Consider the following 228,711-nt stretch of genomic DNA (forward strand, 5'->3'; position numbering starts at 1 on the left):
CCTCGCCTTTCCAGTTTTCTGTGTTCCGCCATCTTTTCGGAACACAGTAAGCTTGCGTTCATCGGCAAATCCGCCCATTCCAAACAACAGGTCATGAAGAAACCCGAAGCGCGCATCGAGCCGTACACCCACCCCGCAGCGGGTTGGGGAGCGCTCAAGTACGTCGCGATCAACCTCATCAAGGAGAAGGTCGCCGGCGGCAACTACAAGACCTTGTTCAAGCAGAACCAGCCGGATGGCTTCGATTGTCCGGGCTGTGCCTGGCCGGATCGGGAACACGCATCGACCTTCGAATTCTGCGAAAACGGCGTCAAGGCCGTCGCCGCCGAGGCCACCAGCAAGCGCGTCACACCCGCGTTCTTCGAGCAGTACACCGTCGCAGAACTGATGACGCAGTCCGACTACGAACTCGAGCAGCACGGCCGCCTGACCGACCCGATGGTCTACGACGCAATGCTCGACCGCTACGTGCCGATAGGCTGGGACGAAGCCTTCGATCTGATCGCGCGTCATCTGAAAGCCCTCGACGATCCCGACCGCGCCGCCTTCTACACCTCGGGGCGCGCCAGCAACGAAGCCGCGTTCCTGTTCCAGCTGTTTGTGCGCATGTACGGCACCAACAACTTCCCGGACTGCTCGAACATGTGCCACGAGGCCACCAGCCGCGGCCTGCCGGGCACGGTGGGGGTCGGCAAGGGCACGGTCACGATGGACGATCTGGAACACGCCGACACGCTGCTGATCTTCGGCCAGAACCCGGCCACCAACCATCCGCGGATGCTCGGCGAACTGCGCGAGTGCGCGAAGCGCGGCGCGACCATCGTGTCGATCAACCCGCTTAAGGAGCGCGGTCTTGAGCGCTTCGCCAGCCCGCAGCACCCGGTTGAAATGCTGACAATGGGCAGCACCCAGATCAGCTCCGTGTTCATTCGCCCGAAGGTGGGCGGCGACTTCGCACTGATCAAGGGCGTCGCCAAGCGCGTGATCGAACTGGACGACGCGGCACTCGCGAACGGCGCTGAACGCGTGCTGGACGTGGACTTCATCGCCGAGCACACGGTGGGCTTCGACGCCTTCGCCGACGATCTGCGCGCCGAAAGCTGGGACACCATCGTCGCCGAAGCAGGCGTGCCGATGGAAGACGTGCTCAAGCTCGCCGACATCTACGTCAAGGGCAAAGCGGTCATCTCCACCTGGGGCATGGGCCTCACGCAGCATAAGAATTCGGTGCCGACGATCCAGATCCTGTCGAACCTGATGATGATGCGCGGCATGATCGGCAAGCGCGGCGCGGGTCTGTGCCCGGTGCGCGGCCACTCGAACGTGCAGGGCGACCGCACGGTGGGGATTGAAGAGCGTCCGACCCAGGCGTTCCTCGACCGTCTCGGCAAGGTGTACGACTTCGAGCCGCCGCGCGAACACGGCCTCGACGTCGTGAACTCGATTCAGGCCATGCTCGACGGCAAGGTGAAGGTGTTTATCGGCCTGGGCGGCAATTTCTCGATCGCGACGCCGGACACGCCGCGTACGTGGGAAGCCATGCGTTCGTGCGATCTGACCGTGCACATCACCACCAAGCTGAACCGCAGCCACCTCATCCACGGTCGCGATGCGCTGATCCTGCCCACGCTCGGCCGCACGGAGATCGACATCCAGAACGGCGTGGCGCAAGGCGTGAGCGTCGAAGATTCGTTCAGCATGGTGCACATCTCGTACGGCATGAACAAGCCGGCCTCGCCGAATCTGCTGTCGGAGATCGCGATCGTCGCGCGCATGGCGGAGGCGACCCTCGGCAGCGCCAAGGTCGATTGGCGCGCCCAGACCAACGACTACGCGCTGATCCGCGACGGCATCGAAAAGGTGTTCGACGGCTTCGAGAACTACAACGAGCGGCTCAAGACGCCAGGCGGGTTCCATCTGGGTGTCGCCTCGCGCGACCGGATCTGGAAGACGCCGAGCAACAAGGCGCAGTTCGTCGTGCACGAGATCTCCGTCGACACGCCGATTCACCGCGCCCGCAGCCGCCATGGCGAGCGCCTGATGACGCTGATGACCACCCGCTCGCACGACCAGTACAACACCACCATCTACGGTCTCGACGATCGCTATCGTGGCGTCTACGGTCAGCGCCGCGTGCTGTTCGCCAACAAGGACGACCTTGCGATGCTCGGCTTCGCGGCCGGCCAGCGCGTAGACATCACCAGCGTGTGGGACGACGGCGTCGAGCGGCGCGCGGACAGCTTCCTGCTGGTCGAGTACGACATTCCGCGCGGCTGTCTGGGCGCCTACTACCCGGAGACGAATCCGCTGGTGCCGCTGTCGTCGGTCGCGGATGGCGCCGGCACGCCGACGTCGAAGTCGATTCCGGTGCTGCTCACCGCTTCGGTGGAAGAAGCGGTCGCCGCCTGAGACGAAAAAGCGCTCAGACCGTGAAGGTCTGAGCGAAGCCATCGGGATTCCAATGGCGGAGGTATCGAAACAAACGAAACAGGCTCGTTAGCGGCGGTGATGCCGCGAACGAGCCTGTTTGCTTTTGGGCGGTGCGCAAGGATATTGCGCATCCGCTAGCCGGCGAGCGGCGGCCGGACGGGCCGCCGTCAACCGCTTATTGGCCAAACTTATTGGCCAAACTTACTGGCCGAAATACACCGGCTTCACGCCAGTCGAAGCGGCGGGAGCGGTAGCGTGCACACCGACTGCGGTGGCATTGGCCACGCCGCCGTAGGCGCTGGCCGAGCTGTTTTGCTCCGACACGCGCGCTTCCGCAGCCTGAATGTTGGCCGGATAGAAGGGATCCGAGATGCCCGGACGGTAGCCGGCCTGTTCGAGCTGAACCAGCTCGGCACGCACCTGGGCACGGGTGACAGGGGCATTCGACTGTTGGGCAAACGATGCGACCGGAACGACGAGCGCGGCGGCGACAGCAACGGCTTGAATGAGCGACTTCATGGTTACGACCTCCAGATTTTATTTTCTGCCGCTGCGAACACCTTGTTCGCAGCCAGTGATTGCATTCTAGTTATGCAATCCATCTGGAGTAATCACCCTATTTGCGAAATATTATTACGCAAATTGATACAAAGCACGCTCAGCGATGGCTGCGCCCCAGCGCGCGACTAGACCAGCAGTTTCACCAGCAAGGAGCCGATCAATCCGGCCGTGCCGACAATGACGAGCGTCTGGATGATGGTCAGCGATTTACGCGGGGCGGAGGCAGAAGCGTTGGTGGAGGAGGTCACAAGTATTTCGGGTTTCGATTCGAGGAATGGCAGACGCCGCGCGGCGCACGGTTCGAACCGTACGATTTGCGAAGGCGTGATTGTACGGTGAAGTTCGAGCCGTGCGGATTTTGCGCGGTGCGATGGATTGCCGCCACGCCGGGCGCGCAGTGCGTGGCCAATCGCGTACGTCAGTTCTTGACGGGGAAGTACCAGAGGTTGCGGTCGGTATAGCCGAACTGCGAGATGATTGCCCTCAGCGTGCCGTCAGCGCGGATTTCATCGAGCGCGCGAGATACGGCGTTGTTCAGATCGACATCGTTCTTGCGCAGCGCGTAGCGTGCGTAACCGTATTCCTGCGGCAGCGGCGTGTAGTCCGTCACGATCTGCATGGGAGCAGTGGGATGCTGCTTCAGGAACTGCGAGATCTTGATGTCGTCTTCCATCGCCACGTCGAGACGTCCGGCTAGCAGATCGGCGAATTCAGCCTCGTTGCTCGTATAAAGCTTCAGCTCTTTCAGGTCTTTGCGCTGGCTGAGCAACTGGTGGTTGATGCTGCCGCGCAAGGTCCCGATGGTATGACCGGCAAAATCGGCCCACGTGTGAATCTTCGCGGGATTGCCGCGCGGCACCGCGATGCCCGAACCGTACCAGTAGGCCGGACTCGTGAACGCCACGACATGCAGGCGCGCCTCCGTCTCATGCAGGTTATCCACGATCACATCGGCGCGACCGGACAATAACGTGGGGATCATCGCGTCGAAGGGCACGATATTCCAGCTGACCTTCGTGATGCCAAGGCGTTTGGCGATCTCGCGAAAGATGCGCACGTCGGCCCCATCAAAGCTGTTGGTCTTGCTGTCCTGAAACGTCGAAGGCGGATCGGAGGCAATCACGAAGGTGATGCCGTTTTCGAGCGCGCGCTTGAACGAGCCGTCGCCGCCGTCGAAACGCGTGCTGCTGAGCGCGGCGCCATCGGCGCCCCGGGCGGGAGAGATAGAAAGCAGAGCCGCCATCATCGAAGCAAACATTAGCGATGTCATTCTCATGGAGCGCTCCCAGGTCGTTTTTAAGTTTTGGTCTTAAGCAGGCTTACGGGCTCACTGTCCCGCCTAGTTGCCGGTTTCGCTCCCACAGCGAGCGCAGGAATTCGCGGGTGCGTACTTGCTGAGGCGCGGCAAAAAACGCCGCCGGCTCGCCCTCTTCGACAATGCGTCCATCCGCCATGAACACAATGCGATCGGACACTTCGCGCGCAAAACCCATCTCGTGCGTGACGACGACCATCGTCATGCCTTCGTCGGCAAGCGTGCGCATCACACGCAACACCTCGCCTACCAGTTCCGGATCGAGCGCCGACGTCACCTCGTCGAACAGCATGGCTTCCGGCTGCATGGCAAGCGCACGCGCGATCGCCACGCGCTGCTGCTGCCCGCCGCTCAACTCGTGCGGGTAGGCGTTCGCCTTCGCGAGCAGACCGACCTTGTCGAGCAAAACATTGGCCTCACGCGTTGCATCGGATAACGAACGACCGAGGACGTGAATCGGCGCAACCGTGATGTTTTCGATCACGCTCAAATGCGAGAACAGGTTAAAGGATTGAAACACCATGCCGACCTTGGCCCGGATCGCCTCGATCGCCCGGTCGCTATCGGCGCGCCGTCTACACCTCTGGAGGTTTTGGTAGACCGGTACCTCATCGAAATAGATCGTGCCGCTGTCGATGGTTTCCAGATGATTCATGCAGCGAAGCATCGTCGACTTGCCCGATCCGGACGGTCCGACGACACTCAGCACCTCGCCTTTGGCGACGCTGAGCGACACGTCCTTCAACGCATGCAGCTCGCCGAAATGCTTGTTGACACGCTCGAGACGGATCATTGCGTCGCCGCCGTGGCCTGCGCCGCGCTACCCGCCGGCTTCGCCTTGCCGCCGACGCTCATGCGCCGTTCGAGCCAGCGCACCAGCAACGCGCTCGGATACGAAAACGCGAGGTAGATCGCCCCGATGATCGTGAACACGGTCGCGTACTGGAAGTTGGTCGACGAAACGATTTGCCCCGTGAAAATCAGCTCTTTGACGGTGACGATCGAAACCAGCGAGGTGTCCTTGAACAACGAAATGCCGTAATTGCCGAGCGGCGGAACCACCACGCGAATCGCCTGAGGCAGCACGATCAGGCGCAGCATCTTGCGGCGCGACATGCCGAGGGCCTTGGCGGCTTCGATCTGGCCTTGCGGAACGGCGGCGATGCCGGCGCGGTAGACCTCGGCGAGATAAGCCGAATAATTGATCGACAGTCCGATCACGCCCGCTGTAAACGGATCGAAACGAATCCCGAACGAAGGCAGAACGAAATAGATGTAGAACAGTTGCAGTAGCGCGGGCGTCCCACGGATCACCTCGATATAGGTCGATGCACAGGTGCGCAAGATCCGCGAGCGCCCCAGTTTGACGAGCGCGATCACGAGCCCGAGCGGCAGGCTGATCAACATGATGCATGCGGTGAGCGCGAGACTGGTGGCCGCGCCTCTTAGCAGAGCGGGCATGTAGTCGCCTGCACCGTGCCAATCGAACAGGGCCAGAAATGTTGTCAGCATGGAATTCCTTCGTGCCAATGCCCCGCGCACGCAACCGGCCGGTACGCCGTACCGTGGTGTCGCGTCAAGGCAATCCTCTCGTTGTCCTGGCCTAGGTCGTTTGAAGTGTAAGGACTTCCGGATCCACTTCGGCACCGAGCATCCGGCTTACCCTATCCGCGTGTCTTCGCAGCGTGCGGCCCAGCTCATGCAGGTCGTCGTCGCTCAAACCGCTTTTCAGCGTGGTCACGCTGATCGCCGCAACGCCCTCGCCTTCGCGGTTGGTAATGGCCGCGCCGATACACACCACGCCGATGTTGTCCTCTTCGTTATCGAACGCATAGCCGCGCTGGGCAACCAGCAACAGATCGGTCATCAATTCGGCGGGTGTCACGAGGGTGTATTCGGTGCGCCGCGGCATACCGGTTTGCGCCAGCAGTTTGACGACCCGCGCCGGCGGCAGCAGCGCCAGCAGCGATTTACCGAGCGCCGAGCAATGCGGCAGTTCGCGTTGCCCCAGCGCGGACGCGATCCGCAAGATGCCGGGCGCGTCGACGCGGCTGATCGCCACCGCGTAGCCATGATCGAGAATCGCTAGGCGCGAAGTCAAGCCGGTCAGCGCGGTGAGATCGCGCAGCACCGGCATCGCAAGCTGCGAAACGGCGACATCTTCCGCGGCGCGATCGCCCAGAAAGACCAGCGACAGTCCTAACCGGTAACGACGCGAACCGCCAAGCCGGACATCGGCTACGAAGTGGCGCAGCAACAACGTCTGCAATAGCGCAAACGCGGTGCTCTTCGATACGCCGATCTGCTCAGCCACTCCCGCGACGGTCATCCCCTCGTTGCCGGCCTTCCCCAAGGCCTCAAGGACATCGAGCGCGCGATTAACACTGCGTAACGCGTATCGGTCCTCTGCAGTTTGAACTGCATCTGTCATTTTGTTTTGATTCCGTCTGATTGATGAAACTGCCCCGATAGCATCCCACATCTCATATTGACAGTCACTAATCTGGAAATTACCATAAAACTACTGCCGAACACGGTTCGGTAGAGCCGAACAAATTAATTATTCGGTACGCGGCGTTCCTGATTCACGGTGCGCCCCACCACGAAAAATAGCGACAGGAGGCCGCATTCGAGTCGACGACGCGTTCCGGGGCTTTTTGCGCGGCGTCACCCACTCGGCGGCAAGCGACAATGGGAATAATCTCCGAGAGAGGTTTGTGCATTGGCGAGCAGTCGAAAATGTCAGGCGCGCATTCGGCAAAACTCGTCCACAGCGAAATCATGCATATCCGGCTTGTAATCGAGCGCCTGTCGGTGTCCGATCTGGACCGCTCGGGCTTGCCTCGCGCCTATTGGCGCAAGCGCCTGCAAAGCGTCATGCAAAACCATCAATTGTCACCGGCCCAGTTCGACGAAATTGACCGGATTCTTGGCACGCTTAACGAGTAGCGAGTCGCGCGAATACTGCGAATTTTCCCTGACTAAAATTCGCCGCGAAATCCTCTGCACATTTCCATCCATTTCAATTCAATTTTAAGTCAGTAATTAGTACCTTATTCATCATACAAATACGGGTGTTGCTCCTTCAAGAATGCGACCCGGTTGTGACATATTCGGGTCCGCTCGCTGACACCCGTATGATCTGACCAATCCACAGAGCCCCGCACTCATCAGGGTTTGGTTTTCGCGATATAAAACGTAAAATCCGCTGCATTCCAAACACTGTCCAGGAGAGACCTCGATGACTGCGGGCGCAACCGGGCCAATTGCGGCTACGACCTATCGCGGCGACGCGATCGAAAACACCCATAGGGCGCACGTCGCGGTGGTCGATGCGCAAGGGCGTCTGCTTTACGCGTTCGGCGATCCGGCGCGGATGACGCTGGCGCGTTCGGCAGCCAAGCCCGCGCAGGCGCTCGCCGTGCTCGAAACCGGCGCACTCGAGCGCTTCGGCTTCGAGGAGGCCGATCTCGCGCTCATGTGCGGCTCGCACAGCAGCGAAGAGCGGCATATCGAGCGCGCCCGCCGGATGATTGCGAAAGCCCACGCGAGCGAAGCAGATCTGCGCTGTGGCGGCCATCCGCCCATTTCGGACGCCGTCTACCGGTCGTGGATCAAACGCGATTTCACACCGGGCGCGGTATGCAGCAACTGCTCCGGCAAGCACGCCGGCATGCTCGCGGGCGCGCAGGCGCTCGGCGCAGCCGTGCAGGACTACCACCGCCCCGACCATCCGCTGCAGGTGCACGTGAAGCACACCGTCGCCGAGGTCTGCGATCTGCCTGACGAGAGTGTCCAGTGGGCGATTGACGGCTGCAACCTGCCCACGCCCGCTTTTCCGCTGGAGCGTCTGGCGCGGCTATATGCGAAGCTGGCCGACGCGGCCGCGCAACCCGCCGGAGAGGCCGCGTCTGCACGCAGCGCTGCGCTCGCGCGCATCTATCGTGCGATGACCGGCTATCCCGAGATGGTCGCAGGCGAAGGGCGCTTTTGTACCATGCTGATGCGCGCTTTCGACGGGGCGCTGGTCGCCAAGGTGGGAGCGGACGCGAGCTATGCGATCGGCGTCCGGCCGTCCGGGCAGACGGCGCGGCTGGGTGCGCACGGCGCGCTGGGAATCGCGGTGAAGGTGGAAGACGGCAATACGACGGTGCTTTACGCCATCGTGGCCGATCTGCTGGGCCAGCTCGACATCGGCACCGCCGCGCAACGCGCCGAGTTCGAAACCTTCCGCACCCCGCCGATGCGCAACACGATGGGCGTGGAGACCGGCCATCTGGCGCTGTCCGTCGCGCTCGAACCGGTTGGCGAGGCACGTTAGGCCCTAAGTCTCTATACCTTACCTGGCAGTCCGCGTGAGGGTAGAGAAGCCAGCGAGGCGCGGCACCGCTCGTGCCCGCCGCCGGAAGCCGCCACCCTGCCCTAATTGCACTTCACAATGGCCGACAGCGCCGATATATCGCGCCGCTCATCGCCGAGGCCCGGTGTTACGCTGAACCGATATCTATTGCCGGTCGAGCGCGAGCCGCGAAGCGGGGATGGGTTCGCGGCGCCGCATGCCTTCGGGCCGTGAACCCGGACACGGATTGCAGCGAGACCGCATCAGGAGGCGCTGCGATGAAAATGACGATCCCGATGAGCCTGGCGCTGTTGACCTTGAGCGGCGCCGCTTCGGCGTGGCAGCCCGTGGTTTACCCGGTCCGCAGCCAGAGCGCATCGCAGCAGAGCGTCGACGCCGCCACCTGCTACAGCACGGCAAGCCGTCAGTCCGGCGTCAACATCACGCGTGAAGCCCAGTCGCCGATGCGTCCGAAGCTCGCCTCGGGCGCCGTAGGGATTGGCGGGGCGGGCCAGGTGTCGCAACCGCCGCTCCCCGCAAGCGGTACGACGGCGGCCAGTGGTAGCGTGCCGGCCAGCGCGGCGATGGCAACTGCGGCGCCGGCTAGCGCCAGCGGTACACCCGCCGCCGCGGCGCAGGCCAGTGAGCCGATGCCCAAAACCGACAAGAACGGCGTGCCGGAACTGGGTGGTGCCAGCGAGCCGCTCACCGAGGCCGAAGTCAAAGCGCCGCCGATGCCGCCACCTGAACCGCCGATGACGCGCTACTGGCGCGCCTACGCAACCTGCATGCAAGGGCGCGGCTACACCGTGCAGTGAAGGCGGGTTATTCGCTGCTGGTCCATTCCACGTTTGCCCCGACCGAGCGCAGGTTTTCCACGAAGTGCGGATGCGCGCGGCGGATCGGCAACGCGTTCATGATTTCCGAACGGCCCTCGATGCTGGCGGCGACCATCAGCAGCGCGATCGCCACGCGAATGATGTACGGACTTTCGACTCGAGCCGGACTCAACGTCAAACCGCCAAACGTGATCAGCCGATGCGGGTCGGACAGGAACACGTGCGCACCGAACTTGGAGAGTTCGCCGGACCAGCCCATGGCGCCGTCATACACCTTGTTCCAGAACATCGCGCTGCCTTCGGCCTTCACGCCAAGGGCGATGAAGATAGGCAGCAGATCCACCGGCAGATACGGCCAGGGCGCCGCTTCCACCTTGGTGAGGATGTTCTGCGTGAACGGCCGGCGGACCTTCAACGGCCCTTCGCGAAGCGCGCGGGACCAGCCGTCGCGATGCTCCACTTCCACGCCGAACTTGGCGAACGTCCGGTCGATCAGCGGGAACTGCTCGGGCGCGGTATTCCGCACCACGATGTCGCCGCCGGTAATCGCACCCAGCGCCAGAAACGTGGCGATTTCGTGGAAATCCTCGCTGAAGCGGAACTCGCCGCCGCCGAGCGGCTTGCCGCCCGACACGCTGAGACGCGAGGTGCCGATACCTTCGATCTCGACACCCAGCATCGCGAGGAAGCGGCAAAACTCCTGCACGTGCGGCTCGGACGCAGCATTGACCAGCGTCGACGTGCCCTTCGCCGATGCCGCGCACAAAACGAAGTTCTCGGTCGTGGTGACCGACGCGTAGTCCAGCCAATGCTGATTCGCGCTCATCTGCGTCTCGGCGCGCACGATCAGCGAATCCGCCGTGCGTGCGACCCGTGCGCCGAAGCGCTCGAACACCTCGACGTGCGGGTCGATCTCGCGCACGCCGAGCGTGCAACCCTTCACGTCGTTCTCGAGACGCGCCACGCCGAAACGCGCCAGCAACGGCGGGACGAGCATGATCGACGAACGCATCTCCTCCGGCAACTTGTGCGCGACGGGATCGAACGCGGTGGCGTGATGATGCAATTCGAGAATGCCGGTGCCGAAGTCCATCGACACTTCGCTGCCGAGCATGCGGAAGATGTCGAGAATCTTCTTGACGTCGGTGATCTCGGGGACGCCGATCAGGCGCAACGGCTGGCAGGTCAGCAACGTGGCGCAAAGAATCGGCAGGACAGCGTTTTTATTGGCGGATGGCTCGATCTCGCCGCGTAACGGGAGACCGCCATGAACGATCAGGTTCGACATGTTCGGGAGGTGCTGAAAAGAGGGGACGTGAGGCCGATATCATGCCACCGCGCGGGCCGCGCCGCTGAACGGAAACATCCGATTTTTGCGTTATATCGCGCGGCCGGCATGCGGAACCGTCGCCGCTATCGCCAGAATTTCCAATTAAGTCCGCGCCCGTCGAATATAAAAACCCATAACCACCAATAATCCGCATCGTGACTTATTGAATGAAAAATATCATTTCACATTCAATGTTTTGCACAAAATTCCACAAAAGTCGACAGACTATTTTTTAACACATGCTAATTTCATATCCGTAAAAAACGCTGACCGGCGTCACACGGCTTCTGCACAACGTGGAGCTTACATAACGTAAAGCCGGTCGCGTCCGGCAGCAAATCATTTACGTCGACGGATTCAACCATGCGAATCGCCATACTGACCGCCTACGCGAGCGAGGCGGAGTTCCTGAAACTCCATCTGGAAGCCGAACGCTACGAATGCCATCTTTTCAGGTCCGAGCAGGACCTGTACAAGACGGCGCTGCATTGCCCGTTCGAATTGCTGCTCCTCGGTCGCATGGCGGAGGAGATGAATTTTGTCGAGATACTTACCCGGATCCGGGCCAACCTGCCGGTCGCGCTGCCGGTCCTCGTCTGTACGGACCGCGAAGTCACACCCGAAGTGCTGTGCCTCTTAAATGCGGGCGTGGATAATACCTTGTGTCGGCCTATTACGCCCGGCATTCTGATTTCGCGAGTCAGCGCGATCCTGGGACGCATTTACCCAACCGTACAAAATATCCCAGAGGAAAGTTTCGGCGAATATCGCTTCGACCATTACGAACAAGGAGTATTTATATCAGGTAATTTTATTGGCCTGACCCGAAAGCAATACGATTTCGCCTTATTGTTATTCCGGAATATGTCCCGGCCGGTTTCGATATCGCATATTCGCGAGGTGGTCTGGAATCAGAAAGCAGCTCTTGTCTCGAGGACGATCGACAGCCACGCATCCATGATCCGTACGAAGCTGAATTTGCGGCCGCGCAATGGCTATATCCTGAGCAGCGTCTATCGCTACGGATACATTCTGGAGCGGGTCAGCGCGCTCGGGATGACAGCGGGACGCCACGGTTATCCGGGCTAGCGCGGTGCACCCAAAGCGCAGCCTCGCGCCGTCAACCCTGCAAGCGGGCTTCGATCCGCCCAATCAACCGGTCGGCCCAGCTGCGCAGCAGCGTATTCGACGCCACCAGCGGCGTCGAATAGCCAATCACCTGGTACACCTTGCCGCGCTGGATCTTGGAGACCTTGTCCGGATCGAGCCAGGCGTCGTTATGAACCAGCAGCAGCACGGTCTCGAGGCCAATGAGCACCGGCCACAGGCACGCCAGCCTTAAGCGGACGGCGAACGCCGGAAGCGCCAGCGTATAGTCGACCGCCTCGCGGAAGTGGTCGAGCGTCAGGCGGACCAGTTCGAACAGCAGCGGTTGCGCGCGCAACGAATTGGCCGGCTCGAGCAGGTCTTGCGGCGTGAGGCCGAATCGATCCAGCATCTCGACGGGCAGATAGCAGCGTCCAATCCGCAAATCCTTGCCGCAGTCGCGCAACACGTTGGTCATCTGCAGCGCCTTGCCGAAGCGAACCCCACGGCGCAGCATCGTCGACATCGTCTCCGGCGAGCTTTTCAGCGTGCCCGGCATGTGCGCGTAAGTCATGCGGGTCCAGAATTCACCGACGCAGCCCGCGACCAGATACGTGTAGCGATCGAGCTCGGACCCTTCGCGAAGCGCAACGATCTGCCCCGAACGTTCGTCCGGGAAAGTACGCAGGTCGAACTCCATCCCCTCGGTGAGCGTCGAGACGATCTCGCGCACGGCCTTGCGATCCGCCTCGCTGAGTTGCGCCAGGATCGCGAGCGCGGGGCCGAGCGACTCGAGCAACACCTTTTCGTCCGACTGCGTCTGCTGCGCCGCCACTTCCACCGACATCCGCTGCAGGAACGCGCCCTGGTCCCCCCCGCCGTTGACCTGAGCGCGCAGCGACAGCAGCAATTGCAGCCGTTGCTCCGGCGGAATCAGGGAGGTGTCCGCGATCGTATCGGCGGCACGCGCGAGAAGATACGCGAGACCAATCGGGTCGCGCATTCCGGCGGGCAAGATACGCAGCGTGAGGTAAAAGGAACGTGAAACGCCTTTCAGCAGCGGACCCAGGAGATAGGTCCGGGTAGGATTCAGCATGGATCGGTCAGGTCGGTTTGGGACAAATTAGGCGCTGCCGAATTGTATCCTGCAAACGGTGACCGTCCTGTCGGCGCTCCACAAGTCGGCCTCAGTCATTTACGCGGGCAGCCAAGGCACTCTGAGAACCGTACGCCGGCTGCCGCGAGGAGATCCGCGTGAAGGGATGGCTTCGCGACACTCGGCGCCGCCGCGGAGGCCCCGAAGCCTCGCGGCGTGAGCCGACCTTTCAATCGCGCGGTTGGCCCAACTTGGCAGCCGCCTTTTCCATGTGACCGCCGAAGTCGTGCCGCATCGCCGACAGCACGCGGTTGGCGAAGTCCCCGTCGCCGCGTGAGCTGAAGCGTGCGAACAGCGCCGCGCTCAGCACCGGCGCGGGCACGCCTTCGTCGATTGCCGCTGCGACCGTCCAACGCCCCTCGCCCGAATCCGACACGCGTCCCGAGTACTGCTCGAGGCCCGCATCGCCGACCAGCGACGCAGCGGTCAGGTCGAGCAACCACGAGCCGATCACGCTGCCGCGCCGCCAGACCTCGGTGATCTCAGGCAGATTCAGGTCGTACTGATAGAACTCCGGGCCGTGCAGCGGCGAGGTTTCGGCGTCCACATCCTGCGTCTTTTTGCCGGCATTGGCGTTGTGGAGGATATTCAGCCCTTCCGCATAAGCCGCCATGATCCCGTACTCGATGCCGTTGTGAACCATCTTGACGAAGTGGCCGGCGCCTTGCGGCCCGCAATGCAGGTAGCCCTGATCCGCCGTACCTGCGTCTTTCGCGCGCCCCGGCGTGGGTGTGGCCGCGCCCGGACCCGGCGCCAAAGTCGAGAAGATCGGCCCAAGCCGCTCGACCACGGCGGTTTCGCCGCCCACCATCAGGCAATAGCCGCGCTCGCGGCCGAACACGCCGCCGCTCGTTCCGACATCCACGTAGTGAAGCTGCTTCGCGCCCAATTCCTTGCCGCGGCGGATGTCGTCGCGGTAGAACGAGTTGCCGCCGTCGATCACGATGTCGCCCGGTTCCAGCAGAGGCGTCAATTGCGCGAGCGTCGCATCGACCACGGCCGCCGGCACCATCAGCCAGACGGCGCGCGGTTTAGCCAGTTGCTTGACCAGATCTGCGAGCGACGCAGCGCCTGCGATGCCATCCTGTTTGAGTTTTTCGACCGCCGCCGGCTGGACGTCGTAGACCACACATGTCTGACCGCCGGCGGTCAGGCGTCGCACCATGTCGGCGCCCATGCGCCCCAATCCAATCATGCCTAGCTGCATGTCTCACTCCTTACGTGCGAGACCGCGATAACTGCTGTCGCGGTCATTCAAGCAGTTGTGAATCAGGACCACCCATGCATGCGTGGCGCGGAACGACGCTCACATGCGCAAGCGAGAGTCCTGTACGGTCGTACCTTAGTACGTTAGTCGCCACCCGCTCGTTTCGCAGGGAATCTTTTCCGAAGAGTCGAGGGGTGGCGTGTGACGCGGCGCAGTTATTGCCGGGATGCAGTGCGCCCGCTTGTGGGCAGGCGCAACGGTGAGACAGGAGAGGGGCGGAAGTCGTTCAATTTGCGCAGAGGTGCGCAGCGCTGCCGCCCGCGATTCGCTTCAGCTTAGGTGCGTTGCGGCCACAGCGTGCGGCCAAAGAAGGTCAACGTGCGATCCCACGCCAGTTGCGACCAGACCGGATCGAATTGCGTCTGCGGAATGCGGCCCGGGCCGACGGCCGTTTCGTTGGCGAACGCATGATGCGCAAGGTAATGGTGCGATTCCAGTTCGACTTTCGCGTCGCGCAGTTTGGCCTCGACTGCCTCGACCGCGGCCGGCGGGAAGAACTCGTCTTGCGTAGCCCAATGAGCCTGCACCGGGACCTTGATCTTGTCGGCCTGGATGTACTCCAGCGGCGGGCAGCCGTACCACACCACGCCGGCCGCCAGTTCGGGAGTCTGACCGAGCGCCAGCAGGGTCAGCGCGCCGCCCATGCAGTAGCCGGTCAGACCGACACGATCCGCATGTTGCTTCAGATACTGCACGGCGCCGCGAATATCTTGCGACGCGGCGTCGCCGAAATCGAGGCCGGTCATCAAATGGTGCGCTTCTTCCTGCTCGACCGTCTGCTTGCCGCGGTAGAGATCGGGGACCAGCGCCAGATAACCGGATTGCGCGAGCCGGTCGGCTACGCCGCGAATCTGGTCGTTCAAGCCCCACCATTCCTGAATCACGACAATGGCGGGCGCGCCTACGGGGTTCTGCGGCTTGGCAAGGTAGCCCTCGACGTCCTTTCCATCGGGGCGGCGAAAGCTGATCATGGATCCTGGTGACTGTTTCATGAGACGTTCCTCGTTTAGGCGGAACGCATAGCATAGCGGTTGTCGCGCGGAGACGCTGGCGCGCCGGCCAGGGCTAATGCTTCGGCGCGGTGCGTCGGCGGATCCATTCGGCGAAGGCTTCATCTTCGATACGGTAGTCCCCCAGGGCGAGGCGAGTCACCGCGTTTTCCGACTGCAGCCGACGCAGCGCGTGGCCCGCGGTGTTTCTGGTTGCGGGCTTGCCGAGCATCACGGACAGCTTCGCCATGCCTTCCTTCGCATGCAGGTCCGATTCGCCGCGCGCAAGCATCGTGATCACGGCCTGGTCCGCCGGATTCATTTCGGTCCATTGCTTCAGGAAGTGCTCATCCGAAAACACCGAGGCTTTCGTGTGCGCGAGCGCCGCTTCCTCACCCTGCGGCTGATAGAGCATGTAGCGCTCGACGAACCGCTTGAAGAACTCCGGCGTGCGGTGCAACTCGTCAAATGCGCGCTTGCCCTGCTTCAGGGTCAGCACCTGCCGGGCCATGCTGTTCATCAGCTTGATTGTGAAAGCCACGAACTCATCGCCCAGCAACGGAAAGGCCTCCAACGGCGCCCAGTTGTAGAACGGCTCCGACGCGCGCGCGAACATCTCGCGCAGCGTCGTCTCGGAGCTGCCCGCGAAAATCACCTTGATGCTTCCCTTGCGAATGTCGAGCGCAGCACGCAGCGCGTGCGAGAAGTCGCCGTGCTCGGCGCGTGCCAGCACCTGCGCTTCGTCGATGACCAGCAGGAGCGGCTTTTTCTGGCGGTCGAGTTGCTTGAGCACCTCGCGCAACGCTTCTGATTTGTCGACGGCCTGCTGCGCCAGCTCCGCCTCCAGCGCACCTTCCGCGCCACCGGGAAGCTTCGCGCTGGCCCTGACCTTCTTCAACGGCTGGCCGAGTTTGGTGAGGACCGCCTTCACACCCTGCGGTTCCAGCGCATCGGTCAAAGCCGCCACCAGGGCAACGTCGGGGGCGGAACGGTTGTCCCAAAGATTGGTATAGGCAATCAGGTAACCGTCCGCCGCGGCCGCCGGCAGAAGGTCGCGGCGCAGGAATTCGGTCTTGCCCATGCGTCTGCGCGCGAACAGGCCGCGCGCAGACGACAGTTTCAGCTCAAAGGCCCGCAGATAGCCCTCTGCCAGCTCTGGCCGGGGGAAATGCCACGGGTCCGGCTCGATTGTTTCAGGTTTTCTCATCAGTTTTGAGACTTCTCAAAAGCAGTGAGAAGTCATGATACAGACGGGCCTGCGCACTGTAAATGACGTCGAAACGACCGCCGGTGGCCAGCCCGACGCGGCAACCTACGCCTCCTCCCCCACCCGGTCCGCCGCAACCGCCTGCCACTGCCGCACATAGTCCGGCGCGCCGATACGCGCGGCAGCCTCGTCCACCACCGGCGCCAGCGGCGACAATCCCATCGGCAACACGCCCGCCCAAACCGCCAGGCCCATATCCTCTTCGTCGTCCTTCGGACCGCCCGTGCGAACCTTGCACGCCGCCTCGTTCAGCGCCACGCGCAGCACGGTCGTTGCGGCCAGCTCTTTCGCATTGCCCGGCCGCACTTCTTTGGACCGCCCCGGCGCGATACCTTCGAGGAAAACGTCCAGCGCGGCACTTTTGTGGTCGTCCGGCACCGCCTCGAAGACACCGTAGATCACGGCGGAACGATAGTTCATCGAATGGTTGAACGCCGAGCGCGCCAGCACCAGCCCATCGAGATGCGTGACCGTCACGCAAAACTGCGCCCCGCTGCCCGCCAGCTTCAGCATGCGGCTGCCGTTTGAGCCATGGATGTAGAGATAGTCGCCCTCGCGCCAGCACGCAGTGGGAATGCAATGCACGCCGTGCTCGTCGGCAAACGCGACGTGACACACGTAGGCCTCGTCGAGCAGGGCATGCAGGGTCACGCGATCATATTGACCGCGCTGGGCAACGCGGCGCACGCGAGTGCGAAGAGAAGGGGGAACGCTGGTTTCCGCAGAGGTCATCGTGAGCGCCTGTATTCTTTTTTGGGAAAGCGCTCACGATAGTAAAAGTCAAGGCTCCCTGGGTAGGTCCACGGAACGCCCCATTTCTGGGGCCAGCAGCCACGCAGGATTCAAGTCATTTCACGCGCGCTAACGTGATGGCACGCTCCGGACAGGCGGTTACGCACAAACCGCAGGCCCGGCAAGCGTCGGCGTTCGGCGTGTACGCAACCTGCAAACCATGTACCCGCAGCTTGAATTTATGAAGCATGCCTAACTGCTGATAGTCTTCGTCGTCGATCTTGCGGATTTCGAACACGTTCTCGGGACATACGACCGCGCAATCGCCCTTGCCTTCGCAGCGTTTGAAGTCCACCACCGGGGCGATGACGCCCGCGGCCTGCTTGCAAGCAGCCGTCGATGCCTGTCTCATGGGTTGTCCTCCTGCGGCTTGCCGCGCGTCGACGAGACACCCTTCATGAAGTTCTCGCGTTCTTCCGGCGTCATGCGCTCCCACCTGCGCCACCCGCCGCGTCCGTGCCAGCCGCCGCGACCGCGGAATCCGCCAAACAGGATGCGGCTCAACACCAGCAGGCCCAGCGCGTGCAGATAATCGATCGCACGCCCACCGACGAATACCGCCGGGATCACCCAATTCCACAGCGCCATTACGATCCATCCCAGCACTGCAATCGCCACTAACGCCAACAGTGCCTTGCCGAAGAATCTCACTCTGCATCTCATCGACCTGCTCCTTTAAATATCCAACTCGTCATACACAGTCTGCAAGCTGGTGCGCAGATGCAGCACCGCATAACGCTTGCGCGCGAGCAGCGTGTTCACGCTGACGCCGCTCTCGGCAGCCAGTTCCTTGAAGCTGCGCCCTTCGAGTTCATGCGCGACGAAAACTTCGCGCTGATTGCCCGGCAATTCGTCGAGCGCCGCTTGCAGGGCGTCGAGCAACACCGATCGTGCATAGACCGCTTCCGGACCCGCTTCGTAGGACGGCAGCGCGAGATCCAGCCGGAACTCGCTGTCGTCGTCCGGCTCGCTCACGGTCTCGGCCAGCGGCTGCTCCCGTTTCTTGCGGAACACATCGATGATGCGATTGCGCGCCACCCGGAACAGCCATGCGCTGACCTGTTCGATCGGCGCGGGCAGCCGGTAGGCCTGCACGAACTCGTGAAAGACATCCTGCAAGATGTCTTCCGCTTCACTCGGATCGCGCACCCGGCGCCGGATGAAATGCCCAAGCTTGCTACGCTCACGCAAGATGGTTGCAGTGAGGTCGCGTTCTCGTTCGAGCATCGGGTCCGGGGTCGGCGGCGGTTCCATACGTCTGTAGACGGATCAGGAGCGGGAATATTGTGTCCGGCGGAAAATAATCGGCACGCTGTGGTGCGCAGCCTTGCTCAGTCTGGATTCGGACGGGACAGCGCCGCTTGCCGCGCCGCGTGATCCGACTGGATCAGCGACAGGAGCCGCACGTCGTGAAACGCGTCTTTCCAGTAGCCCCATTGCCGCATCACGCCTTCTTCGACAAACCCGAGGCTCGCCAGCAGACCCGCCGACGCATGGTTGTCGAGGTTCGTCGTCGCCTGGATGCGGTTCATGCCGAGGTGATCGTAGGCATAGGCGATTGCGGCATCGAGCGCCTCGCGCATCAATCCCTGACCCCAGTAGCGGCGCTCGAGCTCGAAGCCCAGACTGGCCGATCTGAAAGCGAAATTGAGTCTGAACCCGCAGGTACCAATGACGCGCATCTCGTTCGTGGACACAATCGCCCAGCGGATACCCGAGCGTTCGGCCATGTCCTGGATGAGTCTCGTCACCACGTCCTCGGCCTGGCCGATGCGGGTCAGCGGCGCCACGTCGTAGAAACGCATGACTTCCGGATCGGACCAGATGTCGAAGATCCGCTGCGCGTCGGAGACTTCGAGCGGACGCAGTTGGAGGCGAGCGGTCGCCGGGAGGTGAAGATTGGGGAAAGGTGCAGTCATCGGCGCGTCAGACTTCCGGAGGGTGAGAGGGCACACGATCAGCAGTGTGCCTCATCCACCGCGCCGACCCCACACGTGCTCTTTAGTGCGACGACTCCGGAAACGGATCAGCCATCCGCTCATGCAAGAAGCCTGGAGAGGCGCGGCAAGCGCCCTCTCCCGCCGCGTTCGCGGCTACGGGGATAGCGGGCCGAGATTGACGATCCTCGGCTCGGGACCCATGTCCGTCGCGCCTGACGCCGATTCGATCAGCCAGAGCAGTTTGGCTTTTTGCTGCTCCTCGACGCGCTTGTGCGTCAGCTTCGGATCGACGCGGTTGATCACGACCAGGTCCAGCGAGGGAACCACAATGGCGTATTGGCCCAGGTGACCGTCGGCCCAGTAGGCGTCAAGCGTGATGGTTGCGCCCGGTCCGCGTGGACCGACCGCCGGATTGCTCGTCCACCACATATAGCCGTAGCCGCCATACGGGGTGTCGGAATACGGCCGGGTCGATTCAGCGACCCACTCGGCGGGAATCACCTGCTGGTCGCGCCAGCGTCCGTTGCGCAAGAACAGCAGTCCGAAGCGCGCCAGATCGCGGGCGCTCATCTTCAGCGGATAAGCCGGATACCTTGAACCCGGTTCGCCCGATGCATAGCGCCCATCCGAGGGCTGATAGTCCTGCATGCCGATCGGATTGGCGATTTCCGTTTTCAGTGCGTCGAAGATGCGCTGCCCTGTCAATTTCTCGTAGATCGCCCCGGCGGTGTTGAAGTCCCAATTGTTGTAGACCCAGAATTCGCCTGGAGCATGCGTCCCGCGAGCAGGTTTGATGGAGAGCATCCACGGCGTTTCGTAGACCGTCGGGTGGTAGACGCCCGAACGAGCCTCGATCATCTCGCGTACCGTTGCGGTTTTTTCAATGGCCGTCAGGGAGGGTGGATTGTCGTCGATGCCTAACTCAGCGAGGGTTTGGTCCAGATGCATCTGACCGCGCCCGACGGCAATGCCGATCAGCGCGCTCACCAGACTCTTGCGCACCGAGAATAGCGCGGACTTGCGGGCCGTGTCGCCCCATTCGTCGACGACCACGCCGTGCTGAACGATCATGCCCGAGGTCGAGCCAACGCGATCGGCATAGGCCTTCGCTGCGGCAAGGCCGTCGACTGACCAGCCCATCTTCGCGGGATCGCCGTGGCTCCATTCGGCGCCTGGAAACGGGTCCGACCCAGTGCTCGGAGGAGGCGCGGCAACTTGCGCTGCGGAGGCTAAAGAAGCCGGTTGATCGGAAGGATCGGCGGCGAGTGTGCCGGCCACTGCATGCATCGCGGATAGCGAAACAACGGTCAGGACGACAAGCGATCGTAGGGTGTTCAATGGATTTGCTCCATGGAATCGTTGCGTAGGCAGCGCAGTGTGCCACAGTGCCTGGTACGCACGCATAACCCACGACTTGGCCAATGTTGTAGAGTCTGGTCGACACCGAAATCCTGATCCTGGCGGAGAGAGAGCATGTCGCAATCGTTCACCAAACGTCGCCTTGAAGGCCGAGTCGCGCTCGTCACCGGAGCCGGAACCGGCATAGGCCGTGCCGCGGCCGTGGCCTACGCCCAGGAGGGCGCCAGGGTGGTGGTTGCCGGACGGCGCAGCACAGAGATCGAAGAGACCGTTCGGCTTGTCAAGGAAACGGGTAGCGACGGATTCGCAGTTCCAACAGACGTCTCCATAGCGCATCAGGTGACGGCGCTGATCGATCTGACGGTCGAACGCTATGGACGCCTCGACGCCGCGTTCAACAACGCCGGGATCGAAGGCAACTTCGCGCCGATTACAGAAATGACGGAGGCGGAGTTCGATGAAGTCATTGCCATCAATCTCAAAGGCGCATGGTTGTCGATCAAGTACGAGATCGCTGCGATGCTGCGCATCGGCAAAGGCGGCTCGATCGTCAATACGTCGTCGTTTCTGGCGAAGGGTGCGTGCGTCGGATCCACCGCTTACTCAGCCAGCAAGGGCGCGCTGGACGCGATGATACGCGCCGTGGCAATCGAATATGGACCGCACAACATCCGCATCAACAATATCAATCCTGGCGCCATCAGGACACCTATGTTTGAACGCACCGGCGGGGTTGAGAACGAAGCGTTGATTTCATCGTTCACGCCGCTTCGGCGCGTAGGGCTTCCCGATGAGGTGGGCGATGTCGCCGTCTGGCTGTCCACGGACGAAGCGCGCTTCGTTACCGGGCAAACCTTGATGGTCGATGGAGGCGTGTCGATTCCGCATGTCCGCTGAGGCTTGCGGGATTGCGTAAGCGGCTCTCTACCGCTACCGCGCGGGAGGTTGCGGGCTGTTTGCCGGATTGGTATCGAACTTGACCACGTTTTCTATTCCACCAGCGCCGACTAACGCGTTGAGTTCCGCCTGCAGCGCATCCGCAATAGCTTTGCTGTAGACCTCTTCGCCGTCGACATACAGCGTGAAAGATCGCAGATAGCGAGCCTTCTTCTTCGGCTTCTCGATGGTTTCCCGGGTCCAGTGATACAGCGGGTAATGTTCGGGGCCGACTCTTTCGGCCTCGCTGACGTAGTCCGCGAACGCATCGAACTGGCACTTCAAGGACGCATGGTATTTGCGCAGGACATCGCCGAGCGGCGCGTACGTGCCAGACGAGGGATCGCCGCGCAAGCTCGCGGCAAGCGCTGCGGAAGCGGTGATTCTGACCTGGAATTGCCATGCGTCGTCCATGCTGACCTCGTTGTCCGACTTCGAGAATGCCTTAGTGACGTGCACTCACGACACGTCCTTCTCCGCGAAATTCAACTCCACCCCATTGCCCGCCGGATCCGAAAAGAACAACTGCTGCTGACCGGTCAGCGGCACGTGGCCGCGCCGATAGCGAATCTTGAACTCGTTCAACCGCGCTTCGAACGCGCTCAGGTCACTGCAGGCAAACGCGGCATGGTCGAACGTATTGATCACCTGGGCGGGACGCACTTCGTCCGGGCGCGCTTCGCTGAGGTGGAGCACATCGCGCTCGCCGATGTAGAGCCAGTAACCGAAGCTCTGAAACGGCGGTCGAGGACCGAGTCGCAAGCCGACCACCTCGATATAAAAATCACGCAGGGTATCGAGCATCGGGCGACTCGCCCGGAAGTTGTAGTGAGCGAAGCCGAGAATGGGCATGAAACCTCCAACTGCACTTTACGGTGGTGCGATACGTAGAAATACGGCTCGTGTGGAAGCGGGTCCGTCGGATCGCGGGTAAGGTCATACGGACCGACGCACAGTCTAAAGCAGTATATGGCGTCCGAGTTCAATCACCGCGCGTTGGCGACGACGAAGAACTGAACCAAAGGGGATAGGGTAAGGCGGTGGCCGCAGGAGACCAGGCAAACGGGAAGAAACGTAGTCTCTACGAATGTAGCGGCGTGAGGATATGACGCCAGACCAGCCGCTTGAACGACTGGCCTGGAAACAACGTGAACTCAGGCTTGCGGTGCAGCGTTGTCCGTGTCGGACGCTTGCTCGCCGCTCTCGTCTTCTTTCTTTTCGACGAGCGATTCCAGCGCGCCCGCGCCTTTGAACCCGGCGACTGCGGCGATGCCCTTCGTCAGCAGCCCAGCATCCGGATCGACCTTCTCAGCTGCTTCCACTGCCGCAACTGCGCCTGCAATCTCACCTACCGTATCCAGAATTCCCATGACAATCACCGTATATGTTGAAGGTCGATATGAACTACTTCGCCGCTATCAAGGAGCGTTGCGGTTGCACGCTCATGACTCACGCGGATGGCCGATCGCCGCTTGCCATCCCGGACGACAATAGCATCTCAGAATTGGCAAAGCTGTAAAACATTGTCAAATCCCAGCCGTGCGGCGGGATTACATTTGCCATACGAAACCGCTAACCGAGCTCAGTCGCGAACAGCGCGTTCAGCAGGTTCGATGCGGGCCGCTCGGCGAGCCGCGTCAGCGACTCGATCATCTCGACCTGGCAGTCCTGCAGCGGAATCATTCTGATGCGGCGCGACTCGTTGAATTCCGCGGACGCGATCACTCCCACCCCCATGCCCTGCGCAATCGCTTCTTCGAGCGCCTCGCGGCCGTCCACGTATAGCACCGGCTCGACCTGTAGCGACTGCCGCACCAGCTCGATTTCGAGCAACTGCTGCGTCACCGATTGCGCTTCCCGAAAGATCACCGGCTGCTGCACCAATTCCGCATAGGTCAGCTTGCGCTTCTTCGCGATCGGACTGGTGGCGGGCACCATCGCGACCAGCGGATCGCGCCGCAACACCCGCGCCTCGAGCCGGCTGTGGACCTGCGGCGCGGCGGTGATGGCTGCGTCTACGGTGCTCGACAGCACGCGCTGCATGCACTCGGCGGCATTCGCAATGGACAGCGTCACCACGATGCCGGGGTGCTGCTTGCGAAACGCGCCGATCAGCTTGACGGCGAGATCGGGCGCGTCCGCCGCGAGCGACAGCGTGCCGGACTCGAGGCCGCTCGCCGAGTCGAGCAATTGCCGGGCCTCGCGCTCGCAACTGAGCATCTGCCGCGTCACGCTGAAGAGACGGCGGCCGAGTTCGGTCGGCTCGACGCCGCGCGGCCCGCGCTCGAAGAGCTTGACCCCGAAATCCTGCTCGAGCCGCCGCACGTGGTCCGAAATGGCTGGCTGCGTCAGCGACAACGCCTGCGCCGCCTTGGAGAACCCGCCATGTTCCGCGACCGCGTGAAACGCCCGCAATTGCGCGTATTGCATCTGCGCCTCGCCCCATTGATAAGTTTCACTGATATTGACATCGATTATATCGATTTTACCGATGCTCCTGATTTCTATACTGTGGCAAGCACTGAGACCTTCATTGGACGTGCAAGCATGGACACCGCAGTCGACTCATCCGTTACCTCGTGCGCCGCGCCCGCGAAAGGCGAGCCGTATCTGTTGACGCCGGGACCGCTCACGACGGCGCTCTCGACCAAGGAAGCGATGCTGCGCGACTGGGGATCGTGGGACGGCGATTTCCGCGCGATGACGACGCAGCTTCGCCGCAGCCTGCTCGAGATCGCCGGCGATACCGCGGGCAACTACGATTGCGTGCCGCTGCAGGGGAGTGGGAGCTACTGCGTGGAAGCCATGCTGGGCAGCCTAGTCCCACGCGACGGACACGCCCTCGTGCTGGCCAACGGCGCCTACGGCAAGCGCATCGCGACCACGCTCGGTTATCTGGGACGCCGTCACACGGTGCTCGACAAGGGCGACTACCTGCCGCCGCGCGGCAGCGAAGTCGAACGCATGCTCGACGCCGATCCGAGCATTACGCACGTCGTCGCCGTGCATTGCGAAACGAGCTCGGGGATTCTTAACCCGATCGAAGAGATCGCCGCAGCGACCGCGAAGAAGGGCCGCAAGCTGCTGATCGATTCGATGAGCGCATTCGGCGCGGTACCGCTCGACGTACGGCATCTGCAGTGCGAAGCGTTTGTCTCTTCAGCGAACAAATGCATTGAAGGCGTGCCGGGCTTTGGTTTTGTCATCGCCCGCAAGGGCGCGTTGCTCGAGGCTAAGGGCCGCAGTCACTCGCTGAGCCTCGACGTGTACGACCAATGGGACGTGATGAACCGCACGGGGCAGTGGCGCTTCACGCCGCCCACGCACACCGTCGCGGCGTTTATCGAGGCGCTCCGGCTGCACGCGCTCGAAGGCGGACAAGCCGGCCGGCTGGCCCGCTATGCGCATAACCGCGACGTGCTGGTCGCCGGCATGCACGAACTCGGATTCGAACCGCTGCTCGACGCGCACTGGCGCTCGCCGATCATCGTGACGTTTTTTGCGCCCGCAGATCCCGCGTTCCGTTTCGAACACTTCTACGATTTGATGAAGCAACAGGGGTTCATCATTTACCCGGGCAAGCTGACGGTGGTGGACAGCTTCCGCGTGGGTTGCATCGGCCAGGTGGATGCGGATGTCATGCGACGCGTCGTCGTAGCGTGCGCTCAAGCGCTGCGCACGATGGGTGTCGAGCACGCGGCTCCGCCGGGTGTAGCGCTCGAAGAACGTCAGTTGTTGGCGCAACAGGTTTGAAACCGGCTGGCGCGCCAAGGCGCACGGCAGGATACCAACGGCAAATGGCGGCTAACAGACAGCGCGTCGTCGCCGGGATACTTCTCAGGATGTGATGTCAATGAAGCACGTAAAAGCGGTGATTTTCGATTGGGCCGGTACCGTGGTCGATTATGGTTCGCTCGCCCCGATGGGCGCGTTTGTCGAAACGTTTGAGCAGTTCGGCGTCTCGATCACCATCGACGAAGCGCGCGGACCGATGGGCATGGCCAAGCGTCCGCATATCGCGGCGCTGATGGCGCTGCCGCGGGTGGCTCAAGCCTGGGCGGACAAGTACGGCCACGCGCCAGGCGAGCAGGATATCGATGCAATCTATGACGTCTTCGTTCCGAAGAACATCAAGGTGGCAGCGAGCTATAGCCAGGTGATTCCGGGCGTCGCCGAGGTTGCGACGGCCTTGCGTTCCGAGGACATCCGCATCGGCACGACGACCGGCTATACGCGCGAGATCATGGCCGAAATCACGCCGGGCGCGGCGGCGCAGGGGTTTTCGCCGGATAGCCTCGTTTGCACCGGAGATACGCCGGAAGGGCGTCCTTCGCCGTACATGATCTACAAGACATTGCCGCAACTCGGCGTGTGGCTCGCAAAGAATGCGATCAAGGTCGACGATACCGAAGTGGGCATTGAAGAAGGCATCAATGGTGGGACGTGGGCGGTGGGCGTGGCCGTGAGCGGCAATGCGTTCGGTATGGCCGAAGCGGATGTGAAGGCGCTGCCCGCCGATGAGTTTACGCGGCTGCGTGCAGCAGCGGCGCAACGGTTGACCGCCGCGGGTGCGCATTATGTGGTTGATAGTGTCGCGGATCTGATGCCGGTGGTGTATGACATCGAGGGTAGGCTGGCGCGTGGGGAGCGGCCTTAAGGGCGTGCGAAAGCCTCAACCACTACAGCCGGCTCAATTTGAGCATCGCTTCCGACGCGTCTATCAGCGCCGCCTGCTCCGCATCGGTCAGCGTAGTCGCGATAGCATGTTCCAGCCAGATACGCCGAGCCCGCATATCTTCGGCAAACACCGCTTTGCCGAGCGCGGTGAGCTCGATGGAAATTTCACGCCGATCCACCTCGCTCCGCGTTCGCACAATCCAGCCCTTTGACTCCAGGTCGCCAATCAGACGCGTGAGCGACTGCGGTTGAAGCCGCTCTTCGGTCGCCAGTCGCCGCGCCGGCATAGGCCCGAGCCGGCGCAGCGTGCCGAGAATGCTGATTGCCGGAAGACTCGGCGCCCCCTGCGGCCGTTCCGCGCGCAAGCGCCTCCCAAGCGCCATGACGCCGCGGAAGATCAAGGTTGTCTGTTCGCTTTTCATACGACGATATAGTACGCTTTGCGTATCATTAATCAAGCGTCGCACCTCACGAAGGAAGTCACGCTCAATGAACGGAAAGGCACATCTCGTCGAAGCGCTGCGCTGGTCGACAGACACCGAAGTGAGATTGATCGATGCGGTCATCGCTAGCGTCGGTATGGCAGGACCCGTGCTGCTTGCGACAGCAGCGGGTCACCCTTCTCTGGGCCTGGCGGCATCGCTTGGCAGTCTGATGATTGGCGCCGTGGGAACCACGTCAAGCCTCCGCACTCAAGTAAAAGAACTCGCTTGGGTTCTTACGCCCGCCGCCCTCGCTTCCGTTGCGGCGACTCTTCTAGCGGGGCAGGGTTGGCAGACCGATGCGGGCGTGATGGCATTGGCCTGCCTCGCGGCGGCAATCGGCGGGTATAGCAGACCGCTGGCCGTCGCCACGACGCGCTTTATCCTGTTCCTGATCATGGTGTCCCACGCGGTGGCGGCAACCTCGCATCCTGTCGACCTGCTCGCTCTGATTGCAACAGGCGCTTTATGGACAACGATGTTGAATCTCCTGCTTGGCACAGTGGAGCGCGTGCGGCGGCGCACTGACCTGGCCGGCAGCACTCACGCGCCACTTACGACGGCCGGGATGCCCCCGACGGCCACCCAACGATTCAATAGATGGAGAAAATCGCTAACCCGTTTGTCCGGTTGGCAATACACACTCAGGCTGGCGTTATGTTTTGGTGCTGCGTGGTGGTTGCGCGCGTTATGGCCACACCATCACTTCTACTGGATCACACTCACCGTGGCGATATTGATTCGTCGTCAGATCGAGGTACTTCCCATTCAGGCGACGCAACGTGCAATCGGCACTGCATGCGGCGTATTGGCCGCCAGTCTGTTCCTCGCACACAGACCGTCGGGCTTTGGTCTGGCGTTGGCAATCGCGCTGCTGTCGGCCGCGCGACCGTTGCTAAAAGTCAGCAACTATCTGGCCTACTCAACGGTGATGACGCCGCTCGTCATCTTGATCCTGGGTAGCATCGAACCGCTCGATGGCGGTGTGGTCCGCGATCGCCTGGCAGCGACCCTGCTTGGCGTCGCCTTGGTGGTTGCCACCAATTTTGGCTTGAGGCGGCTCGCAACACCTCAACTCTTGCCGGGCCGCTAGCGCCGTTAGTATTCTCGATCCGCACAATGAAAAATCCCGCCTGAGACACGCAGGCGGGATTTTTTATGCAGATGCCCTCGTGTGGACCACCAGGCGCAAGCTTAGAACTTGTGACGGATACCGACCATGCCCATCGCTTGCTTGTTGGTCGACGCATCGTTGCCGAAGTCGCCCATCGACGCGACCGCGGCCACCACATCGCCCGACGTTGCGCTGATGGTATTGCCCGATGCCTTCTGGTAACCGGCCAGCACGTAGATGTCCGTGTGCTTCGACAGGAAGTAGTCGGCGCCGAGACTGAACTGGTTATACGCAACCGTGACGTTGTTGCCGTTGCCCTTCGTGTAGTCGTAGCCTGCGCCGACGATCGTCGCGGGCGTCAGCTGATAGTTCACGTAGACCTGACCGGTGTTGAATTTCGTGTTGTTCTGGTTGCCGAACGACGTCGTGTAGTTGTTGTACTGCACGTTGCTATACGACACGCCAAACGTGAAATTGCGGAACACATAGTCGCCTGCGGCGCGAATGATCTGCATCGAGTTCGCCGACACGAACCCGCCGGTAATGGCTTCCGAATCCACAGCGAAGCTCGTCGCATCCGGGTTCAGGCCGTCGAACGTTGCGGCGGTTCCGTGGTCGCTGTTGGCGTGGAAGTAACCCGCGGCGAAACCAAACGGACCGTGGTTATACGCAAGCGCGGCGGCGTACGTCTGACCGCTTGCCGTGCTGCCCGGCACACCGCCGAACGCGTACATCGCCGATGCCTGCAGCCCCGCATAGTTCGGCGTGGTGTACTTGATCGAATTGTTGGTCCGATAACTATTGTCGTAGTTATCCATATCGCCCGGCGTCGCGAAGGTCGGGCCGAAGGTGTCGTCGTTCGTCAGCGGCTGGATCAGGTCGATCAGCGGATCGTACTGACGGCCGAGAGTCACCGTGCCCGTGTTCTCGCCCGACAGGCCGACCATTGCGGTGCGGCCGAACATGCGCTGTCCCTGACCAAGGCGGCCGTTGTCGACGTTAAAGCCGCTTTCCAGCTTGAAGATGGCCGACAGACCACCGCCCAGATCTTCCGTGCCCTTCAAACCCCAGAGGTTCGGCGACAGATTGCCGGCGGCCAACTGGAACGTTCCGCCCGAGTGGTTCGCACCTTGCTGGTTGCCGAAGTAGGCAATACTCGTATCGATCGCGCCATAAAGCGTGACGCTGCTTTGTGCGTGAGCGACCGACGTCATGGCCGCGAGAGAAGCTAAGGCAAGAATTGTTTTTTTCATGAAAATTTATCCGAGTAAAGATACTGGTCTGGATTTGCTATCCTGCGAGTTCACTCGCGAACCGAACGTTTGAATCCGTTTGAAGCCTTTTTCCCGGGGAAAATATCTTCCGGATACACACCACCTGATTTCATCCGGTTCGATCGGCTACTGCGGCGCAAATATATATGATGGCGCGATGTTAAAAGATCGATTCATATTGAAATTCTAATTTTCAGAAAGTTGAAAAACCTGCAGGCTATATGTGGAAAGGGCAAGAGGCAATTTGACTCACCCTTGTTAATTGTTTTTTTGGCCTGTGTTGGTTGATTGCCACATGCCGATCCATCTGATGAATGGGCGTTGATCGGCGAATTCTCTTCCCACATCCCGATACTGCCGGCGTCAAATATTCATTCAAGCGGAGCATTGCCTCGCGACGGACGATTCATTCTCCGCGGGGGTATTAATTGATTGCCAGCATGACTATTGAAGGCCGTCGCAGTGCCCGCCATTGCGTCTGATTAATGGTGAGGTGCTGCCGCGCCATGCACGCGCTCCGGGTTGGCGACAAAAAACGGCGACGCTAGAATCGATCGCCTTGGCATCTGCCAGGCGCCGGCCGGTTCACACGCTGTCTAGGAGCTAACGTGGAAATCAAGTGGATCGAGGATTTCATCGCGCTCGCGCAGCACCAAAGCTTCTCGCGAGCCGCCGAACTGCGCAACGTCACCCAGTCCGGGCTCAGCCGGCGCATTCAGGCGCTCGAACAGTGGATTGGCGCTGAGTTGATCGACCGCAGCACTTACCCGCCGACGCTCACGCCAGCGGGCCGGCTCTTCCTGGAAGCCGCCGAAGATATAGTCGGCAAACTGTTCGACACGCGCGCCATCATTCGCAGCGAGCAACGCATGCCGGGAACAGGACTGCAGATCGCCGCCGGTCACGCCCTTTCGGTTGGCTTTGTCCCCGACTGGCTGCAATCGCTGCAAAGCCGCTTTAGCGGGCTGCGGGTGCGCATCGTGCCGACCAATGTGCACGACTCGATTCTGATGCTGGTCAACGGCAACTGCGAACTGATGCTCGCGTATGAGCACCCTGACCTGCCCCTGCACCTGGACGCCACACGTTACCCTCACCTCACCGTCGGGCGCGACGTGTTCCTGCCGGTGTGCGCGCCGAGCCAGCGCTCAACGCCCTCATTCAGGCTGCCCGGGACGCCGGGGCGTCCGCTGCCGCTGATCGGCTATAGCGCCACCACCTACTTCGCCCGCTGCCTGCATCTGCTGCTGCATCGCGCGAGCAAGAATCCCGCCTTGGTTCCGCACTTCGAATCCGACATGGCCGATGTGCTCAAGAAACTCGCGCTCAATGGCGAAGGCATCGCGTGGCTGCCGCGGAGCCTGATCGAAGCCGAACTGGCTAGCGGCACGCTCGTGGCCGCCGGCGATCGCACCTGGCAACTCGATCTGCAACTGCGGCTGTACCGCGATCGAAACAACGACATGCCACTGCTCAAAGACCTCTGGGAGTATCTGGAGTCCCGCACCGAGGCCTGACACACGGCGAATGCCCGTCTCCGCGACCTATGCGGCTGCCGCATAGCGCGATGTCAAGGCCGCATCACGTTCATTTCTGTCGTCTTTAGTATCCGTCCAAGTCTTCTCCGTACGGTGATCCACGCCTACGGAAAGACGAAGCGCACGCACGTCTCCTGCTAAAGGAGGATGTGCCCGGAAGGACACCTGGACTGGTCGACGAAGAAAGGGACCATTATGAAAAATCGCCTCACGCTCTATATTGCCGTCGGCATGGTACTCGGCGTCGTCGCCGGTTACGTGTGCCACGCGAGCGCCCCCGACGCCGCTGCAGCAAAAGCCATGGCCGGCAATTTCTCGATCATCACCGATATTTTTCTGCGGCTCATCAAGATGATCATCGCGCCGTTGGTGTTCGCCACGCTCGTTTCGGGCCTGGCGGGCATGGAGAGCGGTCAGGATGTCGGCCGTATCGGGCTACGCACGGTTGGGTGGTTCGTCTGCGCGTCGCTGGTCTCGCTCGCCTTGGGGCTCGTGCTCGCCAATGCCCTGCAACCGGGTGCCGGCTTGCACATGGTGGCGAGCGGCAGCGATGTGAACACCGGACTCAATACGGCCGGGCTGAACTTCAAGGACATCGTCACGCACGCGTTTCCGACCAGTCTGCTCGACGCGATGACGCGCAACGACATCCTGCAGATCCTCGTGTTCTCCCTGTTCTTCGGCCTGGGGCTGGGCGCGCTAAAGCACGATGCGCGCGTCAAGGTGGTCGTGCAAGCGATCGACGGCATGGTGCCCGTGATGCTGCGGCTCACGGACTACGTGATGCGCGTCGCGCCGTTCGGTGTGTTTGGGGCGATTGCATCGGCAGTGACGCTGCGTGGTCTGGGCGTATTGCTGACCTACGGCAAGTTGATTGGTTCGTTCTACCTGGGTTTGGTCCTGTTGTGGGCGGCGCTGGTTGGCGTCGGCTATCTGTTTCTGGGCAAGCAGGTGGGAGCGCTGCTTAAGGCGGTGCGCGAACCGGCCATGCTGGCATTTTCGACCGCCAGCAGTGAAGCCGCTTATCCGCGCCTGACCGAGCAACTCGAGAAGTTCGGCGTCGACAAGAAGGTGGTCGGCTTTACGCTGCCGCTCGGCTACGTGTTCAACCTCGACGGTTCGATGATGTATCAGTCGTTTGCGGCGATATTCATCGCTCAGGCCTTTGGCATCGACATGCCGCTGTCGCAACAGATCTTCATGCTGCTGGTGCTGATGCTGAGCAGCAAGGGCATGGCCAGCGTGCCGCGCGGCTCGGTCGTAGTGGTCGCCGCTGTTGCGCCGCTGTTCCATTTGCCCGCCGAGGGTGTAGTGATGGTCCTTGCTATCGACCAGATTCTCGATATGGGGCGCACAATGACGAACGTGATCGGCAATAGCGTGGCGACCGCGGTGATTGCAAAGTGGGAAACGCGTCGCAGCGACGTCAGCGCCGCTGCTATTACGGAGTTCGAACAACTTCAGAGCGAAGTGCAATGACAGCACGGACGTTACCAGCCAGGCGAGTGTTTGGTGTAATCGGCGGGCTTGGGCCGCTCGCCGGTGCAGATGTGCTGTTCAAGCTGATTCAGGCAAGCCCGGTGCGTACAGACGCTGAACACTTCGACGTCGTGTTCGAGCAGCATCCGTTTCGCAACGCGAGCGCATCGCGCGCCGCAACGACGGAGCGCAAGCTCTATATCTTCGACATGATCCGCGACTTCGAAAAGCGCGGCGTCACGACGGTTCTGCTGCCGTGCTTTTTGAGCCATACGTTCATGGGGGAATTGCAGGAGAACGTGTCGGTGCAGATCGTCGATATGGTCGATGCATTGCATGAGTATGTGATGCGTTGCTTTCCTTCGGTGCGGCGAGTGGGGGTGCTGACGTCGGACTACATTCGTGATGAGCGTTTGTTTGAGCGGTATTTTGGTGCGCCGGAGTTTGAAGTGTTGCATCCGGCTCGGAGCGCCGTCGGTGGGGTTGATTTTGTCACCGAGGCGGTTTACGGGGACGGCGGCATCAAGAGCGGTAGGTTTGAAGGTAAGCCTGTGGAACTGTTGCGTGAAGCTTGCCTGGATCTGATCGCGCAGGGTGCGGAACTGATTCTCCCCGGCATGACGGAGATTGGCCTCGTGGTGGATCGGATAGGGACGCTTTGCGTACCCATCGTCGATTCGAATCTTGTGTACGCCCAATACGCGGTAGCGGGTCAATGCGTTAGCCGCGAACGGGGGTTCAAGGTTGGTGTGGTCGGTGGTGTCGGACCCGCCGCAACGGTGGATTTCATGCAGAAGCTGGTGCGCAGCACGCCCGCGACACGCGACCAGGAGCACATCAAACTACTGGTCGAGCAGAATCCTCAGATTCCGGATCGTACGGACAACCTGCTCGGTGATGGTCCGGATCCGACGGTATCGCTGTATGCGACGTGCAAGAAGCTCGAAGCGGGGGATGTCGACATCATCGCGATTCCCTGCAATACCGCGCATGCGTTCGTCGAACGGATTCAACCGTACCTGAATGTGCCGATCGTCAATATGCTGACCGTGAGCGTCGAATATCTGCGGGCGGCGTTTCCCGATCTGCGCGAAGTTGGACTGCTGGCGACGACGGGCACGATCATGAGTGGGGTTTATCGGAAGGCGCTGGAGGCGCACGGGCTCAGACAGGTCGTGCCGAGTGATGGGCTGCAGGCGCGGGTGATGAATGCGATCTATGGCGAACATGGGGTGAAGGCGGGGTTCCTGGCGGGTGAGTGTATCGGCGATGTTACTGCGGCCGTGGATGAGTTGAGCGAATGCGGTGTTGAGGTGATTCTTCTTGGGTGTACTGAGTTGCCGTTGTTGTTGCCCGAAGGGAAGATGTATTCGGGCGGCGGTGGGGTTGTGAATCTTGTTGATCCGACGGAGATTCTTGCGAGGCGGTGTGTGGCGTATGCTCGCGGTGAAATCGGATTAGCGAATGCGTTGATCGACAGCGCCAAGGATGCCTGCACCCGGTAATTCCCGATGTTCGTAGAAAGCGCTACGTCTCAAGCTCGCCGAAATCATGCACGTACTCCCCGGCCACGAAGCGATCGAATCGCTGACACCAGCTTCTCCCCGGCCAGAGATAGTCGACGCGCCCTTCCGCGGGTCGATACACAGCGGTATAAGCCGTGGTGAACCCGACACGCCGCGAGTAAAGCGGCGGCTCCAGGAAACGCGCAATCAACGAAGCCAACGCCATGGCAGGCTCATCCAGCGCCGCAAGCAAGGTCTGCAAGCGTTCGGCGCTCGTATTACCCGCCCTCGGTTGAGGCGGCGTCTCTTGATGGTTTGTGCAAGCCGCTACTCGCGATACAACCGGCGCACGGTCCGGGCCAAGAAACACGGTAGCGTATGCGCCCGACCGATCCAGCAGCGTCACGTTTTGCGAAAGCGCAATCGGAATACGACTCAGCGCCTCAACGGCCTCGTCCACGCGGCGGCAGGTTTCGAGCACGTAGCGCAACATCAGGATGACGGAGAATCCTAAGCCTTGCGACTGGCCGCCTCCGGCTGTCAGGCTCGCGACCAGTCCGTCTTCGTTCATGCCGTCGAGGCAGCCGCCCCATGGGCGTTGCGCTTTGGCCATCACGCGTTTTCCCGACCATGCCGTCAATTCGAAACGCTCGGTGATCATGTCGAGCGGGAAGTCCATGTTGCGAATCAACGCCGGGCCGCCTTCGCCGAGCCATACCGCCTGGCTGCAACCCATCGGAGAAAGCGCAGGGCGATAGTGACTCAACAGGCAGTGAGCCGCTTCATCGTCGCCAACCAGAGCGCAGGCCTCGTCGTAGTGCGGCAGCAGTTCCGGCATATGACGCTGCAACGCTAGTCGGCATTCAGTCGCAGTTGGCGGCGCGGTACGGCACTCGCCTCTGTACCAACGCTCGGCGGCTTCGCGGCCGGCGTTAAAGCGCGCCAGCCAGGCCTCGCCCGGTCGATCCTCCTGCGTGACAACGTAGCGCTTGTGCATGCGACGCTTCCTGGGTCTCGGCTGCGGATTGGCTTGAGACCCAAGGTCTCGTTGGCATGATGGCGTTAGCTTAACCTTGAACGGGAGTGCTAGCCCGTCACCCGCTTAAACCATCCAGCGCTAACGCTCCTCGCCGAACAGCACATCCATCGGATAGGGCAATGCTAGCGGCGGCATCTCATCGCGGTGGAAAAACCGCGTCGATTTAGTTTCGTTATCTGTTGGAATGCCCGAGCCGCCCACGATCTGACATTCGAACAGCGTGACCACGTATTCGACCTCGTCACCATTCGGATACGTATAGCGAAACGCGCTCCCACCATACACAGCGAGGATGCGTCCGACGCGAACCTCGTAGCCGGTCTCCTCCATCACCTCCCGGGTGATCGCTTCCTGCGGACTCTCGCCCAACTCAATGCCGCCGGCCGGCAGACTCCATGCCTCGCCTGACGACTTCTCCTGCAACAGCAGGCGTCCCTCTGTGTCGCGAATGATCGCCGCGACCGACGGGCTCAGGATCAATCCGGGGCCGACGCGTTTGCGCAGCCAACTGAGGTAGCTTTCGTTGTGCATGGTAGTAGTGTGATGTTTCGCGACCGCAGAATTGTAGACCACGAACTTCCGCCCCCCAGGTGCCCCCACCCCACCTCCTTTACAATACCCACGTTTTTCCGCCCTCGAACAACCGTCCGTCCCGACACCTCACAAAAGGGGTCTTCATGATCGTCAAACCGCGCGTACGTGGCTTCATCTGCGTGACCACCCATCCTGTTGGCTGCGAGGCCAACGTCAAGGAACAGATCGACTACGTCACCGCCAGCGGTCCCATTGCCGACGGTCCCAGGAAAGTCCTGGTGATCGGCGCCTCGACCGGTTACGGTTTGGCCGCCCGCATCACGGCCGCGTTCGGTTGCGGCGCAGCTACGCTCGGCGTGTTCTTCGAACGGGCCGGCAGCGACACCAAGCTGGGCACCGCAGGCTGGTACAACACCGCCGCGTTCGAAAAGATCGCCACGGACAAGGGTTTGTACGCGAAGGGCATCAACGGTGACGCATTCTCAGACGCGCTCAAACAACAGACCATTGACGTCATCAAGCGCGATCTCGGCAAGATCGATCTGGTCGTGTACAGCCTTGCATCGCCGCGGCGCACGCATCCCAGGACCGGCGAAGTGTTCAATTCGACGCTCAAGCCTATCGGCAAAGCCGTCACCTTGCGCGGCATCGATACCGACAAGGAAGTCGTCCGGGAGACCGCGCTCGAAGCGGCAACGCAAACCGAAATAGACAATACCGTCGCGGTCATGGGCGGCGAAGACTGGCAGATGTGGATCGATGCGCTTCTTGAAGCCGACGTGCTCGCCGACGGCGCAAAGACCACCGCCTTTACCTACGTCGGCGAAAAGATCACCCACGACCTCTACTGGAACGGCTCCATTGGCGCGGCGAAGAAGGACCTGGACCAGAAGGTGGTCGGCATTCGCAAGAAGTTGGCGCGCACGGGCGGCGATGCGCGCGTCTCCGTGTTGAAAGCGGTCGTTACCCAGGCGAGCTCGGCCATTCCCATGATGCCGCTGTACCTGTCGCTGCTGTTCAAGGTGATGAAGGAAAAGGGCACGCACGAGGGCTGCATCGAGCAGGTCTACGGACTCTACAAGGACAGTCTCTACGGAAACGCGCCGCACCTCGATGACGAAGGGCGTCTGCGCGCAGATTACAAGGAGCTCGATCCGCAAGTGCAAGCCGAGGTCCAACAACTCTGGGACCAGGTGACGAACGAGAACCTCTACACGCTCACCGACTTCGCCGGCTACAAGACGGAGTTTCTACGCCTGTTCGGCTTCGAGATCGACGGCGTAGACTACGACGCGGAGGTCGATCCCGACGTACAGATTCCTCACGTGGTTCAAGTCTAGGTTTTTGCAGATCATGTGCCGCCCTGCGGCGGTACGAGGCATTGCTTCTGCTAAAAGCAGACGCAATGCCTGAACAGGAGTGTGCGCGATGAAAAAAATTCTGATCATCGGGATTGGCGCGGGAGACCCCGACTACATGACCGTGCAGGCGATCAACGCGCTCAATCGGGCAGACGTGTTCTTCGTCATGGACAAAGGCGCCGTGAAAGAGAAACTCGTTGCCCTGCGCAAGCAGATCATCGAGCGCTTCGTCACGCACGATCACTATCGCATCGCCGAAGCAACGAGCCCCGAGCGCAGACGCGACGACGGCGACTACACCTCGGCCGTAGACGAACTGAATCGCGACAAGCAACGGATATTCGAACACCTGATCGCCGACGAGATGCGCGAAGGCGAATGTGGTGCGTTTCTCGTCTGGGGCGACCCGTCGTTGTACGACAGCACGATACGCATTGTCGAGGCCATTGCCCATGGTGGACAGCACGCCTTCGACTATGAGGTGATTCCAGGCATCAGCAGTGTCCAGGCGCTCGCCGCCCGCCACAGAGTGCCGCTGAATCTGATCGGGCGCTCGGTAGAAATCACCAACGGCCGCGGAATCGCCAACGGTTTCCCGGACAACGTGGACAGCGTTGTCGTGATGCTCGACTCGCAGAATACCTACCGGAAGCTTGTCGATGAGGATCTGGATATCTACTGGGGTGCCTACGTGGGAACGCCCGACGAGATCCTGATCTCCGGAAAGCTGCGGGACGTCGCGGACGACATAGAACGTGTCCGGGCGGAGGCGCGCCGCACCCATGGCTGGATCATGGATACTTATCTGCTGCGCAGGCCTGCCTAAGTTTCGCTGACACACTATTCAGATCAGGAGATTGCCATCATGGATGCACGTGAATTACTGCTGAAGATGTTCCGCTATCAGGCGTGGGCGAACGGCGAATTGCTGGATTCCATGAATGGATTGAGCGCGGAGCGTCATGCGACGGAACTGCACCAGACCATCAGGCTGATGAATCATTGTCTGGTGGTGAACAAGATCTTCGCGGCGCACCTCATGCGCGAACCTCATCGCTTCCCGGCGGACAACACGCCAGGCACCCCGGAGCTGGCGGAACTGCGCGCCGATCTCGCGTCGACCGATCAGTGGTACCTCGACTACGTAGGAACGGTGACGCCGGCCATGCTGTCCGAATCGGTACCCTTTGTCTTCACCGACGGCGACAAGGGGTATATGACGCGCGACGAGATGCTGACCCATGTCGTGACCCATGGCGGCTATCACCGCGGCGAGGTCGGGCGAATCCTGAAGCAGGTGTCCAGCGCATCCGAGCAAAGCATTCAATTGCCATGGGACACCTACGCCGTGCATCTGCATAGAAGCGAACCTTCGCGCCGGCTCCAGGGCCAAGCAGCGTCATTGCCAGAGGTCGTTCATCCCGGGCAATAAGCGCTAAAGGTGGTGGGCGACGGTATCGGCAAGACAATCCTCCGTCATCGGAGTTCGACAATGATCCAGGCAGTGAACCCACCCGAAGTGTGGTCGCCGTTCGGCGCGTTTTCGATGGCCGTCATTCAGGGCGACGGCCAGATCGTCCATCTGAAGGGCCAGGTATCGCTCGATCGGCACGGACAGGTTGTCGGCGCCAACGATATGCGCGCGCAGACACGCCAGGTTCTGCACAACATTCGCGATGTTCTCGCAGCGATGGGTGGGGAGATGGCCGACATCCTCTCGCTCGTTCACTACGCGACGGATATCGACGCCTTCATGCACGCGGCGGATATTCGAAAGACGTTCTTCGCCGAACCGTATCCGGTGACCACCACGGTGCAGGTCGAGCGCCTGTACCGTCCTGAGTTGATGATCGAGATCGCCGCGATCGCGGAAATTCCCTGGGACAGGTTCCGGCGCCCGGCCTCGTCCTCGTCAACACCGCACACACCCATCAACGCGCCCGCCGCACCGTGATACTGCCGCCCGAGTCCGCTGAGGGTGGGCGGCAGGTTGGCTGTCGCGCGGCACATCACCGTGGCCTTTGGCGTCATCGGGAATCGGGGCGTTCATCACCGTGTCTACTCAATCGAGGCGATTCGTTTGCGGTTCAATCAATGATAGCAGCGCGTGTCACAGCGAATCTGCAATGTACTCCCGCAACCACCGATGCGCCGGATCGCGATGCGAGCGCTCATGCCAGAGCATGGCCATCTCGTAGCCCGGCACCTCGATAGGCGGTTCGACCATGCGTAACGCAGGGGTGTCGACGAGGCGCGAAGGCAGCATTGCTACGAGGTCGGTGCTCGCCAGAACCTTCATCATGAACAGGAAGTGCGGAACGGAGAGCACGACCCGGCGCGTAAGACCGGCCTCTGCGAGCGCGTCGTCGGTCACGGCCCGAAACCCGGGGCCGTCCAGCGACACAATCACATGCTCGAGTTTGCAGAATTGCGCGAGCGTCGGTCGGCGCTTCAGGCCCGGATGACCGGCCCGGCCCACCAGCACATAGCGCTCCGCAAAGAGTACCCGCCGATGCAGTCCGGCAGGCGCGTCCTCACTGGTATGAAAGGCGAGATCGATTTCCCCCTGCTCGGCCTGCTTCGCGATTCGCGACGGAAACGCTTCTACGACGCCCAGCCGCGTGCCCGGCGCCACCGAACGCAAGCCGGAGATGGCCGGCAGCAGGATGGTCGATTCGCCGTAGTCGGCGGCGGCGACACGCCACGTGTTGCTTGCCGTGGCGGGATCGAACGGACTCGCTGGTGCTACCGTGCGTTCGAGCGCTTCCAATGCTTGCCGCAAGGGTTCGCGCAACGCTTCGGCTCGCGCCGTGGGTCGCATACCGCGTGGCCCCGGTAACAACAGCGGGTCGTTAAAGATATCTCTCAGTTTGGCGAGATGAACGCTCACCGAAGGTTGAGAGAAGTTCAGGCGTTCTGCTGCACGCGTCACATTGTGCTCGGAAAGCAAAACATCGAGCGTGACCAGCAGGTTGAGGTCTAGCCGTCTTAGATTATTCATGGCAATACCTGCAATATTGGATATTCATTTCCAATATACCTGAGCCGGACCTATCCTGCCCTCATCTATCCACAGAGGTCCTGCCATGAATGTTCTTCTCGTCTATGCCCATCCTGAGCCCAGGTCATTGAATGGCTCGCTCAGGGATTTCTCGATCAACCGCCTCGAGGAGGCGGGCCACGTCGTGCAGGTATCGGATCTGTACACCATGAACTGGAAAGCGGTGCTCGACGCGAACGACAGCACGGTCCACGAGGCCGGCGCGCGCTTCGATCCCGCAGCCGACTCGAAGCATGCGTTCGAACATGGGCTGCAGAGCGCAGACATCGAACGCGAACAGGACAAGCTGCGATGGGCGGATACGGTGATCCTGCAGTTTCCGCTGTGGTGGTTCTCGATGCCCGCGATTCTGAAAGGCTGGGTAGAACGCGTCTACGCGTATGGTTTTGGCTACGGCGTCGGCGAACACTCCGACGTTCGCTGGGGCGACCGCTATGGTGAAGGCACGCTGGCAGGCAAGCGTGCGATGCTGGTCGTCACCGCGGGCGGATGGGAGTCGCACTACGGTCCACGCGGAATCAATGGGCCGATCGACGATCTGTTGTTCCCCATCCACCACGGCGTGCTGTACTACCCCGGTTTCGATGTCCTGCCGCCGTTCGTACTCTATCGGACCGGTCGCATGGACTCCGAACGGTTCGCAAGGACGTGCGCCGAACTCGGAAAACGTCTCGACGATCTCGGGAAGACCCAGCCGATCGCGTTTCGCCCGCAGAACGCCGGCGCATACGAGATCCCGGCACTCACGCTACGGCCTGACGTTGCAACGGATCAGGTCGGCTTCGCTGTTCACGTCGCGTAAGTTCGGGCGCCTGAGCTCACGGTCTTTCCGCGCCCGTATCGGGTGCCGCTTCCGGCACGTCAGGCGTCGGCGTGGGTGTCGAACCCGGTTCTTCGGACGGGAATCCACCGCTGCCTTGCGTGGCAGCCGGCCGCTCGCCGGCCGAGGTCGGCGCCGCCGGCGGCACCGCAGCCGCCGAGGCGGGCAATCCGCCCATACCCGCACTCGACGCAGCCACAGGCCCCGATGCGGCCTCATGAGGCGCACCGAGCAAAGGCGGCAACTCGCGCGGCACTGAGGCTCCGGATGCAGCGGGGACACCCGATGCCTGCGACGCCGCGGGCGCAACCGGCGCAATCTGCGCACCCGGCGCAGGCTTCGGCACTACGCGACGAACCGGCGCGGCAGGCGCCGGCGTCTGCGGCTTCGATCCGAACAGATAAGTGATCCACGCATGCAGTTTGTCGCGGAACTGGTCGAACACACCTGGCTGCACCTCGGTGTCGAAACGGACCCGCGAATCGATCAGCCGCGCACGCAGCGCACGCTGATAGAAGTCACCGACGATCGGCAGCGCGGTATGCGCCCCTTCGCCCCAATAAGTGCTGCCGAGCGTGACACGTCCGTCGTCGAAACCGACCCACGCGCCCGCCACCAGTTGCGGCTGCATCAGAATGAACCAGCCGTCCGCATTGTCCTGCGTGGTGCCGGTCTTGCCCGCCACATCCGCGCGGATGCCGAAACGCGAGCGGATGGCCGCGCCCGTGCCGCGATTCACGACATCACGCATGACATCGATCAGCGTCCGGTCCGCCGCGGCCGGCAAGGCCCGCTCCGGCGACGCGGGCTCAAACTGCGCGAGCACGTTGCCATTGCGGTCCTCGATGCTCGTCACCATGCGCGGTTCGAGATACATGCCGTCGTTCGCGATCGTGCTGTAAGCCGACACCATCTCCTTGATCGTCACCGGACTCGTGCCCAAGGCGAGCGACGGCACCGCCTCGAGCGTGCTGTCGCGCACGCCCATCGCGCGGGCGAGGTGCACCACCTTGTCGGGTCCAACCTGCTCCATCAATTGTGCGGTGATACGGTTGCGCGAATACGCCAGCGCATCGCGCAGCGTCATCGGCTTGCCGCTCGGCGCAACGTCGTCGTTCGGACGCCAGATCTCGCCACCCTTCAGCGCGATTTCGACGGGCTGATCGATGAAGGTATCCGTCGGCTTCGCGCCGTCTGCGAAAGCGGCGCCATACACAAACGGCTTGAAAGTCGAGCCGGGTTGACGGCGCGACTGCTGAACGTGATCGAACGGTTCATCGGCAAAATCGCGGCTGCCGACCCACGCCTTGATTTGTCCGTTGCGCGGATCGATGGCGAGAAAGCCCGCTTGCACTTCGGTCTTGTCATGGCACAGGTTGCGCACGAACGTCCGGTCCGCGCTGAGATGCTGGAGCGCATCGTCGTCGCTCTGGCCTGCCGTGCGCAAGGCCCGATAGTCCTGCGTCTCGCGGATGAAGGTCTTGAAGAGATCGTTGCCCGGCGCGCAGCCCGATCGTCCGCTCCACGCGTTATTCGCGATCGACTGCAACGCATTGCCCTGCAACGCGACGGCCGCGGTCGCCATCGACTGCAGGCGCGAATCGATCGTCGTATGAACGATTAGTCCATCTGAGTAAATGTTGTAGTCGTTGCGGTCAGCCCACGAGATCAGCCATTTACGCAACTGCTGCGCGAAGTGCGGCGCGGGCCCAGGTGGCTCGATCTGCCGTTCGAAGTCGACGCGCAAGGGCTTGCGCCTGAGCGTGTCGTAAGCCGCGGGCGTCAGCCGGCCATATTTGACCATCTGCGCGAGCACCGTGTTACGGCGCTCCAGCGCGCGATCCGGGTTCAGCACCGGGTTGTAGTAGCTATTGCCCTTGAGCATGCCGGTCAGCGTGGCGCTTTCCAGAATGTCCAGTTGGTCGGCCGATTTACCGAAGTAGGTGCGCGCGGCCATTTCGATGCCGTACGCGTTGTAGAGAAACGGCACCGTATTCAGGTACGTTTCGAGAATCTGGTCCTTGCTGTAGGCCGCTTCGATCTTCAGCGCGGTGATCGCTTCCTTCACCTTGCGCGTCAAGGTCGGCGCACGGCCGATCTCGTCGGGATAGAGGTTGCGCGCGAGCTGCTGCGTGATCGTCGAGCCGCCCTGACGGTCGCCACCGAAGGTATGCAGCGCCGCCGACCCGGTCCGCCGCCAGTCGATGCCGTGATGCTGATAGAAACGGTGGTCCTCGGTCGAGATCAGCGCATCGACCATGTGCGGCGAGATATCGGACAGCGCGACCCATTCGCGGTTCGAGGGCTTGAATTCGGCCAGCAGCTTGCCGTCTGCCGACAGGATCTGCGCCGGTTGATCGACCCGTGCCTTGCGAATGTCGCTGATGCTCGGCGTGAAAGGGATCAGCACAATCACATACAGCAGCACCAGCGCAGGCGGCGTAGCGAGCGTGAGCAGCACGCCGCGCCGCGTCGGATGGCGCAGATGAAACAGCGCCGTGGCCAGCAGCGGCTGAAGCAGACGCGCGGCGCAGCGGATCAGCCCGATCACGAGACGAAACCCAGCCCCCAATACACGCGCCAGCCGGCCCATCCACTTGCGGCAGGACTCACGTACGGACGATGCAAATTGGCGACTCACGCTGGTTTCAGCCCATCTTGAAAAGCGTGAATGGTATCAAACTGCGTATTGAGAGCCGGATTCATGCCGAAGAACAGGGCAGACAGGGGGCGTCGACAATCCGGCTACAGGCTGGCGAGGCTGGTGTCGGATACCTCCTGCCCCTCCCCGGCCTTCAGGAAATCGACAAAGGCTCGCAACGGCGCCGGCAGGTGGCGCCGCCCCGGATAGTACAGAAACGGCCCTGAAAAACGCGGCCACCAAGGCTCCAGGATCGGCTCCAGCGCGCCGCTATCGAGGTGCGGGCGCAGCATCCCCTCGAACAGATGAATCACACCCACGCCCGCTAGCGCCATGCTGATTGCGAGATCCATAGCGGCGCCCGGTCGCACGAGGAGCGGTCCCGAAGGATCCAGCCGCACCACCTCGCCGTCACGCTCAAAATCCCACGTGGGCTTCGCGCCGCCGGCGAACTGGCCGCGCAAGCAGGCATGCCCGAGCAGATCGCGCGGATGCTCGGGTCTGCCATGGACGTCCAGGTAGCTCGGCGCCGCAGCCGTCGCGAAGCGCTGCACACGAGGGCCGATCGGGACAGCGATCATGTCCTGCTCGAGTCGCTCGTCGTAGCGGATGCCGGCATCGCAGCCGATCGACAGCACGTCGACAAAGCCATCCTCGACCACCACCTCCACGCGGACGTCGGGATAAGCCTTCAGAAACGCCGCGATGACCGTTGGCAAAACCATCCGCGCGGCGCTCGACGGCACGTTGAGCTTGAGCGTGCCGGTGGGCTTCTCCCGGAATCCGTTCAGGACGTCCAGCGCCGCCTCCATCTCGCTGAACAAGGGCGCCAGCTTTTCGATGAGACGCAGCCCCGCTTCGGTCGGCGCCACGCTACGCGTGGTGCGGTTCAGCAGACGCAGGCCGAGCTTCGCCTCGAGACGCCGCACGGCAATGCTGAGACTGGAGGCGGATACCCCGCTGACGCGGGCCGCGTCGCGAAAGCCACCGGCGCGCGCCACGGATACGAAGGCGGCAAGATCATTCAATTCCATGGTCATTGTTCACAATTTTCAACAACCTGTGCAATTTAGATCGGATTATCTAACAACGCAATCGCGACCATACTGCAGCCATCACTCGTCAAGGAGAGCGCAATGTCAAACTTCACCCCCGTGGACACCTTCAGGCTCGCCGGCCGCCCGGTCCGCCGCATGGGCTATGGCGCCATGCAACTAGCCGGACCCGGCGTTTTCGGCCCGCCCAAGGATCGCGACGCAGCCCTCGCGGTGCTGCGCGAAGCGGTGGCCGCCGGTGTCAATCACATCGATACCAGCGACTTCTACGGTCCTCATGTGACCAATCAGATCATTCGCGAGGCGCTTCACCCGTACCCGGACGATCTGATGATCGTCACCAAGGTGGGTGCGGTGCGGGGCAACGACGGTTCGTGGCTCCCCGCTGCCGAGCCCAAGGATATCGAGCGCGGCGTGCACGACAATCTCCGCAACCTGGGCCTCGATGTGATCGACGTCGTCAACATGCGGATCATGGGCTCGATCCACGCACCCTCTGAAGGATCAATTGCCAAACAGGTGGAGGCTCTGGCCGAACTCCAGCGTCAGGGGCTGGTGCGCCATATCGGCCTGAGCAACGTGACCTCGACCCAGGTCGCCGAGGCGCAGGTCATCGCGGAGATCGTGTGCGTGCAGAACCAGTACAACCTGGTCCAGCGCGAGGACGAAGCGCTGGTCGACGAACTGGCGGCCAAGGGCATCGCCTACGTGCCCTTCTTCCCGCTCGGCGGGTTCTCGCCGATCCAGTCCTCGGTATTGTCGACGGTCGCGCAAACGGTCGGCGCGACGCCGATGCAGGTGGCGCTCGCATGGCTGCTGCATCGCTCGCCTAACATTTTGCTGATTCCGGGCACGTCGTCGCTCGGGCATCTGCGTGAAAACATGCAGGCGGCGCAGTTGAGCTTGTCGGAAGCCGTCCTCGCTGAACTGGACACGATCCGCCAGGCCGGCGCCGAGCATTGATCGTGTGAGGGGGTCAGGGGCGTCGAGCGGTGCTCAGCCGGTCTGCCGGGTCGTACGCAGCACGAACGCTGCAAGTGTGCATCCGAGCATCGCGACGCCCGCAATCAGGAACGTGTCGCTATAGGCCATCAATAGCGCCTCGCGTCCGACGGTCTGATTGATGATGCCGAGCGCCAGTTCGCGTACGCCACTCAAATCGCTCTTCGGCAGCGCGTCAGCTCTCGCCACGTGACTGCGTGTCAGCAGCCGCACGAGATCGGCGACGCGCTCCTGAAACGCCGGCGAGAACGGCGTGACCGATTCGCCGATCCGCATCGCGTGTAACTTCTCACGCTCCACCACGATCTGGCTCGCCACCGCAATGCCAATCGCGCCGCCTACGTTGCGCACCATGGTGAACAGCCCGGAAGCGGAGCCGAGCTGGCTTCGTTCCAGGCCGTCGACGGCCATCACGGACAGCGCGATCACCACCAGCGACTGGCCGACGCCACGCACGATCAACGACGGTATGACGACATTCCCGGCAGCGTCCGCATCGAGATGGATGTTCATCAGGCAACCCGCCGCGACCAGCGCGAAGCCGAGAATGATCGTCGTACGCGCGCTGGTGCGGCGCATCAGCGGCGGCGTCAGGAACGACATCACGAACTGCACAAGCCCGTACGGAATCATCGCAAGGCCGATATCACGCGCGCTATAACCCTGCAGTTGTGCGAAATAGTTAGGCACGAGGAACACCACACCGAACACGACGGCGCCGAACAGAAACTGCATCAGGCTCGCGATGCCGAAGTTGTAGCGTCCCAGCAGCCGCAGATTGATGAAGGGATCCGCCCGGCGTAACTGGATGATCGCGAACGCGGCGAGCCCCGCTACCGCGACGATCAGCGTGTCGACGATAAACGTCGAGGAGAACCAGTCCTTGCGTCCGCCTTCTTCGAGCGCGATCTGCAGCGCGCTCAGGCCGACCGCCATCGTCCCGATACCCAACCAGTCCGCGTTACGCAACTTCGCGAGATTCATCGGCAGCGGCTTGATCGACCAGCCGATTGCAGCGAGCAGCACAAGCGTCGGCGGAATCTGCAAATAGAAAATCCAGCGCCACGAATACATATCGGTCAGGTAGCCGCCCATGGAGGGGCCGGCGGCCTGCGCGACGTTGTTGGCGATCGCGAAGAGCGCCATGCCGAGCGGATGTCGCGAGCTTGGTAATTCGGTGACGATAAGCTGGAACGAGAGGGGAATCAGCACACCACCAAACGCGCCCTGGAGGGCGCGCGCCACGATCATGGCGTCGATGCTGGGGGCGAGCGAGCATGCAAGCGAAAACACGAGGAAACCGCTTGCGCCCACCAGAAGCACGCGGCGTATCGTAAACACCTGCACCAGCCAGCCGGTCAGCGGAATAACGATGATTTCCGCCACCAGATAGGCGGTCGTGATCCATGAGCCTTCTTCGAAGCTGGCGCCGAGCGAGCCGCGAATGTCGGGCAGCGATGCGTTGGTCACGTGGACATTCATGCCGGCCATGAAGCAGCCGAATACGCCGCCAAGCACGACGATCCATGTACGCAGCGAGACGCTTTCAGAAGGTGTGACTGCCATCTTGCCGGGCGTCATGATGGCAGCGCGCCGTTCGCGCCGCGCGTATCGACCTTGACGACGACGGACAAGCCTGCGCGCAGCCTAACAGCATCCGCATGTGACGCATCCACGTGAATCTTGACGGGCACGCGTTGCACGACTTTCGTGAAGTTACCGGTCGCGTTGTCCGGCGGCAGCAGCGCAAACTCGGCGCCTGAACCCGGCGCAATGCTGGTCACCTTGCCGTGCAGCGTACGGCCCGAATACGCGTCGACATCGATTTCGACGGGCTGGCCCGGCTGCATGTCGCCGAGCTGGGTTTCCTTGAAATTGGCCACGACGTACACATCGTCGAGCGGCACCACGGCCAACAGCGGCATGCCGGTCTCGACATACTGTCCTGCCCGCACGGTGCGTTGGCCGACCTCGCCGGCGCGCGGCGCGCGGATCACCGTGTTTTGCAGATCGATCTGCGCAAGGGCGAGGGCGGCGCGCGCCTCGCTCAACTGCGCCTTCGCCTGCTCGATCGCAGCGAGGCTCTGCCCGCGGCGCTTGCGCAATACGTCCTGTTGGTCGCGCTGCGTCTCTACAGCGGCGCTCGCCTTCGCCAACGCCGCATCCGCTTTTAGCGCATCGGCCTGCGCCTGCTCCCAGCGTTGTCCGCTCGATGCCTGTTGCGCATACAACTCGCGGTAGCGAGCCGCATCTGCGTCGCGGCGCACCGCGTCCGCCTTGGCGCCGCTTGCGTCGGCCTGCGCTTGCGCAATCAGGCTGCCTTGCTGGGTGGTCTGCGCGTCGAGACTCGCGACGCCCGCTTCCTCGGCGCGAATCGTCGCTAACGCGGCATCGACCGCCGCTTCTGCACGCGTCACTTTCGCCTGGTAGTCGCGGTCGTCGATGCGCACCAGCACGTCGCCGGCCTGCACTTTCTGGTTGTCTTCGACCGCCACCGTGCTGACATAGCCCGGCACGTGCGAGCTCAGCGTCACAACGTCGGCGCGCACATACGCGTCATCGGTGCTTTCGATAAAACGCCCGACGGTCCACCAGCGGACGCCCGCTACGACCGCCACCACGGCGACGATCGCGGCGCCGGCCGCGAGCCAGTGTTTTCTGCCGGGTATCGCGCGCTTTCCCGGAACGACAGTGGTGCTCATAAAAGGAACCCTGAATGAAGATGACGGATAACCCAACCTGTGTTGCGGGCCGCTTCAACGCTGCCAGCCACCGCCCAACGCCTTGAATACGGCGATCTGGTCGGACGAAATCTGCTCCGTCGACGCAGCAAGCGCAGCGTCGGTCGTGACTAGTTCGCGCTCGGCATCGAGCACATCGAGGAAATCAAGCGCACCGGCTTTGTAGTTCAGCTCGGCCAGATCGAACGCGCGGGCATGTTGCTCGCGTGCCTGCTGCAGCGCGCGATGCCGGTCCCACTCCGCGCCGTACAACGTGAGCGCCTGTTCGGTTTCCTTCAGCGCGTTCAAGACGCTCGCGTCGAACGACGCGAGCGCCGCGGCGCTGTCGGCTTGCGCCTGTGCGAGCTTCGCGCGGCTTACCGCCATGTTCGGGAAATGCCAGCTAATCAGCGGGCCGATACCCCACGCGACGGCATATTCGTTACCGAGCGAGGCAAGACTGCCGCTCGTCGACAGCCAGTTCACCGAACCGCCGAGCACCACCGACGGATACAACTCCGCGGTCGCAACCCCAACCCGCGCGCTGGCCGCGGCAAGATGCCGTTCGGCCTCACGTAAGTCGGGACGACGCTTGAGAAGCGCAGCTCCGTCGCCAACCGGGAACGGCGTGGCGATCACCGGTGCGGCGACACACTGCGCGGCTTGCTCGGGAAAATCCGCCGGCGCGCGACCGGTCAGCACGGCGAGCTCGTACAGGGCTGCCCGCCGCTTGCCCTGCAGGGTAGGCAGCGTGGCGCGCGTGTCGTCGACAAACGCCTGCGCACGCACCACCTCGAGTTCCGAGACGAGCCCTTGCGCACGCTGAAGCTGTGTCAGTTGAGCCACGCGGTCAGCGATCGCAAGCGAGCGTTGCGCAACCTCGATCTGCTCGCCATAGCTGCAGGCATGCGCATAGGCGTCCGTCGTCCCGGCGGCGACGGCGACCCGCAGCGCGTCGCGGGCGGCCTGCGTGGCGTCGGCGTCGGCCTGCGCGGAGGCAACCAGCTGGCGCACTCGACCCCACAGGTCGACTTCCCAGGAGATCGCCAGCGATGGCGCATAGGCCCAACGTGTTGGCGCGCTTCGGTGATCCGCCGCGGCGACGATCTGGTCGGAACTCTGCTTGCCGTAGTTGCCGCCTAACGCGACCGCCGTATCGGGCAAGCGAGCCGCGCCCGCTTCATTCAATACCGCTTGTGCACGTTCCAGATGCGCTGCCGCGACGGCCAGATCCCGGTTCTGCGAGAGCGCCTCCTCAACGAGGCCGTTCAGCACCGGATCGCGATAGAGCTGCCACCACCGGTCCGCGGCGGGGTCGGTCGAGACCCGCGCTGCCGTGGTAGACACGAACGGCCGGCTCGCGGCATCCGGTACGGCCGGTTCGCGGTATGGCGCGCCGACTGTGCAGCCTGTCGCCACGCTCGCGAGCACGCCGAGGCACGTCATGCGCAGCGCATCGCCAAGGTGTCGTACAGCCGGTTTGAAGGAACGCCATGAGCGGAAATGTGCCATCGATTGCCATGCGGTTCGGACAGGAGATGGCGGCAATGTTAATGTGACGTCTCCGGTTAATCTCGCGCAGAATCATCATTCATCGTCGCAAAATGGACTTCCCTTCGACGGACATCGATCTGATGGAGCAAGCCTCCCTCGTCGCGGTCATCGCCACCGATCCTCCGGCGCGCACCGCATTCCCCCTGCACTCGCACCGGCAGGGGCAACTGATTCACGCCATCTCCGGTGTGATGATCGTGTGCTCGGAAGGCGGCAGTTGGGTCGTGCCGACCGGGCGCGCGGTGTGGGTGCCGGGAGGCACGCGGCACGAAATTCAGACCGCCGGCGAAGTGCAGATGCGCACCGTCTTCGTGGAGCCGGGCGTGCGCGCCGGCTTGCCGGATGCGTGCCGCGTCATCGGCGTGAGTACGCTGCTGCGCGAATTGATCGTGACGGCGGCCAAAATAGACGAGTACGCGGCCAATAGCCCGCGCGCGCACCGCATCATGGGGCTGATCCTCGACGAGATTGAGATCGCACCGGCCTTATCGCTGCACGTGCCCATGCCGCGGCATCCCGCGCTGGTCGAGTTGTGCACGCAGTTGATCAATCAACCTTCGCTGCAGGTGACGCTCGCACATTGGGCGGACGAGGCGCATATGAACGAGCGCACGCTGGCGCGCACCTTCAGGCGCGAAACCGGCATGACCCAGGGCGCATGGTGCCGGCATGCGCGATTGCTGCTGAGCCTGCCGCGCCTCGCGGCGGGCGCGTCGATTCTCGAGCTCGCACTCGAGCATGGCTACGAGAGCCCGAGCGCGTTTGCCGCCATGTTTCGCAAGGCGCTCGGCGTGCCGCCGAGCGAATATTTCCGCAAGTCCTGACGAGACACCACGCCCCCTCGCACGCTGTCCGTTTCGCGACGACCACTGGACCATTTGCGCGCGCGATGTCGCGCCGATCAACGCTACAGTGGGGCAACCAACACACTGAGCGACGCGCCGTGCACGACGCCCGTGCGATCGCACCATCATGGATCTGATTCAATGCATGCGGGTCTTCGTCGCCTTGACCGACGCCGGCAGTTTCACCACTACCGCGGAACAGCTTAGACTCTCGGCGCCGCAGGTCAGCCGGGCGGTCACATGGCTGGAAAACCATCTCGGTACGCGTCTGCTGAATCGCACCACGCGTTCAATGGCTCTGACCGAGGCCGGCGAGCAGTACCGCATCCGCACGCGCGAAATTTTGCATGCGCTGGATGCGTCGGAACGCGAAGCGAAGGGTTCGGTTCTGCATCCGCGCGGCCGCTTGCGCGTGCACTGCAGCGCGAGTCTCGCGAACCACTTCGTGATTCCGCTCGCCGCGCAATTTCAGGCACGCTACAACAACGTCAGCGTCGATCTCACGCTGGCGCCGAAGATGCCCGACCTGATTCGCGACGGCTACGACGTTGCGCTGGTCGCGATGGACAGCCTGCGTTCATCCGATCTGATCGCGATCAGCGTAGGGCGCATGGATAGCATACTGTGCGCAGCGCCGGCGTACATTGCCGAACACGGCTTGCCGCAAGTGCCCGCCGCGCTCGAACAGCACCGCTGCCTGCAACTGGTGGCGCCGGCCTATGAGGACAGGATCTGGAAGTTCGAAAGCGAAACGGGTTGCGAGATCGTGACGCTCGATCCCGCGTTCACGGTCGACGTCGGCGCATCGCTCGCAATCGCGGTCAAGGCAGGAATGGGAATCGGCCTGCTGCCGCACTTCGTGGTGGCCGACGATCTGCAGTCGGGCGCGCTGGTGCGCGTGCTTCCCAGATATCGCCTCAACAGCATCGAGGTTTTTCTGGTCTATGCCTCGCGCCGGTATCTCGATGCGAAGATTCGCGCGTGGATCGATTTCATGAAGACGCAGTTGCGCCTTGCGCTGTCAGCGAGCTCGCCCCGTGAGACCGCGTCCCCTCGTCTGCGCCACAGCGCGCGCGATCTGACGGAAACGTCGTGACGGCGCGCGCAAAGCACTCGCCGTCACGGATCGCAACGCTTACCTGGTGTTGAACAGGTTGCGCAGATTCGTCATGGCCATGTCGAGGAAGCCCGTCACGAACGCTTCGAATTCGGGCTGGCTGCCAGTACCGCCCGCCCACGGCTCGCCCGCGATGTCCCACGTCACCGTGCACGCGTTTTCGCCGCGCGGCTCGGCACGCATCGAGGCCCACAGGTTGCCGATATCGAATGTCGTGTAAATCAGGCTCCACGTCATCACCATGGCGTCGTCGTCGTGCGTGTTCAATTGCTCGACAACGATGCTGCCGTCGGCAAACAGCTTCTTGCGCAGCGAGCGCACGCCGCTACCCGTCATCTCGGTGCGTTCGAGCCCCGTGATGAATTGGGCAAAGCCGGCAAAATCGCCGACCACCTGCCATGCGGCACGTGCGGAGACGTCGAGTTCGGCACGGCCCGTCAGGATCGGTGTAGCCGGTGCGTAAATCAGAGTGGCGGGATGCAGCGCGGGATTGGCTTTTTGCAGCATGGTATCTCCTCGGTAAGTAATGGACATCGGTAGCAAGGGAAAAACATCGCGCCCAGCTTCGCGCGGCGACGAACGCCGGTGTTACCACGCGGGTTCGGCGTCGTGCGGGTCGGCCGCGCGCGGGGCGCGGTCCACCATGGGCGTGTGCGGGTCAGGCGGCGGCAGGAAGCCGCAATCGATCAGATAGCGGAAGTGCTGGCCGAGCAGGCGTTCGTCCTTCTCCGGATAGGCGATGCCGAGACGCGCGAGCGTCGCCGCACTCCGCGCATGATCGATGACGGACATATCGCCGATGTCGTCCTGACGGTCGTCGAGGTAGAACGCTACGACGTCGAACAGCGCGTTCGCTTCGTCGATCGACAGTAGACGGTTACGCCATGTCGCGGCGTCCTCCAGCACGAGCGGATAGCCAAGGCGTGCGAGTGCCTGCAGATAGCCGTTCCATGTCAGGGGCCGGGGATTGTGCAGATGGAACACGCGCTCGCTGCGGCGCGGGTCGAGCGTACAGCCGACAATCGCGCGGGCAAGAAAGTCCACCGGACTCAAATCGAACTGCGCCTCGCCACCCGGCGCAAAACCCAGTTGCACCGAGCCTTTGACGAGCAGCAGGATGCGGTTGCGTCCCGGCTGGCACAGGCCGGTCTGTGCATGTCCGGTGATATTGCCGGGCCGCAGGATCGTCGCATCGATGCCGCGTTGCACCGCCTCCCAGACGAGGTGCTCCGAAACCCACTTGGTCAGGTTGTACCCGTTATTGACGAACACGGGTGCATTCGTCCCCGGCGGCGCTTCGAGCACGTTGCCACGCGCATCGGTTGTGCTGGCTGCCGAGAGCGTCGATATGTAATGCAACGCCTTGCGGCGTCCTTCGCAGGCGAGACGCAGCAACGCGAGCGTCGAGCCGACATTCTCGTCGTAGAGGAACGGGTAGTCGTAGACGTGATTGACGTGCGCGCCGTTGTGGTAGATCGTGCCAATCTCGCCGGCCAGTCGTTGCCAGACGTCTTCGGCGAGACCGAGGCGAGGCTTCGCCAGGTCGCCGAGCAGAATACGGATGCGCGGATGGCCGCACAGGTGCTCCATGCCATTGACGATCACCGCATCGTCGAGCCGGTGATGCGCTTCGGCCACGCTATGCGCCCGCACGACGCAATAGATCGGGCCGTCCGTTTTCGCGATCAGTTCATGCAGGATGAAGGTACCGAGAAAGCCGTTCGCACCTGTCAACAGCACGGCGCCACGCCCCGTTTCCTCATCGCGCGTGGATTGCGGCTGGATATCGCGCGGCAGGTGCCGGTCTTCGTGCACCCGCGCCGGGATGCGATCGCCCCGCTGCAGGTCGTCGTCGGTCAGCAGCGATGCGAGCGCCTCGATAGTGGGCTGCTCCATGAAACGCCCCAGCGGCGCGTTGCCGGCGAGTTCGCGCTTGACCGCCAGCATCAACCGTGAGACCAGCAGCGAGTGGCCGCCCAGTTCGAAGAACGAATCCTGCCGGCCGATCTCGGCTGCATCGAGATCGAGCAATTGCGCCCACAGGTTGCGCAGATGACGTTCTGTCGCCGTGCGCGGCTCACAGGCATCGCCGCCCGTCGCGCACGCGCGGCTTAACGGCAGGCAGGCAAGCGCGGCACGGTCGATCTTGCCGTTGGGCGTGGCGGGCAAGATCTCCAGCTCGGCGATGTCGAACGGCATCATGTAGTCCGGCAATGACGCGGCGAGCGCGGTACGCAGCGCTTCGGCATTCCCGCTTGCGTGGGCAGGCTTCGCGACGAACACGCGAATGCGCTTGCGTTCGTCGGCGATGGCCGCGCACTGCCGATACAACTGCGTGTCCAGCACCGCATTTTCGACTTCCCCCAGTTCGACGCGAAAGCCGCGAATCTTGATCTGCTTGTCGCGCCTGCCGATATACAGGAGGCTACCGTCGACGTCCCATTGCACGATGTCGCCCGTGCAGTACATCGTCGCGTCGCCCCCCGGTTCGGCCACAAAGCGTTCGGCGCTGAGCACCGGTTGCCCGAGGTAGCCCATGCCGACACCCGCCCCCGCAATATGGAGTTCGCCGGCCTGGCCGGTGCACACAGGCCGGCCGTTGTCGTCGAGCACATAGCAGCGAACGTTCGCAATGGGCCGACCGATTCGCCGGTTATTGCTGCCGGCCTCCAGACGCGACGTGGTCGCCAGCACCGTGCACTCGGTTGGGCCGTAGATATTGTGGAACTGCCGGCCTGCGCTCCAGCGGGCGATCGTATCCGGATCGCAGACGTCGCCGCCCGTCACCAGATGCCGCAAGCTGGGCCATGCGCTGTCGGGCAGTGCGGCGAGCAGCGCGGGCGGCAGGAAAGCATGCGTCACGCGCTGCGCGTCGACCAGCGCCTGCAGCGCATCCAGTTCGCGGCGCTGCGTTTCCGTCGGCACAATGAGCGTACCGCCGGCGAGCCATGTCGGAAAGATATCGAGCAACGAGGCATCGAACGCAATGGTCGAAAACTGCAGCGCGCGTGTGCTTGCATCCAGCGCGCAGTGGTCGCGGTACCAGTGGCAAAAATGCACCAGGTTCCCATGCGACAACATCACGCCCTTCGGCACGCCGGTTGAACCGGACGTGTAGATCGCAATCGCGCATCGCGACGCCCGCTGCGCATCGAGCTCGATGGGCCACAGAGGCGACGGCAGCGTGGCATCGGTGTTCGGCTGCGGCGCGTCGATCAGGCGAATCCCCATGCCCTCGAGCGCCGCGGCCTCAAACGACGCGTCGCTGACCAGCCCTTGTGCACCCGATTCCTGGAGGATCAGGCGGATGCGTTCCGGCGGAAACGCCGGATCGAGCGGCACGCAGGCGGCGCCCGAGCCGAGGATGCCGAGCATCGCCGTATAGAGTGCCGCTGACTTCGGCAGGCACACCGCCACGACCTTCGGCGGCATGCCATGCGAGCCGGAGTGCAGCGCATGGGCGAAGCGCGCCGCGCGGGTCAGCAGAGCCTGGTAGTCGAGCGAACCGTCCGCGTCGATCAAGGCAGTCGCGCCGGGTGTGGCCTGAGTGGCCCGCGCTACCATCTCCGGCAACGACGGCTCACACGCGTAGTGACGGTGCGTCTCATTCGACGCATGCCAGCGCGCGAGCGCGGCGAGATCGAGCGGCTGCGCATAGCCGTTGTCGACGGGCGGATGCGGCGTATCGTCGAACAGGTCGCGCGCAATGCGGTTGACCACATCGGTGAGCAACTGCAGCGCGCCATGCTCGATCTCGCCGACCAGATCGGCGCCGCATACCGGCGCATCGAACTCGACAGTCTGCGTGGCCGCGACGCGCCAGTCATCCGGCGCATGCAGCAGATGCCATTCGAGCCGCACGCGCTGCGGCGGAACCTGCTCCGCAAGCGCGACAAAACGGAGCACGCGTGCCGCCGCGTCGCGAGCCTCGCATCCATCGGCAGCATGGGCCTCGCAGACAATCCGCCATGCGACCGGCGCCGAAGCAACGCAGTCCGGCGACGCGACAAGGCCCAGTGCATCGGCCACATCGCGCAGCGGACCGGCCTGGTTATCGGCAACGCTAACCGTATGCCCGATCTCATGGAGTTCGGCCGCGATACTGGCCGCCAGCGGCGTCTGGCCGCTGATCGCAATCGTTATCGCTTTCATGGCTTCACCGTCATAGAACGCTCGCCAGCGCCGCACGGGTCGGCGCATGATCGAGCAGCCCGCTCAGTTTGAAGAAATTGCGGATATTGACGATCATCGGATGCTGGCTCGTGATCGGATAGGCGCCGACCATGTCGCCCGCGATCTCGCGTCGCGTAGCCGCGGGCAGATCCAGTGCGTCGATCAGACGGCGGTCAAATGCGAGCTGCAGTTCGGCGCTCAGGTACTCCTTCAGGAAGACAGGCAGTGTTTCGCCGAGCGCGCTGCGCGCCGCTTCGTCGATCTCGCTCCAGTAAAGCTTCACGAGGTTGATCCAGAACACCGAGTGGCGCCCCTCGTCCGCGAGGTGATCGGACATGACGCCCTTGACCGAGCGCTTTAACGTCGTGTCGCGCGAAAACGCCGCGACTTCGGCGGTCACCGTGTTCTCCGAGATCGCGACGGCGAGCAGTTCCATGCCGTCGCGGTACGGCGGCGCGACGCGTTCCAATGCGCGCGGGATGGCGCGCGACAGCTCGATCTCGTGGTTCGCCGCAAGCGCGGCGACACCGGTATGCACTTCGACCTGGCGCAGATAGTCCATCGCAACGTACGCGTGATAATCCTCGTCGATGACCACGGACATCGCATCATGCCTGCAGGCAAACGGGAAATCGTGGGCGAAGCGGCCGCGGGCGATCTTAAGCGCGGTCGCGTTGACGATCTCCGTTTCGAAGATGATGACGTCGTTGATGTACTTGTAGAAGCTCTGCAACAGGATGAAGTCCCGCACGGCGTCGCCCGCATCGACGATCGCCGGATGCGCGCATAGCGGTTGACGCTCGAGCGGGTAGTAGTGCAAACCGTCGTCCTCGACGATACGCCGGGGGCGCGAGCGGATCGTTGCACGCTGCTCCCACGACTCGGCGTGACTCTTGTAACTCTGCAATGTCATCATCGCAATCGTTCCTACGCGTCGTAGTAATGGATCTCGAGCAGCACGCAACCTGCTTCGCTGCTGAACGGTCCGTGTTCGGTGCCGGCCGGCCGGACAAAGTAAGTGCCCGTCAGGTGCGTGTCGCGACGCTCAAACGTTGCCACGTCGAGGCGGCTCTGATCGCCGCTCACAAGGTAGACCTCCTCGTGATAGTCGTGCAGGAACGGCACGCGTGTCGCGGCGCCCGGCGCGAAGCGCACGAGCCGGGTACGCATGCCACGCTTCGCGCGTTCGTCCAGCGTATCGACGACCACCAGCTGATCGATCCCATGATCGAAATGGCGTGGATGCTCCCAGTGGATGTCCGCCACATCCAGAATGCGTTCTGCGAGCTTGACGTTCATGCGGCCACCGTCTTGCGTGTCTGGTTGAGATGGGCAAGCAGACCGTCCCAGAGCTGCAGGCGCTCGTCGATTGCGGCAATGCCCGCCTCGAGCGCCTGCTGCAATTTGCCCGGGTCGTCGCCCGCAGCTTCGCGGATCATGGCCTGCGCCGCAGGACCGTGTTCACCCGAATCGACTTCGATATGCCGGTCGAGGTAATAGGTCAGCAGCGGCGTCGAGGTGCGGTCGATCTTCCATTCGTCGAGCAGCGTGCGGAACATGTCAGGAATGACGTTCTCGCGGCCATAGAAAAAGTTGCCGAGAACCTGATGCGTCTTGCCGTCGAAACACGTTGCCATCGTTGCCGTGACGAACTGCCGGACGGGAGCCGGCGGCGCGACCGTCGACAGCGCAGCCGACACGGTGAAACCCGAGCGCAGCAGCGAGATCAGGTGTTCGATGCTGCCGGTCGACGCACCGACGTCGCGCATTGCGTGCAGATACAGATCGAAATGGCTCATGTATCCGCGCGGCGTTTCGTCCGTCTCTTCGCCCAGCACGATTTCGTTGATCAGGCGCGCGGCGTTGATATTGCGCGGTGCGATCCACGGCACGGCAACGGTGGTGAAGTCGAGCTGCAGACGCTTGACGAGCGACATGAAGTCCCACACAGCGAACACGTGCCACTCCATGAAGGTCCGCAATTCCTCGATGGTGCGAATCGAGCTGAATACCGGATGGTGTGTGAGCCTGGCGTGCTGCTCCTTGATCTTCGCTTCCAACAAGTCGATTTGATTCACGATGAGGTTCCTCGATAAGAGCATATGGAGAGGCTGTGCCGTCGCCATCGCCGGCGCGACACAGTTGACACGGATATTCCAGCCTACGGATATTGCGGCAGCAGTCCCGTTTTGAAACAGAACAATTCCAGCACGCACGGCAATATTAATTGCCAAAACTGAACATCGCCTATTCAAATCGGACATTCTCATATTATTTCTGGTCAAGTTTTAATCGAATCGACCGCATTCCTTTACAGATAAGGCTTTCCGGCCAATCAACATAATCCTTGGCGTGCTTGACAGCATATTCCACGCATGACTAGCATGTGCCCACCAAAATCCCGTGTTGCGAATCACGCAAACCTATAAATGGTATTTTTGTGACCCCTTGATTGATTTTACAAATCAGAATCCAGAAGATCTCGCGAGTACAAAGCAATAAACCACAGGAGAGAAATATGAGTGGCTCAATCAGGAAATTGCCGCTTTCCGCGCCGCAACTCGATTTCTGGGAAGCTGCGCAGGCTTACGCGGTGCCCTCGACCAACATTTACGCGGCCGAATACCTCGATATTCGCGGACCGCTCGATCAGCAACGCTTCGAACGCGCGCTGCGACAGGTCATCGACGAGGCCGAGACGCTGCATACCGTACGCTTTGCCGAGGCCGTCGACGGGCCGGTGCGCATCGTCGACGATACGGTCGGCGCGAACTGGGCGTTGCTGTATCGGGATCTGAGCGGCGTGCACGATGCACACTCACAGGCGCTTGCACAGATGCGCGACCATTACTCGCGCACAATCGAACTGGAGCATGGGCCGTTTTTCGCGTACATCCTTTTCAAGCTCGACGACAACCGGTACTACTGGTATCAGGGCTACGCGCACATCGTCGTCGACGGCTACTCGTGCAGTCTGCTTGCCACGCGCGTCGCCGAGGTCTACAGCGCGCTGTACGCCGGCTTGCCGACACCGCCCTGCCGCTTCGCGTCGCTCGAAGCGCTCATGGAAGACGAGCGCTCGTATCGCGACTCCGCGCAGTACACCGAGGATCGCCGCTATTGGCTGAGCCGTTTCGCGGACCACCCTCGCACCACCACGCTCGCCGGCCCGGCGCTGTTGCCCGAGCGCGACTCGCTGCCGGACATGCGCGAGACCCGCTACGCGCAACCCGGCCAGCACGCGCGCATTGAGACCGTAGCGAAGGATCTGTTCAAGTCGACGGTCCCTCAACTGATTACTGCGCTGACGGCCGCCTACATTCATCTGCAAACCGGCGCACACGACGTAGTGCTCGCCGTGACCGCCATGGCGCGTGCGTCGTCGCGCGAGCGGCGCACGCCCTGCGAGACGGCGAACATGCTGCCGCTGCGCCTGTCGGTCGAACCTTCGAACACGCTCGACGAACTGTGCCGGCAAGCGAATCAGGAGATGACCGCGTTGCGTCGGCATCAACGCTACCGCATGGGCGACCTGCACCGTGAACTGGTGTCGCTCGACAATGGGCAAGGCGTGTTCGGCACCGAGATCAACATCATGTCGTTCGACTACGACCTGGCCTTCGCCACAAGCCGGGCCACGTCGCACAACCTGGCCGTCGGTATCACCGACGACTTCATGGTGAATCTGACCGACCGTCGCAACGGCGAGCCGCTGCGCTTCGATTTCGATGCCAGCCCGCAGTACTACCGGCGCGCCGATCTGAACGCACACGTCACGCGGTTTCTGGCACTCGCCCAGGCCGCGCTGGATGCCCCCGAAGCGCCGCTGCGTGAGCTCGATGCCCGCCTCGAAGCGCAACCCGACTGGCGGCCGGCGCTTGCGCCGGCGGTCTAACCGACCGATCGCTTGCCACCCCCTCACTGGAGTCCAATCATGGCTTACAAGGAATCACGCTTCTGGCATCCGCGCCAGCATCCGGTCGCAGCGGCAACGGGAAAGCCCGTGCGGATCGTTCGCGGCGAAGGCTGTTTTCTCTACGACGACACCGGCCGGCCATTGCTGGATGCGGTTGCATCGCTCTTTAACGTGTATGTCGGACACGGCCGCCGGGAGATCAAGGAGGCGATCCTGCGCCAACTCGACGAGCTCGAGTACCACCCGGTCTTCGCCGGTTTCAGCCATCCGCGCGCAGAAGAACTGTCGGCGCGTCTGGTTGGGATGCTCGAACCCGAGGACATGCGGCGCGTGATCTTCGGTTCCGGCGGTTCGGACGCGGTCGAGGCCGCGTTGATGATCGCGCGGCAATACTGGAAGGTCGCCGGAGAACCCGAGCGCACCAAGTTCATCTCGTTGAAGCAGAGTTATCACGGTTCGCACTTCGGCGGCAGTTCGGTGACCGGCAACACCGCGTACCGGCGCAACTACGAGCCGGTGCTCGCCGGCTGCTTTCACGTCGAGACGCCGTGGATCTACCGCAACCCGTTCACACACGATCCCGAGGAGTTGGGGCGTACATGCGCCGCGCTGCTCGAGCGTGAGATTGTGTTTCAGGGCCCCGGCACGGTTGCGGCGTTCATCGCGGAACCGGTGCAGGCTACCGGCGGCATCATCGTGCCGCCCGCGAACTACTGGCCGCTCGTGCGGGAAGTCTGCAACCGCCACGGTGTGCTGTTGATCGCCGATGAAGTCGTGACCGGCTTCGGGCGCACCGGCGCGCTGTTCGGCAGTCGCGGCTGGGGCGTCGCGCCGGACATCATGTGCTTTGCGAAAGGAGTGTCCTCGGGATACCTGCCGCTGGGTGCAACGCTTGTCAACCGGCGTATCGAGGAAGCGTTCGCCGGGAATCCCGGCGCTGCGGGCACGCTGATGCACGGCTACACCTACGCGGGTCACCCCATCGTCTGTGCAGCGGCGCTTGCGAACCTGCAGATCGTGATTGACGAAAATCTCACGGCCAATGCCGCGCAGCAAGGCGCATATCTGCTCGAACGCCTGCAGCCGCTGGTGGATCGTTACCCCGTGGTCGGCGACGTGCGGGGCAAGGGGCTGCTAGTCGGCATCGATCTGGTGAAAAGCAAGGAAACGCGCGAGCCGATCGATCCCGCAGACGGCTACGGCGCCGCGCTGGCGGAAGCCACGCGCGAAGCAGGCGTGCTGATTCGCTCGCTCGGCAACCGGCTCGCAATCGCACCGCCGCTGATCATCGACCGCGCTCAAGTGGACATGATCGTCGCGGCAATCGAGCACGCATTCGAGCGCGTGCGGCGCGACTGAGTCCGCGTGCGCCGGGGTCGGGCCGATCCGGCGCAAGACACACCGCCCGAAGCGCAGGATGGGTACGCCGCGCGACGGGCAGCGTGCAATGCGATCAGCCCGGCGAGCCGTTCGGCGTGTCGAAGTACTGGCTCGGCGACACGCCGAAGGTGCGCCTGAACGTCGCCGCGTAAGTCGTGGCGCTGCGATAGCCGACCTGATGCGCCGCCTGGGTAACCCGGCCGCCGCTTGCCAGAAGCACAAGCGACATCGACATACGGAGCTGCTGACGCCATGCCGCAACGCTCATGCCGGTCTCGCTGCGAAAGAGACGAGCCAGATGTCGCGGGCTTAAGGCCACGTCGCGGGCGAGCGAATCGAGTGGCTGCTCGCAATGCGGTTCGCGCTGCAAGCGCTCGCACAGCTTGACGAGCCGGCGGTCCTCGGGCATCGGCAGGCTGAGCGGCGTCTGCGACAGCATCTGCAGTTCCTGGGCGATCAGCACAGCGCATGCGTTCTCGCCTGGTGTACCGGAGTCGAGAATCTCATCGTAGACGCGCGGCGCGAGTTCTCGCAGCAACGGCGAGACCTTGACCGCGCAGACCTGCCACGGTAACGACACGCACAGCGTGGCGCCGAAGTAAAGCGAACAGAGCTCTGCGTTACCGACCACGCGCAGCGCATGCACCACCTGTGGCGGAATCCAGATTGCGCGCATGGGCGGCGCAATCCAGCGCGTACCCGCGACGTCCAGCACCAGGACCCCGCTGCGCGCGAAGAGCAACTGACCATATGTATGGGCATGCGCTTCGTATTCGGTTTCGAAAACCTGCGGGGCACGCGTACGTGCCACGCTGCCGCTGACGCTTGGCCGGATTCCGGCAAACGCAAAGGTACGCGCCGGCGCGAGTCGCTCGGGCGACTTCTCGGGAAAATATGTCATGAGGCGTTTCCTGATGGGGCTGATGAGAGTTGCGTGGACAACAGCAGACGGCGGCACGCGAACACGCCCGCGCTGCCGCGACGTGGCCTGTGCCTGTGCCTGTGTGCGGCTATTCGGGTTGCACCTCGGGTTCCTCCGCCGGCACGCTCGCGTCCCGCATGCGCGTGTAGCCGGACGGAGGATTCGGCAGCAATCGCACGCGGCCAGACGCTGCGTCGTTAAGGAGCCGCTTCGTGACAGCAAGCGCGGCGGCGAGATCCGCCTCGTAGTGCTGCTCGGCGAGGGCCGCCGCGAGCGCCCGCAAGGTGCGCAGCAGATTCGGCGCACGGCACTGCTCGGCCATTTGCCCAATTCGCACGATGTCGAGACCGAACGCGCCCGATATGTCGACGCCCGACTCGCGACTCATCGATTCACGCAGCGCACGCGCATCGACACCGTCCGGCAGACGCACGCCAAGCACTGTCTGCAAGCGCACGCCTGGCTCGACCGCGAACGAGAGGCCGAGTGCGCGCAAGCCGGCCTGCAACGCATGAGAGCAACGCCGGTGCCGCAGGAAACGCTCATCCGGTGTTTCCTCACAATACAGCCGCAGCGCTTCATGAAGTGCGAGGATCCCCGGCACCGGCGCCGTATAGTGATAGGCACGCCGCAACCAGAAATCCGCTGCGAGCCGAGCGTCGAGACACCAGTGCGCCGAGGCTTCGCGACGCGCTTCGATGCGAGCGCACGCGCGCGGCGAGAACGCGACCAGCGCCACACCGGGAATCGCGCCCAATGCCTTCTGTCCTCCCACGACGGCGGCGTCGATGTGCCAGTCCGCCATCTGGAACGGCATCGCGCCCAGGGTACAAACGGCATCGACCAGAACAAGGCAGCCTTGTGCCCGCGCAATTCTGCAGATTTCCGGCAATGCGGTGTTATGCACAGTGTGCGAAGTCTCACCGTGACAGATTGTCAACACGCCATAGCGACCGCGGCGCAGTTCGCGAGCGACGTCGTCGGCAGCGGCGGCATGAAATGGCGGTGTTGTGAGTCGGACCACGTCGCCCCCCGCACGCGCAGCCATCTCCGCGATCCGCATGCCGAAGTGGCCATTGCAGACGGACAGCACACGCGTCGCGGGCGTGACCAGATTCGACACGGCCATCTCGAGGCCCGCCGAAGCGGGGCCCGCCACGCCGAGAATCGTTGCGTCGGAACTCTGGAACAGATATGCCCCCATCTGCATAACCTGCTCCAGCACGGTATCCATCGTGCTGCCGAGGTGATTGATCATCAGCGTGTTCGCGCGGGCGACGGAATCGGCAAGCGGCACGGGTCCCGCACCCATCAGGAGCGGCAGTTCGCCGGCGAGCAGATCGTCGACCCGTACGATGTCGTGTACAGACTTGAATCCCAGCATTCCATATCTCCGGCAGACGGTTAAAGAAGGAGGGCGTCGCATCACTCACAGGTAGCAGATTGAACACGTATTTCCACTACAACAAAACTGTCCTTTAGGACAGGCCCACGGCCGGCATCGTCGAACGCCGCTTGCGTTGAGAGCCGCAGCCGTGCTCTACGAGAGATACAACATGGACACGCTGGATGAGGTTTTCGAGCAGTTGCAGCACCAGCAAAACGCCGAAGACGCGTTTGCGGTAATCAGGAATGCGGCCGCGGCACTAGGCTTTCCCTACTGCACGTATGGGCGGCGCAGCGCGATGCCGTTGGCGCGGCCCGAGGTGCAAATCCTGAGCAATTACCCGGTGGCGTGGCAGCAGCGTTATATCGAACGCGGTTACGCGGCGCGAGACCCGTCTGTACGCCGCGCCGCCCGAGCGAAGCAACCGGTCATCTGGCAAGCTAAAGAGGAATCCGAAGAATTGCAGTTCTGGGATGAAGCGGTGAGCTTCGGTCTGCGGTACGGCTGGGCGCAAGCGAGCTACGATTGCTCGTCGAATCTCGGCCTGCTGAGTCTCGTGCGCGAAACGGAACCCATCACGCTAGCCGAAGTGCGGAGCCGACGGGCGGCATGTGCAGCGCTCGCCGAGGCTGCCCATTTGCACCTGATGCCGCTACTCGCAGGCGCCCCGCCGATCGCATTGACGGCGGACCGCTTGACGTCGCGTGAGCGCGAGGTGCTGACATGGACCGCTGATGGCAAGACCGCGTTCGAAATCGGCCAGATCCTCGGCACAGCCGAGCGGACCGTCAAGTTTCATCTACAGAACGCGGTCGTCAAACTGGACGCAAGAAACAAGACCCATGCGGCGACGAAAGCGCTATTGCTGGGATGGCTGGTTTGAGCAGCAACGGAGATCGGGTATCTCACCGGTCAAACCGATACAGGATCGCGTTGCAGTCTTCGATGTACAGGTCGTGAACGGCATAGTCGCCCTCGGACACCAGCGGGATCACCTTTGCCCAAAAGGCAGCCGCGCCCAGATTTTCCTTGACGTGCCATATCTGCCACGCGCCGGGGAATCGGGTCAGCAGGTCGGACACGACCTGCTTGCCCACGCCGAGACCGCGAAAACGCCGCGACACGAAGAAGTAACCGATGTTGTGCTTCGCCCCTGCAGCATGAACCTCGTCATCGACGATGACGAAACCGGCGACCTCTCCATCCACGAGTATGAGAAACGGAGACGTTGTGGCGCTCGCTAAATAGTCGAGCTTAGGGCGAAGCGCAAAGAAGCCGTCTTCGGCGAACGGAAGCGGAATCCATTCGCTGAAGTCGTAGTTATAGAACTGCATCAGGTTCACGATGCGTTGATGGTCTGGTGTTCCCGCCAGTTTCAATTCGATGTTTGGCATAGTCGGCTGCGCGTCTGAATCCATGATATTACCCGTGCGATCCATGCCAAGTCACGACCGGTCGAATCAGACTGCCTCCGGATAAAGGCCATGCACCCGCGCAAAGAGCCGGGACAAGCCGAGCAGCGCGTCGATGTTCTGCGTCGCGATCTCCAGTCCACGTCCGATCTCCTGCACCACCGCGACGAGGCTATCGAGTTCGATCGTGCGGCCCGCTTCGACGTCCTGAAGCATCGAGGTCCGAAATGCGCCAAGCTTCGCGGTAATCGCATGACGGTCCTGCGGCGTCTGCTCGATCGTGCAGCCAATCCGCGCGCCGATCGCAGCCGCCTCGACCATCGCGGCCGAGCAGAACGCCCGGACGAGCGGATCGGCGAGCACCCGGTCCGTCGTTGCGCCGGTGATGGCGGAAATGGGGTTGATCGTCATGTTCCCCCATAGCTTGTACCAGATGTCACGCCGGATATTGTCCGAATGCGTGACGTCAAAGCCCGCGCCGCGCAGCACATCGACCGCCTCCGCAACCCGCGGGCTATGTCCGCCTTGCGCCGCACCGACGATGAGGCCACGCCCCATCCTGTGCTCAACGACTCCGGGCTGCGCCGTCGACGCGCTTGCGTGCACCACGCAGCCGACGACCTGCTCGTCGCGCATACTCGCCGATAACACGCCGTCCGGGTCGACCGATCGCAGAGGACGATGCTCGAAACCCGCGACGCCATGACAGAACCACCAGGGCACGCCGTTCATCGCGGGCATGACGAGCGTTTCAGGGCCGATCAACGGCGTGAGCCGCGGCATCAGTTCCGGCAGCGCCTGACCCTTTACCGCAATGACGACGACATCCTGTACGCCAAGACTGCGGGCATCATTCTCGGCTCGCACTCGCGCGTGCGTCTCGGCGCCGGCATGGCGAACCCGCCAGCCATGCGCTTGCAGCGCAGCCAGCGCCGCTCCGCGCGCAAGCACGCTCACGTCGGCACGGCCGGCCGCCGCCAGATGCACACCGATCAACCCGCCGATCGCGCCGGCACCCACAATGCAAATTTTCACGTTCATTCCCGAATGTAGATTCACTTCAGCCGCGCTTGCGCGCAGCCGCTTCCCGGTAGTTGGCCTTGAGCCACTCGGGGACCCGCTCGTCGAAACCGAGCGCGACGCGGCGCACCTCCGCGCTATCGGTCGGTTGATGGCCTACTCCCAGTGCACTGGCACGCGGCGCCTCAAGCGCCTCCACCCATCCGCCAAGCCGCCCCACGCCAGTGATTTCGCACTCCACATAATCGCCGGGATCCACCGAACGGGAATGACAAGGTGTACCCATCAAGATCGCGTCGCCCGGCAACAGCGTGATGTGGCGCGCGATATCGGCGATCACGTAGTGGGGGCCCCAGATCGTTTCTTCGCCGATCCGCGCTTCCTGCACGACGAGCCCGTTGCGGTAGGTACGCAGCGTCTGCTCCAGGAGATTCACGCCCCGCACGAGTCCAGGCCCGATCGGCAGCAGCGTATCCGCGCCCTTCACGCGCAGCATCGACCCTTGATCCGTGTCGCGGAAGTCCTGCAGGCCCATATCAAGCGCCGGACAGAAACCTTCGATGTAATCCCACGCTTCATCAGGCAATACATTGCGGCAGGTCTTGCCGATCACGACGGCATATTCGCCCTCGTAGTTCAGATACCTGCAATCGGCGGGTTTGAGTATCTGTCCGTCGTGCCCGTTCAACGCGGTGGGCGGCTTCGTAAAATAGGTCGGCGCATCGGTCGGTCGCGGCTTGTTGCGCGTCTCGATGCTGCGCGAACTGTACGAGATGTGAACCGCGATGATCTTGCTGGGCGACACAGGCGGCAAATGTGCAACGCCGGCAGGATCGACCACGCGCCCATCGTCGAGCCGCAGCAGGCCGGCGTCCGCGCCCGCTTCGATCAACGTGCCCCAGAACGCGCTACCGCCGATCAGAATGCAACGGCGTTCAACACGCGGCCCACACATCACGGCGGGCAGCTCCTTCAACGGGAATTCGAAGCTCATTCGTCGCCCCTCCGCTCCGTGTCGAACCACACGTGGACGTTGCCTGTGCCGCGCGCGTTCTCGTAGGCGGACAGGACCTCACCCTGCGCCTTGCACGCTCCGGCGCCCATCGCACCGATCATCTGCAGGTAGTGCGCGCCGAACGCTTCCCACGGTACGCGGCGATAATCCCGGTCCCAGTTCTCGACGATCAGGTCGTGACGGCCCTCTTTCATCAGTTCGATGGCCTGCTTGTCGCTGGCGATGTTCGCAACACTCGAAACATTCGATTCATGAAAGATCCGCGGATGATTCGGCTTCCAGTCGATGCCGTTGAACCTGTGACTCAGCGCGCCGGACGCCAGCAGGAGCACGCGCAGATCGCTGCGCGCGATCGCTTCGCCGATCACTTCGCCCGATTGCAGGAAATGACGCGGTTCGCAGTTCTGACATGAGCTCACCGTCACCACAGGCCACGCTTCCAGCTGCATCTGCTTGATCACGTTGATCGTCGGGTAGTGGCGCGGCAGATCCGGGTTGCCGATGGCACGCGATTGCACGCCCCGTTCCCGGGCCACGGCCTCGACGCTTCTCGCAAACCCGGGGTGGCCACGATATTCGTAAGGTACGCCGAACAGGTACCACGGCATCTCGTCGGAAATGTAGGTGCCACGGTAGGCACTGCCGGCATCGATCAGGTGATATCCCGTCGTGAACCAGTGGGAATCGAACAGCACCACGATATCCGGATTGGCGGCTGCAATCCTCTCGCGCACCCTGCGGTATCCCGCGATCAGATCCGAATCGGACCCGGCGCCCTGAAGCACGCGAAACTCCTCACACTGCATCAAGCCGGGATGGTGCGATACGATGGCCGCGCCGACGATCTGTCCCATGAAATCTCCTCCTCATCGATGACTGAAACTCGCGCGAAACGGCTGCTTCGGCAAGATGATGTCCTTCACGTCGCAAAAGAACTCGAAGCTCCAGTCGCCGCCCTCGCGTCCGATGCCTGAGCGTTTGATCCCGCCGAACGGCGCCGCGAGGTCGCGGATACCGAAGCTGTTGATCCAGATGAAACCCGTACGCACGCGCTCGGCTACGCTGGTGGCATGCTCTGCCGCTCCATAGCACACGCCGCCCAGGCCATAGTCGGTGCCATTGGCAAGCTCCACAGCCTCGTCGTCCGTCGAGAAGGTCTGCAGCGTGAGCACTGGACCGAACACCTCCTGCTGCACGATCTCATCGGACTGCCGCAGATTCGTGAGCATCGTCGGCGCGAAATAGAGCTTGCCGTACGGATGCGCCTGCCCTCCCCATAGGGCCGTGGCCCCACGCGCGAGTGCGCGTTCGACAAAACCCTCCACGCGCTCCAACTGTCGCGCGTGAATGATGGGGCCGACCTCGGTACCTTCTTCACGTGGATCGCCAATGTTCAGCGCTTCGACATAGCCGCGCATGGCCTCGATGAAACGCTGCGCGATCGCCTGATGCACGAGAAAGCGTGTGCCTGCAAGGCACACCTGGCCGGCGTTGCGATACATCAATGCGCCGGTGGCCGCCGCGCTGTCGATGTCGGCATCGGCGAGCACGATGAACGGCGACTTTCCGCCTAGCTCGAGGCTGCATGGCACGAGATTGGCGCCCGCGGCCTGAGCGATGCGCTTCGCCGTCGCGACCGAGCCGGTAAACGACACGCGGGCAAGACGAGGATCGCCGACCAGTTTGGCGCCCGTGTTCGCGCCGCTGCCCTGAAGCAGATTGAATACGCCTCGCGGCAAGCCCGCCGCCTGTGCGCAGTCGGCAAGCAGCGAAGACGTGAGCGGCGCCCACTCCGGCGCCTTGAGAACGACCGTGTTGCCGGCGGCAAGCGCCGGACCGATCTTCCATGTCGACAGCATGAGCGGTGAATTCCACGGCGTAATAACCGCGACAACGCCAGCCGGATCGTGACGGACGCGATGGTGCGCCTGCACGGTGTCGAGCGTGCGGTCCTGGAGCGTCAGCGCGTGTTCGGCAAACCACTGGAGGTTTTGCATCGCGCGAGGCACGACGCCATGACGCATGCGCGAGAGCAGCACGCCGGCATCGTTGCTTTCGAGTACGCAGAATGCGTCGGTGCGCTTGCCGATTTCGGCCGCGAAGCGGTCCAGATAGGGCTTGCGTCCACCCGCACCCAATGCGGCCCACGCGGGGAAGGCGTGGGCCGCGGCAGCGACGGCGGCGTCGACTTCCTCGCCGCCTGCTTCATGAATGAAGCCGAGCGAACGCCCATCGATTGGCGAGAAGTTTTCGAACGTGTCGCCCGATGCAACGCGTTCGCCGTCGATGTAGTGCGCCGCCGAAACCGTAACGCCGGCGATCTCCAGAAGCGATTGAGTCATGTACTTTCCTCTGCAAGAACTCAGGCCGGCCTGAACCGGGCTGCAAGCGCGCGCGCTGTCTGCGCGAGCAGTGAGGTATCGACGCCGACCGCGGCGAAGCGTATCCCGCCCGCGATGTAATGGCGCGCCAGCGTCTCATCGGTGCACAGGATGCCCGCCGGTTTGCCGGCACGCGCGAGGGTCCGGATCGCGTCGTCGATGACGGCCTGCACCTCGGCATGCGTGGGCTTGCCGAGATACCCCATCGAAGCGGCCAGATCCGCGGGACCGATGAAAATGCCGTCGACGCCGTCGACCTGCGCGATCGCCTCGAGCTGTGAGATCGCGTCGATCGTCTCGACCTGCACGAGCAGACATACCTCGTCGTCGGCACGCTCGAGATAGTCCACAAAACCGTTCCAGCGAGACGAGCGCGCGAGACCGCTGCCAACCCCGCGTGTGCCGGCCGGCGGATAGCGCATCGCCCGGGCAAGCTGCTGCGCTTGCACCGCGTCTTCGACCATCGGCACAAGCAGCGTCTGCGCGCCGATCTCCAGCACCTGCTTGATGAGCGATGGATCGCCGTGCGGGATGCGCACGACCGGATGCGATCCATAAGCGGCAACGGACTGCAATGTCGCGAGCATCGAACGCAGATCGTTCGGCGCGTGCTCGCCGTCGATCAGCAGCCAGTCGAAACCGCACGAGGCGCACAGCTCGGCCGCATAGGGATCGCCCAAGCCGAGCCAGAGTCCGATCTGGATGCGGTCCGACGCGAGTGCTTTCTTGAACGCATTGGCAGGAGTACGCATCGTATTCCTCACCCGAAACGCACGGAGACGCTGCCGAGCGCGCCATAGTCGGCGGTCAGCACATCGCCGGCGGCACACGCCACCGGACGCGTGAACGAGCCTCCCAGCACGATTTCGCCGGCAGCGAGCCCTTCGCCGTAAGGCGCGAGCTTGTTCGCCAGCCAGGCAACGCCGTTGGCAGGATGATTGAGTACCGCGGCGCCGAGACCGGATTCTTCGATCACGCCATTTTTGAACAGCATGGCGCCGGCCCAACGAAGATCGATTGCATCGGGCTTCACCGGGCGCCCGCCCAGCACGATCGCGGCATTCGCGGCGTTGTCCGCGACGGTGTCGAGCACCTTGCGTGGCGTCCCGGTCTCACGATCGGTCAGCGCGATGCGCGCATCGATCAGTTCAAGTGCGGGCACGACATAGTCGGTCGCTGCCAGCACATCGAAAATCGTCACATTCGGCCCCGAGAGCGGCTTGGCCAGAATGAACGCAAATTCAACCTCGATGCGCGGGACGATGAAGCGCGCCGCTTCGATCGTCGTACCTTCGGCAATCAACATGTCGTCCAGCAACGTACCGTAGTCGGGTTCGGTGATCTGCGCGGCAATCTGCATCGCACGCGACGTGAGCCCGATCTTGTGACCGATGACGCGACGCCCCTGGCCAAGCTTGATCGCGAGCCACGCGCGCTGGATTGCATAACTGTCGGCGAGCGTCATCTCCGGATAACGCTTCGAAAAATGATCCAGTTGCCGTCGGCTGTGCTCAGCGTGGTGCAGCTCCTCGGCCAGGGTGCGATGAAGGTGGGGATCCAGCATTGCGATGTCTCCGGATAGGCGCGGCAGGTGGCGCGCTCTGTGATGTCATCGCTGGATTCTCACGGCGCCACATCTCGCAGACAAGCGATAGATCCTGTGCAATTGCGAAGAAAAACTTGATAATCGGGCACAACGCCGGACCGGGCCTTCGCGCATGAATCCGAGCCCGTGCAAGCCCCTTCCCTGACGACACATCATGGAGCCCTGTCATGCCGCAATCCCGGATCACCCTGCGACAGCTCGAAGCATTTCTGGCGACCAGCGACGAACTCAGCTTCGCCGCCGCGGGTGAACGGATGGGGTTGACGTCGTCGGCCGTCAGCCAGCTCGTAGCGGAACTCGAATCGGTGCTGGGGTTTCGTCTGTTCGACCGGACCACGCGCCGGGTGAATTTGTCGAGCGCGGGCCGGGATTTCATGGCGTCCGCCGAGTCGGTGCTGAGATATTTGCGCGCAGCGGAAACGACGGCGGACGATTTACGCAACCGCGCCGCAGGGATCGTGCGCGTCGGCGCACCGCTCATTCTGGCTGCCACAGCGCTGCCCGCCGCGATCCGGGATTACGCCAAGGTGATGCCCAAAGTCGTGGTCCGTATTCGCGACACGCCCGTCGACGCGCTCGTCGAACGTGTCGCGAGCGGCGACGTCGATCTGGCAATAGGTCCCAACCGGCCAACCGCCGCCACCGTCGAATCGCTGCCCGCGTTCGACAGTCCGTGGGTCCTGTGGTGCAGTCCGGGCATCGCGCTCGCCAAGCGCAAACGCGTATCGTGGGCGGATTTGCGCAGCATCCCGCTTGTCGCAGCGGGCAGGGATCATGAAATGAGCGTGGCGCAGATGCGCAGCAGCGCGCCTCCCGATGCGCGCATCGTGCCCATCGATGTGGTCGACAACATCACCACGGCGCTCGGAATCGCGGCGCATGGCCTCGCGGCGACGCTCGCACCTCAATACGTAGGCGTGCTCGCCGAGGCGTTCGGGCTCACCATGCGGCGCGTCGTCGATCCGGAAACGATCCGGCAGGTGTGCGTCTACCGGCCCGTCAGACGTGCAAGCTCGCCGGCAGCCGACGGATTTCTGGCTTACCTGTTGGACTGGCTGCGGAATTGGCAACACGCAACGGGGCAAACGCGAGCCAGGTAGCCAGAGGTGAGTACCGGCGCAGCCGAGCGGCGACCATAGCAGACGGCCGATCGGCCCGCCCGTTTCCGCACGGCCGTTACGTCTTGCGTTGCAGGAACGACGAAAGAAAGGCCGCGAGCAGCGGATCGGTCACCATCGTGGTGCCGGCATTCGGTTGTGCGGTGATGACCTTCAGCGCGCGCTCGTGGTAAGCCAGCGCGGCGGTCCTCGCCGCCTTCGGATCCTTCGCCTCGATCGCCTTCAGAACGCGCTGCCGCTCCTTGCCGATCGACCCCGTGGTGGCCCGCCAACTCTCCACGGTTCCGCCGGACAATTCGCGGGCAAGGCCGATCTGGAGACTCGTAAAAAACCGGCAGAGCGCGGCAAGCAGGGGATTCCCGGATGCCTGCCCGATTTCGCCGACGAACGCGCTGACAGCGCCGGAAATGCCCTCCGCGCTGTCGCCGTCCTGGATCTGCCGCAAGGCTTGCCGCATGGCCTCGATGTCTTCCGCCGTCGCGTGCTTTGCGGCCAGTTCCGCCGCATACGAGATCAGCGCCCCCAGCACGCCGAGCACCTGCGGCACACCGATGCGCTCGATCTGGATCATCGAGGAAAGCGACGCCGCGATCAGTTGATCGGTCTGTGCCGTCACATAGGCGCCGCTTCCATGCCGAACCTCGATGAGCTGCGCCGTGACGAGTCCGCGCACGGCTTCGCGAACAGTCGCGCCGCTGACCCCATAGCCTTCGGCCAACTGCTTTTCCGTGGGTAGCTTGGTCCCGCGTGGCAACTGTCCGCTCAAGATGCGATCGCGCAAATCCTCAAGGATCTGTTCCGCAGCATTGCCACGCTCAAGACGTTTCGAAGGTTGCCAATCGGGGCCGGTCGCATCAGACATGAATTCTCCTTTTCTGCCAATTGCATTATACTGATTTCAAGTCACCTGGTGACTTAGTGACAAATTAACTATGGCTGCCGGTTGTGCGCCGGCCGGGTTTATTGCCGCGACTGGGCGCAACGCGCCGCATCCGCGGATCCGATCAAAGGAGGATGCATGAAAATCAAACACTTCAGCGACACCGACTGGCATAAGGACCATCCTACTGGAATCGTCGTATTCCAGTACTGTCTCGAAGGTGACGATCCGATGTCCCCGGAAAACTTCATGCTGGTGCTCGGACGGCAGGACGGCGACTTCCACATGCCCCGCCATCGGCACAATTTCGAGCAGATCCGTTTGCCGCTTGTCGGCGACATGAACATCGGCGACGGCCTCAAACTGAAGGAGGGACAAGTCGGATATTTTCCCGAAGGACAACCGTACGGTCCGCAGGACGACCCACTCGGCAAGACGCCGCCGGGAGAGCGTCTGCAACTCGTCCTGCAGTTCGGCGGTTCATCGGGCTGCGGCTTCATGAGCATGCAGCAACGACTGGCCGCGCGAGACGAACTCGCGAGGATCGGCGAATTCGTCGGTCCCAACTACCGCCATCCGAACGGCAAGCTCGAATGGGGTCTCAACGTGATCTGGAAGCACGTCTTCGGCGAACGCCTGAAGTATCCGATGCCCCGTTACCCCGGCGTCGTGATCGCCGATCCGAGCCGATTCAACTGGATACCCGTGCAAGGCGCCAAGGGCGTGTCGAACAAGTTTCTTGGTTCGTTCTCCGAACGTGCCGCGTGGACGGAACTGGTCAAGCTCGCGCCGGGTGCCACGTGGACGTCCACGCATGAAACGGCACGACGGCTCCTGTTCGTGACGGGCGGCAGCGGCACGGCCGGCGCGGAAGCGATCGGGCTCTACGCGTCGATCCAGACGGAGCCCGGTGAAACCATGACGTTGACTGCCAAGGACGAACTGCAGATCTTCCTGATGGGCTTGCCGCCGATCGTCATCGAGCAAGACAGCGAGGCCGAGTTCGAATTCGTTGACGGAGAGGCCGATGACCGCGTTTGACCTCGCATCCATCGAGCGCTTGCTCAGCGATTTCGCCTGGTGTGCCGATCGTGGAGATGGCGCCGGGCTGGCGCAGCTCTTCGTCGCGGACGGTGTGCTCCATCTGGGTGAGCGTGAGTTCGTTGGCCGCGCGGCCATCGCGAGGGACTGCGAGGTGCGTGCAAGCACACCTGGCCGGAAGACGCGGCACGTCTGGTCGAATCTGCGCGTCGTGCGCAGAGAGGAAGCCAGCGCGAGCCTGACCGCGGTGCAGCTCACCTTCGAGCAGCGTGGCGACGATGTGCCCGCCGAACTGCGGATCAGCGACCTGCGCGATGACGTCTGCAAGGATGCCGACGGTGCCTGGCGCTTCTCGCGCCGCGTCATCCAGCGCCAGATGACGCTCCCGATGTAGCGGGCTGCGCGGCGAACCATTGCGGGCCCGCCTTGGCGCGCGTCGGGCAGGCTCGTTCTTTCATCCAACACGAGGGTCGCTTGATGGATTCGCTCGTTCTTCAACAGCTCGCGCCTCACGGCGTGCTGCGTACGGGCATCAACCTTGCCAATTTTCTGCTCGTGGGCCCCGCCGACGCAAAAGGTCATCGGACCGGGCTCGGGCCGGAATTCGCCCGTATGATCGCGTTGCGGTTGGGTGTTCCGTTTACCTGCGTGCCCTTCGTATCGCCGCGCGAACTCGCCGACGCGGCCAACCGCGATGCCTGGGACATCTGCCTTATCGGCGCGGAGCGCGACCGTGCGCAGACGATCGCGTTCACCTCAGCCTATCTCGAGATCGACGCAACCTGCCTCGTGCACGCCGAATCGCCGCTAATGTCCGCACAGACGCTCGACCGCGCCGGCGTCAGCATCGCGGCCGCAACCGGCAGCGCATACGAGCTGTGGCTGACGCGGCACATGAGGCACGCGCAGTTGCTGCGCGCGCCCACGCACGATCACGCGTACGAGGCATTTGCGCAGGGAAAAGCGGATGCCCTCGCCGGGCTCAGGCCGCGGCTCCTCCGCGACGAATCAACGCTTGCCGGCGTGAGATTGCTCGACGGATGCTTTACCGCGGTCCAGCAGGCGGTCGGCACCCATCTCCAGCACGAAGCAGGCGCGGCGTTCCTCGAACGCTTCGTCGAGGAAGCGAAGGCCTCGGGCTTGATTGACGAGCTGATCGAACGTCACCAGGTACGCGGCGTTCGCACTGCCCCGCTCCTGTCCTCCAGCAGCCGTTAAGGCCACCCACGGCGACGGAGCAAACGCTCCGCCCGCCGCGTCGGTACCGCTACGCATCGAAACCGGTCGGCGCCGGGATCACGTCACATCGGCCTGCAGGCCTGCCCTACCGATCCCACGCATCGCGCAGGCCTCATCCTTGTCGGGATGGTCCCCGCTGATGCCGACCGCGCCAACCACATTACCCTGTGCATCGCGGACCAGTACGCCGCCCGGCACCGGCGCGATACGTCCACCGGAGATGTCCGTCAGCGCGGCATAGAATGCGGGCGCGCTAGCCGCCCGCTCGGCCAGCGTGCGTCCTCCGTGCCCCATGCCTAATGCGCCCCACGCCTTCGCCTGGGCAATCTGGGGACGCAGGATGCCGCTGCCGTCTTCACGCTTCAGTGCCAACAGGTGGCCACCGGCATCGAGCACGGCGACGGTCAGCGGATGACAACCAAGCTCCCGCGCATGAGCGAGCGCGGCGTCGACGATGACCGATGCCTGATCCAGTGTAAAAGTTTGCATGGTGTGTATTGGCTCTCGAAGAAAAAAGCAGCATGAGCGGGGGCGACGCTTCCTGCTCATGCCGGACATGCAAGGGCACGGTCCTGCTCAACCCGCATGACGCGACGCCGCAGCGCTCGCTCCGTACTCCGGCGCGCCATCGGATTGCGGCTGCCGGACACGCAGCACGAAACGTCCGATGGCAAACGAAGTAATCGCTGCGCCAAGTGAGGTCGCACCGACCAGCAGAAAGAGCGCCGAAGGCGCCATGCCCGCGGCCAGCAACACGCCGCCGAGGACAGGGCCGACGATGGCGCCGATCCGGCCCACGCCCATCGACCAGCCGATTCCCGTGGCACGGGAGAACGTGTCGTAGAACGCCGCACACATCGCAACCGTGCAAATCTGCGCCCCGATGCTGAAGAATCCCGCAATGAAGGCAACCGCTCCCAGCAGCGTGCCCGACGCAGCCGCCCGGCCTATCAATGCGATCGCGATCGCGCCAAGCAGGAAGCCGCATCCGACCACACGCGCCGTGCCGACACGGTCCGCAAGCCGCCCAAGCACGATGCAGCCAAATATCGAGCCGAAGTTCAGCATCGAAGCCGCCCGGACCGCACTCCCAATACTGAGCCCGTTGTGCCCCGCGACAACCGGCACCCAGTTGACGAGAAAATACGTCAGCAACAAGCTCAAGAACAACGTGATCCACAACAGGACCGTACCTAACGCGCGCCCCTCCCTGAACAGATTGACAACGGGCGTGCGGGCACCATGCCCAATGCTGGGCGCTTCACCGCTCCATTCGAATTCCGAACGCATGCGCCGCAGCAAACGGGTGATGGCTTTGCGATCGCCGCGCAACTCGAGAAAACGGGCGGATTCGGGCGCGAACGCGATCAGCAGAGGAATGGTGAATAACGGCAGCACACCACCGACGACAAATACACTTCGCCATCCGACCGCGGGAATCAATTGTGCGGAGACGAACCCGCCAATGACCGCGCCCAGCGGGAAACCGCAGAACATGGTGGTGACGAGCGTTGCACGCAATCGCTTTGGCGCATATTCGGAGGTGAGAGAGACGAAGCACGGCAGCGCGCCGCCCAGTCCAAGACCCGTGACAGAACGCGCCGCCGTCAGCGAAGACAGCGAATCGCACAACGGCGTGAGCAAAGACCCGATCGAGAAGAGCAGAACCGTGCCCAGAAGAACGGGCTTCCGGCCAAACCGGTCGCCCGTGATGCCGAAAACAATCGCGCCAAGCAAGCCACCCAGCAAACCCGCACCGAATACTGGCCCGAAGGCCGCGGGCGCCACATGCCAACTTCCGACGATGGCCGGCGCCACGAACGCAATCGTCTGCGTATCGCACCCGTCAAGCATGGCTACGAGTCCGCACAACGCCATGATCGAGATCTGAAAGCGGCTCACAGGGCTCGCATCGATGATCGATTCGAGGTCCAGCTTCACGGCGTTTTGCATCATCCATCTCCTTTCGTCAGGCGAGAACGCTGACTCTTTTGCACCGGCAATCATGCGACTCACCGGCTAGAACTTGAAACCGACGTTGGCGTACACGTGGTATCCCTTAGTGATCGTGGCCGCGTCCGTTGGTACGTTGCCGCCGGTCGCGCTTGCAAGCACATCCTTCGTCGCCGACAGGCCCAGTACTACGCGTCCAAAGTTATAGCTGACCTGGCCGCCCACTGCGAGCAGGTTATAGCGATCCGTCACGATGGTGTTATGGTAGAAAGCGCTGGACGTGTCATTGCTGATCTGCCCCACGTAGGTCAACACGGGCCCGACGGACCATTGTCCAAACGACTTGGTGGCGGCAAGGTCCGCATGCAGGATGTCGCCTGTCCGATAGCCGGTGTACGTGTTCGCGGTGTTGAATTCCGTCGAGAAGTTCGCCGTCACGTGCCAGCCGAATCTCAGGTAAGAAACACTCAGCGAAGGCTGAATGATCCACCACGGGTTGCCGATATTGCTGAGTCCCGCCGCCCCCGTGATGGTGCCGTCAGGCACCACCACGGCAAGACCGGTCTTCACGTAGAGGCCGGTATTACCGAGTTGCCAGCTCAACTGGGCGGGCGAGATCACCGTATTGTGCAAGCCCGACTTACTGCTGTTAATCGGGGCGCCCGCATCGGCCATGGTGGCCGGCTGCAGGAGCATCGCCTCATAATTGGCGCCGAGAAAGGTCCAGCCGGGAGACCAGAGAAGCGCTGACACGGCTGTGACCACATCGACCGAGGTCGTCTGCTTGTCGGCGCCCGGACCGGTTGTGCTCGTCTGCTGGACATATATCTGGTTGAAGCTGTAGAAGCCCGGCTGCGGCTGCGGTGCAGCCGTCATGCCCAACGTCGCGCCCGGTGGCATCGACCAGCCCGGATATCCCGGCTCGTAAGCGTGCGCCGGCGTCATCCCGATGCCGCAGACGAGGCTGGCTGCGCTCAGCAGCCAGCCGCGCAGTTTCCCTGCATGACCCATGTCTCCTCCGATTTATGTTTGACTCATCAAGTCACCTGGTGACTTGGTATCGAGTGTAGCGCGACTAAAAGCGATCCGAAAGGAGTCCGGGACACGGTGTTTTCCCGTAGATTGAGCGCAGCAGCCGGATTCGGCGTCGCCGCGGTGCCTGCACCGATCCGGCAGGTTCGAGGCGGAGGTGTGTCGTATCATGGGTTGAAAGGCAAACCACTTTCGACGGGCATCGCGTTGATCGCGTTGATTCACCGACCGCGCGAAAGGTCGCCAACCTCACCGAACTTCCGTCCGTAACTTGCGGCAGCAGCGAGTGGCCGCGTGCACCCACAAAGGAGATTGAGCATGTCCAGCACCATTGCCGAAAAGCGCCGGGCCTTTCGCGCGTTGCATGCAGCAGGATGTTTTGTGTTGCCGAATCCGTGGGACGTCGGCAGCGCGCGTTATCTCGCGAGTGTCGGCTTCAAGGCGCTAGCCACGACCAGCTCGGGCTTCGCGTGGTCCACCGGCCGGCCCGACAACGGCGTGCCGCGCGACACGATCCTCGCGCACCTGCGCGAGGTGGTCGGCGCGACGGATCTGCCGGTCAACGCCGACTTCGAAAGCGGCTTCGGCAAGGATCCGGCCGAAGTCGCGCAAAGCGTCCGGCTCGCGATCGACACCGGCATCGCCGGGCTGTCGATCGAAGACTCGACAGCCGATCCGAAGTCGCCGCTGTTGCCGCTCAATGTGGCCGTCGAACGGATCGCTGCGGCAAGACGCGCGATCGACGAAGCAGGCGGCGACACGCTGCTCGTCGGACGCGCGGAGAATTTCGTCGCCGGCGTACCCGACCTTGAAGACGCGATCGCGCGTCTGCGAGCTTATGCGCAAGCGGGTGCCGACTGCCTGTACGCGCCGGGCATCAATACGCGCGAGCAGATCGAAGCCGTGGTCGCCGCGGTCAGGCCGAAGCCGGTCAATCTGTTGATCGGCGGGCCGTCCGCGTTCACGCTCGACGAGCTGACGAAGCTCGGCGTGCGGCGCGTGAGCGTAGGCGGGGCGCTCGCCCGCGCGGCGTGGGGTGGCCTTGTCACTAGCGTTCAAGGGCTGGCGGACGGCCGCTTCGACAGCTTGCCGAAGGAGCCGTCAGGCGGGTGGCTGAACAGCATGTTTAACGACGTCGCATAGCGTCGCGTCCCGGCCGCTTCGATATCGCGGCAATCAGTCGTGGCCGGGAGCGCTACCCGCTAGCGTTTTCGACCACGCGGCCTTCCGCGCGCCAACGCAGCATGCCGCCGGCGAGATTGGCAACGGCCTCGAATCCTGCCTGCCGCAAGATGACCGTGGCTTGCGCCGACCGTCCACCGGCCCGGCATACCGTCACGATCGGGCGTTCCTTTGTGAGTTCAGCGGCGCGGTCAGCCAGATCGCCGAGTGAAATGAGTCGGGCTGCGGGAATGCGCCCGAGCGCCCCGTCGAACTCGTCAGGCTCGCGCACATCGACAATCTGGACGGCGCGAAGATTCTCCTCGAGCCACTGAGGATTGATTTCCCAGATGCCCGCGAAGGTGTACGTCAACGGCGCCCACTCGGGCTCGGCCATCTGCGTGGGGTCACGGGTGGCCAGGCCGCATTTCAGGTTGGCCGGCACCGCGACGTCGATCTGCTTCGGATGCGGCAAGCGCAGGTTCGTCATGTGCACGCTGAAATCGTCTTCGCACAGCTCGCCGCCAAGGCGCGGATTGAAGTGCCGTTCCTCGCCGACACTCGTGACCGTCAAGCCGCGGTAGTCGTGCGCCGGATAAAGCAGGCAAGTGTTGGGCAGCGTGAAAATCTGCTGATGGACCGCACGGAACATCGCGCGCGCATCGCCGTGCTGGAAATCGGTCCGGCCTGTGCCCCTGATCAGCAGACAATCTCCGGTGAACGCGAGGGTCTCGTCGTCAAGCACGAGGCTGATGCATCCATTCGTATGGCCCGGCGTCGCGCGCACTTGCAGGTGCCGCGCGCCGAACTCACACCGGTCGCCATGGCTCAGATAGCGGTCCGCGCCTTCGGCGCCGCTCGCCGCCGATATCGCAATCTGGCTGCCTGTGTGGCGCTTCAGCATCCATGCACCGGTCACATGATCGGCGTGGACGTGGGTGTCGATGGTGTACAGGAGGCGCAATCCCAGTTCTTCGATCAGCGCGGTCTCGCGGCGCACCTGCTCGAATACCGGATCGATCAGCACCGCCTCTCCCGTCACGCTATCCGCAAGAAGATAGGTGTAGGTAGACGATTGCTGATCGAATAGCTGCCGGAAGATCAACACGATTTGGCTCCGTCGGAATGCAGGTCGTGCCTATAGCGTAGAACATTTGCATCCGGAGGTCACATATCGGCTACGTTTGCCATTACGGCAGCGTAATCGGCACAGGACGCGTGAGCAGGTCGACGTAGAGACTGAAGAACCGGTTGTTGTCGAACTGCGTCACGTAGGTGATCTTCTGCGGCGAAGCGCCTGATGCAGGTTGATCGGGGTACACCGTCACATGCCCCTGGTCCTCGCCGGCCGTGGTGTCGATATCTAGGTAAGCGCTTTTCGTTTGCGTCGCATAGGTGGGGTCCATGAAATACGCGATCGTCAACGTATCGTACAGATCGGTGTTCTCGGCAAACGCACCTGCATTGGCGACGGCGTACGCCTTCGTCACCGCAGTCTGCTTGTTGGGGTTGTTGACGATTTCGTTGTACACCGTCTGCGTGAGCGGCACGGTATTGGTCACGTCGAGCGGAATGTCGCTCTGCGGAATCGTAGTCTGCAAAACCGTACGGACGGCGAGCGGGTCAAACCACCAGTTCAGTTCCGCCACGGCGTTGGCATTGCCCGGCACGGCCATCGCCCCGCCCATATAGACGATCTGCTTGATCAGCGGCACGATCTCCGGCGCCTTCATGATGGCTGTGGCGAGATTGGTCGGCGGTCCGACCTCCAGAATGGTGACCTGATTCGGATAGCGCTTGATGGTCTGGATCATGAAATCCGCCGCGCTTTGCGCCTGCAGTTTCGTCGACACCGCGAAACCGTCCGAGGGCGCAACAAGCTGGGACTGCTCCGTCGGTTCCGGCCGGCTCCACGCACCGAAATAGCCTTGCGGATTGGCCGCCTGCTGAGCGCGAATACTCGCAAGGTTGTACTGCAACGGATAGTCGGCCCCGCCGTAGACGCCCACTACGTTCTGCACCCCCATGCGCTCCACGGCCTTGAGCGCATCCGCTTCTTCCTGAATCAGCCAGTCGTTGCCCGTCACGACGCACAGCCCGAGCAGGTTGACCTTACCTTCGCCCATCAACTGCGTGGTCATGGCGAAAAGCTGACCGTCGTCGCCCATGGTGTTGAAGTCCGAGTCGATGATGACCTTCGGCGCGGTAGCGAGCGGATCGGTCACCGAGACGCTGCCGCCGCATCCGGCAAGAACCGCCGACATAATAAGGATGCCTATATATTGTGATTTCATGTTTCGTCCTCAAGCAGAGACCGCGATTAACCAGGAAAACACCCTCTGGCGAGGGTGCCGGCAATGCAACGTCGAACCACTCAGCGTGGCAAGCCGGACAACCTCATGTCACAACAGGCGTCCGGTTCAAGCTGCGCGGTCGACTTCCGCACGAGTCGGGATCGACGGCTGCGCGCCGGCGCGCGTCACCGAAATCGACGCCGCCCGTTGCGCGAGGCTGATCGCGCCTTCCAGCGGCTGCCGCGCGGCGAGCTGCGCGGCAAACACCCCAATGAAGGTATCGCCGGCCGCTGTCGTATCGACCGCCCGCACCTGCGGCGCCGGAAAATGCGTGCCCTCGCCGCCTTCCAGCAACAGATAAGCGCCTTGCGCACCGAGCGTGACGATCACGTTGCGCGCGCCGCCGCGTTGCAACTCCGTCGCCGCCCTTCTCGCGCCGCTTTGCGATTCGACCGGCAGACCGGCGAGGATCGCGGCCTCGACCTCGTTCGGAACGAGGAAATCGATCAAGGGCAGCCATTCCGCAGGCAGCGGGCCGGTTGCGGGCGCCGGGTTCAGCACCGTGATCTTGCCCAGTCGCCGGGCCAGCGCGAGCGCCGCGTGGACTGAATCCCAGGGCGTTTCGAGTTGGCAGACCACCACATCGCAGGCCTTGATCGCCGCCTCGTGGCGTGCGACGCCTTCGGGCGTCAGTGAGCCGTTACTGCCCGCGACCACGACGATGGTGTTCTGCCCATCGTCCGATACCGTCACCATGGCCACGCCGGTCGGCTGCGCCGGGTCGACTTCGATACCGGCGCAGTCGATGCCCTCCGCTTCCAGATCCTTGACCCGCTGGGTGCCGTTCGCATCCTTGCCCACGCAACCGACCATGGCCACGCGCGCACCGATGCGCGCGGCCGCCACCGCCTGGTTGCCGCCCTTGCCGCCTGCGACCTGCGAGAACTCATGACCGCCGATGGTCTCGCCAGGCCGCGGCAAATGCGGGGAACGGGCGACCAGATCGGTATTGATGCTACCCACCACGAGTACCCGGCCCTGCTTGGCTTCTTTCGACATTCATATTCTCCTGCCGGCCATTCACCGAATGGTCGAATTATGCGGCGCGGCGCCGGCTTCGATAGGTATCCAGCACGACGGCCACGACAATCACGGCACCCGTAATAATGCGCTTGGTCGGCTCGGTCGCCCCAATCTGGGCGAGACCCGCGGCCAGCACCGAGATGATCAGCACGCCGAAAAAGGTGCTGGTGACGGAACCGCGCCCGCCCATCAAACTCGTGCCGCCGATCACGACCGCCGCAATCACCTGCAATTCGATGCCCGACCCGGCGTTCGGATCCGCCGCTTCGAGCCGCGATATCTGGAACAGCGAAGCGAGACCGGCGAGCAGACCCATCATCCCGAATACCGCAATCTTATAGGGCCGCGGGTTGACGCCCGCGAGACGCACCGCTTCCTCATTCGTGCCGATGCCCACCAGATAGCGGCCGAAGACCGTACGGGTCAGCACGAGTTGAGCGGCGACCATCACCGCAATCGCAATCAGGAACGCGGGCGAAATGCCGAACGCAATCGGGTTGGAGAGGAAATCGAACGCATCGCCGATGTAGGCCGTGCGCGAGTTCGTCAATTGATACGCGACGCCGCGAGCCGCTTCGAGCACGCCGAGCGACACGATGAACGACGGAATCCGCCACGCCACCGTAATCGCGCCGGTCACGCAACCCGTCAGCGTGGCGCCCGCCATGCCGAGCAGGGCGGAGGGCAAGGCCGGCCAATGCCACTGCAAGGCCGCGACGCTGGTGAGCGCCGCGCCGAGCGCCAGCACGGAGCCAACCGACAGGTCGATGCCCGCGATGATCAGGACAAAGGTCATGCCGATCGACATCACGACGAGATCGGGGATCTGGTTCGCGATCGTGCTGAAGGTGTCGTAGGTCAGGAAGTGCGAGCTCAGCAGCGAGAACAGCACAATCATGCCGAGGAGCGCGCCGAGCAGGCCGAGATAGTTCGAGAAGCCAAGGCGTGTGCCGATCGGCTTCGTGTCTTTGGGCGGTTCGTTCTGCAGCGTAGGCAGGCTGGTGGGTGCGGTCATGCTTCAATACTCCACTGATTTCTCGCCGGGCTTGTTGCCGGGCCGTTCGTCGGGCACGCGCGCGTCGGGTTCGATCGGCTCGTGCAGCAGTTCGTCGCGTTGGGTGTAGCCCGCGAATGCTGCCGCGAGCAGCGCGTCCTGTGTCCAGGCGCCGCGCTCGAACACGCCCGTCATGCGTCCCGCCGACATCACGCCGATCCGGTCGCAAATCGACATCAACTCGCGCAGATCGCTCGACACCACCACCAACGCGCGGCCTTCCCGCGCCAGCGCGCCCATCAGGCCATAGATGTCGAACTTGGCGCCGACGTCGATGCCGCGCGTGGGCTCGTCGAACAGCAGCACCGTGCAATCGCGCGCGAGCCAGCGGCCGATCACCACCTTCTGCTGGTTGCCGCCCGACAGCTCCGACACCGTCTGCGCCGGGCCCGCGCAGCGAATCCGCATGGCGTCGATCTGTTGGCCCGCCAGCGCCGCCTCGCGCGCGGCATCCACCACGCCGTGTTTCGACACCGCGCGCAGATGGCCGAGCGAGATATTGGCGGCAATCGGCTGGGTGAGCAGGAGACCTTCGCCTTTGCGATCTTCGGTGATCAGCGCGACGCCGTTCTGCACCGCGTCCGAGGGCGACGCGATCTTCACCGGCTCGAGCGCGCCGCCGCCATAGGCGATGGACACCGTACCGGCATCCGCACGATCCGCGCCGTAGATAAGCCGCATCAACTCCGTACGGCCTGCTCCGATCAGGCCGCTGATGCCGAAGATCTCGCCGGCCTTGACCTCGAAGGAGACATCGCGCACGGCCGGCGCGCGGGTCATCCCCGCGACCTTCAGCGCCACGTTGCCAATACGGCGCTCGCCGAGATCGATTCGCTCGCCGATATCGCGGCCCACCATCAACGTCACGAGACGGTCGGCCGAGAGGTTCGCCATTTCGTCGACATGCACGAGACGGCCGTCGCGCAGCACGGCAGCGCGCTTCGCGATCCGCTTCAGTTCTTCGAGGCGATGCGAGATGTACACCAGCGCGACGCCGCGCGCCTGCAGCCGCTCGACCTGCTCGAACAGCAGATCCACCTCGCGGGCGGTGAGCATCGCGGTGGGCTCGTCGAGGATCAGCACGCGGCAATCGCCGATCAGATTGCGCGCGATCTCCACCATCTGCTGATGGCCGATGCCGAGGGTGCCCACCAGCGTGTCGGGATGGATCGCGTCGAGCCCGACTTGCGCCATGGCATGCCGCGCGTCCTCGCGGAGTTTGGCGCGGTCGATCCAGCCGAACACGCCGCGCTGCGGCAAACGGTTTAGAAACAGGTTCTCGGCCACCGAGAGGGTCGGCAGCAGGTTGAGCTCCTGCATGACCATGCGTACGCCGAGCGCTTCGGCGTCCTTGCGGCTGGCGGGCGCGTAAGCTGCGCCGGCCAGCGTCATCGAGCCGGTGGTCGGCGTGACCAGACCGCCGACGATCTTCGACAACGTGCTCTTGCCCGCGCCGTTCTCGCCGGTCAGCGCCAGCACTTCGCCGGCGCGCAGGTCCAGCGAGATATCGGCGAGCACGGGTTCGGCGTAGGTCTTGCCGATGCCCTCCACCCGCAACACGGGTGGGGCATCAACAAGGGATAGGATGGGAGTGGACATCACATTGACAAAGCCGGACGGAGATCAGGAAGCGTGGCTCCCTGCAGGAGCGAGCCACGCGTGGTGCCGGTCTTACTTGGTGACCAGATCGACAGGCGTTTCGACGACGCCCGACAATTCCGACTGCTTCTTGTGTTCGGCGATGGCCTTCAGCGCCGTGTCGATACCGAACACCGCCTGTTTCGCAGCGTACTGATCCGCTGTGGCGAGGACGCGGCCGTCGGCGAGCATCGGCTTGATCGCGCTGATGTCGTCATAGCCCACCACCTGGATCTTGCCGGCCTTGCCCGCCGCACGCACCGCCGAGACCGCGCCGATCGCCATGTTGTCGTTGCCGCACAGCAGCGCCTTGACGTCCGGGTTGGCATTGAGGATCTGGCCCGCGACCGCGTTGCCCTTGTCGATTTCCCACTCGCCCGATTGCAGCGAGACAACCTTCATGCCGCCAGCCGCCATGGACTGCTTGAAGCCGGCCGTGCGTTGCTGCGCGTTGGTGGTGGTCGAGACGCCTTCGATAATGGCGACGTTATCGCCCGCCTTCAGGTGCTTGGCCAGGTAGTCACCCACCTTTTGCGCGCCCTTGGCATTATCCGGGCCGACGAACGGAATGTTCAGGTCTTTCGACTTGAGCACGTCCCGGTCCAGCTGGTTGTCGATGTTGACCACGATAATGCCCGCATCCACCGCCTTCTTGAGCACCGGCACCAGTGCCTTGGAATCGGCCGGGGCGATCACCAGGGCGTCGACCTTCGACACGATCATCTGCTCGACGATACGAATCTGGTTAGCCGTGTCCGTTTCGTCCTTGATACCGTTCGTGATCAGGTCGAACTTGTCGGGGTTCTGCTTCTGATAGTCCTTTGCGCCGGTTTCCATGGTGAGGAAAAACTCGTTCGCCAACGACTTCATCACGAGCGCGACCTTCGGCTTGTGGGCGGTCTGGGCGAATGCGGCGGGCATGGGCAGAAGCGACGCTGCGAAGAGGGCAGCGCCGACGACGATAGCGCGACGCCGCGCCGGTTGGAAATGGCGGTTCATTAGATGTCTCCGTATCGCTCTTTCGGTCTACGTACTGATAGCCGGTGAGTCGTGTGATGGGTCGGGATGCCACGCTTGCCTCCGGCTGCCTTGATGAAACCGTCAAGCGGCTTCGCCAGATGCTGGGACAAGTATGACTGGCTTCAATCCTATCCTCGCGATCCCGGTTATGCTATGCCAAATTTCAAAATCGAGCGTTTCAAAAATGGAACATGTGGACTGGGACGACCTGAGGATTCTGGTGGCGATCGCGCGTGGCGGCACCATGCGCGCCGCCGCCGCGGCTTGCGACTTGAGCGCGCCGACCCTGTCGCGCCGCCTGACCGAGCTCGAGCGGCGGCTGGGCGAGCCGCTCATCGACCGGGTGCCGTCGGGCTGTACCGTGACGGCTTTCGGCGCCCGGGTGCTGGCCTGGGCCGAGCAGATGGAAGACCTCGCCCACCGGATCGAACGCGCCGCGGACGTAACCGGCGGCGGCCCGCACGGCACGGTGCGGATCAACGCCGTCGAATGGCCGTCCTACATTCTGCTGAAACTGCTCGGCTCGTTCCAGGAGCGGCTGCCCGGACTCGCCATCGAAGTGCTGACGTCGCGACGGCCTTATAGCCTCGCAAGACGCGAAGCGGATATTGCGCTGTGGTCGGAATGTCCCGACGCGGGCGACCTGTATGTCCGGCGCATAGGCCGGATCCGCTTCGGGCTGTTCGGCTCGCGCGACTACTATCTGCGCCACAAGGCGGCGATCACGCGCAAGGAATGGGACAAGCTGTCGTTTGTCGGCTATGACGACCGGCAGCCGGATCACCCGGCTACGCAATGGCTGAAGACGCTGCCGGGTGCGCCGGCGCCCTCGCTGCGCAGCAGCTACGGCATGGGCGTATTCGATGGGGTGCTGGGCGGTTCCGGCCTCGGCGTGCTCGCCCAGCTCGCGGGCGACACGACGAGCGATCTGGTTTGTGTGGAGCGGCACATCAAGGCGCTCGATCAGGACGTGTGGATGGTGCTGCATCCCGCCCTGCGCGATAGCGAGCGGATACGGACCGTGGCGAATCTGATTGCCGAGATTTTCCGGTAGGGTTTTTAGTGCCCCAGTCACGCGACGGCATGCGCAACCGCGATGCGACTCCCGACGCGCCTGCTATACCTGGCGCTGAACCGTCCGGCCGTCGGCAAGATCGATCGTCTCGCCGATCTTGAGCGCCTGAATCTGCTGGACCTGCTGCGCCGAGAACTTGTGTTCGGGGTCGAGAAACACGTGCAAGGGATACACGAAGGTGCCCTGCTTCCAGTACCGCTTGTCGAAGGTCACAGCGAACCTCTTCTCGACCGGCTTGACTGGGCTAAGCGACTCCAGCTTCGCGCGAAACCTGACGACTTCACCGCGAACCACCTCGCTCTGCGACGTCACCAGCATTGCGACCTCGCTTTCCGGGTCGCTCACGCCCGGGCAATTTTCAGCCGCCGCGAGAGCGGCCTCGCCTGCCAGAACCAGTCCCTCCAGCCAGCGCTTCGTATCGGGCAGTCCGTTATTTTCCATCGCGTTTCACACTTCCTTGGTATCACTGACTCAATTTGCCAGCCACGCCTGGACGTGTCAATGACCGGCTCCTCGGCGCCAACTGTCCCCAGTTAGGCCTATCCAAAAGAATTTCTTTTGCCCGAACCTAGATATCCTCGATAGTCGACTAGCCGGAGAGCGGAGATACTCCGTCCTTACCTCGTTTGCAGCCGTATCGGCCTGCGAACTCGTGCTTTGAAGGACTCCGGCAGATGACTCGAAAACCCCTAAGCCTCATGGCGGCGACCGCCTTTGCATGCGCGATCACGCCGGTCAGCCACGCGGCGGACGATCAGCAAGACGCGATCAGAACCACAGTGACCCGCGCCATCCAGCCGGTGATGGCCGGGAACAATGTGCCGGGCATGGCGATTGGCGTCGTCATCGGCGACCGGCACTACGTGTTCAACTATGGTGTGGCGTCGAAGGAGACCAGAAAGCCCGTCACGGACGATACCTTGTTTGAACTCGGCTCCGTCAGCAAGACGTTGACGGCGACGCTGGCGTCGTATGCGCAGGTAAGCGGCTATCTGTCCTTGTCCGACCCGACGGGCAAGTTCCTCCCGTCTCTGCAGCACAGTCCGTTCGGCAATGTGAGCCTGCTCACTCTGGGTACGCACACGCCCGGAGGACTGCCGTTGCAGGTGCCGGACAATATCCATAACGACGATCAGTTGCTGCAGTATTTCCGGGCATGGCGGCCCACCTATGCGCCCGGCACGTATCGGACTTACGCCAATCCGGGCATCGGCGCACTCGGGCTGATCACGGCAAAGAGCATGGGGCAGGACTTCAGCGCGCTGATGCAGCATCAACTGTTTCCCGCGCTCGGCATGAAGAGCAGCTACATCGACATCCCCGCCGCGAAATTGCCCGACTACGCCGAGGGCTACACGAAAGACGGCGCGCCGATCAGGATGGCGCCCGGCGTGCTGTGGTCCGAAGCCTATGGCGTCCGGACGACCGCTGCCGACATGACCCGCTTCCTCGAAGCCAACATGAATCTGCTCCCGTTGCCCCCGAAGCTTCAGCGCGCGGTTACGGAGACCCACACCGGCTACTTCAAGGCGGGGCCCATGACGCAGGACCTGATATGGGAACAATACCCGTATCCGGTCACCTTGAAGACGCTACAGGACGGCAACTCGCCGGCGATGATTTTCGACGCAACACCGGTCACGCCAATCACGCCACCGCAGGCTCCGCGAGAAGACGTCTGGATCAACAAGACCGGCTCGACCAACGGCTTCGGCGCTTACATCGCCTTCGTTCCGCAGAAGCGGATAGGGATCGTCATCCTCGCCAACAAAAACTTCCCCATCGATCAACGGGTCACCGCTGCGTACAGGATTCTCACGTCGCTGGCCGACAGCGAGCATTGATCGATGAGGGACGATTTATTGAACCATCCTGAACCTCAGATGTTTTCGATCACCACCGGTTCGATCGTGTCCGCCGGTTCGAAACCGAAAATCTTGCCGTAGAAGTACAACTCGGCTTCCAGCGAATGGGTGATGGTTTCGGCTCGCCTGAAGCCGTGCCCTTCCCCCTCATACAGCACGTGGGCCACCGGCAGGCCTTTCGTGCGGACCACCTGATAGATCGATTCGGCCTGGTTCGGCGGCACGACCTTGTCCTCTGCGCCCTGGAACAGGATCATGGCGCTCGACATCTGCTCCACGAAATGAATGGGCGAGCGCGCCTGATAAAGGGCTTGCTCTTCCGGATACGGGCCCACCAGCCGAATCATGTAACGCGACTCGAACTTGTGCGTGTCCTTCATCAGCGCTTCGAGGTCGCCCACGCCGTAGTAGCTCGCGCCCGCCTTGAAGAAATCGTGGAACGCCAACGCGCACAGCACCAGATAACCGCCGGCACTGCCGCCGCGCACTGCGAGCGCGTCCTGATTCACGCGCCCTTGCTCGATCAGGTACCGCGCTGCATTGATCGCGTCGTTGACGTCGGTGACGCCCCATTGGCCATCCAGACGTTGACGGTACGCCCGGCCGTGTCCGCTGCTGCCGCCGTAGTCCACGTCGACAACGGCAAAGCCGCGACTGGTCCAGTACTGGATCGGCAAGCGGAATCCGGAATGCGTCGACGAGGTCGGACCGCCGTGGGCAATCACGATCAGCGGCGGCAACGTGCCCTCGGGGCCCTTGAAGTCGGGATTGGCCGGCGGATAGAAGAATGCATGCGCATGCAGACCGCCTTCCGTCGGGAAGCGGATCGGCTCGGCAATCGATACGTAGCGCGCATCCACCGCGGCGCCGCCCGATTGGCGCAGTACGCGGCAGGTGTGTGTGCGCAGATCGAGTTCGACGATCGCTTCGCCTGAGGTCGGCGAACTACCGACGAACACCGCCCGTTCGCCCTCGACCTGCAGGTCGCGCATCGTGCTGTATGGCGTCAGAATGTCGGCGAACGCACCGCTCGACGGATCGCATGCCGCCAGGTGCGCGACGCCATCCTGCTCGTAAAGACATACGATGCGGCCGTCTGCCGCGAAGCCATAGGTTGTCATCCCGAAGACCCACTGGGGCTTGCCGAATTCGGCGTCCATCGGATGAAGGGCTTCGAGCGCGGTGTCGCTGTTGGTGCCGATGCTCGCAGCCGTGGATGCGCCGACGCGCACCCGATACAGATTCCACCAGCCGCTACGGTCTGAGACGACATATAGATCGCCAGCCGGCGACCACGCGGGTTGAAACAGCGACTCGGTATGGCCGCCGGCAATCCGGCGCGGCGTCCCGATCGCACCGTTGGCCGCAATCTCCGCCACCCACAGTTCCGTGCCGTCCCATGGCATGTTCGGATGGTCCCAGGTCAACCATGCGAGATGCGTTCCATCGGGACTCAGGCAGGGCGAGGCAAAGAAGTCGTGACCCTCTGCGATCGTTTCGGTCGCTCCGCTTGCCAGATCGATGCTCACGAGTGTATTCACCGGCTCATGACTGCCTGCGCGGTGGTCCTCGCACACGCCGATCAACCGCCCACGGACCGGATCGGCGATCAGATCCGCATAGCGAAGGCCCTCGGTCTGTGTCACCGCTTTCGGCTGGCCGGATGGGTCGACCGCATAGACCTGTTGGTCCTTGAAGTTGACGAAGAACACGCCCAGTGCCGTCACCGCCAGGGCGCCCCCGCCGTACTCGTGCACGCGCGAGGCCGCGTCGAACGGTGCGGCGGTCAGTTCTTCGATTTCGCCGTCGGCGCGAAACCGGACGATTGCATGCCGGCCCTTTTCCTGCGGACGTCCCTCGGTCCAGACGATCCCCGCGCTGCCGATGCGAGGTTGTCCGAGCCGCAGCGATTCGCCGACGACCAGTTGGGCGGTCACCGGCGATTTCCAGCTACCGAATGCAGCGTAAGTGGGCGAGCCTGCTTGCGACGGGGAAATGGAAGGGGTGGAATTCATGGGGAGCGGGAGATGAGGGGTAGGGAATGAATCATGACCTATCGCCCTCTCGCATTCAACCCGTCCAGATGGCCAAATTTCGCCCCATCACGCGATCTTCCGAACCCATTGACTCCGCCAGGCCGGTGCTTCAAAGGGCTCCGAAAAATACTGCGTCTCGTGCACGACCTTGCCGTTGCGAAACTCCATCACGCTGACGGTGTAAGCCGCTTGTCCCTTATAAGCGATGGTGTACTCCGTGACCCAGAGATTACCGTCACCTTGAATGCGCCTGACATCGAAACCCGATGGCTTATCTGGATGATGACCTCGCAGCGCCTGCAAATTCTTTCGCCCGAGGATTCGTTCGCCTGATTGGGGATAGTCGCAGATAGCATCGTCATCGTAGATATCGTGTTCTGCGTCGAGATCGCCGGCCGCCGATGCCTGCCAGTGCGCATTCAGCGCCTCACGGATTGTTTCGTCCTGCATGGAGTGCCCCCGGATAGCGTTGACATCTGTCTATTGCGCACGTCGCGGAATAAACCCGGGGCTGCCCGTCTTGACCACTTCGTTGAACCGCTGCCTCGTCTCAATCCGGTTGATCTCGTCGAATGCGTCAGCCGGCAGCGCGGCGATGTCGAAATTCTCGCGCGCGCGATCCGCAGTCTTCGGCGTGGTGAGTAAAGCCCCACCCCGCTGGATCGCCCAGGCCAGCAATACCTGTGCTGTTGTCTTGCCGGTTCGCGCGGCAATCTGCGCGATAACGGGATCCTCAAGCGGCCCCGGCCTGATTCCGTGACCCAATGGCGCAAAGGCCAAAAACACGATGTCTTTCTCTTTGCAGAATTCCAGCAGTTCGGTTTCCGGAAGATACGGATGGGCCTCGACCTGCACCGCCGCCGGCTTGATTCGGGCCGACTCATAGAGAGGCTGCAAATCGTCCAGGCCGATGTCGGACAGTCCGATAGCCCGGCATCTTCCCTGGTCGACGAGCGCTTCCATCGCTCGCCACGTGTCCAGCAGCGTCACACCTTGGTCGTAAATGACCTGACCGTTGTCATCGCGTGGGTCCTGCTCATCGCCCGGTTGAAATGCAAACGGCGTGTGTATCAGATAGAGATCGAGATAGTCGAGTCCGAGCCTTTCAAGACTTGCCTCGAAAGCCGGTTGGACACGCTCGGGCCGATGATTGGAGTTCCACAACTTGGTGGTCATGAAAATGTCTTCGCGTGCGACCCCTGCGGCAGGAAGCCCTGTCTGCAGCGCTTCGCCGACCTCGCGCTCGTTCCGGTATCGCTCGGCACAATCGAAGTGTCGATAGCCGGCTTCCAGCGCTTCTCGGGTAGCGCGGAGGGTCGTAGCTGCATCGGGAATCAGCGTGCCGAATCCAAGCGCGGGCATACGGCCGCCTCCGTGATTCAGCACGATCTTTTTGCTCCGAAAATCGGAAGACTCAATCATGGCGACACCTCCGCAATCGTTCATGCCCGGCGACGAAGGATCGGCGCCGGGGCCTGCAAGAATCCCTTCTTTCAGGCCGGATTGGTGTTGAATGTGCGGAAAGTGAAGCCGTCAAAGCGAGTCTCGCTGATTTGCTGCTCAGCCGTCGCCATCAGGGTCAAACCGAGCACCAACCAAACAGGTCTGCTTCTCGACCCAGTGTAGCAAATGAACGGCTTACAAGCGGCGGTAAAACTTCGCAAGCAGCAGTTTGAGGCGCAGCGCGATACGCTTGCCCTGTGCTGTCCGATACGGAGAAAGGTGCGCGGCGAAGCTGCCGAGCAGTGCAAGCGCGCCGATCGTCTCGAGCAGGGCTGACATCATGGCTTCCTCACAGGCTGACGCGCGCGCATAGCGCCTCGGTCATCGGTGCAATATCGCCGGAGCGTAAGTTCGCGCGAAGAACACCAGCGTGACGCAGAAGGTCAAAGTCAACGTACCCGCCCGGATCATTTGGGGCGGCGCGCGTCGGCCGATTTGCGCGCCGCCATAACCGCCGATGATCGCCGCAATCAGCATCACCAGCGTTTCGGGCCAATGCACCGCGCGAGCCACGATGAAGGTGAGAACCGCACTGGCATTCGCCACACTGACGAGCAGCGTTCGGGGCGCGTTCAAACGCTTGAGATCGCGCCCGTCAATCAGCCCCCACATCGCGATCATCATGATGCCGACCGCCCCGCCGAAATAACCGCCATACAAACCGAGGGCAAACTGAATCGCCAGCACCGCAGACCCTGGCAAGTGCCGGCGACTGCGCAGCGCTTCGCCGAGTCGGCGGCCGAAAGCCAGCGCAACACTCGCGAACAGGAGCAGCCAGGGGAGTGCGAAAGAGAAGGCCGCCGACGAAGTCCACAGCAACAGGATCCCACCGAGAAATCCGCCGCACAACGTCGCAATCAGCAACGCGCGCATCGTCACGGAACCCACCGGTCCGATCCCATCGCGATACGCCCATGCACTGGCCACGCCGCCCGGAAACAGCGCCACCGTGCTCGAAGCATTCGCCTGAACCGGTGGCACACCTGCGGCGATGAGCGCCGGCAGGCTGACGAACGAACCGCCGCCTGCCAGCGCATTCATCGCGCCAGCCAGTATTCCCGCGCCAAAGATGAGAAAATGAGGATGCATGGGAGTCATCCTAGCGGCCCCGCTGTATGCCTACAATCTGGCATTCCCCATGCTGGACTTCGGCGAAACCGAAGGATAGCGATGACGGCATCGAGGAGCGATAACGCATGCGTTTCGATCTGACCGACCTGCGGCTTTTCCTGGTGGTGGTTGAGCACGGCAGCCTCACACGGGGCGCGCGGGTCATGCACCTGGCGCTGGCCTCGGTCAGCGAGCGTATCGCAGGCATGGAGACGGCATTGGGTGCGCCGCTGCTGGAGCGCAACCGCCGCGGCGTGCGTGCGACGGCGGCAGGCGTGGCGCTGGTCCGGCATGCCCGCCTGATCCTCGGCCAGGTCGAACAGATGCGCGGCGAATTGCGAACGTACGCGACGGGTCTGAAGGGGCGCATCAGGCTGCTATCCAACACCGCCGCATTGGCCGCTTTTCTGCCGCAGCAGCTCAACCGTTTCCTCGCGAGCTACCCTGATCTGTCGATTGACCTCGAAGAACGGCCTAGCCCGGAGATCGTCAAGGCGTTGGCGGAGGGGCGAGCGGATCTCGGCATCGTCGCCGACATCGCAGACCTCGCGGCCCTGCAGACGCATTTGATTGCACAGGATCAGCTCGTGGTCGTGGCTAACCGTTCGCATCCCGTGGTCACCGGGATGCCCGTATCGTTCGCGGAGATTTTGGACGAGGCCTTTATCGGACTTTCGGACGCGGCATTGGAGACGCATCTGGCGGATCGCGCCTCGCGTCTCGGTCGTCAGCTCAACTATCGTATCCAGATGCGCAGTATCGAGAATGTGGCGATGCTGGTCGAAGCGGGCAACGGCATCGCGATTCTGTCCGAGGCATCGATCGACATGTCGCGTCGGCCGGGGCTCGTGATCTCGCCGCTTTCGGAATCGTGGACGGCGAGGCGGCTTCATCTTTGCGCGCGCAATTTTGCTGCGCTGACACCGCATGCCAGTCTGCTCGCGCAGCAGTTGATGGAAAGCGCCGCGCAGCCGCTGCGGTCAACGGCACCTTCACCCTGAATGCCGGCGAATGGATGTTCGCAACGCCCCCCGTCCTGCCGTCCTCTACGACGCCGACGCGACGAGGCTCTCCGGTTCATCCTCGCGCCGGGCATCAATGAGGCGGACGAGATCAAGTTTGAGCGGGTTCCGGCGGGCGTAATAGCGTAGCTCCCACTCTGCGAGCGAGAGTTGTTGCGACGCCGCCTCCTTCTTCAGAGCGCGTATTGCAAGCAGGTACTCGTCGACCGAGGTGATTTCGGTCCAGTTGATTTCGACCTGACCAGACGTCCGCTCGATGATCAGGCGGTCCACCGGGCAATGGGGCGGCTCGGCAATCAGACCCACGGACCACAACGACTTGAGAGACAGATTGAAGAACTTCTGGGCGATACCCAGCCGGTATCCGTGCTTGTCGAACAGCGTGCCGCCGATTCGCGTGCCATGCTCGCATAGCCGAAGCGTGTTCTGCAGATGTTGTTCCTCTGTGCATCCGTTGACGTAATGCGGCAGCAGGTTCTGTTCCGCGAAGGCCAAAAGATCCTGACGGAACTGGCTTGTCGAAGGGCGATCCTTCGCTTTGGTTTCAGAATTGAATGCGTTGGCTCGCTGTACGGACGCGGCCCATGCGACCATGAGCAATTCGCCGACGAGATAGGTGAGATGATAGATAGCGGGTTGCGGCTTGGTCACAGTTGACTCCCAAACGATTAAACTCCAATCGCTTCCAGGAACAGCTCGCTATGCGCCTTGGTGAAGTCCATTTCACGCCGGGACCCATCGACACGCTCCTGAATTTCCGCGGCGTTTGTCGGGGGACCCTCGAAGGCATCAATTCGCTCACTCCAGAATGCGATGTTTTGCGACTGACGCTGGATCATCGCAGCCACGGGCCCCTGGCGATCCTGACGAGCCAAACCATACGCATCCGCAAGTACCCGCAACTGGGCAGCCTGCAGCTCGACAGAACCCCGTTCGGGTTTCGAGGAGACACACCAGGTCCAGGCCATATAGCCCACGTCCTCGAGAATCCCTCCAGGCGCGGCGAAATCGAAATCGATGAAGGCCACCGACAGGCCGTTCCGAAAGACGGTGTTGTTCGGCCCGGGATCATGGTGACCGTGATCAGAAGACAAGCACTTGCTCCGAGTTTGCGCGACGCGCTCGTTCGATGCGATCCCGTCGCTACAGCCTAGGCGCCGCGTAGGACATGAAATACCGTTCGTCGGTTGAGCGATCTACTTTGAATCCGTTTCTCTCATAGAGTTGCCGGGCGGGGTTGACACGAAGAACACGCAAGCGGATCGGTTTCCCACTAGCGTGAGCACGCTCGATAACACAGCCTAGCAACAACGTACCAATGCCGCGCCTTTGATGACTCGGAAGTATATAGAGCTTTTCCAGCATCAAAGCGTCCGCCTCATCGATCAATGCGATGCAACCCATCTCGACTCCATCGCATTCAATGATCTGATGGATTTCCGGTCGAAAATTGCCCCGTGGTTCGGGTATCCAATTACCCCAGGTGCGTTCGGCGTATTCCCTCATGCACGTTTCCTGAACGACGCATAAGAAGTCCCAGTCGGACTCGTTGGCCGGGCGCAGCGTGACATTTAGCATGGGCATAGCTGTTCGGTGGTTTGTCTAGAACAGCCATTGTCAATGAATCGGGGCACAAGGTCGACAGGCCGAAATCGGCCGGGTTGACGCCCTCACCCACCATCGCATAGCATCGAAGCTAGCGGTGCAGGCCGCTTCCGGGTCCGCGGAAAGGGTTGAACCCACCTGTTGCAGTGCGTCAGATCTCTCCCCATCCTTTGTGCTGGCGGTATTGCGGACCTTCGGCCATCCAATGCACGAGGATCCGTCATGAACAAGCTGCCTCCCAAGGCCAATCTTGACCATCTGAAGAAGCAGGCGAAGGCGTTGTTGCGCCTTTACCGCAACGGCGACGCAGCAGCCATCGCGCGCTTCATCCATCATCTTCCCGCTGCTGCGCACCGTACCGAGAGTGAAGTAGTAGCGCTTCAACTTCGCCTGCACGATGCGCAATCCTGCATCGCCCGCGAGTATGGCTTTCCTTCCTGGGCAGAACTCAGCGTGCATGTCGAGGCAAGCGGCCTCGCGCATCACGAACAGGCTGTGCTGATACGCCGCTGGCTTGACCTCGCCTACGGCGGCGACGTCACCGGTACCTATCTCGCAGCACGCCCACGCGTCGCCGTTCAACTGCTGCACAACCACCCCGACCTTATCGCAACCGACGCCTACGTCGCCTGCGCAGCGGGCCATCTCGAGACAGTGTCCCGGACCGCGACAACCGATCCCGATTGGCTCCACCGCGCAGGCGGACCGCTGAACCTGCCGCCGCTTGTCGCCGTAACCCACTCGTGCCTGGGACAACTGCCGGAGGTCACCACTCAGCTACGCGAATGCGCGCAACATCTCCTGCAAGCCGGGGCCAATCCCAACCAGCATATCGGCAACCGGTTACCGCCGGCTTCGCTCGCAACCCCCAACGAGATGGAGCCGCTATCCGCCCTCTACGGCGCCGCTGGCGTGATCCGCGATCCGGCGCTCACCGAGCTGCTTCTGAAGGCCGGCGCCGACCCCAACGACGGTGAATCGCTCTATCACTCGCTGGAAAACCCGGACTGCACGCGCTTGCTGCTCCGCCACGGCGCGCGCGTTGCCGGTACGAATGCATTACGGCGAGCGCTCGATATGCCGGACCCCACCGCCCTCGAACTGCTGCTGGCTCATGGCGGCGACGCTAACGAGCCGGCCGGAGAAGGACCCACGAAAACCTGGGGAGCGCCGTTGCTGCGTGCGATCGCTGTGCGCAGATCGCCTCGCCATATTGCCGCACTGCTGGCGGCCGGTGCCGATCCCAAAGCACAGACAGCGGACGGCGTCAGTGCCTGGCGGCTAGCGACGCAGGTCGGCCTACCGGAGGTCGTAGCGCTCCTGCGCACCTACGGAGCGGAGGAGAAGCTCACCGCGGACGATGAGTTCGTGGCGGCTTGCGCCCGCGCCGACGCGAGCGAGGCGCGCCGCATTCAGACACGATATCCCGACCTGCCAGGCTCACTGCCGGAGGACCGGCTTCGGCTACTGCCCGACACCGCAGCTTGGGGATCCCGTGCTGCGGTCAAGGTCATGGTCGAACTCGGCTGGCCCATCGATGCGCGTGGAGGCGACTGGGACGCCTCAGCGCTCAACCACGCCGTCTTCAGTGGCGACGCGGAACTAACGGCGTTTCTGCTCGCTCATGGCGCGAGCTGGCGTGAGACGCAAGGCTTCGGAGACAACGTCCTCGGTACGCTGTCCTGGGCCTCCGTCAACGAGCCAACCGGGCCGGAGAATCCCGACTGGACCGGTTGCGCTCGCGCGCTCATGGCTCACGGACTGCCCAAGGTGGAGCAGGATCCGTCAAACCCGCAACGGTTGCTCATCGAAGGCCGGCCCACGCGGTTTTCCGAGGAAGTGACCGAGGTCTTGCTGGCAGCCGGCGGCGTAACCGCCGAATAGTTCGTAGAACTACCATCCACATTTGAGTTCGGTTCCAACATAATCCGCGTTCCGGCCGCCAAGGTTACGGATGGAATCGCCCACCTGGAAATGCACAGCTTCGACCGAACCGACCAGGTTGGAGGCAATGGTCCAATCGGCTCGAAGCTGTACATACATGCCGGTCCATAAGCTTCCATGGCCCGCCGTGCCCGGCACCACCGCATTGCCTTGCTGATAAACGGCATCCCCTGTCGTCTCGCGCCACTGGAATCCCAGCGCGCCGAGCAAGGTCAGGCGGCTGGATGGTTTGAGCGTAATCGACGGCTTGATATGCACGAGATTCGAGTATCCGGTGTACCCCGCCAGGGTGAAGTAATAGCCGTTCGGGAACAACGGATTGAAGGTTTCGACACGGCCGTCGCCCGGATGCCGGTCGCCGGACGCGGCGTCGATCTGCAGGCCGAGCCGTGGTGACCACGCCGTGTCAAACGTGTAGCCGGCCAGCGAACCCACGGCCCAGGCGCCAATCGTATCCACACCGACATGCCCTGACTGATACATCGACTCGACATCCCAGTCGGCACGGCCGGTCTTGCCGGTGTACCGGAGGTCGTAGATATCGCGGTGCTCGGTGCCGGAAGCATCGAGGAAACTGGCGTGAGTCCGGTTGTAGCGCGAATAGTAGCCGGAGAGATCGCCGGGCCCTGTCTCCTGATGCTCGAAGCGCACGCCGCTAAACGTGAGGCGGCGGTTCGAGACGTCGTCGAACGTCGACACGTCGCGGTTTTGCACCGGCTGGGTTGCGTAACCTATGAAACGCCACTTCCGGAACTCGTAGTCTGCCCAGATTCCGTCGAACGCCTGGCGTACGTTCGGACCATCGCGCACCGCGATAAAGCGCTGCAAGTCAAACGCCATCTCCTGACGCCCCACTCTGACCTTCACGGTGCCGCCTCCAAGCGGACTCACCCATGCGGCAAACGCCTGCTCGAGATCGAGCGGATTCTTATCGACGGGCGAAACGTTGTCCTTGCCATAGGCTCGTGCGTCTTCCAATTGAACGAAGAACTGCCAATGCTGATCGATATGCGCATCGGCATTCACCTCCGCACGCTGGATCAGATAGGTATTCGAATGCCCCGCTCCAATACCAAAGAGCGGCGCATCGTTGACTTCGACACGTTCCCGCAGATTGGCGCCCAGCGACAACCATGAGCCGGGGCTCCCGAGCGGGATGTACTTGAGGCCATCCAACGGTTCGGCCGGCACGCATGGGTTCGCCAGAACCGACCAATCTTCCTGCCATCGATTGAAGTTGACCGCCGGCCTTTTGCCCGTACATACGGGTACGACATCCGACGCAGCGGGGCCGGCCGAATCGGCGATCGCACTATCGCTCAATCCGAGCGCAAAGCCTACCGTCAGAATGAGCCGAACGATGGGTTCAATAGCGTCAGTGCATCGGGTACGTCGTTTCAGCCGCAACGCCACGGATGGCCCTCCCAGGACCGCCACAGAGCCAAACGTGTCCACGTAGCCGGTATTCTCCGCCGGCACATTACCTTCGGACTGCATAATTTTCCTGAGACGAGACAGCACGCTTTAATTCCGGCCTGAACACACTCGCCGACCGTGCCATGAGCGGCAGTAGCGTGCGTTCAGGCTCCGGTTCTGCCTATTGCGTCAACGCGTGGATCTCAGCGATGTAACCGCCGGGGAACTGCACCAGGGCCGCTTCGCGCTTGTCGGATGAGAATGCCGGCACCAATACCGTTGCGCCTGCGGCCTGCGCCTTTTGCAGCGTACCGGCCAGGTCGCTAACCTCGTAGCCCGTCATTTCGCGGCCGAACGGATAGGGCAAATGCCCATCTGTTACCAGCACGGTCATGTTTCCGAAACCCGACGTGAGACGAATGCGGCGATAGGTATCGTCCGGCCGGCCGATTTCGACACCCGGAGCCTTGCGATCGTCCGAGACCACCTTGCCATGCGAAAACGCCAGGAAGTTGCGCACCAACGCATCGGCTCGCTCGGGCGACACATAGACGCGGTTCTCCGGAACCGTCTCCAGCGCGTCATACTTGGGCGGTTTGGTATGCCAGTACAACTGCATGTGCACGCCGCCGGGCCACTCGACAATCACGTCGCGGCCGATCGGATCGGGAAAGGTTGCGACCGTCACGTCCGCGCCATGCGCCTTGGCGGACTTGACCGCGGCGTCCATGTCGGTCACCAGGTAGCCCGTACGCTCGTCACCGAACGGATAAGGAATCGGCGTCTTGAAGCCGAACACCGACAGCGTGCCGGCGGGCGTAAAGACGAGCTGCGACATGGTCTGGCTCGGCGTAGGCGTCACCTGGAACACGCCCTGCGGCGATTTGTGGCCGCCGAATGTCGCCACAAGGCTGTCGGTGAATTTGTCGAAATCCTCCGGCGCCACGTAGACGTGCGTGGTGTCGTATTGAGGACCGACCGAGAGATCCGGACTGGCCGGCTGTCCAGCTGAAGCCGGCAACGCTCCCGCAAACAGACCGGCGGCCAGCATGGTCAGAACGACGGAACAAAGCTTGCGCATAGTGATGAAGTCCTTTCGAAGTGGATTCTACAAACGGTCGCTTCCGGAGCGTTGCTTGCTGCTTACCATCCACGTTGCCATGGCGAATGCAGCGATCAGCCCAAGATGCTCAAAAAAATTGTTCAAGGCAATGAAGCGTGCTTGTCCCGCGAGATTCCAGAAATCATTTGCGACATACATCGCGACAGCGGTCAGGCATCCAAGGCCGCCTGCACCGAACCAGACCCAACGATTCGCGATCACACAGGCCGATCCGAACAATTCGACGAGGATCGCCAGCACGGCCCATAGCGCACCCGGATGCAGTCCAAAATGTTCCTGCTCCATGACGGCCCCATGAAAATTCACGAGCTTTGTCACGCCACCGATCAAGTAGGCCGAGACCAGCGCAAGGCGCAGCAGCGGCAGCATCCATGGCTGGTCGAGAAGCGCCGCCACCCATGGCGGATTGTCACTCATGCCTCTATGCTGCCGCACCGCAGAGCGTTGCATACGCCATCCTTTGTCTCGACTACGTGCATTCTGTTTAGTGCAGCGATAGTATGGGAGCTTCCAGAACCGACAAATAGAAGGAATGGAATTTCATCCATTCCAGAATCTTCATGCAGACACTTCCCGACTTTGAAGCCTGGGCCATTTTTGCCCGCGTTGTAGAAACAGGTTCATTCGCCAAAGCGGCGGAGTCGTTGGGTATGTCGCAGCCCACCGTCTCGAAGGCCATCGCCCGGCTTGAACAACGCTTAGGCACACCCCTCCTGTATCGCACATCGCGCAGGCTTTCGTTGGCGCCTCTCGGCGAGATTGCCCACGACCGCGCTCGACGGCTCTTGAACGAAGCTGAAGCCATGGAGGCCGAAGCATCCGCACAAGCCCTATCGCCACAAGGGTTGGTCAGGATTGCCGCACCCATGTCGTTCGGCCTGAAGTACCTCGCCCCTTTGCTGCCCGGATTTCTCGACCGCTATCCGCAAATCGACGTCGACATTTCCCTCGGCGATCACATGATCGACGTGGTGGCCGGCGGATTCGACATGGCGATACGCATCGCCGAGCTTGAAGACTCATCGCTGCGCTATCGCAGACTATGCGCCGTACGACGTCCTTTGGTCGCCACCCCGGGTTATCTCGAGCGGCACGGACGCCCCAGTCATCCCCGCGATCTGAACCAGCACACCTGTCTGCTTTACACCAATCTGCCCACGCCGGAGACCTGGAAATTCCGTCACAAGTCGGGCGAGGAATACGCCGCATCGGTACGAGGCCGCATGCGGAGCAACAACGCGGAATTGATCGTCCCGGCGTTGCTCAACGGACAGGGCCTTGCACTGCAACCGGACTTCATCGTATGGGACGCGATCGAACGCGGCGAGCTGGAAGAGGTATTGCCCGAGTGGCAGATTGCCAGCATCAACGTAAATCTTCTTACGCCGCCCGGAGTTCTGAGACCGGCAAGGGTAACCGTGCTGCTCGATTACCTGACCGAGCAACTCTCGAGCACCCCGTGGGCCACCGGCGTTCCCGCCTCCGCCGATGCGATCTAAAGCTGAACTTCAGACGAATTCAGCGAAAGCGAAGGCGAAAGCTTGCGGCCTTCACCTTCGCTCTCGTCACGCACCCGGAATAGCGTTTCGTATTTCAGGCTAAGCGGGCTTACTTCGCGGCGGGAACCGGCGCGAGCACAACGGACGGCGTCGCCGTGCGTTGCGGCGCCTTGTGAACCATGGTGTAAGCGTAATCGACACCCATGCCATAGGCGCCCGAATGCTCCTTGACGAGTTGCATCACCGCGTCGTACGTCTCGTGGCGGGCCCAGTCGCGCTGCCATTCGAGCACGACCTGTTGCCAGCTCATCGGCACGACGCCCGCCTGCACCATGCGCTGCATCGCGTAGTCATGCGCGTCCTTCGAAGTACCGCCCGAAGCATCGCCCACCATGTAGATCTCGTAGCCGCCCTCGAGCATCGCCGACAAGGCGAACGTGGTGTTGCACACCTCCGTCCACAGCCCCGCCACAATCACCTTCTTGCGACCGTGCCCGGCCAGCGCGTCCCTGACCTTCTGGTCGTCCCAGGAGTTCATCGAGGTCCGTTCGAGCACCTTCTCGCCAGGAAACACGTCGAGTAGTTCGGGGTATGTGTAGCCCGAGAAGCTCTCGCTCTCGACCGTCGTAATGGTCGTCGGGATGTCGAACACCTTCGCCGCCTTCGCGAGCCCCACGACGTTGTTCTTCAGCGCCTGGCGATCGATCGACTGCACGCCGAATGCCATCTGCGGTTGCTGATCGATAAAGATCAACTGCGAATTCTGCGGTGTCAGTACTTCAAGCTTAGGATTGCTCATGAGTCATTTCGTCCATGAATCGAGAAAGTAAAGGCCGCACCGCCTTCGTGCGGCACCGGTCAGGCAAGCACTGAGGCGTTCATTTGACACGGAAAACCCATCGATTGACATAGAAGAAATGGAATGGATGACTTTCCGGAATTGCCGTCGATATCTTTTTCTCTTCATCGCAGAATTCTCCGGACTCGCTTCGCAATCCGATCGATCTCGATGGCTGCCTTGCGTGTCGTCACGTCCAGGCTGCGCGCAGGTTCGCGCTGCCTTGCGGCGTAAGCATCGTCTAGCTGCACCTAGCTGCCCTCCACCATGGTGAGTCGATGAAACCCTACCTTTTCTCCCTGCTCGCAGGCCTGCTCGTCGGCGTGATCTACAGCCTGATGAATGTCCGTTCGCCCGCGCCGCCGTTGATCGCACTAGTCGGGCTGTTGGGCATCCTCGCAGGCGAACAGCTCTTGCCGGTCGCCAAACAGGTTCTCTCCGGCAGCGCATTTCATACCGCGTGGAACGAATCGAAATGCAGCCAACACATGTTCGGCTCGCTGCCTGGACGCAATAGCGGCGCCCCATCGGACGTCGCTACCACTCACTCACCGGATAAACGCTCATGAACCAATCTGCCGGCAAGACACCCGATGTGATCCTCCATCATGGCCGCTTTACGACGCTGGACCGTAGCCAACCCGAAGCCAGCGCCGTCGCCATCCGCGCAGGCGTGTTCATCGCCGTGGGCAGCGATGCCGAGATCCTCCCGCTTGCGGGCTCCACGACCCAGTTGATCGACTTGCAGGGCCAACGTGCCCTACCCGGCTTGATCGACAATCATTTGCACCTCATTCGCGGCGGCCTGAACTACAACATGGAGTTGCGCTGGGACGGCGTGCCCTCGCTGGCCACCGCCATGCAGATGCTGCGCGAGCAGGTTGCCATCACACCGGCGCCGCAATGGGTTCGCGTGGTTGGCGGTTTCACCGAGCATCAGTTCGCCGAAAAGAGACTGCCGACCATCGAGGAGCTGAACGCAGCCGCGCCGGACACGCCGGTCTTCATCCTGCACCTGTACGATCGCGCGCTGCTCAATGCGGCGGCCCTGCGGGTGGTCGGCTATACGAAGGACACACCGCCCCCGCCCGGCGGCGAGATCGTTCGGGACTCCGCGGGTAATCCGACGGGTTTGCTGCTCGCCAGGCCCAACGCGAGCATCCTGTACGCCACGCTGGCGAAGGGGCCGAAACTGCCTGTCGAGTACCAGGAGAATTCGACGCGCCATTTCATGCGCGAGCTGAATCGCCTGGGCGTGACCGGCGTCATCGATGCCGGAGGCGGCTCCCAGAATTTTCCCGAGGACTACGCTGTCGTCGAAAAACTTGCCGCGGAGAACCAACTGACGGTCCGCATTGCGTACAACCTGTTCACGCAAAAGCCAAAGGGCGAGAAGCAAGACTTCGTGAATTGGACCCAGTCGACGCAGTACGCCGATGGCACCGATTATTTCCGGCACAACGGCGCGGGCGAGATGCTGGTGTTCTCGGCGGCGGACTTCGAAGACTTCCGCGTGCCGCGGCCCGAGTTGAGTCCCGATATGGAAGGCGAACTGGAAGACGTGGTTCGCGTGCTCGCCCAAAACCGCTGGCCATGGCGCATGCACGCCACCTACGACGAAACCATCGCGCGCTCGCTCGACGTGTTCGAGAAGGTGAATCGCGATGTGCCGTTAGCGGGCCTGAACTGGTTTTTCGACCATGCGGAGACCATCAGCGATCGATCGATTGATCGCATTGCGGCGTTGGGCGGAGGCATTGCGGTGCAACATCGCATGGCCTATCAAGGCGAGTACTTCGTCGAGCAATACGGTGCCAAGGCGGCCGAGGCAACGCCACCTGTTGCGCGCATGCTCGAAAAAGGCGTGAAGGTATCGGCCGGTACGGATGCCACCCGTGTGGCCTCGTACAACCCGTGGATCGCACTGGCCTGGCTCGCCACGGGCAAAACGCTTGCCGGTCTGCGCCTCTATCCGCAACGCAATTGCCTTGATCGCGAAACCGCGCTGCGCATGTGGACGGAGTACGTCACCTGGTTTTCTAACGAGGAAGGCAAGAAAGGCCGGATTGCCGTCGGGCAGCTTGCCGATCTGATCGTGCCGGATCGCGACTATCTGACTTGCCCCGAAGCCGACATTGCCGACACGACCTCGCTTCTCACCATGGTGGGCGGCAAGATCGTCTACGGCGCCGGCCCGTTCTCACACTACGATGCGCCCATCCCGCCGGCCATGCCGGACTGGTCGCCGACGCGCCGCTATGGCGGCTACGCCGGCTGGGGCATGACACGGCGCAGCGGCGACCATCCCGAGGGCGCGCCCCTGCAGATGGCCGCGCAATGCGGCTGCGCGAATGCGTGCGGCGTCCACGGTCACGCGCATGCGCGAGCGTGGTCCGGCAATGCGCCGACGTCGGACCTCAAGGGCTTCTGGGGCGCGCTCGGCTGCGCCTGCTGGGCGATATAAACCGCGTGCCGTCGTCGTTGTCGTATCTTCGTCGTGCGTGCCGGGTAGGGTTACGATAGTCTTCCCTTCCCTACCCTCGACAGGACTCTGCAATGACCCGACTCGCATCCCTGCTGGCCACCGCAGGAATGTACGTGCTGACCGGCCTCGCGCCGGCCGGCGCCGCGCCAATGGAACCGGCTTCCGCGCAGGCAGCCGATTTCACTGAGCACGACTTTCACTTTTCCGACGGCGCCACGCTGCCGGACATTCGCATCCACTACGTCACCTTGGGCACGCCGCGGCGCGATGCGCACGGCGAGATCGACAACGCCGTGTTGCTGATGCACGGCACCACCGGCACCGGCAAAGCTTTCCTCGCACCGGCGATGCAGCGCGAACTGTTCGCCCCGGGCCAGCCGCTCGACACGAGCCGGTACTTTGTCGTCATCCCCGATGGCCTGGGCCGGGGCGGTTCGAGCAAGCCGAGCGACGGCCTGCATGCGCGATTCCCGCATTACGGCTATGGCGACGTCGTCGAAGCGAACCATCGCCTGCTCGTCGAAGGGCTGCACATTCATCATCTGCGCCTCGTGCTCGGCACGTCGATGGGCGGCATGCAGACCTGGATGTGGGGTGAGCGCTATCCGGAGATGGCGGATGCGTTGATGCCCATCGCCAGCCAACCGATCGCGATGGCTGGGCGCAACTGGCTCTGGCGGCAGATGATCGTCGGCGCGATTCGCAACGACCCGGGCTGGCAGGGCGGCGACTATGCCGTGCCGCCCACCCAATGGACCCGCGTGATGCCCATTTTCACGATCATCACCAACAACCCGGCCCGCATGCAAAGCGAAGCGCCCAATCGCGACGCGGCCACGCACCTGTACGACACGCTCGTCGACGACGCCGGGAAGAACGACGCCAACGACGTCCTGTACTGGTTCGAATCGTCGTGGGACTACAACCCCGCGCCGGAGTTGTCGAAGATTCGCGCGCGGCTCTTTGCCGTCAATTTTGCCGACGACCTGATCAACGCCGCCGATCTCGGTGTCATGCAGCAGGCAATGAAGGCTGTGCCGAACGGCGCGTTCGTGGAAATTCCGGAGACTGTGCAATCGTACGGCCATCAAACCCTCGCTCACCCTGAAGTGTGGAAGCCCTACCTGGTGCAGTTGCTGAGCGATACGGCGAAGGCACACTGACCCGACAGCGCCGGCATCGCCATCCTGTGGCGTGCCGGCGCAAGCGATCGGGCGGCACGTTGCGGGACCCATCGCCGGTCCTGCAAGTAAGGGCCCGTAAGACGACTACTGCGCTGTTTCCAGTGCCTCGGGCGGCTCAAGTCCCCCTCTTCCCCTTCATATTCCCGCTCCATTGCCGTAAACCCCAATAAACCCGCGTGCTTTCCAGGCGCGTCGCTTTCCTGTTCCGCTTGCTGCGCCTTGAGGCATCCATGTTTTCGAACATCACGATCCGCGCCCGTCTCGCCCTTGCGATGGGTTTTCTCGGCTTGCTCATGGCGATTGGCGCCGCGCTTGGCGTGGCCGGCATCGCCCTGAGTAACGCCGATCAGAAGAAGCTGTACTCCAACCAACTCGCGTCGGCCATTGCCATCGGCAAGTTCGATTTCTTCTATGCTCGCGGCCGACTGGTACTCGACCGGATCGCAGCGCAACCTGATCGCCCGGATATCGCGAACCTCGAAGCGCGTGCCCGCGAGCAATTCGCGATCGGCGACAAAGCCTGGCAGACCTATCGCGCGTTGCCCGCCGAACCGCAAGAGCAACAACTGGCCGAAGCGGTCGAAGCCAAGCGGACGCTTGCGATGGACGGACCCGTCGCCCAGGTGTTTGCGGCGATCGACCGGCGCGACACCGCGCAACTCGCCGATCTGATCTCGAACAAGATGACGGCGCCATTCAACGAGATCACGGACCGTTCCGAGGAGCTCGACAAGATGCAGGCGGAGCAGGCGCGCAGCCTGTACGAAGCGGCGCAGGACCGCTTTCACGCGATTCTCGCCATCGCCGCCGTCGGTCTTCTGATCGGGCTCGCGATGGCCGCTTTCGCATGGCACGCCCTGCGTAAATCGATTGCCGGCCCGCTCGATGAAGCCATGCATCACTTCCGCGCCATTGCCGACGGCGACCTTAGCCGGTCTGTCGAGATACGCTCGCGAGACGAAATGGGCCAGATGATGGAAGACCTGCGTCTGATGCAGTCACGCTTAAGGGACGCCATGGTCTCGGTACGCGACGGCGCGCAATCTATTTCCACGGCGACCGCGCAGATCTCGGCAGGCAACACCGATTTGTCGCAGCGCACCGAAGAACAGGCCGCGTCGCTGGAAGAAACCGCCTCGAGCATGGCGGAGCTGACTTCGACCGTCCGCCAGAACGCCGACAACGCGCGTCAGGCGAGCGATCTCGCGCGCGTCGCGGTGGGCGTGGCGCACGACGGCAGCGAAGTCGTCGCAAAGGTCGTGACGACCATGGACGAAATCAACGCGAGCTCGAAGCAGATTTCCGACATCATTGGCGTGATCGAGGGTATCGCCTTCCAGACCAATATCCTCGCGTTGAACGCCGCCGTCGAAGCGGCGCGAGCGGGCGAACAAGGCCGCGGCTTTGCGGTGGTGGCGGGCGAAGTGCGTACGCTGGCGCAACGCAGCGCCTCGGCGGCCAAGGAAATCAAAACGCTGATCAGCGAATCGGTCGACCGCGTGGGTAATGGCACCGAACTGGTGGGTCGAGCGGGAAAGACGATGACGGAGATCAACGACGCGGTGCATCGCGTGACCGACATCATGGCTGAGATTGCGGCGGCGTCCGAAGAACAGAGCGACGGCATCGAGCAGGTCAACAAGGCCGTCTCGCAGATGGATGAAGTCACGCAGCGCAATGCCGCGCTTGTCGAGCAGGCCGCGGCCGCAGCGGTCTCGTTGGAAGAACAGGCCGCGCGCATGAGCGAAGTGGTCGGCGTGTTCCAGTTGCCCGCGAATTAAGGCCTGCGTTCGCCGCGACTCCGATTAGGCAGACCGCCTAGCGTGTCGGACCTCGCATGCGCTCGATCTGATCGTTGAGCCTCGCGACCGAATTGTCGAGAAACGCGACTCGGGCATCGAGGCGTGAAAGAAGCAGCGTCCCAATCAGAATCACCAGCGCGAACAGAGTCACGGCGTCAGCGAGCCATTGAGGCTTCACGCCGTGCGCTGCGCCACAAACCGATCCAATGGGGAAATTCGCCGCGGCCATGCCGGTGTAATGCATGCCGGCGATGGCAATGCCCATGACACAGGCCGCGCCAATGCGCTTGCGCATCACATGGTCCTGATGCGCGCCGCGCAGGGTATGCGCGACCCACAGTGCCGCCGTGGAGGCTGCGATAGCAATGAGAATGGACGCAGCAAAGATGCGTGGTTCGTAGCGAATCGCGGGCTGCATCAGCATCGCGGCCATTCCCATGTAATGCATGCCGGCGATGCCCAAACCCATCAGAACGCCACCCGCGAGCAACCAGGGCAGCTTCAAACGTTCACGCGTGACGACATGCAACGCAAACCAGGACACGAGTACGGCGATCACGAGCGAATAACAGGTGATGGCGGGATCGTAGCCAAGCGGAATGCTTAGCGAGAACGAGAGCATGCCGATGAAGTGCATCGACCAGATACCGATGCCCATGGCCAACGCGCCGGCCGCCAGCCATATGTGGCGGGCGCGAGCGTAAGCCAGTATGGAAAGCCGGTCCGCGAGATCAATTGCCGTGAAAGAGGCAAGCGTCGCGACAATAAGGGAAATGGCGACCAACCCGGGGTTGTAGGTGCTTGGCATCTCTCGGCGGCTTTTTTACAAAAGCTCGATTAGTGGTAGGTAACAGCCTCGTAGAGATGAAGGTAAAGCAGAGTTGGTTTCCGAGCAAGACGATTGAGCCGCGCTCTCGCGAATCGACGCCTGGTAAGGAGGAGGTCGGGCAGGCTGATGCTGAATGCATCAACCTTTGACGATGTCGCGCCCGCTTCAGGCCTGCGTGCTGATCATGCCGGTCGTCGTGCCGGATGCGAGCATCAGTTGTGCAAGCTCGCCGGTCGCGACGTCGATAGCGGAGCTGATGGTCGTGGCTTCGTTTTGCAGGGACGTCGTTCTAGCGGCCTGCTGGCTGGCTCGCGACTGATCCGCCGTCGATTGGGTCGAATCGCCGGCTGTCGCGGCACTGCCGTGCTGTCCGGCGCCGCTTGCCGGAGCTGAACCCGCGGACGATGCGCCCCCAGACTGCGCCAACTGCGCTTGCACCGACGCGAGCTGAGCCTTCAGCGACTTGATCAATTGTTCGAGTTGCTGCTCCTGAACGCTGCTGGTGCTCGAACTGCTGCTGCCGCCTCCGCCGCCACCACCTCCCCCGCCGCCGCCGCTGGGTGTCGCACTCGTCGTGGACGAACCGCTGCCTGACGTGCTCGAAGAAGACGAAGACGTCGACCCGGCGCTGGTCGTGCCCGACTGCGAATCGGAGGCGGTAGACGTGGAACCGGACGCCGATGACGCGGACGACGCGGACGACGCGGACTTCGAGCCAGACGCCGCCGTGCCGTTCGACGCGGCGTTAGTCGTGCCTGAAGCGGTTCCGCTGCCGGTGGTCTGCCATGCGGTTACGCTGGTGGTGCTTGTGATCTGCATCAGCGCACATCCTTTTTATAGATTGATTCGACGAAAACGCGCCATCCTCGCATGGCGCCTCATCTTGGATAACGGCAGACTTCCTGTGATTCTTTAGCGGTTTTTTAGTGATTCTTTCACGCGTCACGCGTCCTTCCGGCGCTATGCCACCGCTTTCAGCACGTCGCTCAGGTCGATACCGTTCTTGGCCGCGGTCATCTGATCGTCCGGCGTCGGGCCCTCGCGCGTGAGGTCGACGAGTGCCTGATTGAGATTCACATAGGGCCGCATACGGTGTTCATAGGCGGCAAAAGCCTGCGCAGGACGATCCCAGTTTCGCAACAGTTCATAAACGAGCACACAGGCACCGACTAGCGCGAGGCTCGTACCTTGACCCGAGAAAGGCGATGCGCAGTGCGCAGCGTCGCCGGCAAGCGCGACCCGGCCGTTCGACCACGACGGCATGCGGATCTGTGCGAGCTCGTTGAAGTAAAACTGATCGGTTGTACTCATCGCATCGATGAATTGAGGAAACGTGCCCTTCAGATGCGCGCATTGCTCGGCCACCATGCGCTTTTGTGTTTCGACATCGCCTCGGGACACTGCGGATTCAGGCGCCGCGAAACCCACGCCAATCCGCAATTCGCGCTTGTCGTAGCTGGGGTAGATCACGTAGCCCACGCCGTCCTGGCGATGGCCGAGTTGCCAATCGGTCAGATCGATCAGGTTAGGCGTCGAAAAAAGAGCAAGCACCACGCCCAACGGAAAGACAACCGAGGCTTCATCCGCGAAACACTGCTTGCGGACATTGGAGTAGATGCCGTCAGCGCCGATCACCAGATCGAATGCTCTCTTCACGCCCGTGGCGAAAGTGACCGCCACACCATCGCCTTGATCATCGATGGCGGCGACGCTGTCGTCGTAGATGAATTCAACGCGGTCGCTCATCGCACCCATCAGAAGCTCGCACAGATCGTCGCGAAAGATTTCGATGTCTTCGCTGTCCAGGCGGCCGGCGCTGAAGGTGCGCTCTTCGGTACGTTCCAGCTCGTTGCCGTCGGCATCGAGCATCGACATGCCCTTAAGCCGTGTGCGCAACGCGCGGGCATCGTCCAGCAAGCCCATTACGTTGACGACATCGAGCGCGACGCCGCGGATATCCACGGCTTGCCCGCCGCGACGAAACGCCGGAGCGCGCTCGACCAGCGTCGTAGCCACGCCCACGCGATCCAGCCAGTAAGCCACGGCCAGACCCGCAACCCCTGCGCCGGAGATCAGTACCTTGCCATTCATCATGAGCCTCGTCTCTATCGTCGAAACAGGAATAATATGAGCCACGCTCATGTTTTGAAACTCGCGTTCCGCGGCCTTGGAATCGGCAATAAAGTCTATGAATAATCAAACACTTAACCGACGCAACCCGCGGCAAGCCCGATCTCAACACAAGGTCGAACTCATGTTGGAGGCGGCCATGCAGTTGCTGGAGACCGGTGACATCGCCTCGCTGACGACCAATGCCGTGGCGGCGAAAGCCGGTGTGAGTATCGGCACGCTTTACCAGTACTTCGGCAGCAAGCACGCATTGCTCGACGCCCTGGTGACGCGCGAGCTCGGCGCCATGACAGACAAGATCGTCGATTCGATGCAGCGCGCAACGCCCACGGCGCCTGGCGACCCGATTCGTGAAATCGTTCGTGCCGTGACGGCCTCGTATGGCGGGCGAAACCGCGTTCATCGCCTGTTGATGGAGCATTCGTCGACGAGCAACGCGCAAGGGGGACGCCTCGCACCGTTCTACGCGCGGCTACTTGAAATTTCAACCGCAGATGAAGTTGCGATGCCTGATGGGCACACTCGCAAACCCACCGAAGCCGAGGCGTTTGTGCTGACCTTTGCTGTGACGGGCGTGCTGCGTATGCTGGCGGCGAGCGCCGATCCACCGCCGTTGCAAGAGGTGGAAGATGCGCTTGTGCGGCTGGTGACGGGTTTTACTGCGCAGCGCTCGACACCAGAAAACCCGGCATATCGATCACTGCGGCCCTGCGCATGACTGCGGCAGGGCCGTTCGGTCTTACTTGCGCTTCAGTTGCGAGAGATCGCGCACCGCGCCACGGTCGGCCGAGGTCGCCAGCGCCGCGTAGGCCTGCAACGCTTGCGACACCACGCGTTCACGATTCACCGGCATCCACGCGTCGGCTCCGCGTGCCTCCATGGCTTCGCGACGGCGTGCCAGGGCCTCGTCCGACACCACCAGGTGCATCTTGCGGTTAGGAATGTCGATCTCGATCACGTCACCCTCTTCCACCAGGCCGATCGTGCCGCCTTCCGCCGCTTCCGGCGACGCATGCCCGATCACCAGGCCCGACGAACCGCCGGAGAAACGGCCATCGGTAAACAGCGCGCAAGACTTGCCGAGTCCCTTGGACTTCAGATACGACGTGGGATACAGCATTTCCTGCATGCCGGGGCCGCCCTTCGGGCCTTCGTAACGGATCACCACCACGTCGCCCGCCACGACCTTGTCGCCCAGAATGGCTTCGACGGCGTCGTCCTGGCTCTCGAAGACGCGTGCGCGGCCCGAGAAGACCCACTGCGATTCGTCGACACCCGCGGTCTTGACGATGCAGCCCTTCTCCGCGAGGTTGCCGTACAGCACAGCAAGGCCGCCGTCTTTCGAATACGCGTTCTGCTTGCTGCGGATACAACCGGACTTGCGGTCGGTATCGAGCGACGCGAAGGTCGCTTCCTGGCTGAATGCGACGGTGGTCGGAATCCCGCCCGGCGCCGCACGGAAGAGCTTCTGCGCTTCTTCGCCCGCACCACCGGCGACGTCCCATTTGGTAATCGCCTCACCCAGCGTGCCGCTATGCACGTTGCCGCACGACAGGTCGAGCAGCTCCGCACGGGCCAGCTCGCCGAGAATGCCGGGGATGCCGCCGGCGCGATGCACGTCTTCGATATGGAATTTATCGGTTGCGGGCGCGACCTTGCACAGGCACGGCACTTTGCGCGAGATGCGATCGATGTCGGACATCGTGAAATCGACGCCACCTTCCTGCGCAGCGGCCAGCAAGTGCAGCACGGTGTTGGTCGAACCGCCCATGGCCACGTCGAGCGCCATGGCGTTCTCGAAGGCCTGCTTGCTGGCGATGTTGCGCGGCAGGACCGACGCGTCGTCTTCCTGATAGTAACGGCGGCACAGATCCACCACCAGACGGCCAGCCTGTTCGAACAGCCCCTTGCGCCATGCATGCGTAGCGACGATCGTGCCGTTGCCCGGCAACGCCAGGCCGATTGCCTCGGTCAGGCAATTCATCGAGTTCGCGGTGAACATGCCCGAGCAGGAACCGCACGTCGGGCAGGCGCTGCGCTCGATTTCCGCGACTTCGGCGTCGCTGACTCTGGAGTCGCCCGCCTTGATCATGGCGTCGATCAGGTCGATCTTGGCGATCACCTGGCCGTCGGTTGGCGACTTGACCTTACCCGCTTCCATCGGACCGCCGGACACGAAGACCACGGGGATGTTCAGGCGCATCGCGGCCATCAGCATGCCCGGGGTGATCTTGTCGCAATTGGAGATGCAGACCATGGCGTCGGCGCAGTGCGCGTTGACCATGTATTCCACCGAGTCGGCAATCAGTTCGCGCGACGGCAGCGAGTACAGCATGCCGCCGTGGCCCATGGCGATGCCGTCGTCGACCGCGATGGTGTTGAATTCCTTGGCGACGCCGCCGGCCGCTTCGATTTCCTTCGCGACCAGCGCGCCCAGATCGCGCAGATGCACATGGCCCGGCACGAACTGGGTGAACGAGTTCACCACCGCAATGATGGGCTTGCCGAAATCGCCGTCCTTCATACCGGTGGCGCGCCACAAAGCGCGGGCGCCGGCCATGTTGCGGCCGTGCGTCGAAGTTCGCGATCGATAGTCAGGCATCTGTGTCCTCTGTATTGGGGTCGTCGAATTGGAATGGTGCCCAGGCCCGCCATGCACCGTTGGGGACGGCGACGGCATACCGGTCGCCCGCAGGCGAAGGTGCGCATGACGCGCGTTGTACTGGGAATGTACGAAGTGTGCGAGAGGGCCGGTAAGACGTCCAATATATTTTTCTGACTGAATTAGGTCGGAAAAGATATTAGTTGGCGGCGAGGCAGCGCTATCGATGATGGGCTAGCGCCGAAGGGGGTAACGGCCGCCCTTCGGCTTTTGGAGCGAGCGCGACGCTGTGGATGTCGACGGAACGCTCGGATTACTGAATCAAAACCGGTTCGCCGACTTTCCTGTTTTCTCGAGTTTATCGACAGGCTGCGAGAATTTCAGCAGCACGTTCTGCAACAGCGGAACGGAATAGGTTCCGTCGCTTTCTTTGGACATCACCACCGCCCCTTCGGTCGGAGCTTTCAAATCGGTGAGCACGCCACTCGGTTTCTGATCATAGTCGCTATATACAAGTGAATAACCTTGATTCGAATTATCCACACAGGAAATGGTCTTTATCGACAAAACGGCTTTATTCGATGACGGATCAAAATCTGTTGCATACCCTAGAAAACGACATTCGCCGCCGTCGAAGGTGAAGTCAGAGCTGGCCGGCTTAAACGGACTGACGGAAACGAGCGCAAAGAAAGAGTTTTTCTTGTCCAAAGGGGAACTCACGGTTGGCCGAACATAAAACTTGGCCACCACTTCCGTGGCACTTGGCACAGTGAACTTGGCCCCCTCCATCTTTGCCATCGTGATGGCGCGCCGTAAATTATCCTTCTCGCTCACGGGAACAGAAAGCTCAGAGGGCTCCTGATGAGTCGGTAGTACGCTCCAGATCGATGCAGCACCCGCACCCACGGTAAAAACCGCGGTAAAGACCCAGCCCATCCATTGGCGGTCATGATCTGCACAAAAAAATCGCCAATTCCCTCGCCGGGCACATCGACGCAGGTTGGCGGTACGGCCGTAGCAACGATTATTTCTTTGAGCAGGTTGGGGATTGATTATTCTATTCATTGATTCGGAAATGTGTGGTCGTTAATTATCGTATTTATGTCGCAGATTGTACGTCGGTGAAAACGCCCCCGGCAAGACCGCCGCGTTGATCGGCGTGCACAACGAGGCGGATTTATAGACGAGCTACGCCCTGAGAGTCAATGGCGACGATGGCTGACGAATCACACAGCATCCGCAAGAGCGCCGCAACGAGATGCGGGTTGGCCTGACCAATCCGGTCCGATGCTTGATGGCGAAACGCGAGGAAAGCTCAATGCGATTGCGACCGCATCCCCGCATCCTCCGCCGGCATCCGCCCGGCCGGCAATGCCTCGGTGGACTCCAACGCATTAAGGCTCGTGTCGTCGCGATCGAGCATCGCGCGAGCCTTGTTCATATCAAGCGCTCCTTCCCAGCGGGCAACCACAATGGTCGCCACGCCATTGCCGATCAGGTTCGTGACGGCACGCGCCTCGTTGAGGAAGCGATCCACGCCGAGCAGCAGCACCAGGCCGGCCACGGGGATGGTGTGCATCGAGGCCAGCGTGGCAGCCAGCGCAACGAATCCAGCACCGGCAACGCCCGCAGACCCCTTTGAAGTCAGCAGCATCACGCCGAGCAGCAACAGTTGATCCCACAGCGTCAGGTGGATGTTCATGGCCTGCGCGACGAACATCGAGGCCATGGTCAGATAGATCGCCGTCCCATCGGCGTTGAAGGTATAGCCGGTAGGCAACACCATCCCGACTACGGGCCGCGAACATCCCAGCTTCTCCATCTTGATCAGCATCTGCGGCAGCACCGCTTCAGTGGACGCGGTCCCGAGGGTGATGAAAATTTCGTCCTTGATGTAGCGGAGATACTTCCACAGCGACAGCCCGCTGACTCGCATCACGAGGCCCAGGACGACGACCACGAAGAATACCGAGGTCAGGTAAAGGCACAACATCAGTTGACCGAAAGATGCCAGCGTGCCGATTCCATACTTGGCGATGGTAAAGGCCATGCCGCCAAAAGCGCCGATGGGTGCAACGTACATGACGATTCGCACAATGCCGAACATACCCTGCAGCAACATATCGAGCATGTCGACGAACGGTGCAGTGCGCGGGCCCAGCTTGGCGAGCGCGATCGCGAGCAGCAGCGAAAAGAAGATGATGGGCAGCATGTCCCCATTCGCGAATGCGCCGACAATGCTGTTCGGCACGATGCTCATGAGGAAGTCGAGTATCCCGTGCTGTTGTGCCGCATGCGTGTAGGTGGAGATCGCCGAGCCGTCGATATGCGCGGGATCGATGTTCATCCCGCTGCCCGGCTTGATGACGTTCACGATGACGAGGCCAACCGCGAGCGCAATCGTCGACGCCACCTCAAAGTACACGACCGCCTTGACGCCGACGCGACCGGCCTCATGAAGGTCGCTCATACGCGCAATGCCCACCACGACAGAGGCGAAAATGATCGGCGCGAGCAGCATCCGGATCAGCTTGATGAACAGATCGCCGAGCGGCTTGAGTTGCGAGCCGACGTCAGGATAGAAGTGGCCGACGAGGACACCCGCCACAATGCCGATCAGCACCTGGACGTAGAGCCTGGAAAGCGATTTTCTGATCTTTGAAACCCGCATGACTGTCTCCTATGCGTGGCATCTTTAGTGAAAGTCAGAACGCGCTACCGCAGCGGGATCTACCGTTACGGTGAGCGCGGACCGATTTCGCTCACGTTTCTTTGGTCTATTTTTATGAACGCTGCGCCGGCGCTTTTGCCAGCGCGTTTCGCCGCTTGAGCGCTTATGCAGACAGCTTTTGCATCTCGGCGAACAGATCGGCCTTCCCTTCAAAGCCGATACCAGGCAGGTCAGGCATCGTGATGAAGCCGTTCTCCACCTTCACGCCATCGGGGAAGCCACCATACGGCTGAAACAGGTCCGGATAGGATTCATTGCCGCCCAAACCAAGGCCGGCCGCGATGTTCAACGACATCTGGTGTCCGCCGTGCGGAATGCATCGGCTCGGCGACCAGCCGTGCTGATGCAGCATGTCGAGCGTGCGCAGATATTCGACGAGGCCGTAGCTCAGCGCGCAATCGAACTGCAGCCAGTCGCGGTCGGCACGCATGCCGCCGTAGCGGATCAGGTTGCGGGCGTCCTGCATCGAGAACAGGTCCTCGCCGGTCGCCATCGGCTTGTCGTAGTAATTGCGCAGGGTCGCCTGCAATTCGAAGTCGAGCGGGTCGCCCGGCTCTTCGTACCAGAACAGGTCGTACTGCGACAACGCCTTCGCGTACTGGATGGCTGTGTCGAGATCGAAACGACCGTTAGCGTCGACGGCGAGTTTCTGTCCATCGCCGAGCACGCTCAGAATCGAATCGATGCGGCGCAAGTCTTCATCGAGCGAAGCGCCGCCAATCTTCTTCTTCACAACCGTGTAGCCGCGGTCGATGTAGCTGCGCATCTCGTCCTTCAGCTTCCCGTGATCCTGGCCCGGGTAGTAGTAACCGCCGGCCGCGTAGACGAAAATCTTGCGGTCGGGCTGACCATTGCCGTAGCGGTCGGCCAGTAGCTGAAACAGCGGCTTGCCTTCGATCTTCGCAACCGCATCCCAGATCGCCATATCGATCGTGCCGATCGCGACCGAACGCTCGCCATGGCCGCCCGGCTTTTCGTTCGTGAACATGGTGGCCCAGATCTTGTGCGGATCGAGGTTATCGCCGGCCTCGTTGACGAGCGTCGCCGGATCCGCTTCGAGGATGCGCGGAATGAAGCGCTCCCGCATCAGCTTGCCCTGGCCGTAGCGGCCGTTCGAGTTGAATCCATAGCCGATCACCGGCTTGCCATCCCGGATGACATCCGTCACCACGGCGACGAGACTCAGCGTCATCTTGCTGAAGTCGATGTAGGCATTGCGGATGGGGGAACTGATCGGAACAGTCTTTTCGCGGATTTCAACGATTCGCATGGCGGTGTCTCCTGGACTTTGGGCAAGGATTGCGTGCATCTGCTGACACGCATCCGGCTGCAACGGAACCTAGCTTATCCGCGAACGGTGGCGTTAGAATTCGCTCAGATTCATTTCATTTTTTACTTTGGGTGAATAACGGAAGTGAGCACTGATCCGGCGTCCGACTTCGAATTCTTCATCCTCCTCGCCAAGCTGAAAAGCCTGTCGGGAGCCGCGCGGGCGCTCGATCTCACCCCGCCGGCCGCCACCAAGCGCCTCGGGCTGATGGAGCAACGACTCGGGGCGCGGCTCGTCAACCGGACAACCCGAAGTGTCAGCCTGACACCGGAAGGCGAGACCTACCTGCGCTATGCCACGCAGATCGTGGGGCAAGTCCGCCAGATGGAAGACGAGATCTCCGGCGCCCGCACCGATCCGCAAGGTCTGCTACGCGTGAATGCGACGCTCGGTTTTGGGCGTACCACCATCGCGCCGCTGGTATCCGAATTCGCCAAGCGTTTCCCCCATGTGGAGATCCAGTTTGAAGTAACCGACCGGCCCATCGATCTGGTGGAGGAAGCGTTCGATATGGCGATCCGTTTTGGCACACTTCCCGACAGCCGGCTCAGCGCCCGGCGCATCATGAGCAATCGTCGTTTTCTTTGCGCCTCGCCGAAATACCTCGAGCGCTTCGGGACACCCGAGCGTGTGGAGGACCTTGTCCGGCACCGTTGCATCATTCATCGCCAGAACGACGACGCTTATGGCGTATGGCGTTATATGCAGGGAGATCACACCGAGGCGCTGAAGGTCAAAGGCGCGCTTTCAAGCAACGATGGCGATATCGTGCTGCGGTGGGCACTCGATGGACACGGGATACTGATTCGCTCCGAATGGGATCTGGCCAAGTACGTGCAAAGCGGGCGGCTCAAGCTGGTCTTGCCGAATATCGTCCTGCCGTCAGCCGATCTGTTTGTCTACTACCCCAGCCAGCGAAACCAGACCGCGCGCGCCCGGGCCTTCATCGACTTTCTGATCGCCCATTTCCAGGCGCCGTTCACGCCGGTCGATACCGGCGTCGTCAAGGCATCTCGGGGCAAAATAGGGGCCGGCGGCTGATCCTCTTTGCCGGCCACTGCACGGTAAAGACACCCCGCCGGTGTGATCCAGGCTGCAGTCACGCAGTGGGTGCATCTGCGCCCACTGCGACTTGGCATGTGCTGTGCTTATAGCTCTCTCGCGCCTCAAAAGGGAACCGTTTGCCTGACCGTCCGCGCATAGGCTGCCAAAGCCTGCTGCATATGCGCACGATTGTTGGGCACTCAAGCACAAAGCTGGGCTATCGAGCCAAGCCACCTTCAATAAAAGCACCTTATGTATAAAAACAAACTGCTGCGGATTCTTGTTTGCGCCGGTCTTGCATGCCTCATTCAAACGGGCGCCTATGCAACGCCCTCTCCTTCTACGCCGCGGCCCGTCAAGGTACTCATCATTTCGATGTTCGGACCAGAAGGCAAAACATGGCTCGATCATCTCGGGCAAACCCAGGCCATTACCGTAGCGGGTTTATCGCCGGATTATCCGGCTGTTCATTGCAACCGCGATGACGTGTGCGTCATCACGACCGGCATGGGCCATGCGAATGCCGCCGCCTCAATGGCTGCACTGGTGTATTCGCGCAAGTTCGATCTGCGCAAGACCTATTTCCTGATCTCGGGCATTGCGGGCATCGATCCGGCGCAAGGCACGCTCGGTTCGGCAGCATGGGCTCGCTATCTCGTGGACTTCGGCATTCAGTGGGAACTCGATGCGCGCGAGATTCCCGGCAACTGGAAGTCCGGCTATCTCGGGATCAACACCCACAGCGAAACCGAAAAGCCGCCGCTGGATTACCACACAGAAGTCTTTCAGTTGAATGAAGCACTGCTACAAAAAGCCTACGCGCTGTCACGCAACGTCACGCTCACCGATGGTCCGGCCGCTCAGACCTACCGAGCGAAATACGCAAGCGCACCGGCCAATCAACCGCCCGCGGTTATTCAGTGCGACACGCTCGCAAGCGACACATGGTTCTCCGGCGAGGCCCTGGGACAACGCGCGCGCGACTGGACCAAACTGCTGACCGACGGCAAGGGCACCTACTGCACCACCCAACAGGAAGACAACGCCACGTTCGAGGTCATCAAACGCGCCGCAGCCGCAGGTCTGGCCGACACGAACCGCGTGGCGGCCCTGCGCGCGGGGTCGGACTTCGATCGCCCGCCACCGGGCGTATCGAACGCGGACAACCTGCTGGACTACCAGCAGCAAGGCGGCTTCGTGCCTGCGGTAGACAACCTCTACCTGGCGGGTTCGCCGCTGGTCAACGCCATCGTCAGGAACTGGGCGCAGTGGAAAAACGGCGTCCCTGTTAACTAGATCTGGCGCCGCCGCGCTGCAAGTGTTTCGCGTATCACCCGTCTCGAAGTGCTTCATCCGTATGGTCTGCAGCCATGTACGCCATGGCTGCGCGTTCCCGATTGCCTATTTGCAGCCCAACCCACCGACGGGCAATAGGTAGGCATTCGTTTCTTTCAGGTTCAGGCATCAATCCGTATTTTAGTAATCCTACTTAATTTAAATGTAATCGATCTGCATGCAATTGGTGGGGGTTTCTGCTGTGCCGAAGTACCAGGGCGGGCGAATTGAAAAATTCCGCACCGCCTAATGTCGAAAAAAAATGCCCGGGCGCAACACGTTAGTCGCGCAACGGGTTTGGCTTACTGACAAGAGTGAAGGGAAATCATGAAACAAAGGACTTTGGCATCGGCCATCAGAAAGATACTTTGGGCTGAGATAGCGTTGTCAGCCGCATTCGGCCCATCCGCATTCGCCCAGAGCCAGGCGGCGACGGCAGATACTTCGACGCCGGCGGCGCCCGCCGCCGCAGCAAGCTCGGCAACGGCCGCGGCACCGGCTACCACCGCAACGACGCAGAACGGCGCCACGTCCGCGACAACAGGAAAAACCACCCAGCTGAAGCGCTTCGAGGTGACGGGTTCGCTGATTCGCAGTGCCGACAAGGTTGGCTTCAACCAGGTCCAGACCGTCACAGCAAAGGATATCCAGGACAGCGGCGCCAACAGCGTCTCCGACTTTCTGCGCAGCACCACCGCTAACTCGGCCGATAGCTGGAGCGAAGCCGAATCCAACAACTTTGCGGCAGGCGCATCGGGTATGGCGTTGCGCGGCCTGAGCGAAAAATACACACTGGTGTTGATCGACGGACAGCGGGTCGCGCCGTTCGCGTTCTTTTCGAACGGCGTGGATACGTTCTTCGACCTGAACACGCTGCCGCTCAGTGCAATCGATCGCATCGAAATCGTCAAGACCGGCGCCGTCTCGCAGTATGGTTCGGATGCGATCGCAGGCGTGGTCAACATCATCACCAAGCACAATTTCCAGGGCCTGCAGTTGGACAGCAGCTATGGCGGTTCCACCGATGGCCGCGGCGGCAACGGTACGGCGAAGTTCAGTGCGCTCGGTGGGTTCGGCAATCTCACTTCCGACGGCTACAACGTCACGGCATCTGCGAGCTTCTTCAGGGACAACGGCTCCACGCTGGCCGATCGCGATTCGACCTCGGCCATGGACTTCACGAACCAGCCTGGCGGCATGTCGATGCTCGCGCCTTCATACTGGACCAATCCAACGACGGGCAATGCGCAGGCGCTGAGCTCGTGCCCGTACGGCAGTTCGGTTAAACCGGCTAGCACGAACTTCACGTCCGTCTTCTACGGCCAGACCACCGGTACGGTTTGCGGACTCAACACCGGCAACGGCTTCTCCATCGAGCCGTGGAGCCAGCGTCTGAGCGCGAAGGTGGATGCGCAGTTCAAGATCAACGACACGACCACGGCATTTGTGGATCTGTGGGAGAGCAACAACACGAGCGTCCAGGGCGGTGGGGTGTGGAACAACACCGTCGGCGGGACCAATTCGTCGCTGGTGTACAACCCTACGACGAAGCAGTTCTCGCTGTTCAACAACACCGTGCCGGCGAGCAACCCATATAACCCGTTCGGGGTGGCGACGCCGCTCGTCTACTCGTTCCCTGACGCCGTAGCGGAAACGACAGACGCCAACTACTGGCGCGCGGCCACGGGCGTCAAGGGTACGCTCACGCTGCCGAACGGTGACTGGGACTGGGCGACCACGTACACGCACTCGCAAAGCGACGTGTCCAATACATACTCGAACCAGTTGAACGTCAGCGTTCTGAACAACATCTACCAGAACGGCACCTACGACTTCGCGAATCCGTCTGCGACACCGAACGCGCTGAACGGCCTGTACATGGACGCGAACAATATCGCCGTCTCGAAGCTCGATACTCTTGATGCGACGATTTCCACCCCGACGCTGTTCCACTTGCCGACCGGCGACGTGGGCCTGGGTCTCGGCGCCGAGTTCTTCCACCAGAGCGAATCCCTGAGTCAAGGTGCAGCGTATGCGGAAGGTCTGGTCCTCACGCCGGACGAGGAGGAGGTGCAAGGCCAGCGCAACGTCGCAGCGGTGTACTACCAGTTCGACATTCCGATCGTGAAGACACTGACGTTTAGCCAGTCGGGCCGCTACGACCACTACAGCGATGTCGGCGGCGCGTTCTCGCCGCGTTTCGCCTTGCGCTGGCAGCCGGTCAAGGCATTGACTGCCTATGCGTCTTACGATCGCGGTTTCCGTGCGCCCACGTTTGTCGAGGACAGCACCTCACAGAACATGGCGCTCGTGATCAATCAGTCGGGTTCCGTCACATCGCTCACTTCCGGCAATCCGGACCTGCAACCGGAACGCACGAAGAACTACAACATTGGCTTCGAGCTGTCGCCAACCCGCACGACCGACGTCGGGCTCGACTGGTACCGCATTCACATCAGCAACGTGATCGGCATCGACCAGCCGTCGTCGACGGTCTATTACCCCGGTTCGACCACACCCGAATACGAGACCTTCCAGTATGAGAACCTCGGGAATCTCGATACGAGCGGTTTCGAAACCACCTTCCGCCAGTCGTTGCCGACCTCGATCGGCACGTTCACGCTGTCGGGCGACTGGGCTTATGTGGATACGTTCAAGTTCCAGCTAGGCGGTCAGACGGTGAATGCGGCTGGCAACAACCTCGCGCTCAACGAGCCGTTCGGCGGCAGCTTCCCGCGCTGGAAGGGCAACACCACCTTGAGCTGGGCGTATCACCAGTGGAATACGGCGCTGTCGTGGCAGTACACGGGACCGTACACGCAGACCTTCACCTATATCCCGACGCCGACGCCGCAAAACGGCAGCGTGGGGTCCTATAGCCAGTTCAATCTGATGGTGACCTACACGGGCTTCAAGCACTGGACGATCTACGGCGGCATCGACAACATCTTCAACCGCGTGCCGCCGTTCGATGCGGTATGGGCGGATGGTCCGCTGTGGCAGCAGGGCTATGACACGTCGCTGTACACGTATGTCGGCCGCTTCGCGCAGATTGGTGCGACGTACAAGTTCTGAGCGTAATTGAACAAGCGGGTCTCGCGCTCCTGTCCTTACGTTGTAGAGGCGGGAGCGGGCCCGCGCTTTGCCGCTACGCGCCGCTTGATTCACGCGACCCATGCGTCTTGGGTAAATTCGCATTGCAACGTCTGAATCCCTAGAATAATCGCGACCATTTTGGAAAATCGATCATTCAAGGCATCGCTCGCAAAGAACGGTTCCGATCACACGTTCTGGGGCAATGGGAGACGGTATCGCAATGAACAATACGACCATCGAGGTGGCCTGCACACTCTTCGTGATCGCGGTTTTCGCCACGCTGCCGGCCCGCCGGAAGCGGCAAAAGAAGAAGCCCGAAACACGCAAGACGGAGCCCTTGACACTACGCTGGCAAACATCGCCCAGCACCTTCCAGCCTGAGCCGCAGTATTGGGCGCTGGCCAACACATTGGTCTTCAACGTGCGCAACGGATGCGCCTGGGATAGCTTGCGTCTGGACGCTTCCGCCGACGAAACCCGTCAGTCCCTGCGTCAATCGTGGGGCATTAGCGATCGTGCCACGCTACTCGAGCAGCTTCACGGCGTATTCACGGGTGGACATCGTCAGGCGCTCCAGCCGTTTGTCGGCCACTACGCCGGTTTGCCAGAAGCAGCGTTCAAGCAGGAGGTCGAACGGCTGCGCGAGGATCGTGAACTGCCTGACGAAGAGCGGCGCGAGTCCCTATGGCAAATGCAGGCTGCGCGAGACAACCGCGATGGTGTGCAGTCGGTTAACTTTCTCGCCTGGGACATGGTGCGATTCATCATGCTTTGCCAGAACGGCTTGTTGCTGGACCTCATTGACGAACGGGAAGCGCGTGACTTCATTCTGCTGCCCTCGCTCTACCTGCAGCGCGACTACAAAAGCTGGCTCGACTGCGCCGATCAGTTCATGCGGGCACGCGGTTTTTGGGCCGGCGGTGACCCCGCCATGATCCCCACCCAGGAGGCCACCCGCGAAGTCATCGAACTGGCGCAACGAGATCCGCACAGCCCATGGAAACTGCTCGCCTGGGAGATGGCGCTGCCTGCCCCCCAATGGTTGTTCGTCTCCGCGCTCTACGAGATGCAATTGCTCGCTCCGCTCTCCGAACGCGAGCGTGGCGAAGCTAACGAATTCGAACTGCTGCTGGATAACGCGCTCCAAAAGATTCACCTCACCGACCTGGCGCGATGATTCCGCTACTGCTCGATCCGGCGCTGTGGGTCGGCCTGCTTGCAGGCTGGGCGATTTTCGCAAGCGTGCAACGCCTGTATGCGCGTTTCGGCCGTCGTGGAGAAAAAACAGGAGAACGTAGCACTGATCCGCCGCGTGGCATCAATCTTGTCGATGTCCGCGAGGGGCTGTATCAACATGGCCCTCCGGCCGATACCCCGGTGCAATGGGCCATCGCGTTGTCCGCCCTGGATTGCGAGCGCGAGCGGTTCTATCACGACCGGCTCGATCTTCTGCCGCCTGATGCGCGTCAGGCAGCGCGTTTCATGGCCCGCTTCGCCTCGCGCCATGAGATCAACAGCCCGGCGGCGTGGACGATGCGACTGCGATGGCTACGCGAAGGCGGTCATCGGCGCGACATCGCCCTGATCAGAGCGCTCATGTCGCGATTGGCCCGTGGCGAGCAGACGCACGATGCGGGTTCCACAGGAGATTGGTTATCGGCGTTTTCGCATACCTACGGCCCGCTGCGAGGCATGCGCGAGCAACAGTTCCGTGCGTTGCGGGAGCAGCCTGACCGGTGGCGGCAGATGAACGGCCTCGCCTATGACGCCAGTCGCATGGTGCTCTACTACCGGGCTGGGTGCCGCTTAGGTTACGTTGCGGAGGCCGAGGCTCGCACGCGGATCGAAGAAGTCGCGCAGGAAGTCGCGATGCACTACGCCGACTGGCAAGACTTCGAAACCGACCTGCTTTTGACGGCAGGCTTCGTCGAAGATAACGCGGCTTCCGCGCAAACGGCGGCGCTGCGCCTTCGCGCTGCCGGTAACGCGCCCTGGCAGGTGCTGACCTGGCCAGTCATGCGTGAACCGACGGTTTCCTGACGACACCCAACTGCATCCAGCATCGCGCATCGAATCGCACAACAAGGTGCGTCGAAGACGGCGTGACTGCCCCTGCTTCTGACGCAACAAAACACTGATAAGGAACCGTGATGAAGGCATTTGTTGTCGATCGATATGGACGCAAGAGTGGCATACGGGCCGCTGATATGCCGGTCCCCGAGCCGCGCGAAGACGACGTGTTGATCCAGATCCACGCCGCGGGCGTGAACCCTCTCGACGCAAAGATCAGGGACGGAGAGTTCAAACTCATTTTGCCCTATCGTTTGCCGCTGATTTTGGGCAACGATGTGGCCGGCGTCGTGGTCCGCGTCGGATCGCGTGTGCAGCAATTCAAGCCGGGCGATGAGGTCTATGCCCGTCCGCATAAAGATCGGATCGGTACGTTTGCGGAATTCATCGCGCTTAGGGAAGACGCCGTCGCCCTCAAGCCTAAAACACTCACGATGGAAGAAGCGGCTTCAATCCCGCTGGTGGGCTTGACCGCCTGGCAAGCGCTGATTGAAAAAGGACAACTGAAGAAAGGGCAGAAGGTGCTTATACATGCCGGCTCGGGCGGCGTCGGCACCTTTGCCATTCAACTGGCGAAGCATGTGGGCGCGACCGTCGCGACGACGGCGAGCGCAGGAAATGCCGAATGGCTGAAGCAACTCGGTGCGGACATCGTCATCGACTACAGGAAAGATGACTTTGCCGCCGTCCTGAAAGACTTCGACGTGGTGCTGGACACACAGGGCGGAAAGACCCTCGAGCGATCACTGCAAGTGCTCAAGCCAGGTGGCAGGCTGATCGGGATCGCCGGTCCGCCCGATCCGGATTTTGCCAAAGAGATCGGCGCCGCCTGGTTCCTGAAAACAGCGATGCGCTTTCTGAGCTATCGCGTCAGAAAAGCGGCGAAACGTCATGACGTCACCTATTCATTTCTTTTCATGCGTGCCGATGGGAGCCAGTTGGCGCAGATCGCTGCGCTCATCGACGCAGGTGTAATCAAGCCTGTGATCGATCGGGTCTTCCCGTTTGCATCAACCCAAGAGGCCTTGGCCTACGTCGAAACAGGGCGTGTAAAGGGGAAGGCCGTCGTCAAGATCCGATGATAGCCAGCGCGAGGTACGCTACCCCCGCGCCCGATTGATCGCGCTCGTCGCCAGCTCGCGCGCCAGGTCCGCGTATAACTCGGCCCACTTGCCCAGCAAGCTGGAGTCGTCGGTCAGGAAAAGCGGATGGTCGGCCCATGCGCTGACGTTCGAGCCTTCCCAGGCCACCTCGAACAGGCGCAGATCCTCATCCTCGCTGACGCCGCTATCGATCAGCTCGCGAAACGAGGCGAGGTTATAGACACACACTTCGTCGGGCGCCATGCAATGGATAGCGGCGAGCGCGTCCGTCGCCTCCTTTTGCGCGGCGGCGCGGCTGGCGGCCATCAGGAAGACGATGCATTCGTCATGCGCCTGGCCGAACATCAGCCGGTACAACGAAGTTTTACAGCGTTGGCTTAATTGCGTGCCGACCGTTTCCTCAACGGCCGCTGGCGCTTCGTGAGTGCGCGGGTTCGCCCACCCAACGCTCATGGGCCACTGTGGCCGCTGTTTTCGGCTGCGATAGCGATCGCTACACCAGTACACGTACAAGCCGCAGGCAACCAGGCAAGCTAGCGCCAGAATCCCGACGCCCGCGAGTACCGTCAAATCGGTGCGCACCATGTCAGGCTCCCTCCAGTCCCGCGCGGGCTTCGTCTGCGACGTCCCGCGCATCTCCTGTCTATATTTACAACGCTTTTATTCTAGTAAGCAATCTATCCCGCTTTAGGACACTTCTCTACCCCGGACTACCCCTTACATGACCGTTGCACGCCAGCGTGAGATGCGGATCGAATCGTGAGGGCAGCTACGTATTCGCCACCAGCAGTTCCTCCGCATTGGCCGGCGGACGCAGACCGTCCGGCCTGCCTGCGAAGTAACGCTGGGTGAGATCGCCCGCCGAAACGTGCCGTGCCTCCCGGAAGCCGGCTTCCCGCGCCAGCGCCTGGATCTCCGGCGGGGTGAAGAAGCTGATAAAAGGCGTGCCGCTTGCTCGTGCCCCTTTCTCCGCCATCTCGAGTCCCGGACGAACCTCGGGGTCCGCCAGCTCCAGCGGGAGCAGGAACGTCATGGCCAGCGTCGATCCTGGGGCGAGGGCCGCGACCTCGCGCAACGTGGCCGCGTTCGCTTCCCTGGTGAGGTACATGCTGACACCTGTAGACACCACGATGGCCGGCTGGCTGTTATCGAAGCCCGCCTTCACGAGGCCATCCTGCCAACTGGCGCCGGCTTCGAAATCGACGGGTACGAAGCGCAGCCAGTCCGGCACGCCAAAGCCGAGTTCGATCAGGCGCTGACGCTTCCATGCCTGAGGACCCGGCTGGTCGACCTCGAACACCTTCAGGCGGGAGGCGATCTCAGGCCGCCGCTGCGCGAAGCTGTCCAGCCCTGCGCCGAGGATCACGTACTGACTCAGCCCGCGCCCGGCCTGCTCCACCACCAGATCCTCGATGAAGCGGGCACGCGCTACGATTGAAGCGCGGAATGGTCGGGTGAACTGCGGATCCATGTCCCCGCGGCGGCGCCAGTTCTCGCCCGGGGCCAGCAGCTTGAGGCCGATTTCGTCTTCGAGCACATGCGGCGGCGCGTCGGCTTCGACATGCAGCGCGCGCCACAAGGCGACACGTGCGGCTGTGCTGTCCGGTGCCGGATCTTGCCGATCGGTCATGGGTGTCTCCTGTTGGCTCGTCTTCGCTTCAGCTTAAACCACCTCAACCGGTGTCACTCTTCGGACTCCACAGCGGAGGACTCCACGTCGGCCACTCCGGCCACCCGTCACCGCGCTTGAGCTTTGCGTGCAGGCCAGAAATACAACGCCGCCGCACCGCGCAATCCGGGACCTTGCCGGCTCGCCACAACTTCGCGCTCACGGAACCAGAACGTGAGCGACACCACTGGCGTCCCAGGCTTGAGCATACGATCAAGCAGCGCCGCCAGTTTGGGCATCGGCTTGATCATCAGGTAGCAGGTGACGGCGTGCGCGTCCTGCAGATTGCACGCGTAGAAATTGGCTCGCTGCAAAGCAACATTGGCTAGCTTGCGGGTCCGAAACCGCGCGACCCAGTAGGGCAGCGGCGACATTTCGATGCCGCGTATCCGCGCCTCGGGAAACGCCTTGGCCAGCGCGATGACGAGCGAACCCCAGCCGCTGCCCAGCTCGTACACGATGGCCTGCTGCGGCAAGTTCGCCTGCCGCAATAGCGCCACGACGTCGGCCGCTTCCGACGCTTTTGACGGCATAGGCGGTACGCCCGTGATGAGCTGAAAAACCAGCAGCGAGAGACACAGTAACGCGACGATCAGCAACGCAACAAATGATGGAAGGTCAGGCATAGGCGATTGAGCTTGTGGTGGTGCCGGTCTTGGGTCCGGTAAGAGCTTAGAAAGAAAATTCCTAGCACCGTTGATTATCTTTGTTTTAAGCTTGGCACCGGCCCATCTCCATCGATAATAACAAGCACTGCTGCTTAACAATGATTAAATTCCAGGGGTTATCCAAACAGTACGGCAGCTTTGATGCTGTGCATCCGTTGGATCTGCAAATCTCCAGTGGAGAACTATTCGGCTTCCTGGGTCCTAATGGCGCAGGTAAAACCACCACCATCCGCATGATGATGGGCTTGCTGGTGCCGAGCAGCGGCTCGGTCCAGATCGACGGACTCGATTGCCACGCCGACAACACCGAAGTCAAACGTCGCATCGGCTACCTGCCCGACAATCCGATTTTCTACGACTACCTGCGCGGTCACGAGATTCTCCAGTTCGTCGGCGAGATGCATGGTCTGCCGCGCGCAGAAGCAAAACAGCGCACGCAGCGCTTGCTGAAAGAGTTCAGCCTCGATGACGCGAGCGAAGAATTCGCCGTCAATTACTCAATGGGCATGAAAAAGAAACTTGCCCTTGCCTGCGCGCTGATTCACGAACCACGCGTGCTGATTCTGGACGAGCCGATCAACGGTCTCGATCCGCGCGCCGCGCGCGAGGTCAACGAGCGTCTGCTCCAATGCGCAGCGCAAGGCATGACCATTTTCGTCTCAACCCATTTGCTGGACATGGCCGAGCGGCTGTGCAGCAGGGTCGGCATCATCCACCACGGCAAGCTGGTCGCCACCGGCACGCTCGACCAGATTCGCGCCGCCACAGCCACCAACGGTTCGCTCGAAGAGATCTTCCTCAGCCTGACGAACGACGTCTCGCCGACGAGCGAGTCAATCTCCAGGGTGGCGTGACATGGCCTATCACGAGGCACTGCGCGCAACCCGTGTGCTCGCCGGCCTGCGCCTGCGCAGGCTGCACAACATCATGACTGTCACCACCTTGCGGCGGCTGTCCAAAGGGGTAGCGAAAGGCGACCATCGGCAAGCCACACCGGCCAAGGCGGGTATAGGCTGGCTGGTGATGCTATGCGTGGCCGCGATGATGGCCTCGTCATTCGGCAACAGCACGCGGGCGTTTCTGCTCACGCTGTATTGCCAGGGCAACGCAGCGTGCAGCGGCATATCTTCGATGCTCTCTCCCCGGATTGCCGCGTACGCGCACATGACGCCGTTCAGCGACGGCATGACGCGCGGCATGACGATGTTGATGAGCGTGATGGGGCTATTCGCCTTGCTGTATCCGTTCGTGTCGTCGATGCGATCCGGTCCCGACTGGGACTTCGAATGGATCGCGACTCTACCGATGACACGAACCACGCTGCTATGCACGCGAATCGCCGAACGCGCCCTCATCAACCCAACCGCGTGGCTCGCGTTCGGTATTACCGGTGGGATCACCGCGTGGTATGCCAATGCAGGCTGGTTGACGCCGCTCTATACGCTACTGATCATCCCGCCTTTGCTATTGCTGGTCGCTTCGCTCTGGACCGTCCTCGATCTGGGGCTGCATGTCATGCTGCCACCGGCTGCGTTGCGTAATTTTCAGGCCATCCTCATGCTCGTGGTGGGTCCGGTGGTTTATCTGGTGATGTCGCTTCAGTCGCCAACCGCCAGGCACTATGCACTGATGCTTGCCGGGCACACGCCGCAGTGGGCCATCTGGACGCCGCCCGGCGTCGCCATCCAGATACTGTCCGCGCCGTTCGAACTGCACGCCCTGAGCCTGTACGGCATCTTGCTGGTGGAGGCCGGCATGGTTGCGCTACTCAGCGTGTTGTTCCTGCGCTTTCAGTTGCGCGCGGGCATTGTGACGCACGGCCTGCGCGAGAGCGGCCGGTCCGCGCGGCATACCCGCAAGTCGCGCGAAGACGAACAGACACGCGAGCGCACTCGCAACGCTGGCAGGGTGTGGCTATCGCCCGTCAAACGACGCGAACTGATTTTGCTTTTGCGCGATCGCCGCCATCTGATCCAATGCCTGGGCCTGCCGCTCATGATGGTGTTCGGCCAGTTCCTGCTCAACGACCATCTGGGCGCGACGGTCATGCAGAATCCCGCGTTCACGGCGAGCGTCGCATTCTTTATCGGCGCGTACACCTTCATGCAGACCGTGATGCCGGCGTTGATCACGGAAGGCGAACGGCTCTGGCTGCTTTATACATTCCCCCGCTCGCTCGCCGGCGTATTGCTGGAAAAAGCGCAGTTCTACTGCGGGATCGCACTCATTTATCCGCTGCTGTTGTTCGCCGGTTGCATGACGCTGTCCCATCTTGCGCCCTGGCATTTTGCAGTAGGCGCCCTGCTGGTCTTGCTCGGTTTGCCCATCTACGCCGTGATCGCGCTATCGCTAGGCGTATTGTCCGGGATGCCCGCTGAAACAGGCAGGCGCCAGCTAGGAATCCGCTATGCCTATCTTTTCATGGCACTGGCAGGGTTCTATATTTACGCGCTGGCGTCCCACGTCTGGTGGCAGCAGATCACCACACCCATCCTGTGCGGCGCGCTCGCTTTTGCGCTTTGGCAAAAGGCGAGCGACAGGCTGCCCTATCTGCTCGATCCCACGGCTACTCCGCCGTCGCAGGTCTCGCTGGCCGACGGTCTGATCGCGGCGATGCTGTTCTTCGTGCTGCAGTTCATTGCCGGCTACGTGTTGAAGCAAACAGTGCATGTCGATGCGTTCACGCGCGTGCTGCTTGGCTATGTGTGTGCCGGGGCCGTGACCTATCTGTTGATGCGCACTGCGTTCTGGAGCCTGAAAACCCGTGGCATACCACACGTTCTTGGCCCTCAACCGATCCGCGCCGTCGCATACGGCGCTGCAATCGGCGTGCTCTGCGGCGGCGTGGGCCTGCTCTACCTGTGGCTGACCAGGCGCTATGGGTTTGCACCCGCTATCCCACCGACATTGCTATCACCGTCCGCTCGCCTCGCCCTCTGCGCCTTGACCGTATGCGCAGCGCCGGTGTTCGAGGAATTCGTGTTCCGCGGCCTCATCTTCGGCGGCATGCGCCGCTCGCTCAATGTCTTGCTGTCGGCCTTGGGGAGCGCAGCCTTATTTGCCATCGTTCACCCGCCTTTCTCTATGCTGCCGGTGTTCGCGCTGGGTCTCGGAACGGCATGGGTGTACGGGCGCAAGAAAATGCTGCTCGCGTCGATGGCGACTCACGCTGTCTACAACGCTATCGTGGTCGGGTTCCAGCTTGCCACGCTCTACACCTGATCGGCCGACACGCCCCCTACCCCCTCACTCACTCGCAAGGTGACCGGTCCACGAATCAACACCAGATACGCCAGCGCCGCGAACAACGACATCCCCGCGCCCAGGTATAACGCCGGCACAAAGGACCCCGTCTTTTGCACGATCAGTCCGGTCACGATCGGCGCGAGCGAGCCGCCCATATAGCCACCGAAGTTCTGCAGCGCACCGAGCGAACCGGTACACCGCTGCGGACTGAACACGCTGATCATGGCCCAGGCGATCGTGGTCGCCGCCGTGCCGCAGAACAACGCGCCGGACAGACACGCCACAGCAACGTTGTTGTCGGGTACGAGCGCGGCCACCACGACGAACAGCGTCTGCGCGACCAGAAATACACACGCGGGCACCTTGCGGCTATGGGTCAGGCTCATGCCTTTGCGCGCGAGCCAGTCGGTCAGATAGCCCGCCACGAGCGCGCCTAAGACCGCGAACGTATAGGGAATGGCCGCCGTCCATCCGACCTGCGCGAGGCTCATATGCCGGGCCATGTGCAGATAGCCCGGTAACCAGGTATTGAACAGCCAGTTCACGTAGATCACGCCGAAATACCCAATGACCAAACCCCAGGTCGTACTCGATCTGAACAGACTGCGCCATTGCGCGAGACTCAGCCCGCGCTTCTCTCCGCTTGAAGTGGCTTCTCCGAGTCCGAGGTAACGGCGCTCATCATCCGTGAGCGCCAGTTGCGACGGATTGCGATACACGGCGAACCAGACCGCCGCCATCACAAGACCGAGAATGCCCATGGTCATGAACATCCAGCGCCAGCCGAAGTTCAGCATCATGGCCGTGAGCAGCGGCGCAGCGAGTCCCGTGCCGAGATACGAAGCACACATGAAAATGCCCGTCGCGGAACCGCGGTCGCGCACGGCGAACCAGTCCTTGACGACGCGTGCCGCCGCCGGAAACTGCGGCGCCTCGCCAATGCCGAGCAGTGCGCGTGCTGCGGCAAACTGCGCGGTGTTCGTCACGAGACCGCATAACAACTGCGCGCTCGACCAGACCGCGAGTCCGCAACCGAGCAGCCAGCGCGGACCGTAACGGTCGATCAACGCACCAATCGGCAACTGGGAAAACGCGTAGGCCCACAGAAAGGCCGAAAGCAGCATCCCCATTTCGGCAATCGACAATCCCAGATCATGGCGAATCAATGGATTGGCTACGGCCAACGCGGCGCGGTCGATGGTACTGATGGCAATGCTGACAACCAGCATGGCCAACGTGCTGCGCTGGATGATTTTTAGTCTCGGGGATGCGGCAACCGTACTCGTCATGCTGTCTCCTGTCTGGCGTGCTTTATAGGTCTACGTCACACCCCGTCCTTCAGCCGGCAGGGTGTTAACTCCCATAACGGTATACGCTCCCGGCTTTTACTGCTCCCAAGTCCGCAAGAGAATGGGTTGGTCTGTTCCTAAACCCATGAGGCAATCAGTATGCGTATATTCGTAACGGGAGCCACCGGCTTTGTCGGTGAAGCGGTCGTCCGCGAGCTTCTCGCAGCGGGACACTCCGTGCTTGGATTGGCACGCAGCGACGCCGGCGCCGACGCTTTGGCGCGAATCGGCGCCACGGTCCACCGGGGCGAGCTGTTGGACACCGAGAGCCTCGCTGCCGGCGCCAAGGCATGCGACGGCGTGATCCACACGGCCTTCATCCACGATTTCTCGAAGTTCAAGGAGAACTGCGAGGTGGACCGGCGCGCCATCGAAGCGCTCGGCGCCGCACTCGCGGGCTCCGACCGGCCGCTGGTCGTCACGTCCGGGACCGGGCTTCTGTCGTCCAACCGTATCGTGACCGAAGAAGACGTGCCCGCTTCCGGTCCAAACTCGATTCCGCGTGTGGCGTCGGAAGAAGCCGCGGCTGCGGAGGCGGCGCGCGGCGTGAACGTGTCGCTGGTACGCCTGCCGCCGTCAGTCCACGGCGACGGCGATCACGGTTTCGTCCCGCTCTTGATCGGGCTGGCGCGTGAAAAGGGCGTGTCGGCGTATGTTGGCGAGGGACTCAACCGGTGGCCTGCGGTGCATCGCTTCGATGCGGCGCGTGTCTACCGTCTTGCGGTCGAGAAGGGTGTCGCAGGCGCGCGGTATCACGGCCTCGCTGAAGAGGGTGTGCCGTTCCGGGACATCGCGGGCGTGATCGGCCGGCGTCTCAATCTGCCGGTTGTCAGCAAGGACCCTGAGGAAGCGGCTGACCACTTTGGCTGGTTTACGCATTTCGCCCAGATCGACAACCTGGCCTCGAGCCAACGCACGCGGGAACTGCTGGGTTGGGAGCCGACGCAACCCGGCTTGATTGCCGATCTCGACCGGCCGCGCTATTTCGAAGGCTGATTGGGGCACGTCCCTGCGGCACGCTTGTGCCGCAGGGACGGTGTCGCGCGGCGCAACTAGCAGGCTTCTTCCTGGGCATACGGCTTCGTCAGACCCGTCAAACTCGACAGCCTCATCGCCGCACAACCGGAAAGACCACCGAAACGGTCAGGCCCGCTCCGCCAGGCCCATCTGCCAATGAGACTTCGGCCAGATGCGCACGCGCGATTTCCCGCACGATCGACAGTCCAAGCCCACTGCCCTCTTCGCCGGACGCGCGAAAGAACGGCTCGAACACGCGATCGCGAAGTTCGGCGCTAATGCCTGTCCCTTCGTCCGTGATAGTCAGCACCACCCGCTCGCCCGTCGACGAGAGCCTGAGCGCAACGTGTCCGCCAGCGGGTGTATAACGAATCGCATTGTCGAGCAGATTGAACAGCAGCACGGAAAGTAGCGGCTCGTTGCCCATCACCTCCGCAGGCTCGTCGAGATGCGCGGACAGTTCGACACGGCGACGCTGCGCGAGCAGCGCAAGCTGTTCGATCGTCCCCGTCGCCACTGCGCGCAGATCCACCGGCGCGCCTTCGAAGTCCGCGTAGTCCGCTGCTTCCGCCTGAGCCAACAGCAGCAACTGGTTGGTGAGCGCAACCAGCGACAGGTTGCTGCGATGCATGGCCAGTAAGGTCTCTTTGACTTGTGCGAGATCGTCCTGACGGCGCGCGTACTGCAATTGCGTGCCGAGCAACGTCAGCGGCGTGCGCAACTGATGAGCCGCATCCGCAATGAAGCGCCGCTGCATGGCCGTCTTACGCTCGATGATATCGAGGCACTGATTGAACGCGGTGACGATAGGACGCAACTCGTTGCGCAATGGGTCAGCCCGCACCCGTAGTGACGCGTTCGGCGCGCGCCCAAGCATCTCTTTCGCGAGCCTCATCAACGGCTGCAGTTCGAAGGTGAGCCCGACGCACACCAGCACCACCGCAATCGTCACAATGCCCGCGAAATGCAGCATCTGCGGTCGCCACAACTCGGTGGCGGTGGCATCGCGTTGCTGCAAGGTCCGTCCAACCGACACCACAACCTGTTTCACCGCCCCCGAGTCGTACATGGGGCGAATCAGCGACACCGCGCGAATCGGGTGTCCGCTCACGGTCGCGTCATACCAGAGCGGCCCTTCGCCCGGCACGCGCAGCGGGAAATCAGAGGTCCCCGCAATCGTCGCGCCGCCCACTTCGCGAATGCTGAAAAAGACTTCGTCGCCGTACGGCGAACTCAGAATTTCGATCGCGCTGGGAGAGATCTCCGCGTGCAGATAGCCGCCCTCCCATTGAATATCGCCCGCCATCACGCGCGCCGAAGACAATAATGCTTCGTCCTGCAACAGACTCGCCGTCCGCTGCGCGTTGTCGTGTGCAATCAGTCCCGCCGCGAACACATACACGGTCATGGGCAGCAGCAGCCACAGCAGCAGCCGTAGGCGCAGGCTATTCGTCATCGGCGCCGTCTTCAAGCAGGTAGCCGAGGCCGCGCAGCGTGATGATGGTGGCAGTGCTCTTTTCGAGCTTCTTGCGCAGACGCGACACATAGATTTCAATCGCGTCTTCGCTGGTCGGCGCATCCGCGTTGCTCAGCGAATCCGCCAGCATGGTCTTCGCGACGGTCTTCTTGGCGCGCAGGATCAGTGCTTCGAGCACTGCGTGTTCGCGCGGCGTCAAGGTCAACGGCTCGCCTTCCACCGCGAACTGGCAACGGTCCATGTCATACGTGAGATTGCCGCATTTGAGCCGGTTCGAGCGCGACGGCGACTGCCGCCGCGCCAGCACCTTCACACGCGCGACCAGCTCGCGCGCGTCGAACGGCTTCACGATGTAGTCGTCCGCGCCCGCGCCGAGGCACACCACCTTTTCGTCGACGGCGCCGGTTGCCGTCAGGATCAACACCGGCGTCGCGTCGCCGCGCTCGCGCATGCGGCGCAAGACGCTCTTGCCCGACAGATGCGGCAGATTCAGATCGAGCAGCACGACGTCGTAGGGTACGGTGCGCACTGCAGCGTCGGCCGCTTCGCCGTCGCTGACGCGATCGAGCATGAAGCCGTCGTCGCGCAGCATTTTCGCGAGCCAATGTGCAAGCTGATCATTATCTTCGACGAGCAGTAGCCTCATCGCATCTATCCCCAAAGCGTTCATGCCGTCCTGTACTGCTCCCGCGACTGGGTGGAACGGTACAGGACCAGTGTCGCAACTACGCCGCACAGGGCCGCAAACGACATCCATGCGCCCGGCGAGGCCTTATCACCCGTAGTATGAATCAGCCAGGTGGAGATCGCCGGCGTAAATCCGCCCACCACCGTGGCGAGACTGTACGCCATCGAAAACCCGGTGGTGCGTACGTGTGCCGGCATCAATTCCGTCAGCGCGACCACCATCGCGCCGTTGTACCACGCATAGAGCAACGACAGCCACAGTTCGACCAGCAGCAGACGCGCGAACGACGGTTGCGCAACCATCCATTGCATCGCCGGATAAGCCGTGAGAATCGCGAGCACGGTACAGGCGATCAGCACAGGGCGGCGGCCGATGCGATCGGACACGGCGCCGGCAATCGGCAGCCAGATGAAGTTCGACACGCCCACGCAGACCGTGACCAGCAGCGAATCCAGCGACGTCAGCTTCAGCACGACCTTGCCGAACGTCGGCGTGTAGGCGGTGATCAGGTAGAACGAGGCGGTCGTCATGATGACGAGCCCCATGCCGGCGAGAATCAGCCGTGCATGCTTCACCATGGATCTGGCAATCTCGGCCATACCGGGGTGATGACGGCGTGCTGCAAACTCTTCGGTCTCCTGAAGCGAACGGCGCACATAGAACAGGAACGGCACGATCAGACAGCCGACGATGAACGGGATCCGCCAGCCCCACGCGTTCATCTCCGACGTCGGCACAAGGCGGTTCAACAGCACGCCGAGCGACGCCGCGAACACCACTGCGACCTGCTGGCTCGCGGACTGCCACGAGCAGTAGAAGCCGCGATTGCCTTTGGTGGCGATCTCGGACAGATAGACGGACACGCCGCCCAGTTCGACCCCGGCGGAGAAGCCTTGCAGCAGCCGCCCAAACAGCACGACGGCGGGGGCGAGGAGACCGATCGACGCGTAGCTCGGTACGAACGCCACGCATGCGGTGCCGATCGCCATCAACATCAGCGACAGGATCAAGCCCTTGCGGCGGCCGTGATGGTCGATGTACGCGCCCAGCACCAGGGCACCCACCGGACGCATCAGAAAGCCGGCGCCGAATACGGAAAGCGCCAGCATGAGCGAGGCGAATTCGTTACCGGTCGGGAAGAACGTGGCTGCAATGGCGGCCGCGTAGTAGCCGTACACGGTGAAGTCGTACATTTCGAGGAAGTTGCCGCTGACCACGCGGAACACCGAGCGGGCGCGCGATTCCCTCGAAGCGGACGGTGCGCTGACAGCCGCCGTCCCGTTTGTTGAAGTTGAAGATGTCATGATGACCTCGATAGTGAAGGACGAACACGTCCTCAGCAGCCATCGAGGCCACCGGGTACGGCTTCGCATACGATGGAACGTGATGGATCAGCCGATCGTCATCACGGATTTGCCTAATTGACGACGCGACTCGAGCGCTTCGTGCGCGGCTTCAACGTTGTCGAGCGTGTAACGGCCGCTGATCTCGATCTTCAGCGTGCCGTCCTGCAGGGCAGCGAAGATTTCATCCGCGCGACGCTGCACCGTTGCAGCATCCGCGAGATGATCGGCAAGACGCGGACGCGTGAGAAATAGCGAGCCGGCCTCGCCGAGTTCGATCGGATCGAGATCGTTCAACGATCCGGACACCGAACCGTAGTTCACCACCAGACCGCGCGTGCGGGTAGCCCGGAAACTGTCTCGCAAGGTGGCGCGCCCAACGGCGTCGAACACCACGTCGACGCCACGGCCGTTAGTCGCTTCTCGCACGCGCTCGGCGAAACGGCCCTCGTCGTAAAGCATCACGTGATCGGCGCCGTGTCCGCGTGCAACTTCGGCCTTCGCCTCGCTGCTCGTGGTCGCGTAGACGGTCACGCCGCGCCGTTTGGCGAGCTGGACCAGCAACTGGCCGATGCCGCCCGACGCGGCATGCACGAGGCACGTGCTGCCTGCGTCAAGATGCGCGACGTCCTCAAGCAGATAGTGCGCAGTCGATCCCTGAAAAATCGCCGCTGCTGCCAGGTCAAACGGAATCGCCGCCGGAATGCGGGCGACGCGGGCGGCCGGCACGACCGCATACTCGGCATACGCGCCCCACGAAATGCACCACGCAACCCGGTCGCCGCGCTTCAATGCGGTGACGTTCGTGCCCACTTCGACCACCTCGCCCGCGCCCTCCATCCCGAGCGTGCAGGGCAGCCGCACCGGGTACGTACGCGACGCTTTGTATTTGCCTTGTCGCGTATGGATGTCCATGAAGTTGATGCCGGCGCAACCCACGCGGACCAGCACGTCGTCGGGACCCGGCGAAGGAATGGCAATGTCAACGCGCTGCAGTACTTCCGGTCCGCCGTATTGCTCGATGCGGATGGCCTTCATAAGTCGTGTCCCCTAGCTTGATGGAATGCTGTTGCCTTGACCGTGTGCACGCCTGTGCTCGCGCAGCGGTCCTCGTCAGTGGCCCGACACCACGTTGGCCTCATCGGCGAAGCGGTTGGTGTAGGTCCGCGCCAGATCGACGTGGCGTGGCACGATCGACGGGTCGACCGCAGCCAACACGCCCAGCACCGTCTGCGGTGCGCCGTCGGGCATCCGGCCGTCGCGCGAAAACGCGGGAATCATGTCAGCCAGTGCCTGCCGGTAAAGCGCTTCGTTATCCCCAACAAAATTCTTCGGCAACACAGCCATGATGTCGCTCGCACTGTGCGTCGAAATAAAAACAAGCGCGCGCGCAACGCCGCGCACGAGGCGCCGGGTTTGGTCCGGATGCGCCGCGACCCACTTGCGCTGCGCATAGAGACAGGAGCCGGCATACGGTCCGCCAAGCGCCGCACGTGTGCCCTCGATACTGCGCATGTCCACCAGCACCTGCGCGGCGTTCGCGGCCAGCAGGCGCGATGCGGTCGGCTCCTCGACCATGCCGGCGTCGATCGATCCTTTCATCATGGCGTCGACGAAGCCGTTGTCGGGACCTATCGGCACGATCGTGTACGTACTCCCGGCCAAGCCCGCTTGCTGGGCGAGATAGCGGGTCAGGAAGTGCGTGGAGGCCCCGAACCCCGTCACACCGAGTTTTCGGCCGCGGGCATCCGCCATCGTCCGCATCGGCGTGTCGACCCTGGTCGACGCGAGTTCGGCCAGCCCCGCGGACTGCGCCAGAACGAGGATGGATTCGACTTCCAGGCCTCGGCTTTGCAGATCGATCGTGTGGTCGTAGAAACCCACCGCACCTTGAACGGCACCCGCAATCAGTTCGGTCGCGGTATCGACGCCGGCGGGTTCCGAGAGGATTTCGACGTCCAGCCCTTCATCGCGGAAGTAGCCCAGCCGCGCGGCCAGTGTGACCGGCAGATAGATGATCTTCGTCACGCCACCGGTCATGAGCGTCAGCTTCTCCGCGTCGGCATGCGGCGTCCAGAACAGGATCGCGCAGGCGGCGAAGGCGGGCGCCATGAAACGGGCGAACGGTGGCATAGCAGGGTGTCTCCTGTCGATGGCTGCTGTTGCGAAGCAGCCGCCCGATAGCGACGGGTCGTCTGATGCAGCGCTTGCGTGGAGTATAAAAAACGGACGCCTTCTGGCTGCTTTCCGTCGCGGCGAAATGTTCTGGGTGTTTACCCTTCATGCAGTCGTTGGACAGCGAGGGGCAATTATCCGCACGTATGCGTCATGTATTTTTATCCGGGTATTATTGACAATAATTTTACCCGGGTATAAATTCGAGCCCACTCAAAGCTCGATGACTTCCGACATGACCACACTAGATCTGAATGCCGGCGCAACCGCGCCCGTCGTTGATGAAATCGACCTGGTCGATCTCCGCGTGACGGGCACGATTCCGCGGGACCTGAATGGCGTGCTGATACGCAATGGCCCGAACCCGCTGCAGGGTCGCTTCGAAGGAAACAACGTGCTGAACTGGTGGCCGGAGGCTGCGATGTGGCACGGCATCTCGTTTCAGGACGGCCGCGTCACCGGCTACCGCAACCGCTGGGCTCGCACACAGCGATGGGCCAAGGTGCACGCGCCGGATATCGCGGCGTCTCTGCTCGACACCAATCCGAACGTCAACGTGCTCCATCACGCCGGTGAGATATTGGCGCTTGCCGAAGGCGGCGCTCCACTCGCGATGACGGCCGGACTCGAAAGCCTCGGAACCAGTCGCCGTCACCCAGGACTCGCCGGCGGGATGACGGCGCATCCCAAGATCGATCCCGAGACGGGCGAACTCATGACGTTTCGGGCCGATTGGCAAAAGCCGTGGTTGCGCTACGGGGTAACGGATGCGAACGGTGCGCCAGGCGTCGACGTTGAAATCGCCGTGCCGTCTGCGTCGATGATGCACGACATGGCTATCACGGCGACCCGCAGTATCTTGCTGGACCTGAACGTCGCGTATGACTTTTCGATGCTATCGCGCGGCTATCGCATGCCGCTGCGTTGGCATGACGAGCGTCAAGCGCGGATCGGCGTCATGCCCCGTCATGGTGGCGAGGTTCGCTGGTTTGAAATCGCGCCATGCTTTATCCAGCATGGGGTGAATGCGTACGACGTGGGTACGTCGACGGTCGTTCTGGATGCCGTGCGATATACGCACTATTTGCGTGTGGCGGATCGCGGTGCCGCGTTCGAGGACAACCCGGTTGGTGTGCTGCGGCGTTACGTGATCGACCTTGATCGCGGAACGGTGACGGAAACGCAGCTTGACGATGCCGGTATCGAACTGCCTCGTATCAACGAAGGCCGGACCGGTCGACCGTATCGCTTTGCCTATGCGGCGGAGCAGCCGACCAATCGCGAGATTCGCGGTGTGGTTCGCTACGATCTCGCAGATGCTTCGATGCAGCGATACCGCGTTCCCGAAGGCGATCAGAACAGCGAACCGGTGTTCGTTGCGCGTCCCGATGCCACCGCTGAAGACGATGGCTGGCTACTGGTCTGTGTCTACCGTCGTGCGACGGATACCAGTGATGTCGTCATTCTCGACGGCCGGGATATCGCAAGCGCTCCGATCGCGACCGTGCAACTGCCTAGACGGATTCCTGCGGGGTTTCATGGAGCGTGGCTGCCGATCGTATCCGGCGTCAACGCAACCGCAGTCAGGTCGCCGGACGCCGCAGGAATGCCAGGAGCAGGCCAAAGCCGATCATCGTCGAGCCGCTCACGCGGTTGAACCAGCGAAGTCCTCGCGAACTACTCACCCAGGTTCCGAGGCCCGCTCCGATGACGGCATAGACGGAAATGGCCACCAGTTCGAGCACGAGAAACGTCGAACCAAGCACGGTGAAACTGGTTGCGTATGCGGATCGGTCCACAAACTGCGGGAAAAACGCGGTGAAAACCAGAATCGCCTTTGGGTTTCCAGCCGCCACGATGAATTCCTGCTTCGCCAGTTGACGAAAGTTGAACGACTCACGGCCATCCGCCGTCTCCTGGGTTGGGCGCGCGAGAAGCGTCGGACCCGAGCGAAAGAGTTTGATACCGATCCAGACAAGATAAGCCGCCCCACCGAATTTCAACGCCGTGAAGAGCGTCGCGGAGGCGAGCAGCAGCGCTCCGAGTCCCAGGCCCGCGATTGCAATCATGACCGCGAAGGCCAGCAGTCGTCCAAACGCCACCAGAACGGCACACCGCACGCCGTTGCGCGCTCCGTTGGAAATGGAAAGCACGTTGTTCGGACCGAGCGCCATGTTGATGGCGAAGCAGGCGGGCAGAAACAGCCAATAGTTCTGGAATGACATAACGAGTCACAAGTGTCGGCGAGGCGCGAAGCGATTAATCTAACAGAGTTGCTGAGGCAAAGCGTTAAACGGCAAGCCTGGCACCGTCGCGATCCTACGGCACGACCGTAAATACAAAGATCGCATTGTTGAGCGCATGCAACAGGATCGACATTGACAGCCCCTTGGTCTTCTTCACCAGCCACCCTGACACAGCACCCATCGCGAACAGGTAACCAAAGTGCCAGACGTCCCGATGCATTGCCGCGAACAGCAAGGCCTGCAACAGATTGGCCCAGCCGAAACTGATATGACGCGACAGTCCGCCCAACAAGCAGCCGCGGAAGACCAGTTCCTCGACGATCGGGACCAGCACGGACAACACGAAGAGCGCCAGTGCAATGCCCCCAACCGATTCTGCGCCGTGAACTAGGGCTACCGGCCACCCGCTGGGCGGCACCTTTGGCGTAATCCCGCGCAGGCTCACGGCGGGATGGAGCAGAGCAAAGCCGAGAAGGATTGCCGGCCACACAAACCATTTCCGCTTCCATCGGCCGCCACCTAACCAGTCGCGCCAGGTTAGCAGCCGGGCAGCCCACGCGAGCCCAAGCGCGCAGAACACCACCGCCCATAAATAGGTCGTCGCGAGTCGGCTCTGCCAATCCATGCGCAAGACGCCACTACCCGTTGGCGAAAGCGACGCCGTGCCGGCATGCAAGTCCGTGACGAAATACAGTACGCCAAAATAGATCGAGAGCGCTATCCACCCGTGACGCAAGCCGATCCGGCCAAACAGCGGCATCGACGTCTTGCCGATCCGTTGCCGGACGGTGCCACGATAGTGCGCTGGAAACAGCAGCATTCCCGGCGCTGCCGCAGTCAACGCAAGCATGAACAGCAGGCCAAAGGTCAGCGGACGCAAGTCCGTTCGGCCGATCATAGCTGGGTCGAGATCCAGGAGGCGCGCGTACGCTCCGGTCAGTGCTGTCGCATTTTGTGTTTTCGTGTACTGGTCGTGAATGACGTCAGCGGCGGCCTTCGCGTTGCCTGCGTCGAACGCCACGTCGAGACGAAGTTGCTGATTCTGTGGGGACTCGAATTTGCGCGACGCGGCGTCGGCGCTCAATACGGCCTCGGCGCCCGCCGAATCGCCGACATGCTGAAGAGCACGCGCCGTCGTGTACGCGTCGATCTTCAATCCCGCGTGTTGAGCGCGACGTAACTCGTCCCTCGCTTCGGTACCGGGCAACAATTCCGTTGCGGCCTTGATTCGGCCTGTTTCCTGCCAGAAGTTCGATGCGACGGGTGCGGCAGCAAGCAGCTTGCTCGCGTCCTGGACGCGCTTGGTCTGCACGAGATAGCGCATCGCGGCAATCACGCGTTCGTTGCCCGGGTCGAGCTGCACCGCAATTAAGGCCTCCTGGCCGGCTCGCGTATCGTTCTTGGCGAATTCGTAGCCGTGCGATAGCGCTGCGTGCAAACGGACGCGTTGCGTCGTCGACCAGTTGTTCGAAACTTTGACCAATGGCTCGCCGTATGCAACGGCTTGCGCACCAAAGCGATGCTCGAGCACAAATAGCGCTGCTTCAGGGTCGGACGAAAACTGTTTATCGAGCGTCGTCTCACAGGCATCGAAGTCTTTGCCCGCCGCATCACTCCAGGCCAGATCCTCCGCGGACGCGAAGCGTTCGATGAACTTGCATTCTGCCAGGGCGAGCGACGCATCAGCGGGGTGCTGAAGCAATGCCTCGCGATAGGCGTCCAGCGCGTGCTCGTAGGCGCTCTTCTCTCCGTTCAGTACGGCGTCGCTGATATGGTCTGGAACACGCAGCTCGTCAACCGCGAAGCCCGTTGATCCCGCGGCCGCGGCGTAATCGATCAAGACCGCACTGAAGGCGGCGATGACGACGATCTTCAGAAGGCCAGGAAGCCTGTTAAGCGCGTGACGAGCGGACATTGTTTGAGTTTTTGACGACTGCGTGGTGGTCTGACGCGTGGATTGCGAAGGCACTTCATCCGGGTGGATCACTGTCCGGATTCGCGTCCACTCAATGCAAGCGTACCTTACTCAGTATCGTCATTAGCACGCAAATCTTTAGGGAAGGTCAAAAAAAACCCACTATGGATATGTTTTTCGCTTCGTAGGACGCCTCGGCCAGCAGCTTGGCCATAAGCACAACACAACAAACGAATTCGGGCTTCGCTGCTGGTCCGGCACTACTCCGCATCGCCCAACAATTCCTTTGCTGAGACCACCGTGCAATATTCCCCATCCAGGTTCGCTAACGACATGGCATGGACTTCTTCGGCACTGCGCATTCGACCATCCCAATCCATGCGGTTGAAAGTAAAGCAGCCGTCCTGAACGAGATAGGTATCGAAGCCGAGATTCCCGGCCATTCGCACCGTCGCCTCGATGGAGTTATTCGTGATCACGCCTACCACCACGAGCGTTGTATGCCCGCCTCCACGCAGGTGATCTTCGAGCCCCGTGCCAATGAAAGCGTTGTTCGTGTGCTTTGGAATGATGGGCTCGCCGGGCACCGGAGCAACCTCCGGCTTGAAGTCATTCCCAGGCTGCCCGGGACGATAGTGCGACGCCGGCTCGAGAGAATCGTGCCGCACATGCCAGACGGGCCATTTTTCAGCACGCCAACGGGTCAGCAATCGGCAGATTTCCTGCTCCGCCGAGAGGTTGTTCCTAATACCCCAGTCGGGGTGGTCGATAGCCCGTTGCAGGTCGATTAAAAGAAGGACTGCCCCGTGAGTCGAAGTTACCTGCATTGACTGAAGCCTCATCGAGCATGGTGGATGAAGTATAGCGAGAGCGGAAGTCTCGGGGTTCGCTAGCCAGCTTGCTCAGACCGGCTCTGCCGGGAAAGTCGCTTCAACGAGTGGCCTAGGCGATAGGTTTCACTTCAAGTCCTTGCACGACGCCTTGCCACCAGCCGTCGGTGAGGCGTCGTTCCCAGTAGTCGCCGCGCGTGTAGTCCTTGATGACGCCGCGCCAGAACGCTTGCGCCGCAGCGTTCTCCGTCATCTGCCCGACCTCCCACTTGCCGGGCAATGCGGCGAAGACTTGCGTCGCCAGTTCCCGGCCGACGCCCGAACGGCGGTACTTCTTCAGCACGAAAAACTGGTCCATCCAGAATCCCGCGGGTCCGACTTTGACCGCCGTATCGACCAACGCGAAGCCTGCGTACTTACCGTCCACCAGCGCGACGAATGCGTGGCAGTCCGTATCGTGCCAAAAGCGGTCGAGCGAATAGCCGTACTCGCCATGAACATCGAGGTCCTGGTCCCAGATGTCGGAAAGGTCGTGCTGGTACAGCTCCAGCATGCGATAGAGCGGCAGACGCTCCTCCGCGCTGGCCTTGCGAACAACGATCATGCTCGGGTGCATTGGGGACTCGCTTAGGTCTGCTTCAGTCTGATGCAACTTGCCGGTTCATGTGCAAGCCCACGCCAATCGTTCGAACCGGCGTGGGCCGCGCGTGCAGATGCTTTAGAACGTCACTGCCGCGTGCAAGCTCGCAACAGCGGCGGCGTTAAAGCGAATCTGATACTGCTCCGAATAATTGGGCGTCGAACCCCCGCCGGACACCGCAACCGGATAGGCGTTGCCGCCGACAACGGTTCCCGCCTTGACGAGGCTGCCGACATAGACGTTGCCGTTGAGCTCGTAAAAGGTCCGGTAGGTCGGCGTCGTCAGATTCGGCCGCACGGCGGATGCGACATAAGTCGTCACACCGTTGATCGACGACACGCTACCGTTGCTGAGCGTGTAAGTCGTGTTGTCGTCGACCAGGAAAATGCCACCGTTCGCCATCAACCCGGCGATCGTCGTCCCGCCCGGAACAGGATCCGGGGTGGTGCCTGTTGTGGTGCTGGTTGCGGTGGCCGTTGCGGTAGAGTCGTAGTCGACAACCGTGTAGGTGTCGGCAACTTCGGTTGACGTGTATTTCACGTAAGCGGCGCCCGAGTTCCATGTGGCCGTCGTGCTGAGCAGCGCCGTATTGAAATAAAGCGAGTTCAACCAATGCGCGAGATCGGTCGGAGCAGACGCGACGGTGCCGCTCAATGGGACCACGGAGAAGCCGCTGCGTATCACGCTGTCCACAACGGTCACGCCGTCAGCGGCAAGCGCGTTGACTTTGACACCGGTGCCTTGATAACTCACGCTGTCCTGCGAACCCGATCCCACTACAATGGCGCCGTTGATCACATAGCGCGAGACGGACGTGGCGCTCGGCACACTCAGCGTATTCGCAATCGAGGTGGGCGTGGATCCGTTAAGCGCCTGCGCCCCTGCGGTAGACGGCGAGGCCGCCATCGATGCATGCGACTCAACGAAATATTGTGTACTCGGTGCGGGTGTACCTGAAAGCGGCAACAACCAACTCAGGTTATAGACGGCATTAGGCGCCAGTGCGAACTGTTCAAACGCCTGCTGATCTGCACTCAATGAAGACTGATTAGCCGTTGATGATGAACTGGAACCTCCACCTCCACCGCCGCAGCCGGCGAGTAACACAGACAAGCCCATTGCGATGGCAAACCCCGCCCGCTTGATATCTTTCATTTTGATTGCCCGTTAACCTGTATTTATGCGTTTTGATTTTCTTAAGGGGGCGGGACGCTATCGGAATGGATATAGCCAGTCGCCCTCTTCGAGGTGGGATGGCCTCGATTCATTAAATAATTTTGCCCAGCGGCAAAAGTATCCGATGCGGATGTGGGTGTCCAGAATTGTTCTGGATATAGCGCGCTTTTAACGGTTTGATGAGCCAAACGAGTCACGCGGTTTTACATCTCGCCTACATCAAGACCTTACGCATAAAGTTTCGCTGTTTACCGGCCGGAAAATCATCGAGGCGCGCGAACACGCCGTAGCATCAATCAAACAACGTCGCCTCCGATGCCCGACACGGCACCCGTGCTATGGTCATACGCCATCTCGCCGACATGGCATGCCGCACCAGGCTGAAACCACGACCTCCGTGATCCGCGATGATTCGCCCAACACCTGCCGCCTCCAAACGTCCGCGCGCGACCTGGTTGATCCGCGCGTTCTACGCGCTCGTCCTGATCCTCGTCGCGATTGCACTTGCAAGCTGGATGACCTTGCGCGCCAGCCTCCCGCAACTCGACGGCACGCACACCGCACCTACACTCTCCGCCCCAGTCACGATCGAACGCGACGCGCTCGGCGTCCCCACATTACACGGCAACTCACGCGCGGACGTGGCCTACGCGACGGGCTTCGTGCACGCACAGGACCGCTTCTTCCAGATGGACCTGTTGCGCCGCGTCGCGGCCGGCGAGATGGCCGCGCTAATCGGGCCGGCCGCGCTCGACCTCGATCGCAGCAATCGCCCGAGCCGGTTCCGCGAGCGCGCCGAGATCGTACTCAACGCGATGCCCGCCGACCAACGGCTGCTGGTCGAGCGCTACGCAGCCGGCGTCAACGACGGACTCGCTTCGCTGGCATCGCGCCCCTTCGAGTACTGGGTATTGCGCATGCACCCGGCAGCGTGGCGCCCCGAGGACACGCTGCTCGTCATCTACGCCATGTACTTCGACCTCCAGTCCCACGAGGTCAGCCGGATCCTTTCGCGCGCGGCCCTTCGCGAGCGCGTCCCCGCCGATCTGTTCGCCTTCCTGCTACCTACCGCGAGTCACTGGGACGCACCGTTCGATCTCGCGACGCCACCCGCTGTCGAACTCGCCACACCGCCCGCCACGCGTCCCGACTGGTTGCACGCCGCGAAGTCCGCGAGCATCGCGTTGCCCGGAACCGAACTCGCAGACCGCAACCCGAGCACCGACGATTCGGTGATCGGCAGCAACGGCTGGGCCGTCGACGCCGCCCACAGCGCGCAAGGTAGCGCACTGCTCGCAAGCGACATGCACCTCGGCCTATCGCTGCCTAACATCTGGTACCGGCTTTCGCTGACATGGCCAGGCGTGGACGGTCGGCCACGGCACATTACCGGCGTCAGCCTGCCCGGTGGCCCCCTCGTCATCGCCGGCAGCAATGGTCAGGTTGCATGGGGGTTCACTAACAGCTACGGCCACTTCATTGACCTGATCGAACTGCAACGCAATCCCGCCGATCCGCTGCAATACCGCGCTCCCGGCGGCGCGTGGCGACGTGCAGTGATCCACCACGAACGCATTGACGTCAAGGGCGGCACGCCGGTCGATCTGCCCGTCGCGGACACGCAATGGGGCCCGGAGAGGGTGGTCGGCTCGCACGCCTATGCGCTGCACTGGGTCGCTCACGATCCCCAGGCGGTCAATGTCAACCTGCAGCGGCTCGAAGACAGCACGAGCGTCGCGGACGCGTTGCACGTGGCGCAGACCAGCGGGATTCCGACGCAGAACTTCATGGTGGCCGATTCGCACGGCAAGATCGGCTGGACGCTGGCGGGACCGCTGCCGCGCTGGAACCCCGCCGCGGTTGCATCGAAGGACAACCCGGTCGACGACCTGCCCTTTGATTCGGCCACCTATCAAGGCTGGCAAGGCTACCTCGCACCGGATGCGTACCCGTCGCGAATCGACCCGCCGCTCGGGCGTTTGTGGACGGCGAACAACCACACCTTGCCGACTTCCGAAGCCGCGCTGCTCGGCGACGCGGGAGCCGACGTCGGCGCGCGCGCCTCGCAGATCCGCGACGACCTGCTAGCGCTGCCGCGCGCCAACGAGCGTGACATGCTCGCCATCCAGACCGACGACCGCGCGCTATGGATCGATCGTTGGCGGCGTCTCGCTCTCTCAGCGCTCGACGCCGACGCATTGCGCGACCATCCGCAGCGCGCCGAATTCCAGCGCCTCGTGCTTGGATGGAACGGCCGCGCCGATGCGGACGCAGTCGGCTATCGTCTCGTGCGCGCGTTCTACTTCTCGCTCTACGACGCCTGGTTCGGCCCGCTCGACAAGGACCTCGCAACCCATTTCGGCAGCGGACCGGACACGCCGCCGCTCGGCTTTCGCGGGGCGAGTTCGCGCTATGACGCGGTCATGGAAGCGCTTGCAGCGCATCACGCATGGGTGCCGGACGGCAGCGCCGACTGGCGCGCGTTCATGCTCGACCGGATCGACCATGCCATCACGCAGTTGCCACCGGGCGTGAAACTCGAAGATGCGCGCTGGGGCGATCGCAATCGCGCGGCGATCGATCATCCGTTCGCGCGGATCGTGCCGGCGTGGCTGCCATGGCTGCGCGCCTCCCTGGGCGCGCCGCACGATCCGCTGCCGGGCGACATCAACATGCCGCGCGTGCAAGCGCCTTCGTTCGGGGCCTCCGAGCGGATCGTCGTCTCGCCGGGGCGCGAACAGGACGGCTTCTTTGAAATGCCGGGCGGTCAGTCCGGTCACCCGTTGTCGCCGTACTTCCTCGCGGGACATGAAGCGTGGGTCCATGGCGACGCCACGCCGTTCTTGCCGGGGGCAGCCATGCATCGGCTTGAACTGGTGCCGCAGGCTCGTTGATTACGCAACCCGATCAAACGTCGCGGTCATCAATCCATCTCTACATTCCGCTCTCGGGTCGAGTGGAATGTAGAGCGAAATAGACAGCCGGATTTATTACTCTCTATTACCTGGCGTTCCTATCCTGCATAAATTCAATTCGCTTAAATTCGCGTTTAATGAATCTCCCTTACATACCGTTATATAAACAAACGGTCTTTCGGATAAACTTCCGGTTCGCAAAGGGCTACCACGCGCGACAGCGCTAACCCAAATCTGTCACTACACCCCGAAAAAGGTTTCAGTGATGTCCGATCAGTTATGCGTCATACATGGGAAAATCACCTCCATGGAGCGTGTGCCCGTGAGCCTTCAGACGGCCGGCCAGCCGTCGGCCGGCATGCTGGCCCGAATCTTTGCACCGATTCTTTTCGCGCTAGGCGGAAAAATCGGTATGGCGGTAATGAACCATTGGCAGAATCGTTATCTATCGGGCATTTATGATCAGTTGAATCAGACGGCCCGCGGTGCGGCTTCGCAAACCGTCAAACTCACGGCGCTCGCCGATTTTCTCTATCTGATGGATATCACCATCGCCGGCACGCAATACCGCACCATGCTGAGCGGCCTCTGCTTCAGCGAGGGTGACGACGTGAACGCAGTCGTCGATGCGAAAGGGACTTTGCTGGCAGTCGCGCGGCCGGATCAGACGGCGATGTCGATCTATTCGAGCTGCAAATACGGCTTCGCCCTCCTCATGAAAAATCTCTGGTGGGTCAGCAAGCTGCTTTTCTGGGTAATGATGATTCCCATGCTACTGATCAACGTGGGCGAACTCACGCTCAATAGCGCCTGGGATTTGACGGTCTTTCTGATCGTTCTTGCCGGCGCTCCCTTTGCCCTCATGGCGTTGAGCGCCCTGCTCTGCGGACTGGCCAACCGCGACGAATTCATTCCTGCGTGGCTCGCGTCCAGCATCTTTGAAGCGCTCAGCCGTCCCGATCTGGCCACGGCCAACTTCAACGTGGCGGAGCGCGAAGCGCCGCACGACGGCCGCAAGCGGCCAGGCGACAAAGGCCGGGTGTTGTATTTCTGGCCGGCAGATAACGCAACCAAGGCGGCGCGCGCAAAGATCCGCGCGGCTAACAGCCAGATCGAACACAGCGAAGGATAAGCCGGAGCAGCGCGCCCTCTGCCCGCTCGCCTCCCCGATACACTGGCTCAGTTCGACGCCAGCGCCGGCAAAAACGGCCACCAGCACACCTGATTGAGCGCCGAGGTCGCAATCGACGGACTCAGCCCTGCGGCAATGCTGGCATTCCAGCCGCTTTGTGCGGTCGATATCGCCGAGCAACTACTCACATAGTCGAGCGATCCCGTGAAGAACGTACTGCGCGGCAATTGCGCCTCGGTACTCTTCCACGTCTGCAGCGTTTGCAGCAGCGAGCTGTCGAGCGAGGGCAGGAATACCTGTTCGGCAAAGTTGCCGTCCACCAGCATCGGAAACGAGAGTCCGCCACTCGATCCGTTGAGCGCCGAGGTCGGTGCCGCGTTCAGAACGATCGGCGCGTTCGGAAACTCCGTGCGCAACTGCGCGACCAGATCGAGACCGCCTTGCTTGCAACTCGCGTCGCACGGACCTTGTGCGGCGTTCGCGTCGTGGCCGACGATCTCGAAGTTATCCAGCATGAAGCCGTCGACGCCGGTCGCCGCCAGGCGCGGCGCGACGTAGTTGACGATCAGGTTCTGATAGTCCGCGTTGCCGACGTTCATCCAGTACTCGTTGGAGTAGCCGCTGTACTGGCCCAGTTGCGCCGCCTGGTTCGCGCCGCAGGAGACGAAGCCGGTGGGCACCGTCGTCCAATAGGTTCGCCAGGTCTCGCAGGCGCCGACATTCAGATAGCTGAGCACTTTCGCGCCATGCGCCTTCAGCGCGGTGATCTGCGCGGGCGTGAAGTTGGGGGTGCCGGTGCCCGGATCGGCGTCGATCACGATCACGTTGAAACTCGAGGCGAGCTGATTGATATCGGTTTGCGCAGCCGTGCCGTAGTAGACGGCCCAGACCGGCGACGCCGGCAGATTGCGAGCCGCCGCGATCGTCACATTGGTTGACCCCGAAGGCACGACCGTGCTGGTGCTGCTGCTGGCGGAACTGGTGGAACTGCCGGACGTCCCGCTCGATGCCTGGCCACTGCCGCCGCCCCCACCGCCCCCGCCACCACAAGCGCCTGACAGTACCGCAACAAGGAGCGCAGCCCCGAGCCAACAACGAGAAGATAATGAGCGCATGGTTGATCTGATTGGATTTTCCCGGAGCGTAGCATGCGCGGTGGGCGGCAGCGCGACACCAGATACACTCGCAAGGGCAATCCAAAGGAGATTTCGATGATACGCAAAACGCTCAACGCATCGCAGTTGCAGCAGGAGGTGAACCGGCGACTGCATCGACTGCATGAAATCGTCGAAGACGGCGTGAAGATTCGCGTGCCGAGGCCGCAGCTTCAGGAGCCCGACGCAAGCGGCTGCAACTGGGACATGAAGCACTTCGGCAATGCCGCCGGTTTCGATCGCGACATCGCCGCAGTGCTCAAGGCCGTACGCGCCGAATACAACCTGAGCACCGAAACGAAAGACACGGGTAACCCGTTCGCGGATTTTCCCGGCGACTGACCGGTCGGCGAATGCGCTTTACGGCTCGCGCGCAAACTTGTCGAGGTTGATACCCAGTTCGGCGGCCATGTGTTCGACCAGTGTCTGAAGGCGCAGCAGTTCCTCACCCTGACGCTTCACTTCCGCGTTGAGCGTCTCGACCTCGACAGAGGGCGCAGCGTCTTCCACGACGCCACGCGAAGACGCTTCGCTCACGCTGACTTCGCCGCACAGCAGATGCACCCAGCGATTCTCGCGCTCACCTGGCGTGCGCGGCAACTTCACCACGCGCGGCGGTTCGTGCGCCGCCAGTTCATCCAGAAACACTTCGACCGACGAAATATCAGCGAAGTCATGCAGGCGCGAGGTATTCAGGCGCAATTCCGCTGCGGTCTGCGGACCGCGCAGGATCAACACCGTGAGCAACGCACCCGACTGACTGGGAATGCCCAACACGCGATTCAGGTTGTGCTCGAAACGCGGCACACGGCTGCTGCTGCCTTCCAGCACCAGACTGAGACGCCTCAGGCCGTCGATAGCAGTGAGCACTTCGGCATCCGTGACGTTCATCACCGGCGCGCGCGCCGTCTTCTGATTGCAGCCGGAGGTCAGCGAGTTGAGCGAAAGCGGGTAGGTGTCCGGCACCGTGTGCTGCTTTTCGACCAGCACACCGAGCACGCGCGCCTCGACTGGCGTCAGAGGACGCATGGCGGGGCGCGGAACAGCATCGGGGGTAGAGTTCATAAGTGACATCGCTACGGGCAGCGCCTGGAAGGCACGCGGTGATCGTGCGCCTGACGGGAATGTCGGGCGGAGACACACATCATAATCAGATTACCCGCCACCGCAAAACACGCGCTGTCCGGCAACAACGGGTAGCATGACGCACTCACTCAGGTCTTCGCTCCAGCCCCATGCGTTCCATGCGTCCGTTGCCGCCACTTGTTGCTCTGCGCGCTTTCGAAGCGGCCGCACGACACCTCAGTTTCAGTCAGGCGGCCCAGGAACTCTTCGTTACGCAAAGCGCTGTCAGCCACCATATCCAGAAGCTGGAGAGCGAACTAGGCGTGCCGCTGTTTGAACGGCGCACGCGGGCGGTCGCACTGACCGCTGCCGGACACGCCTACTATGCCAAAGTACATGCCGCCTTCGAACTGCTGCGCGCAGGCACCGAGGAAACGCGTGCTCCCACTGCTGCGCGGATGAAGCTCAGCGTGGGTCTGTTGGCTTCGTTCGCCACACGCTGGCTCGCGCCCCGCTTGCCGGCGTTTTCCGCCGCGCATCCCGGTATCGACTTGCAGCTGCGGCCCGATATCGCGCTAGCGGACGTGTCCGGCGGCGAAGTGGATCTGTCGATTCGCTATGGCCGCGGCGGCTGGCCCGGCGTGCGCGCCCGCAAGCTCATGTCCGAGCGCCTCTCGCTGGTGTGTGCACCCGCGCTGCTCGCCGGCGCACGGCGGCCCCGCACGCCGCAAGACCTGCTGCGCTATCCGCTGCTCGCCTCGCACGCCAAAATGCCCTTCGAATGGCAAGCCTGGGCCACGCGTTTCGGCGTCGATCTCCGTCATGCAACGACGGTGCATCTGCACGACTACAACATCGTCGTCGAAGCGGCACTCGCCGGACAAGGCATCGCGATGGGCCGCCACCGCCTCATCGCCGCGCAACTGACAAGCGGCGCGCTGATCCAGCCGGCGCCCGACGCGGTGCTGGACGATCCGCGCATCGGCTGGTGGCTCGTCACGCCGCGCACGGCGACAGGCGAGAGCGAAGCCGCGACGGCCTTCCGCGAATGGTTGATGCAGATGGCCGCGCAAGATTCGCCAGACTGAACGCATGAGTTTGGCTCACGTGTCGCCGGCAAGAATTCATTGGTCAGCGGGCGGCGGCCACCATAGGATGGTCGTTCATTCATTCCATTGAGACACCCACCATGAGCCTCTCCCTCACCGCTCGCGTCGCTGAACTCGGCCTCACCCTGGAATCCGCCGCCGCGCCGGCCGCGAACTACGTGCCGTTCGTGCAGGACGGTCAACTGCTGTTCATTTCCGGGCAGATCTCGCGCAAGAACGGCCAGGCTGCATACCTGGGCCGCCTCGGCGACAATGTCACGGACGAAGACGGCATCGCGGCGGCGCGTCTCGCCGCGCTCGGCATCCTCTCGCAGATTGCCGCCGCTACCGGCGACCGGATCGACCGCGTGGCGCGCATCGTGCGCCTTGGCGTGTTTGTCGCCAGTACGCCGGAGTTCAATCGTCAGAGCGCGATTGGCAACGGCGCGTCGGATCTGATGGTGCAGGTGTTCGGCGACGCCGGCCGGCATGCGCGCAGCGCGGTGGGCGTCGCGTCGTTGCCTTCCGGGGTGGCCGTGGAAGTCGAGGCCATCGTCTCGCTCACGCAATCCTGAAACGTGACCCTCGTACGCAGGGTCTGAGTCACAACCGTGATTCACAGCCGTGAGTCACAAGCGTGAGTCACAGCCCTGAAGCGCAGCCTGCAAACCGCAGCCCTAAACCCTGCCCGCCCCACTGGAGCACCCCAAGCATGCCAGCCCCTCTTACCGTTGCCGCCGTGGAAGCGCTGCGCGCCCAGACGCCGGGTACGCAGCACATCACGCACTTCAACCACGCCGGTTCGTCATTGCCGTCAACGGCTACGCTGGAAGCGATCCGCGAGCACCTCTGGCGCGAAGCGACCCAGGGTCCCATGGAAGCAGGTGTGACAGCGCGTCAGCAAACGGAACAGGCCCGCACACTCGCGGCTCGACTGCTCAACGCGCAGCCGTCGGAGATCGCCGTGACGACCGGCAACTCGTCGGCCTGGGGCGGCGCATTCGCCGCGCTGGGCGCGTGGCGGCCAGGCGACCGTATCCTCGTAGCGCGCCACGAATGGGGCGGCAATCTCGCAACCATGCGCCTGACAGCGCAACGGGCCGGCGCCTCGATCGAAACGATTCCCTCCGACGACAGCGGCGCCGTCGATCCGCAAGCGCTCGAGGCAATGCTCGACGAGCGTGTGCGCCTGATCGCGCTGACGTGGATGCCGGCCAACGGCGGCCTCATCAATCCGGCGGCGGACATCGGCCAGATTGCGCGTCGCCATGGCATTGCGTACTTCATCGATGGCGCGCAAAGCGTGGGACAGTTGCCCGTCGACGTGCAGCAGATCGGCTGCGATGTCCTGACCACCGTGGGTCGCAAAGCCTTGCGCGGTCCCCGCGGCACCGGCCTGCTGTATGTGCGGCAGGACTTTCTGCCACAGCTCACGCCGGCGTTCGTCGACACCCATTCGGCACCGCTCGATGCCAGCGGCGAGCCCATCCTGCGGGCCGACGCCGCGCGCCTCGAACCGTCGGAACTGGCGCCGGCGCTGCGCTGCGGACTGGCCAACGCGCTGCAGGAGGCGCTGGATATCGGCCTCGACCACATCCGCGCACGCATCGACACCATTGCACAGACGTTGCGCGCCGAGCTGGCGCAGATCGATGGCGTGACCGTCCTCGATCAGGGCCGCGAACGCTCGGGGCTGGTGGCGTTCAACCTGGCGGGCCACGAGCCGGCCGCGGTGCAACGCGCGCTGGCCGCGCAGGGCATATCGATCGGCAGCAACGGCGTGGCCTACACGCCGCTCGATATGACTGCCCGGGGTCTCGACACGATAGCTCGCGCATCCGTGAGCTATCTGACCACCGAGGCGGAAATCGACAGGCTGCTCGAGCATCTGCGCGCGTTGCGCCGCTAAGGCGGCAACGCGCTTGCGGCGCAACGCACGGAGAATTTTGTAGCGGTACGAAGTCTTCCCTGGCTGCAGTAAGATCGTCGCACGCGGCGCGCCATCAAAACGGGTGCGGCCGTCCCGTGCACGGCGGACCCGCAAGGAACGCCCATACAAGGAGACATTGATGGAACGACCCGAGTTCATCCGCCACTGGACCGAGCTGGAGAGTGCGGACGACGCCCACTACAAGGGCAGTACCGAACTGCTCGGTATCGGCGCGCCGCTCGCGAGGAAACTGGGCCTGCAGCGCATCGGCATTCACCACATGCGCCTGCCGCCCGGCCGCCGGAGCTCGTACCCGCATGCCGAAAGTGCGGAAGAAGAATTCGTGTTTGTGATCGAAGGCACACCGGATGTGTGGATCGACGGCCATCTGCATCCGCTGAAGCCGGGCGACTCGGTCGCGTTTCCGGCGGGCACCGGGATTTGCCATACCTTCATCAACAACACAGATCACGACGTGCGGCTGCTGGTCATCGGCGAGACCGAAAAGAAGGAAAACCGGATTCGCTATCCGATGAACGAGGCTCACGAAGCCACCCGCGAGGACCGCTGGGTGGATTGGCCCGTGCGTCCGATGGGTCCGCATGACGGCAAGCCGTCCGGCAGCAAGGCTTAACGGGCCGACACGCGCCTTCACGCGAGCGCAGCACCAACGCCCCATGCAAAAACGCCCCGGTCATCTCAGACCGGGGCGTCCATCAAGGCAACCCGCCATCGCGTAGCGGGCTCATCCTCGCTTACTGCTTCACGCCTTCCGCCTGGATGTGCAGAACGGTGGCCATCTTGAAGCCATACGTCTTGCCGAAGTCAACGCCGAAGTCAGAACGGTCGAACGTCGCCGTCGATTCCGTGCCGCACACTTCGCGCTTGAGCATCGGGTTCTGGAAGCACTTGAACGACTCGATCTTCAGGTTCAGCGGCTTCGTCACGCCGTGGAAGGTCAACTCTCCGATCACTTCGACCGGCACATCGCCGTTGAACTTCATCGACGTGCCCTTATAGACGGCCGTCGGGAATTGCGTGGCGTCGAAGAACTTCGGGCTCTTCAACTCCGTATCCAGCGTACCGTTGCCGATATCCACCGAGGTCATGTCGATGGTCGCTTCCAGCGTGCCCGTCTTCGCTTCGCGATCGATCGTCACCGAGCCGCTGCTCTTGTTGAACTTGCCGCGCCAGATCGAGACGCCGCCGAAGTGGTCGGCTTCGAAGCTCGGGTAGGTGTGGGTCGGATCGAGCGTATAGGTCACGTCAGCGGCCATTGCGCCAAACGATGCGCCTGCTGCCACTGCGGCGATGGCTACAGCCAAAAGTTGCTTTTTCAAAATCATTCTCCAGGTGGGTTGTGCGGCTTATTTCTTGGCTGCCACGATGTGAAACTTGATGACGACTTCGTCGGCGACAACCGACGTGTCCTTCCATTCGCCCGTGCCGATATCGAACTGGCTGCGTTTGATCGGCAATGCGCCGTCGAAGCTTTGAGTCGTACCTTGCTGCGCCACGGTGACCGGCACCGTGACGTTTTCGGACTTGCCCTTGATGGTCAGCGTGCCGCTGACCTTGAACTGGTTACCGCCCGCCGGCGCAATCGCGCTCGAGACGAACGTCGCATTCGGAAACTGCGCGGCGTCGAACCATTCCTTGCCGCGCACCTGCTGGTTGTAGCTTTCGTCGCCGAGGTCGTAGCTGGCGGTATCGATGCTCAGCTTGGCGCTGCCCGCGGCCGGCTTGGCCGGATCGAAGTTGAGCTGGGCCGTGAACTTCTTGAACGTCCCGTCGACGGGCACGTTCATCTGCTTTGACGTGGCGGTCACCGTGCTTTTCGACGTATCGACCTGCGCATGCGCCACGCCGAGGCACAGCGAGGTCAGCGCGGTCGCGGCCAGGATCCAGCGAAGGAAAGGAGTTTTCATATCTGCCTTGAGCGTGAGGCTATTTGAGAGCTACTTAAGAAAAGGGATCATGCGCGCCAGCAAGCCGTCGCGATCGATGAAGTGATGCTTCAGCGCCGCCAGCACGTGAACAATCACCAGCGCGAGCAAGGTGTAGTTCAACCAGATGTGGACGATTCTCAGCATGACCTTCAGCGCGGCGTCCGGCCCGATCAGCGTCGGCAACGGCACGATGCCCAGATAGACCACCTGAATCCCGGCTGCCGAGCTGTACAGATAGCCCGTGACCGGAATCACCAGCATCAGCACGTACAGAAACACGTGTGCGGCTTCCGCTGCGAGCTTCTGCAGCGGCGCCATGCCGGGCGGCATCTCCGGGGCGCGGTGCGTCAGGCGCCAGGCGAGGCGAATCACGGCAAGCACGAACACGGTCACGCCAATCCACTTGTGCCACGAAAAGTACTTGAGCTTGGTGGGCGTGAAACCGGGGATATCGGTCATGATCCAGCCGAGATAAAAACCGGCCACGATCAGCAGCGCGATAAGCCAATGAAGGCCCATTGCGGTTGCGCTATATCGCTGCTTAAGCGGCAGAACTGTCGTCATCGTCAACTTTGCTGGCGTCTTGAGGGCAGTTCGTCCACGACGCAGACGAACAGGCTGAGGAAGCGATTCTATGAGCGGACATGCACCGTGAATAGCGCATTGAAAGAGAACAGATTGTTGTTCCAGCGACGTAAATGGCCGGCTCGCCTTTACTTTTTTGGCGCGATTAGCGCCGTCACTTTATACAACGTTTTTATTTCCGAACCCGTAGCATCGCGGTTCTCGTTCATTACGACCCCGCAGGATTCCCGACGCGGCGGTACGGCCTGCATGGACAAGCCGTACGACGGTATGACCGCTTAGGGCGATTGACTCTCGCAGTCCCCGCTACATCATGGAGCTTAAAAGCATGAAGAAGTCTTTGCTGGCACTCGCGCTGTCAGGCGTATTCGCATTGTCCGCGCACGCGCAAAGCAGCGTCACCCTGTATGGCGTTATCGATACGGGTCTCGTGTTTGCGAATAATCAGGGTGGCCATAACAGCTGGCAAGAAACCAGCGCCGCCACGGAAAACACCGTGTATGGCCTCAAGGGTTCGGAAGACCTGGGTGGCGGCCTGCACGCCATCTTCAAACTGGAAAACGGTTTCAACCTGAACAACGGCAGCCTCTACAACGCGGGCGACGCGTTCGGCGAGCAGGCCTACGTCGGGCTGCAAACAGATCAGTTCGGCACCTTGCTGCTCGGCCGCCAGTTCGACACCGTCAACGACGTGCTCGGCCCGATCTCGTCAGCCGGCGGCAGCTACGGCGGCAACCTCTCCGCGCATCCGTTCAACAACGATAACCTCGCTGCGGACTCGATGAGCATCAACAACGCGGTGAAGTACACCAGCAACACCTACGGCGGCTTCACGGTTGAAGGCATGTACGCGTTCAGCAACAAGGCCGGCGGCTTCTCGAACAACCGCGCCTATGGCTTTGGCGCCACGTATGCGCACGGCCCCCTGAACCTGGCGGCCGGCTACCTGCAGCTCAACAACGCCGGCGGCGGCGTAAGCGACACGAATCCGAACGGCGCCGTCGCGCTCGACGACGGCAGCGCCGACTTCGTCGCGCAACGTCAACGCATCTGGGGCGCAGGCGGCAACTATGCGTTCGGTCCGGCTAACGTGGGCCTGCTGTGGACCCACTCGCAGATCGACAACCTCTCGAGCGTGTTTGCCGGCGGCGACGGTTACGCCGCTCTGGGTGGCGGCCTGCGCCTCGACAACTACGAAGTGAATGCACGCTACTCGCTGACGCCGAGCCTGAGCCTCGCCGGTGCGTACACCTTCACGGACGGCTCGTACGGCAACGGTGGCGCCAGCGCATCGCCGGAGTGGAATCAGTTCACGCTGCAAACCGATTACTCGCTGAGCAAGCGGACCGATGTCTACGTCGAAGGCGTGTATCAACACGTCCATGGCGCAGGGACCGGCTCGGTACTCGGCGATGCCACGATCAATACGTTGTCGCCTTCGTCGACGGGTACCCAGGTTGCGGTGACGGTCGGCCTGCGTCACCAGTTCTAATCTGCGCCACGGTTCAACGCCTTCACACTTGACCCACACGGGCCGCGCCTGCTGCGCGCGGCCCGCTGCACGCCTCCCGCCGAGGCATGCGTCAACGGTTCAATCTCCCCTCGTGTCCCCCGTCTGTACAGCGCTTTGCTTTTGACAAGGCGTGCAGGTTTGCGCTGCATCCCTCATAATCACGCGCGCCCTGAATCTTCCGGGCTTCACAATGAGGCTTAAATAGAGGACCGAAGCGTTTAAACCGCACAGTCCCGCCTCAGAGATCTTCCTCCTCTCCGAACGAGCACTATGCTTTCGTCACCCCAACTCGGCGCCGGCCTGATGGCGCTTGCCGGCCTGCTGGCGCCTGTCGCGGCGTTTGCGCAACAGGCCCCGGCCAACACCACCACCGCCGCGCCGGACTGGACCGTGACCGTCGGCGCCGAAGCGCAATGGGAACCCGCGTATCCGGGCGCGAACTTCATGCGGCTCAGACCGTTTCCGGCGTTCGACATCGAATACAAGAATCGCTTCTTCGCCAAAGAAGACATGCTGTTCGGGGTGTATTTCGTCAACAACGCCAACTGGAGCGCGGGCCTCGCGCTCCAATACGACTTCACCGAGCGCGAGACCAGCGAAGACGCACGGCTGCGCGGCCTGCAGAATGTGCCCGCCACGCCGCGCGCCAAGGCCTTCCTCACCTACACGCAATCGGCTTTCACGTTCTCGACCTCGGCGGCCCAGGACATTGCCGGCAACCGCGAAGGGCTGGTGGTGGACACCAACGCCACCCTCACGCTGCCGGTCGGCAAAAAGCTGTATCTAACCGCGGGGCCGGGCGTCACGTGGACGAACGGGACCTACCAGCAAACGTTTTTCGGCGTGACGCCGAGCCAGAGCGCAGCGTCCGGTTTGCCTGTCTACGACGCGCACGGCGGCGCGGCGACGGGCTACGTCACGGTCGAAGCGGATTATCTGATCACCAAATCGCTGATCGCCACCGTCGAGCTGAAATTTGCCCGTCTGTATGGCAACTCTGCTTCCAGTCCGATTACACGGCGGGTTCAGCAAAACACGGACACGCTCGCACTGACGTACACGTTCTAACGGCTCGCCTCGCGTGCCGATTAGTGAGTACACCCAAACCTGTCGATTGTGTAAGCAACCGAAACATACGGAAACGGAGACCCTGTAGCGTTTTCTTCACATTAGTGCTAGCAAAATCGATGTCGCCGGCCAGCGAATGCGATACCATTGGCGCCCAATCTCTAAATTAAGCGTGCTACGAAGCACGCGGTGCTGTGAAAATTCAAAACGCCAAACGGTGGGCGCCACGCGGTTCCCGGGCCTGGCTTGCCGCGTGCCTGGCTTTGGCGGTGGCGAGCGGGGTACGCCTTTTACTCAATCCATTCGTCGGTCCGGCCATGCCGGGCGCATTCTTCTGCGTCGCCGCCACCCTCATCGAATATTTTTTCGGGCTGGGGCCGGCTTTGACCGTGATGCTGGTCGGACTCGTGATTGCCGACTATCTGTTTGTTCCCCCTTATGCGGATTTCTCGGTATTCGATTACCACGACGTCAGGCTGCTGCTTTCGTATCCAACCTTGACGATCTTCATCATTGCCCTGATCGAACGGCTGCGGCGCATGCAGTTCCGTGCCGAGCTATTCGCGTCAGTGGCGAAATCGCGCTATGAAATGCTGCTGCGCGCGGACAATAACCGTGCGCTGCGACTTCGCACGATCGACGAAACGCATCGCCTGCTGCGCCATCTGCCTCACTACCACGACACCATTATTCTGATTCAGGCGCTCGACCGGAAAGCGTCGTTGCGTCCGGATGCCGAGCACGCCGCCAGCAGCGCCAGCACGCTGCCGCATACCAGTGCGCCGGGCAGCCGTTTTTCCTCGGTCCATCCGGCCGATATCGCACGTCTGCAAAACACGCTTTCGCCCGGCAGTCATCGCTTGCGCGTCAAGAGCGGCGAGCACCACTACAAGCCTGTCGATTGCGTCGGCGAGCGATTTACGACACACGCCGGCGATTTCCTGGTCCTGCGCATCGAGGATTAAGCATTGGACCGAGCCAAACATATCCTCCAGGAAGGCGGCGAGCACGCCGTGCTCATGCTGCACGGCCTGTCGAGTTCACCGCTCGAAATGCGCTTTCTCGCGCGTCATCTGAACAACGAGGGCTTCACCGCTTTTGCGCCAGTGCTGGACGGCTACAGCGCGGGGACGAGCGAACGCGACATGCAGGCATGGGTCGACGCCGCCGTGCACGAGTTCGACAAACTCGCCAAGCGCTATGCCCGCGTCTCGGTATGCGGCTTGTCGGTGGGCGCCGCGCTGGCGCTGGCGGTCGTCAACCAGCGGCCGACGGCGCATGCGGTCGTGCTGCTGTCGGTCACGCTCTCGTACGACGGTTGGGCGATCCCGTGGTACCGCTTTCTGCTTGGCTGGGCGTACTACACGCCGCTGCGCAGCCGTTGGCGATATCGCGAGGCGTCGCCGTTCGGACTACGCAACGAAGCGCTGCGCGCCAAGATCGCTCGCGCCATGCAGCGCAACGGCATCAGCGAAGTCGGACCGTCGACCATTTCACTGCCCGCGCTACGCGAGGCCAGCCGGCTTGCGACACGCGTGCGTGCAAAGCTCGCGGATATCGCCACCGACTGCCTGATCATCCATGCCATCGACGATGAGACCGCGAATCCTCGCAACGCGCACTACGTCGCAGCGAAGATTGCCTCGCCGTTCCTGCGCACGATCTACCTCGACGACTCGTATCACATGATCACGTCGGACAACGAACGCGAAATCGTGGCCAGCGAGACCGCCGCGTTCCTGCGCGAGAGCGAAGCCGCGCGCGGCATCGGCAACGGCGCGAAATCGCAGGTCGTATCGAAGGCGCTGGCGCGGCGCCTGAGGCAACTGGCCGCGTTGGGAAGCTGAGCGGGCCGCCGGGTTCGTAACGCAATGAAAGAACCGTGAAGGTTGCGCTTGCTTGTAATTGCGAATCATTCGCATTAGTATGGGCCTGACGTGGGGCAACCCCAAGCGTCGAAGAAGTCCGTCAGCTGCGGACCTCCCATGCGGCTGCGCTCCCGGCTAGCGCCTTCCGAAACCCCTGCACGGCCCACCACTCCATGCGTCTGATACCTTTGCTGATCCGCAGCGCGCGTCTGCTGCTCGCTGTCCCTATCGCGCTTGCCCTACTCAGTTGCACTGCACCTTCCTCAGACATCCAGCAGCACGCCGACACCGGCACGCCGGCTTACCGGGTCGAGATCCGCCGCACTGCGCTGGGCATTCCGCATCTGAAGGCGGACGATTGGGGCAGCCTTGGCTACGGGTATGGCTACGTGGAGGCGCAGGACAACCTGTGCACGATGGCCGATGCCTTCGTGACCTTCCGGGGCGAGCGTTCACGCTACTTCGGCGCCGATGCCAAGCCCGCAAGCGAGGCCACCTTCGGTCAACCGACCAATCTCGACGCGGACTTCTTCTTCCGCTTCATCGACGACAATGCGGCCGTGACGCGCTACCGCAACGCCCAGAGCGAACCGATGCGCGCGCTGGTCGACGGTTTCGCGAGCGGTTACAACCGCTATGTGGACGAGCTCACCCACGGTGAATCTGCCGGCGCGCATGCGGCCTGCCGCTCGGCGCCGTGGGTGGGCAAGATCAGCTCGGCGGACATCTACCGGCGTCTCTATGCGTTGAATCTCGCGGGCGGCGCGGCGCGCTTCGCGTCCGCCATTGCAACGGCTCAGCCGCCCGGCGCGGTCACGGAATCGCAACCGCATCAGGCCGCCTCGGCCACGCCGCTGCGCTCACCAGCCACGCCGCAAGGTTCGCCGGCCTCGCTTAGCGTGGCCGCCACCGCGCCGCTCGCCCATTTCGGCGGCCATGAAGGCGTGGGCAGCAACGGACTCGCGTTCGGTGCGGATGCGACGCACAACGACAGCGCCCTCCTGTTCGGCAATCCGCATTGGTTCTGGACCGGACCGGACCGGTTCTACCAGGCACAACTGACGATTCCCGGTAAGCTCGACGTCAGCGGTGTGTCGCTTCTCGGCGTCCCCGTAACGATGATCGGCTTTAACCGCGATGTCGCGTGGACCCATACGGTCTCCACCGCAGCGCGTTTCGGTCTGTTTCAGTTAAGCCTCGTGGCGGGGTCGCCCACGTCCTATCAATACGATGGACACGTGGAAACGATGACCCCCACGCGCGTGACGGTCCAGGTCCGTGCGGCCGATGGCGCCCTGCATCCAGTCACGCGAACGCTATACCGCTCGCGCTTCGGTCCTCTGGTCAACCTGAGTTCGAAATCGCCAGCGCTTGCGTGGAATGCACAGCAGGCGTTCGCGCTGCGCGATATCAACGCCGACAACTTCCGCGTCTTCGAAAACTTCCTTGAGTGGAATCAGGCGCGCTCGCTCGATGACTTCATCCGCATCCAGAAACGCAATGCGGCGATGCCGTGGGTCAATACGTTCGCGATCGGCCGCGACGATCCGCGCGTGTGGTACGCGGACATCGGCGCCGTACCCGATGTCCCCGATCGTCTCGCGCAAAGCTGCACGACGGCGATCGGCAAGGCGTTCGCTCGCTTCATGCCTGGCGTGCCGTTCCTCGACGGCGCACACAGCGCATGCGACTGGCAGGTCGAGCGCGACTCCGTGCAGCCGCAAGCGTTGCCGGTCGCCCACATGCCGAGCCTGCTGCGGCGCGACTATGTCGGCAATTTCAACGGCAGCTTCTGGCTCGCCAATCCGGCCGAACCGCTGACGGGCTATGCACGCGTGATCGGCGCAAGCGACACCGCGCAGTCCCTGCGTACCCGCCTTGGCCACACCATCGCCGCGCAACTGCAGGCCGATCCGGCAGGCGTGTCGGCCGGCGCGCTGCAGCGTGTGGCGTTGGACAGCCGCTCGATGTCGGCGATCCTCTTCAAGCAGCCTGTGCTCGATCGCTTGTGCACGACTGATTCGGCAACCACGACGTCAGCACCGGCGTCCGCGCCGCTCGCGGATGGCTCACGAGGGTCCGCTAACGCCGGCGATCTGCAGCAGGCATGCACGGTTCTGGCAGCATGGAACGATACGGGCGCGGTCGATGCACGCGGCGCGACGCTGTGGGACGAATTCTGGCGACGCCTCGACGATCTTCCCGCTTCGCAGTTATACGCCGTGCCGTTCGATCCGCAGCGGCCGTTGACGACGCCGTCCGGCATCGCGGTCGACCGCGCCAAACTCGCGACAGCGATGCGCGCGGCACTCGCGGCCTTGCAGAGCGCCGGCATCCCTATCGACGCCCCGCGCAGCCAGGCGCTCTACGTACAACGCAATGACGAGCGCATTCCACTGTTCGGCGGCTGCAGCGAGGGCGGTTATTTCACTGCAGCGTGCGCCCAGCATCCTTTCGATCAGCGTGCGTATTCGATGGACGTCAATCCGGACGGCAACAGCTATCTGCAGATAGTGCGGTTCGAGCAGGGCGAGGTCGTGGCGGACACGATGCTCGCCTCATCGGAATCGGATGATCCCGCTTCTCCGCACTACGCCGACGGCACGCGCAAGTACGCGAAGCAACGCTGGTTGCGCGTGCCGTTCAGCGACGCAGCGATTGCGCGCGATGCGGCAGCGGCCGCTCAAGTGCTGACGGCACCGGCTTCGTTGAATGGGGCGTCGCGCTAGCGTGCGATAGTCCGGCCGTCGCGCCCCGCCCAACCGAACGCAAGCACGCGCGTCAACGGTTGAGCGACCGCGGCTGCCGCGCTGATGATGCCGGGCATCGGCAGGTCGAGAATGTGCCAGCGCATGGCGCCGGGCGTATCGATCACGAAGCTCGCCGAATCCTGCCGCAATACGTGCGCGTCGGCATTCAGCACGGGCGTCCCTGCTGCGATCGTGAGGCTGTCGTGGCGCACGCCGCTTCGTGTTTCGATCGACCGGCTCGCCTTGGTTCGGCGCGACCGCGTCGTGGCTTCCGGGTGACCGCTAGCGGCATTGTCCGGCAGCGTCGGTACACGGGTCGCGAGTCCGAGCGGACTCGTGCTCACGCCGATCACGATCCAGATCCCCGCATAAGCGATAGCGATTTCGATGGGTTCACGCGGGCCGGCGTTCGCAAGACGCAGTTGACCGCGCTCATCCTCCGTCAGTTCGACGTCGCCGGGCGCGCAGCCGACCATGTGGGCCAGAATCTCGCGCATCACCGCACGGCCCACGGCAAAGCGCTTGCCGAGCGCGGGATTGGGATGACTCCTGACGCGTGCCAGTTCGGCCTTCGAAAGACGCGCGTAGGCCTCATCCTTCGACACCAGATGCCATTCCGGACGAAAGCGCCATAGCAGCAACTCTCCGTCTTTCGGATGAACCATGCCGGCGGCGTGCCGGTACGCGAGGCTACAAGGCACAAATTCGAGTTCCGGCACAACGGCAACGTCGGCACCGTCGACTCGGGCGGGACTGGATGGGTGGGACGGTACCGGTGTTTCGTCCGCGATTGCCGCAATTGCGATTGAAGAGTTAACCGACATGCAAAGACTCGTCCGCTCAATCAGTGCATATAAGTGACGCGGCGCGTGCGCACCTGAATCACGAGTCCTGCATCGAGCAACGCAATCGCGAACCAGCGCACGATCTTAAGCGCACCGCTGACCGCAGGCTCGGGCAGCCAGTCGTTGAGCAACTCGACGGCGGCATCGCTGCGCACCCGCTGCAGCAACGCGATGGTCTGCAGCAGCGACGCTTCGTCTTTCGCGAGGTCGCTCGCGCAACGGCAGCGCGTGTCGATGCGTCGATAGGCAAAGCGTCGCAGCAGACCCATCAGGAGGTCGAAATAACCGAGACCGTCGACGGTCACGCCGGCGTCGGACAGCACGTCGCGCCAGTCGCCGTTGCGGCCCTGTGCATCGCAGCGCGGACGCAACCAGGTGCGAACCGCGTTCAGGACCGTCTGCTCGGCTTCGTCGGCGTGCGAGCTGGATGGATCGTCCAGCAGTGAATGCATCACTGCGGATGAGCTATGGAAATTCATGGAACCTCCGGTTTAAGGAGTGGCCGGTGGACGGCAGCCCTGGACGATCGCAATGCCAGACGCGCGCAGTGATGCGCTTTGCCGAGAACGGTCAAGTCAGTTTGAACAGGTAGGACGAGTAAAAGCATGCGCAGGAAAATCACCACGTTGAGGCACGCTTAATAATGGGACAGTTTCGGCATAATTGCAAACGATTCTCATTTGCAATTATGCCGAATGACTAGGGAATGCTTAAGGCAGGGGAAATGTGGCGGGTGAAAACGATGGCACGCTTGAAAGTGGCCGCGGTTCAAAGAATGACATGCTTGCTTGTAGCGAAGGCCATCCGCGCGCCTAACCCACTGGCCGCAAAGCGCGTAAAAACAGAAACGGCGGCCGACGGCAATCGTCCTCGAGCGTGGGACGAACCTTCAAGGCCTCTGCGGAAGGCGCCGGTTCGCCGAGATGCTCGAGCCGGAAGCCCGCCTGGATCAGCGTGTTGATGTAGGTTTCAACGGTGCGGTGATACTTGATCACGCCATCGACAAACCAGCGCGTATCCCGTTTGCCTTCCTGACGGTAGTGATCGACCGGCCAGTGTCGTTTGCGACCCTCGTTATCGCGAGCCCAGCCTGCCGGATACGCGGTGCACACCGGATGCTCCACCGAGAACAGAAAGCGACCACCCGGCTTCAGGCATTGAAACACGCGCTCGACCAGCGCCGCATAGTCTTCGATGTAATGCAGCGCAAGCGAGGATACGACGAGGTCGAAGGCATCCGGTGCCGGCTGGTAGTGCTCGATCGGGCAATGCAGATACATCACCGACGCATCGCTTGTCCGTGTGGCGGCTTCTTCGAGCATTCGCTTCGAGATATCGACACCGGTCACGGAGGCCGCGCCTTGCGTTCGCGCAAAACGCGCGAACTCGCCGAAGCCGCAGCCCAGATCGAGCACCTGCAGGTTCGAGAGATCAGGCAACAGGCGATGCAGGGCGGGAATTTCCAATACGCCGTTCAGGCCTGTGTCGTTGTCGCGAAGCGCTTTATAGCCTTCGAAGAAGGTCGTATCGTCGTAAATGTTCTGCGGCGCCAGGGTGACAGTTGATGCGGGATCATGGCTCACTCGGCAAACTCCTTTGCTTTGTATAAAGGGGCGCTTTGCACACGCGACTGTGAGTCTTCTGGACAGCCGGTCAGCCTAGCGCTTGCCGGACACGTGGAACGAATAGTGGTATTCATCGCTGACGGCGCCCTTGAATTCATCGGCATGCTCGACCACGCGAGTGCGAACGAAGCCCAACGACTCCACCAGCGCGATCGATGCTGCGTTTCGCGTATCGATCTCCGCGTCGATCTGGGTGACCTGAAATGTCGCGGCCACGCTCGACAAGGCGGCGGCCACCGTCTCCGACGCGATCCCCTGCCGCTGATAGCGCGGAAAAACGAAATAGGCAACGAACGCGCGCTGCTCAGCCGGTCTGATCGTGAACTGCACGTGGCCGTATAGCGTCGGCTCGCTCGCCGAACCGATCACCCAATTCAACCAGACTTCCTGACCGTCACGCGAGACTTGACCTTCCAGGCGTGTGTATCGGTCCGCCAATGCGCCCACGTTGGCAGGCGGCATCTCGGGGATAAAGTCGTAGCCTCGTTCGTCACTGAGTCCCTCGAACATCCGTTCGGCATGAGTCGCCCTAAGTGGCGAGAGGACGAATCGCCGGGTTTGAACAACAGTCGGGTAGGGTTGTTTTGTGTCGTTCATCTCGTTCTTGACTCTGGTTTGCGGTGACGCCGCCACTCTACCAAATGGTCCTGGCGCGCACACCTGCTGACCCTGAACCAGCAACAGACGGCGCCCCAACCCCAAAATCGCACAAACAGAGTCCTTGCACTTTTTCACTCTGCCGTATAGAGTACTCTGAAACGACACCGATGGAGTCATCATGACACTCTCCTCCGAGCAAGCATCGCAGGCCCTGCGCGAAGTCGAGGCGGTTAGCCACCGCAGCGGCCAGCTTTATCAGTACCAGCGGTTCGCGCCCATGCTGGTGCTTTGGGGCGTCATCTGGCTGATCGGTTTTGCCATGACGCATTTCTTCCCCACCCTCGCCTCGCGGCTGTGGATCGCGCTCGACGTGATCGGCATAGCCGGATGCATGTACCTCGGCGGGAAAGGCAAGCAGGAAGCATCGAATAGCATCGCGTGGCGCTGGCTGGGTTCTATCGCCGCCATTCTCGTGTTTTACATCGTCATCCTTAACATTTTTCAGCCGTTCTCGGGGCAACAATCCGCGGCGCTGATGGCTCTGATCGTCGCGTTGTTTTACGTGCTGGGCGGTATATGGATCGGGGTCCGGTTGGCGATCACCGGTATCGCCATGGCGGCACTCACCGTCGTCGGCTTTTACCTGTTTCCCGCCTACTTTTTCCTCTGGATGGCGGTGGTAGGCGGCGGCGCGCTAATGTTGGCCGGTCTGTGGCTGAGGACCGCGTAAATGGATCATCTAGACGAAACCATCCACCAGCCGGTTCGGCTCAAGATCATGGCAGCGCTCAAGGCGTTGCCCAACCGCGAGCCCATCGAATTTGTCCGGCTGCGCACCATCGTCGACGCCACTGAAGGCAATCTCGGCGCGCATCTCGCCACACTGGAGAAGTGCGGCTACATCGAGATCACTAAAGACTTTGTCGGCAAGAAACCGCGCACGCGCGTAGCGCTGACCACAGCGGGCCGGCGCGCGTTCGAGCGCTACGTCGATTACCTGCGCGGCATTCTCGACGGTACGCCTTGATGCACCCCGGTGACGCGTTGCGGTGAGCGGTATCGCCCAAGCCGCGCCATGCATCGTCGTACGGATTCAGGACTCAAGCGCCGCAGCAGAACTGCAAGCCCTTGATCAACCTCTGTGAAAGCCTTTCTCGGGAGAGATTCGTGGAACACGCCATGTATGCTCGTAAAGCCGGTTCAGCCGTTGGGCAGATGTTTTTCGCCGGATTCGGCACGCTCTGGATGACAGCCTGGTGCCTGCACCTGCATGGCTGGGATTGGCCGATGCTCGGATTGATATTGATGGCCGGCAGCACCTTGTTTTTGTGGGCGTGGTGCGACTACCGCGCGTTTCGGCCATACGTCGACCCGAAAGCGGAACCCGCGGCGCAGAAAGCGCGTGCACGCGCTTTTCGATGGATCAACGCGGTGCAGTGGCTCGCGGTCGTCGTAGCGAATATCGTCCTGAATGCCGTCGGGCGTCCCGGCTGGACCGCACCTGCAGTCATCCTGATCGTCGGTCTACACCTGCTTCCCCTGGCGCGGTTGTTCCGCGCGCCTCGACACTACGTCACCGGCCTCGCGCTGATCGTCGTCGCACTGGCCTACCCGTGGATGGCAGGCGCCGATTCGAACTACCCAGCCGGAGAGTTTGCAACCGGTGCGATTCTCTGGATCAGTGTGCTGTACGCTTCTCTGAGTGGCCGCTTTGGCGAGGCCTCGGCCGTAACGTTTGAACGCCAACGGATCATGGCCAAATAAACCTGGCCGCGATCGAGCTAGGCGCGGGCCGCGCCGGTTCCCGAGCCGGCCTCGCATGAATTCCACCTCGGCTAGAACTCGACCAGCGCGAAATCTTCCTTGCCCACGTCGCACAGCGGGCAGCGCCAATCAACGGGCACATCGGCCCAGCGGGTGCCGGGGGCAATGCCCTCTTCCGGCACGCCAGCCGCTTCGTCGTAGATCCAGCCGCAGATCACGCACACCCACTGCTTGAACTCGCTGCTGGCCGACACCTCCTGCGCGTCGACGGATACAGACGAATCGGCGGACTGCGCTTCGCGCGAAGCTTGCGCGTCATCGAGGCTCACGACCAGCGGCGCGGCGGTCCCCGCGCTGTTCGCGGCTAACTGCGTCTGTAGCGTCTGAAGCAGACTCTGCGCTTCCGTCAGCGTCAGATCGATCCAGTACGGATCGCCGGCCCCATCGTTGAGTCGCTGAGGGGCAAACTGAATTTCTAAGGCCACGCCCTTTTTATACATGCAAACAGTTTCCTGGCGGCTGGCGATCGTCGCCAGCCTGCGTACGATTGAATGAGGCAGGCTCCGTTAGCGCACGCGGCTAGCGCGTCGCATTCCCAAGGAGCCTATCCGTGCGGTCGCCGCGACGAATTCGCAGCCCGCGTGGCGGACCACAATTATCGCCTCAGGTGGACGGCGCATTAGCTACGCCAGGGAGATGCACTGTTTCCTGCGGGTAGCTAAAGGGCTGGAGAATCCGGCAGGAAGCGCGACCCAAGCCGCCGGTTCACACCCAGCCGTCTATTTTCAGGCCAGTGGCCTGTTCGGCCTCTTCGCGCGACACCTGGCGCAACGTCTGGCCGAAACTCCAGACGTGGCCTTCCGGGTCGCGCGCCGCATAGACGCGATCGCCGTAGAACTGATCCTCCGGTTCGCGCGTGATCACCGCGCCGGCTGCGCGCGCCCGGGCGCAATGGGCGTCAATGCCATCGCGCAGTTGCACATGCACCGACTGCGTGTTCTTGCCGCCCAACGTCTGAGGGCTCGCCATGTCCTCGTTCCATGCGCGGCAGACCATTACATAGCTATCGCCGAAACGCATTTCCGAATGGGCAAGTTGTCCGTCTTCGTCCGTGACGACGAACTGACGCTCGAAGCCAAAGGCCTTCTCGAGCCAGTCCAGCGCGGCAAACGCATCGTCGTAGTACACCGCGGCGCCCAACGATGGGCGTGAAGGCAGGTCGCTCATGACAGTCCCCTTTACCAATCCTTTTATTTTACAGCCGACAACACGCGAGACATTCAGGCGCACGTGCAGCACCGGCGATCTACGATTCCTCGGCGTCGCGGAACCAGCGTTCCGCACGCGAACGGGCCGCCACCCAGGAGCCGGATTCGTGCGTGTTGAACTCACGGTCGATAAAACGGCGGCCCCATTCGATCCCGTCTCTGATCGCTTCCTCCTCGTTCAACCATTCCGGCTGAACAGTAGACGGTCGCGTATCGACAATGGTTTGCGCGCCGCGACTCACACTCACGTCTGCGATCCAAGCACCGCGCGCGTTTCGCTCGGGCCGCACGACGATTTCGAATTCGCCGTACGAAACAGTGTGTGTCTGCATTGTTTTCTCCGTGTCTAGCCGCGAAGGGTGCACGATTGGCGCATGAGAGCCCGTCCACCAGTGTAGTGCCAATCTGGGAATCCACAAGGCTATCGGCCAGCGTTCACGATTAACTCAGTAATACTTATCGTGCTGTCGTTTACCTGACGGTAGCCCACCAGATAGCATTGGGACTTCCACGAACTTCAACTATGCTAAATCCAGGGCGGATCACTACGTGCTGCCGCGACGGCGTGCTGACGCGTCGAACCACACGATAGCCATGACAGAGGAGAAAGCCATGCCGGCGCAACCCACCCCATTGAGTACGGAGTTCATTGCGCAGCAGCGTACGCGTCTGGAAGCGCTGCGCCGGGAAGTGCTGGGCGAAGAAGAAAATACGATCGCGCGTGGCCGTGCAGACGAGCAGGAGCACGGCGAGGAAGCTGAGGAGTTCGAAGACGACGCACAGGGCATGGCCCAGGATGAAGTCAATCAGGCGCTACGTAATGCGAACGACCGTCGCATTCAAAACATCCAGCGGGCGCTGCAGAAGATTGCGGACGGCACCTACGGCTTCTCCGATGCCAGTGGCGACCCGATACCGAAGGCCCGCCTCGAAGCGGTTCCCGAGGCAATCTTTACCGTCGAAGAAGAAAGCAGGCGCGAAACGAATACATGATGGTTTCCGAATGCCTGCGCGATGCGGTAAAGGTTGCGCGGTCCGATGACCATGCGGTGCACAAAACTGTACTCCTTAAATCCTCCACAGACTGTGCGTCCCATACGCGGGAGGGAAACACTATCCTGACAGCATGTCATTAAGGGCCGTAGCGTTGCTCGGTCCCCGCCGCACGCTGCCCACTTTCGGATAGTTCGTGAACATCATCGACGCGCCCATCGCCGCAGAAACGGAATACCGCCATCGCGTATCCGTCAGCGATGCCTCGCCCCCCCTCGACAAACTCAATCGGCCGCTGCGCGATCTGCGTCTGTCCGTCATCGATCAGTGCAATTTTCGCTGCACGTACTGCATGCCGCGCGACACCTTCGGCCCGGACTATCCCTTCCTGCCGTCTGCGCAACGCCTGTCGTTCGAACAGATGGTCAAGCTCGCGAAAGCGTTCGCTCTGCTCGGCGTGGAGAAGATCCGCATCACCGGCGGCGAGCCGCTCCTGCGCCGTGGGCTCGAAGCGCTAATTGAACAGCTCGCGAAACTGACCACCGCCAGCGGCAAGCCGATGGAGCTCGCACTCACGACAAACGGCTCCCTGCTCGCCGCGAAGGCACGCTCGCTGCGCGACGCCGGCCTCAATCGCGTGACGGTCAGCCTCGACGCGGTGGACGATGCCGTATTCCGCCGTATGAGCGACGTCGACATGCCTGTGTCGCGGATCCTGGACGGTATCGAAACAGCACGCGCGGTCGGACTCGCGCCGATCAAGGTCAACGCGGTGGTCGAGCGGGGCGTCAATGACAGCCAGATCCTGCCGCTGGTCCGGCAGTTCAAGGGCAGCGGCGTGGCCGTGCGCTTTATCGAATACATGGACGTCGGCGGTGCGGGCGGCTGGTCGAACACGAAGGTGATCACGGCGCGCGAAACGCGGCAAATCGTCGAAGCCGAGTTCCCGTTGATCCCCATCGTCAGTCCTGAGCAGATGGGTACGGCCGTCACCTATCGCCATGCGGATGGTAAGGGCGACGTCGGGTTCATCGCGAGCGTCTCGCAACCGTTCTGCGGGACGTGCACGCGCGCCCGCGTATCGGCCGACGGTCAACTTTATACGTGTCTGTTCGCCACCCAGGGCACGGACCTCAGACCCTGGCTCGCTGACAACGCCTCCGTCGAGCAACTGGCAACGGCGGTGCGCGGCCGGTGGATCCAGCGCGACGACCGCTATTCCGAACTGCGTTCGGCGCCGCGCAGGCCGGGATCGGCAAAGGTTTATCCCACCGTGCGGATGTCGCTGGTCGGCGGTTGAATACGGTTCTTTGCAAACCGCTTGCCTGATCGCGAACGTGGAGTGCATGCTTACGAAGCATCCGTGGAGCATTCTTCAGGAGAAACCGATCATGACCGAAAGCACCAGCGAACAGGTGGCGCAGGCAACGATTAAGGCGTTCTACGAGGCCGTCGAGAAGAAAAGCGTGACCTTGCTACGAGCGGTCGTCACCCCCGATTGGGAATATGTCCCGGAGCCCGCCGGAGCGACGCTGGGGCCCGACCAGATGATCCCCATCTTCGACAACCTCGCAACAGCGCTTCCCGATATGCGGATCACCATTCTCGACGTGCTGGTGCATGGCGACCGGGTGGGCGTTCGCGCGGAGGTGAGCGGCACGCAATCCGGCGAACTGCTTGGGATTGCTGCAAGCTCTAAACACATCCAGTTCGCGATTCACTCGTTCCATCAGATGCGCGGGAATCTGATTGCGAAGACATGGCATCTTGAGGATTGGCTTTCGGTGTTTCGTCAGTTGGGAGAGTTGCCCAAAGGGCTGGAGGGGCAGTGATTAGGGTAAGAGACTCTGCCGCGCGGCCTGGATGAACACGCGAACGTCCGACTCCGCGTACCCCAGACGCTGATGATTCGCCCACAACCAACTGACGACGCCCGCGCCGTTCAGTGCGTCTTCACCAGGAGCTGGCCGTCCATACATGTCCGCTATCGCACTGGTGCGCGGCACGATGTGGAAGTGGATATTCTCCGTGCTCTCGCCAAAACGAAGAAAGTAGATCCGCTCAGGGTTTAGCAAGCTATCGAGCAGCCGCTCTGCGACGCGAAAGCACGACACCAGATCGGCATCGGCCTCGCTGGGAATATCAGAGAAGCGCCGAGCAGGCGAAAGCGTTTCGAGAATCAGATAACCAGGCACATGGAAGCTATACGCCTGGCTCAGCTTATAAAACGAAGTCCGGTAGATTTCGAATGGGTCCACTGCGATCGCTTCTTCTTGTTGAGTGCGCGTCAAGATCTCTACCTGGGTATTGAGGCGTGTGACAGGCAACCACTGCGTTTGATACCGCCCGCTACCTTAAGCTACTTCCGAGCCGCAAGCGCGGCACGCCGCTCAAGACTCTCCTGCGGCCAATAAATGGAAGCCTTGTAAAACTCTTCAACCGCAAACGTGCCTTCCGGCAGCACGACCCAAGGTTGTTTAGACGCGGTGAAAATATGAATGTCCGGTGGGAAACGATCAGGCTCATCGAGCGTCCCCACCCGAACAAAACAAACCGCATTGCCCCCTCCTGCATAGTGGCTCCACACCGCCACATGACATGTCGGACAGCGGGCAATTCTTTGCCCCTTACCGCTTAGCGACGGCGTATCGACAAGTTCAATCTCCCCTTGCAGCAGTTCGACGCGGTCCGCCTCGATCAAGGCGTTGAGCGCAAAGGCGGTGCCGGTTTCGCGCTGACACCAGCGGCAGTGACAGCAGTGAACGAACAGCGGCTTGCTCGTCATGCGGTAACGCACCGCGCGGCAAGTACAGCCGCCTTCGAAGAAAGGAGATTGTTCGAAAGCCATCTCGCACCTCTCGTATGAAAGGGACAACGTCGGTTATCGCACGCCCGCCCATATTCCAGGTTCGCGGCGCTTGCGTCAAGCGTCGCGCGCCGGCCCATGACAGGTGATCGAAAGACGCTCAGCGCGTCCAGGCAGCGCGCTCCAGGTGAATTGCCAAGGCCGCTTCGGCGACGGATAATCGCCCCCCGCTCGGCCGAAACGTTTTCGTCAACGACGCGTCACGCATATCTTGTCCGGAGTCGCCACGCATGAAAGCACTGTCCCCTGTCGAGACGTATCTGCAAGACTTCCATCAGCGTGAGCCCGGTGCCACGAGCGCCGCGTTCGCCCACCTTCGTGCCCACTCCAGCGCGGCCGACTACGCCTCGACCTATGACGCCCTTGTCGCATGCGTCCCGGCGTCGACGGCGCCGCTGACGGTCCTCGATCTTGCCTGCGGCGACGGACATCTGCTCAAGCTGCTCTTAGACCGACCGGGGCCGTCGCTGAAGCTGATTGGCGTCGACATGAGCCAAGGCGAACTGGACGTCGCGCGGGCCACGCTTCCGGACTCCGTCGCGCTGTTGAAGGAACGCGCGCAGGAACTGTCCGTCGAAACGGGCAGCGTCGACTGCCTGCTGTCGCACATGGCCATCATGCTGATGGACGATATCGAAGCGGTGATCAAGGAAATCCGGCGCGTGCTGCGTCCGCAAGGGCAATTCGCCACGGTGGTGGGACGCAGCTTTTTGCTCGGCGAAGCGAACAAGGTTTTGCGCGACGTTCTCCTGCCCGTTCTCAAGGAAGATGCAGGATTGCTCCCGTTCGGCGACGCCCGAACTCGCAGCAACGAAGGATGGACCGAACTGCTCAAGCACGACTTCGAAAACGTGCAGTTCGAAGACCTGGACGTCGATTGGGAACCGCTACCTCATGAACTGTGGGACTCGCTGACCAAAACCTACGATATCGACCGGCTCTCCGCACCGGCCAAAGCGCGGCTGCGTGAAGATGTGATTCACGCGCTATCAGGCTTGCAGCAAAGCGACGGGACCATCCGCACGGGCTGGGGCATTCGGTTGGTCCGCGCGCAAGCGAAGCCTTGATCAATCGAGGCAGGGTACTGCGATGTCCGCTTATCCCTCTGCGGACATCGCTTACCTAAGGCAGCAACGCACGCTTTGCTCGCCTAGCTCGCGAACCGATCCGTCGCCGCAATCAACGCCTGCAGGATGCCAGGCTCGTTATAAGCGTGGCCGGCGTCAGGCACGATCTGGAAACTCGCCTTGGGCCACGCCTTGGACAGATCCCACGCGGTACGTGCCGGCGTAGCCACATCGTAACGGCCTTGCACGATCACGCCGGGAATGTCCGCGAGGCGATGCGCGTCCCGCAGCAGTTGTCCTTCCTCGACGAACCCGTCATTGACGAAGTAGTGGTTTTCGATCCGCGCAAAAGCAAGCGCGTATTCGTCGTCGCCGAAGTGTTGTTCGAGTTCGGGGCTGGGCAGCAGGGTGATCGTGCGACCCTCCCACAAGCTCCACGCGCGCGCAGCTTGTCGCTTCACAGCTTCATCGTCGCCGGTCAGACGGCGGCGATAGGCAGCCATCAGATCGCCACGCTCTTCGACAGGGATCGGCGCGAGGAAGCCCTCCCAAAGATCGGGGAACAGCCACGACGCGCCTTCCTGGTAGTACCAGAGCAGTTCGGCACGGCGCATGGTGAAGATGCCGCGCACGATCAACGCCGTGACGCGTTGCGGATGCGTCTCCGAATAGGCGAGGCCGAGCGCACTGCCCCACGAGCCGCCGAACACCACCCATTGTTCGACGCCGATCATCTCGCGCAGCCGTTCAATATCGGCTACCAGGTCCCACGTGGTGTTGTGGTCGAGACTGGCGTGCGGCTTGGAGCGGCCGCAGCCGCGCTGATCGAACAGCAGCACGTTGTAGCGCGCCGGGTCGAACAGACGCCGGTGCTCCGGGCTGCAGCCGCCGCCAGGGCCGCCGTGCAGAAACACCGCCGGCTTGCCATTGGGATTGCCGCACAACTCCCAGTAGACCTGGTGTCCGTCACCGGTGTCGAGAAATCCGTGCTTGTAGGGTTCAATTGATGGGTACATGAGCGATTCCAGAGTGTGAGTGCCGGGCCATCGCGACGCACGATTCGCACGATCGCGGTCGTGGCGCAGACGTGTCGGCAGGTTCATCGCCAAGATACATGCCGCGATGAACGCGCGCAATGGTGGCCGCCGGGAACGGCAGCGCGGAATAACCCGTTCGTCCCACGGGCATTCGGCGCAGTCCCGAAGCGCACGCTATGCTGTGCATCGAAATTGCGAGCCCACCCCTATGGAGAGCGATGAGATGCCCCCGCCCACTTTGCGCGTCGCACGGCCAACGAACGACATCGGCAGAGTCGCCCGCTTTTACACGGAGGGATTAGGTTTCGAGGTGCTGGCCCACTTCGAAGACCATGAAGGTTTTGACGGGATTATCCTGGGACGGCGGGACTCTCCGTGGCACATCGAGTTCACGCATCAGCACGGCGTAACCGTTGCCAACGCGCCCACGGCAGAGTACTTGCTGGTGCTGTATCTGCCGGAGCGCGAGGCGTGGGACGCAGCGGTCGCGAGAATGCAGGCGCTGGGCATTGCGCCCTGCCGGTCCGAGAATCCCTATTGGGACCGCCAGGGCGTGACGTTCGAAGACCCCGATGGTTACCGCGTCGTGTTGCAAAACGCGGCATGGGGTTGAGCGGCTGCGCTAGGACAACTCCACTCGCACACGGAACCCATCAGCGGCACGCATTTCCAACCGCTTGACCTGTCCTGCCTCGCATAAGTCATCCTGTGCGAGCTTGAGCAGTTCCAGCCTGCCTGGCGCGTCTTCGACCACTACTTGCTTCACCTCGGCCTTCATCGACAAGCTGGCTTCGGATTTGGCTTTACGAATCTCGCCCAGCACGTCAGAGACGGCCGCGATGAACACCGCAGACGACGAACCGTCATCGCTTCCGGTCGCTGCTTCGAACGCCTCAAGCGTCGGCCACTGCGCGGTATGCACCGATCCCTCCATCCACCAGGACCAGCACTCCTCCGCAACAAACGGCAAAAACGGCGCGAACAACCGCTGCAGCACCGAGAGCGAAGCGGCCAGCCCATGGCGGGCCGACTCCGCCGGCGCGCCGTTGCCATAGGCGCGTCCCTTCACGAGTTCGACGTAGTCGTCGCAATACCACCAGAAGAAAGCTTCCGTGCATTCGATGGCCCGGTTGTACTCGAACGCCTCCAGCGCGACCGTTGCATCCGCAACCACAGCGGCCAGACGCCGCATCATGGCGTGGTCGAGGGCCTCGGTCAGGCATCCATCCGGATCCCCATCGAAGCCCAATGCAAACTTCGACACGTTCAGCAGCTTGAGCGCAAGCCTGCGGCCCACCTTCATCTGCTTTTCTTCGAAGACGGTATCCGTGCCCGGCCCGCCCATCGCGGCCCAATAGCGCACGCCGTCGGAGCCGTAGGTGTCCAACAGCGCCATCGGTGTGACGACGTTGCCCTTCGACTTCGACATCTTCTTGCGATCCGGATCGAGAATCCAACCGGAGAGCATCGCGTGTTTCCAGGGCGCGCTCTGCGCTTCGAAGCCGGCGCGCACCACCGTGTAGAACAGCCACGTGCGAATGATGTCGTGTGCCTGCGGACGCAGGTCCATCGGGAAGACTCTCGCAAAACACCCGTCCGGATCCTGCCAGCCGCCTGCAATTTGCGGCGTCAGCGAACTGGTGGCCCACGTGTCCATGATGTCGGCTTCGCCCAGGAAGCCATCGGGTTGGCCTCGTTGCGCCTCGGTGTAACCGGGTGGCACGTGTGAACGTGGATCCACCGGCAATGCAGACGCGTCGGGGCGTATCGGCTTGCTGTAGTCCGGCTCGGCGGCTGCGTCAAGCGGATACCACAGCGGAATCGGCACGCCGAAGATGCGCTGGCGGCTGATGAGCCAGTCGCTGTTCAGGCCCGCCACCCAGTGATCGTAGCGCGCAGCCATGTACTCGGGATGCCAGCTCAGTTGCGTGCCTCGTTCCAGCAATTGCGCGCGCAATGCGTCATCGCGTCCTCCGCTGCGCAGATACCATTGCCGTGTGGCCACGATTTCGAGCGGGCGATCGCCCTTTTCGAAGTATTTGACGCTGTGTGTCAGCGGCCGCGGCGGCGCGGACAGGTCACCGCTTTCGGTCAACATCTCGACAATACGGCTGCGCGCTTGCGCGACAGACGCACCGGCGAGCCGCGCATAAGCCTGCTGGGCACGCGGCGACGCGAGCCACTGCGGCACCTCGTCCTGCAGACGGCCGTCCTTGCCAATCACGCTGTGCGTCGGCAGGCTGAGCTCGCGCCACCAGATCACATCGGTGACATCGCCGAAGGTACAAACCATCGCGAGACCCGTGCCCTTCGCGGGCTCCGCGAGCGGATGCGCCATGACCGGCACGTCGATCCCGAAGAGCGGTGAGCGCACTGTCGTTCCCAGCAAATGGCGATAGCGCTCATCGTCGGGGTGAGCCACCAGGGCCACGCAAGCCGGCAACAGTTCCGGGCGCGTCGTGGAGATCACGATCGTGTTGCCGCCATGATCGACAAAGCGCAGATCGTGATACGCCCCAGCAAGCTCCCGATCTTCAAGCTCCGCCTGCGCGACCGCGGTCTGAAACGTCACGTCCCACAGACACGGTGCGTCCTGGCTGTACAACTCTCCTCTCTCCAGATTCAGCAGGAATGCCAACTGGCTGGCGCGCTGCGACCGGTCGTCGATGGTGGCGTAGGTGAGACTCCAATCCACCGAGATGGCAAGACGCACGAACAGTGCCCTGAAGGCGCGTTCGTCGATGGCGGTCAGCCTATGGCACAGCTCGATAAAGTTGCGCCTACTGATCCGCGCAAATTCCGCGCGACGCGCAGCCGGTGCCGCAGGTTCGCGAGAGTGCGGGTCGTAGGCCGCATCCGGGTCGCAGATGACGCCGTAGAAGTTCTCGACACGCCGCTCCGTCGGCAGGCCGTTGTCGTCCCATCCCATCGGATAGAAAACGCTCTTGCCCGTCATACGCCGATAGCGGGCGATGATGTCCGCGTGCGTGTAGCTGAACACATGACCCATGTGCAAGGAACCCGAGACGGTAGGCGGCGGAGTGTCGATCGAAAAGACTTCGTTGCGCTCGGCGTTGCGGTCGAAGCGGTAGGTGTGCTGCGCTTGCCAATACTCGGTCCACTGCGCTTCGAGCGCGTCGAGGCTGGGGCGATCGGGCACGCTCGCGGCAGCGCGGCGTCGGGTTGGATGGCAACGCTTTATGCCAGTCAAGGTAGGTTGCGGTTTCATTTCTGCTTCGCTATCAAATGGTGAATTCGAGTTGTCGCGCGACGCGCGGAAGCGAAGTGAAACGAGCGAGGGAAACGGATACGAGGAAATGCGCGAAGCGAGAAGTGCGGGCCAATGAAAGGCGGCGCGTGCTGCGTGGAGAGTGGGAAAATCAGTGCGGCATTACGTTTAACGGTGACATAGCATCCTCCGCGAGTGAACGTTAGATAGATGTTATCTCGACTTGTGATCGAGATATGTTTTTATAAACGATCATTGAAATTGGCACAAGTGTTATGTGAGGTCCGCTACCGAAAGCGGAACGTCGAGGGCGCACTCGCACACCATGCCGCTTTCGCTCAACCTTGTGCCGCCTAACCTCGCTATGCGACCTGCGCCGACCGCACAATCCACGCCTCAAACTCCGCGTACATTGCCGGTAGCGATGCCTCGTTGGTCGCAATGCGTTGTGCGCCATGAACGATCGAGATCGACGCATCAAGATCTCCCTCGCCCGTGGCCATAAGCGGCGCGACACGATCGGCCCGCTCGAAGGCTTCCTGTGCGAGTGCCCACGCTTCCCGCGGCGAACGATTGCACTCCGTCGCCAGATAGGCCGAAGTCAAACTCTCCCCCGTCATGTTCCGCAAGGTTTGATCGAGCGTCAGACTGTTGCCCGACGTCCAGTAGTGTTTCGCAAGCAGCGGCCCGACTGCGGGGTTATCGACGATATAACCAAGCGAGCGCGTCAGATAGGCACGCGTCTGCGACGCCGCCATCTTAGCCAGCAGGTAGCCGTGATAGTAGACCGCGATGTCGTGATAGATAGGATGGGGCATGCTCAGCACATAGCCCGTGTGATGAGGCACACCAAGGATGCGCAACGTCAGCGAACGCGCCAGTTCGAGCACCGACTCCATGGTGCGCTCGGCATCGTCCATGGCATAGAGCGCCCGTTCGAAATACGTCGGCACCAGATCGCGGCGTTCGGCGTGAGCGAGGAACGCCTGGTTCGACTCGACACGCGAGCGCAGCATGTCGTCGGGCATCGGCTCGCCGGTTGCGTTGCGCGCATACCGTCTGATCCAGCAGGGATCGCCCGGCAATGCATCGAAGAACTTCGCCTGCGTTTCAAGGTACGCAGGCGAGCTAGGGGCGTAGATGTGCGAGAAGCAGGGCGAATTGCGCGCCACGTTAGAAAAATGCGCAGCGTGTCCAGCCTCGTGGAATAGCACGTTGAGCCCCTGCAGTCCTGCACCCGCTTGCTGCGGGCGTGCCGTCGAGGTGAAGCGGACATCCGCCGACACCCAGCCGGTGCTGTCGTCGCGATAGCTCGGCGTGGGCGCGATGCAAAAGCCCGTCGGAAACTTGCCTGGCCGGTCCAGCAAATCGATTTCGATCCGCGCGCCGCGATACGACACGCCAAGTCGCCGGAACGATTCTGCCCAACGCTCCAGCGCCTTGCTAAACGGAAAGTAGGCATCCACCTTTTGCGCCGCGCCGCCGCGCATCCGGTAGGGTAAATTGTGCGGCTGCAAGGCCGCGTCGCCGTGCTCCATGACGAGGCGGTTCAACGCGGCGAAATGCGCCTCGCGTGTACTCCGCTCGAACTCGTCGAAGATCGCAAAGAGTTGCTCGGGGCTCATGCCGCTGCCGGTGCGCAGCCGGTAGTCGAAGAAGTCGCGATAGCCGAGTTCACGCGCCAATGCATTGCGCCTCGCCACAATCTCGAGGAAACCGTTGTCCAGCACCCAGCGTTCGAGTCCATGCAGCGCTTCGTGCGAGCTTTTGCGTGACGCGTCGTCCGGGTTCGATGCCAGGTTCGAGCGTAGCGTGGCAGGTGAGGCCTCTTCGGTAAGCCCCGACGCGCCGACATGATGCATCTTGTACGCCTGGCGGCGCGCGAACAGATCGGCGTCCATCTTGATCAGCTCGGCCAGCAACACGTTGGCGCGCTCGCTGCCCATCGCGTTGCCTTCGAAGGCCGCGACCCAGCCGCGCAGGCCCGTCACGAGCCCATCGCGCTCGTCACACTGCGCCGAGGCCTCGATCCTCGCGAGATGGTCGCGGCTTTGCGCCAGGCGTTGCGCGTCTGCGAGGAAGGTTCTGCGCGCGAGACCAGCCGTACCCTGCGCGTCGTGGTCGTCGCTCTGGCCGGTGTGTGTTAGCCAGAAGAGCTCGCATTCCTTTTGATGAATCGTCAGATAGTCTTGATTGAGTCGGTCGAAAAAGGCGCGAGCGCTTTTCATATGCGGGTAGGGTTGGAGATGTCGTTTATGCTGCTTGGAGGACGGCGAGAGAACGCGCAGCGATAGCAATGATCGTAGCGCAGTCTGCATACAGTTGACTTGCTGGGCGGTGTCGGGGAGCATGCGCGAAGCGCCATCTCCAATCACGACTTACCTGACGACGCAATAGACATGAGAACGCTACTCTTCGATCTGGACGGCACGCTCAGCGATCCGCTGGTGGGTATTAGCCGATCCATCAATCACGCGCTGACATCCCTAGGCTATACGGCGCTTCCCGAGTCGGAGGTCGCGCAGTATGTGGGACCTCCGCTCGACGACACATTCCGGGTCGTCACCGGCGCACCCGAAGCTGAGGTCCGCCAGTTGATCTTGCTGTATCGCGAACGTTATGCCGAAACCGGCTTCGCAGAAAATACGCTCTACCCTGGCATCGACACCGCACTCGATGCGCTGGCGCAACAGGGCATCCCCATGGGCATCTGCACGTCGAAGCTCGCAAACTTCGCGGACAAGATCTTGCACCGGTTCGGCATACGCGACCATTTTCGCTTTATTAGCGGTGGCGATATCGGCGTGACGAAGCAACAGCAAATCGCGCGTTTGCTAAGCGACGGTGCTGTCGATCCGCAGGCGAGGATGATCGGCGATCGCTCTGTGGATCTGCTGGCCGCTCATGCGAATGGCATCGGTTCAGTCGGCGTGCTATGGGGATACGGTTCGCGCAAGGAATTGGCGGATCAGTCGCCACTGCGTCTACTTGAGAGCGTCGATGAGATAGCCGGTCTCGTTGACCTTCCTTAGCGTAAGCGTTAGCGCGCACCCGCTGCCGTGTTGTTGCGCAGAGGGGCGCGGCTAGGCGTGAGCGTGAGCTTGAGCCGCGCCTCGGTAGAGCATCGCTTCAACTCCGCTCCTGGATCCCAGTCCCGGCCAGCGGACTCAAGCGTTGTCCGCCCACACCATCCTCAACCTGCCAACCCGCTGCCTTCAACGTCTCACGCAGCCGGTCTGACTCGGCCCAGTCCTTAGCAGCGCGAGCCCTCTCACGCTGTTGAGCCAGCGCGGCCACATCCGCCGGAATCTCGAACGCCTCTGCATGCCAATCGGCGAGCCGCAATCCAAGCACCGGTTCGAAGGCATCGACCGTCGCCCGACGCGTCTCCACCGGCAGATCGCTTCTCACCACCTCCCACACGACCGCCAGCGCACGCGGCAAATTCAGATCCTGATTGACCTCGGCATTGAAGCGCGCGACGAACCCCGCGTCCACCGTACCGCCCGCAGGCCAGCTCGCATACGCTTTGCGCAGCCTGTCCAATGCAGCTTGCGCGGCATCGAGCGCCTCATGATTGAAACGCAGCTTGCTCCGGTAATGCGCGCTCAAGCAAAGATAGCGGTACGCCAGCGGATCGATCCCACGCTCGGTCAAACTCTGCAGGCGCAGAAAGTCGCCATCCGACTTGGACATCTTGGCGGCATCGAGCGTCAGAAAATGACCGTGCATCCAGAAGTTGGCAAGCCGCGTGCCGTGGCAAGCCTGCGTCTGTGCGATCTCGTTGCTGTGATGCACGGCGATGTGGTCCTCGCCGCCGCAGTGGATGTCGAACCACGGACTCAGGTATTTGGCCGACATCGCCGAGCACTCGATATGCCAGCCCGGAAAACCGCGTCCCCATGGGCTGTCCCATTCCATTTGCCGCGTCGAGTCGGGCGGGCTGAATTTCCACAGCGCAAAGTCGGTCGCGCGCCGCTTCTCGCCGACGGCCACCCGCTTGCCGGCCTGCAAGCCCGCATGATCGAGGCGCGCCAGATAACCGTAGTCGTCCTGGCGACTGGTGTCGAAGTACACGCCGTCGTTGGTCTGATATGTGTAGCCGTTGCGTTCCAGCTCGGCGATGAAGGTGATCTGCTCCGCAATATGGTCCGTCGCGCGGCACCACACGGTGGGTTCCAGCAGGTTGAGTGCTTGCCAGTCGCTCATGAATGCGCGGGTATAGCGTTCGGCAATCTCCCAGGCCGATGCGCCCGTGCGTCGGCTGCCCTTCTCCATCTTGTCTTCGCCTTCATCGGCATCGGAGACGAGATGACCGACATCGGTGATGTTCACGACATGCCGCACCTCGTAGCCGTTTAGCGCGAGCACACGCCGCAGCACGTCTTCGAACACGTAGGTGCGCAGATTGCCGATATGCGCATGGTCGTACACCGTCGGTCCGCAGCAGTACAGACCCACGTGGCTGGGTTGCAAAGCAGTGAACGGGCGCAGCGCGCGCGACCAGGTGTCGTACAAGGCGAGAGACATCGGCATTTCCGTGGGTTGAGTGTTGGGGGTTAGGGATGCGCAAAAAACAAAAAGGCCACCGGTTTTTCAACAGGTGGCCATCGGGACTTGCTCGGACGTGACGTAACGCGACGCGCTAGACGCAAGCTCCCGCTGGCAGGCTTTGACAGCATGCAGGCATGAAGCAGACGAGTGAGCGGGTAGCGAAGATCATGGGACGATGCTAACGCGCGTTAATTTTTTGGTCAATCGGTTTGGCCGGTGGGGTGGGCAGCCTGCTCGGCGGCATCGACGGTCTGCGCGATAAGTGTCGCAATCGTCATCGGTCCGACGCCGCCGGGCACGGGCGTCACCGCCGCGCAACGGCTTGCCAGTCCGTCGAGATCAATATCGCCGACGCCGCCTGGATGGTAGCCGGCGTCGATCACGACCGCTCCATCGCTGATCCAATGGTTCGGAATGAACTTCGGCTTGCCCACTGCGCCCACGACGATTTCCGCGCGCCGCACCTCCGCTTCGAGATTCACGGTCTTCGAATGACACAAGGTGACGGTCGCGTTTGCATTCGACAGCATCAGCGCCATCGGCTTGCCCAGAATGGCGCTGCGCCCGACCACCACCGCACGTTTGCCGGCAAGCTCGATCCCATAGTGAGCCAGTAGCCGCATGATGCCGGTGGGCGTGGCGGGGCCGAACGCCGGCTCGCCGAGCGCCATCCGGCCAAAGCCGTGACTCGTCACGCCGTCCACATCCTTGAGGGTCGAGATGTGATCGAAGCAGCGGCGCTCGTCGACCTGAGCCGGCACCGGGTGTTGCAACAAGATCCCATGAACGTCTGGGTCGGCGTTGAGCCGGCCGATCTCGGCGAGGACTTCGTCCGTGGTGCTGCCGGCAGGCAAAGCGACGAGGCGCGAGTCCATGCCGACGCGCCGGCACGCGTTGCCCTTCATCCGCACATAAGTGGCCGAAGCGGGATCGTCGCCGACCAGAATGGTGGCCAGGATCGGCGTGCGTGCGCCGTTGATTGCCTTGAGCGCGGCGACGCGTGCGGACAGGTCGTGTTCGCCCTGGGCTGCAACCGCTTTGCCGTCCAGGATCAGGCATGTCAGAGGGTGGTTCATCGCTCAGCTCCCGGCCGTTGCGGTGTCAAAGCCGCTACGTTGCAGTAGATCAAAACGAAGGTGGGCAAGTACGAGTCCCTGCGGAGGAGGGAATGCCCGCGACAGAGGTACAGCAGAGGGGAATGTAAAAGCTGGCGGAACGGTCAGAGTAGCAATCAGGGCAGTCATTGGAAGTCTCCATAGAGAACGATCAAGATGCCCAGGCGAACGGCGGTGCGGCCTCTACGCTTCCCGATGGTGATCCATCTTTTCTCGCCAGTCGCGCAGGCCCATATGATAACTCACGCCCACGTCTCCACCACCTCAAAGGTCTCGCAGACAAGCGGCATGGTTTCGTCGATCGTGCGGCCAATCTGCGCGCACTCGCGCAAGAAGAAATCCCAGTGCGCCTTGCGCCAATACGCAAGCGAGCGATCGCCCTCGCCTTCACTGGCGGCAAATTCGGCGGACACTTCGTTGAACGGCACGATCTCGACACGCGTGATGCGGTGAATCATCACCGGACGATCGGCATAGTCGAGCACGATCCCGATGTCGCCCACCGCGGGAATGTCCTCGCCCTCAAACTCCCACGACCACAGCATGCTGCAGGTACCGCGCTTGGTCCCCTCGCGGATCAGCGCGATGAGTTCGGCCGAGAGCGCCTCGGAATCGCCGAATCCGACGATTCGGAGTCGGCCCTCCGGAACCTGGATGCCTCGTTGCGACAGCGTTTCGACAAGACTCTCGGGCGTTGGATTCATCTGGATGCTTTGGCAAGCGGGTAACGGAACGTTCGCAGCTTACCTCAAGGCGCGGCGTCCCATCGCACACTCACCGCGCGCTCATCCATCGCTACTGGCCGGTATACCCCACCGGCGCGGTCACATTGCTCTTCATCACCGTCGCATTGGAGGACACCACGTAAATCGGCGATTCGGTCAGCGTCAGGTTCACCACGCCGTTGCTATACGCCACCGAGGACGGATTGCCCATCATGTCGATCACCGTCACATGGCCGCTCGTCCCCGCCGAGTCCACGCTCAGCGCATACGTCGTGCTGTAGGTCGAGCTATAGGTGCCCGCCGAGGTCGGCCAGTCCGCATTATTGTGCGTCCACAGCGCGGTGATCACCGAGCCGCCGTTAAGCTGCTGGAAGGCATAGCCGTAGACCATCGACGGCAAGCCGTTGAGATGCCCGAGTGTCTGCGTGCCGTCGATCACGCGAGTCAGCGCCGCCATCGCCATCGCCTCGGGTTTCGGGCTCAGATTGGTGGCGCCGTATTGACCCTGCGCGTCCACGATGTCGAAGAACGTGCCGTCGCCGACCTCCGCGGGGAAGTCCGAGCCATAGAAGAAGTAGGTCACCTGCGCCCCCTCACCGAGGATGATGAGATGCGCACGTATCGCGACCGCCGCTTGCCCGTACAGTTCGTTGGCGGGCGGATAGCTTGAACCGTACGCCGCGCCCGCGTCGTAGCTGATGCCCAGCTCCGTGGACCACAAGCGCATGTTCGGCTTGAACGTCTGCATTTCGGCGCGTAGCGAGCGCATCTGCTGATCCAGTGCATTTGCGACGTTCGCGGGGTTCGGGTCCGTGTCGTACTGTTCGGGCGGATGCGCCGGATACGTCCCGGCGTTGTAGTAACCATGCGTGGTCACACCGTCGATGTAACTCCCCAGCCCGAGCGGAACGTAGGTCTGCAGATAACCTTGCGTGCACTGCGTCACGCAATTCCCAGGGAAGGGGTTGGTGGTGCCCATCACCACCGCATTGGCGTCGGTGGAGTGCAGGCCCTTGTAAACCGCCGCATACATGGCCACGAAGTTGGCGGTGGAATCGGCCCATTGCGGTTCCCACGTCACCTGGTAGTAGTCGTATTGCTGATTCGGGAAATAGGCCTGGCGAATCGCCACCGAATCGGTGCCGACGCGCGCCATATAGTTCTGGTAATAGGTCTCGCTGGTGGGCGCATTGGTGTCGTCCTGGTAAGCGCCGGTCGGACTGGCCCATGCCGGGATGCCGTCCAGACGGATCAGCCGCATGATCTTCCCATTCGTATAGAACGGATCGAGGTCGGATAGAGCCGGGGTCCACGTGTTCGCGGCGGTCGGTTCCATCGTGGAGAGCTGACGGTTGTCGATCGTCTGCGAAACCCCGAGGTCCGCCAGCATGGCGCCGTTGTCGTTGAAGCCCTGCATGCCGAAGCGATGCTGCTCCTGATGCGCATAGCTCACAACCGGGATCGTGGCTGACAAATTAGGCAGGATACCGAAGGTTGCGATTCCCGTGGGCCGCGTGCCGGCCCGGGGTAAGGTACCACCCGCTGCGGACAGCGTTGCCGTGATGGCGAAGTAACCGGAGACGGCCGCGTTGCACGACATCGTGCTGGTCTGCGTGCCGCTCGGGACCGCAAACGAGCCGCTGCCTTTGATGTTGCCTAACTGGTCCTGCATCGACCATACGACGGTGTCTGCCGAAGGCGCCGCCGTGATGAACGACACCTGAAACGCGGTGGCTTCGGCGAACAGGCGGGTGCCGTTGGCGGTTGGCGTGTCGGCTGTGATGAGGCCGATTGGCGTGCCGCCCGCGGTGGTGGTGGGCTTGGCGCAGGCGATGGTGCCCGTGGGGGTTGGGGTTGGTGTGGGCGTTGGTGTGGGCGTTGGTGTGGGCGTTGGTGTGGGCGTCGGTGTGGGCGTCGGCGTCGGCGTCGGCGTCGGCGTCGGCGTGGGCGTGGGCGTCGGCGTCGGCGTCGGCGTCACAATCGCCGGAATCCAGCAGGCCTTCAACACACCTGGATCGGGATCCATTCCGAAAGCCGTGTTGGAACACGTCACACCGTTAGTGAACGTTTTGGTCACATTGTTGGCGGTCGTACTGCCTCCATACGTGACGGGCTTCGTCCCCGTAAACGCGCAGGCCGCATTCTCGGACGCGCACTTCGTCAGCGTCCCGGCGGGAGTCGGAGTCGGGGCGGGCGTAGAAGTGGGCGTCCCCGTCGGACCATACCAGCAACTCTTCGCATAACCGTGGGCCGGATCGGTCGCGGATACCACACCATTCGCACAATCCACGCCGTTCGTAAACGGTCCATTAATGTCGTACATCAACGAGGGACTCGTCGTGCCGAACACCACGAGCGCACTACCCGTGAACGAGCACTGCTGGTTCTCCGCCGCGCAATAGGTATAGGTCGTTCCGTTGATCGTCAGGTTGCCTTGAGCATTAGCAGTACTACACATTGCCCCAGCCATAGGGACGAGCATCGAGAGTAAGCGTTTCATTTCCGCGATCCTTGCCGTTGATTATTTCAAGAACTGGTGAAGGGCTCTTCGCCAAGCCCGGAAATGGAACGTCAAATGTAAGACTCGGGAACGTGAATTGCGCCCATCCGTAGTTAAGCCAATTTCAGTCGCCGGGAACGGACATTAGGGAGTGCTTTTCGGATGATTTGCACGCTAGCATGCAGACGCCGGCTCGCCGATCTGGCAGAGCAACCGGCTTCCTCCAGCATACGCTCGTCAAATGTGCTTGACGCATAGAACCGCAAAAGCCGCGAAAGATATCTCAATCACCTCCGCCACCGCGGCGCCTGCGCGGACAGCGGTATAGGGCACAAACCATACGTTAAGCGTCTCCCGCGGTATCCTTCAGTCTGTCCGCAAGTGTGCGGCTGCCCAGTCGTCACGCAGCGAACAACAGGCGATCAAACCGTGCGCGTCAACCATCAGGCTTTTTTCTGCTCGCTTTTCTTTGCGCGGCTGGCGGACCAGATTCTGCTCTTCCTGGTCCCGCTGGTCGTGTTCCAGACGACCCAGAAGGTGTCGTGGTCGGGCATCGCCTTCTTTGTCGAGGCGCTGCCGCGCTATCTGTTCTTCCCACTGTTCGGCGCGCTCAGCGATCGCTTCTCGCCGCTCAAGCTGATGCGTATCAGTCAAACGTACCGGGCCGTCGTGTGTATCGCGGGGGTGGTGGGCTATGCGCTGTGCGGTGGCATCGGCTGGCTGATTGCGTTATCCGCTTGCTGCGGCATCCTCACGAGCCAGGGTTTCGTCGCGCGTGAGGTCATGCTCCCGCAGATCTTCAAGGCTCATAAGTTCGAGCGCGTGCTGGCCGTCTCGCAGTTGGCCGACCAGCTCGGCGTGGTGCTCGGCCCAATGGCCGCCGCGCTGTTGCTCGGCTGGTGGCGCTGGGAATTCGTGGTGGCCGCGACCGGCGCGCTGTTCCTGATCGCCGACGCCGCATTCGTGCTGTGGCAGCGCGTGAGCGGATTTCAGGCCATGGCGGCTGAACCGCCTCGGGGTCACTGGACGCAGCCGCTGCGCACCGCCGTAGAGCATGTCATGTGTCTGCCCGGCCTGAAGAAAGTCATCCTGCTGGCCGCCGCCGAGAATCTCGTGATCGGCGTGACGCTCGCCACCTCCGCGGCTATGGTCACCGGCATCCATCATCAATCGGGACGCTTTTACGCGGTACTGCAAACTATCGGCGCCATCGCCACCGTGCTGATCCTGCTGACCATCGCCCACGCCTCGTTTTCCAGAAAAGCGCTAGGGCTGCTGGCGTTTCTGGCGATCTGCCTCGGCGGCGTGATCGCCGGCGCGAGTGCCAGTCCGTGGGGCTACGCGGTGGGCTTCGTGCTGATTATCGGTTTCGACAAGATGTTCAACGTCTATATCCGCAGCGCCCGGCAAAAGATCATTCCGCCAAAGGACTACGGTAAAACGACGGGCGTCATCATCCTGCTGAACAACCTGACCCAGCCGCTCGCGGGCTTGCTGGTGGGCCTATTCGCCGGACGTGGGCATACCGGCCTGTTGATCGTGCTGTTGTCGCTGACAATGGGAGCGATCGGCGCGGTGGCTTCGATCGCCGGACCGTGGCTGCAGAACAGGCGCACGGCCGGCCTCGCGAGCGGAGCCGGCCTGTCCGAAGCCGGCATCCGCGAGAGCGAATGAACGCGAGCGGAGCGCGCGTTACGTCGTCGCCTCGGCGGGGCCAATCCGCACGCCCTTGAAATGGCCGGCTGACGGCGGCGCACCGCACTCGCGCAGCAGCGCGCGCAGTTCGTTGATGACCGGGAACACCTCGTGATTCCAGTCCGCGCCTTGCCTGTCGTGCGCTTCCTGCTCGCGTTCGACGATCCAGCGGTCTTCCTTGAAAATGCGTTCGGTGAACCAGACCAGCAAGGGCCACGCGATATCGAGCAGGACCGGAATGCCCGGCTTGCGGATAGACAGCAGGCCGAAGGTGCGGTTAGTGCGCTGCTCGGCATCGAGCGGCACATAAACGATCCACAGGTTCATCACCAGCGTCGAATCCGAGGTGCGGATCTGCAGCGTCTGATACGGATACTGGGTGCGGATGGTCATCACGTCCTTGTCCGCGCCTTGCGTCCCCTTGCGGCTCTGGCCGAACACCAGCGCCTCGCCGATAGGCTGTTCGCCGGCCATCCGAGCAAACGTGTAATCCACCTCGACCCAGTCGTCGCCACGCCGGCGTCCCAGCGAACGCGCGCGCATCTGCCCCATCTGCTTGCGGTGCAGGAACTGATGGTTCATGTCCATCAGGTTTTCGTGCATGAACGAGTAATGGCACTTCACTTCGCGGCCCAGGCGGCGCGTCTTGTAGGCCTTGTCACCCACCGAAGCGAGCGGCGGCAACGGACGTTCCTCAGCCAGCGCGGGATTGCCGGGAAACACGAAGATCAGCCCCTGCTCCTCGCGACACGGATACGAGCGCACGCCGTTGGGCAAACGCTCGCGGCCCAGATACGGAATGTCGACGCAGCGGCCGCTGCAATCGTAGGTCCAGCCGTGGTAACAGCAGCGAATCGTTTCGCCATCCACCACGCCGCCGTGCAGCGGCACCTGCCGGTGCGCACAGCGGTCTTCCAGCGCGAACGCCTTGCCCGACTCGGTGCGCACGAGCACGATCGGCTCGCCCGCGAAGGTGACGCCGTGCGCCTTGCCGCGCTTCAGCTCGCGCGACCACGCCAGCGGGTACCAGTAATCGGGGTGGATGGGGACGCGGCGCAGATCGCGCACAGGCGCGCCACTGAGTGACTCAGTGGATGTGTCATCGGCGGCTTCGGCCGGTGCCTCGGTAGGCGCATCGATAGTGCTGCTGTCCAGCGAAGGAACTACATGCATGGGCAACGCCTCCTTGCAGTCTGAGATCTGGGTGGGCCCGTAACTTGCACGGGCGGCCAACATAAGGACTCAGTCTACTAGAAGGTGCGTGATCGATGTTTTTGACAATATGTAGGGTTTCCCGCCAGTCCGTCCCGGTCAGCCCCGGCCCCGGTCAGCCCTCATCGTGCGCCACCAGCCCCGAGCGGCGCTGCGCGCCCCACACGCGGCCACCCCGTAAAAAGTGCAGCCAGCCCATCAGGGCTCCGGTATGGCGCAGCAACTGGAACGTGAAGGGTTCGACAATCGCCGCCACCAGGGCCAGCCCCAGGTTGGAGCCTACACGCTGACCGGTCCAGCGTCGGTACAGATGGATGCACCACACGTAGAAGGCCAGATCGATAGCGATCTTGGCGCCGATCACGCCAAAAATCGACAGCACGAGCGTCCCATGCCCGCCGAACAGAAAAGCGAGCAGCAGCGCGAAGGCGGTCAGGCCGTAGATCGGCTGCATCGTGTCGATGGCCTTGACCGGCAGCATCAGCATGCCGAGCGTGCCGTAGCGCGGATTGCCCGTCATGTCGCGATTCCAGTACTGCGTCTGCAAAAAGCCCGCAAACCAGCGGCGCCGCTGCCGCAGAAAACTGCCGAGCGTGCCGGGCGCGTCGGTACGTCCCTGCGCATCGCCCACCACGCGCACGTCCCAACCGAGCCCATGATCGACCGAATAGCGCCGCAGCCGATGAATCAACTCGTAGTCTTCCACCAGGCACTGCGGGTCGAAGCCACCCACTTCGACGAGCGCCGAGCGCTTGAACGAAGCGAACGCGCCCGAGATCAGCAGCAGGCTGTCGGCGCGCATCCATGCAAAGCGGGCGATGAAGTTGCGCATGTACTCATACGTCTGGAACCATTGGAACACCCGCCCCGAGACGGTCTTGCCGCAGACCGGCACGAGGATGCCGGCCGCCGCCACGAGTTTCGGCTGGTCGGCGAAGGCCGCTCGCATCGCGTAGGTGGCGTCGTCGTCGAGCAGGGTGTCGGCGTCGACGGTCATCACCGTATCCGTGGTCATCTCCGTGATGGCCGCGTTGAGCGCGCGCGCCTTGCCGCCGTGCGGCACGCGCAGCCAGTACAGGTTCGGGTGGAGCGCGCTTGGCGCGCTCAGTTCGCCGTCCGGCGCCGCGGTCAGGCCGAAGCGCCCGGTCAGCAGCGCGGCAGTGCCATCGGTCGAGCCGTCGTCGGCAATCACGATCTGCGCGGGGCCGTGCGTTTGCCGCAGCAGCGCGGCGAGCGTGACCGGCAACACCGCCGCTTCGTTATGCGAGGCGACGATCACGCCCATGCTCGGCAAGCCGCGCCGGTCCGAGGCCGGATCGAGCGACGGCAGCGGTCGTATCAGCGGCAGTGTCTTGACCGTGACGAACACGAGCAGCAAGGTGTCGTAGACCACGTAAGCAATCCCGGTCGACCACGCCACCACGCCTTGCAGGAAAAACGCGCGCGCGAACAGCAGCAACCACAGCACCACCACGCTGAGGTGAATGAACGTGCTCAACAGCGTAGTGGGGCGCGGCACGATACGGGGCGAGGCGAGCGCCAAGGCTTGTTCCAGAGTTCTCTTCAAAATAGCTGCTGAATCCGTCGATACTGCGGGGTTAATCATGGGAACCGCGGGTGGGACCTGCGGGCGGCGCCTGCGGGTGCGGACCTGCTGCCGCAACCCGCGCGCGAAGAAGCATGCGGGACGAAATCGCCGTCCTCAGGGAATCATGCGCTTCAACACGGACTTGCGATCGATCCACTCGTGTTTCAGCGCACCGCCCACGTGCATGGCCAGCAGCGCGTAGAGCGCGTAACCCAGCCAGGTGTGCAAGGCGCCGAAGCGGTCATGCAAGGTTTCCTTGAGCGTCGGGTCGAGGTTCATCACATAGCCGATCCGCGGCCATGGAACCAGGTTGAACAGATGCATGGGATGCGTCGCCGCATCCTTCCAGGCCGAGTCGTGCAACCAGCCGGACAGCGGCAGGCCGATCATCAGCAAATACAGCAGGAAGTGCGCAACGTGCGCGGCAATCCGCTCCCACGTGGGAAACGCCGCCGGCAGCGGCGGCGGCCGATGCGAGACGCGCCACAGAAGGCGCAGCAGCACGAGACCGAGCACGGTGATGCCGATCGACTTATGCGTGTCGATCACCGGACGCACCCAGTCGTCGGGCAGCGAATCGGCGCTCAACCCCAGCACCACGTTGCAGATGATCAGGATCGCGATGACCCAGTGGAGCACCATGGCCGTGCGGGTGTAGCGGGCAACCGCCTGCACGCTGGTCGTGTCGGCGAGGGGGGAGTTGGCCTGAGTGCTCATCTGTAATTCCGTCCGAAATTGTGCGCGAATGCGAAAGCTGTTTGAAATTAAACCGGCAATGAAGCAGCGAAACGTCGGCGTTGGTGCATAGCGCGACAGCAGCCAATCATGCAAACGCCGCGCCGCAGCGATTTATTCCCTGCCGCGCGCACGAAATACACAATCTTCCTATGAAACGGCCTTGCGCGTACGCCGGTGGCCCGAACACCTCTGCCTACGTTACCGCTGCCCTTGGTAACGCATCGACTGAAGATGCCCGGCATGCGGTTCTTGCGTATATTCATCGCGGCCTGCGTGGCATAATCTGCGCCAATCATCGCTTCTTCTCGTGCTCGACGCACAGCATGCTACGTCTGCGCCTCCAGAAAATCGGCAGCTTGTTGGGATTGCTTGCAATCCTGATGAGTACGCTTGCGCCGACGGTTTCGCAGGCGCTCGCAGCACACGACCGCCTGGGCGAGGCGCTGTCCACCTACTGCTCTGCCGACCCGGCCAACAGCCCGCTCGCGCACGACAGCAAATCATCCCCTTCTTCCGCATTCCATTGGCAAGCGTGCGCGTATTGCGGCATGCTCGCCCATGTGCCGGTGCTGCCGGGCACGGCCGCCGCGTTCGTCGCCGAGCTATCGGTTGCACGCGCAACGATCGCCGTCACGCACGAGACCGTCCACGTCCCGCTCGTCTATACCGCGGCCCAGCCGCGTGCGCCTCCCCTCTCCTGATTCGATCCGTACACGAACCGTACCCGCGCTGCGCGAGCAGGCGCGGAATGTCGCCGCGCATCTATCTGCACGGCGACTGATCAACACGATCGGAGAACAATCAGATCATGCGTACGTTTTTCAAACGGCACGCGGCACCCGCACGCGCCGCCTTCATGGCGGCGGCCGGCGCCGCGTGTCTTGCCAGTTCGCCTGGTGCTTCAGCCCATGCGGTAGTGGGCGACCGCGTCTTCCCTGCCACGCTGACGGTCGACGACCCCGGCGTAGGAGACGAGTTCGATACCCAGTTCGGCCACATCAAAACCCCGGACGACAGCGGCAACGACATGAGCGTCAACACGGTCTCGTATGAGTGGGACAAGCTGATCACGAAGAATCTCGCCTTCAGCGTATCGAGCGATTACGTCAGTCAGAACGACCCGAACGGCGGATCCACAAAGGGCTGGGACAACGTCACCGTCGGCGCCAAATATCTGCTCTACGCCAACGCGCGGCATGAATTCATGATGTCGATCGGGCTCGAAACGGAAATCGGCGGCACGGGTGCGAAATCGATCGCAAACTCGTTTTCGACCTTCACGCCGGACTTCTATTTCGGCAAGGGCTTCGGCGATCTGCCCGCGTCGCTCAGCTACCTGCGGCCGTTCGCCATCACCGGCGAACTGGGTCCCAACCTGACGACGGCTTCGTCGGACAACGGTCCGAATTCCTTCGGCTGGGGCTTCACCTTGCAGTACAGCATTCCTTACCTGCAAGACCAGGTGAAGGACCTCGGAATTCCGCAACCGTTCAAAGACATGGTCCTGGTCGTAGAGGCGCCGATGAGCACCTGTACGGAGGGCGCGTGCGCCGGGCAAACCACGGGCACGATCAACCCGGGGTTTCTCTGGCTTAACCGCTACGGCCAGTTCGGCATCGAAGCGCAGATTCCGGTCAATCACCTGAGCGGCAATCACGTTGGCGTGCTGTTCGACGCGCACCTGTATTTCGACGACATCTTCCCTAACTCTCTTGGCAAGCCGCTCTTCAACTAAATGAAAAACGCTCTCGTGAACTCATCTCTCGCGCGCGGCCTGGTCGCCGCGCTGACGCTGACGGTCGCGCAACTCGCGCACGCTCATGCCTATCCGACTCACCAGGCGCCGTCCGCCGGCGCCACCGTGTCCACCTCGCAAAAGGACGTGGCGATCGATTTCGACGACGGCCTCGAACCGGCCTTCAGTTCGATCACCGTGACCGATGCGCAAGGCAAGCCGGTGACGAGCGGCAAGGCTGTGGTCGATCCGTCGAACAACAAGCACATGTCGGTGACGCTGAACCCGCTGACACCTGGGGACTACTCGGTCGCATGGGTCGCGGTGGCGGAAGACGGGCACCGTACGCAGGGCCACTACAGCTTCACGGTGAAGTGACGGTGGATCCGCTCGTCGTCGTGCAGATCCTCGTCGCGGCCGCGCAAGACATGGTGTTGGCGCTCGCGGTTGGGGCGCTCGCGTGCAGTGCGATGCTCGAGCGGCAACCGTCTGCTTGCCCGGCCACTTCGGCTGCGCTTGGCCGTTCGAGACTCGCTGCGCTTGTGCTGCTGGTACTCGCCTGCGGCCTGTATCTGTGGCTGCAAGCCGCCGTGATGGGCGGGACGCCGTTCAGCGAGGCGGGACCCGTCGTGAGTGCGGTGTTGACGCAATCGCACTTTGGGATTGCCTGGTCGGTGGGATGCGCCGGTGCGGTGCTCGCCTGCTTCGGCGGCGCGCGTCGCGGCCGCACAGCAGGGTGGGTGGCGACGGCGGGCATGATCGTCTACGTGGCGGGCAAGGCTGCCGCCAGTCACGCGGCCGATGCCGGCGATTTCACGCTACGCGAAGGCATCCATGTCCTGCATCTGAGTGCGACGGCTTTGTGGGCAGGTAGCGTGATTGTTGCTGCGCCGGTGCTGTGGAGGTGGAACTCGAACGCGGCGGTATCTACGGAGGCAACCACGGTAGCCTCCGCCGGGCCCGCAAACCGCGTAGCGTTCTGCGCGCAGTTGTCGCATCTGGCAACCGTCGCGCTCGCTGTGGTGATCGTGACCGGCATCTATAACGCCACGCAGGACACCGCGCACCTCACCGCGCCGTTGCTTGGCGTGCTGTATGGGCGCGTGCTGGCGCTCAAGCTGGTGCTGGTCACGCTGGCGGTGCTGCTAGGGGGCTACAACCGGATGATCTATCTGCCGCGCCTCCAACACACTGCGGCTGACGGCGGCCCCGCGTATCGCGATGCGCAGCGCAGCTTCGACCGGTTGCTGGCGGTTGAGGCCGTGGCGATGGTGGCTATCCTGGTCGTGGCCGGCGTGCTTGGCCACACGTCACCCTCGGGCGGCTAGACAGATGCGGAGGGTGCGCCAGCATCGGCATGATGCATCAACACGCTGGCGCATCCGTTCACCATCCGGTGGCAAATGTTTGCGCCGAGGTGGTCGCCATAAGGCTGTGTATGACGTCCACCGCACCGCTCTCAACGTCGCGCGATCAGCGCGATCGATTCCACCCGCTCGTCGAGCGAGCCATCCACCGCATGCGCTTCGAGCAACTGCCGCGCGCGCGCCAACAGTTCATCGAGCCTTGAGCCAAGCCGCTCGCGCGAGAGGCTCGACATCGATAGCACCCGCGCGATCAGCGAGTCCAGCGCCACGCGCCGCTTTTCGATGATCGACACACGCTCCAGCGCGTTGAACGCAGACTTCAGCAACACGGTCTCGTGACTCTCCCAACTATCGGACTTGCGCTGCTCGCGCGCCGGATCGGTTTGCGCATACTCATCGAGGAGCGCCCGATACGGCGCGTGCCAGGGCGTCGATGCATCGTCGGCATGCGAGGTCGCGAACAGCACCACAGCGCCCGCGGGATCGAGCAGTTGATCGAGTCGTGCCAGCGTGTCGGGGCGGTCCATCCAGTGAAACGCACGGCCGATCACGGCAAGCTGAAAACGGCCCCACTCCGCCGACAGGTCGTATGAACTCCCCAGCCGGTATTCGATGTTCGGCGCGATGCCCAGCCCAAGGTCAGCCGCGATGCGCAGCATTTCCGGCTCGGGGTCGAGCGCGACGCCTGTGCCCACCCATGACGAAAACGCCAGCGACAGTTGCCCCGGTCCACAACCGACGTCGAGCAATCGCTGGGTGCCGTCGAGCTTGCACGATTCGGCCACGCGGCGGATCAGACGCGGCGAATAAGCGGGGCGGCCGCTCAGATAGTGAGCGGCATTGCTTTTGAAGCGATCAGGGATGAACGGGATAGGCGTCGTCATGGGCGGTTCCGTCGAAGCCGCGCGATAACGGGACGTGAAGCGCCGCGCAGCCGGCAAAGTATGACGCCGTGCGGCGTGTGCTGTCGAGACGCGCACTACGGCGCGGGCGTACCCCAGTTCGCGCCGCGAGTCACTCCGTCGCGCCGCCCTCGCTCGGATCCGATTGCGCTTGCGACGCCAGTCCGCCCGCGTCCACCCAATCCGCCCGCGCCTTTGCATCGAACAGCGCCAGCAGACCCTCAGCCGAATTGAACATGCCCTCGCCGTTGTGCCCCACGCCGGGCACCTCCCAGCAGCGGTGCCCGAGTTGCGGATGCCGGGTGCGCAGGTACGCCACATAAGCCAGACCACGCGCCAGCCGGTGCGGGCCTTGCGCGTTGGCGGCGCAAGAGCGGTCGAGCGCCTGATGCTGCGGATCGCAGTCGGCCCCGCCAAGCAGATAGATGACGTCGCTGCTGACGTAGCGTTGCTCGAGCGTCGCAAACGCCGCGCTACTCGCGTAACGCGGCGGCTCGTGAATGCCGTACTTCCAGGTATCGACCCCGACGCAGTCGCGTTCGTCCACCGGACTGAAGCCGCCCTGTCCATCGGGCCTCAGCTTGTCGAAATACACATACGACGAAGGATTGGCGATCACATAACGGCAAGGCACGCCCTGCTGTTCAAGCAGGGCCGCCGCGCGCCCCACCACCGCGTAACGATGCGCCACCTGCGCGCCGCCCGAGTGACCGGCAATCACCACTTCGCGCAAGGCGGCGAAGCGCGAGCGGTCCGCGACGGCTTCGATCAGACTATCAAGGACATCGAACGAACTAAGCGGCGCGGGACCGAGCGCATCGTCGCCGCCCATCCAGCTGGTCCAGTCCCAATGCAGCGCATCTGCATCCAGGCCGTGCGCGGCGATATCGGCGCTGGCGAGAAACTGCGGCACGAGCAGCAAGGTGTCGTCAGGGTCGACATCGGCCGCGGCCAAAGCACGTTGCGCGGACAACAGATACGCATCCGCGTCGCGCAGCCGGCCGTGCAGCACGATGACGACACGGCTCACGCGATGATCGAGCGCCTCGCCCGCCGAGCGGTACACCGGCACCCAGCCGGACCCGCGCGCCGTGCTGACGCGAAACCGCTCGCTGCCGACCACGCGCACCGGATACTCGTTGCGCGGACGGGCCCGCTCGCGGGGACTGAAATCGGTCATGGTCAAATCAACGTCGAAAAAATGGGGTTAGTCGTGCGGCACGGCATCAGGGTCGCGCAACAAGCGCCGCCCGGACCGGCTCAGGCCAACCAGCAGCAGCGAGACGATCGCCGCAAAAATCAGGTAATACGCCGGCACCAGATTCGAGCCGGTGAAGCTGATCAAGGTCGTCACGGTCAACGGCGCCAGCCCGCCGAACAGCGTGACCGCGACGTTGTACGACAGTGCGACGCCGGTGGAACGCGTCGCGGTGGGGAACAACTGCGTCAGCATCCCCGGATGCGGGCCGGACATGATGCTCAAGACCAGCGTGGCGATCATCTGCGCAGTGAACAGGCGCTCGGCCGTGGGTTGCGCCACCACCCACGCGAACAGCGGATACGCGATCACCGCCCAGATCACCACCACCGGAAAGAACACGCGCCATGCACCGACGCGATCGGCGAGCTTACCCGCCAGCGGATACGCGACGATGCTGATCAGACCCGACACGGCCGTGCCGAACAACGCGTTCTTCAGCGGCAAATGCAACTGCCGCTCCACGTACAACGGCAAAAACGAGTGCCACAGATAATTGGTCGCCGCGCCGACGATGATCACGCCCATCGCACACAGGCAGGCATCGCTGCGTTCACGCAGAAACTGCCGCATCGATTGCTGTGGCGCATGCCCGAGGCGCTCGCGCATCTCGACAAACTCCGGCGATTCCGCCACCTTGTGGCGGATGTAAAAGCCGATCGGCCCGATCAGCGCGCCGAGCAGGAACGGCACGCGCCAGCCCCAGGCTTCGAGCGAGGCGCGGTCCAGATGGGTGGTCAGCAAATAGCCGCACGCGGACGAGAGCAGCAACGCGAACGCCTGCGACGTCATCTGGAAGCTGCCATAGAACATCTTTTTGCCGCGCGGCGCGTACTCCGACAACATCGCCGCGGCCGTGGCGAACTCGCCCCCCACCGACAAACCCTGCAGCACGCGCGAGAGCAACACCAGCAAAGGCGCGGCAATGCCGATGCTGCCATAGCCCGGCGTCAGGCCCATCAGCAGCGTGCTGGCCGCCATCAGCAGGATCAGCAGCGACAAGGTGCGGCGGCGCCCCACGCGGTCCGCGTAGGCACCCAGCACAATGCCGCCCACCGGCCTGACGATGAAGCCGATCGCGAAGGTGGCCAGCGTCAGCACCGTCGACAGGAACGCATTGCCGACCGGAAAGAACACGTGCGAGATGGTCTTCGCGAAGTATCCGTAGATCAGAAAATCGAACCACTCGAGGCCGTTGCCGATCACCGAGGCGATCACGGCACGCCGCACCTGCGAAGCTGCCGGCACGGGAACGGGATGCGCGGAGGACGCCGCGGCGGAAAGCATCGAGTCCATAAGTCTCCTTAAGCCTTTTTTCTCTATCCCTCAAGCGTACGGATGATCGCGGTAAATGTAAAATACCGATCGAATGACCCTGCCATACGTTTCATATATATGAGGCATTGCGATGGAATTGCGACATCTGCGTTACTTCCTGGCGGTCGCCGACGAGCGGCAGTTCACCCGTGCCGCCGCAAGACTGCACATCCAGCAACCGCCGTTGTCGCAGCAGATCCAGGCGCTGGAGAGCGAGATCGGTTTTGCGCTGTTCACGCGGGTGGCGCGCGGGGTCGAACTCACCTCGGCGGGCGCCTCCTTCGCCGACGATGCGCGCGCTGTGCTGCAGGCGCTCGATCAGGCGGTGACCAAGGGTAAAGGCATTGCGGACGGCCGGATCGGCTCGGTGCGGATCGCGCTGACCAGCTCATCGGCATTCCACCCACTCGCGCCCGCTGCGATTCGCGCGTTTCGCGAGGCCTGTCCGGACATCGCCATCGATCTCAACGAAATCAATGCTGCGGAGATTATCGAGCGGATGGTGAGCGGCCGCGTCGACGCGGCCATCCTGCGCAAGCCGAGCGACACGCCGGAAGAACTGCGCTTCGATCTGCTGCTGGAAGAGAGCATGGTCCTCGTGCTGCCGGTGGGGCATCGTCTGCTGCAGGGGCGCGGCAAGTCCGGCCGGATACGGCCAATTGCACTCGACGCGCTGGCTGACGAAGCGTTTATCTTCGTGCGCCGTCCTGGCGCGCGCGGCATGTACGCGGACTTCATCGACGCCTGCGAAGCGGCGGGCTTTACGCCGCGCGTCGCCACCGAAGTGCCGCGTATGCTGAGCGCCATCAATCTCGTCGCGGCCGGGACAGGCGTGACGATCGTGCCTGCCTCGATGCAACGTTATCAGCAGGAAAGCGTGGTGTATTGCCCGATGGATAGCGACGAGGCCATCACGGCCCCGTTGCATCTGGTCACGCGGCGCGATGCCGGCAACCCGGCCGCCGTGCGCTTTGCGCAGACGATGCTCGAATTCGCGCGGGCGCGGCAGGTCTAGCGCGGCCGCGGCTTCAACGCCGCGGCTCAGCGCTTCTCGAAGCGATAGTGCCCGACGCCCCACTCGTTGCCGTTCGCGTAGCCGAACAGTTCGGCCACGGCCATATAGAACATGCGCCAGCGTTGTAACCAGATGGCCGCATCGCGTGCGCCGTAGGTGTCGACGAGCAGCGGCATCACGCGGTCTTTGGCGGCGTCGAGCGCGGCCAGCCACTGGTTCGCCGTGCGCTCGTAATGCGTGCCGCTGACCCACCACTGCCGCTCCATGCGCAGATCGTCCTGAAAGTGAAGAAGCAGATTCTCCGACGGCATCGTGCCGCCGGTGAAAAAGTACTTCGACATCCAGTCGCTGCCGTCCTCCACCTGAAAGTGATAGGCGAGCGTGCGGTGCACGAAGATATGCACGAATAGCTTCGCGTCGTCGCGCATCCAGCGCGCGATCTTCGCGAGCAGGAGTCCGTAGTTTTTCATATGCTCGAACATCTCGATCGACACCACCCGGTCGAAGCCGCCCGCGAGCTGGGCCTCGGAGAATTCGAAATCGACGATATTGCCGGTGACGACCTTCAGGTTCGTCAGCCCGCGCTCGGCCGCGCAAGCCTCGATGAACGCACGCTGGCCGTGCGAGTTCGATAGCGCGACGATCCGCGAATTCGGATAGCGTGCCGCCAGCCACAGCGACAACGAACCCCAGCCGCAGCCGAGATCGAGCACGCGCTGACCGTCGGCCAGTTCGGCACGGGCGGCATACAGTTCGAGCATCGCGGTTTCGGCCTGGGCGAGCGTCTCTTTGCCTTCGGGATACAGGCAGCACGAGTACTTCAGATGCGGTCCAAGATGCGCATGAAAGAACGCTGCGGGTACCTCGTAGTGCTGCGTATTCGCGGCCTGCGTTTCGATGGCGATCGGACTTGAACGCAGGTCGTCGAGCAAACGGTTGAGGCGTTGTGCACGGAGCTCGCCGTTGTGGATGGCCTCGTCGCGCAGACGCTGGCCCATCAATTGACGCATGCCGAGGCGGATCAGCGGGTCGGGCAACCAGCCGCGCTCGCAGCAGCGAATCAGCCAGCCGTCGCCGGGCGCGGCCGGCGGCCACGGAATCAAGGCGTTGGTGGTGCGCATGTATTCGGCGTAACCGGCTCGTGTCTTCGCGAGACTCGCTTCGAGCAACGGAATACCCGAGAGCTTCAGCAACAGCCACGCCATCAGCACGGGCGGCAAGAACGTCAGCCAGATCCACGGCGAGCCGATCGACAGCGCGATATACGATACCCAGTGCACACATTCGAAAAAGTAGTTCGGATGCCGCGAGTAGCGCCATAGCCCCTCGCGACAGACCTTGCCGTGGTTGGACGGATCGTTTTTGAAGCGGCGCAACTGACGGTCCGCGAGACCTTCACCCCCCACCGAGACGATCCAGATCGCTACCGCCAGCAGAATCCAGCCGGTGGCCGGTTCGCTCGAACGATAGGACGGCACCAGAAACGCCACGGAGAGCAGCATCGAAATCGCGACCTGCAACTGGAAAAACCAGAACATCCGACGCGGCGCGGCATCGCCCCACTCCTCGCGAAAGCGTCGGTAGCGGGCGTCTTCCGGCTGGCCGAAATTGCGCCGCCACAAATGCGTGCCGAGGCGCGCGCCCCAGATCAGGCCGCCGAGCGCGGCGAGCGCGCGGGTGGGCGAATCGCCCGTGCCGAGCACCGCGTACAACACCGCCACGGCGCCGAGCGAATACGCCCACACCGGATCGACCATGCCCGCATTTTCCGATTTCACTTGCCACGCCCAGACGGCGCCGAACACAAGCACGAGCCCAACCAGTGCAATCACGGCGGCGGCGATAGGCGGCATGGCATCCTCATCCTGGAGCGATGCAGCTTATACGCAGACAGGCAGGCAACGGATGCGGCGGCGCGTCAGGATCGCACCCTGCGATCGTTCCCTTTCGCTATTGCAAGCAAAAACATGTCTGAAGCAGATACCTCATAGGCCAATTCAATTGGCATGATGGCCGTCCGCATCCTGTAATGAAACTCCTGTTGTTTGCAGTTTGCCCCCTGCCAAACCCGGAGAACCTCATGGCTCAGCCCCAGACCAACGTTGACGAAGTTGTACAGGCCATTGCCGCGGAAACCAATACCCCCACGGAAACGGTCTCGAAGATCTACGCCGACACTTTGGCTAACTACAAGACTGATGCCCGCGTGTTCGATTACATGCCGCTCCTCGTGGCGAAAAAAGTGCGCGACACGTTGCGGCATTCCACAAGCCGAAAGAACTAGCGCGGCGGCCACCGCGCGGTCACCCGCGCCCGCTCACCAGCGACCGCACGATCTGCGCAAGCCTCGCCACTAGCGCGTCCGCGGCTTCCGGCGCGATACCGGCGTATCCCAGCATGAAGCCGTTGTACTTCGTGCTATCCGTTGCGGGATCGCAGTAGGTGCTGAGCGGCGCGATCGTCAGGCCATGCGCGCGCGTGGCCACGGTCACGTCCGCATCGACCAGCGGCGCATCGAGACGAACCGTCAGATGCATGCCGCCGCTATCGGACGACACGGTGACGAGATCGCCCATGTGCCGCTCCAGCGCGGCCACGAGCGCGGCGCGGCGTTGCTGGTAGATCCGTCGCATGCGTCGCAGGTGACGGGCGTATTTGCCGCTCTCGATGAAATCGGCCAGCGCCATCTGTTCGGCCACGCGCCCCTGACGCGCGATCTCGCTGTGCGCAGCGTGCACCTCCTGCACCACATGGGCCGGCACGATCATGAACCCCATCCGCAAAGCCGGAAAGATCGTCTTGCTGAAGGTGCCCAGATAGATCACCGGCGCGTTCTCCGTCAGCCCCTGGATAGACGGCAACGGTGGCCCATTGTGACGCAGTTCGCTATCGTAATCGTCCTCGATAATCCATGCCCCGCGCTCGATCGCATGTTCGATGATCGACCAGCGGCGCTCGAGGCTCAACACGCTGCCGAGCGGGTACTGATGCGATGGCGTGATGTAGATCAGATGCGGCGGCGTGCGCTGCCAGTGTTCTTCGGTCGGCGCGATCCCGGCGGCATCCACGGGGATAGGCTGAAGGCTCAGCCCTGCCGCCTGAAACGCCGCCTTCGCCCCGTGATAGCCGGGGTCTTCCATCCAGACGCGCTCGCCCGGATCGGCCAGCATGCAGGCGCATAGATCGAGACTCGCCTGTGTGCCAGAGGTGATAAATACCTGCTCGGCCGAACAGCGCACGCCGCGCGACACGCGTACATATTCCGCAATCGCGCGGCGCAAGGCGGGATGTCCCGCGTTGTTGCGATAGTCGAGTTCACGCGGGTCGATCGAACGCCACGCGCGTTCCATGGAACTGCGCCACTGGGCCATCGGGAATTCGTTCAACGCGGGCACGCCGGGACGAAATGGTGTGGGGTCGTTCGCGCGCGTGCGTTCGCGCGGCAGGTCGGCCACGCGGCGCGACAGACGGCTGACCGGCACACCCGCGCTATCGACTTGCGCCGCGGGCGGCGCCGCCGCGCGGCTCACCATGCACACCACGGAGCCGTGACGGCTGGTGCTGACGAAACCCTCCTCGGTCAGTCGCTCGTACGCATACAGCACCGAGTTACGTGCAATCCCGAGTTGTTCGGCAAGCGAGCGGGTGGGAATGAGCTGACTGCCGTGCCGGATGTCGCCATCGAGAATGGCCCGGCGCAAACTTTCGTAGAGCAGGTTCTGCTGCGTGAGCTTGCGGCCGCCCAGTTGCTTCGCGAAGTTCGACATCAACAGGCCGTAGTCCAAATGCGTGGCTCCAGATAATTGCGGGTGCGTGGAGCTAACAATGGTGCCACAAATTTCTTAAGCTGACGGTATGGTCGTGCCGCGAGCCGCAGTGCCGGTTGCAGCGTGGAAGGGTACGAGGCACTTAACGATAAGGGTCGTTGACATGGATACCTCCGCTCTCGGCCGGTCCACTCATGGTGAAGCTGAAGCGCCGGTGCGCAGGCGCGGCGCGCTGATGAAGCGGGCGGCTTGGGTGCTGGCTTTTGTTCTCCTCGCGCTGGGCTATGACGCATTGGAGCCGGTGACAAACGCGCGTGCGCGGATGGACGCGTGTGTTGCTGCCTATGATGAGTCGCGAAGCGCGGCGGCGGCAAACCCGCAAACCGGGCAATCCTCACAATCCGCACAATCCGCACAATCCGGCGAGAGGTACGACCGCGAACAGAGGCTCAGTGAAACGCTGCTCGCCTGTTCGACCCAACCCTGACGACGCGACCAACGCCATCCACGACATCACTTTCAACGATACCCAAACAAGGAGCCCCGCTCGTGACACAACCGATCCAGATCCGCCCCGTGACCACTGCCGATTTCCCCGCCTGGCTGCCGCTATGGGACGCCTACAACGCTTTCTACGGACGATCCGGCGAGACGGCGCTGCCCCGCGATATCACGCTGCTGACGTGGACGCGCTTCTTCGACGGCTATGAGCCCATGCATGCGATGGTCGCGGAACGCGACGGTCAACTGCTCGGCCTCGTCCACTATCTCTACCATCGACACACGACGATGGCCGGCCCGATCTGCTATCTGCAGGATCTCTACACGCTGGCGAGCGAGCGCGGCAAAGGCGTCGGGCGGGCGCTGATCGAAGCCGTCTACGAGCAGGCGAAAGCGGCCGGTTCGAGCCGCGTGTATTGGCAAACCCATGAGACGAATCAGACCGCGATGAAACTCTATGACCGCATCGCGGACCGTTCGGGTTTTGTGGTGTACCGAAAGGCGCTGTAGAGTTTAAGCCTCCAACTGCTCCAGCACCTTGCCCTTCGTCTCGATGCCAAGGAAATGCACGGTCAAGGCCGCGAGGAACGGCACCGCCGCGAGGATATAAAACGCGATGTCGAGATGGCCGCCCACCATGGTCTTCGACACGATCGCCGGCGCGAAGATGGCCGCCACCTTCAGCCACGCGCCGCCCACGCCGCAGCCGAACGCGCGAATGCTGGTCGGATACAACTCCGGCGTGTACACATACGCCGTGATAAACCCGCAGGCAAGGAAGCCCAGCGCGAACGCGCAGCATGTCGCGACCACATACACCGACGAGTTGTGGAACACGCCGGCCAGCGCCAACGACACCGCGCACAGCACGAACGACAAATTGATGATCGGCTTACGCCCCACCTTGTCGACCAGCAGCGCGCAGGTCAACGAGCCGATCACGCCAAGCACCGATGCCGCCACCGCCAGATTCAACGCCAGTTGCAGCGGCGCATGATAGACCGTGCGATAGATAGTCGGCAGCCAGGTGGACAGACCGTACTGGATAAATCCGCACGTCACCCACAGCATCGCCACCGCCAGCGTGCGCTTCAGATAAGCGGGCCCAAACAGATCGCCGATCCGGCGGCGCGGATGGCGGTTCGCCATCGCATCGAATTCCGCAGCATGCTCGACCGGCGGCAGCGGGCCCTTCGCTGCGCGTTCGAACGCCAGCACGGCCGCATCCGCATCGGCCATCCGCTCACGCTCGGCCAACCAGCGCGGCGATTCCGGCACCAGCTTGCGCAACACGAAGAACAGGATCAACGGCATGCCGCCGATGAAATACATCGCCTGCCAGCCGAAGCGCGGCACGATCCACGCACCCAGCGCGTTCGACGCGAGCAGTCCCACCGGAAAGACGATTTCATACAGGAGCACGAATCGTCCTCGACCATGTGCGCGGCTGATTTCGTTGATGTAGGTCGCAGCCACCGGTAGCTCGCCGCCGAGGCCCAGGCCCTGAACAATCCGCAGCACGACGAACGCGGTAAACGACGGCGCAAACCCGCAAGCAATACTCGTCACGCCGATAATCCCCGAGCTCACCGCAATCGCCCGCACCCGGCCTTTGCGTTCCGCATACCAGGGGAACACGAATGCGCCCACCAGTTGGCCGATCGATCCCGACGCAATCAGAAAGCCGATTTCCCACGGCGTGAGGCCCCACTTCTGGATCAGGATCGGCAGCGTGGCGGCGATGGCGATCACATCGAAGCCGTCGAAGAACGTCGCCAGCCCGATCAGGATACGCGCACGAATCTGCATGGCGTTGGCCGGCAAGCGCTCCAGACGCGCAATGATCGAGCCCCGGGTCACGGGGCCTGAGACACCGGCGCCGCTGCGGTCCCCCATGGTGTTGTCGATGGTTCTCATGCCGTTATCGCCGTCCGAAAAGAGTTACGCGAGCGCCGTGCTGGCGTCGGTCAGAGTTGCAAGGTCGATCGTGCGGCCCTGGCTCATCCATTTGCGCGCGAGTTTCAGATCGCGCGGCATGTTGATCGCAATGGCCCCGCGGATCGCGCTGTCTTCCACGTAGAAGAGCGTCGCGCGTTTGCCGGGCAGATCGCCGCGTACCGCGAGTTGCGCATCGTTGGGGATGTCGCCGAGGATCTGCAGGTTCACGTCGTACTGATCGGACCAGAACCACGGAATGTCCGCATACGCTTCGAACACGCCGAGCAACGCCTTCGCCGCGGAGATGGCCTGGTTCTGCGCGTTCGCCCACGACTCGAGCCGCACACGGCGCTTCAACCACGCGCTCGGATGATTCGCCACATCGCCGCACGCGAAGATGCGCGGGTCCGAAGTCGCGCCGAAATGGTCCACCACAATGCCGTCGGCAACGGCGAGGCCTGCTGTTTCCGCGAGCGCCGTATGCGGCGTGAGGCCGATGCCGGCGACCGCGAAGTCGGCGTCGAGCGTCGTGCCGTCCGCGAGCGTGGCGCGCACGCGCTTCGCATCGTGCGGGTGATCGTCCAGCGAAACAAGGCCGGAATTCAGGCGCACGTCGACGCCGTTGGCACGATGCAGTTCGACCAGGAAATCCGAAATCGCCGGCGGCACCGAGCGCGCGCACAGACGCGGCGCGCCTTCAACCACGGTGGCCGCGACGCCCAGCTTGCGGGCAGTAGCCGCGACTTCGAGCCCGATCCAGCCGCCGCCTATCACCAGCACACGCTGGCTCGCGCGCAGCCGTTCGCCGAGCGCGACGGCTTCGTCGAGCGTGCGCAGATAGGCGATATTCGAGGTCTTCACCAGCGCGTCCGGCAGGCGCCGCGCCGCGCCGCCCGTAGCGATCACGAGGCGGTCGTACTGCACTTCGCGACCGGACTGCGTGCGTACGATGCGCTGTTCGCGATCGATCGCGGTGGCCGTGTCCGGCTGCCACGCTTCGATGTTCAGCGCGGCGAAGTCGTCCGGTTTGACGAGACGCACGGTGTCGATGTCCGCTTCGCCCGCCAGCACCGCCTTCGACAGAGGCGGGCGTTCGTACGGCAAATGGATCTCATCGGCGATCATCACGAGGCGGCCGTCGAAACCTTCCTTGCGCAACGTCTTCACGACCCAGCCCGCTGCCTGGCCACCGCCGATCACGACGATCGTGCGCGGTGCATCCAGTCCGGCGTGGGCCGCTTGCGCGTGCTGAGTGGCAGCGTCAGTCATGTTTGCGCTCCGTCATGAACTTGCCTTCCGGCGCCTTGGCGTTTTTCTGCCGGCGCGTGTTGCCGTCAATGCCGCCGTCGATGGCCCATTCGGCGAACACGGTCGGACCCGGTTCGAAATCGCGCGGTTGCCATTCCGGCGTGAGCTGGTCCTCGTCCGCGTAATACTCGATCAATGCGCCGGCCGGGTTCTGGAAGTACCAGAAGTAAGCGGACGACACGGGATGGCGGCCCGGCCCGAGTTGCGTGTCCCAACCGCAGCGGCTGATATGCATGCCGCCGCCGAACACTTCGTGGATGTCGCGCACCGTGAAGGCGACGTGATTCAGGCCGCGCTTGCCATTGGGTAGCGCCAGCAAGAACAGATCGTGGTGACCGCCATGCGGCGCGCAGCGCAGGAACGCGCCACGGCCCGGATAACGATCGGACATCTCGAACCCAAGCAGGTCCTGATAGAACTTCTCCGTTTCCGCGAGGTTGTTCGTGAAGAACACCACGTGCCCCACTTCCACCGGCTCCGCGCGTTCGTAAATCGGCGACGGTTGATTCACGCGCAACGTCTGGCCCCACACGTTCGACGGCGAACCGTGCGTGTCGAGCTCGCGCTTGCGTGTCACTTCCACACGGATCGCCATGCCGTTCGGGTCGATACACCCCACCGCATCGTCCTGTTCGAAGTGACCCGGCTGCCCGGCGAAGCGGCCGCGCAGCGCGTCGAGTTCGGCGCGCGTCGCCACGCCCCAGGTCACTTCGCGCAGCGTCGGACCTTCTTCGAAGGCAGGCGGCAGCGACGGGTCGTTTGCGTCGACGGCGAGAATCGTGCAACCGTTCAGCGATTCGAAGCGGGCGCGCGTTTCGTCGTGCGCAGTCTCTTTCAAACCCCAGTCGGCAAAAAAGCGCCGGCAGGTTTCGAGGTCCGTTACACCGTAGGTAATCTGTTCAATACCGAGAATCGTCATGTCGTGCCCCGTGTTTCCTAGTTCGCCCACGCCAGAGGCGCGTCGTTCAAGCCCCAGTAGAGGCTCTTCTGCTGCATGTATTCGCGGATGCCGAGGCGCCCCTTCTCGCGGCCCATCCCGCTCTCCTTCCAGCCGCTGAACGGCGTCGAGATCGAGAACAGCTTGTAGGTGTTGATCCACACCGTGCCCGCTTCGAGCGCACGCGCGACGCGCCACGCACGCTTGTAGTCGCGCGTCCAGATGCCCGCGGCGAGGCCGAACACGCTGTCGTTGGCTTCCGTGAGGAGCGAGGCTTCGTCGTCGAACGGCATCGCCACCAGCACCGGTCCGAAGATCTCTTCCTGGCAGATGCGTGCGCTGTTCGACAGGCCTTCAAGAATGGTCGGCTGATAGAAGTTGCCGGCTTCGCGTCCATCGCCTACGGGACGTTCGCCGCCGCACAGCAAGCGTCCACCTTCTTCCAGACCTAAAGCCACATACCGTTCCACCGATTCGCGATGCGCCGGCGTAATCAGCGGACCCATTTGCGTTTCGGCGCGCGAAGGATCGCCGACGCGCAGCTTGCGTGCGCCTTCCGTCAAACGTTTCATGAACGCGTCGTAGATCGGCCGGTGCACGAAGAGGCGCGAGCCTGCGATGCACGCTTCGCCCGACGAGCTGAAAATGCCGTACAGCACGCCGTTGACGGCGTGATCGATGTCCGCGTCGTCGAACACGATGGTCGGCGACTTGCCGCCCAGTTCCAGCGACACCGGCATCAGCTTGTCCGCTGCAATTCGCGCGATGCCGCGGCCCACTTCGGTGCCGCCGGTGAACGACACTTTCTTCACGAGCGGATGGCGCACCAGCACGTCGCCGATCACCGAGCCCTTGCCGGGCAACACGCTCAGCACGCCCTTCGGCACGCCGGCTTCTTCGCAGATGCGCGCCAAAGCGAGCGACACCAGCGGCGTCACTTCAGCAGGCTTCAACACCACCGCGTTACCGCCCGCCAACGCCGGGGCGAGCTTTTGCGCATCCGAGGCGATCGGCGAATTCCACGGCGTAATGGCCGCGATCACACCAATCGGCTCGTGCACGCTCATCGTCATGTAGTCGCCGCGCGAGGACGTGAGTTCGTCGTCGAGCGTTTCGAGGCACGCGGCGAAATAGCGGAACGTGTTCGCCGCGCTCGCCACCAGCACGCGCGTTTCGCCAATCGGCTTGCCGTTGTCGCGCCGCTGCAGGTTGGCAAGCGCTTCGTGCCTGGCCATGATCAGATCGGCGATGCGATACAGAATCAGCGCACGCTGATGCGGCTTCAGGCCGGCCCAATCCGGTTTGCGCCACGCCGCGTCCGCCGCTTCGACCGCGTCGCGCGCGTCGTCAGCGTTGGCTGTAGAGATTTCCATATTGACCGACTGATCCGCCGGATACAGGCTTTTAAACGGGTTGCCACGCCCTTGCCGCCATTCTCCGCCGACAAAAATATCGCCGGTGGGCACGAGGCTGGTATCGAAGTGAGTCATGTCGGTCATCCGCTCAGTTACATCAATTCAATCAGGTCAAATCACACAGCGCGCCGCGCGGTTGCGCAGGGCACGGATCGCGCTGAATGCGGTCAGCGCCGAAGTCTTGGGGTTGTCGGGCAACGGCTTGCCGCTCATCTCCAGCGACATCTCGCCGAACGCGCCGCGCGCCAGAATCCGGTGCACATTGCGCGTGACCGCCGGGTCTGCAATCAGCCGCACAATCGTCTGATCAAGACCGAGACCCGCGAGCGCTATCGTCGCCGCCACGTTGGCATTCTTCGGATAAAGCCGTGCCGCTTCGCGTGCACTGCCTTCGAAGATGATCCGCTCTTCCGTCAGCGTCTGCAGATCGCAGACCTCTTCGGCGGGCGTGCCGAGCCAGCCTGTGGGCGGCTTGCGGCCCGTGTACAGCACTTCGTCGAGACCACCCAGTTTCGCCGCGGCCAGCGCATCTACGCCGCCAATCGCACCGGACAGCAAGGTCAGCGTCGCATCGCCTTCATCGGCTGCAACGGAGAGCGCATCGAGTAGCATCACGTCGGACAGCGCACCGATTGAAGCCACCGCGCAGTCCGTACCGGCTCTTAGCAACGGGACGACATGATCGACCAGCGCACTGTGGCCCGCGCATTCCAGCGCGAATTGCGGACGGCTGTTCAACGCCGCCACCGACGACACCACATCCACGGATGCACCCACCACTTCACGCACCGAAGCGGCATGGCGCTCGGGCACGATCACATGCGAGACGCGCACCTGGGGGTCGGCGACGACCGAGCGATACACCGCCTGGCCGATCGCCCCAAAGCCGATCATCGCGACATCGACAGGCGCGTGATGCCCCGGATGTCCCAACTGGCGACCATCAAGCATGTTCGGGCTCCTGCTTCTTGACCGGCGGCCCGGCAAACGCGGTGGCAAACGAGCCGACCGACAGCATGTCCACTTCCACCAGCACCGGACCGGTCTTCGCCAGGCCTTCGCGAATGATCTCGTCCGCGTCGTCGAGCGACTTGATGCGGTAGTGCGTAAGCTTCAGGCTCTCGCAGAACTGCGCGAAATCCGGTTGATGCAGATCGACGAAGCAACGACGGCCGCCGTAGTGCGCGTCCTGAATGTTGCGGATCACGCCGTAGCATTGGTCGTTCATCAGCACGATCATCACGTTGGCGTTTTCCTGCACGGCCGTCGCGAGTTCGCCGACGTTGACCATCAGGCCACCGTCGCCCACCAGGCACACGGTCTTCGCAGCGTTTTCAGCCAGCGCCGCGCCGATCGCCATCTGCATGCCCTGGCCAATGCCGCCGCCCAGCGCGTGCACGCCAGCGCGCGGCGAGAAGATCTTCAGCAGACGGTTGCCCCACGTGCTGTTCGAGATCGTGACGTCGCGCACCCAGTTGTAGTCCGTGCCGACCGAGCGCTGCAGCGCGTCGACGAGGCGCTTGTACGGGCCGAGACCCTTGCCCACATCGGCCACGGCGATTTCGCGCGCGGCGGCCAGATCGGCGGCGAACGTCGGATCGACCTTCAAACGGCCTTCGAGCAGCGTCGCCAGTTCTTCCAGCACGGAGACGGCGTCGCCATGCACGAACAGTTCGTTGCGATAGCCGCGGTTGTCGGCCAGTGCGTCGGCGTCGATGCGATACAGCGGTTGCGGCAAGGCGAGCTTGTACTTCAGCGTTTCGTTGCCGCGCAGACGCGAACCGACCACGAGGACCGCGTCGCAGGTCTTGTAGAAACTTTCCACCGAGGCATGCACGTTGAACGCGCCGAGCGTCGCCGGATGATCTTCCGGCAGAATGCCGCGGCCCTGCACGCTCGTCACGACACCGAAGCCGAGCGCCACCAGACGCTCCACCGCTGCGCGCGCATGGCGCGTGCCGCCGCCCAGCCACAGCAGCGGGCGCCTGGCCTTTACCAAGGCTTCGGCGAGCTGCTCGACGCGCTTGCTGTCGTGCGTCAGGGTGGTCACGTGCGGCGCGGCCATGTCGGCGGGCCATTCGATTTCTGCTGCCTGAATGTCAATCGGAATCTCGACGCTCACCGGACCGCTCGGCGCCGTTTGCGCGACGCGCACGGCTTCGCGGATCGTCGGCAGCGCGGTTTCAGCGGTACGCACGCGATACGCGGCCTTCGAGATCGACGACAGCATCGACAACTGGTCCGGCGCTTCGTGGATATACGCGAGGTCCTGATCGAGGTACTCGGTTTCGATCTGGCCGGTGATGTGCAGCAGCGAAGTGCCCGCCGTCAGCGCTTCAACCATCGCGCCGGCCGCATTACCGGCTGCCGTACCCGTGCTGGTGAACGCCACGCCGAGGCCGCCCGACACGCGCGCGAGGCCATCGGCCATGTTGACCGCGCCGGCTTCGCCGCGCGCGCCGACATAGCGGATGTTGCCGCGATTGTTGATCGCATCGAGGATCGGCATGTTGTGAATCGAAATCACGCCGAACGTAGTACGAACGCCGCATTGCTCGAGAAAGGCGGCAATCAGCTCGCCGACGGTGGTTTTATTAGACATGTCGTGCATTGCCTCCAGAGACATCGATATGACTGCCCGTCGTATAGGACGACAGGTTCGTAGCCAGATAAAAGAGTGCCTGCGCGGCCTCTTCGGGACGGCCGAAGCGGCCAAGCGGAATGTTTTTCTTGCGTGCGAGCTCACCGGTCCAGTCTTCCCAGCTTTGGCCGGGCTGCGCTTGCGTCTCGAAGCGGCGGCGCCATTGGCCCGACTCGACGATGCCGATCAGGATCGAGTTCACGCGGATGCGCTGCGGCGCAAGTTCGACCGCGAGCGACTTGATCAGACTCAGCAAGCCGGCGCGCGCCGAAGAGGTCGCCACCATATGCGGCTCAGGCTGCAGCGCCAGCAGCGAATTCACGCAGACGATCGACGCGTTGCCCGCGCCGGCCGCGTCGCGCAGCATCGGCAGAAACGCACGGGTTGGGCGAATCACGCTGAAATACTTCAGGTCGAGTTCTTCGCGCCAGGCGTCGTCGGTGGTGTCGGCGAAGGTCGACACGCGGCCCTGGCCGGCGTTGTTCACCAGCATGTCGGTGCGGCCGAAACGATCCTGCACGGCCTGCGCGAAGGCGCTCATTTCATCGGCGGCGAGCACGTCGCAACGCACCGCGAGCAATTGCGCCGCCGGGAATTGCGCCCGCAACGAGGTTTCCGCCCGCGCGAGCCGGTCGGCATCGCGACCGCAGATCGCCACCGAGGCGCCCGCGCGCAAAAACAGTTCGGCAGTAGCGAGGCCGATGCCGGACGAGCCGCCCGTCACCACCGCCACCTGTCCGGTCAAATCGATTTGAATCATCAGATCCCCAATGCCTTCATGTATTTGCTGCCCGCACCCGGCCCGTGCTTGGGACGGTAGTTCAGGCGCTGCGAGAGTTCGTCGGCCGCATGGCGGACCTTGTCGATCAGGCCGCTGTCGAGCAGCGCCGCGTCGATCTCAGGACGGGGAATCGTCGTCGTAATCACCGCGACGATGCGGCCTGTGTCGTTGCGCACCGGCGCGGTCACCACCGAAATGCCGCGCTCGAACGACGACTCGCTGATCGCGAAGCCGCGCTGCGCGTCGTCGCGAATCCGTTCGTATAGCTCATCGATCGTCTCCGGCGTGAGCTTCGTAAAGCGATGCAGCTTCGGCTCGGGATACAGCCTGCGCAAGTCGTCGAGCGTCAGGTCGCCCATCAGCACCTGGCCATGCGTCGTGGCGTGAGCGGGCAGACGTGTGCCAACGTTGACCTTCACCGAACTGAAGATCGGCGTATGGCTTTGCGCCTTGGCGACGAACACGACGTCGCGTCCGTCGCGAATCAGGATGTGGCTCGTCAGGCCCGTCTCGTTGCGCAAGGCCTCGATGATCGGCAGGCCGAGGTCGGTCAGTTCGAGCGAGCTCAGATATTCGAAGCCGAGGCGCAGCACTGCGACGCCGAGGCGATAGTTGCGGTCCTTGTCGGCACGCTCCAGAAAGCCGAGCGATTCGAGCGTCTGCAGCAGACGGAATACTGTGGTGCGAGGGATCTTCAGGCGCCGGGACAATTCCGGTGCTCCTAGTACCGGCTCGCGAGGCGAGAACTCGGTGAGAATCTTCAGACCGCGTTCGAGACCCGGCACCTTGTAGCCGGTGTCGTCTCCGGTGTCGTCCCGGGTATTGCCTGTTTCGCGCTCGGCGCTCATCGTGTCGGGCGTCATTCAGTGGCTCCGTGGTGCCGCGCTGGCGCGGCAGAACGTGTCGATGATCGCGGTGTACGCGTCAGCGGCTTCGATATAACCGGCATGGCCCGCACGCGGCACGATCTGCAAAGGCGTGCACGCAGACAGGGCCAGCCGTTCGCAGGCGGATGGCGGCGTGATGGTGTCGTCGGCGCCCACCACCACGTTGATGCGGCCATGGAAACGGGCAAGGTCGGTGGCGAGATCGGCGTTGGCGAGCAGGTGTGTGGCTTGCGCGTAACCGCGCGGCACGATGCGCGCCATGTTCCAGCGCACCCAGGCGCGGGCCGTGTCGTCCGCATGTTGCGACAGCATGTTCGCGCTGCGTTTTTCGGCGAGGCCTGCGGGGCCGAGCTCGGCGAGCATGGCGAGACGCTGGTCGCGCTTCGTTTCGCGCACGTCGGCTGCGGCCGCGCCATAGCCGCCGGCGGGCGAGATCAGCAACAGGCCGGCGACACGTTGCGGATTCGCCGCAGCAAATGCGCCCGCGATGATCGCGCCCAGCGAATGGCCGACCAGCACGCAACGCTCGATACCCAGCGCATCGAGCCAGTCGCGCAGTACTTCCGCATAGTCCGTCGCTTCAGGCGAAGCAGAGGTAACCGGCGTGGACGCGCCATACCCCGGTGCATCCCATGCAAGCACTCGCCGCGTGCCGTCCAGCGCTTCAAACTGCTGCACCCACGACGCCGCACCCGAGCCGATGCCATGCAACAGCACAAGCGGCAACGCGCCGTTGTTCGCCAACGCCGCGCCTGCTTCGCGATATCCCACGCGCTGCCCCGCCGCGGTGACGGTCTGCTGCGCGAGAAAGCGCGCAAGACGCGCTTCGAGCGGAGCGGCGAGATCGGCAGTGACGGATGGGACAGCGGACATGGTTTCTATCTGCGAGAGCAAGGTGAAGTGGCTTCGGTACGGCAACCTTGCGTTGCACGGTTGCCGTGTGGACTATCTCTAGCGGCTGGCGCTTAGCGCTTCAGCTTGGCAAGCGGCGAATCCGGCGGATACGTCGGCGTGATCGGCTTCGGCGAACCGAGCATCACGCACATCAGCGCATCTTCTTCGCCGATATTCACTTCCGTGCGATACACGCCCGGCGGCACCGAGATCAGATCGCGCTCGCCTAGCACCGATTCCCACGTCTCACCATCGCGCTCGCAGATCACTTTCATCTTGCCGCGCAGTACGAAGAAAATTTCTTCGACATCCATATGAATATGGCTCGGGCCAATGTTGCCGGCCGGAATCACCATCGTCGAAAACGTGAAGCCGCCTGCCGGCACCGTGTTGACGTCCTTGGCGACGCCTGTGCCGCCCGTGCCGACATAGCGCATCTGCGCACGGCGATACTTCGGATCGTAGTCGGCCTGGAACTTCAGCGCGTCCCAGTCGTAACGACGCGTTTCAAGGCGCGCGACACGCGTGTCCATCCACTGCGCAAAGCTGGCTTCCGTGGGTTGATCCCACGACTTACGTTCGATATCGGTGTCCGCCATCTCTTTCTCCTTTCGGTCAAGACAAGATCAATTCATCACAAAGCCGCCGTTGACCGGCAGCAACTGGCCGGTCACGAAACGTGCGGCATCGGACAACAGGAACAGGACCGGTCCCGTCACATCGTCGGGGACCTGGCCGCGGTTCAGCGCGCGGCCTTTCAGGTAGTACTCGTGGCGCTCGGCCGGCACGTAGGCGGTGGCTTCGACTTCGGTGAGGCCCGGCGCAATCGCGTTGACCGTGACGCCATGCACACCGAATTCGCGCGCCAGCGAGCGTGTCATCGCAATCACGGCGCCCTTGCTGGCGACATACGCCAGCAGCTTCGGCGCGCCCCACATCGCCGTATCCGAAGCGATGTTGACGATGGCGCCGCGGCCCGAGTCACGCAGATGCGGCAGCGCTGCCGTGCTCATCAGCCAGGTACCGCGCACGTTGACGTTCATCACGGCGTCCCATGTATCCACCGCCAGCTCGCCGGCGAACTTGCCGCCCGAGTTGGTGATCGCCGCGTTGTTGATGAGCGCGTCGAGACCACCGAGTTGTGCAACCGCTTCGGCCACGAAGCGCTGAACGTTCGACGGCTCGGCGAGATCCAGCGGCAGGAAATGCACCGCATGACCTTCGCCCTTCAGGGTCTCGGCGAGTGCACGGCCTTCCTCGTGCAACACATCGCCGAACGCGACTTGCGCGCCGGCTTGCGCCAGCGACCGCACAAACGCCGCACCGAGACCGCGCGCGCCGCCCGTGACGATCACGCGCCGTCCGTTCAGCGCCGCGAGCGCCGCGTTGGCGTTATGCATGGCTATGTCCTGCGGCTGCGCCCGCTGCAGTGGTCGCCGCTTGCTCACGATGCGCGGCCAGTGCGTCGAAGTCCTGCTGCGCACGCTGGCGCAACATGCGACGCACGCGCGTCATGCCGACATCGTGCTGATAGAGGAATTCGTGCTGACGCGCGTTCGGCGCCATGCTTTCGAGGACATAGCGGTCCTGTTCCAGCACGTCCCAATGCAGACCTTCGAGGCGGTTGCGATACAGGAAGCGCCATGCGTCGCGCTGCCAGCCGGAAACCTTGCGGGTACGCCAGAAGTAAACCTGGCAATTGTTTTCGTCGACAGGAACGGCGAAGCCGATGATCCCGAAGTTGCCGCCCGGGCCGAACTTCTTCTTGTACGGAATCGCAAGACGCATCCACAGGCAGCCGGTTTCGCCGAGTTCGACCCAGTCGAAGTTGACGTCGCGCTGGCCGACCTTCTCGAACATCAAACCGGTGTCGGTCTTGCGCACGCGCATGTCGGCCTGCTTGTCGCCTTCGGCCATCGAGTGCGAGGTGGCATGCAGATACGCGCCGTGCATTGGGTCCATCACGTTGTCGATCGCGTACTGGTAATTGCACTTCCAGTTCGACATGCAGAGGAAGCTCGCGTACTCCTCGCCCACCAGTTCTTCCGGCAGTACGAGCGGCGTGGGCTCCTTGTGCGCGTCGTCGCCGAACCACAGGAAGATCGCACCGGCGCGCTCTTCAACCGGATACGACTTCACGCACTTCTGGCCTTCCAGCGGGCAGTTCGAAACGGCCGGCACCTTGGTGACCGTGCCGCCGCCGTCGATTTCAATGCCGTGGTACCAGCACGCAACGCTGCCACCGAGATTCCAGCCGAGCGACAGACGCGCGCCGCGATGCGGGCAACGGTCTTCGAGTGCGCGGACCTGGCCTTCCTGATCGCGCCACAGCACGATCTGATCGCCGAGACGCGTCAGGCCGATCGGTGCATTGCCGACCTGCCAGCTCGGGGCGACCGGATACCAGTAGTTGCGCAGACCGAGGTCGAGGTAAGCCTGAAGCGGATCGGCAGCGCCGTGGTCCGTCGTGGTGTGGGATGTGGGGGACGTCATGAAGAGACTCCGAATGCGGGAACGGGGCGACGGGTTCGCGTAGTTATCTGGGTAGCGCGCTTATTCGGCGAGCAGGCGGAATTCGGCGGCGAGTCGTTCGGCCGTCCACGTCGCGCCTTCCGGCGTCCGGAAGCCCACGCGGTTCAGCCCGGCAACGACTTCTTCCAGTTCCACTGCGCCTGCGTCGAACACCTTTTCGAGCGCATCGCCAAAGTCGTTCTCGTACTGCGTCGGCTCGGCCTTGCGGTTTTGCCACACGAGGTTTTGCGCCTCGCCCGGCTTTTCGATGACGCCCTTGCCGGCCACGTTGTTCGGCTGCGGCGCGAGCCACGGCTTCAGGGAGGGATTGAATTTCACGGCTTGCTCTCGCATGTCATTCCACCTTGATCTGGATTTCTTCACCGGCGAGACGAACCGCGTACACCTTCAGGTCGCGACCGCCCGGCTCTTTCAGGCACTTGCCTGTCGGGATATGGAACACGGCTTCGTGCAACGGGCATTCGACGGTATCGCCGTCGACAAAGCCCTGCGTCAGCAACGCGTACGCATGGGGGCAGACGTTTTCCAGCGCGTACAGCGCATCGCCCACCTTGTAGATGCCGATCTCCGTGCCGTCGAGCTTGAACTCGAGCGGCGCGTCTTCGGACAGTTCGCCGGCATGTCCGGCGCAACGCCATTGTTCACTCATGTGCTACCTTCTCCTGAAGCCTATACGTTCCATTGGAGGAACGTCAGTTCGTGTATGGACAATTATAGGAGTCGTCCCAGCAAGAAAAAATAAAAATCTGTGGCGTTAGGGGAAAACACTGATGTGGCGTAGGAAAGACATGACTGCCGGTTCCGGCCAGGCAGCGCCCCAACCGTACGTGTCTATTCCGTAAGGCTTTTCTCTCGACATCCTCGGCAACCGTCCACCTGGCATTCGGGTTTCCTCGGGGCTCGAAAATTTATTTTGACCACTTCTGAAAACCCTATACTTTCCATAGGCGATACACACGCCCATAGGTGGAACAAATAAGAAGCGAAGTTTTGGCGCATAAACCACGACTACCGCTCATTCACTCAACGCAATACGGACGGCGGAATGGGATCTAGCCATTCGTCATATGATCAGGAGAACCAACGGTGAAAAGAATCATTGCAGTCGGGCTTACCGCGATGTGCGCCGCGACAGGGGCGTGGGCACAAAGCAGTGTCACGCTTTACGGCAGCCTGGATGCCGGAGTCGCGTACGTCAGCAACGTGGCTGGCGGAACGAAGTGGATGGCAGAACAGGGCAACATGCAGCCTGACCGTTGGGGCCTGAAGGGGGTCGAAGATCTGGGTGGTGGCCTGCACGCGATCTTCCAGTTGGAAAACGGCTTCGCGACGACAACAGGTGCGATGTCTTCGCCCGGCACACTGTGGAACCGCCAGGCGTATGTGGGTTTGAGTTCGGATCAGATCGGCACGCTCACGCTGGGTCACCAGACGCCGTTCAATTTCGACGTACTCGGCCCGCTTAGCACGGGCTATCTCGCCGCCAGTTGGTTTGCGTTCCACCCCGGCAATATCGACGAACTCGCCGACACGAGCATCGTGCCGTTCAACAACTCGGTGAAGTTCCGCTCGACGAGCTTTAGCGGCTTCTCAGTCGGCGCAATGATGGGTCTCGGCAACACGACCGACTTCGCCACCGGCCGCACCTTGAGTTTCGCGGCGAGCTACGCGAACGGTCCGTTCAAGGCTGGCGCCGTGTACTCGAACGAGCATAACCAGACGCCGTCGATCGTCACGACGGGCATCACGAACTTCCAGGGAATGACGGCCGCCAACTACACGGCGGACAAGATGGAGAACATGGGCGCCGGCTTGTCGTATCAGTTCGGCAACCTGCTGGTGCATGGCCTGTACACGCGCGTGAAGCTGGACAATCCGGGGTACTCGAGTACGTATCAGAGCTACGATGCCGGCGCGAACTATCAGTTCACACCGTTTAACAGCGTGGCGGGCGGCGCGGCAACGACGAGCTTCGACGGTCATCGCTGGACGCAGTTTGAGATCGGCGATATCTACGCGCTGTCGAAATCGACGCAGGTGTATGTGAATGCGCTATACGAGCGGGCGGGTTCGAATACGGACGCTGCGTTCTTCACGGCAGGTGTCTCGAACAGCCGCAATCAGACCATCTTTCTGACCGGCGTTCATCACTCGTTTTAAGCGGGTCTGCGGTCGGCTGTCGGCTGTCGGCTGTCGGGTGGCCGGCGGCCGGCGGCCGGCGGCGAAGGGGCCGGTCAGCAACTTCGTGTTGCTGACCGGCCTTTTGTGTTTGAGGGTTTTGCGCGGCGGGTTTGGCTTGGGCTTGGGCGGGGGCGACGTCGCGATGCAATGCAATGCGCCCCAGCCCGGCGACGGCGCAGCACGTCGCGGCGCGGTGTCCTATATGTTTAGTTGGCCGTCACAGAACTGCGGCGTGCCGCTGCGACAGTCGGATCGTCCGGCTGTGGACGGTAGTTGAGGCGCGTCGACAGATCGACCGCTGCATTGCACACCGACGCAATCAGCGGCTCGCGTTCGCCCGCATCGCCGATATCCGAACGCGGCACGGTCACCGTCAACGCCGCAACGATGCGACCGGTCTGGTCGCGCACCGGCGCCGTGACCACAGAAATGCCCCGCTCGAACGACGCCTCGCTCACCGCGTAACCCAGCGCCGCGCTTTCGCGCACGCGCTCGTTCAGTTCTTCGACCGTGGCAGGCGTGCGGTCCGTAAAGCGTTCGAGTTGCGGCTCAGGATAAAGCTGGCGCAATTCCTCGTAACTCAGATCGCCCATCAACACCTGACCATGCACGGTGGCATGCGCCGGCAAACGCGTGCCGACGTGCACCTTGACCGAACTGAACATCGGATCATGTGCCTGCGCCTTCGCAACGAACACGACGTCGCGCTGATCGCGAATCAGCAGGTGCGTGCTGAGTCCGGTCGCGTCCCGCAGACGTTCGAGAAGCGGTGTGCCGACGTCGGTCAATTCGAGCGAGCTCAGATACTCGAAGCCCAGCCGCAACACCGCGACGCCCAGCCGGAAATGACGGTCGCCGTTTACGCGCTCCAGAAAACCGAGCGCTTCCAGCGTCTGCAGCAGGCGGAAGGTGGTCGTGCGAGGAATCCCGATGCGCTTCGATAACTCCGGCGCACCGAGCACCGGCTCACGGGCGGTGAATTCCGCGAGGATGCGCAAGCCCCGCTCAAGGCCAGGCACAAGGTAGGTCGAACCGCCGGCGCTCTCTTCGTCGGCGGTTTCGTTGAGGTCGACGGGAACCGCGGCCTCGTCCTGAGCCGTCGGCGTCTCGCCGCGCGGCCTGGCCGGTTTGCGTCCCGCTCCTGTCATGGTTTCTTTTGCCATATGCGGCTGTGGTTCGTACTGATCGTCTATAGGTCAGCATGATAGCGCGAAGCGTCGTGCGGAAATTTAGCCTCGCGCCTGGCAGGGCGCGCCGTGACGGCTTCAGGGAACGCGCCGCCGGTCATGCCTTGACCGTATCCGCCGCGGTCATCGACAATCGCGACCACAAAGAACCGCTATCCGCACGTGCGAAACGCGCCTGACACACAAAAAGAACATGTGCAGCGCCATCATTAGCAGATCGTCGACGAACACGTTTCACTGCTTCCGCAACAACGTCACGAAAACAAAACGCAAAGTACTCGCTGCCATGCGACCCGGATCACCGGGCCCGCACAAGCAGCCCCGACCTGAGGATCTAGCCAATGAATCAGAAGGACGATTTGCCCGTACCGCACGCGAACCCGGAGCTCGGCAACGACGACAGCCCCGACAATCCTGAACGCCGCCGGGTCCTCACCGGCATCGCGGCGGTTGGTTTCGGACTCGCGCTCGCCGGCTGCAATACGGAAGAGCAGGCGGCGGCCACGCCGAAGAGCGCCGCCGACCTCCGGCTCGACGCCGCGCTGCACGACCAGGTGCGCCATATCGTGGTGATTTACGCCGAGAACCGCAGCTTTGCGAATCTGTATGGCAATTTCCCAGGCGTGCAGCATCCGCTCGATGCGGTACCGGCAGAACGTTATGTGCAGCTCGACCGCGACGGCAAAACGCCGCTGCCGCAGTTGCCGAAGATCTGGGGCGGACTCGTCCCGCAGGCGCAGGAAGTGGACGGCAAGCGCTATATGATCGGCGAGAACGCGATTGTCGATCTGCACAACCGGCCATTCCGGATTCCCGATGCGCAGGGCGCGCCTTTGCCGAACGGCGTGATCACGCGCGATCTGTGGCATCGCTTCTATCAGAACCAGATGCAGATCAACGCCGGGCGCAACAACCAGTTCGTCGCGTGGGCCGATTCCGGCGGGCTGGTGATGGGGCACTACCGCAATTCCGCCGACACCCTGCGGATCTGGAATCTCGCCCAGCAGTACACGCTGTGCGACAACTTCTTCATGGCGGCCTTCGGCGGCTCATGGCTGAACCATATCTTCCTGATCTCCGCGCAAGCGCCGCTGGTGCCGGACGTGCATACCAGCGCGGCCAAGGCGTTTGTGTCCGTGGTCGAAGGGGACGATCCGACCGGTGCGCGGCTGAAGCTTGCCTCGACTTCGCCGGCGTCGGCGCTCGACGGCCCGCCCAAGTTCGTCAACGACGGCCTGTTCACGCCCGACGGTTACGCCGTCAACACCATGGCGCCGCCGTACCAGCCGAGCTTCGTCGCGCCGGCGGCCGGCGGCAATCCGGCCTTTGCCGATCCGTCGAATCCGCGCGTGCTGCCGCCGCAAAACTACGCGACGATCGGCGACCGCCTGTCGGACAAGGGCGTCGATTGGGCGTGGTACGCCGGGGCGTGGCAATACGCGCTCAATCATCACGACACGGGCGATGTGCCCGACTTCCAGTACCACCATCAGCCGTTCAACTATTTCGTCAGCTACGCGCCGGGCACCGACGCGCGCCGTCAGCATCTGCGCGATGCCGGCGTGGGCGACGACGCTTCCACCAACCGCCTGATCGCCGATATCGAAGCCGGCCGCCTGCCTGCCGTCACGTTCTACAAGCCGCAGGGCAATCTGAACATGCACGCGGGGTACGCGGACGTCGAATCGGGCGATCGCCATATCGCCACGGTAATCGAGCATCTGCAGCGCGGGCCGCAATGGGCGAATACCGTGGTGATCGTCACCGTCGACGAAAACGGCGGCTGGTGGGATCCCGTGTCGCCGCCGAAGGGCGACCGCTGGGGTCCGGGATCGCGCATTCCGGCGCTGGTGGTTTCGCCGCTGGCGAAAAAGGGCTACGTGGATCACACCGTCTACGACACCAACTCGATCCTGCGTTTCATTAGCCGGGTGCACGGCCTGGCGCCGCTTGAAGGAGTGGTCGCACGGGACCGCGCGTTCGCGCAAAACGGTCTTGCGCCGTTGGGCGATCTAACCGGAACGCTCGATCTCGCTTGAGATGGATGTGATGGCCCCGCTGACTCAGGCGGGGCCGTGAATTTATGCGCGTAAACTGGTAAGTGGGCACTCGCCTCCGCGGTGACCCACGCTCAGTTGAGATCCTTCACTAACGCGGCCCGCACTCGTGGCTCGATGGTTTGCGTGGGCACCGGATAATTCGGATGGTCGCAGCCGATCTGCAACGCCGCCCCGTCGCGTAGCCGCGCTTTGATCGCCGGCGTGAATTCGAAGCGTACGAAGTGCACGGCTGAGGTCTTCTGATCGTTGTCGCGTTCCAGATCCTCGTCGGCAATCGCATAGACCGGCGGCTCGCCCTCCACCTGCATGAAGACCCGGTCCTCGATGCCGATCAGCCGCGCCAGCGCCGCTTGCCGTTCGATTTCGTTTTCGTACTCGATCTGCATGGTCGCCTTCAGATTGCTGCCGTCCGGCACCAGCGGCAAATACGCGTTCAGCTCTCCCTGAATCCCGTCCTCGTCGAAAATTTTCTCGATGTGGAGCATTTCCTGAATCTGATAGCGGATCGTCGTTTCGTCTTCGAACAGGAACGTGACATGGTTGCCGAGCGGCACGGTGCGATCCTTCTTGTGCTCGATCACCCGGGCGCGCATCGCGATGCGCGATTTCGAATAATTCTCGAGCGACAACAGCGAGTTGCGGGCGATACTCATCAGGAGTCCTTCCAGTCAGTGAGGGTTATCAGAGGCCGTAGGCCTTGCGCAGCAGCGTGAGCGGATGCGCAAGCTGTCCTTTCGACAGGCCGTTTTCGTCGAGCCCCTGTTCGATATGATGGCCTGCCAGCTGGCAATCCGACGAAATGTAGTCGGGATGCGGCTGCGCCATCGCCTTGAAGACCGGCGTGCCGATCTGCATCGCCGTGCGGTGGAACTCCTTTTTGACGCCGAACGTACCGGCATGCCCGGAACAGCGTTCGACTACGGTGACCTGGGTATCCGGCACCAGCGCCAGGGTTTCGGATGTTTTACGACCGATGTTCTGCACCCGCGCGTGACACGGCACGTGATACGACACTTTGCCGAGCGCCGTCTTGAAGTCGGTTTTGAGAAGTCCGTCACGATGACGCGACACGAAGTACTCGAACGGATCCCAAAACGCCTCGCTGACGGCGCGCACGTCGGCGTCGTCCGGGAACATCAGCGGCAACTCGTGTTTGTACATCAGCACGCAACTCGGAATTGCGCCGATGATCGCGTAGCCTTCACGCGCGTATTTCGCGAGCACCGGCAGGTTCTTGGCCTTTTTATCGGCCACGCCCTGCAGGTTGCCCTGCTCGAGCAACGGCATGCCGCAGCATGCCTCGCTCTTCACCAGTTCGTAAGCAATCTCATTGTGTGCGAGCACGGCGAGCAGATCGTGGCCGATCCCCGGCTCGTTGAAATTCACGTAACAGGTGGCGTAGATCGCCACTTTGCCGGGGGTGCGCTCTCCATCGCGCACTTGGGTAGTGGCCGGCGATTTCTTTGCGGCACTACGAAATTTGCGCGGCGCAAAATCGGGTAGCCAGGCGTTCCTGTCGACGCCGAGCGCGCTCTCCATGATGCCGCGCGCCGCCGCCGTGCGATTCACCGCGTTCACCGTCTGCGTGACCACCGGAATGCCGGCGAAGTGCCCGAGCGCATCCGTGTTCGAGAGAAACTTGTCGCGCAGTTTGACGTCGCCCTTTTTGTAATCGACAGCCTTGGCGCGCAGCATCAGGTGCGGAAAATCGACATTCCACGGATGCGGTGGAACATAGGGGCACTTGGTCATGTAGCAGAGGTCGCACAGGTAACACTGATCGACCACCTTGCCGAACTCGGTCTTGTCGACCTCATGCGCTTCGCCGGTATCCGTGGCGTCGACGAGATCGAACAGCGTGGGGAACGCGCCGCACAGCGAGACGCAGCGGCGGCACCCCGCGCAGATGTCGAAGACGCGCGCCAGCTCCTGGTCAAGCGCCTCCTGATCGTAGAACGCATCCGAAAGCCAATCGAGCGGATGCCGGGTGGGCGCCTCGAGGCTGCCTTCTTTGTGGGGCATGGAGTCAGACTCCTTGAATGCACACGAACGGGAGCCTGCGGACCCTTTCCGCAAGCTCCCATGGCCTGTTTCAATGAGGCGGCACTTGCGCCGCTGCGTATCGTGTCAGTCGACGAGTGCTTCGAGCGCCTTCGTATAACGATTGGCGTGGCTGCGTTCGGCCTTTGCCAGCGTTTCGAACCAGTTGGCGATTTCGTCGAAGCCCTCTTCGCGCGCCGACTTCGCCATTCCCGGATACATGTCGGTGTATTCGTGGGTTTCGC

At 62.5% G+C, this 228,711-nt stretch carries 216 protein-coding genes, 2 pseudogenes and 1 riboswitch (1 of these 219 only partly in view); of the genes and pseudogenes, 81 read left to right on the top strand and 137 right to left on the bottom strand.

The genetic code is table 11. The features are described from left to right. Positions 1-93 precede the first annotated feature (93 nt). On the top strand, positions 94-2,409 hold the full coding sequence (locus BUS12_RS00280) for an FdhF/YdeP family oxidoreductase (protein ID WP_074293696.1): 2,316 nt from the start codon (positions 94-96) through the stop codon (positions 2,407-2,409). A 222-nt stretch (positions 2,410-2,631) separates the two neighbouring features. Here the strand turns inward: BUS12_RS00280 and BUS12_RS00285 are convergent, their stop codons facing one another. From BUS12_RS00285 to BUS12_RS00305, 6 genes are all read right to left on the bottom strand, one after another. Then, positions 2,632-2,949 carry a DUF4148 domain-containing protein gene (locus tag BUS12_RS00285; protein WP_074293697.1) on the bottom strand — a complete coding sequence of 106 codons (318 nt, stop codon included), beginning with the start codon at positions 2,947-2,949 and terminating at the stop codon, positions 2,632-2,634. A 167-nt stretch (positions 2,950-3,116) separates the two neighbouring features. Beyond that, positions 3,117-3,239 carry a hypothetical protein gene (locus tag BUS12_RS39580; RefSeq protein ID WP_290439554.1) on the bottom strand — a complete coding sequence of 41 codons (123 nt, stop codon included), beginning with the start codon at positions 3,237-3,239 and terminating at the stop codon, positions 3,117-3,119. A 170-nt stretch (positions 3,240-3,409) separates the two neighbouring features. Continuing rightward, entirely contained in the window at positions 3,410-4,267 is an 858-nt protein-coding gene (locus tag BUS12_RS00290; RefSeq protein WP_083640176.1) for a substrate-binding periplasmic protein, read from the bottom strand. A 43-nt stretch (positions 4,268-4,310) separates the two neighbouring features. Then, a complete protein-coding gene (locus BUS12_RS00295) occupies positions 4,311-5,099 on the bottom strand; it encodes an amino acid ABC transporter ATP-binding protein (protein WP_074293699.1) in 789 nt (262 codons plus the stop codon). Then, positions 5,096-5,818: an ectoine/hydroxyectoine ABC transporter permease subunit EhuD gene (ehuD, locus tag BUS12_RS00300; protein WP_074293700.1), complete on the bottom strand. Its 723-nt coding sequence runs from the start codon at positions 5,816-5,818 to the stop codon at positions 5,096-5,098. Before ehuD ends, BUS12_RS00295 begins: the two co-directional genes overlap by 4 nt. Positions 5,819-5,909: 91 nt before the next feature. Then, complete coding sequence (locus BUS12_RS00305) at positions 5,910-6,788, bottom strand: IclR family transcriptional regulator (protein ID WP_083640177.1); 879 nt, start codon at positions 6,786-6,788, stop codon at positions 5,910-5,912. Positions 6,789-7,045: 257 nt separating this feature from the next. Here BUS12_RS00305 and BUS12_RS00310 point away from each other — a divergent pair, with 257 nt between their 5' ends. The 3 genes from BUS12_RS00310 to BUS12_RS00320 all read left to right on the top strand — a co-directional run bounded on the left by BUS12_RS00310 (position 7,046) and on the right by BUS12_RS00320 (position 9,463). Further along, entirely contained in the window at positions 7,046-7,255 is a 210-nt protein-coding gene (locus tag BUS12_RS00310) for a hypothetical protein (RefSeq protein ID WP_143788211.1), read from the top strand. A 292-nt stretch (positions 7,256-7,547) separates the two neighbouring features. After that, on the top strand, positions 7,548-8,627 hold the full coding sequence (locus BUS12_RS00315; protein ID WP_074293703.1) for an asparaginase: 1,080 nt from the start codon (positions 7,548-7,550) through the stop codon (positions 8,625-8,627). 296 nt (positions 8,628-8,923) lie between these two features. Further along, the gene (locus BUS12_RS00320) at positions 8,924-9,463 is read left to right on the top strand and encodes a hypothetical protein (protein ID WP_074293704.1); all 540 of its coding nucleotides are present in this window, start codon (positions 8,924-8,926) and stop codon (positions 9,461-9,463) included. A 7-nt stretch (positions 9,464-9,470) separates the two neighbouring features. Here the strand turns inward: BUS12_RS00320 and BUS12_RS00325 are convergent, their stop codons facing one another. Further along, positions 9,471-10,772, bottom strand: coding sequence for a UDP-N-acetylglucosamine 1-carboxyvinyltransferase (locus BUS12_RS00325; RefSeq protein WP_074293705.1), 1,302 nt, complete (start codon positions 10,770-10,772; stop codon positions 9,471-9,473). A gap of 405 nt (positions 10,773-11,177) precedes the next feature. Here BUS12_RS00325 and BUS12_RS00330 point away from each other — a divergent pair, with 405 nt between their 5' ends. Further along, positions 11,178-11,903 (top strand): response regulator transcription factor, encoded by a 726-nt coding sequence (locus BUS12_RS00330; protein ID WP_074293706.1) that lies wholly within the window; start codon positions 11,178-11,180, stop codon positions 11,901-11,903. A 31-nt stretch (positions 11,904-11,934) separates the two neighbouring features. Here BUS12_RS00330 and BUS12_RS00335 read toward each other — a convergent pair whose 3' ends face one another. The 10 genes from BUS12_RS00335 to BUS12_RS00380 all read right to left on the bottom strand — a co-directional run bounded on the left by BUS12_RS00335 (position 11,935) and on the right by BUS12_RS00380 (position 20,649). Then, positions 11,935-12,996: a phytoene/squalene synthase family protein gene (locus tag BUS12_RS00335; RefSeq protein ID WP_074293707.1), complete on the bottom strand. Its 1,062-nt coding sequence runs from the start codon at positions 12,994-12,996 to the stop codon at positions 11,935-11,937. 229 nt (positions 12,997-13,225) lie between these two features. After that, the gene (gene gnd, locus BUS12_RS00340) at positions 13,226-14,263 is read right to left on the bottom strand and encodes a phosphogluconate dehydrogenase (NAD(+)-dependent, decarboxylating) (protein WP_074293708.1); all 1,038 of its coding nucleotides are present in this window, start codon (positions 14,261-14,263) and stop codon (positions 13,226-13,228) included. A 335-nt stretch (positions 14,264-14,598) separates the two neighbouring features. After that, positions 14,599-15,315 carry a dienelactone hydrolase family protein gene (locus BUS12_RS00345; protein WP_074293709.1) on the bottom strand — a complete coding sequence of 239 codons (717 nt, stop codon included), beginning with the start codon at positions 15,313-15,315 and terminating at the stop codon, positions 14,599-14,601. A gap of 73 nt (positions 15,316-15,388) precedes the next feature. Further along, positions 15,389-16,393, bottom strand: a complete 1,005-nt coding sequence (locus BUS12_RS00350; RefSeq protein WP_253189974.1) for an ATP-binding protein — start codon at positions 16,391-16,393, stop codon at positions 15,389-15,391. 231 nt (positions 16,394-16,624) lie between these two features. Beyond that, complete coding sequence (locus tag BUS12_RS00355; RefSeq protein WP_074293711.1) at positions 16,625-17,311, bottom strand: pyridoxamine 5'-phosphate oxidase family protein; 687 nt, start codon at positions 17,309-17,311, stop codon at positions 16,625-16,627. A 115-nt stretch (positions 17,312-17,426) separates the two neighbouring features. Then, on the bottom strand, positions 17,427-17,723 hold the full coding sequence (locus BUS12_RS00360) for a 4Fe-4S dicluster domain-containing protein (protein WP_074293712.1): 297 nt from the start codon (positions 17,721-17,723) through the stop codon (positions 17,427-17,429). Beyond that, complete coding sequence (locus BUS12_RS00365; protein WP_074293713.1) at positions 17,720-18,034, bottom strand: hypothetical protein; 315 nt, start codon at positions 18,032-18,034, stop codon at positions 17,720-17,722. The genes BUS12_RS00360 and BUS12_RS00365 overlap by 4 nt, the downstream gene beginning before the upstream one ends. A gap of 12 nt (positions 18,035-18,046) precedes the next feature. Next, positions 18,047-18,625: an RNA polymerase sigma factor gene (locus BUS12_RS00370; RefSeq protein WP_074293714.1), complete on the bottom strand. Its 579-nt coding sequence runs from the start codon at positions 18,623-18,625 to the stop codon at positions 18,047-18,049. Between the two features lie 77 nt (positions 18,626-18,702). Then, positions 18,703-19,290, bottom strand: coding sequence for a GNAT family N-acetyltransferase (locus BUS12_RS00375; RefSeq protein ID WP_074293715.1), 588 nt, complete (start codon positions 19,288-19,290; stop codon positions 18,703-18,705). A gap of 174 nt (positions 19,291-19,464) precedes the next feature. Next, a complete protein-coding gene (locus BUS12_RS00380; RefSeq protein ID WP_171991564.1) occupies positions 19,465-20,649 on the bottom strand; it encodes a serine hydrolase domain-containing protein in 1,185 nt (394 codons plus the stop codon). A gap of 135 nt (positions 20,650-20,784) precedes the next feature. Between BUS12_RS00380 and BUS12_RS00385 the strand changes: the two genes are divergently transcribed. Then, positions 20,785-21,567 carry an SDR family NAD(P)-dependent oxidoreductase gene (locus BUS12_RS00385; RefSeq protein ID WP_074293717.1) on the top strand — a complete coding sequence of 261 codons (783 nt, stop codon included), beginning with the start codon at positions 20,785-20,787 and terminating at the stop codon, positions 21,565-21,567. Positions 21,568-21,600: 33 nt separating this feature from the next. Here BUS12_RS00385 and BUS12_RS00390 read toward each other — a convergent pair whose 3' ends face one another. The 4 genes from BUS12_RS00390 to BUS12_RS00405 form a co-directional block, all read right to left on the bottom strand. After that, a complete protein-coding gene (locus BUS12_RS00390; protein WP_074293718.1) occupies positions 21,601-22,020 on the bottom strand; it encodes a hypothetical protein in 420 nt (139 codons plus the stop codon). Between the two features lie 45 nt (positions 22,021-22,065). Further along, entirely contained in the window at positions 22,066-22,458 is a 393-nt protein-coding gene (locus BUS12_RS00395) for a VOC family protein (protein WP_074293719.1), read from the bottom strand. Positions 22,459-22,760: 302 nt separating this feature from the next. Next, the gene (locus BUS12_RS00400; protein WP_074293720.1) at positions 22,761-22,976 is read right to left on the bottom strand and encodes a hypothetical protein; all 216 of its coding nucleotides are present in this window, start codon (positions 22,974-22,976) and stop codon (positions 22,761-22,763) included. A gap of 202 nt (positions 22,977-23,178) precedes the next feature. Next, positions 23,179-24,036, bottom strand: a complete 858-nt coding sequence (locus BUS12_RS00405) for a LysR substrate-binding domain-containing protein (protein WP_074293721.1) — start codon at positions 24,034-24,036, stop codon at positions 23,179-23,181. A gap of 117 nt (positions 24,037-24,153) precedes the next feature. On the opposite strand from BUS12_RS00405, the gene BUS12_RS00410 reads away from it, so the two are divergent. Next, entirely contained in the window at positions 24,154-25,359 is a 1,206-nt protein-coding gene (locus BUS12_RS00410; RefSeq protein WP_074293722.1) for a 2-aminoethylphosphonate--pyruvate transaminase, read from the top strand. A 100-nt stretch (positions 25,360-25,459) separates the two neighbouring features. Continuing rightward, complete coding sequence (phnX, locus tag BUS12_RS00415) at positions 25,460-26,263, top strand: phosphonoacetaldehyde hydrolase (protein ID WP_074293723.1); 804 nt, start codon at positions 25,460-25,462, stop codon at positions 26,261-26,263. A 22-nt stretch (positions 26,264-26,285) separates the two neighbouring features. Here the strand turns inward: phnX and BUS12_RS00420 are convergent, their stop codons facing one another. Next, positions 26,286-26,849, bottom strand: coding sequence for a MarR family winged helix-turn-helix transcriptional regulator (locus BUS12_RS00420; RefSeq protein WP_216352685.1), 564 nt, complete (start codon positions 26,847-26,849; stop codon positions 26,286-26,288). Here BUS12_RS00420 and BUS12_RS00425 point away from each other — a divergent pair. After that, positions 26,833-27,858 (top strand): FUSC family protein, encoded by a 1,026-nt coding sequence (locus tag BUS12_RS00425; RefSeq protein WP_171991565.1) that lies wholly within the window; start codon positions 26,833-26,835, stop codon positions 27,856-27,858. The two genes, BUS12_RS00420 and BUS12_RS00425, sit on opposite strands and share 17 nt — an antisense overlap. 101 nt (positions 27,859-27,959) lie before the next feature. Here the strand turns inward: BUS12_RS00425 and BUS12_RS00430 are convergent, their stop codons facing one another. Further along, entirely contained in the window at positions 27,960-29,132 is a 1,173-nt protein-coding gene (locus BUS12_RS00430; protein WP_074293726.1) for a porin, read from the bottom strand. 629 nt (positions 29,133-29,761) lie between these two features. Between BUS12_RS00430 and BUS12_RS00435 the strand changes: the two genes are divergently transcribed. From BUS12_RS00435 to BUS12_RS00445, 3 genes are all read left to right on the top strand, one after another. Then, positions 29,762-30,670: a LysR family transcriptional regulator gene (locus BUS12_RS00435; RefSeq protein WP_074293727.1), complete on the top strand. Its 909-nt coding sequence runs from the start codon at positions 29,762-29,764 to the stop codon at positions 30,668-30,670. A 216-nt stretch (positions 30,671-30,886) separates the two neighbouring features. After that, positions 30,887-32,170 carry a dicarboxylate/amino acid:cation symporter gene (locus BUS12_RS00440; RefSeq protein ID WP_074296920.1) on the top strand — a complete coding sequence of 428 codons (1,284 nt, stop codon included), beginning with the start codon at positions 30,887-30,889 and terminating at the stop codon, positions 32,168-32,170. Then, positions 32,167-33,675 carry a cysteate racemase gene (locus BUS12_RS00445; protein ID WP_074293728.1) on the top strand — a complete coding sequence of 503 codons (1,509 nt, stop codon included), beginning with the start codon at positions 32,167-32,169 and terminating at the stop codon, positions 33,673-33,675. The genes BUS12_RS00440 and BUS12_RS00445 overlap by 4 nt, the downstream gene beginning before the upstream one ends. A gap of 22 nt (positions 33,676-33,697) precedes the next feature. On the opposite strand, the gene BUS12_RS00450 is transcribed toward BUS12_RS00445, so the two are convergent. Then, on the bottom strand, positions 33,698-34,672 hold the full coding sequence (locus BUS12_RS00450) for a C45 family autoproteolytic acyltransferase/hydrolase (protein WP_074293729.1): 975 nt from the start codon (positions 34,670-34,672) through the stop codon (positions 33,698-33,700). Between the two features lie 120 nt (positions 34,673-34,792). Continuing rightward, positions 34,793-35,245, bottom strand: coding sequence for an NUDIX domain-containing protein (locus tag BUS12_RS00455; RefSeq protein WP_074296923.1), 453 nt, complete (start codon positions 35,243-35,245; stop codon positions 34,793-34,795). A 146-nt stretch (positions 35,246-35,391) separates the two neighbouring features. On the opposite strand from BUS12_RS00455, the gene fabV reads away from it, so the two are divergent. From fabV to BUS12_RS00475, 4 genes are all read left to right on the top strand, one after another. After that, positions 35,392-36,588: an enoyl-ACP reductase FabV gene (fabV, locus tag BUS12_RS00460; RefSeq protein WP_074293730.1), complete on the top strand. Its 1,197-nt coding sequence runs from the start codon at positions 35,392-35,394 to the stop codon at positions 36,586-36,588. 88 nt (positions 36,589-36,676) lie between these two features. Further along, complete coding sequence (gene cobF, locus BUS12_RS00465; RefSeq protein ID WP_074293731.1) at positions 36,677-37,435, top strand: precorrin-6A synthase (deacetylating); 759 nt, start codon at positions 36,677-36,679, stop codon at positions 37,433-37,435. Positions 37,436-37,474: 39 nt separating this feature from the next. Beyond that, positions 37,475-38,041 carry a DinB family protein gene (locus tag BUS12_RS00470; RefSeq protein ID WP_074293732.1) on the top strand — a complete coding sequence of 189 codons (567 nt, stop codon included), beginning with the start codon at positions 37,475-37,477 and terminating at the stop codon, positions 38,039-38,041. Between the two features lie 60 nt (positions 38,042-38,101). Continuing rightward, positions 38,102-38,563 (top strand): RidA family protein, encoded by a 462-nt coding sequence (locus BUS12_RS00475; protein WP_074293733.1) that lies wholly within the window; start codon positions 38,102-38,104, stop codon positions 38,561-38,563. Positions 38,564-38,719: 156 nt separating this feature from the next. Here the strand turns inward: BUS12_RS00475 and BUS12_RS00480 are convergent, their stop codons facing one another. Next, positions 38,720-39,610, bottom strand: a complete 891-nt coding sequence (locus tag BUS12_RS00480; RefSeq protein WP_074293734.1) for a LysR family transcriptional regulator — start codon at positions 39,608-39,610, stop codon at positions 38,720-38,722. Between the two features lie 85 nt (positions 39,611-39,695). Here BUS12_RS00480 and BUS12_RS00485 point away from each other — a divergent pair, with 85 nt between their 5' ends. Continuing rightward, positions 39,696-40,472 (top strand): NAD(P)H-dependent oxidoreductase, encoded by a 777-nt coding sequence (locus BUS12_RS00485; RefSeq protein WP_074293735.1) that lies wholly within the window; start codon positions 39,696-39,698, stop codon positions 40,470-40,472. Positions 40,473-40,488: 16 nt separating this feature from the next. On the opposite strand, the gene BUS12_RS00490 is transcribed toward BUS12_RS00485, so the two are convergent. Further along, positions 40,489-43,083, bottom strand: a complete 2,595-nt coding sequence (locus tag BUS12_RS00490; protein ID WP_074293736.1) for a penicillin-binding protein 1A — start codon at positions 43,081-43,083, stop codon at positions 40,489-40,491. A gap of 152 nt (positions 43,084-43,235) precedes the next feature. Further along, the gene (locus BUS12_RS00495) at positions 43,236-44,165 is read right to left on the bottom strand and encodes a LysR family transcriptional regulator (protein ID WP_074296925.1); all 930 of its coding nucleotides are present in this window, start codon (positions 44,163-44,165) and stop codon (positions 43,236-43,238) included. A 102-nt stretch (positions 44,166-44,267) separates the two neighbouring features. Between BUS12_RS00495 and BUS12_RS00500 the strand changes: the two genes are divergently transcribed. Next, positions 44,268-45,149, top strand: a complete 882-nt coding sequence (locus BUS12_RS00500; protein WP_074293737.1) for an aldo/keto reductase family oxidoreductase — start codon at positions 44,268-44,270, stop codon at positions 45,147-45,149. 33 nt (positions 45,150-45,182) lie between these two features. Here BUS12_RS00500 and BUS12_RS00505 read toward each other — a convergent pair whose 3' ends face one another. The 3 genes from BUS12_RS00505 to BUS12_RS00515 are packed head-to-tail and all read right to left on the bottom strand — an operon-like array spanning position 45,183 to position 49,420. Further along, positions 45,183-46,769 carry a DHA2 family efflux MFS transporter permease subunit gene (locus BUS12_RS00505; RefSeq protein WP_074293738.1) on the bottom strand — a complete coding sequence of 529 codons (1,587 nt, stop codon included), beginning with the start codon at positions 46,767-46,769 and terminating at the stop codon, positions 45,183-45,185. Then, entirely contained in the window at positions 46,766-47,890 is a 1,125-nt protein-coding gene (locus tag BUS12_RS00510) for an HlyD family secretion protein (RefSeq protein ID WP_074293739.1), read from the bottom strand. The genes BUS12_RS00505 and BUS12_RS00510 overlap by 4 nt, the downstream gene beginning before the upstream one ends. A gap of 54 nt (positions 47,891-47,944) precedes the next feature. Beyond that, complete coding sequence (locus BUS12_RS00515) at positions 47,945-49,420, bottom strand: efflux transporter outer membrane subunit (protein WP_083640179.1); 1,476 nt, start codon at positions 49,418-49,420, stop codon at positions 47,945-47,947. A 92-nt stretch (positions 49,421-49,512) separates the two neighbouring features. On the opposite strand from BUS12_RS00515, the gene BUS12_RS00520 reads away from it, so the two are divergent. Continuing rightward, positions 49,513-50,286, top strand: coding sequence for an AraC family transcriptional regulator (locus tag BUS12_RS00520; RefSeq protein WP_074293740.1), 774 nt, complete (start codon positions 49,513-49,515; stop codon positions 50,284-50,286). Positions 50,287-50,434: 148 nt separating this feature from the next. Then, positions 50,435-51,403, top strand: a complete 969-nt coding sequence (locus BUS12_RS00525; protein WP_074293741.1) for a LysR family transcriptional regulator — start codon at positions 50,435-50,437, stop codon at positions 51,401-51,403. Positions 51,404-51,442: 39 nt separating this feature from the next. On the opposite strand, the gene BUS12_RS00530 is transcribed toward BUS12_RS00525, so the two are convergent. From BUS12_RS00530 to BUS12_RS00550, 5 genes are all read right to left on the bottom strand, one after another. Further along, positions 51,443-51,931 (bottom strand): SRPBCC family protein, encoded by a 489-nt coding sequence (locus tag BUS12_RS00530; RefSeq protein WP_074293742.1) that lies wholly within the window; start codon positions 51,929-51,931, stop codon positions 51,443-51,445. An 81-nt stretch (positions 51,932-52,012) separates the two neighbouring features. Then, positions 52,013-55,576: an amino acid adenylation domain-containing protein gene (locus BUS12_RS00535; RefSeq protein WP_074296928.1), complete on the bottom strand. Its 3,564-nt coding sequence runs from the start codon at positions 55,574-55,576 to the stop codon at positions 52,013-52,015. A 10-nt stretch (positions 55,577-55,586) separates the two neighbouring features. Beyond that, positions 55,587-56,513, bottom strand: coding sequence for a diiron oxygenase (locus BUS12_RS00540; RefSeq protein ID WP_083640180.1), 927 nt, complete (start codon positions 56,511-56,513; stop codon positions 55,587-55,589). Between the two features lie 11 nt (positions 56,514-56,524). Further along, positions 56,525-56,896, bottom strand: a complete 372-nt coding sequence (locus BUS12_RS00545; RefSeq protein WP_074293743.1) for a cupin domain-containing protein — start codon at positions 56,894-56,896, stop codon at positions 56,525-56,527. Beyond that, positions 56,893-57,675 (bottom strand): DUF3050 domain-containing protein, encoded by a 783-nt coding sequence (locus BUS12_RS00550; RefSeq protein WP_074296932.1) that lies wholly within the window; start codon positions 57,673-57,675, stop codon positions 56,893-56,895. Before BUS12_RS00550 ends, BUS12_RS00545 begins: the two co-directional genes overlap by 4 nt. A 440-nt stretch (positions 57,676-58,115) precedes the next feature. Between BUS12_RS00550 and BUS12_RS00555 the strand changes: the two genes are divergently transcribed. Continuing rightward, complete coding sequence (locus BUS12_RS00555; RefSeq protein ID WP_074293744.1) at positions 58,116-59,492, top strand: condensation domain-containing protein; 1,377 nt, start codon at positions 58,116-58,118, stop codon at positions 59,490-59,492. Positions 59,493-59,531: 39 nt separating this feature from the next. Continuing rightward, the gene (locus BUS12_RS00560) at positions 59,532-60,872 is read left to right on the top strand and encodes an aspartate aminotransferase family protein (RefSeq protein ID WP_074293745.1); all 1,341 of its coding nucleotides are present in this window, start codon (positions 59,532-59,534) and stop codon (positions 60,870-60,872) included. 94 nt (positions 60,873-60,966) lie between these two features. Here BUS12_RS00560 and BUS12_RS00565 read toward each other — a convergent pair whose 3' ends face one another. Together BUS12_RS00565 and BUS12_RS00570 are read right to left on the bottom strand one after the other, a co-directional pair. After that, the gene (locus tag BUS12_RS00565; RefSeq protein ID WP_074293746.1) at positions 60,967-61,794 is read right to left on the bottom strand and encodes an AraC family transcriptional regulator; all 828 of its coding nucleotides are present in this window, start codon (positions 61,792-61,794) and stop codon (positions 60,967-60,969) included. 109 nt (positions 61,795-61,903) lie between these two features. Then, the gene (locus BUS12_RS00570) at positions 61,904-63,199 is read right to left on the bottom strand and encodes a pyridoxal-phosphate-dependent aminotransferase family protein (RefSeq protein WP_074293747.1); all 1,296 of its coding nucleotides are present in this window, start codon (positions 63,197-63,199) and stop codon (positions 61,904-61,906) included. Between the two features lie 172 nt (positions 63,200-63,371). Between BUS12_RS00570 and BUS12_RS00575 the strand changes: the two genes are divergently transcribed. Next, the gene (locus BUS12_RS00575; RefSeq protein WP_074293748.1) at positions 63,372-64,085 is read left to right on the top strand and encodes a LuxR family transcriptional regulator; all 714 of its coding nucleotides are present in this window, start codon (positions 63,372-63,374) and stop codon (positions 64,083-64,085) included. A gap of 22 nt (positions 64,086-64,107) precedes the next feature. Here BUS12_RS00575 and BUS12_RS00580 read toward each other — a convergent pair whose 3' ends face one another. From BUS12_RS00580 to hpaH, 7 genes are all read right to left on the bottom strand, one after another. Beyond that, positions 64,108-64,596 carry a GNAT family N-acetyltransferase gene (locus BUS12_RS00580; RefSeq protein WP_074296934.1) on the bottom strand — a complete coding sequence of 163 codons (489 nt, stop codon included), beginning with the start codon at positions 64,594-64,596 and terminating at the stop codon, positions 64,108-64,110. Between the two features lie 66 nt (positions 64,597-64,662). Continuing rightward, entirely contained in the window at positions 64,663-65,649 is a 987-nt protein-coding gene (locus BUS12_RS00585) for a 2-dehydropantoate 2-reductase (protein ID WP_074296936.1), read from the bottom strand. Between the two features lie 25 nt (positions 65,650-65,674). After that, on the bottom strand, positions 65,675-66,628 hold the full coding sequence (locus BUS12_RS00590) for a fumarylacetoacetate hydrolase family protein (protein WP_074293749.1): 954 nt from the start codon (positions 66,626-66,628) through the stop codon (positions 65,675-65,677). Then, the gene (locus BUS12_RS00595; protein ID WP_074293750.1) at positions 66,625-67,503 is read right to left on the bottom strand and encodes a DODA-type extradiol aromatic ring-opening family dioxygenase; all 879 of its coding nucleotides are present in this window, start codon (positions 67,501-67,503) and stop codon (positions 66,625-66,627) included. Before BUS12_RS00595 ends, BUS12_RS00590 begins: the two co-directional genes overlap by 4 nt. A gap of 12 nt (positions 67,504-67,515) precedes the next feature. After that, on the bottom strand, positions 67,516-68,991 hold the full coding sequence (locus tag BUS12_RS00600; protein WP_074293751.1) for an aldehyde dehydrogenase family protein: 1,476 nt from the start codon (positions 68,989-68,991) through the stop codon (positions 67,516-67,518). A gap of 20 nt (positions 68,992-69,011) precedes the next feature. After that, positions 69,012-69,782 (bottom strand): 4-hydroxy-2-oxoheptanedioate aldolase, encoded by a 771-nt coding sequence (gene hpaI, locus BUS12_RS00605; protein WP_074293752.1) that lies wholly within the window; start codon positions 69,780-69,782, stop codon positions 69,012-69,014. 8 nt (positions 69,783-69,790) lie between these two features. Continuing rightward, entirely contained in the window at positions 69,791-70,594 is an 804-nt protein-coding gene (gene hpaH / locus BUS12_RS00610; RefSeq protein WP_074293753.1) for a 2-oxo-hept-4-ene-1,7-dioate hydratase, read from the bottom strand. Positions 70,595-70,803: 209 nt separating this feature from the next. Between hpaH and BUS12_RS00615 the strand changes: the two genes are divergently transcribed. Continuing rightward, a complete protein-coding gene (locus tag BUS12_RS00615) occupies positions 70,804-71,736 on the top strand; it encodes a LysR family transcriptional regulator (protein WP_074293754.1) in 933 nt (310 codons plus the stop codon). Positions 71,737-71,812: 76 nt separating this feature from the next. On the opposite strand, the gene BUS12_RS00620 is transcribed toward BUS12_RS00615, so the two are convergent. Continuing rightward, positions 71,813-72,616, bottom strand: a complete 804-nt coding sequence (locus BUS12_RS00620; protein ID WP_074293755.1) for a FadR/GntR family transcriptional regulator — start codon at positions 72,614-72,616, stop codon at positions 71,813-71,815. A 156-nt stretch (positions 72,617-72,772) separates the two neighbouring features. On the opposite strand from BUS12_RS00620, the gene BUS12_RS00625 reads away from it, so the two are divergent. The 3 genes from BUS12_RS00625 to BUS12_RS00635 are packed head-to-tail and all read left to right on the top strand — an operon-like array spanning position 72,773 to position 74,893. Further along, on the top strand, positions 72,773-73,675 hold the full coding sequence (locus tag BUS12_RS00625) for a hypothetical protein (protein ID WP_074293756.1): 903 nt from the start codon (positions 72,773-72,775) through the stop codon (positions 73,673-73,675). Then, positions 73,662-74,069, top strand: coding sequence for a nuclear transport factor 2 family protein (locus tag BUS12_RS00630; RefSeq protein WP_074293757.1), 408 nt, complete (start codon positions 73,662-73,664; stop codon positions 74,067-74,069). The genes BUS12_RS00625 and BUS12_RS00630 overlap by 14 nt, the downstream gene beginning before the upstream one ends. A gap of 32 nt (positions 74,070-74,101) precedes the next feature. Continuing rightward, the gene (locus BUS12_RS00635; protein ID WP_216352686.1) at positions 74,102-74,893 is read left to right on the top strand and encodes a transporter substrate-binding domain-containing protein; all 792 of its coding nucleotides are present in this window, start codon (positions 74,102-74,104) and stop codon (positions 74,891-74,893) included. A 78-nt stretch (positions 74,894-74,971) separates the two neighbouring features. On the opposite strand, the gene BUS12_RS00640 is transcribed toward BUS12_RS00635, so the two are convergent. The 3 genes from BUS12_RS00640 to BUS12_RS00650 all read right to left on the bottom strand — a co-directional run bounded on the left by BUS12_RS00640 (position 74,972) and on the right by BUS12_RS00650 (position 77,878). Continuing rightward, positions 74,972-75,403, bottom strand: a complete 432-nt coding sequence (locus BUS12_RS00640) for a GlcG/HbpS family heme-binding protein (RefSeq protein ID WP_074293759.1) — start codon at positions 75,401-75,403, stop codon at positions 74,972-74,974. Positions 75,404-75,490: 87 nt separating this feature from the next. Continuing rightward, the gene (locus tag BUS12_RS00645; RefSeq protein ID WP_074293760.1) at positions 75,491-76,870 is read right to left on the bottom strand and encodes an MFS transporter; all 1,380 of its coding nucleotides are present in this window, start codon (positions 76,868-76,870) and stop codon (positions 75,491-75,493) included. Between the two features lie 63 nt (positions 76,871-76,933). Next, a complete protein-coding gene (locus BUS12_RS00650) occupies positions 76,934-77,878 on the bottom strand; it encodes a SphA family protein (RefSeq protein ID WP_074293761.1) in 945 nt (314 codons plus the stop codon). Positions 77,879-78,217: 339 nt separating this feature from the next. Between BUS12_RS00650 and BUS12_RS00660 the strand changes: the two genes are divergently transcribed. Then, on the top strand, positions 78,218-79,042 hold the full coding sequence (locus BUS12_RS00660) for an isocitrate lyase/PEP mutase family protein (RefSeq protein ID WP_074293762.1): 825 nt from the start codon (positions 78,218-78,220) through the stop codon (positions 79,040-79,042). Between the two features lie 52 nt (positions 79,043-79,094). Here the strand turns inward: BUS12_RS00660 and BUS12_RS00665 are convergent, their stop codons facing one another. The 6 genes from BUS12_RS00665 to BUS12_RS00690 form a co-directional block, all read right to left on the bottom strand. Then, positions 79,095-80,165: a rhodanese-like domain-containing protein gene (locus BUS12_RS00665; protein ID WP_074296938.1), complete on the bottom strand. Its 1,071-nt coding sequence runs from the start codon at positions 80,163-80,165 to the stop codon at positions 79,095-79,097. Between the two features lie 85 nt (positions 80,166-80,250). After that, positions 80,251-81,354, bottom strand: coding sequence for a nucleoside hydrolase (locus BUS12_RS00670; RefSeq protein ID WP_074293763.1), 1,104 nt, complete (start codon positions 81,352-81,354; stop codon positions 80,251-80,253). A 126-nt stretch (positions 81,355-81,480) separates the two neighbouring features. After that, positions 81,481-82,413 carry a ribokinase gene (gene rbsK, locus BUS12_RS00675; protein ID WP_074293764.1) on the bottom strand — a complete coding sequence of 311 codons (933 nt, stop codon included), beginning with the start codon at positions 82,411-82,413 and terminating at the stop codon, positions 81,481-81,483. A gap of 37 nt (positions 82,414-82,450) precedes the next feature. Beyond that, complete coding sequence (locus tag BUS12_RS00680) at positions 82,451-83,452, bottom strand: ABC transporter permease (protein WP_074293765.1); 1,002 nt, start codon at positions 83,450-83,452, stop codon at positions 82,451-82,453. Between the two features lie 3 nt (positions 83,453-83,455). Further along, the gene (locus BUS12_RS00685) at positions 83,456-85,090 is read right to left on the bottom strand and encodes a sugar ABC transporter ATP-binding protein (RefSeq protein WP_074293766.1); all 1,635 of its coding nucleotides are present in this window, start codon (positions 85,088-85,090) and stop codon (positions 83,456-83,458) included. 72 nt (positions 85,091-85,162) lie between these two features. After that, on the bottom strand, positions 85,163-86,128 hold the full coding sequence (locus BUS12_RS00690) for a sugar ABC transporter substrate-binding protein (protein ID WP_074293767.1): 966 nt from the start codon (positions 86,126-86,128) through the stop codon (positions 85,163-85,165). A gap of 205 nt (positions 86,129-86,333) precedes the next feature. On the opposite strand from BUS12_RS00690, the gene BUS12_RS00695 reads away from it, so the two are divergent. Beyond that, positions 86,334-87,203 carry a LysR family transcriptional regulator gene (locus BUS12_RS00695; RefSeq protein WP_074293768.1) on the top strand — a complete coding sequence of 290 codons (870 nt, stop codon included), beginning with the start codon at positions 86,334-86,336 and terminating at the stop codon, positions 87,201-87,203. 63 nt (positions 87,204-87,266) lie between these two features. On the opposite strand, the gene BUS12_RS00700 is transcribed toward BUS12_RS00695, so the two are convergent. Next, positions 87,267-87,665: a hypothetical protein gene (locus BUS12_RS00700; protein WP_074293769.1), complete on the bottom strand. Its 399-nt coding sequence runs from the start codon at positions 87,663-87,665 to the stop codon at positions 87,267-87,269. Between the two features lie 233 nt (positions 87,666-87,898). Here BUS12_RS00700 and ampC point away from each other — a divergent pair, with 233 nt between their 5' ends. Further along, the gene (gene ampC / locus BUS12_RS00705) at positions 87,899-89,068 is read left to right on the top strand and encodes a class C beta-lactamase (RefSeq protein ID WP_074293770.1); all 1,170 of its coding nucleotides are present in this window, start codon (positions 87,899-87,901) and stop codon (positions 89,066-89,068) included. Positions 89,069-89,103: 35 nt separating this feature from the next. Here ampC and BUS12_RS00710 read toward each other — a convergent pair whose 3' ends face one another. From BUS12_RS00710 to BUS12_RS00725, 5 genes are all read right to left on the bottom strand, one after another. Further along, on the bottom strand, positions 89,104-91,104 hold the full coding sequence (locus BUS12_RS00710; protein ID WP_074293771.1) for a S9 family peptidase: 2,001 nt from the start codon (positions 91,102-91,104) through the stop codon (positions 89,104-89,106). 87 nt (positions 91,105-91,191) lie between these two features. Next, positions 91,192-91,575, bottom strand: a complete 384-nt coding sequence (locus tag BUS12_RS00715; RefSeq protein WP_074293772.1) for a nuclear transport factor 2 family protein — start codon at positions 91,573-91,575, stop codon at positions 91,192-91,194. Between the two features lie 30 nt (positions 91,576-91,605). Then, on the bottom strand, positions 91,606-92,547 hold the full coding sequence (locus BUS12_RS00720) for an aldo/keto reductase (RefSeq protein WP_074293773.1): 942 nt from the start codon (positions 92,545-92,547) through the stop codon (positions 91,606-91,608). A 216-nt stretch (positions 92,548-92,763) separates the two neighbouring features. Beyond that, positions 92,764-92,910, bottom strand: coding sequence for a hypothetical protein (locus BUS12_RS38620; protein WP_171991566.1), 147 nt, complete (start codon positions 92,908-92,910; stop codon positions 92,764-92,766). A gap of 39 nt (positions 92,911-92,949) precedes the next feature. Next, positions 92,950-93,717 carry a sulfite exporter TauE/SafE family protein gene (locus tag BUS12_RS00725; RefSeq protein ID WP_074293774.1) on the bottom strand — a complete coding sequence of 256 codons (768 nt, stop codon included), beginning with the start codon at positions 93,715-93,717 and terminating at the stop codon, positions 92,950-92,952. A gap of 107 nt (positions 93,718-93,824) precedes the next feature. Here BUS12_RS00725 and BUS12_RS00730 point away from each other — a divergent pair, with 107 nt between their 5' ends. Continuing rightward, entirely contained in the window at positions 93,825-94,739 is a 915-nt protein-coding gene (locus BUS12_RS00730) for a LysR family transcriptional regulator (RefSeq protein ID WP_074293775.1), read from the top strand. A gap of 45 nt (positions 94,740-94,784) precedes the next feature. On the opposite strand, the gene BUS12_RS00735 is transcribed toward BUS12_RS00730, so the two are convergent. Genes BUS12_RS00735 through BUS12_RS00745 form a run of 3 tightly spaced genes read right to left on the bottom strand, consistent with a single transcriptional unit; the run spans position 94,785 to position 96,338 of the window. Beyond that, a complete protein-coding gene (locus tag BUS12_RS00735; RefSeq protein ID WP_074293776.1) occupies positions 94,785-95,411 on the bottom strand; it encodes a hypothetical protein in 627 nt (208 codons plus the stop codon). A 17-nt stretch (positions 95,412-95,428) separates the two neighbouring features. After that, positions 95,429-95,854, bottom strand: coding sequence for a phosphotransferase (locus BUS12_RS00740; protein WP_074293777.1), 426 nt, complete (start codon positions 95,852-95,854; stop codon positions 95,429-95,431). Between the two features lie 49 nt (positions 95,855-95,903). Further along, a complete protein-coding gene (locus BUS12_RS00745; RefSeq protein WP_171991567.1) occupies positions 95,904-96,338 on the bottom strand; it encodes a GNAT family N-acetyltransferase in 435 nt (144 codons plus the stop codon). 249 nt (positions 96,339-96,587) lie between these two features. On the opposite strand from BUS12_RS00745, the gene BUS12_RS00750 reads away from it, so the two are divergent. Beyond that, a complete protein-coding gene (locus BUS12_RS00750) occupies positions 96,588-98,249 on the top strand; it encodes an ankyrin repeat domain-containing protein (RefSeq protein ID WP_074293779.1) in 1,662 nt (553 codons plus the stop codon). A gap of 9 nt (positions 98,250-98,258) precedes the next feature. Here the strand turns inward: BUS12_RS00750 and BUS12_RS00755 are convergent, their stop codons facing one another. The 3 genes from BUS12_RS00755 to BUS12_RS00765 all read right to left on the bottom strand — a co-directional run bounded on the left by BUS12_RS00755 (position 98,259) and on the right by BUS12_RS00765 (position 101,265). Beyond that, positions 98,259-99,632 carry an alginate export family protein gene (locus BUS12_RS00755; RefSeq protein WP_253189975.1) on the bottom strand — a complete coding sequence of 458 codons (1,374 nt, stop codon included), beginning with the start codon at positions 99,630-99,632 and terminating at the stop codon, positions 98,259-98,261. Positions 99,633-99,906: 274 nt separating this feature from the next. After that, positions 99,907-100,806, bottom strand: a complete 900-nt coding sequence (locus tag BUS12_RS00760) for a glyoxalase (protein ID WP_143788213.1) — start codon at positions 100,804-100,806, stop codon at positions 99,907-99,909. Between the two features lie 27 nt (positions 100,807-100,833). Further along, positions 100,834-101,265 (bottom strand): DoxX family protein, encoded by a 432-nt coding sequence (locus BUS12_RS00765; RefSeq protein ID WP_253189976.1) that lies wholly within the window; start codon positions 101,263-101,265, stop codon positions 100,834-100,836. Between the two features lie 143 nt (positions 101,266-101,408). Between BUS12_RS00765 and BUS12_RS00770 the strand changes: the two genes are divergently transcribed. After that, positions 101,409-102,347, top strand: coding sequence for a LysR family transcriptional regulator (locus BUS12_RS00770; RefSeq protein WP_074293781.1), 939 nt, complete (start codon positions 101,409-101,411; stop codon positions 102,345-102,347). Between the two features lie 109 nt (positions 102,348-102,456). Here BUS12_RS00770 and BUS12_RS00775 read toward each other — a convergent pair whose 3' ends face one another. Next, positions 102,457-103,146, bottom strand: coding sequence for a hydrolase (locus BUS12_RS00775; protein ID WP_074293782.1), 690 nt, complete (start codon positions 103,144-103,146; stop codon positions 102,457-102,459). A gap of 317 nt (positions 103,147-103,463) precedes the next feature. Here BUS12_RS00775 and BUS12_RS00780 point away from each other — a divergent pair, with 317 nt between their 5' ends. The 4 genes from BUS12_RS00780 to BUS12_RS00795 all read left to right on the top strand — a co-directional run bounded on the left by BUS12_RS00780 (position 103,464) and on the right by BUS12_RS00795 (position 108,635). Next, positions 103,464-103,754, top strand: a complete 291-nt coding sequence (locus BUS12_RS00780) for a XapX domain-containing protein (RefSeq protein WP_074293783.1) — start codon at positions 103,464-103,466, stop codon at positions 103,752-103,754. Further along, complete coding sequence (locus BUS12_RS00785; RefSeq protein ID WP_074293784.1) at positions 103,751-105,649, top strand: amidohydrolase; 1,899 nt, start codon at positions 103,751-103,753, stop codon at positions 105,647-105,649. Before BUS12_RS00780 ends, BUS12_RS00785 begins: the two co-directional genes overlap by 4 nt. Before the next feature lie 92 nt (positions 105,650-105,741). Further along, positions 105,742-106,833 carry an alpha/beta fold hydrolase gene (locus BUS12_RS00790; RefSeq protein WP_074293785.1) on the top strand — a complete coding sequence of 364 codons (1,092 nt, stop codon included), beginning with the start codon at positions 105,742-105,744 and terminating at the stop codon, positions 106,831-106,833. 251 nt (positions 106,834-107,084) lie between these two features. Further along, positions 107,085-108,635 carry a methyl-accepting chemotaxis protein gene (locus BUS12_RS00795; RefSeq protein ID WP_074293786.1) on the top strand — a complete coding sequence of 517 codons (1,551 nt, stop codon included), beginning with the start codon at positions 107,085-107,087 and terminating at the stop codon, positions 108,633-108,635. Positions 108,636-108,655: 20 nt separating this feature from the next. Here BUS12_RS00795 and BUS12_RS00800 read toward each other — a convergent pair. Together BUS12_RS00800 and BUS12_RS00805 are read right to left on the bottom strand one after the other, a co-directional pair. Then, positions 108,656-109,464, bottom strand: a pseudogene (locus BUS12_RS00800) (MHYT domain-containing protein); the annotation flags it as partial. 186 nt (positions 109,465-109,650) lie between these two features. Then, a complete protein-coding gene (locus BUS12_RS00805; RefSeq protein ID WP_074293788.1) occupies positions 109,651-109,956 on the bottom strand; it encodes a hypothetical protein in 306 nt (101 codons plus the stop codon). Positions 109,957-109,987: 31 nt separating this feature from the next. Between BUS12_RS00805 and BUS12_RS00810 the strand changes: the two genes are divergently transcribed. Then, positions 109,988-110,401: a hypothetical protein gene (locus tag BUS12_RS00810; protein ID WP_074293789.1), complete on the top strand. Its 414-nt coding sequence runs from the start codon at positions 109,988-109,990 to the stop codon at positions 110,399-110,401. Between the two features lie 44 nt (positions 110,402-110,445). Here BUS12_RS00810 and BUS12_RS00815 read toward each other — a convergent pair whose 3' ends face one another. After that, complete coding sequence (locus BUS12_RS00815) at positions 110,446-111,579, bottom strand: FAD-dependent oxidoreductase (protein ID WP_074293790.1); 1,134 nt, start codon at positions 111,577-111,579, stop codon at positions 110,446-110,448. Positions 111,580-111,652: 73 nt separating this feature from the next. Here BUS12_RS00815 and BUS12_RS00820 point away from each other — a divergent pair, with 73 nt between their 5' ends. Further along, a complete protein-coding gene (locus BUS12_RS00820) occupies positions 111,653-112,333 on the top strand; it encodes a TetR/AcrR family transcriptional regulator (protein WP_143788215.1) in 681 nt (226 codons plus the stop codon). Between the two features lie 21 nt (positions 112,334-112,354). Here BUS12_RS00820 and ilvD read toward each other — a convergent pair whose 3' ends face one another. The 4 genes from ilvD to BUS12_RS00840 all read right to left on the bottom strand — a co-directional run bounded on the left by ilvD (position 112,355) and on the right by BUS12_RS00840 (position 118,218). Continuing rightward, a complete protein-coding gene (gene ilvD / locus BUS12_RS00825; RefSeq protein ID WP_074293792.1) occupies positions 112,355-114,217 on the bottom strand; it encodes a dihydroxy-acid dehydratase in 1,863 nt (620 codons plus the stop codon). Between the two features lie 321 nt (positions 114,218-114,538). Then, positions 114,539-115,153, bottom strand: coding sequence for a hypothetical protein (locus BUS12_RS37980; RefSeq protein WP_143788216.1), 615 nt, complete (start codon positions 115,151-115,153; stop codon positions 114,539-114,541). Positions 115,154-115,532: 379 nt separating this feature from the next. Beyond that, positions 115,533-116,888, bottom strand: coding sequence for a C4-dicarboxylate transporter DctA (gene dctA, locus BUS12_RS00835; RefSeq protein ID WP_074293794.1), 1,356 nt, complete (start codon positions 116,886-116,888; stop codon positions 115,533-115,535). A gap of 163 nt (positions 116,889-117,051) precedes the next feature. After that, positions 117,052-118,218, bottom strand: a complete 1,167-nt coding sequence (locus tag BUS12_RS00840) for a mandelate racemase/muconate lactonizing enzyme family protein (protein WP_074293795.1) — start codon at positions 118,216-118,218, stop codon at positions 117,052-117,054. A 144-nt stretch (positions 118,219-118,362) separates the two neighbouring features. Here BUS12_RS00840 and BUS12_RS00845 point away from each other — a divergent pair, with 144 nt between their 5' ends. From BUS12_RS00845 to BUS12_RS00870, 6 genes are all read left to right on the top strand, one after another. Further along, on the top strand, positions 118,363-119,319 hold the full coding sequence (locus BUS12_RS00845; protein WP_074293796.1) for a LysR family transcriptional regulator: 957 nt from the start codon (positions 118,363-118,365) through the stop codon (positions 119,317-119,319). Between the two features lie 255 nt (positions 119,320-119,574). Next, a complete protein-coding gene (locus tag BUS12_RS00850) occupies positions 119,575-120,618 on the top strand; it encodes a purine-nucleoside phosphorylase (protein ID WP_074293797.1) in 1,044 nt (347 codons plus the stop codon). Between the two features lie 366 nt (positions 120,619-120,984). Beyond that, entirely contained in the window at positions 120,985-123,732 is a 2,748-nt protein-coding gene (locus tag BUS12_RS00855; RefSeq protein WP_074293798.1) for a TonB-dependent receptor, read from the top strand. A 241-nt stretch (positions 123,733-123,973) separates the two neighbouring features. Further along, positions 123,974-124,930 carry a DUF1266 domain-containing protein gene (locus BUS12_RS00860; protein WP_074293799.1) on the top strand — a complete coding sequence of 319 codons (957 nt, stop codon included), beginning with the start codon at positions 123,974-123,976 and terminating at the stop codon, positions 124,928-124,930. Positions 124,931-124,995: 65 nt separating this feature from the next. Continuing rightward, positions 124,996-125,793 (top strand): DUF1266 domain-containing protein, encoded by a 798-nt coding sequence (locus BUS12_RS00865; RefSeq protein ID WP_171991568.1) that lies wholly within the window; start codon positions 124,996-124,998, stop codon positions 125,791-125,793. Positions 125,794-125,903: 110 nt separating this feature from the next. Further along, positions 125,904-126,905, top strand: coding sequence for an NADP-dependent oxidoreductase (locus BUS12_RS00870; RefSeq protein WP_074293801.1), 1,002 nt, complete (start codon positions 125,904-125,906; stop codon positions 126,903-126,905). Between the two features lie 18 nt (positions 126,906-126,923). Here the strand turns inward: BUS12_RS00870 and BUS12_RS00875 are convergent, their stop codons facing one another. The 3 genes from BUS12_RS00875 to BUS12_RS00885 all read right to left on the bottom strand — a co-directional run bounded on the left by BUS12_RS00875 (position 126,924) and on the right by BUS12_RS00885 (position 129,194). Beyond that, positions 126,924-127,511: a hypothetical protein gene (locus BUS12_RS00875; RefSeq protein ID WP_074293802.1), complete on the bottom strand. Its 588-nt coding sequence runs from the start codon at positions 127,509-127,511 to the stop codon at positions 126,924-126,926. 184 nt (positions 127,512-127,695) lie between these two features. After that, positions 127,696-128,556 (bottom strand): class I SAM-dependent methyltransferase, encoded by an 861-nt coding sequence (locus BUS12_RS00880; RefSeq protein ID WP_074293803.1) that lies wholly within the window; start codon positions 128,554-128,556, stop codon positions 127,696-127,698. A gap of 107 nt (positions 128,557-128,663) precedes the next feature. Next, the gene (locus tag BUS12_RS00885) at positions 128,664-129,194 is read right to left on the bottom strand and encodes an SAM-dependent methyltransferase (RefSeq protein ID WP_074293804.1); all 531 of its coding nucleotides are present in this window, start codon (positions 129,192-129,194) and stop codon (positions 128,664-128,666) included. A gap of 167 nt (positions 129,195-129,361) precedes the next feature. Between BUS12_RS00885 and BUS12_RS00890 the strand changes: the two genes are divergently transcribed. Together BUS12_RS00890 and BUS12_RS00895 are read left to right on the top strand one after the other, a co-directional pair. After that, positions 129,362-130,117 carry an ABC transporter ATP-binding protein gene (locus tag BUS12_RS00890; protein ID WP_074293805.1) on the top strand — a complete coding sequence of 252 codons (756 nt, stop codon included), beginning with the start codon at positions 129,362-129,364 and terminating at the stop codon, positions 130,115-130,117. Position 130,118: 1 nt separating this feature from the next. Beyond that, entirely contained in the window at positions 130,119-132,485 is a 2,367-nt protein-coding gene (locus tag BUS12_RS00895; RefSeq protein WP_074293806.1) for a CPBP family intramembrane glutamic endopeptidase, read from the top strand. Here BUS12_RS00895 and BUS12_RS00900 read toward each other — a convergent pair. Further along, positions 132,476-133,798: an MFS transporter gene (locus BUS12_RS00900; RefSeq protein WP_074293807.1), complete on the bottom strand. Its 1,323-nt coding sequence runs from the start codon at positions 133,796-133,798 to the stop codon at positions 132,476-132,478. The two genes, BUS12_RS00895 and BUS12_RS00900, sit on opposite strands and share 10 nt — an antisense overlap. A gap of 159 nt (positions 133,799-133,957) precedes the next feature. Here BUS12_RS00900 and BUS12_RS00905 point away from each other — a divergent pair, with 159 nt between their 5' ends. Then, entirely contained in the window at positions 133,958-134,854 is an 897-nt protein-coding gene (locus BUS12_RS00905) for an SDR family oxidoreductase (RefSeq protein ID WP_074293808.1), read from the top strand. Between the two features lie 112 nt (positions 134,855-134,966). Here the strand turns inward: BUS12_RS00905 and BUS12_RS00910 are convergent, their stop codons facing one another. The 5 genes from BUS12_RS00910 to BUS12_RS00930 all read right to left on the bottom strand — a co-directional run bounded on the left by BUS12_RS00910 (position 134,967) and on the right by BUS12_RS00930 (position 140,516). Then, positions 134,967-136,331, bottom strand: coding sequence for a sensor histidine kinase (locus BUS12_RS00910; RefSeq protein WP_074293809.1), 1,365 nt, complete (start codon positions 136,329-136,331; stop codon positions 134,967-134,969). Further along, on the bottom strand, positions 136,321-136,998 hold the full coding sequence (locus tag BUS12_RS00915) for a response regulator transcription factor (protein WP_074293810.1): 678 nt from the start codon (positions 136,996-136,998) through the stop codon (positions 136,321-136,323). The genes BUS12_RS00910 and BUS12_RS00915 overlap by 11 nt, the downstream gene beginning before the upstream one ends. 20 nt (positions 136,999-137,018) lie before the next feature. Further along, the gene (locus BUS12_RS00920) at positions 137,019-138,344 is read right to left on the bottom strand and encodes an MFS transporter (protein WP_074293811.1); all 1,326 of its coding nucleotides are present in this window, start codon (positions 138,342-138,344) and stop codon (positions 137,019-137,021) included. An 87-nt stretch (positions 138,345-138,431) separates the two neighbouring features. Further along, the gene (locus BUS12_RS00925) at positions 138,432-139,421 is read right to left on the bottom strand and encodes a quinone oxidoreductase family protein (RefSeq protein WP_074293812.1); all 990 of its coding nucleotides are present in this window, start codon (positions 139,419-139,421) and stop codon (positions 138,432-138,434) included. 75 nt (positions 139,422-139,496) lie between these two features. Further along, positions 139,497-140,516, bottom strand: coding sequence for an ABC transporter substrate-binding protein (locus BUS12_RS00930; protein WP_074293813.1), 1,020 nt, complete (start codon positions 140,514-140,516; stop codon positions 139,497-139,499). A gap of 277 nt (positions 140,517-140,793) precedes the next feature. Here BUS12_RS00930 and BUS12_RS00935 point away from each other — a divergent pair, with 277 nt between their 5' ends. Further along, positions 140,794-142,215: a carotenoid oxygenase family protein gene (locus BUS12_RS00935; RefSeq protein WP_083640187.1), complete on the top strand. Its 1,422-nt coding sequence runs from the start codon at positions 140,794-140,796 to the stop codon at positions 142,213-142,215. On the opposite strand, the gene BUS12_RS00940 is transcribed toward BUS12_RS00935, so the two are convergent. The 5 genes from BUS12_RS00940 to BUS12_RS00960 all read right to left on the bottom strand — a co-directional run bounded on the left by BUS12_RS00940 (position 142,142) and on the right by BUS12_RS00960 (position 147,227). Further along, complete coding sequence (locus BUS12_RS00940) at positions 142,142-142,783, bottom strand: LysE family translocator (protein ID WP_074293814.1); 642 nt, start codon at positions 142,781-142,783, stop codon at positions 142,142-142,144. The genes BUS12_RS00935 and BUS12_RS00940 overlap by 74 nt on opposite strands. Positions 142,784-142,877: 94 nt before the next feature. Then, positions 142,878-144,791 (bottom strand): CPBP family intramembrane glutamic endopeptidase, encoded by a 1,914-nt coding sequence (locus BUS12_RS00945; RefSeq protein ID WP_143788218.1) that lies wholly within the window; start codon positions 144,789-144,791, stop codon positions 142,878-142,880. A 188-nt stretch (positions 144,792-144,979) separates the two neighbouring features. Continuing rightward, on the bottom strand, positions 144,980-145,546 hold the full coding sequence (locus BUS12_RS00950; RefSeq protein WP_171991569.1) for a cysteine hydrolase family protein: 567 nt from the start codon (positions 145,544-145,546) through the stop codon (positions 144,980-144,982). Between the two features lie 115 nt (positions 145,547-145,661). After that, positions 145,662-146,153: a GNAT family N-acetyltransferase gene (locus BUS12_RS00955; RefSeq protein ID WP_074293816.1), complete on the bottom strand. Its 492-nt coding sequence runs from the start codon at positions 146,151-146,153 to the stop codon at positions 145,662-145,664. Positions 146,154-146,267: 114 nt separating this feature from the next. Beyond that, on the bottom strand, positions 146,268-147,227 hold the full coding sequence (locus BUS12_RS00960; RefSeq protein ID WP_253189977.1) for a hypothetical protein: 960 nt from the start codon (positions 147,225-147,227) through the stop codon (positions 146,268-146,270). 545 nt (positions 147,228-147,772) lie between these two features. On the opposite strand from BUS12_RS00960, the gene BUS12_RS00965 reads away from it, so the two are divergent. Together BUS12_RS00965 and BUS12_RS00970 are read left to right on the top strand one after the other, a co-directional pair. Beyond that, positions 147,773-150,259, top strand: coding sequence for a penicillin acylase family protein (locus BUS12_RS00965; RefSeq protein WP_083640190.1), 2,487 nt, complete (start codon positions 147,773-147,775; stop codon positions 150,257-150,259). Between the two features lie 286 nt (positions 150,260-150,545). Next, positions 150,546-151,412: a hypothetical protein gene (locus BUS12_RS00970; RefSeq protein ID WP_143788219.1), complete on the top strand. Its 867-nt coding sequence runs from the start codon at positions 150,546-150,548 to the stop codon at positions 151,410-151,412. Positions 151,413-151,459: 47 nt separating this feature from the next. Here BUS12_RS00970 and BUS12_RS00975 read toward each other — a convergent pair whose 3' ends face one another. Next, on the bottom strand, positions 151,460-152,362 hold the full coding sequence (locus BUS12_RS00975; protein ID WP_253189978.1) for a glycoside hydrolase family 191 protein: 903 nt from the start codon (positions 152,360-152,362) through the stop codon (positions 151,460-151,462). A gap of 261 nt (positions 152,363-152,623) precedes the next feature. Between BUS12_RS00975 and BUS12_RS00980 the strand changes: the two genes are divergently transcribed. After that, a complete protein-coding gene (locus BUS12_RS00980) occupies positions 152,624-152,908 on the top strand; it encodes a hypothetical protein (RefSeq protein ID WP_074293820.1) in 285 nt (94 codons plus the stop codon). 18 nt (positions 152,909-152,926) lie between these two features. Here the strand turns inward: BUS12_RS00980 and BUS12_RS00985 are convergent, their stop codons facing one another. After that, entirely contained in the window at positions 152,927-153,631 is a 705-nt protein-coding gene (locus BUS12_RS00985; RefSeq protein ID WP_074293821.1) for a YceH family protein, read from the bottom strand. 170 nt (positions 153,632-153,801) lie between these two features. Here BUS12_RS00985 and gcvA point away from each other — a divergent pair, with 170 nt between their 5' ends. The 4 genes from gcvA to BUS12_RS01005 all read left to right on the top strand — a co-directional run bounded on the left by gcvA (position 153,802) and on the right by BUS12_RS01005 (position 157,283). Continuing rightward, positions 153,802-154,719 carry a transcriptional regulator GcvA gene (gene gcvA / locus BUS12_RS00990; protein WP_074293822.1) on the top strand — a complete coding sequence of 306 codons (918 nt, stop codon included), beginning with the start codon at positions 153,802-153,804 and terminating at the stop codon, positions 154,717-154,719. Between the two features lie 101 nt (positions 154,720-154,820). Next, on the top strand, positions 154,821-155,294 hold the full coding sequence (locus tag BUS12_RS00995) for a RidA family protein (protein WP_074293823.1): 474 nt from the start codon (positions 154,821-154,823) through the stop codon (positions 155,292-155,294). A 137-nt stretch (positions 155,295-155,431) separates the two neighbouring features. Further along, a complete protein-coding gene (locus BUS12_RS01000; RefSeq protein WP_074293824.1) occupies positions 155,432-156,628 on the top strand; it encodes an aminotransferase class V-fold PLP-dependent enzyme in 1,197 nt (398 codons plus the stop codon). A 160-nt stretch (positions 156,629-156,788) separates the two neighbouring features. Then, positions 156,789-157,283, top strand: a complete 495-nt coding sequence (locus tag BUS12_RS01005) for a cupin domain-containing protein (protein ID WP_074293825.1) — start codon at positions 156,789-156,791, stop codon at positions 157,281-157,283. 121 nt (positions 157,284-157,404) lie between these two features. Here the strand turns inward: BUS12_RS01005 and BUS12_RS01010 are convergent, their stop codons facing one another. The 3 genes from BUS12_RS01010 to BUS12_RS01020 are packed head-to-tail and all read right to left on the bottom strand — an operon-like array spanning position 157,405 to position 159,162. Next, positions 157,405-157,989, bottom strand: coding sequence for a YceI family protein (locus tag BUS12_RS01010; protein ID WP_171991570.1), 585 nt, complete (start codon positions 157,987-157,989; stop codon positions 157,405-157,407). 27 nt (positions 157,990-158,016) lie between these two features. Next, on the bottom strand, positions 158,017-158,577 hold the full coding sequence (locus BUS12_RS01015; RefSeq protein ID WP_074293827.1) for a YceI family protein: 561 nt from the start codon (positions 158,575-158,577) through the stop codon (positions 158,017-158,019). Positions 158,578-158,607: 30 nt separating this feature from the next. Further along, positions 158,608-159,162 (bottom strand): cytochrome b, encoded by a 555-nt coding sequence (locus BUS12_RS01020; RefSeq protein WP_074293828.1) that lies wholly within the window; start codon positions 159,160-159,162, stop codon positions 158,608-158,610. 349 nt (positions 159,163-159,511) lie between these two features. Here BUS12_RS01020 and BUS12_RS01025 point away from each other — a divergent pair, with 349 nt between their 5' ends. The 5 genes from BUS12_RS01025 (at position 159,512) to BUS12_RS01045 (ending at position 166,361) form a co-directional block, all read left to right on the top strand. Then, entirely contained in the window at positions 159,512-160,675 is a 1,164-nt protein-coding gene (locus tag BUS12_RS01025; protein ID WP_074293829.1) for a porin, read from the top strand. 291 nt (positions 160,676-160,966) lie between these two features. Further along, a complete protein-coding gene (locus tag BUS12_RS01030) occupies positions 160,967-161,764 on the top strand; it encodes a MipA/OmpV family protein (RefSeq protein ID WP_074293830.1) in 798 nt (265 codons plus the stop codon). Between the two features lie 194 nt (positions 161,765-161,958). Continuing rightward, on the top strand, positions 161,959-162,729 hold the full coding sequence (locus BUS12_RS01035) for a DUF4118 domain-containing protein (RefSeq protein ID WP_074293831.1): 771 nt from the start codon (positions 161,959-161,961) through the stop codon (positions 162,727-162,729). A gap of 54 nt (positions 162,730-162,783) precedes the next feature. Continuing rightward, on the top strand, positions 162,784-163,611 hold the full coding sequence (locus BUS12_RS01040; RefSeq protein WP_074296949.1) for an alpha/beta hydrolase: 828 nt from the start codon (positions 162,784-162,786) through the stop codon (positions 163,609-163,611). Between the two features lie 194 nt (positions 163,612-163,805). Continuing rightward, complete coding sequence (locus tag BUS12_RS01045; protein ID WP_074293832.1) at positions 163,806-166,361, top strand: penicillin acylase family protein; 2,556 nt, start codon at positions 163,806-163,808, stop codon at positions 166,359-166,361. On the opposite strand, the gene BUS12_RS01050 is transcribed toward BUS12_RS01045, so the two are convergent. The 4 genes from BUS12_RS01050 to BUS12_RS01065 form a co-directional block, all read right to left on the bottom strand. Further along, entirely contained in the window at positions 166,358-167,206 is an 849-nt protein-coding gene (locus BUS12_RS01050) for a hypothetical protein (protein WP_143788220.1), read from the bottom strand. The two genes, BUS12_RS01045 and BUS12_RS01050, sit on opposite strands and share 4 nt — an antisense overlap. Before the next feature lie 20 nt (positions 167,207-167,226). After that, complete coding sequence (locus tag BUS12_RS01055; protein ID WP_074293834.1) at positions 167,227-167,706, bottom strand: hypothetical protein; 480 nt, start codon at positions 167,704-167,706, stop codon at positions 167,227-167,229. Between the two features lie 333 nt (positions 167,707-168,039). Then, positions 168,040-168,810 carry a class I SAM-dependent methyltransferase gene (locus BUS12_RS01060; protein WP_074293835.1) on the bottom strand — a complete coding sequence of 257 codons (771 nt, stop codon included), beginning with the start codon at positions 168,808-168,810 and terminating at the stop codon, positions 168,040-168,042. A 75-nt stretch (positions 168,811-168,885) separates the two neighbouring features. Further along, on the bottom strand, positions 168,886-169,632 hold the full coding sequence (locus BUS12_RS01065) for a GNAT family N-acetyltransferase (protein WP_083640191.1): 747 nt from the start codon (positions 169,630-169,632) through the stop codon (positions 168,886-168,888). Here BUS12_RS01065 and BUS12_RS01070 point away from each other — a divergent pair. From BUS12_RS01070 to BUS12_RS01080, 3 genes are all read left to right on the top strand, one after another. Beyond that, positions 169,631-170,182 carry a hypothetical protein gene (locus tag BUS12_RS01070; protein WP_074293837.1) on the top strand — a complete coding sequence of 184 codons (552 nt, stop codon included), beginning with the start codon at positions 169,631-169,633 and terminating at the stop codon, positions 170,180-170,182. The two genes, BUS12_RS01065 and BUS12_RS01070, sit on opposite strands and share 2 nt — an antisense overlap. Further along, positions 170,183-170,479, top strand: a complete 297-nt coding sequence (locus BUS12_RS01075; protein ID WP_074293838.1) for a winged helix-turn-helix domain-containing protein — start codon at positions 170,183-170,185, stop codon at positions 170,477-170,479. 140 nt (positions 170,480-170,619) lie between these two features. Then, entirely contained in the window at positions 170,620-171,216 is a 597-nt protein-coding gene (locus tag BUS12_RS01080) for a hypothetical protein (protein WP_143788221.1), read from the top strand. A gap of 71 nt (positions 171,217-171,287) precedes the next feature. Here the strand turns inward: BUS12_RS01080 and BUS12_RS39585 are convergent, their stop codons facing one another. From BUS12_RS39585 to BUS12_RS01095, 3 genes are all read right to left on the bottom strand, one after another. Then, a complete protein-coding gene (locus tag BUS12_RS39585) occupies positions 171,288-171,716 on the bottom strand; it encodes a rubredoxin (protein ID WP_074293839.1) in 429 nt (142 codons plus the stop codon). Between the two features lie 265 nt (positions 171,717-171,981). Next, the gene (locus BUS12_RS01090; RefSeq protein ID WP_074293840.1) at positions 171,982-172,443 is read right to left on the bottom strand and encodes a VOC family protein; all 462 of its coding nucleotides are present in this window, start codon (positions 172,441-172,443) and stop codon (positions 171,982-171,984) included. Positions 172,444-172,522: 79 nt separating this feature from the next. Further along, positions 172,523-172,816 carry a DUF6566 family protein gene (locus tag BUS12_RS01095; RefSeq protein ID WP_074293841.1) on the bottom strand — a complete coding sequence of 98 codons (294 nt, stop codon included), beginning with the start codon at positions 172,814-172,816 and terminating at the stop codon, positions 172,523-172,525. A gap of 280 nt (positions 172,817-173,096) precedes the next feature. Here BUS12_RS01095 and BUS12_RS01100 point away from each other — a divergent pair, with 280 nt between their 5' ends. The 3 genes from BUS12_RS01100 (at position 173,097) to BUS12_RS01110 (ending at position 175,309) form a co-directional block, all read left to right on the top strand. Beyond that, positions 173,097-173,477, top strand: coding sequence for a TraR/DksA family transcriptional regulator (locus BUS12_RS01100; protein ID WP_074293842.1), 381 nt, complete (start codon positions 173,097-173,099; stop codon positions 173,475-173,477). Between the two features lie 217 nt (positions 173,478-173,694). Continuing rightward, positions 173,695-174,777 carry a GTP 3',8-cyclase MoaA gene (gene moaA / locus BUS12_RS01105; protein WP_074296951.1) on the top strand — a complete coding sequence of 361 codons (1,083 nt, stop codon included), beginning with the start codon at positions 173,695-173,697 and terminating at the stop codon, positions 174,775-174,777. Positions 174,778-174,868: 91 nt separating this feature from the next. After that, positions 174,869-175,309 (top strand): ester cyclase, encoded by a 441-nt coding sequence (locus BUS12_RS01110; RefSeq protein WP_074296953.1) that lies wholly within the window; start codon positions 174,869-174,871, stop codon positions 175,307-175,309. Here BUS12_RS01110 and BUS12_RS01115 read toward each other — a convergent pair whose 3' ends face one another. Next, a complete protein-coding gene (locus tag BUS12_RS01115) occupies positions 175,310-175,735 on the bottom strand; it encodes a hypothetical protein (RefSeq protein WP_143788222.1) in 426 nt (141 codons plus the stop codon). Between the two features lie 101 nt (positions 175,736-175,836). Next, positions 175,837-176,325, bottom strand: coding sequence for a GFA family protein (locus tag BUS12_RS01120; RefSeq protein ID WP_074293844.1), 489 nt, complete (start codon positions 176,323-176,325; stop codon positions 175,837-175,839). 248 nt (positions 176,326-176,573) lie between these two features. On the opposite strand from BUS12_RS01120, the gene BUS12_RS01125 reads away from it, so the two are divergent. Beyond that, on the top strand, positions 176,574-177,410 hold the full coding sequence (locus BUS12_RS01125; RefSeq protein ID WP_074293845.1) for a class I SAM-dependent methyltransferase: 837 nt from the start codon (positions 176,574-176,576) through the stop codon (positions 177,408-177,410). A gap of 83 nt (positions 177,411-177,493) precedes the next feature. Here BUS12_RS01125 and pip read toward each other — a convergent pair whose 3' ends face one another. Beyond that, positions 177,494-178,426, bottom strand: a complete 933-nt coding sequence (gene pip, locus BUS12_RS01130; RefSeq protein ID WP_074296955.1) for a prolyl aminopeptidase — start codon at positions 178,424-178,426, stop codon at positions 177,494-177,496. A 244-nt stretch (positions 178,427-178,670) separates the two neighbouring features. Here pip and BUS12_RS01135 point away from each other — a divergent pair, with 244 nt between their 5' ends. Further along, on the top strand, positions 178,671-179,060 hold the full coding sequence (locus BUS12_RS01135; RefSeq protein ID WP_074296957.1) for a VOC family protein: 390 nt from the start codon (positions 178,671-178,673) through the stop codon (positions 179,058-179,060). Positions 179,061-179,069: 9 nt separating this feature from the next. Here the strand turns inward: BUS12_RS01135 and valS are convergent, their stop codons facing one another. Next, the gene (gene valS, locus BUS12_RS01140) at positions 179,070-181,607 is read right to left on the bottom strand and encodes a valine--tRNA ligase (RefSeq protein ID WP_074293846.1); all 2,538 of its coding nucleotides are present in this window, start codon (positions 181,605-181,607) and stop codon (positions 179,070-179,072) included. A gap of 431 nt (positions 181,608-182,038) precedes the next feature. Continuing rightward, positions 182,039-183,904 carry a M3 family metallopeptidase gene (locus BUS12_RS01145; protein WP_074293847.1) on the bottom strand — a complete coding sequence of 622 codons (1,866 nt, stop codon included), beginning with the start codon at positions 183,902-183,904 and terminating at the stop codon, positions 182,039-182,041. A gap of 99 nt (positions 183,905-184,003) precedes the next feature. On the opposite strand from BUS12_RS01145, the gene BUS12_RS01150 reads away from it, so the two are divergent. After that, positions 184,004-184,708, top strand: a complete 705-nt coding sequence (locus BUS12_RS01150) for an HAD hydrolase-like protein (RefSeq protein ID WP_216352687.1) — start codon at positions 184,004-184,006, stop codon at positions 184,706-184,708. A gap of 97 nt (positions 184,709-184,805) precedes the next feature. Here the strand turns inward: BUS12_RS01150 and cysS are convergent, their stop codons facing one another. From cysS to BUS12_RS01170, 4 genes are all read right to left on the bottom strand, one after another. Beyond that, positions 184,806-186,206 carry a cysteine--tRNA ligase gene (gene cysS / locus BUS12_RS01155; protein WP_074293849.1) on the bottom strand — a complete coding sequence of 467 codons (1,401 nt, stop codon included), beginning with the start codon at positions 186,204-186,206 and terminating at the stop codon, positions 184,806-184,808. 224 nt (positions 186,207-186,430) lie between these two features. Next, a complete protein-coding gene (locus BUS12_RS01160; RefSeq protein WP_143788223.1) occupies positions 186,431-187,306 on the bottom strand; it encodes a tetrahydrofolate dehydrogenase/cyclohydrolase catalytic domain-containing protein in 876 nt (291 codons plus the stop codon). A 190-nt stretch (positions 187,307-187,496) separates the two neighbouring features. Further along, positions 187,497-187,579, bottom strand: a riboswitch (ZMP/ZTP riboswitch). 8 nt (positions 187,580-187,587) lie between these two features. Continuing rightward, complete coding sequence (locus tag BUS12_RS01165; RefSeq protein ID WP_074293850.1) at positions 187,588-188,049, bottom strand: ASCH domain-containing protein; 462 nt, start codon at positions 188,047-188,049, stop codon at positions 187,588-187,590. Between the two features lie 91 nt (positions 188,050-188,140). Then, entirely contained in the window at positions 188,141-190,570 is a 2,430-nt protein-coding gene (locus tag BUS12_RS01170) for a hypothetical protein (RefSeq protein ID WP_253189979.1), read from the bottom strand. A gap of 429 nt (positions 190,571-190,999) precedes the next feature. On the opposite strand from BUS12_RS01170, the gene BUS12_RS01180 reads away from it, so the two are divergent. Next, entirely contained in the window at positions 191,000-192,244 is a 1,245-nt protein-coding gene (locus tag BUS12_RS01180) for an MFS transporter (RefSeq protein WP_074293851.1), read from the top strand. A gap of 18 nt (positions 192,245-192,262) precedes the next feature. Here the strand turns inward: BUS12_RS01180 and BUS12_RS01185 are convergent, their stop codons facing one another. The 3 genes from BUS12_RS01185 to BUS12_RS01195 form a co-directional block, all read right to left on the bottom strand. After that, entirely contained in the window at positions 192,263-193,438 is a 1,176-nt protein-coding gene (locus BUS12_RS01185; RefSeq protein ID WP_074293852.1) for an aromatic ring-hydroxylating oxygenase subunit alpha, read from the bottom strand. Between the two features lie 154 nt (positions 193,439-193,592). Next, entirely contained in the window at positions 193,593-195,044 is a 1,452-nt protein-coding gene (locus BUS12_RS01190; RefSeq protein ID WP_074293853.1) for a glycosyltransferase family 2 protein, read from the bottom strand. A 135-nt stretch (positions 195,045-195,179) separates the two neighbouring features. Further along, positions 195,180-195,782 carry a cytochrome b gene (locus BUS12_RS01195; RefSeq protein ID WP_074293854.1) on the bottom strand — a complete coding sequence of 201 codons (603 nt, stop codon included), beginning with the start codon at positions 195,780-195,782 and terminating at the stop codon, positions 195,180-195,182. Between the two features lie 344 nt (positions 195,783-196,126). On the opposite strand from BUS12_RS01195, the gene BUS12_RS38625 reads away from it, so the two are divergent. The 4 genes from BUS12_RS38625 (at position 196,127) to BUS12_RS01215 (ending at position 198,866) form a co-directional block, all read left to right on the top strand. Continuing rightward, entirely contained in the window at positions 196,127-196,504 is a 378-nt protein-coding gene (locus BUS12_RS38625; protein WP_074296964.1) for a DUF2946 domain-containing protein, read from the top strand. Between the two features lie 107 nt (positions 196,505-196,611). Continuing rightward, positions 196,612-197,538 (top strand): hypothetical protein, encoded by a 927-nt coding sequence (locus tag BUS12_RS01205; protein WP_074293855.1) that lies wholly within the window; start codon positions 196,612-196,614, stop codon positions 197,536-197,538. Between the two features lie 15 nt (positions 197,539-197,553). Continuing rightward, the gene (locus tag BUS12_RS01210) at positions 197,554-197,916 is read left to right on the top strand and encodes a copper resistance CopC family protein (RefSeq protein ID WP_429307811.1); all 363 of its coding nucleotides are present in this window, start codon (positions 197,554-197,556) and stop codon (positions 197,914-197,916) included. A 2-nt stretch (positions 197,917-197,918) separates the two neighbouring features. Beyond that, a complete protein-coding gene (locus BUS12_RS01215) occupies positions 197,919-198,866 on the top strand; it encodes a CopD family protein (RefSeq protein WP_171991571.1) in 948 nt (315 codons plus the stop codon). A 131-nt stretch (positions 198,867-198,997) separates the two neighbouring features. Here the strand turns inward: BUS12_RS01215 and BUS12_RS01220 are convergent, their stop codons facing one another. From BUS12_RS01220 to BUS12_RS01230, 3 genes are all read right to left on the bottom strand, one after another. Continuing rightward, complete coding sequence (locus BUS12_RS01220; RefSeq protein ID WP_074293858.1) at positions 198,998-199,789, bottom strand: class I SAM-dependent methyltransferase; 792 nt, start codon at positions 199,787-199,789, stop codon at positions 198,998-199,000. Positions 199,790-199,919: 130 nt separating this feature from the next. Further along, positions 199,920-200,987, bottom strand: a complete 1,068-nt coding sequence (locus BUS12_RS01225) for a hypothetical protein (protein ID WP_074293859.1) — start codon at positions 200,985-200,987, stop codon at positions 199,920-199,922. A gap of 27 nt (positions 200,988-201,014) precedes the next feature. Further along, a complete protein-coding gene (locus BUS12_RS01230; protein ID WP_437123866.1) occupies positions 201,015-202,352 on the bottom strand; it encodes an MFS transporter in 1,338 nt (445 codons plus the stop codon). Positions 202,353-202,473: 121 nt separating this feature from the next. On the opposite strand from BUS12_RS01230, the gene BUS12_RS01235 reads away from it, so the two are divergent. Continuing rightward, complete coding sequence (locus tag BUS12_RS01235; RefSeq protein WP_074293861.1) at positions 202,474-203,397, top strand: LysR family transcriptional regulator; 924 nt, start codon at positions 202,474-202,476, stop codon at positions 203,395-203,397. A 26-nt stretch (positions 203,398-203,423) separates the two neighbouring features. Here BUS12_RS01235 and BUS12_RS39180 read toward each other — a convergent pair whose 3' ends face one another. Beyond that, positions 203,424-204,500: an SAM-dependent methyltransferase gene (locus tag BUS12_RS39180; RefSeq protein WP_253190103.1), complete on the bottom strand. Its 1,077-nt coding sequence runs from the start codon at positions 204,498-204,500 to the stop codon at positions 203,424-203,426. Continuing rightward, positions 204,483-205,250 (bottom strand): annotated as a pseudogene (locus BUS12_RS39185) (DUF1295 domain-containing protein); the annotation flags it as partial. The pseudogene BUS12_RS39185 and the gene BUS12_RS39180, both read right to left, overlap by 18 nt. 227 nt (positions 205,251-205,477) lie before the next feature. Here BUS12_RS39185 and BUS12_RS01245 point away from each other — a divergent pair. After that, complete coding sequence (locus BUS12_RS01245; RefSeq protein WP_074296967.1) at positions 205,478-205,681, top strand: DUF3562 domain-containing protein; 204 nt, start codon at positions 205,478-205,480, stop codon at positions 205,679-205,681. Between the two features lie 19 nt (positions 205,682-205,700). Here the strand turns inward: BUS12_RS01245 and BUS12_RS01250 are convergent, their stop codons facing one another. Beyond that, entirely contained in the window at positions 205,701-207,182 is a 1,482-nt protein-coding gene (locus BUS12_RS01250) for a MocR-like pyridoxine biosynthesis transcription factor PdxR (RefSeq protein WP_074293863.1), read from the bottom strand. Positions 207,183-207,327: 145 nt separating this feature from the next. Here BUS12_RS01250 and BUS12_RS01255 point away from each other — a divergent pair, with 145 nt between their 5' ends. Further along, positions 207,328-207,651 (top strand): hypothetical protein, encoded by a 324-nt coding sequence (locus BUS12_RS01255; protein ID WP_074293864.1) that lies wholly within the window; start codon positions 207,328-207,330, stop codon positions 207,649-207,651. Between the two features lie 62 nt (positions 207,652-207,713). After that, a complete protein-coding gene (locus BUS12_RS01260; RefSeq protein ID WP_074293865.1) occupies positions 207,714-208,175 on the top strand; it encodes a GNAT family N-acetyltransferase in 462 nt (153 codons plus the stop codon). Positions 208,176-208,178: 3 nt separating this feature from the next. On the opposite strand, the gene BUS12_RS01265 is transcribed toward BUS12_RS01260, so the two are convergent. The 14 genes from BUS12_RS01265 to BUS12_RS01330 form a co-directional block, all read right to left on the bottom strand. Further along, positions 208,179-209,582 carry an MFS transporter gene (locus BUS12_RS01265; protein ID WP_074293866.1) on the bottom strand — a complete coding sequence of 468 codons (1,404 nt, stop codon included), beginning with the start codon at positions 209,580-209,582 and terminating at the stop codon, positions 208,179-208,181. Positions 209,583-209,606: 24 nt separating this feature from the next. Further along, positions 209,607-210,872 (bottom strand): NAD(P)/FAD-dependent oxidoreductase, encoded by a 1,266-nt coding sequence (locus BUS12_RS01270; protein ID WP_074293867.1) that lies wholly within the window; start codon positions 210,870-210,872, stop codon positions 209,607-209,609. Then, on the bottom strand, positions 210,865-211,830 hold the full coding sequence (locus tag BUS12_RS01275) for a VOC family protein (RefSeq protein ID WP_074293868.1): 966 nt from the start codon (positions 211,828-211,830) through the stop codon (positions 210,865-210,867). Before BUS12_RS01275 ends, BUS12_RS01270 begins: the two co-directional genes overlap by 8 nt. Positions 211,831-211,847: 17 nt before the next feature. Continuing rightward, positions 211,848-213,338 (bottom strand): aldehyde dehydrogenase, encoded by a 1,491-nt coding sequence (locus tag BUS12_RS01280; RefSeq protein WP_074296970.1) that lies wholly within the window; start codon positions 213,336-213,338, stop codon positions 211,848-211,850. A 36-nt stretch (positions 213,339-213,374) separates the two neighbouring features. Beyond that, positions 213,375-214,214: an aspartate dehydrogenase gene (locus BUS12_RS01285; RefSeq protein ID WP_074293869.1), complete on the bottom strand. Its 840-nt coding sequence runs from the start codon at positions 214,212-214,214 to the stop codon at positions 213,375-213,377. Continuing rightward, a complete protein-coding gene (locus BUS12_RS01290) occupies positions 214,207-215,865 on the bottom strand; it encodes a thiamine pyrophosphate-binding protein (RefSeq protein ID WP_074296972.1) in 1,659 nt (552 codons plus the stop codon). Before BUS12_RS01290 ends, BUS12_RS01285 begins: the two co-directional genes overlap by 8 nt. Then, on the bottom strand, positions 215,858-216,664 hold the full coding sequence (locus BUS12_RS01295; RefSeq protein WP_074293870.1) for an SDR family oxidoreductase: 807 nt from the start codon (positions 216,662-216,664) through the stop codon (positions 215,858-215,860). The genes BUS12_RS01290 and BUS12_RS01295 overlap by 8 nt, the downstream gene beginning before the upstream one ends. After that, positions 216,664-217,548, bottom strand: coding sequence for an IclR family transcriptional regulator (locus BUS12_RS01300; RefSeq protein ID WP_074293871.1), 885 nt, complete (start codon positions 217,546-217,548; stop codon positions 216,664-216,666). Before BUS12_RS01300 ends, BUS12_RS01295 begins: the two co-directional genes overlap by 1 nt. Beyond that, entirely contained in the window at positions 217,549-218,445 is an 897-nt protein-coding gene (locus BUS12_RS01305) for an alpha/beta fold hydrolase (protein ID WP_074293872.1), read from the bottom strand. It lies immediately after the preceding gene. A 92-nt stretch (positions 218,446-218,537) separates the two neighbouring features. Next, entirely contained in the window at positions 218,538-219,065 is a 528-nt protein-coding gene (locus tag BUS12_RS01310) for a cupin domain-containing protein (protein ID WP_074293873.1), read from the bottom strand. A gap of 27 nt (positions 219,066-219,092) precedes the next feature. Next, on the bottom strand, positions 219,093-219,866 hold the full coding sequence (locus tag BUS12_RS01315) for an SDR family oxidoreductase (protein WP_074293874.1): 774 nt from the start codon (positions 219,864-219,866) through the stop codon (positions 219,093-219,095). Beyond that, positions 219,859-220,959: an aromatic ring-hydroxylating dioxygenase subunit alpha gene (locus tag BUS12_RS01320; RefSeq protein WP_074293875.1), complete on the bottom strand. Its 1,101-nt coding sequence runs from the start codon at positions 220,957-220,959 to the stop codon at positions 219,859-219,861. Before BUS12_RS01320 ends, BUS12_RS01315 begins: the two co-directional genes overlap by 8 nt. Before the next feature lie 60 nt (positions 220,960-221,019). Continuing rightward, complete coding sequence (locus BUS12_RS01325; RefSeq protein WP_074293876.1) at positions 221,020-221,331, bottom strand: recombinase-like helix-turn-helix domain-containing protein; 312 nt, start codon at positions 221,329-221,331, stop codon at positions 221,020-221,022. A gap of 1 nt (position 221,332) precedes the next feature. After that, positions 221,333-221,647, bottom strand: coding sequence for a non-heme iron oxygenase ferredoxin subunit (locus BUS12_RS01330; RefSeq protein WP_074293877.1), 315 nt, complete (start codon positions 221,645-221,647; stop codon positions 221,333-221,335). Between the two features lie 470 nt (positions 221,648-222,117). Here BUS12_RS01330 and BUS12_RS01335 point away from each other — a divergent pair, with 470 nt between their 5' ends. Then, entirely contained in the window at positions 222,118-223,158 is a 1,041-nt protein-coding gene (locus BUS12_RS01335) for a porin (RefSeq protein WP_429307832.1), read from the top strand. A 227-nt stretch (positions 223,159-223,385) separates the two neighbouring features. On the opposite strand, the gene BUS12_RS01340 is transcribed toward BUS12_RS01335, so the two are convergent. After that, the gene (locus BUS12_RS01340) at positions 223,386-224,342 is read right to left on the bottom strand and encodes an IclR family transcriptional regulator (RefSeq protein WP_074293879.1); all 957 of its coding nucleotides are present in this window, start codon (positions 224,340-224,342) and stop codon (positions 223,386-223,388) included. Positions 224,343-224,707: 365 nt separating this feature from the next. Here BUS12_RS01340 and BUS12_RS01345 point away from each other — a divergent pair, with 365 nt between their 5' ends. Then, on the top strand, positions 224,708-226,405 hold the full coding sequence (locus BUS12_RS01345) for an acid phosphatase (protein WP_074293880.1): 1,698 nt from the start codon (positions 224,708-224,710) through the stop codon (positions 226,403-226,405). Between the two features lie 92 nt (positions 226,406-226,497). Here the strand turns inward: BUS12_RS01345 and BUS12_RS01350 are convergent, their stop codons facing one another. The 3 genes from BUS12_RS01350 to BUS12_RS01360 form a co-directional block, all read right to left on the bottom strand. After that, positions 226,498-227,079: a DUF3501 family protein gene (locus BUS12_RS01350; protein WP_074293881.1), complete on the bottom strand. Its 582-nt coding sequence runs from the start codon at positions 227,077-227,079 to the stop codon at positions 226,498-226,500. A gap of 28 nt (positions 227,080-227,107) precedes the next feature. After that, positions 227,108-228,448 carry a heterodisulfide reductase-related iron-sulfur binding cluster gene (locus BUS12_RS01355; RefSeq protein WP_074293882.1) on the bottom strand — a complete coding sequence of 447 codons (1,341 nt, stop codon included), beginning with the start codon at positions 228,446-228,448 and terminating at the stop codon, positions 227,108-227,110. Positions 228,449-228,553: 105 nt separating this feature from the next. Beyond that, positions 228,554-228,711, bottom strand: partial view of a rubrerythrin family protein gene (locus BUS12_RS01360; RefSeq protein WP_074293883.1) — the end only. 265 nt of this gene lie beyond the right edge of the window; 158 of the gene's 423 nt are visible here — the last part of the coding sequence; its start codon lies beyond the right edge, outside the window — the gene reads right to left on this strand; the stop codon is at positions 228,554-228,556.

This window comes from Paraburkholderia phenazinium, assembly GCF_900142845.1.
Taxonomy (GTDB): Bacteria; Pseudomonadota; Gammaproteobacteria; order Burkholderiales; family Burkholderiaceae; genus Paraburkholderia; species Paraburkholderia phenazinium_A.

Bases quoted from the DNA above. Each gene is read 5' to 3' on its own strand.
- BUS12_RS00280 (WP_074293696.1), top strand. From the start codon at position 94: ATGAAGAAACCCGAAGCGCGCATCGAGCCGTACACCCACCCCGCAGCG.
- BUS12_RS00285 (WP_074293697.1), bottom strand. From the start codon at position 2,949: ATGAAGTCGCTCATTCAAGCCGTTGCTGTCGCCGCCGCGCTCGTCGTT.
- BUS12_RS00290 (WP_083640176.1), bottom strand. From the start codon at position 4,267: ATGAGAATGACATCGCTAATGTTTGCTTCGATGATGGCGGCTCTGCTT.
- BUS12_RS00295 (WP_074293699.1), bottom strand. From the start codon at position 5,099: ATGATCCGTCTCGAGCGTGTCAACAAGCATTTCGGCGAGCTGCATGCG.
- ehuD (WP_074293700.1), bottom strand. From the start codon at position 5,818: ATGCTGACAACATTTCTGGCCCTGTTCGATTGGCACGGTGCAGGCGAC.
- BUS12_RS00305 (WP_083640177.1), bottom strand. From the start codon at position 6,788: ATGTGGGATGCTATCGGGGCAGTTTCATCAATCAGACGGAATCAAAAC.
- BUS12_RS00310 (WP_143788211.1), top strand. From the start codon at position 7,046: ATGTCAGGCGCGCATTCGGCAAAACTCGTCCACAGCGAAATCATGCAT.
- BUS12_RS00315 (WP_074293703.1), top strand. From the start codon at position 7,548: ATGACTGCGGGCGCAACCGGGCCAATTGCGGCTACGACCTATCGCGGC.
- BUS12_RS00320 (WP_074293704.1), top strand. From the start codon at position 8,924: ATGAAAATGACGATCCCGATGAGCCTGGCGCTGTTGACCTTGAGCGGC.
- BUS12_RS00325 (WP_074293705.1), bottom strand. From the start codon at position 10,772: ATGTCGAACCTGATCGTTCATGGCGGTCTCCCGTTACGCGGCGAGATC.
- BUS12_RS00330 (WP_074293706.1), top strand. From the start codon at position 11,178: ATGCGAATCGCCATACTGACCGCCTACGCGAGCGAGGCGGAGTTCCTG.
- BUS12_RS00335 (WP_074293707.1), bottom strand. From the start codon at position 12,996: ATGCTGAATCCTACCCGGACCTATCTCCTGGGTCCGCTGCTGAAAGGC.
- gnd (WP_074293708.1), bottom strand. From the start codon at position 14,263: ATGCAGCTAGGCATGATTGGATTGGGGCGCATGGGCGCCGACATGGTG.
- BUS12_RS00345 (WP_074293709.1), bottom strand. From the start codon at position 15,315: ATGAAACAGTCACCAGGATCCATGATCAGCTTTCGCCGCCCCGATGGA.
- BUS12_RS00350 (WP_253189974.1), bottom strand. From the start codon at position 16,393: ATGGGCAAGACCGAATTCCTGCGCCGCGACCTTCTGCCGGCGGCCGCG.
- BUS12_RS00355 (WP_074293711.1), bottom strand. From the start codon at position 17,311: ATGACCTCTGCGGAAACCAGCGTTCCCCCTTCTCTTCGCACTCGCGTG.
- BUS12_RS00360 (WP_074293712.1), bottom strand. From the start codon at position 17,723: ATGAGACAGGCATCGACGGCTGCTTGCAAGCAGGCCGCGGGCGTCATC.
- BUS12_RS00365 (WP_074293713.1), bottom strand. From the start codon at position 18,034: ATGAGATGCAGAGTGAGATTCTTCGGCAAGGCACTGTTGGCGTTAGTG.
- BUS12_RS00370 (WP_074293714.1), bottom strand. From the start codon at position 18,625: ATGGAACCGCCGCCGACCCCGGACCCGATGCTCGAACGAGAACGCGAC.
- BUS12_RS00375 (WP_074293715.1), bottom strand. From the start codon at position 19,290: ATGACTGCACCTTTCCCCAATCTTCACCTCCCGGCGACCGCTCGCCTC.
- BUS12_RS00385 (WP_074293717.1), top strand. From the start codon at position 20,785: ATGTCGCAATCGTTCACCAAACGTCGCCTTGAAGGCCGAGTCGCGCTC.
- BUS12_RS00390 (WP_074293718.1), bottom strand. From the start codon at position 22,020: ATGGACGACGCATGGCAATTCCAGGTCAGAATCACCGCTTCCGCAGCG.
- BUS12_RS00395 (WP_074293719.1), bottom strand. From the start codon at position 22,458: ATGCCCATTCTCGGCTTCGCTCACTACAACTTCCGGGCGAGTCGCCCG.
- BUS12_RS00400 (WP_074293720.1), bottom strand. From the start codon at position 22,976: ATGGGAATTCTGGATACGGTAGGTGAGATTGCAGGCGCAGTTGCGGCA.
- BUS12_RS00405 (WP_074293721.1), bottom strand. From the start codon at position 24,036: ATGCAATACGCGCAATTGCGGGCGTTTCACGCGGTCGCGGAACATGGC.
- BUS12_RS00410 (WP_074293722.1), top strand. From the start codon at position 24,154: ATGGACACCGCAGTCGACTCATCCGTTACCTCGTGCGCCGCGCCCGCG.
- phnX (WP_074293723.1), top strand. From the start codon at position 25,460: ATGAAGCACGTAAAAGCGGTGATTTTCGATTGGGCCGGTACCGTGGTC.
- BUS12_RS00420 (WP_216352685.1), bottom strand. From the start codon at position 26,849: ATGACCGCATCGATCAATCTCACTTCGGTGTCTGTCGACCAGCGCAGC.
- BUS12_RS00430 (WP_074293726.1), bottom strand. From the start codon at position 29,132: ATGAAAAAAACAATTCTTGCCTTAGCTTCTCTCGCGGCCATGACGTCG.
- BUS12_RS00440 (WP_074296920.1), top strand. From the start codon at position 30,887: ATGAAAAATCGCCTCACGCTCTATATTGCCGTCGGCATGGTACTCGGC.
- BUS12_RS00445 (WP_074293728.1), top strand. From the start codon at position 32,167: ATGACAGCACGGACGTTACCAGCCAGGCGAGTGTTTGGTGTAATCGGC.
- BUS12_RS00450 (WP_074293729.1), bottom strand. From the start codon at position 34,672: ATGCACAAGCGCTACGTTGTCACGCAGGAGGATCGACCGGGCGAGGCC.
- BUS12_RS00455 (WP_074296923.1), bottom strand. From the start codon at position 35,245: ATGCACAACGAAAGCTACCTCAGTTGGCTGCGCAAACGCGTCGGCCCC.
- fabV (WP_074293730.1), top strand. From the start codon at position 35,392: ATGATCGTCAAACCGCGCGTACGTGGCTTCATCTGCGTGACCACCCAT.
- cobF (WP_074293731.1), top strand. From the start codon at position 36,677: ATGAAAAAAATTCTGATCATCGGGATTGGCGCGGGAGACCCCGACTAC.
- BUS12_RS00470 (WP_074293732.1), top strand. From the start codon at position 37,475: ATGGATGCACGTGAATTACTGCTGAAGATGTTCCGCTATCAGGCGTGG.
- BUS12_RS00475 (WP_074293733.1), top strand. From the start codon at position 38,102: ATGATCCAGGCAGTGAACCCACCCGAAGTGTGGTCGCCGTTCGGCGCG.
- BUS12_RS00480 (WP_074293734.1), bottom strand. From the start codon at position 39,610: ATGAATAATCTAAGACGGCTAGACCTCAACCTGCTGGTCACGCTCGAT.
- BUS12_RS00485 (WP_074293735.1), top strand. From the start codon at position 39,696: ATGAATGTTCTTCTCGTCTATGCCCATCCTGAGCCCAGGTCATTGAAT.
- BUS12_RS00490 (WP_074293736.1), bottom strand. From the start codon at position 43,083: ATGGGCCGGCTGGCGCGTGTATTGGGGGCTGGGTTTCGTCTCGTGATC.
- BUS12_RS00495 (WP_074296925.1), bottom strand. From the start codon at position 44,165: ATGGAATTGAATGATCTTGCCGCCTTCGTATCCGTGGCGCGCGCCGGT.
- BUS12_RS00500 (WP_074293737.1), top strand. From the start codon at position 44,268: ATGTCAAACTTCACCCCCGTGGACACCTTCAGGCTCGCCGGCCGCCCG.
- BUS12_RS00505 (WP_074293738.1), bottom strand. From the start codon at position 46,769: ATGACGCCCGGCAAGATGGCAGTCACACCTTCTGAAAGCGTCTCGCTG.
- BUS12_RS00510 (WP_074293739.1), bottom strand. From the start codon at position 47,890: ATGAGCACCACTGTCGTTCCGGGAAAGCGCGCGATACCCGGCAGAAAA.
- BUS12_RS00515 (WP_083640179.1), bottom strand. From the start codon at position 49,420: ATGGCACATTTCCGCTCATGGCGTTCCTTCAAACCGGCTGTACGACAC.
- BUS12_RS00520 (WP_074293740.1), top strand. From the start codon at position 49,513: ATGGACTTCCCTTCGACGGACATCGATCTGATGGAGCAAGCCTCCCTC.
- BUS12_RS00525 (WP_074293741.1), top strand. From the start codon at position 50,435: ATGGATCTGATTCAATGCATGCGGGTCTTCGTCGCCTTGACCGACGCC.
- BUS12_RS00530 (WP_074293742.1), bottom strand. From the start codon at position 51,931: ATGCTGCAAAAAGCCAATCCCGCGCTGCATCCCGCCACTCTGATTTAC.
- BUS12_RS00535 (WP_074296928.1), bottom strand. From the start codon at position 55,576: ATGAAAGCGATAACGATTGCGATCAGCGGCCAGACGCCGCTGGCGGCC.
- BUS12_RS00540 (WP_083640180.1), bottom strand. From the start codon at position 56,513: ATGATGACATTGCAGAGTTACAAGAGTCACGCCGAGTCGTGGGAGCAG.
- BUS12_RS00545 (WP_074293743.1), bottom strand. From the start codon at position 56,896: ATGAACGTCAAGCTCGCAGAACGCATTCTGGATGTGGCGGACATCCAC.
- BUS12_RS00555 (WP_074293744.1), top strand. From the start codon at position 58,116: ATGAGTGGCTCAATCAGGAAATTGCCGCTTTCCGCGCCGCAACTCGAT.
- BUS12_RS00560 (WP_074293745.1), top strand. From the start codon at position 59,532: ATGGCTTACAAGGAATCACGCTTCTGGCATCCGCGCCAGCATCCGGTC.
- BUS12_RS00565 (WP_074293746.1), bottom strand. From the start codon at position 61,794: ATGACATATTTTCCCGAGAAGTCGCCCGAGCGACTCGCGCCGGCGCGT.
- BUS12_RS00570 (WP_074293747.1), bottom strand. From the start codon at position 63,199: ATGCTGGGATTCAAGTCTGTACACGACATCGTACGGGTCGACGATCTG.
- BUS12_RS00575 (WP_074293748.1), top strand. From the start codon at position 63,372: ATGGACACGCTGGATGAGGTTTTCGAGCAGTTGCAGCACCAGCAAAAC.
- BUS12_RS00580 (WP_074296934.1), bottom strand. From the start codon at position 64,596: ATGCCAAACATCGAATTGAAACTGGCGGGAACACCAGACCATCAACGC.
- BUS12_RS00590 (WP_074293749.1), bottom strand. From the start codon at position 66,628: ATGAGCTTCGAATTCCCGTTGAAGGAGCTGCCCGCCGTGATGTGTGGG.
- BUS12_RS00595 (WP_074293750.1), bottom strand. From the start codon at position 67,503: ATGGGACAGATCGTCGGCGCGGCCATCGTATCGCACCATCCCGGCTTG.
- BUS12_RS00600 (WP_074293751.1), bottom strand. From the start codon at position 68,991: ATGACTCAATCGCTTCTGGAGATCGCCGGCGTTACGGTTTCGGCGGCG.
- hpaI (WP_074293752.1), bottom strand. From the start codon at position 69,782: ATGCGTACTCCTGCCAATGCGTTCAAGAAAGCACTCGCGTCGGACCGC.
- hpaH (WP_074293753.1), bottom strand. From the start codon at position 70,594: ATGCTGGATCCCCACCTTCATCGCACCCTGGCCGAGGAGCTGCACCAC.
- BUS12_RS00615 (WP_074293754.1), top strand. From the start codon at position 70,804: ATGCCGCAATCCCGGATCACCCTGCGACAGCTCGAAGCATTTCTGGCG.
- BUS12_RS00620 (WP_074293755.1), bottom strand. From the start codon at position 72,616: ATGTCTGATGCGACCGGCCCCGATTGGCAACCTTCGAAACGTCTTGAG.
- BUS12_RS00625 (WP_074293756.1), top strand. From the start codon at position 72,773: ATGAAAATCAAACACTTCAGCGACACCGACTGGCATAAGGACCATCCT.
- BUS12_RS00630 (WP_074293757.1), top strand. From the start codon at position 73,662: ATGACCGCGTTTGACCTCGCATCCATCGAGCGCTTGCTCAGCGATTTC.
- BUS12_RS00640 (WP_074293759.1), bottom strand. From the start codon at position 75,403: ATGCAAACTTTTACACTGGATCAGGCATCGGTCATCGTCGACGCCGCG.
- BUS12_RS00645 (WP_074293760.1), bottom strand. From the start codon at position 76,870: ATGATGCAAAACGCCGTGAAGCTGGACCTCGAATCGATCATCGATGCG.
- BUS12_RS00650 (WP_074293761.1), bottom strand. From the start codon at position 77,878: ATGGGTCATGCAGGGAAACTGCGCGGCTGGCTGCTGAGCGCAGCCAGC.
- BUS12_RS00660 (WP_074293762.1), top strand. From the start codon at position 78,218: ATGTCCAGCACCATTGCCGAAAAGCGCCGGGCCTTTCGCGCGTTGCAT.
- BUS12_RS00670 (WP_074293763.1), bottom strand. From the start codon at position 81,354: ATGAAATCACAATATATAGGCATCCTTATTATGTCGGCGGTTCTTGCC.
- rbsK (WP_074293764.1), bottom strand. From the start codon at position 82,413: ATGTCGAAAGAAGCCAAGCAGGGCCGGGTACTCGTGGTGGGTAGCATC.
- BUS12_RS00680 (WP_074293765.1), bottom strand. From the start codon at position 83,452: ATGACCGCACCCACCAGCCTGCCTACGCTGCAGAACGAACCGCCCAAA.
- BUS12_RS00685 (WP_074293766.1), bottom strand. From the start codon at position 85,090: ATGTCCACTCCCATCCTATCCCTTGTTGATGCCCCACCCGTGTTGCGG.
- BUS12_RS00690 (WP_074293767.1), bottom strand. From the start codon at position 86,128: ATGAACCGCCATTTCCAACCGGCGCGGCGTCGCGCTATCGTCGTCGGC.
- BUS12_RS00695 (WP_074293768.1), top strand. From the start codon at position 86,334: ATGGAACATGTGGACTGGGACGACCTGAGGATTCTGGTGGCGATCGCG.
- BUS12_RS00700 (WP_074293769.1), bottom strand. From the start codon at position 87,665: ATGGAAAATAACGGACTGCCCGATACGAAGCGCTGGCTGGAGGGACTG.
- ampC (WP_074293770.1), top strand. From the start codon at position 87,899: ATGACTCGAAAACCCCTAAGCCTCATGGCGGCGACCGCCTTTGCATGC.
- BUS12_RS00710 (WP_074293771.1), bottom strand. From the start codon at position 91,104: ATGAATTCCACCCCTTCCATTTCCCCGTCGCAAGCAGGCTCGCCCACT.
- BUS12_RS00715 (WP_074293772.1), bottom strand. From the start codon at position 91,575: ATGCAGGACGAAACAATCCGTGAGGCGCTGAATGCGCACTGGCAGGCA.
- BUS12_RS00720 (WP_074293773.1), bottom strand. From the start codon at position 92,547: ATGATTGAGTCTTCCGATTTTCGGAGCAAAAAGATCGTGCTGAATCAC.
- BUS12_RS38620 (WP_171991566.1), bottom strand. From the start codon at position 92,910: ATGATGTCAGCCCTGCTCGAGACGATCGGCGCGCTTGCACTGCTCGGC.
- BUS12_RS00725 (WP_074293774.1), bottom strand. From the start codon at position 93,717: ATGCATCCTCATTTTCTCATCTTTGGCGCGGGAATACTGGCTGGCGCG.
- BUS12_RS00730 (WP_074293775.1), top strand. From the start codon at position 93,825: ATGCGTTTCGATCTGACCGACCTGCGGCTTTTCCTGGTGGTGGTTGAG.
- BUS12_RS00745 (WP_171991567.1), bottom strand. From the start codon at position 96,338: ATGCTAAATGTCACGCTGCGCCCGGCCAACGAGTCCGACTGGGACTTC.
- BUS12_RS00750 (WP_074293779.1), top strand. From the start codon at position 96,588: ATGAACAAGCTGCCTCCCAAGGCCAATCTTGACCATCTGAAGAAGCAG.
- BUS12_RS00760 (WP_143788213.1), bottom strand. From the start codon at position 100,806: ATGCGCAAGCTTTGTTCCGTCGTTCTGACCATGCTGGCCGCCGGTCTG.
- BUS12_RS00765 (WP_253189976.1), bottom strand. From the start codon at position 101,265: ATGAGTGACAATCCGCCATGGGTGGCGGCGCTTCTCGACCAGCCATGG.
- BUS12_RS00770 (WP_074293781.1), top strand. From the start codon at position 101,409: ATGCAGACACTTCCCGACTTTGAAGCCTGGGCCATTTTTGCCCGCGTT.
- BUS12_RS00775 (WP_074293782.1), bottom strand. From the start codon at position 103,146: ATGAGCAATCCTAAGCTTGAAGTACTGACACCGCAGAATTCGCAGTTG.
- BUS12_RS00780 (WP_074293783.1), top strand. From the start codon at position 103,464: ATGAAACCCTACCTTTTCTCCCTGCTCGCAGGCCTGCTCGTCGGCGTG.
- BUS12_RS00785 (WP_074293784.1), top strand. From the start codon at position 103,751: ATGAACCAATCTGCCGGCAAGACACCCGATGTGATCCTCCATCATGGC.
- BUS12_RS00790 (WP_074293785.1), top strand. From the start codon at position 105,742: ATGACCCGACTCGCATCCCTGCTGGCCACCGCAGGAATGTACGTGCTG.
- BUS12_RS00795 (WP_074293786.1), top strand. From the start codon at position 107,085: ATGTTTTCGAACATCACGATCCGCGCCCGTCTCGCCCTTGCGATGGGT.
- BUS12_RS00815 (WP_074293790.1), bottom strand. From the start codon at position 111,579: ATGATGAATGGCAAGGTACTGATCTCCGGCGCAGGGGTTGCGGGTCTG.
- ilvD (WP_074293792.1), bottom strand. From the start codon at position 114,217: ATGCCTGACTATCGATCGCGAACTTCGACGCACGGCCGCAACATGGCC.
- BUS12_RS37980 (WP_143788216.1), bottom strand. From the start codon at position 115,153: ATGGGCTGGGTCTTTACCGCGGTTTTTACCGTGGGTGCGGGTGCTGCA.
- dctA (WP_074293794.1), bottom strand. From the start codon at position 116,888: ATGCGGGTTTCAAAGATCAGAAAATCGCTTTCCAGGCTCTACGTCCAG.
- BUS12_RS00840 (WP_074293795.1), bottom strand. From the start codon at position 118,218: ATGCGAATCGTTGAAATCCGCGAAAAGACTGTTCCGATCAGTTCCCCC.
- BUS12_RS00850 (WP_074293797.1), top strand. From the start codon at position 119,575: ATGTATAAAAACAAACTGCTGCGGATTCTTGTTTGCGCCGGTCTTGCA.
- BUS12_RS00855 (WP_074293798.1), top strand. From the start codon at position 120,985: ATGAAACAAAGGACTTTGGCATCGGCCATCAGAAAGATACTTTGGGCT.
- BUS12_RS00860 (WP_074293799.1), top strand. From the start codon at position 123,974: ATGAACAATACGACCATCGAGGTGGCCTGCACACTCTTCGTGATCGCG.
- BUS12_RS00870 (WP_074293801.1), top strand. From the start codon at position 125,904: ATGAAGGCATTTGTTGTCGATCGATATGGACGCAAGAGTGGCATACGG.
- BUS12_RS00875 (WP_074293802.1), bottom strand. From the start codon at position 127,511: ATGGTGCGCACCGATTTGACGGTACTCGCGGGCGTCGGGATTCTGGCG.
- BUS12_RS00880 (WP_074293803.1), bottom strand. From the start codon at position 128,556: ATGACCGATCGGCAAGATCCGGCACCGGACAGCACAGCCGCACGTGTC.
- BUS12_RS00890 (WP_074293805.1), top strand. From the start codon at position 129,362: ATGATTAAATTCCAGGGGTTATCCAAACAGTACGGCAGCTTTGATGCT.
- BUS12_RS00895 (WP_074293806.1), top strand. From the start codon at position 130,119: ATGGCCTATCACGAGGCACTGCGCGCAACCCGTGTGCTCGCCGGCCTG.
- BUS12_RS00900 (WP_074293807.1), bottom strand. From the start codon at position 133,798: ATGACGAGTACGGTTGCCGCATCCCCGAGACTAAAAATCATCCAGCGC.
- BUS12_RS00905 (WP_074293808.1), top strand. From the start codon at position 133,958: ATGCGTATATTCGTAACGGGAGCCACCGGCTTTGTCGGTGAAGCGGTC.
- BUS12_RS00910 (WP_074293809.1), bottom strand. From the start codon at position 136,331: ATGACGAATAGCCTGCGCCTACGGCTGCTGCTGTGGCTGCTGCTGCCC.
- BUS12_RS00915 (WP_074293810.1), bottom strand. From the start codon at position 136,998: ATGAGGCTACTGCTCGTCGAAGATAATGATCAGCTTGCACATTGGCTC.
- BUS12_RS00920 (WP_074293811.1), bottom strand. From the start codon at position 138,344: ATGACATCTTCAACTTCAACAAACGGGACGGCGGCTGTCAGCGCACCG.
- BUS12_RS00925 (WP_074293812.1), bottom strand. From the start codon at position 139,421: ATGAAGGCCATCCGCATCGAGCAATACGGCGGACCGGAAGTACTGCAG.
- BUS12_RS00930 (WP_074293813.1), bottom strand. From the start codon at position 140,516: ATGCCACCGTTCGCCCGTTTCATGGCGCCCGCCTTCGCCGCCTGCGCG.
- BUS12_RS00935 (WP_083640187.1), top strand. From the start codon at position 140,794: ATGACCACACTAGATCTGAATGCCGGCGCAACCGCGCCCGTCGTTGAT.
- BUS12_RS00940 (WP_074293814.1), bottom strand. From the start codon at position 142,783: ATGTCATTCCAGAACTATTGGCTGTTTCTGCCCGCCTGCTTCGCCATC.
- BUS12_RS00950 (WP_171991569.1), bottom strand. From the start codon at position 145,546: ATGCAGGTAACTTCGACTCACGGGGCAGTCCTTCTTTTAATCGACCTG.
- BUS12_RS00955 (WP_074293816.1), bottom strand. From the start codon at position 146,153: ATGATCGTTGTTCGCAAGGCCAGCGCGGAGGAGCGTCTGCCGCTCTAT.
- BUS12_RS00965 (WP_083640190.1), top strand. From the start codon at position 147,773: ATGATTCGCCCAACACCTGCCGCCTCCAAACGTCCGCGCGCGACCTGG.
- BUS12_RS00970 (WP_143788219.1), top strand. From the start codon at position 150,546: ATGTCCGATCAGTTATGCGTCATACATGGGAAAATCACCTCCATGGAG.
- BUS12_RS00980 (WP_074293820.1), top strand. From the start codon at position 152,624: ATGATACGCAAAACGCTCAACGCATCGCAGTTGCAGCAGGAGGTGAAC.
- BUS12_RS00985 (WP_074293821.1), bottom strand. From the start codon at position 153,631: ATGAACTCTACCCCCGATGCTGTTCCGCGCCCCGCCATGCGTCCTCTG.
- gcvA (WP_074293822.1), top strand. From the start codon at position 153,802: ATGCGTTCCATGCGTCCGTTGCCGCCACTTGTTGCTCTGCGCGCTTTC.
- BUS12_RS00995 (WP_074293823.1), top strand. From the start codon at position 154,821: ATGAGCCTCTCCCTCACCGCTCGCGTCGCTGAACTCGGCCTCACCCTG.
- BUS12_RS01000 (WP_074293824.1), top strand. From the start codon at position 155,432: ATGCCAGCCCCTCTTACCGTTGCCGCCGTGGAAGCGCTGCGCGCCCAG.
- BUS12_RS01005 (WP_074293825.1), top strand. From the start codon at position 156,789: ATGGAACGACCCGAGTTCATCCGCCACTGGACCGAGCTGGAGAGTGCG.
- BUS12_RS01015 (WP_074293827.1), bottom strand. From the start codon at position 158,577: ATGAAAACTCCTTTCCTTCGCTGGATCCTGGCCGCGACCGCGCTGACC.
- BUS12_RS01020 (WP_074293828.1), bottom strand. From the start codon at position 159,162: ATGACGACAGTTCTGCCGCTTAAGCAGCGATATAGCGCAACCGCAATG.
- BUS12_RS01025 (WP_074293829.1), top strand. From the start codon at position 159,512: ATGAAGAAGTCTTTGCTGGCACTCGCGCTGTCAGGCGTATTCGCATTG.
- BUS12_RS01030 (WP_074293830.1), top strand. From the start codon at position 160,967: ATGCTTTCGTCACCCCAACTCGGCGCCGGCCTGATGGCGCTTGCCGGC.
- BUS12_RS01040 (WP_074296949.1), top strand. From the start codon at position 162,784: ATGCTGCACGGCCTGTCGAGTTCACCGCTCGAAATGCGCTTTCTCGCG.
- BUS12_RS01045 (WP_074293832.1), top strand. From the start codon at position 163,806: ATGCGTCTGATACCTTTGCTGATCCGCAGCGCGCGTCTGCTGCTCGCT.
- BUS12_RS01050 (WP_143788220.1), bottom strand. From the start codon at position 167,206: ATGTCGGTTAACTCTTCAATCGCAATTGCGGCAATCGCGGACGAAACA.
- BUS12_RS01055 (WP_074293834.1), bottom strand. From the start codon at position 167,706: ATGAATTTCCATAGCTCATCCGCAGTGATGCATTCACTGCTGGACGAT.
- BUS12_RS01070 (WP_074293837.1), top strand. From the start codon at position 169,631: ATGACACTCTCCTCCGAGCAAGCATCGCAGGCCCTGCGCGAAGTCGAG.
- BUS12_RS01065 (WP_083640191.1), bottom strand. From the start codon at position 169,632: ATGATGACTCCATCGGTGTCGTTTCAGAGTACTCTATACGGCAGAGTG.
- BUS12_RS01075 (WP_074293838.1), top strand. From the start codon at position 170,183: ATGGATCATCTAGACGAAACCATCCACCAGCCGGTTCGGCTCAAGATC.
- BUS12_RS39585 (WP_074293839.1), bottom strand. From the start codon at position 171,716: ATGTATAAAAAGGGCGTGGCCTTAGAAATTCAGTTTGCCCCTCAGCGA.
- BUS12_RS01090 (WP_074293840.1), bottom strand. From the start codon at position 172,443: ATGAGCGACCTGCCTTCACGCCCATCGTTGGGCGCCGCGGTGTACTAC.
- BUS12_RS01095 (WP_074293841.1), bottom strand. From the start codon at position 172,816: ATGCAGACACACACTGTTTCGTACGGCGAATTCGAAATCGTCGTGCGG.
- BUS12_RS01100 (WP_074293842.1), top strand. From the start codon at position 173,097: ATGCCGGCGCAACCCACCCCATTGAGTACGGAGTTCATTGCGCAGCAG.
- BUS12_RS01110 (WP_074296953.1), top strand. From the start codon at position 174,869: ATGACCGAAAGCACCAGCGAACAGGTGGCGCAGGCAACGATTAAGGCG.
- BUS12_RS01120 (WP_074293844.1), bottom strand. From the start codon at position 176,325: ATGGCTTTCGAACAATCTCCTTTCTTCGAAGGCGGCTGTACTTGCCGC.
- BUS12_RS01125 (WP_074293845.1), top strand. From the start codon at position 176,574: ATGAAAGCACTGTCCCCTGTCGAGACGTATCTGCAAGACTTCCATCAG.
- pip (WP_074296955.1), bottom strand. From the start codon at position 178,426: ATGTACCCATCAATTGAACCCTACAAGCACGGATTTCTCGACACCGGT.
- BUS12_RS01135 (WP_074296957.1), top strand. From the start codon at position 178,671: ATGCCCCCGCCCACTTTGCGCGTCGCACGGCCAACGAACGACATCGGC.
- BUS12_RS01145 (WP_074293847.1), bottom strand. From the start codon at position 183,904: ATGAAAAGCGCTCGCGCCTTTTTCGACCGACTCAATCAAGACTATCTG.
- cysS (WP_074293849.1), bottom strand. From the start codon at position 186,206: ATGTCTCTCGCCTTGTACGACACCTGGTCGCGCGCGCTGCGCCCGTTC.
- BUS12_RS01160 (WP_143788223.1), bottom strand. From the start codon at position 187,306: ATGAACCACCCTCTGACATGCCTGATCCTGGACGGCAAAGCGGTTGCA.
- BUS12_RS01165 (WP_074293850.1), bottom strand. From the start codon at position 188,049: ATGAATCCAACGCCCGAGAGTCTTGTCGAAACGCTGTCGCAACGAGGC.
- BUS12_RS01170 (WP_253189979.1), bottom strand. From the start codon at position 190,570: ATGAAACGCTTACTCTCGATGCTCGTCCCTATGGCTGGGGCAATGTGT.
- BUS12_RS01185 (WP_074293852.1), bottom strand. From the start codon at position 193,438: ATGCATGTAGTTCCTTCGCTGGACAGCAGCACTATCGATGCGCCTACC.
- BUS12_RS01195 (WP_074293854.1), bottom strand. From the start codon at position 195,782: ATGAGCACTCAGGCCAACTCCCCCCTCGCCGACACGACCAGCGTGCAG.
- BUS12_RS38625 (WP_074296964.1), top strand. From the start codon at position 196,127: ATGCTACGTCTGCGCCTCCAGAAAATCGGCAGCTTGTTGGGATTGCTT.
- BUS12_RS01205 (WP_074293855.1), top strand. From the start codon at position 196,612: ATGCGTACGTTTTTCAAACGGCACGCGGCACCCGCACGCGCCGCCTTC.
- BUS12_RS01220 (WP_074293858.1), bottom strand. From the start codon at position 199,789: ATGACGACGCCTATCCCGTTCATCCCTGATCGCTTCAAAAGCAATGCC.
- BUS12_RS01225 (WP_074293859.1), bottom strand. From the start codon at position 200,987: ATGACCGATTTCAGTCCCCGCGAGCGGGCCCGTCCGCGCAACGAGTAT.
- BUS12_RS01230 (WP_437123866.1), bottom strand. From the start codon at position 202,352: ATGCTTTCCGCCGCGGCGTCCTCCGCGCATCCCGTTCCCGTGCCGGCA.
- BUS12_RS01235 (WP_074293861.1), top strand. From the start codon at position 202,474: ATGGAATTGCGACATCTGCGTTACTTCCTGGCGGTCGCCGACGAGCGG.
- BUS12_RS01245 (WP_074296967.1), top strand. From the start codon at position 205,478: ATGGCTCAGCCCCAGACCAACGTTGACGAAGTTGTACAGGCCATTGCC.
- BUS12_RS01255 (WP_074293864.1), top strand. From the start codon at position 207,328: ATGGATACCTCCGCTCTCGGCCGGTCCACTCATGGTGAAGCTGAAGCG.
- BUS12_RS01265 (WP_074293866.1), bottom strand. From the start codon at position 209,582: ATGAGAACCATCGACAACACCATGGGGGACCGCAGCGGCGCCGGTGTC.
- BUS12_RS01270 (WP_074293867.1), bottom strand. From the start codon at position 210,872: ATGACTGACGCTGCCACTCAGCACGCGCAAGCGGCCCACGCCGGACTG.
- BUS12_RS01275 (WP_074293868.1), bottom strand. From the start codon at position 211,830: ATGACGATTCTCGGTATTGAACAGATTACCTACGGTGTAACGGACCTC.
- BUS12_RS01280 (WP_074296970.1), bottom strand. From the start codon at position 213,338: ATGACTCACTTCGATACCAGCCTCGTGCCCACCGGCGATATTTTTGTC.
- BUS12_RS01285 (WP_074293869.1), bottom strand. From the start codon at position 214,214: ATGCTTGATGGTCGCCAGTTGGGACATCCGGGGCATCACGCGCCTGTC.
- BUS12_RS01290 (WP_074296972.1), bottom strand. From the start codon at position 215,865: ATGTCTAATAAAACCACCGTCGGCGAGCTGATTGCCGCCTTTCTCGAG.
- BUS12_RS01295 (WP_074293870.1), bottom strand. From the start codon at position 216,664: ATGATTCAAATCGATTTGACCGGACAGGTGGCGGTGGTGACGGGCGGC.
- BUS12_RS01300 (WP_074293871.1), bottom strand. From the start codon at position 217,548: ATGACGCCCGACACGATGAGCGCCGAGCGCGAAACAGGCAATACCCGG.
- BUS12_RS01305 (WP_074293872.1), bottom strand. From the start codon at position 218,445: ATGTCCGCTGTCCCATCCGTCACTGCCGATCTCGCCGCTCCGCTCGAA.
- BUS12_RS01310 (WP_074293873.1), bottom strand. From the start codon at position 219,065: ATGGCGGACACCGATATCGAACGTAAGTCGTGGGATCAACCCACGGAA.
- BUS12_RS01315 (WP_074293874.1), bottom strand. From the start codon at position 219,866: ATGCATAACGCCAACGCGGCGCTCGCGGCGCTGAACGGACGGCGCGTG.
- BUS12_RS01320 (WP_074293875.1), bottom strand. From the start codon at position 220,959: ATGACGTCCCCCACATCCCACACCACGACGGACCACGGCGCTGCCGAT.
- BUS12_RS01325 (WP_074293876.1), bottom strand. From the start codon at position 221,331: ATGCGAGAGCAAGCCGTGAAATTCAATCCCTCCCTGAAGCCGTGGCTC.
- BUS12_RS01330 (WP_074293877.1), bottom strand. From the start codon at position 221,647: ATGAGTGAACAATGGCGTTGCGCCGGACATGCCGGCGAACTGTCCGAA.
- BUS12_RS01335 (WP_429307832.1), top strand. From the start codon at position 222,118: ATGTGCGCCGCGACAGGGGCGTGGGCACAAAGCAGTGTCACGCTTTAC.
- BUS12_RS01340 (WP_074293879.1), bottom strand. From the start codon at position 224,342: ATGGCAAAAGAAACCATGACAGGAGCGGGACGCAAACCGGCCAGGCCG.
- BUS12_RS01345 (WP_074293880.1), top strand. From the start codon at position 224,708: ATGAATCAGAAGGACGATTTGCCCGTACCGCACGCGAACCCGGAGCTC.
- BUS12_RS01350 (WP_074293881.1), bottom strand. From the start codon at position 227,079: ATGAGTATCGCCCGCAACTCGCTGTTGTCGCTCGAGAATTATTCGAAA.
- BUS12_RS01355 (WP_074293882.1), bottom strand. From the start codon at position 228,448: ATGCCCCACAAAGAAGGCAGCCTCGAGGCGCCCACCCGGCATCCGCTC.